Origin of the sequence: Bradyrhizobium sp. HKCCYLS3070, assembly GCF_051167575.1 — a bacterium.
Classification (GTDB): domain Bacteria; phylum Pseudomonadota; class Alphaproteobacteria; order Rhizobiales; family Xanthobacteraceae; genus Bradyrhizobium.
The window spans coordinates 1,581,634-1,806,405 of the sequence record NZ_JBNPTI010000001.1 but is presented as its reverse complement, the minus strand read 5'-3'; the positions used below and the strand labels follow the sequence as shown (position 1 = coordinate 1,806,405).

Here is a 224,772-nt window from a genome sequence, read left to right as displayed (position 1 = left end):
AGATCGACGGCGGCCTGATCCCGAAGGCGGCCAATCTGTGGATCCATTCGCCGTGGTGGATCAATCTGTTCGAGAACGACCTGACGGTGCAGTTCATGCATCGCATGACCGCCTACACGCTGCTGGCATTGGCAGCCTGGCACGCCTTCGACGTGATGCGTGCCGGCGTCGGCCGCGACGTGGTGCGCGGCGCGCACCGGCTGCTCGCCGCGATCTTGGTGCAGGCCGTGCTTGGGATCTTGACCCTGCTGGCGCTGGTTCCGATCTCGCTCGCGCTGCTGCATCAGGGCACGGCCATCATCGTGCTGACGTTCGCCGTGCTGCAAGCCGAGCGCCTGTCGCCGCGACGTACGGCTGTTGTCGCCGTGCCGCAGGCGGCGGTGGCTGCGGGGCAGGTGGGGTAGAGTTTCTCTTCCGTCATTGCGAGGAGCCGAAGGCGACGAAGCAATCCAGAGTCGCGCGCGGGACTCTGGATTGCTTCCGCCTTCGCTCTTCGAGCTTCGGCGGACAAGTCGCTTCGCTCGCAATGACGTGGAGACATCAGTTTTCATCCTCGCGCGCGATCACGCCGAGCTTTGCCGATCGTTTCACCCTCGAAAACACGCGAGGGCGCGGGGAAGGCCGGATGCCTGGCCGGCACCCATGGCCCGCGTGCAAAGAAAAAAGCACGCGGCGGTCACCACAGGTACGGCCGAAAACACCCGGCCTTCCCCGCGCGATGGTTTTAACGCTTATACGCGATCTCCCCGGGGACCGGGCTGTCTTGCCCCCGTCACCTCATGCGATGCGTGAGCACCGACACGAGACTTAGCGCCAGCGTCGGGGCGCCAGGACCACGCGATTTCGCCGTCCGTGACAAGCCGCTCGTCCGCGCGAACTTTCGTCCGCACACGGCCCGCCACGTCCACCGCATTCCCAATCCCACGCAACTGGACGATCCGGAAGCGCCCCTCGGCTGGACAGGAACAAAAAGAGAACATAAGCTGATTTGCGTCGTTTGGCAAGCGTGGCGTGTCGCGGACATCGCCGGGTGGGGCGGACCATGCAATTCGAGTTCGATTGGGATCCGGCCAAGGCAGAGAGCAATCTGCGCAAGCATGGCGTTGCGTTTGAGCGGGCGATGAGCATCTTCGGCGATCCGTTGGCGCTCTCGCGTCTCGATGACGGATCTGGCGCAGGCGAGGAACGATGGGTTACGATGGGACGCAATATTGCTCACGAGCTACTGCTGGTCGTGCATACGTACACGGAGCTATCGGCAGACCGCGCAGCGATCCGCATCATTTCTGTCCGTCGCCCGACCCGGCGCGAAATCCGCTCCTACGAGAATGGGTGATCCGATGAAGGATGAATACGATTTCTCGAACGCCGAACGCGGCAAGTTCTTTCGCAAGGGCGCGCGAATGCTGCCTCCGGTGCATCTCGAGCCTGATGTGCTCGATCACCTGACCGGGCTGGCCAGCGCGCGGGGCGTATCGTTGACCGAATTGGTCAACACGCTTCTCAAGGAGGATATTGAGCGGATCGAGGCTGCGAAATAGCTCTTTGGGAGTTTCTGCGAGCACCTCATGATGCCTTCGCGACCGCGACACGGTTCGGGCGCGCTCGGACCGCGATCCGGCGTTTCGCGAGGCGTTGTTCCAGGAAGCCGTGAGTGCGCTGCTGCGCGGAGAGGTCGATGACGGCCGCGCCGGCCTGCGTGCGTATATCAACGCAACGATCGGCTTCGAGGCGTTGAGCAACGCGCTCGGGCGGCCGTCGAAGAGCCTGATGCGCATGTTAGGGCCATCCGGCAATCCCACGGCCGAGAACCTGCTTGGCGTGATCGGCGTGTTGCAGGCAGAGACAGGCGTGCAGTTCGACGTGCGCGTCGTGGTCGCGGAGTGAGTTACTGGCGCGCGCGGATCAACAAGATCACAGCTGCTCTCAACCAATGAAGAACGAATACGACTTCTCGAACGCCGCCGCTGATCTCGGCAATATCCGATGGCCGTCCGTCGCAGGCGACCACGGCGGATGAGGCTAGTCTCCGCCGTTGCCGTTGGCACGGATATCGCGAGCTTCAATCGGGCGCATACGCGTCCGGGTCGGGACTGCTGCTGGGCGACTTGAACGCCGCGCGTAAAGCGGCGGGCATCTGGTAGTTGAAGTTGATCCCGGTCGGCGGCACGGGTGACTCGAACCATTTCTTGTAGAGCGCGTCGATGGCGGGGCTCTGATAGAGCTCGGCGGTGACGCGATCGGCGATGGCCTTGAACGGCGCATCGTCCTTGCGCAGCATGATACCGAAAGGTTCGGGCTTGGAGAATGCGTCGTTGCTGATCATGTACGCCGCCGGGTCCTTCGACCGCGCGATGGCGACCGCGAGCTGGACGTCATCGAGCACATAGGCCTGCGCCCGGTCGGTCTCCAGCATCAGGAACGCCTCGGCCTGGTCCTTGGCCGGAACGATGTTGATGCCGAGCTTGCGTTCGACATTGACCTTGTTCAGCTGGGCGATGTTGGTCGATCCGGCGATCGCGACGGCCGTCTTTCCCCTGAGGTCGTCGATCGTCTGGAGCGAGAGCGATTTCTTGGCCGCATAGCGTGTGGCGCTGAGAAAGTGCGTATTGGCAAAGGCCACGAGCTTCTGACGTTCGGCGTTGTTGGTGGTGGAGGCGCACAGGAGGTCGATCGTGCCGTTCGTCATCAGCGGGATGCGATTGGAGGACGTCACCGGAACGGTTTCGATCGTGAGGTCAGGAAGCCCCAGCTCCTTTTTGACCGCATCCGCGATCCGGCCGCAGATGTCGAGCGCGTAGCCCACCGGCTTCTGGTTGCCGTCGAGATAGCTGAACGGCACCGACGATTCCTGGAAGCCGATCGATATCCTGTTCGTCTCCTTGATCTTCTGGAGCGTGCCGGTCAGTTCCTCGGCGCCGGCGGCGTTTGCAGCGAGCGCTGCCGTCAGCAGAAGTCCCCAAATGCGCATCAAAGCCTCTCCTCGCAGCAATCCTCTTCGCGCGTGCAGCGTTGCACGCGCAGCGACGATGCAGCCTCGCTGCGTCCAGCCTGGATGAAAAGGGATAAAACCGCCTTCTTTCTCATTCCTGGAGGTGATGGATCACCGCGCCGGGCGTCGTCGCCGGGTTCACCTGCCCGGTCTAACCTTCGAGTTGACGGCCGAAATCGCAGGTCTGGCGCGCCAGCTCCGCTACGGCGGCCGCGAAGGCCGAGGGTCTGTCGTTGCGATACATGGCCGCATAGGGCACGGCCGGCAGCGTCGGCTTGACGGGCAGGATGACCAGCTTCTTCTGCTCGAAGAGAGGACGAAAACAGCGTTGCGGAAGATAGCTGATGCCGAGGCCGGCCACGGCGAGCCCGACCAGCGCGGTCAGATTGTCGACCGAGATGGCGCGCTTGAACGAGACGCCGTTGGCCGCGAGCCATTTGTTGACGAAGAGGCCGGAGCCCGAGCGACGGCCCTGCATCAGAATCGTATGATGACCAAGCTCGTCGAAATCGAGGCTCCGGCGCGCTCTGACCAGGCCGGGGCGCGCCGTCCACACGTTCTGCACTTCGGCAAGCCGCACCGACGTCACCTCCGGGTCGGAGAAGACGTCCGGGATGACGACGAGATCGAGGCTGCCCTCGATCAGCCGATCGTAGAGGCTTCGGGAGGTTTCGACTTCAGGCTCGATCATCACCGCCGGATGGGCTTCGCGAATCGCCGAAACCAGACGCGGCAGCCATGTCAGCGCTGACAGCTCCGTCGCCCCAAGCCGCAGGCGGCGGGCCGGTGACTGCCGGCCGTCCTTCAACTCCAGGATCTGGTCCTGCAACGCCAACATCTGTCGGCCAAGAGCAAGAATCTGCTCGCCACGTTCGGTCAGACGAGCCCCGCGCTGGCTGCGATCAAACAGCGGAACGCGCGCGGAGGCCTCCAGCTCCTGGATGCGCTTCGAGATCGCCGATTGCGTCGTGTTCAGCTTGGCCGCGGCGCGTTCGAACGTGCCAAGCTCCGCGATCCAGTTCAAAGCTTCCAGCTGCTTCAGGGTGACCATTTTTCGCATTCAAAAAAGAGATGGATTGATATCTCCATTTATCGGTTTTCTGAATTCAAGACGAGTCCTACACCGCCGAGGCGGGTCGCTATCGGGCGACGCTCTGGACTGTGCAAGACGGGGAGCGAGAATGGGTGAGGGACAAGCGCAGCCTGGTGCGCCGATCGATGCGGCGGTCGTCGCCGCGTTCAAGAGCGTTTCCACGGCCGTGATCAGTGACAACCTTCAGCGGTTGCCTGGTGCAGCCAGTCTACGGCCATTCTATACGGGCTCGCCGATGGCCGGGATCGCGCTGACCGTGAATACGGCGCCGGGGGATAATCTCTTCATTCATCGCGCGCTCGATCTCATCACGCCCGGCGACGTCCTCGTCGTCAATGGCGGCGGCGACGAGACGCGGGCATTGGTCGGCGAGATCATCGCCGCCATCGCGAGGGAACGCGGCGCGGCCGGGATCGTCGTCGACGGCGCGATCAGGGATTCCGGCGTGCTGATGAAGTCCGACTTCCCCGTGTTCGCGCGTGCGGTCAATCACCGTGGCCCCTACAAGAACGGTCCGGGTGCGATCAACGTGCCGGTGTCGATTGGCGGCATGATCGTCACGCCAGGCGATATCGTGGTTGCCGACGCCGACGGAGTGGTCGCTTTCGCGCCGGCGATCGCACCCGAACTGCTCGCCTCCGCCCGCGCGCAGGAGCAGCGTGAAGCCGAAATCCTGGCGAGCATCCGCGCGGGGCGCTATGGCGGTGCCTACGCAAAATAGGCGTCTATTGCGGTCATCCGTACGAGCCTTGGCGGTATGCGGGACCTCGTCCTCGTCGTCCCGGATGTCGCTTCGCTCATCCGGGCTACTTACATGCCAACGGCACCCCGCTCAGCAATACCCATACACGCCACACGCGTAGGGCAGGCGGAACATATAGTTGGTATAGCCTTCGCCGCCGTAATAGGGACCCTGGTAGTCGTAGGAGAAGGCGCGGCCGTAATAGCCGGGCAGCTCCTGGCGGCCGAACAGCAGCGGCGTCGAGGGCCACATCGGGGAGATCAGCGAGTCCTGGTCCCTGACGACGACGACCGTCGGCGGCGGCGCTCTCACGGCGCGGCGGGCCTTGGTGTGCACGATCTTGTCGTGGACGGCCGGCAGGTCGGCCGCGAGCACGACGCCGTTCGCCGCGATGGCCGCCAGCAGCATCATGATCACCAACGTTCGCATCCTGCTCTCCTCGACTTCTGCTCGGGTGGCGTCGGCGCTTCGCGATACATCCACCGCTGCTTTCACGCGGGTCCGGAAGGCGATTCCACGGGCGGCAGGATGAGCCGGGTATGGTTAACGAAATCCTTCCGGCATCCGACAGTTGGCTGCAATCATCCGTAGAAGGACGGGCATTTTCAGCTTTTGTTAAGTTCTGCGGGTGCAAGCTTACTGCTGCCGGCGATTTTGAAGGTCGGCCGAATGCAGCCCGGCCGCTGCGTCCGGGCGCGAAAATCTCTGCTGCATTTCATCAGAGTCTCAGACCAGAAGGTTTCGAGCATGTCGGTGATCATGTTTTCGGCGTCGGCGCGCCAAAATCTCAAATCACGGACCGGCTCAGTCAACGCTGAACTCGCTGCCATCGACGAGGGCGCCGCCGGCCTGCAGGCGCTGTCGGCGAGCCGGCTGATCGCGGCCTCCGCGCTGCCTCTGGCCGGCCAGATGCACGCGCGCCTGTTGCAGCTGATGGGATGATCACCTGGAGTTAACGAGGGCGCGGTCCGAGAAGCCGGCAACGGCCCGGCCGTGGGACGAAGGAGAGCGCGGAAGCCCAAGGGGGCCGCCCGCGCTCTCTTTGTTTTCGGGGCCGCTTGCTGCCTCAGCTGTCAGTTGTTCGTCATGCGCGGGCTTTTCCCGCCTGCGGGGCCGAAGCCCCTTCGGCGCGGCGACGGCCCGCGCATCCACGTCGTCATTGCCGAGGCAAAGACATGAATGGCCGGGACAAGCCCGGCCATGACGTGGTGAGAGATGCGCTCGTCATGCCGCATGTCGACGCGCGGCGCGATCCGTGGAGCGAAACGCGCCTTACGCGCTCAGCGCCTGCTCCAGGTCGGCGATCAGGTCTTCCTTGTCCTCGATGCCGACGGAGATGCGGACGATGTCGGGGCCGGCGCCGGCCTTGATCTTCGCCGCGTCGTCGAGCTGGCTGTGCGTGGTCGAGGCCGGGTGGATCACCAGCGAGCGGGTGTCGCCGACATTGGCGAGATGCGAGAACAGCTTCAGGTTCGACACCAGCTTGACGCCGGCGTCGTAGCCGCCCTTGAGCGAAAAGGTGAACACGGCACCAGCGCCCTTCGGGCAGTATTTGCGCGCCAACGTGTAATACTTGTCCTCGGGCAGGCCGGCGTAGTTCACCGAGGCCACGCCGGGATGCTTGCTGAGATATTCGGCGACCGCCTTGGCGTTGTCGCAGTGCTTCTGCATGCGCAGCGGCAGGGTCTCGATGCCGGTCAGGATCATGAAGGCGTTGAATGGCGACAACGCCGGTCCGAGATCACGCAAGCCCAGCACGCGGCAGGCGATGGCGAAGGCGAAATTGCCGAACGTCTCGTGGAGCCGGATGCCGTGATATTCCGGACGCGGCTGCGTCAGCATCGGGTATTTGTCGCCGCTGCCGGCCCAGTCGAAGGTGCCGGCGTCGACGATGACGCCGCCGATCGAGTTGCCGTGGCCGCCCAAGAACTTGGTCAGCGAGTGCAGGACGATGTCGGCGCCGTGATCGATCGGGCGGATCAGATAGGGCGAGGCCAAGGTGTTGTCGACGATCAGCGGCACGCCCGCCTTGCGCGCCACCTGCGCGACCGCCTCGATGTCGGTGATGGTGCCGCCGGGATTGGCGATCGACTCGATGAATACAGCCTTGGTGCGTGGGCTCACCGCCGCCTCGAAGCTCGCGACGTCATCGGTGTCGGCCCACACCACGTTCCAGCCAAAGCTCTTGAACGAATGCGTGAACTGGTTGATCGAGCCGCCATAGAGTTTTCGCGCGGCGATGAACTCGTCGCCGGGGGACAGCAACTGCTGCAGCGCCACGACCTGCGCGGCATGGCCCGAGGCAACGGCAAGCGCGGCGGTGCCGCCCTCGAGCGCGGCGACGCGCTCCTCCAGCACGGCGTTGGTCGGGTTGCCGATGCGGGTGTAGATGTTGCCGAATGCCTGCAGCCCGAACAGCGAGGCGGCGTGGTCGGCATCGTTGAACACGAACGACGTGGTCTGGTAGATCGGCGTCGCCCGCGCGCCGGTGGTCGGGTCGGGCTGGGCGCCGGCGTGAATGGCAAGGGTGGCAAATCCCGGGGGACGTTCGGTCATGGTGTTTCCTCTTGGCTTGATCCGTTGCGCGCCGGCGCCGGCTGGCGCAGGGATCGATGATGGGAGACGGTGTCGATAGCGCGCATCGTGCGCCTCCGCGTCATCCCGGCGGAGGACATTTGCCAGCGGCCAGGATGGCGTCAAGGCTGCCGGCGCCGATCGCTCCGATTTGAAATGCGCTGCTGTGTCGCGCCGTCGTCGCGACACGTTCCTTTCGCAGATGCGTCAGGCGGGATCGCTTCTGTTCTTCGCGGCGCGGTCGGCCGCGGCCGTCGTGCCGCCGCCGACGCTGGTGCGGTTCAGCGACAGCCGCATGCCTTGGGTCGGGATCGGCGCGCGCTTGGCGCTGATGGTGCGCGAGTTGACGCCCATCCAGGAGATCTCCGACGACAGCCGGCCATATTCGATCTTGGGGCAGCGGTTCATCACGACCTTCAGTCCAGCGGCCTCGGCCTTTTCGGCCGCCGCATCGTCACGCGCGCCGAGCTGCATCCAGATCACCTTCGGCAAAGGTGAGAGCTTCAGCGCCTCGTCGACGACGGGCATGATGTGCTGCGAGCTCCGGAAGATGTCGACCATGTCGAGCGGGCGGCCAATGTCGGCGAGCGAGGCGACGAAGGGGCGGCCCATCAGGCTCTTGCCGACATGGCCGGGGTTCACCGGGATCATGTCGTAGCCGCGCTGCACCAGATATTTGAAGGCGAAGAAGCTCGGCCGGATCTCCGACGGCGAGGCGCCGACCATCGCGATCACCTTCACGCCGTTGAGAATGCCGCGGATGTAGTCGTCGGGATAGGTGTCGTGATTCATGGCGGGACGCTTCTATTAGTTATTGTCATTCCGGGGCGTGCGCAGCACGAGCCCGGAATCCATACTCCCGATCGTGGTTATGGATTCCGGGCTCGCCCTCCGGGCGCCCCGGAATGACGAGCCAGTTTCAGTTTCTGTCATTGCGAGGAGCACTTGCGACGAAGCAATCCAGGGGCTCGAGCGGGACTCTGGATTGCTTCGCTGCGCTCGCAATGACGAAGGAGAGAGCAGGGCGAGCTTCACTCGTCCCGCCAATTCGGCGTCCGCTTCTCGATGAAGGCGCCGATGCCTTCCTCGGCGTCGCGGGCGAGCATGTTCTGCGTCATCACCTCTGCCGCATAGCGATAGGCGTCGGCAAGGCTCATCTCGGCCTGGCGGTAGAATGCCTCCTTGCCGAGCTTGATCGTATAGGCCGATTTGCGCGCCACTTGTTGTGCCAGCGCAATCGCGGTGTCGCGTTCCGTGCCGGCCGTGACCACGCGGTTGACGAGGCCCAATTCGCGGGCGCGGACAGCGGGAACCGGCTCGCCGGTCAGCAGCATCTCCATCGCCTGCTTGCGGGGTACGTTGCGCGACAGCGCCACCATCGGCGTCGAGCAGAACAGGCCGATGTCGACGCCGGGCGTGGCGAACGAGGCGCGCTCGGAGGCGACGGCGAGATCGCAGCTCGCGACCAGTTGACAGCCGGCGGCGGTGGCGATGCCCTGCACGGACGCGACAACCGGCTTGGGCAGATGCACGATCGCCTGCATCATCGCGCTGCAGGCGTTCATCAGCCGGGCGAAGAAGGCGCGGCCGCGGTCGGCCTCGCTGCGATGCGCGGTGAGTTCCTTGAGGTCATGGCCGGCGCAGAACGCAGGGCCATTCGCTGCGATCACCACGGCGCGCACGGCCTTGTCGGCGCCGATCTCGGCCAGGGCCCGATGCAGCTCTGCGATCAGCGGCTCCGACAGGCTGTTGCGCTGTGCCGGGCGGTTGAGCGTGAGCACGGCGACGGGGCCCGCCATCTCGCGCAACAGAATCGGCGTATCGGCGGCGTCGGCGAGGGCAGGGACGGACATTGCGATTTCCATATGGGCGCATCGATGCAGCTAATGTAACAGATGAGCAACGACGAGAGCAGGGGGAGAGATGACGGCGAAGATGACCATCGCGGAGCTGGAAGCGTTCCTGCACGCGGAATTTCCCCAGGCGTTCCGCACCGGCGGTGACATTTCGATCGAGAGCGCCGACGGCAAGAGCTGCCGGATGCGCCAGCGCTTCAATGAGCGCATGTTGCGCCCCGGCGGCACCGTCTCCGGGCCGACATTGATGGCGCTGGCCGATTTCGCGATGTACGTGGTGCTCTTGTCGGCGATCGGTCCGGTCGGTCTTGCGGTGACCACGAATCTCAACATCAACTTCCTGCGCAAGGGCGCGGCCGGCGCCGATGTGCTGGCGGAGGCGCGGCTGCTCAAGCTCGGCAAGCGGCTCGCGGTCGGCGAAGTCATGCTGCTGTCAGGGGAATCGCCCGATCCGATCGCCCATGTCACGGCGACCTATTCCATTCCGAATGCGTAGGGTTTTCGAGGGTATTATTGCACCATATTTGCAAGCTGCTGTTTTTGTTGCATTAATTTGACGCCGATGGCGTTGACGAATGCAGGCCGCTTCTCTAGAAGCTGCGACCAGTTCGGTGCGTCACCCGCGCCGCATTCTCCCTGTCACGGATATCTCTCATGAAAACCTTTTCGGCAAAGCCGGCCGAGGTCCAGAAGAAGTGGGTCGTGATCGACGCCAAGGGTCTGGTCGTCGGCCGTCTCGCCACGCTGGTCGCCATGCGGCTGCGCGGCAAGCACCTCCCGATCTACACGCCGCACGTCGACTGCGGCGACAACGTCATCATCGTCAATGCCGCGCACGCCGTGCTGACCGGCCGCAAGCGCGAGCAGAAGGTGTACTACAAGCACACCGGCTATGTCGGCCACGTCAAGGAGCGCACCGCGCGCCAGATCCTCGAGGGCCGCTTCCCCGAGCGCGTGATCGAGAAGGCCATCGAGCGCATGATCCCGCGCGGGCCGCTCGGCCGCGTGCAGATGGGCAATCTGCGTGTCTATGGCGGACCCGATCATCCGCACGAAGCGCAGAACCCCGAGAAGATCGACATCGCCAAGTTGAACCGCAAGAACACGAGGGCCGCATAAGATGGCCGAAAGCATCCAGTCTCTCGATCAGCTGTCGCAGCTCAAGGGGGCCGTCACGGCTCCCGACGCTCCGAAGTATGAGAAGAAGGTCGACAAGTTCGGCCGCGCCTATGCCACCGGCAAGCGCAAGGACGCGGTCGCCCGCGTCTGGATCAAGCCGGGCTCCGGCAAGGTCACCGTCAACACCCGCGACATCGAGGTCTACTTCGCCCGTCCGGTGCTTCGCATGATGATCGAGCAGCCGATGGTCGTCGCTGCCCGCAAGGGCCAGTACGACGTGATCTGCACGGTCGCCGGCGGCGGCCTGTCCGGCCAGGCCGGTGCGGTCCGTCACGGCCTGTCCAAGGCGCTGACGAATTTCGAGCCGGAGCTGCGCGGCGTCCTCAAGAAGGGCGGCTTCCTGACCCGCGACTCGCGCGTCGTCGAGCGTAAGAAGTACGGCAAGGCCAAGGCCCGCCGCTCCTTCCAGTTCTCGAAGCGCTGATCGCCTGGCTCCGGCTCCGTCCGGATCCATCAGCTTCAAATACGAACGGGCGCCCTCGCGGGCGCCCGTCTTGCTTTTGACGCAGGCTTGCGCGGGTCAGGCGCTGGCGCGGCGCGCGGTCAGCCATTGGCTCGGCGCCAGCGGTTTCGACACCACGCGGACCTCGCCGATGCTGCCGATGAAGCCGTCCGACGGCGCGCGGTCCCACCAGCCGCAGCCGAGTGCCCAGGGCTGCGACGCGGCCGTCGAGGCGATGCCGTTGCCGCCGATGACGCTGCGCACGACCGGCGCGCCCTCGATGTAGAGCACGGTCGAATTGTCGGCGGGATCGTTGACGATCGCGAGGTGATACCAGGTGTCGAGCATGATCTCGCCGGACCAGTCGGTCTGCGGCTGCCGGGTCGAACTCGACGGCACGATCTCCCACTGCACCTCGCGCAGGTTCGAGATCGCAAACAGGATCGGCGGCGATTCCGGATCGCCGCCGGCGTAGCCCGGCAGCCAGCCGCGGTTGCCGAAGCGGGTCAGGATGTTGCACCAGGCGTGGTCGGCGGCCTTCCAGTTCGGATCGATCTTGATGAAGGCTTCGACGGTGTAGCCGGATGCGAGCGTTGCCGCGTTGATCGGCGCGTTGGCCGCCGTCGTGAACCAGCTGAAGCGGCCGGCGCCCTGCTTGGTCGTGTTGAGGAACTGCACGCTGCCCGGCGCCGACGACAGGCGATGCTTGTCGGCTGTGAAGACGACGTCGGCGACCTGGGCGGCACCCGCCAGCGTGGCGCGCTGCATCGGGTTGGCGGCGGTGAGGTCCGACAGCGCGGTGCCGGCGGCCACGGCCTTGCCGATCGCCGACGACGTGATCCGCCAATGCGCAACGGTCTCGGCCACGAGCGGATAGTCCTGCTCGTTCGCGGGCGGCACCACCACCGGTTCGGGCGCCTCGGTGTAGTTGGCGTAGAGATCCTGCTTGAGGCGCGGCAGGATCGGCGTGCCGGCGAAGGCCGGCAGATGGCAGAAATTGGTGAAGCGTGAAAACCGCCGGCGGAAGTCGATGGGAATCGAGAACGCGTGATTGTCCTCGGACAGCCAGGCGCGGTCGAACTGCTTCAGGCTGTCCTTCGGCTTCTCGACCACCCAGGGCGAGAACGAGGCGACATCGATCTTGTTGGCCGTGAAGTCGAACTCGTACAGCCGCATCAGGCCGTTGCCGCCCTGATAGGCCATCTGATAGTCGACCACCATCTGGTGGACGGGGTTGTGGAAGTCGTTGATCTTCGTCAGCAGCGCGCCACCGTGATAGTGGCCGTTCAGGGTCATGAAGATCTGGTCGTTGCTGCGGATCAGCTTCTCCCACAGGTACTGGCCGTAGGCGACCTCGAGCGGGCTGACACCGTCATTGGCGATGTTCAGAAGCTGATGGTTGGCGAGAATCACCGGCAGCATCGGATGCCGCGCGATCATGCTGCGCGCCCAGGCGATGGCATCGTCCGAGGCGCGCCACGACAGCGACAGCACCATGAAGCTGACGCCGCAGGCGTGGAACACATGCGCCTCGTGCCAGCCGCTCGGATGGCGCTCCAGGAAGGTCCGCTGCTTCGCCGCGCGGCTGGTCGGAAACCATGAGAGATAGGGCTCGGATGAAGCGCGCTGCGCATCGGTGCCCGCGCTCTGGCTTGCCGCGCTCTCGAACTCCAGCGCCGACAGCACGTCGTGATTGCCGGCTAGCACCGAATAGGGCCGGCCGGCATTTTCCAGCAGCTTCATCGCGGCATCGGCGACCGCCCATTGCTGCGGATGCTTGGACTGGTCGACGACGTCGCCGAGGTGGATCGTGAACGGGATGTGGTACTTCGCGGCGTTGTCGACGATGAACTGCGTCTGCGCGGGGTAGGGCGTGCTGCCATATTGGCGCTGATAGGATTGGCCTTCTTCTGACGTCGCATAGCGCGAGTAGAACTGCGTATCGGGAAGGACGGCGAGCGCGAAGCTGGTCGTGACGTGACGATGGTGATGGTGCATGCGCCAATGCGCGTGTGCCGCCTGGCCGGGCAGCAGGCTGGCGCCGAGGCCGAGCGCCGAGACGCCCATGGCATTGCGCAGCAGGGTGCGGCGATCGACGCCCTGCGCCGGCTGCGGGTCGCGCGCCGGATGATCACCTGCGGCCGGCTTGTTGTTCGATGAATCGTCGTCGAAAGACATCCTTGTCCCCACCTCGAGCGGCGGTCGCGCCGCGGTCGGGACGTGTTAGGGAGAGATGATCTCAAATTTGAGAAGGTTTCTTATCGTTTCGATGAGTGTTCGCCGCAGGACGGGAAGCCATTGATTCCGCACGATGGGGCGCACAACTATCAATGAATGACGCTGTGCCGTGTACAATCAGGGCGGGCGGTCGCGCGGATTGCCCCGGCATTTTTGAATCCTGTTTGCAGATTTCTTGCGCAGCAATTTGCTGACGAGTTGTGCCGAGCTTTTCGAGAAAACTTGGTATCCCAGGCAAACCTCTTTCCAACAAACCGCCCGCTAGGTTGATCGCGATAAGGCCGCGCTAACCCTGAATTCCCGCGCCGCCGCAGCAAGCGAGGTGATCGATGGCGCTTGATAGCATGACGCTCGACATCGTAGCGACCATGGTCGCAGCGCTGCTTGGCGCTATGTTGCTCCACTTCGGCCGGCAGGAGAACACGCCGGCGCTGCGCTGGTGGGGCGCGGCCTACGTCCTCGGCGCGGTCGCGATCGCGCTGTGGACCTTGATCGGCGAGCTCTACGGCGAGGTGGTGTCGCTGTTCCTGAGCTCCATCGGCCTGATCGCCACCGCCATGGTGTGGAACGCCGCGCGCGTGTTCCACGGCAAGCCGGCGAGCGTGCCCGGGCTCGTACTAGGCGCGACGGTCTGGATCGCCAGCGGCATGCTGCTCGATGCGTCGGCGCAGGCGCTGCGGCTGACGATCGGCGCCGCGATCGTCGTGATCTACGCCATGCTGACCGCCGCCGAGCTGTGGCAGGAGCGGCGGCGGACCTTGCACAAGCGCTGGCCGGCGCTGATCGTGCCGGTGATGCATGGCTTCGTGCTGATGCTGCCGATCCTGCTCGGCAACATGCTGCGCGATTCCGACGGCGCCTTCGCCGCGGCCTGGGTCACGATCTTTTCGATCGAGCTCGTGCTCTATGCGGTCGGCACCGTGTTCGTGATCTTCATGCTGGTGTCCGAGCGCATCGTCAGCGCCCACAAGCGTGCGGCGACCACCGACCCGCTGACGGGCCTGCTCAACCGCCGCGGCTTTGCCGAGTCCTGCGCGCAGCTGATCGAGCGCGAGGCGCGCGAGCAGCGCCCGGTCAGCGTGCTGATCTTCGACATCGATCATTTCAAGTCGATCAACGACCGCTTCGGTCACGCCGAGGGCGACGAGGTCCTGAAGCTGTTCGCAAACGTCGTGGTCAACAATCTGCGCCTCACCGATCTCTCGGGCCGGATCGGCGGCGAGGAGTTCGCAGCACTTCTGCCCTGTTCCATCGAAGAGGCCATGGTCGCCGCCGAGCGTGTCCGCGAGGCGTTCGCAGCCTCCGGCGTGGTGTGCGAGGACAAGCCGGTCGATACCACCGTCAGCATCGGCGTTGCCGGCGGGCCGGGCGGGACCGATCTCGACGTGCTGCTCGCGGCCGCCGATACCGCGCTCTACAAGGCCAAGCGCTCCGGTCGCAACCGGGTCGAGGCCTCGGCGGAGCTGCCGCTGTCGCTCGACCGCTACCGCCGCCAGCGCGCTGCCGCGGCTGCCAGCCTGCCGCAGTCGGGAGAGGCGGTGTTGTCCAGCTGAGGTGCGGCTTTCGCTCTCCCGAGGTCTGGGCTAGACAAGCGGCCCACACCAGGGGAGGCCGACAGAACATGATCACGGAAATCGCCCAGATCGACGTCAAGCCGGGCACGGAGAAGGATTTCGAGGCCGCGGTCGCGAAAGCACGCGCCGCCTTCGGCCGCTCCAAGGGCTTTCACGGCTTCGAGCTGCACAAATCGATCGAGAAGCCGCAGCGCTACCGCCTGATGGTGAAGTGGGAAACGCTCGAGAACCACACGGTCGACTTCCGCGGCTCGGAGAACTTCACCGAATGGCGTGGCCTGGTCGGGCAGTATTTTGCCAATCCTCCGGATGTCGAGCACACCGAGACGGTGCTGACCTCGGCCGGCTGAGGCCGCGCGTCAGCGCTGCTCCGCCACGGAACACAACATGACGCATGACGATCTGGTCGAAGCCTACTCTGCCGGGGGACGGCACTACCACGATCTTCGCCACGTCCAGGATTGCCTGGACCAGCTCGATCGCGTCGCGGACCTCAGCGTCCGCGAGCGCGAGGTCCTGACGCTGGCGATCTGGTGGCACGACGCCGTGTATGATCCCACGCGGTCCGACAATGAGGAGCAGAGCGCCATCCTTGCCGAGCGTCACGTCGCGCCCGAGCTGCGCGACGAGGTCGGACGCCTGATCCGGCTGACCCGGACGCACGATGTCGCGCCCGACGATCGGCTTGGCGCGCTGCTCGTCTCGATCGATCTCGCCATTCTCGGCACCGACGAGGCCAGCTACGACGCCTATGCGGATGCGATCCGGCGCGAATATGCGCATGTGCCGGACGACGCCTACCGCGCCGGGCGCGCGGCGGTGCTGGAGCGGTTCGCGCGGCGCCCCGTCATCTATCCGGATGCGAGCTTTGCCGCTGCGCTCGACCAGAAGGCGCGGGCCAACCTCGCGCGCGAGCTGCGCGGCCTTCGATCATAAGCAGGATCAGCTCAGGCGTTTCGCGCGGCCGCGTCGCCGCGGCAATGCAGCCCGTGCAGCATTGCATGTGCTGATAGCGCTTGTCTTTTGCCGTGGCTCGACATGCAATGGGATGACATGCGCGTCGCCATGACGTGCTCCCCATTTTCTGGAACTCCGTCATGCCGATCATCAACCGCGCCGCCGAGCTGGCGGAAGACGCCAAGGTCTGGCGCCGCGATTTCCACCAGCATCCCGAGCTCCAATATGAGGTGCATCGGACGGCCGGGCGTGTCGCCGAGCTCTTGACCTCGTTCGGTGTCGACGAGGTCGTCACCGGCATCGGCCGGACCGGCGTCGTCGGCGTCATCCGCGGCCGCGAGTCGTCGCCGCGGGCGATCGGCCTGCGCGCCGACATGGACGCGCTGCCGCTGCAGGAGGTCAGCGACATCCCGCACAAATCCACCATTCCCGGCAAGATGCACGCCTGCGGCCATGACGGCCACACCGCCATGCTGCTGGGCGCGGCGCGCTATCTCGCCGAGACGCGCAACTTCGCCGGCACGGCCATCGTCATCTTCCAGCCGGCCGAGGAGGGTGGGGCCGGTGGCCGTGCGATGGTCGAGGATGGCCTGATGGAGCGCTTCGGCATCGAGGAGGTCTACGGCCTGCACAATGCGCCGGGCCTGCCGCTCGGAACGGTCGCGACGCGCACCGGCGCCGTGATGGCCGCGGCCGACACCTTCGAGGTGCGCCTGAAGGGCCTCGGCGGCCATGCCGCGCGGCCGAACAAATGCGTCGATCCGATCATCGCCGGCGCGCAGATCGTGACCGCGCTGCAGACGATCGTGGCGCGCAACGTCGATCCGGTCGAAAGCGCGGTGCTGTCGATCACGCGCTTTCACGCGGGGACGACCGCCGACAACATCATTCCGCAGACCGCTGTCATTGGCGGCACCGTGCGTACGCTCGATGAGGACATCCGCCGCTTGATGGACGAACGCTTCAAGGGCCTCGTAACGGCGCTCGCGAGCGGCATGGGCGTGGAGGCGGAGATCGACTACGAATGGGGCTATCCGGTCGTCATCAACCATGCAGAACAGACCGCGTTCGCGGCCGACGTGGCGCGCAGCGTCGTCGGGCCGGAACAGGTCATCACCGACATGCCGCCCCGGCTCGGCGGCGAGGACTTCGCCTACATGCTGCAGGCGCGGCCCGGCGCGTTCATCTTCATGGGCATCGGCGATGGGGCCGGCGTGCATCACCCGGAATATGATTTCAACGACGACGTGATTCCGCACGGCATCAGCTATTGGGCCAAGCTGGTCGAGACCGCGATGCCGGCCGGCTGAGCGGGCTCTGACCGGGCCTCAGATCGCGGCCGCGGCGTCCTCGGTGCGGCGGTCGCTCTTGAAATAGTCGATCATGACCTTGGCGATCGCCATCAGCGGCAGCGCCAGGGTCAGGCCCCAGACGCCGAACACGATGCCGAGCAGGATCTGGAACGCAAACAGCGTGGCCGGCGGGATGTCCAGCGCCTGGCGCTGGATCAGCGGCGTCAGCACGTAGCTCTCCATCGCGTGCACGCCGAGGAACAGCACGAAGGCGCTGACCGCTGCGACCCAGCCGGAGGCGAGGCTCGCCAGCACCACGATGACGCCGGCGATGATCGCGCCGACGGTCGGAATGAACGCCAGCAGGCCGGCCTGGATGCCCAGGATGAACGAGCTCTGCACGCCGATGATGGCGAGGCCGATCCAGGTGACGAGGAACACGGCGAACATCGTCGTGATCTGGGCGATCAGCCAGCGCTCCAGCGTGTAGCTGATGCGGTCCACGATCACGGTGGCCTGGTCTCGATACTTCGCCGGCGCCAGGAAAAGCAATCCGCTGCGGTAGACCGCCGGCTGGGCCGCGAAGGCCAATCCCAGGAACAACACGATGAAGAAGTTGCCGACGGCGCTGACGGTGCCGAGCAGCAGCTTGAAGGTCTGGCTGACGATGGCGCCGCCGGAGGAGGCCAGCGCGCTCGGCGAGGGCAGGCCGCCCGGCAGGCCATGGGACGGCGTCTGGGTCGGTGTGGTCGAGCCGCCATCAGGCGCGGCAGTGGCCGTGCTCGCGGCGTTGAAGTCGAAGAAGCTGGTGTCGATGCCGTTGCGGTCGAGGAAGCCCTTGATGTTGCCGAGCTGCGACTTGATCGTATCGCTCAGCACCTTGGCCTGGTCCGCGATGGTGGTGCCGCCGAGGAAGACGATGCCGACGAGCACGGCCGCGAGCGCCAGGCAGACGATGACGAGCCGCGCCGGATGCGGCCAGGGCAGGACGCGGCCGAGCAGGCTGGTCATCGCGTTGAGCGCGACGCCGAGCAGCATGCCCGCGAACAACAGGAAGATCGCAGCCGCGTAATACCAGGTGAAGGCCATGCCGGCCATGAACAGGGTTACCCCGATGCCGCCCACGGCAATGGCCCAGGCCAGGTCGCTGCGGGCCTGGAGGCGTGGGTCGGCGGGGGCGGTCATGAGGCATCCTCTGTGCTGATCGGCCCCCACACATTGGCGAAAACGGCTGGCGGATCAAGCGCAGGCTTGGGGAAGCGGGGCGCTGCAGGACGCTTGCGGGGGTGTCCGGAATTGGCATTGGGGACCCGCGTGGCCATATGTTGATCCTGCCGTGCGACGCGGGCATGATTTGTGCCTGCCACACTGGCGGACGCGGCCGCCAACGGCCACATAAGAGGGGAGAGAAACAAAAACAATGAAACGTCCGGTGGTCGGCGTGATCGGCAACAGCCATCGCGTCGAGAACAGGTTCACCGTGCAGATGGTGGGCGAGCGCAACCTGAGCGCCGTGGCCGAGGTCGCGGGCGCGCTGCCGCTGATGTTTGCCGGCGTTCCCGAGATCACCGACATCGCCGCGCTGCTCGATGTCGTTGATGGCGTGGTGCTGACCGGCGCCCGCGCCAATGTGCATCCGACCCGCTTCAATACCGAGCCGAGCCTCAAGCACGAGCCCTACGACGTCCACCGCGACGAGGTCGCGCTGCAGTTGTCGGAAGCCTGCGTCTCCAGAGGCATCCCGCTGTTTGGCATCTGCCGCGGCTTGCAGGAGATGAACGTCGCCTTCGGCGGCTCGCTGCATCCGGAGATTCGCGAAATTCCCGGCCGCATGAACCACCGCATGCCGAGGCTGGAGAACGGCGAGATCCATCCCGATCCCAACGTCGTGTTCGCCGATCGCCACGAGGTGCGGCTGACGCCGGGCGGTGCCTTCGCCAGCATCCTCGGCTGCGACAGCATCAAGGTCAATTCGCTGCATGGTCAGGGCATCCTGGAGCCGGGCGACCGCGTCGTGATCGAGGGCATCGCCGAGGACGGCACCATCGAGGCCATCCGCATCGCCGAGGCGCCATCCTTTGCGCTCGGCGTGCAATGGCATGCCGAATATGACCCGCAGAAGAACCCGATCAATCGCAAGCTGTTCGAGGCGTTCGGTGAGGCGGTGAGGAAGCGGCATCTGTCATCCTGACGTCGGGGCTGAACCGGGTTTCCAAAACGGCAGACGAAGCTGCAGAGACGGCTCATCGTGAGCTCGTCACAAGGAATCCGTGATGCGCCACGTCCTGACTGTCGCCATTGTGCTCCTCGCCGCTCCGGCCTTGGCCCAAGGCACGCCGCCGATGGAAGGCCCGATCACCTGCTCGTCGCCGGTCGCGGCCACCGATTCGGCAAACAGCCTCAAGCAGCGCTATGGCGACGAGGCCGTGGTTCAGGATCTGCCGGGCGCCGAGGGCGAGACCTACAAGGGCCTCGTGCTGTTTCCGCGGGCGATGGACCGGCGCATCGAGGTCGGCTTCATCGACGATAAGGTCGCGACGGTGTCCGGGCTCACCTTGCGCGATACGGCCAAGACGAGCCGCTGGAGCGTTGCAGGCATCACGATCGGTGCGAGCCTTGCCGCAGTCCAGAAGGCCAATGGCAAGCCGTTCGTCGTTTCAGGCTTCGGCTGGGACTATGGCGGCTTCGTCACCGACTTCAGGAACGGCACGCTGGGACGCATCTTGCCGGGCGGCTGCTCGGTCACCGTGCGCTTCGGCAGGGACAAGGACGCGCCGCGGGCGCTTTCGGGCGATGGTGTGAAGGTGTCGTCCGACAATCCGGCGCTGGTGAAATTCGCGCCCGTCGTCACCGAGATCGGCATCAATTTCGCCGCGAAGTGATGGCTTCATAGTCGCAGGACTGACCGGGATGAGCATGCGCCGAACGAGCTTGTTGTTGATGCTTCTGGCTGCGCCGGCATGGGCACAGACCGCGCCGCCTGCCGATGGGCCGATCACCTGCACCTCGCCGGTGTCGGTCACGGACTCCGCCAAGAGCCTGATGCAGCGCTACGGCCAGGAGGCGGTGACAGACGACCGGTTGTTCACCGGGGTGGAGGACATCACCTATCAAGGCGTCGTGCTGTCGCCAAAAGTGCCGGACTGGCGTATCGAGATCGGCTTTGCTGACGAGACGATGCGGCGGGTGTCACGTCTCACCTTGATCGACTCCAAGACGAGTCATTGGAACGTTGCCGGCGTGACGCTCGGCTCCACTTTGGCCGAGGTGCAGAAGATCAATGGCAGGCCGTTTCTGATCCGCGAGTTCTTCACCGATGGTGGCGGCTTCGTTGTCGACTGGAAAGGCGGCACGCTGAGCCGTCCTTTGCCGGGTGGATGCTCCGTCAGCGTTCGCTTCGGCAGTGACGACCACGAGGGAAATCCGATCGGTGATCGCATCGCATCCGACAAGGTGGAGTTGCGCAAATGGGGACCGGTGGTCGAGCAGATCGTGGTGGGCTTTCCCGAAAAATAGCGGCTGAGTTGCGCCGTCGGGCCTCATGGTTCGAGATAGCGCGCACTTCTGTCGGATGATCTCATTGACTCATGGGCGCGCGCCTCCTCACCATGAGGAGAAACCACGGCCTCGCGCGACCTCCATCTCCTCATCCTTAAGGAGCTTGGCGATAGCCGAGCGTCTCGAAGGACGAGTCCCGTTGGATCATCGCAGATGAGCAGCCACCAACAAAAGGCGCCCGGTGAAGGGCGCTGGGGGCAGGGGTGGTGCGGCAAGATCTCCATCAGGAAAGCTTGCCGCGTTTCTCGATAGCCACGACAACGCAGCGCTCGTCAATGGGCGCCGGTCGCAGGCGCGTCCGGCGGATTCTCCGAGAGCGGCCGTCTCCTACGGCCAAGCCCAATCCGTGCAGTTCGTCCCGCGCGTGGCGAGAGCGCGGCTGCGATCAGGGCTTTGCGAGATGCCAGGCGTTGTTCAGGAAGCCGTCGCCTGTGATGTCGCCGGGCTTCTGATCCTTGGCGAAGGTGTAGAGCGGCTTGCCCTTGTAAGCCCACTGCCTGGAGCCGTCGTCCCGGGTGATGATGGTGTAGTTGGCGTCGGCCTTGTCGCTGGCTTCGGCTTTCAGGACCGGCCAGTTGGTCGCGCAGGGACCGTTGCAGGCTGATTTGCCGTCGACGTCCTTGTCGAACGTGTAGAGCGTCATGCCCTTGTTGTCGGTGAGGATGTCACCCTTCGTGCTGCTGCCGCTCTTGGTTGGAGGCGCCGCGCTGGCGGACGAGATCGCCGCGAGTGAGATTGCGGCGGTCACGAAGAGGCGCGAGATCGAAAGCCTGGTCATTCGAAATCTCCCAATGCATGTGGATCACAGGGATAGAAACTCATTCCGGCCCGATCTATTCCTTGCGCCTGTCCCTATTCGTCATTGGGAGGAATGTCATACCGCCGTTCTGGCGCTCATGCCGGCCTTGGCCTTCGCAGCACGGCACTGCGACACCAATGAAAAGGGCGCCCCGTGAGGGGCGCCCTGGTGTCGTCATCCGCCGATCAATCGGGCTGTCAGCCCGAGTAGTACATGTCGAACTCGACCGGGTGCGGGGTCATTTCGAAGCGCTCGACCTCGGTCATCTTCAGCGCGATGTAGCTGTCGATGAAGTCGTCGTCGAACACGCCGCCGGCCTTCAGGAAGGCGCGGTCCTTGTCGAGGTTCTCGAGCGCCTCGCGCAAGCTGCCGCAGACGGTCGGGATCTGCTTCAGCTCTTCCTTCGGCAGGTCGTAGAGGTCCTTGTCCATCGCCGGGCCCGGATCGAGCTTGTTCTTCACGCCGTCGAGGCCGGCCATCAGCATCGCGGCAAAGCCGAGATAGGGATTGGCGAGCGGATCGGGGAAGCGGACCTCGACGCGCTTGGCCTTCGGCGACGAGGTGTAGGGGATGCGGCAGGACGCCGAGCGGTTGCGCGCGGAGTAGGCGAGCAGCACCGGCGCCTCATAGCCCGGGACCAGACGCTTGTAGGAGTTGGTCGACGGGTTGGTGAAGGCGTTGATGGCCTTGGCGTGCTTGATGATGCCGGCGATGTAGGACAGGCAGGTCTCCGACAGGTCGGAATACTTGTTGCCCGCGAACACCGGCTTGCCGTCCTTCCAGATCGACTGGTGGACGTGCATGCCCGAGCCGTTGTCGCCATAGACCGGCTTCGGCATGAAGGTGGCGGTCTTGCCGTAGATGTGGGCGACCTGATGGATGCAGTATTTGTAGATCTGCATCTGGTCGGCCATCAAGGTCAGCGTGTCGAACTTCATGCCGAGCTCGTGCTGGGCCGAGGCGACCTCGTGATGGTGCTTCTCGACCTTGACGCCCATGCGCGCCATGGCGCCGAGCATCTCCGAGCGCATGTCCTGCACCGAGTCCTGCGGCGGCACCGGGAAATAGCCCGCCTTGGTGCGGATGCGGTGGCCGAGATTGCCGCCCTCATATTCGGTGTCGGAGTTGGTCGGCAGCTCCGAGGAGTCCAGGCGGAAGCCGGTGTTGTACGGCGACGAGCTGTAGCGCACGTCGTCGAATACGAAGAACTCGGCTTCGGGGCCGACGAACACGGTGTCGCCCACGCCCATCGACTTCACCATCGCCTCGGCCTTCTTGGCGATGCCGCGGGGGTCGCGGTTGTACGGCTCGCCGGTGGTCGGCTCGAGCACGTCGCAGGTGATGATCATGGTGGTTTCGGCGAAGAACGGATCGATCGTCGCGGTCACCGGGTCGGGCATCAGGCACATGTCGGATTCATTGATCGCCTTCCAGCCGGCGATCGAGGAGCCGTCGAACATCGTGCCTTCGGCAAAAATGTCTTCGTCGATCATGCTGACGTCGAAGGTGACGTGCTGCCACTTGCCCCGCGGGTCGGTGAAGCGGAGGTCGACGTATTTGACGTCATTGTCCTTGATTGCTTTCAAGACGTCCTTGGCGGTCTTCATGAATACCCCTCTTGGCTTATAACGTCACGGCCCGGCGCGGGACGGCGTCCGCGGGTCATGCTCCATAGCCTCGTGCGGGAGCCAAGACAACATCGGAAACGGCAAAACGGCCGCGTGCAAGCGCCTCGCAGAGGACACTCGAGCTGCCGTGGGGGCTGCTGGCGCAGCAAACGTTCCGTGGGGGGCCCGGAGCGGACGGTCCGTTGAGGCCCCCCGGTCAGGCTAGATCGCGTCCAGCCCGGATTCTCCGGTTCGGATGCGGATGGCTTCCTCGATGTTGGACACGAAGATCTTGCCGTCGCCGATGCGGCCGGTCTGGGCGGCGCGGCGGATCGCCTCGATCGCGCGCTCGACCAGGTCGTCGCCGATCACGATCTCGATCTTCACCTTGGGCAGGAAATCAACGATGTATTCGGCGCCCCGGTAGAGCTCGGCATGGCCTTTTTGCCGGCCGAAACCCTTCGCTTCGGTAACGGTGATGCCCTGAAGTCCCACCTCCTGAAGCGCCTCCTTCACCTCGTCGAGCTTGAACGGCTTGATGATGGCTTCGATCTTCTTCACTGAGCGCCTCCCGGGCATTCCGCTATAAACAACATGTGGGTCATCGTCAGGCTGCGCCCACGCGCAAGTCGTTCGATCATTTCGTTACCGGGCCCAACACGCTCCGGCGGAGGCCCGGTGATTGATTGCCCGACTTGCCCCGTGCCGAAGTGGCTCCACAAAAGCAGGGTCTATGCCAAGTCGTTAACGGGCCCAAATGGAGCCGATATTCAGGCATTTCACCAGCACCCGACGATTCCCTCAAGGAACGTCTAGAATACCGGAGCCTTGAGATTAGGCAAACAGATCAAACATTGTGCAGGTCTTGACGGCGGAGCCGCGCGCTGTCCGAAATGCCCAGGGAAAAGGCGACGTGCCGGGTTTCGTCGCGTCTTGCCAGATGTGCAGCGCCCTTGGAAGTTGCGGGCTGGCGCGGCAATAGGGAGCGCGGGATTCGCCCGCACCGGCTCCGAGGGACGGGGCGCCGACGTCCGCTGCGAGGCGACGGGGACGACATCACGCAGCCGGCGCAAGACGGCGGCTGGGGACGAGAGCGGTAATGGACATCTTGACCACGAGCGAAATGGAGCGCGCCGACCGGCTGACCATCGCGGCCGGCACGCCGGGCTTTTCGCTGATGCTGAGCGCCGGACAGGCGGTGGCCGAGGCGGCCATGGACCTGGTCGAGACCGGGCCGATCGTGGTCGTGTGTGGGCCGGGCAACAATGGCGGCGACGGCTTCGTTGCCGCGGCCGAGCTCGCCGCGCAGGGCAGGGACGTGTCGGTCATCCTGATGTGCGAGCGCGACGCGCTGCACGGCGACGCGGCCTCCGCCGCCAAGGGCTGGAAGTTTCCGGTGCTGCCGTTCACGCCGCAGGCGATCGGCAAGCCGGCGCTGATCATCGACGCGCTGTTCGGCGCAGGTCTCAGCCGGCCCGTCACCGGCGAGCCCCATGACGTCATCGCAGCGATCAACGGCAATGGCGCGCCGGTGCTCGCCGTCGACCTGCCGAGCGGCATCAACGGCACCACGGCCGCGGTGATGGGCATCGCGGTCCGCGCCACCGAGACGGTGACGTTCTTCCGCAAGAAGCCGGCGCACCTGCTGCTGCCGGGCCGCCAGCATTGCGGGCGCGTCCGGCTCGCCGACATCGGCATCGATCCCCAGGTGCTCGCCGAGATCAGGCCGCAGGCCTTCGAGAACGATCCCGAGCTGTGGCAGGGCCATTTTCCGGTGCCACGCATCGACGGCCACAAATACGCCCGCGGGCACGTGCTGGCGATGTCTGGCGACGTCACCGCCACGGGCGCGGCGCGGATGGCCGCGCGGGCCGCATTGCGGGCGGGCGCCGGCCTGGTCACGCTGGCCTCGCCGCGCGATGCGCTGGCGGTCAATGCTGCGGCGCTGACGGCGGTGATGGTGCGTGCCGCCGACACCGCAATCGCGTTCGGCGAATTGCTCGGCGACAAGCGCTACAACACCTGCATCATCGGACCCGGCACCGGCGTCAGCGAGCGCACGCGCGACCTCGTCTACACCGCGCTGACGGCGCAGCGTCATCTCGTGCTCGATGCCGACGCATTGACGAGCTTCGCCGATGCGCCGGAGCGGTTGTTCGAGCAGATCAGGGCGATGACCGAGGCGCAGATCGTGCTGACGCCGCACGAGGGCGAATTCCCGCGGCTGTTCTCGGATCTCAGCAACAAGCATCCCGGCCGCTCCAAGCTGGAGCGCGTCCGCGCGGCGGCCGTGCGCTGCGGCGCCGTGGTGCTGTTGAAGGGCGCCGACACGACGGTGGCCGCGCCCGACGGCCGCGCCGCGATCGCCGCCAACGCGCCGCCCTGGCTCGCCACCGCCGGCGCCGGCGACGTGCTCGCCGGCATCATCGCCGGCTTGCTGGCGCAGGGTGTGCCGGCGTTCGAGGCCGCCTGCATCGGCGTCTGGATGCATGGCGAGGCGGGCAACGAGGCGGGACCGGGGCTGATCGCGGAGGATCTGACGGAGACCTTGCCTGCGGTGTTCCGGCGGCTCTATGACCGGTTCGGCGTCGAGTATTGATAGGGGCGAGTCGTCGCCTCAACCACGCTGTCATGCCCGCCTTCGCGGGTGATGACAGTTGGGGGTGAGGCGGCGACGGCGCGTCCTGCTCTTGGCTGAACCCGCTCACGTCACCTGATATTTCGCCACCGCGCTCTCGTTCCAGGCGAGCCCAAGGCCGGGACCTTTGGCTGTCACCTTGCCATCCACCACCCGCAGCGGCTCGGCGAGAATGGCGCCGGCGAAGTCCAGCACCTCGAGCCAGTGCGCCGTCGGCGTCACTGCCAGCACATGGGCGCTCGCCTCGGGCAGGATGTGGCTCGACATCGGGATCGAGGCGGCGTCGGCTTGCCCCGCGACGTTGAGCCAGCCGGTGATGCCGCCGACCTTCATCAGGTCGGGCATGATGAAGTCGGAGGCGCCGGCGGCGATCGCCTCGGCAAAGCCGCGCGGAAACCACCAGTTCTCGCCGGCCTGGATCGGGATCTCCGAGCGCTCGCGCACCCGGGCATGGCCGGAGAGGTTTTCCTGCGGCACCGGCTCCTCGATCCAGGTCAGGTCGTAGGCAGCAAGGTTGGTAATTCGACGTGTCGCCTCAGCGGGATCGAGCGACTGGTTGAAGTCGAGCATCAGCGCCATGTCCGGGCCGAGCAGGGCGCGCAGGCCCTTGATCATCGCTTCGTCGGTCGCGAGATCGCCATGACCGCCCTTGGTCTTGATGGCGCGGAAGCCGTGCTCGTCGCGCGCGGCGCGCAAGGTGCGCTCGTCGTCCTTGGCATCGAGCACGCCATAGCTGTCATAGGCCGGAATCGGCCGCGCCGTGCCGCCGAGCAGCTCGACGACGGGCTTGCCCGCGAGCTGACCGAGCGCATCCCAGAACGCCATGTCGAGGCCCGAGACGGCCATGCCGACGAGGCCCTGCCAGCCGAGCAGGCGGAATTTGGCGTCCATGAGTTTCATCAGGTCGAACGGGACCAGGGCTTGGCCCTTGAGCTCTCGGCCGATCTCCTCGACCAGATGCAGCAGCGGTTTCAAGGCGAGCCTGGTGTAAGCGAACAGGTAGGAATGGCCGGTAACCCCCTGATCGGTTGCGACGTCGATCAACACCAGCGGTCCGGAGTCGATGATCCCGAACGCGTTGCGCAGGGGGCGCTTCATGGGCGTGATCACGGCGCGCGCCGTGACCCCGGTGATGGCGGCAGTGGTCATGGGGACTGTTCCCTCAGGTTCGTTTCCTCACCTGATCTCATACCACCGCAGCAGCCGCGGCGCCGCCCAGTTGGTCGCCATGCTCTCGACCAGGAACCGGCCGGATTGCTCGGCAAGGAATGCAATGCGCTGGGTCTGGCCGGCCTCCAGCGCCAGCGTGTCGAGCCAATAGGGCTTCCAGCCGTCGTCGAGCCGGTCGAGCAGCCGAAACGGCTGGCCATGAAGGTGGACCACATGGGTGCCGGCGGTCTTGTTCGCCAATGCCAGCACGACCACTTGGCCGGCCTTGGCCTGGAAGGTGGGGGCGCCGGCGGCGTTGAACGCGGCGGGCGGTTGCCAGCCGGCGCCGTCGAGCGCGAGCTCGGCCCGAGCGGCGGTCCTCAGGTCCAGCTTGTCCGGCAACCCGTTCGACGGCAAAGGCGGCGCCGGCGGCGGTGGGGCAGCACGGAGCGGCGGCTCGCTCGACGCCACCAGCCGGGCGAGGGGACGCGGATTGCTGCCGTCGTGCAGCAGCACGGCCAGCACCGTCTTGGCGGCGGGCATGTCGATGAAGACGTCGGTACGGCCGCCGGGCGGCAGCACCACCGCGCCGTTTCGAGCCAGGAAAGGCTCGGTCGGCTGGCCGTCGATGGCCATCACGCGGACGGCGTCGAGGTCGGCGATTTTGATCGCGATCACAGCGCGTTGACAGCCATTGATGAACCGCAGCCTGACCCGTGCATGGGTCCGCAGCGCGATCTCCGGCTGGATGTGCCCGTTGACGGTGTAGATGAGCTCGGTGTCTTGCGCTTCGGTTCCTGGCGCAACCGCGGTGCCGTCCGCCTTGAGCCTGAAATCCTCGACCAGGAAAATTTCGTCGCGGTCGACAGTTACCGTCGCGGCCTCATCGACGATGACAGGCAGCGGGCGGATCGGCACGGCGTCGGCGAGCAGCCGCAGGTCGAGCAGGCCGGTCCCGGCGCGCGACGCCAGGGCTGGAATGGTGGCCCGGCCGCCGGGGCCGATCTCCGCCTGCGCCAGCAGCGGTGCGGGCAAAGTGAGGCCGCGGCTGGACAGCGCGGCCGGGATCGAAAGGCCATTCGAAAGGTCAAGGTCGAGCGCCGTGCCGCGGGCGAGCCGGACCACCGGGGCCGGTGCAGCCAGCCGCCAGAGCGGGCTGGCCGAGCGTCCCTGGGCCAGCACCAGAGATTCGCCGCGAGCGTTCAACGAAACCGAGATTCGGCCACCGGCCCGAGCCGAGCGGGTAAACGAGGCCGCGCCGGCTGCCGCAAGGCCGCCGAGCAGGGCGCGGCGGCTGAGCCCCTCCGACGGTTCCGTCATGCGACAAAACATCGTGCGATGAGGGGGATGCGGATCATGCTGTTTTCCCTTATCTGTGCGTGCGACACGGTCGATCGGCCTGCCGGTGGTGCTTTCAACAGCCCATTTTTTTGCTGCGGACGGTTTCGTGCGTGGTATAAGCCGCGCCGCCCGCGGCACCGCGGCCGGGCTATCGATGCAGTTCACGCGGGCGTGGCGGAACTGGTAGACGCGCTGGATTTAGGTTCCAGTGACGAAAGTTGTGGGGGTTCGAGTCCCTCCGCCCGCACCAAGCGCTTCTCCGGCGTTTGCCCCAAGTTTTACCGGCAGACCCGCTCTCTCGGACAGAGAAGCGGGGCCGCCGATCCCACCGGCGCAAAGCCTTTTGCTGCGCGTCGTCCACAATTGAGTCAGATGTGTCCGGATCGCAAGGGTTCGGACCGAAGCGGAAGAAGATTGACGCCATGCAGGTCACAGAAACCTTGTCGGAAGGCTTGAAGCACGAGTTCCAGATCAGCGTTCCGGCGGCGGATCTCGACGCCAAGGCGGACGCCAAGCTGGTCGATCTCAAGGACAAGGTCCGCATCAACGGCTTCCGCCCCGGCAAGGTGCCGGTCGCGCATCTGAAGAAGATCTATGGCAAGTCGGTCATGGCGGAGACCATCGACCAGACCATCCGCGACACCAACACGCAGATCTTCACCGAGCGCGGCTTCCGCCTCGCCACCGAGCCGAAGGTGACGATGCCGACGGAGGAGGCCGAGGTCGAGAAGATTCTCTCTGGCCAGTCGGACCTGACCTACACCGTGGCCGTCGAGGTCGTGCCGGCGATTGCGCTCGCCGACTTCAAGACCTTCTCGGTCGAGAAGCCGGTGGCCGACATCACCGATGCCGATGTCGACGAGGCGATCAAGCGCCTGGCCGATGCCAACCGCAGCTACGCGGCGAAGGCCGAGGGCGCGAAGGCCGCGAGCGGTGACCGCGTGAAGATCAACTTCAAGGGTACGATCGACGGCGTCGCCTTCGAAGGCGGCACGGGTGAGGGCATCGACGTCGTGATCGGCTCGAACACCTTCATTCCCGGCTTCGAGGACCAGCTGATCGGTATCGGCGTCGGCGAGACCCGCACGCTGAAGGTCACGTTCCCGACCAATTATCTCAACAACGAGCTGGCCGGGAAGGCGGCGGAGTTCGAAACCACCGCCACCGCCATCGAGGCGCCCGAAGACAAGGTGGTGGACGATGAGTTCGCCAAGACGCTCGGCCTCGAATCGCTCGACAAGCTGAAGCAGTTGATGCGCGATCGTCTCGCCGGCGAGTTCAGCCAGGCGACCCGCCAGCGCGTCAAGCGCGCGCTGCTCGACCGTCTCGACGAGACCCACAAGTTCGATGCGCCGCCGTCGCTGATCGACGAGGAGTTCAACCTGATGTGGAACTCGGTCAAGGCCGAGATGGATTCCAGCGGCAAGACCTTCGCCGACGAGAACACCACCGAGGACAAGGCGAAGGAGGAGTACCGCACCATCGCCGACCGCCGCGTGCGCCTCGGCCTCGTGCTGTCGGAGATCGGCGAGAAGAACAAGATCACCGTGACCGACGACGAGGTCAGCCGCGCCGTGATCGAGCGTGCGCGCTCGATGCCGGGCCGCGAGAAGGAGGTCTGGGACTTCTATCGCAGCAACCCGCAGGCGCTCGCGCAGCTGCGCGCGCCAATCTACGAGGACAAGGTCGTCGACTTCATCCTCGAACTCGCCAACGTGACCGAGAAGAAGGTCTCCAAGGACGAGCTGTTCAAGGACGACGACAGCGACAAGGCGGCCTGATCAGGCTGTCCATCGTAGGGTTCGCGACATAAGCGCGAGATTAAGGTTGACCGGCGAAAGCGCCGGTCGTCCAGGTTCCGGCGCTGGCCGCCGCCGCGGGAATCAGCTTGAACAGGGCAACGACCTCGCTTGCGGCGGCCCAGGGCACCCGGTCTTGTCACCGGCAAATTGGTCCATATCTGTGGGCTCGGTCTTGAAGTTCTGCATCACGGGACACCTGTCCGTCGCTGCTCGTTGAAATGAGCCTCACCTGCGGCGGCCGGTCGTCTCAACTGCTGGTCCAACCCTTGGGTGATTCATGCGCGATCCCGTCGAAACCTATATGAACCTTGTGCCTATGGTGGTCGAACAGACCAACCGCGGCGAGCGCGCCTACGACATCTTCTCGCGCCTCCTGAAGGAGCGCATCATCTTCGTGACCGGTCCGGTCGAGGACGGCATGGCGACCCTGATCGTCGCTCAGCTCCTGTTCCTCGAGGCCGAGAACCCGAAGAAGGAAATCGCGATGTACATCAACTCGCCCGGTGGCGTGGTGACGTCGGGCCTCGCGATCTACGACACGATGCAGTTCATCCGTCCGGCGGTGTCGACGCTGTGCACCGGCCAGGCGGCCTCGATGGGCTCGCTGCTGCTCTGTGCCGGCCACAAGGACATGCGCTTCTCGCTGCCGAACTCGCGCATCATGGTGCATCAGCCGTCCGGCGGGTTCCAGGGCCAGGCGACCGATATCATGCTGCACGCCCAGGAGATCCTGAACCTGAAGAAGCGGCTGAACGAGATCTACGTCAAGCACACCGGCCAGCCCTACAAGGCGATTGAGGACGCCCTGGAGCGCGACAAGTTCCTCACGGCGGAAGCCGCCCAGGAGTTCGGCCTGATCGACAAGGTCATCGACAAGCGGCCGGAAGATCCGGCGGCGATGGGCAAGTGAGCCAACAGTAAGCGACGCGGGGCCCGATGGACGGGCCTGGGGGATGTAACGGCGGCTCCTTTACCGGCTTCGGTCGGCAAAGGTGCTGAGGTAGGGTCCCAAAAGAGCCGCAACCTTGCCGTGCGGCCGGCAAATAGGCGTGGCAAACACGCAACGCTCCGCTGATTTCGCGTGTTATTGCCGTGTCAAGCCCCAAAATCACGGTAATGTCACGGTCTAGGGTCTGTGCTCCGATTAGCGAATTCTTGATAGTCGGATGACAGCATGATTGGCTAGAGTGTCGAGTTATGGATCGTGGGGGATTCGCGTAGGTCGTGGGTGCACGACAGGTGAAGAACAAGGTGTTAATTTTGGTACGAAATTTGCTCTTTCACCAGTCTGGTCCGGCCCGTGCCGGATCGGGACGAACGAGCGGACAAGAGCGAACCGCGGACGGAGACAGGAATGAGTAAGGTCGGCACGAGCGACTCGAAGAACACGCTATATTGCTCGTTCTGCGGCAAGAGCCAGCACGAAGTCCGCAAACTGATCGCAGGTCCAACCGTCTTTATCTGCGACGAGTGCGTCGAACTCTGCATGGACATCATCCGCGAGGAGAACAAGTCCTCGCTGGTCAAGTCGCGCGACGGGATTCCGACCCCGAAGGAGATCTGCAAGGTCCTGGACGATTACGTCATCGGCCAGAACCATGCGAAGAAGGTGCTCTCGGTCGCCGTCCACAACCACTACAAGCGGCTGAATCACCAGACCAAGCACTCGGACGTCGAACTCGCGAAGTCGAACATCCTGCTGATCGGTCCGACCGGCTCGGGCAAGACGCTGCTCGCCCAGACGCTCGCCCGCATCCTGGACGTGCCGTTCACGATGGCGGATGCGACGACCCTGACCGAGGCCGGCTATGTCGGTGAGGACGTCGAGAATATCATCCTGAAGCTGTTGCAGGCGGCCGACTACAATGTCGAGCGCGCGCAGCGTGGCATTGTCTACATCGACGAGATCGACAAGATCAGTCGCAAGTCGGACAATCCCTCGATCACCCGCGACGTGTCGGGCGAGGGCGTCCAGCAGGCGCTGCTCAAGATCATGGAGGGTACGGTTGCGTCGGTTCCGCCGCAGGGCGGCCGCAAGCATCCGCAGCAGGAGTTCCTGCAGGTCGACACCACCAACATCCTGTTCATCTGCGGTGGTGCGTTCTCCGGCCTCGAGAAGATCATCTCGGCGCGCGGCCGGTCGACCTCGATCGGCTTCGCCGCCCAGGTTCTGGCGCCGGAGGACCGCCGCACCGGCGAGATCTTCCGTCACGTCGAGCCTGAGGATCTCCTGAAGTACGGCCTGATCCCCGAGTTCGTCGGCCGTCTTCCGGTCGTTGCGACGCTCGAGGACCTCGACGAGAACTCGCTGAAGAAGATCCTGACCGAGCCCAAGAACGCGCTGGTGAAGCAGTATCAGCGGCTGTTCGAGATGGAGAACATCGAGCTCACCTTCGCCGACGAGGCGCTGGGCGCGGTGGCGCGCAAGGCCATCGAGCGCAAGACCGGCGCGCGCGGTCTGCGGTCGATCCTCGAGAGCATCCTGCTCGAGACGATGTTCGACCTGCCGGGTCTCGAGGGTGTCGAGGAAGTGGTCATCTCGCGTGAAGTGGTCGAGGGCACCGCCCGCCCGCTGTACATTTACGCCGATCGCTCCGATCGCGCGGTGGAAAGCAGCGCCAGCGCGTGAGGCGCGCTGGTACGAGAGACAGAAGACCTCGATTTATTAGATCGGCGATCGCCGCGGACGTCATGTCCGCGGCATCGCAGCGTTTCAGCGTCCCGCCGCGTAAAGCCATTTTTGGCGGGTGTTTACCGATACTTGACACCCCCCGGGTCGATAGCCACCTAATGTCGCGTGGCGATACAAATCTCAATCCCGGGATTCGCCTCAACAACGATCCGAAACAAGCGGGCGATATCGACGCGTCAGTGATGTCCGGATCAGATCGCACCTTGTGGCGGTTGCGCACGATGGCGGACTGCGTGCAAGGGGGCTAAACAAAAGGAACAGGCCATGACGACCCCCAAACCCCGGCCGACCATCGTTTATGGCGAGAGCCACGCCTATCCGGTTCTGCCGCTCCGCGACATCGTCGTCTTCCCGCACAACATCGTTCCGCTGTTCGTCGGCCGCGAGAAATCCATCCGCGCCCTCGAAGAGGTGATGAAGAACGACGCGCTGGTGATGCTCGCGACGCAGAAGAACGCGTCCGACGACGATCCAGCTCCGGATGCGATCTACGAGACCGGGACGCTCGCCAGCGTGCTGCAACTCCTGAAGCTGCCCGACGGCACCGTGAAGGTGCTGGTCGAGGGCCTGGAGCGCGCGCGCGTCGAGAAATACACCGATCGTGCCGACTACTACGAAGCCACTGCCGTTGCGCTCGAGGACACCGACGCCAAGTCGGTCGAAGCCGAGGCACTCGGGCGCTCCGTCGTGTCGGATTTCGAGAGCTATGTGAAGCTGAACAAGAAGATCTCTGCAGAGGTCGTCGGCGTCGTTCAGTCGATCACCGATTTCGGTAAGCTGGCCGACACCGTCGCCTCGCATCTCGCCGTCAAGATCGCCGATCGCCAGGGCATCCTGGAGACGCTGTCCGTCACCACGCGCCTGGAGAAGGTGCTGGGCCTGATGGAGAGCGAGATCTCGGTGCTGCAGGTCGAGAAGCGCATCCGCTCGCGTGTCAAGCGCCAGATGGAGAAGACCCAGCGCGAGTACTACCTGAATGAGCAGATGAAGGCCATTCAGAAGGAGTTGGGCGACGAGGACGGCCGCGACGAGCTCGCCGATCTGGAAGAGCGCATCAACAAGACCAAGCTCTCCAAGGAAGCGCGCGAGAAGGCCCAGCACGAGCTGAAGAAGCTGCGCCAGATGTCGCCGATGTCCGCGGAAGCGACCGTCGTGCGCAACTATCTGGATTGGCTGCTGTCGATCCCGTGGAACAAGAAGTCCAAGGTGAAGAAGGATCTGGAGGCCGCGCAGGCGGTTCTGGATGCGGATCACTATGGGCTGGAGAAGGTCAAGGACCGCATCGTCGAGTATCTGGCGGTGCAGTCGCGCGCCAACAAGCTGACCGGCCCGATCCTGTGCCTGGTCGGACCTCCCGGCGTCGGCAAGACCTCGCTCGGCAAGTCGATCGCGAAGGCCACCGGCCGCGAGTTCGTTCGCGTGTCGCTGGGCGGCGTGCGCGACGAGGCGGAGATCCGCGGTCATCGCCGGACCTATATCGGCTCGATGCCCGGCAAGATCATCCAGTCGATGCGCAAGGCCAAGACCTCGAACCCGCTGTTCCTCTTGGACGAGATCGACAAGATGGGCTCGGACTTCCGGGGTGACCCGTCGTCGGCGCTGCTGGAGGTCCTGGACCCCGAGCAGAACACGACCTTCAACGATCACTATCTGGAGGTCGACTACGACCTGTCGAACGTCATGTTCATCACGACCGCGAATACGCTGAATATTCCCGGGCCGCTGATGGACCGCATGGAGATCATCCGCATCGCAGGCTACACCGAGACCGAAAAGCTCGAGATCGCCCGCAAGCACCTGATCCCCAGCGCGATCTCCAAGCACGGACTGGACTCGAAGGAGTGGTCGATCGACGACGACGCATTGCTGCTCGTGATCCGGCGCTACACCCGCGAAGCGGGCGTACGTAATCTGGAGCGTGAGATTTCCACACTGGCCCGCAAGGCCGTGAAGGAGCTCATGATGTCCAAGAAGAAGTCGGTGAAGATCACCGAGAAGACCGTCGAGGAATTCTTGGGTGTTCCGAAGTTCCGCTTCGGTGAGATCGAGAGCGACGATCAGATCGGGATCGTCACGGGTCTGGCATGGACCGATGTCGGCGGTGAGCTGCTCACCATTGAAGGCGTCATGATGCCCGGCAAGGGCAAGATGACGGTGACGGGCAATCTGCGCGACGTCATGAAGGAGTCGATCTCGGCGGCGGCGTCCTACGTCCGCTCGCGGGCGATCGTCTACGGCATCGAGCCGCCGATGTTCGACCGCCGCGACATCCACGTCCACGTTCCGGAGGGGGCGACCCCGAAGGACGGTCCGTCGGCGGGCGTCGCGATGGCAACCGCAATCATCTCGGTCATGACGGGCATTCCGATCCGTCACGACGTCGCGATGACCGGTGAGATCACCTTGCGTGGTCGCGTGCTGCCGATCGGCGGTCTGAAGGAGAAGCTCCTGGCCGCGGCCCGCGGCGGCATCAAGACGGTGCTGATCCCCGAGGACAACGCCAAGGATCTCACGGAGATTTCCGATGCGATCAAGGGCGGCATGGAGATCATCCCGGTCTCCCGTCTCGACGACGTCGTCGCCCGGGCCTTGGTCCGCAAGCCGGTGCCGATCGTCTGGGAAGAGGATACCAAGGTCCCGGTGAAGGCCGATGGCGACGAAGCCGCCGGCGGCCTGACCGCCCACTGAGGTCCGAACTGATCCAAGGAAACGGCGCCCGTAAGGGCGCCGTTTTCGTTTGGGGGATCGAGCCACCGACCCTTCGAGCGTGCGTGGTCTGCCCCCACCGTTCCCGCTGCGGCGGTTTCTCGCTGCCGCCGCGTGGTTCCGGCGTTGATTGAGGATCGGGCAGGGGGTAAAGAAGCGCGACGTGAGGGCGGCTAGCTCAGCTGGTTAGAGCATCTCGTTTACACCGAGAGGGTCGGGAGTTCGAATCTCTCGCCGCCTACCATTAGCATCCGCTGGGACGCACCCTCGCAATGGTGACGCTGCTATTGTGGTGCGTCGATTTTCCAAGCTGATGGCGATACTCTCCAGAAGCGCGTTTGTGCGTCGGGTTTCATCGATCTGCTGCTCTCCAAGCTGAGCCACCTTGCCATCGAGCCTCGGCGGCTGAGCCAAACCCACGTCCCGATCACGATGATGGCGCCGCCGAGTGCTCAATTCGGACAAGGGTTCAAAATCCTTTGCGTCAGCTGGTGCGAAGCGCCCGGACGATTTCGCGTGGCGATGAACCGTTCTTCGGCTAGCCTAGCGCGCGGCGTGAACATCGCGGGCGAACCGATGACCGACTTCCTGCGCCACTGCACCGGCGGACATGAGCGCGCCATTCCAGCGGGCACCATGCTGCTCGAGGAGGGGCACAGCACTGGGCATCTCTACATCCTGCTCGACGGAGAGCTGGAGGTGATCAAGGCCGGCGCCACGGTGGCGGTCGTGTCGGAGCCGGGCGCGCTGTTCGGTGAAATGTCGCTGCTGCTTGAGCAGCCGCACACGGCGACCGTGCGGGCGCTCGTCGATTGCCGGATCTACGAGATCCCGGATGCGCCACGCTTCCTCAGTGGAAATCCCGAGGCGACGCTCGCGATTGCGCGCATGCTTGCGCAGCGCCTCAACGTCGCCAACAGCTATCTCGCCGACCTGAAGCGGCAATATGCCGGCCATGGCACCCATCTTTCGATGGTCGGCGAGGTGCTGCAGAGCATGATCAACCTGCCGCCGCAGCAGGTTTCGCCAGGAACGGATCTGGCATCCGATCCACGACTCTGAGCCAGTCCGGCGCCGCCGTCACGGGCTGCGCCGGGCGTTGCAGGGGGCCGGCGAGATCGATCCATTCGGCTTGCCCCGCCGCCAACCAGAAGGCGCGGCCTTCGTCGGTGTCGAGCACCATGTAGGTCGGCGGTCGCCCGGGTTGCCGCCCGGTGTTGAAGACCCAAGTCTCACCGACGCGATCGAACCAGGACCCATCCGTGATGAAGGGCGACTTGGTGGACGTGGCCGGAGATCACCATCGCCGGGCGGTGCCGCGCGATGAAGCCTTCGAGCTCGGTGTCGCCGAAGAAGCGCTTGCCGCCCCAGCTCACCGGCGAGTTGGCCGGCGGCGCATGATGCACCCAGATCCAGCGGGCTGTGTCGCGCCTCGCGGCGGCATCGAGCTGGCTTGCGACGGCGGCCTTGACGAGGGGACCGTCCCACCACGGGCAAACCGAGAACAGCGTGTCGCCGATCAGAAGGTCATCGCCGTCGGCTGCGATGCCGAGCTCGCGGACCGTCCTGATCCAGGCCGCGATCTTCTCGCCATCCGGGTTGCGCTCCTCCAGGTCATGATTGCCCGAGCAGATCATGACCCGCGTCTTGGCCGCCAGGAGCGCGAGATATGTCTTCACGACCACGATCTGGGCGCGAATGTCGACGATCGAGGCGAGATCGAGCGCATCGCCGGCGAACACCACCGCATCAAAATGATCGGCAGCCGCCACCAGCCAGTCGAACTGCGGCAGCGAGTAATGAAGATCGGCAACGATGAGAGTGCGCATGTGGCTCCTGACGCGCCTGATCGAAGCAAGAGCGAGACCAGAACCAGGGACACCGGAGGCTGTCCCGCTATTGCATTGCGCTGCTGCGCTCGCCAGCAGGTCCGCGCGCATCTATCGATCCCTCACTCGCGGCGGTATGATGGGGCCGTTGTTCAGCCGCAGCTGCCAATTGCGAGTGTCCATGTCTCGTCGTCCGCGACCGCCAATGACTGTTTCCTTCGTCCGCACCGGCGAACGCCGCTACGCGGTGCGCGCGACGCTCGGCGACGGACACACCCTCGAAATGAGCCCGGCGCCTGGCTTCGATCCCTGGATGCCGCATGATCTGCAACACTTCATCGTCGAAAAGCATCTCGGGATTGACGGCGCCGTATTCGGGCGGCTCGCGGCCGGCGGCACGGCCGGGACCTTTCATTTGGTCCCGCATGCGACCTCGTCCCGCGAGGCCGCGCGGCTGCGTCGCAGGCATGAGACCAGGGACCAGCGCCTGATGCCGGAGCGCAGCGAGGACTATGCCCGCTCCGAGCGCGCTACATATGTGTGCTGGCAGGACTGGCTGCAGCAGGCTGACGATCCGGCGCTGCGGGCGCGCGGGGCCGAGATGGCACCGTCGGCGCGCAGCCTGCTGGACGGGATGTCAGCGGAGGAGCGCGCGGCCTACACGCCGGCGCGGCGCGACGCCATCCGACAGGAGTTCGCGCGTCTGAGCCGACGTTGGAGCGCTCTCGCCATCGGCGAGAGTCTCTCCGAACCGTGGTGAGGACCGGCCCATTTTCTTCCTCAAGCGCATCGCGGCCTCGTGCCTTGACAGGACAGGCGGCTGCATGCGCCATGCCGGCTCTTGCGATGACCTCAATCAGACAGGGCACATCATGCAATTGCCGGCAGGGGACGACCGCAACGCCGACCAGATCGCCTATTGGAACGGGCCCGGCGGCCAGCGCTGGTCCGATCGCCAGGAGGCCCAGGACATCCTGCTCGCGCCGGTGTCGCAGATCCTGATCGAGCGTATCGCCGCGAAGCCGGGTGATCGTATTCTCGACATCGGCTGCGGCTGTGGTGGTTTGTCGATCGCGCTGGCCGGGCAGGTGGCGCCCGGCGGCTCCGTTCTCGGCGTCGACATCTCCGCACCGATGCTCGATCGGGCGCGCGTCGTGGCGCCGGCGGGACTTGCCACCGAGTTCGTGCTGGCCGACGCCACCGTGCATCCGTTCGCGCCGGCGAGCTTCGATCTGCTGGTGTCGCGGTTCGGGGTGATGTTCTTTGCCGATCCGGTGGCGTCGTTCGCCAACATCCGCCGTGCGCTGAAGCCGGGCGGCCGGGTCGTGTTCGCCTGCTGGCGCGAGCCGAAGGCCAATCCCTGGATGATCGCGCCGCTGCAGGCGGTCTATCGTCACGTCCCGAAGCTGCCGGAGATGGCGCCGGAGGATCCCGGCCCGTTCGCCTTCGCATCCGAAGCGAGAGTGGCGCGGATCCTGGGCGAGGCCGGCTTCAGCGACGTCGCGCTGGAGGCGCATGCGCTGTCACTCGACATCGCCCGCGGGCAGGGTCTCGAGGCGGCAGTGGAGTCGGCCTTCGAAATCGGCCCCGCCAGCCGCGCGCTGGAGGGGCATCCCCAGGAGACGCGCGAGGCGGCGCGGCAGTCGGTCCGCGAGCTGCTGACGCAGTATGTACGCGGCGACAGCGTGACGCTCGCCGGCTCGATCTGGCTGGTGACGGCGCGCGTCTGACGCGCGCCGGACGACGCTCAGGATCGCTCTTCCCAGATCATCGCCAGATGGACGATGGTCTGCGCCGCCTTCTCCATGTCCTGGACGCTGACCCATTCGAGACGCGAGTGGAAGGCATGCTCGCCGGCAAAGATGTTGGGGCAGGGCAGGCCCATGAACGACAGCCGTGAACCGTCGGTGCCGCCGCGGATCGATGTCCTGACTGGCGTCAGGCCGGCGCGGCGGATCGCCTCCTCGGCATAGGTCACGATCTCCGGATGCAGATCGATGACCTCCTTCATGTTGCGGTATTGCTGCCGAACCTCCATCCGATAGCTCGAGCGCGGATAGTCCTTCAGGACATCCCTGACGATGTCCTCGAGCAGCGCTTCCTTCTGCCGCAGGCCCTGCTCGCTGAAATCGCGCACGATGAAGTCGAGTCGCGCCTGTTCGAGCGCGCCGGAGATCCCGACCGGATGCAGGAAGCCTTCCTTGCCCTCCGTCGTCTCCGGCGAGCAGCCATCCTTCGGGAGCCGATCGACGATTGCGGACGCGATCTTGATCGCGTGCTCCATCTTGCCCTTGGCAAAGCCGGGATGGGCGCTGACGCCGTTGATGAGGATGGTGGCGCCGTCGGCGGCAAAGGTCTCGTCCTCGATGTTGCCGGCGGTTTCGCCATCCATCGTGTAGCCGAAGTCGGCGCCGAGCTTCTTCAGGTCGACCCGGTCGACGCCACGGCCGATCTCCTCGTCCGGCGTGAACAGGATCTTGATGGTGCCGTGCTTGATCTGCGGATTGCTGATCAGGAACTGCGCCGCGTCCATGATCTCGGCGATGCCGGCTTTGTTATCGGCCCCGAGCAGGGTGGTGCCGTCGGTGGTGACGATGTCGTTGCCGATCTGGTCCTTCAATGCAGGATGCTCAGCCGCACGGATGATCTGGCTCGGGTCCCCCGGCAGCACGATGTCGCCGCCCTGGTAGTTGCGCACGATCTGCGGCTTCACGTTGGCCCCGGAGCAATCGGGCGACGTGTCCATGTGCGAGCAGAAGCAGATCACCGGCACGGCCTTGTCGGTGGTGGCGGGGATGGTCGCATAGACGTAGCCATGGTCGTCCAGGTGGGCGTCCGAGAGGCCCATTGCCTGCAGCTCGGCTGCGAGCATCCGGCCGAGATTCTTCTGTTTGAGCGTCGAAGGACAGGTCGGCGACGTCGGGTCCGACTGGGTGTCAATCGCGGCGTAGCGGAGCAGGCGCTCGGTGACGGAGTGGGTGTAGCTGCGAAGCGGGTCGGCCATGGGCACCAAGAGAGAGAGAGGGAGACGTTACTGGAGGTATCAGTATACTAATATATCAGTTATTGCATGCCAGATACCAGGGGGTGGCAGGCTATCAAGGGTTTCCGCTCTGATCAAAGATCGTCCGCCAGCTCCCGTGCGGAATACGGCGGGTCGCGGGCCGGCGTTGATCAGCACCGCCTCGCCGACAGCAGGATTGCGCACTCCGGCGCGCGCCACCTGCAGGATACCGACTCCGGCGATTCGAAGCTCATCTTCCTCGCACCGGTGGCGGGCGATTCGTGGGCAGCGTCCGCGAGGAATCTCCTCTCACTCGCTTTCTGGTCAGCAAGTGCGCCTCGGTGGGTACGGCGGCCGGAAATTTCAATATGCCGGAAGTACGCGCGGTCGGACTTGGCGCCCATTTTGCCATATCCGGCCTGCGACGTCGTCGCGAAGCGACCGCCAGCGCCGCCGCCGCGGGGCGGGGTTGCTGCGGTCCGGAAGGAGAGACGCGGGACAGGTCGATTTGGCCCATCACCGTGCGGCGACTAACGTCGGCTGCCCGGGCCCAGCCAAGGAGATCGGGCGTCCTGCATTGCTCCCCCATCAAGGACTTCGCACAGCTGTCGGTTCATTGTCCTTGACTTCGAAACATCGCCCCTTTAAGTCGCACTCCTCCGCGGATTTCGCGATCACGCGGGAGTAGCTCAGTTGGTTAGAGCGCCGGCCTGTCACGCCGGAGGTCGCGGGTTCGAGCCCCGTCTCTCGCGCCATGTTTTCAATGGCTTAGCTTTTGATGTGATCTGTCCGCTGGCGCAATCAGCGCCGCCGCGCGATCCCTTCCCGTCTACGACCTGGCGCTCCGCCGGACTGCAAGTGCTCCGTCGCCGATTTTCCGATCGGGCATGAAAAAGGCCACCCGGCGGGTGGCCTGCGATTGCCGTCAGATGGCAGCGGAGCAGTGGACTCAGCGGACGACCATCGAGTCGCTGGAACTCGTCATGGTCACCGTCTTGCCTGCCTTCACGACGTGCGATGCCGTCTGGCTGTAGTCGACGTTGGCGCGGGTCGCGATGCCGAAAGCGGTCACCGCGATGCCGGCGACCAGGGCAACGACGACGATCTTCAGATGGGTCGATCGGTCTGCGGAATGCAGCGAGTGGTTCATGTCAGCCTCCCGGCGTCTCAGAGCGCCACTTTGTTGCCTGGACATGTACCCCCGCTTTGTTTCGATCCCGTTTCTTCGTTTCCTCAAAATGGTTTCATCGGTTGCAGCCGCCGCGGCGGCAATCGGGAGTATGCGGCCGGGGCTAACAGCGCGCGGCGGTGCCGGTATCGACGGCGGCCGTGGATGATCTTGATCCGGTGGCCCTTCGTGACCATCTCCCGCGGTAACGGAAGCCTATCGGGTGACGGTCCCGTCGCCTCGTTTGGATCTCCCGATCGAGCGCTGATCCGCATCCGTCTCCGACCAGCCAGCCTGCGCACACCGGCGTGCGTCCTCGCGATTGCTGATCGCCTCAGCGTCCTGCGTTGGACCGTGCGGCACCGTAATGCTGCGGGTCTGCAATGCGGCTCCTGCACGCGTCATCCGCGGCGCCGTTGCTCGGTGTGTCCGGGTTTCCGCAATGTGGGGAGGGATGACACCGGCGAGACGGCTTGTCTTGCGCGGCTTGGTGCGCTGCGCTAAGGCTTCGACCAATTCCAATGCAACGAGTCTGCGGTTTGCACCGAAACCGCAGAGGAAAGTGGCGCCGATGACCGGCATCCTTCAGAACTATCTCCCCCTCGTCGTTTTCATAGGTGTCGCAGCCATCATCGGGGTGGTGCTGCTGATCGCGCCGTTCCTGGTCGCCTACCAGCAGCCCGATCCCGAGAAGCTCTCCGCGTACGAGTGCGGCTTCAATGCGTTCGACGACGCCCGCATGAAGTTCGACGTCCGCTTCTATCTGGTTGCCATCCTTTTCATCATCTTCGACCTCGAAGTCGCCTTCCTGTTCCCCTGGGCAGTCGCATTCGGCAAGCTCGGCGCGGCCGGCTTCTGGTCGATGCTGGTGTTCCTGGCCGTGTTGACGGTCGGGTTTGCCTACGAATGGAAGAAAGGCGCGCTTGAATGGGATTGAGCCCGACCACGTCCTCGACCGGGCCGGCGATCGCTCCGGCCCCGAAGGGCATTCTCGATCCCGCGACCGGCAGGCCGATCGGTGCCAACGACCCGTATTTCCTCGAGGTCAGGCACGAACTGTCGGACAAGGGATTCTTCGTCGCCACCGCTGACGATCTCATCACCTGGGCCCGCACCGGCTCGCTGATGTGGATGACGTTCGGCCTAGCCTGCTGCGCCGTCGAGATGATGCAGGTCTCGATGCCGCGCTACGACGTCGAGCGGTTCGGCTTCGCGCCGCGCGCCTCGCCGCGCCAGTCCGACGTGATGATCGTCGCCGGCACGCTGACCAACAAGATGGCGCCGGCGCTGCGCAAGGTCTACGACCAGATGCCGGAGCCGCGCTACGTCATCTCGATGGGGTCGTGCGCCAATGGCGGCGGCTACTATCACTATTCCTATTCGGTGGTCCGCGGCTGCGACCGCATCGTTCCCATTGACATCTACGTGCCCGGCTGTCCGCCGACCGCCGAAGCGCTGCTGTACGGTGTGCTGCTGCTGCAGAAGAAGATCCGGCGCACCGGCACCATCGAACGCTGAAGGTTTTTCGTTATGGACGACGGCAGGCTCGACGCCCTTGGGCAGACGATCGTAAGCGCGCTCCCGGGCGCCGCGATCGGCCATACGGTCGCTTTCAATCAGCTCACGGTGAACGTGGAGTCCGCCCGGATCGTCGAGGTCGTGACACATCTGCGCGACGATCCGGCTCTCCGCTTCGTCAACATCACCGACATCACGGCGGTCGACTATCCTGAGCGCGCCAAACGTTTCGATGTTGTCTATCACTTCCTGTCACCGACGCTGAACGCGCGCATCCGGCTCAAGGCCGAGGCCGACGAGACGACGCAGGTGCCGTCGCTGATCGATGTCTTTCCGGGCGCCGATTGGTTCGAGCGCGAGGCCTACGACCTCTACGGCGTGATCTTCGTCGGCCACCCGGACATGCGCCGCCTGCTGACGGATTACGGCTTCGACGGCCATCCGCTGCGCAAGGACTTCCCGACGACGGGGTTCGTCGAGGTGCGCTACGACGATCAGGAGAAGCGGGTCATCTACGAGCCGGTGCGGCTCAACCAGGAGTTCCGCAAGTTCGATTTCCTGTCGCCCTGGGAAGGTGCGGACTATCCGCTGCCCGGCGACGAGAAGGCGACGAAGTGAGTGGGAGCGCGAGCATGAACGAGCAGAGCCCGGCCCTCCGCAACTTCACGATCAATTTCGGCCCGCAGCATCCGGCGGCCCATGGCGTTCTGCGCCTGGTGCTGGAGCTGGACGGCGAGGTGGTCGAGCGCGTCGATCCGCATATCGGCCTGCTGCATCGCGGCACCGAGAAGCTGATCGAGACCAAGACCTACATGCAGGCGATGCCCTATTTCGATCGGCTCGACTACGTCGCGCCGATGAATCAGGAGCATGCCTTCTGCCTCGCCGCCGAACGCCTGCTCGGCATCGAGGTTCCGCGCCGCGGCCAGCTGATCCGCGTGCTCTACTCCGAGATCGGACGGCTGCTGTCGCATCTGCTCAACGTCACCACCCAGGCGATGGACGTCGGCGCGCTGACCCCGCCGCTGTGGGGCTTCGAGGAGCGCGAGAAGCTGATGGTGTTCTATGAGCGCGCCTCCGGCTCGCGCATGCACGCCAACTACTTCCGCATCGGTGGCGTCCACCAGGACCTGCCGCCGAAGCTGATCGACGACATCGACGCATTCTGCGATCCGTTCCTGAAGGTGGTCGACGATCTCGACCGGCTTCTCACCGGCAACCGCATCTTCAAGCAGCGTAACGTCGACATCGGCGTCGTGACCCTGAAGCAGGCCTGGGAGTGGGGCTTCTCCGGCGTGATGGTGCGCGGCTCGGGCGCGGCCTGGGACCTGCGCAAGTCGCAGCCCTACGACGTCTATGCCGAGATGGAGTTCGACGTTCCGATCGGCAAGAACGGCGACTGCTACGACCGCTATCTGATCCGCATGGAAGAGATGCGCCAGTCGGTGCGTATCATGAAGCAGTGCATCCAGAAGCTGCGCGCACCGGACGGGCAGGGCCCGGTGATGATCACCGACAACAAGATCGCTCCGCCGCGCCGTGGCGAGATGAAGCGCTCGATGGAAGCGCTGATCCACCACTTCAAACTCTACACCGAAGGCGTGCACGTGCCGGCAGGCGAGATCTATGCGGCCGTCGAGGCGCCGAAGGGCGAGTTCGGCGTCTATCTCGTCGCCGACGGCACCAACAAGCCGTACAAGTGCAAGATCCGCGCTCCGGGCTTCGCGCATCTACAGGCGATGGATTTCATCTGCCGCGGCCATCTGCTCGCCGACGTCTCGGCCATTCTCGGCTCGCTCGACATCGTGTTCGGAGAGGTGGACCGCTGATGGGCCATGCGCCGATCCAGTTCGATCGTGCTTCCGGAGCGCTCGAAGGAGCGAACCTCTGGGAGCGCACGGCTGCATTGGCGCTGTCGACCGGCTCGAAGATTTCCTCGCATTTCTCGCATCGCGGCTACAACCGCTGTGCCAATCTGCTGCGGCTGGCGCTGCCCGAACGCGACATCGCGGTGAAGCTCAACCCGGACGCCGTGTTCGAGTTTCCCTATGGCGACGGCTATTGGAGCAAGCTGCTCAACCGCGACTATCACTATGAGGACGAACTCGAGTTCCTGTTTCTCGGCACTGTCGATGTCGACTACACCTTCATCGACGGCGGGGCCAATTACGGCTACTGGTCGGTGCTGGTGTCGAGCACGCCCTACGGCGCGCACAAGGCGATCGCGATCGAGCCGTCCTCGGCGAACTTCGCCAAGCTCGCGAACAATGCGCAGATCAACGGCGGCCGCTTCGAAGTGATGAAGTGCGCCATCGGCGAACGCCGCGGCGTCGCGCATCTCACCGGTACCAAGCACGAGGCCTTCAGTATCGCCGGCGACAGCGCCGGCGGCGAGCAGGTGCCGGTGATGGCGCTCGACGATCTGATCGACGACGGCAAGGTCGCCGCTTCCGGCAAGTACCTGATCAAGCTCGACGTCGAGGGCGTCGAGATCGAGGCGATCAAGGGCGGGGCGCGGCTGCTCGCGACCGACAGCATGATCCTGTGCGAGGAGCACGGCCAGGATCGCAACCATACGGTTTCGCGCTACATCCTCGATCAGACGCCGATGCAACTGATGGTCTACGACCCCGCAAGCGGCCGCCTCGAGACCGTGACAGAGCTGTCGATCCTCGACCGGATCAAGGCGTCCGCCCACGTCGGCTATAACGTGTTCGGAACTGCAAGTGCCTTCTGGCAGAATCGCGTCGCAGCGCTCAATGCAAGTGCCGCGCGCCGCATGCAATGAAAGATTGAAGAGCCATGTCCGTCCGCCGTCTTGCCCCGAAGGAAGTCCAGCCCGCGAGCTTTGCGTTCACGGACGAGAACCTTGCCTTCGCCAAAGCGCAGATCGCGAAATATCCGGAAGGCCGCCAGGCCTCGGCCGTGATCGCGATCCTGTGGCGCGCGCAGGAGCAGAACGAAGGCTGGGTGTCGGAGGCGGCCATCCGCGTCGTCGCCGACATGCTCGGCATGCCCTACATCCGCGTGCTCGAGGTGGCGACCTTCTACACGATGTTCCAGCTGCAGCCGGTCGGCAAGAAGGCGCATGTGCAGGTGTGCGGCACCACGCCGTGCCGTTTGCGCGGCGCCGAAGAACTGATCGAGGTCTGCAAGCATCGCATCCATCACGATCCCTTCCACCTATCGAAGGACGGCGACTTCAGCTGGGAAGAGGTCGAGTGCCTGGGCGCCTGCGTGAACGCGCCGATGGTGCAGGTCTGGAAGGACACCTATGAGGACCTGACGCCGGAGAGCTTCGGCAAGGTGCTCGACGGCTTCGCGACCGGCAACCTGCCGACGCAGGGTCCGCAGAATGGCCGCCAATTCTCGGCGCCGGCGGGCGGGCCGACCACGCTGAAGGAGAAGACATGAGCCGCAATCGCACCCGCGTTGCGGCCCTGACCGAAGAGGGCGCCGCAATGAAGAACTGGCGCTACGTGGCACTGCATACGCTCGCAGCCGCCGCTTTCATTTTCGTGCTGCAGCGGTTCGCGCTCAATGCGACGCTGGAGTCCAGTCTGCTGTGGGCCTTGGTGTTCGGCGGCTGCGCCGCCTTCATCGCCACCATGCAGTCGAACCGCTGACACCCGAGGAAGCCGTCTGATCATGCTCGACGACAAGGACCGCATCTTCACCAACCTCTATGGCCTGCATGATTGGGGCCTCGAAGGCGCACGCCGGCGCGGCAGCTGGGATGGCACCAAGGCGCTGATCGAAAAAGGTCGCGACTGGATCATCAACGAGATGAAGGCTTCCGGCCTGCGCGGCCGCGGCGGCGCCGGCTTCCCGACCGGCTTGAAATGGTCGTTCATGCCGAAGGAATCGACCGACGGTCGGCCGAGCTACCTCGTGGTCAACGCCGACGAGTCCGAGCCCGGCACCTGCAAGGATCGCGAGATCATGCGGCACGATCCGCATCATCTCGTCGAGGGCTGCCTGCTGGCCAGCTTCGCGATGAACGCGCATGCCTGCTACATCTATGTGCGCGGCGAGTTCATCCGCGAGCGCGAGCGGCTGCAGGCGGCGATCGATCAGGCCTATGAGGCCAACCTGATCGGCAAGAACAACATCCATGGCTGGCCGTTCGATCTCTATGTCGCGCATGGCGCCGGCGCCTATATCTGCGGCGAGGAGACCGCGCTGCTGGAGAGCCTCGAAGGCAAAAAGGGCCAGCCGCGGCTGAAGCCGCCTTTCCCAGCGAACGTCGGCCTCTATGGCTGCCCGACCACCGTCAACAACGTCGAGTCGATCGCGGTGGCGCCGACCATCCTGCGCCGCGGCGCCGCGTGGTTTGCCGGCATCGGCCGTCCGAACAATGTCGGCACAAAACTGTTCTGCATCTCCGGTCACGTCGAGCGGCCTTGCAACGTCGAAGAGGCGATGGGCATCCCGTTCCGCGAGCTGATCGAGAAGCATTGCGGCGGCATCCGTGGCGGCTGGGACAATCTGAAGGCGGTCATCCCCGGCGGCTCGTCCGTGCGCATGGTGCCGGCCGAGCAGATCATCGATACGCCGATGGATTTCGACAGCCTGTCGAAGCTGCGCTCCGGCCTCGGCACCGCGGCCGTGATCGTGATGGACAAGTCGACCGACCTGATCCGAGCGATCGCGCGCATTTCCTACTTCTACAAGCATGAGAGCTGCGGCCAGTGTACGCCGTGCCGCGAGGGCACCGGCTGGATGTGGCGCGTGCTGACGCGCATGGCCGAGGGCCGGGCGCACAAGCGCGAGATCGACATGCTGCTCGAAGTCACCAAGCAGATCGAGGGCCACACGATCTGCGCGCTGGGCGACGCGGCAGCTTGGCCGATCCAGGGGCTGATCACGCATTTCCGTCACGAGATCGAGGCGCGCATTGACCAGTATTCGCACAAGGCCGATGTCGACGACGTGGGCGTGCGCGATCCCGCGCGCATGGTAGCGGCGGAGTAGGTGATGGCGGCCCGGTTCGCCAGCAACGTTTTCCCCGCGCTCGCGCCCTCACGGTGCGCAGCGGCGCGGTGGTCCGTGGTTTGAGAGAGATGTGAGGCAATGACCAAGATCATCATCGATGGCAAAGAGATCGATGTGCCGCCGGAGTACACGCTGTTGCAGGCGTGCGAGGCGGCGGGCGCCGAGATCCCGCGCTTCTGCTATCATGAGCGGCTGTCGATCGCCGGCAACTGCCGGATGTGCCTCGTCGAGGTGAAGGGCGGACCGAAACCGGTCGCGAGCTGCGCCTGGGGCGTGCGCGACTGCCGGCCGGGCCCGAAGGGCGAGCCGCCGGAGATCTCGACGCGGTCGCCGATGGTCAAGAAGGCGCGCGAAGGCGTGATGGAATTCCTTCTGATCAACCATCCGCTGGACTGCCCGATCTGCGACCAGGGCGGCGAGTGTGACCTGCAGGACCAGGCGATGGGCTATGGTGTGGACACCAGCCGCTTCGCCGAGAACAAGCGCGCCGTCGAGGACAAGTATCTCGGCGCATTGGTCAAGACCTCGATGAACCGCTGCATCCAGTGCACGCGTTGCGTCCGCTTCTCGGCGGAAGTCTGCGGCGTGCCGGAAATGGGCGCGATCGGCCGTGGCGAGGACATGGAGATCACGACGTATCTCGAGCAGGCGCTGAGTTCGGAGCTGCAGGGCAATCTGGTCGACATCTGTCCGGTCGGTGCGCTGACCTCGAAGCCCTACGCTTTCGCCGCACGCCCCTGGGAGCTCGGCAAGACGCAGTCGATCGACGTCATGGATGGCGTGGGCTCGGCGATCCGTGTCGACACCCGCGGCCGCGAGGTGATGCGCATCCTGCCGCGCATCAACGATGCCGTGAACGAGGAGTGGATCTCCGACAAGACCCGCCATGTCGTCGACGGCCTGCGCACGCAGCGGCTCGATCGTCCCTACGTTCGCGAGGATGGCAAGCTGCGCGCCGCCTCCTGGCCGGAGGCGTTCAAGGCGATTGCCACCAAGCTGTCGCGCATCGACGGCAAGCGCATCGGCGCGATCGCCGGCGATCTCGCCGCGGTCGAAGAGATGTTCGCGCTCAAGGATCTGCTCGCCAAGCTCGGCTCGACCAACGTCGCGGTGCAAGGCGGTGACAGCTTCGATGCCAAGCTCGGCCGTGCGTCCTATCTGTTCAATCCGACCATCGCGGGTATCGAGCAGGCCGACGCGATCCTGATCATTGGCGCCAATCCGCGCAAGGAAGCGGCCGTGCTCAACGCCCGCATCCGCAAGCGCTGGCGCTCGGGCCAGCTCAAGGTCGGCGTGGTCGGTCCCAAGGCCGACCTGACCTATGCCTATGAGCACATCGGCGCGGGCACGGACTCGCTGAGCGACGTCGCCGCCGGCAAGCACTCGTTTGCGACCACCTTCCGCAACGCCAAGAACCCGATCGTGCTGGTCGGCGCCGGCGCCGCGGCGCGCCACGATGGCGGCGCGATCCTGTCGCTGGCCGCCAAGATCGCGATGGACGTCAACGCCGTGCGCGACGACTGGAACGGCTTTGCCGTGCTGCACGACACCGCCTCGCGGGTCGGCGCCCTCGACATCGGCTTCAACGGCACCGGCCTCACGGCTGCGCAGATGACGACGTTCGGCACCATGGACGTGATGTTCCTGCTCGGCGCCGACGAGGTCGATGTGCCCGAGGGCGTTTTCGTCGTCTACATCGGTACCCATGGCGACCGCGGTGCCCATCGTGCCGATGTCATCCTGCCGGGGGCTGCCTACACCGAGAAGTCCGGGCTCTACGTCAACACCGAGGGCCGGGTGCAGATGACGGGCCGGGCGTCATTCCCGCCAGGCGAGGCACGCGAGGACTGGGCGATCATCCGGGCGCTGTCCGACGTGCTCGGCAGGAAGCTCGGCTACGACTCGCTGGCCGCGCTGCGCGTTGCGATCATCAAGGCCGTGCCGCATCTTGGCCGCGTCGACCAGATCGAGGCGGGCAAGATCGCCGACATCAAGACCCTGGCTGGCAAGGGCGGCAACCTCGAGAAGGCACCGTTCAAGCCGCTGATCGACGACTTCTATCTCACCAATCCGATCGCGCGCGCATCGGCGGTCATGGCGGAATGTTCCCGTCTGGCTTCCGGGCAGATGCTGACGGCAGCGGAGTGAGCGTGACCTGATGGCTGATTTCTTCGCAAGCTCGTTCTGGACCGGCTTCCTCTGGCCGCTGATCATCATGGTCGCGCAGAGCGTCCTGCTGCTCGTCGTCCTGCTGGTCGCGATCGCCTACATCCTGCTGGCCGACCGGAAGATCTGGGCGGCGGTGCAGATCCGCCGGGGTCCCAACGTGGTCGGGCCCTGGGGCCTGTTCCAGTCGTTCGCAGACCTGCTGAAGTTCGTGCTCAAGGAGCCGATCATTCCGGCCGGCGCCAACAAGGGCGTGTTCCTGCTGGCACCGCTGGTCTCCTGCGTGCTGGCGCTGGCGGCCTGGGCGGTGATTCCGACCAATCTCGGCTGGGCGATCGCCGACATCAATGTCGGCATTCTCTTCATCTTCGCGATCTCGTCACTGTCGATCTACGGCATCATCATGGCCGGCTGGTCGTCGAACTCGAAGTATCCGTTCCTGGCGGCGCTGCGCTCGGCGGCGCAGATGGTGTCCTACGAGGTCTCGATCGGCTTCGTCATCATCACCGTGCTGCTCTGCGCCGGCACCTTGAACCTGTCGGCGGTGGTCGAGGCGCAGCATGCCCGCGGGCTTGCGAGCCTGATCGGCCTGCCGCAGCTGACGATCCTGAACTGGTACGTCTGGCCGCTGTTCCCGATGTTCGTGGTGTTCTACGTCTCGGCGCTGGCCGAGACCAACCGTCCGCCCTTCGATCTCGTCGAGGCGGAATCGGAGCTCGTTGCCGGCTTCATGGTGGAATACGGCTCGACGCCGTATCTGCTGTTCATGCTCGGCGAGTATGTCGCGATCACCACGATGTGCGCGCTGGCGACGATCCTGTTTCTGGGCGGCTGGCTGCCGCCGATCGATCTGCCGCCGTTCAACTGGGTGCCGGGCGTCATCTGGTTCTCGCTCAAGCTGTTCTTCATGTTCTTCCTGATCGCGATGGCGAAAGCGATCGTGCCGCGCTACCGCTACGACCAGTTGATGCGACTGGGCTGGAAAGTATTCCTGCCGCTGTCGCTGGCCATGGTGGTCATCGTCGCAGGCGTGCTGCACTTCGCCGGCATCGCGCCGAAATGAGGCTGTCATGAACATTTCCGCCACCGCACGGTCGCTGCTGCTGCAGGAGTTCGTCTCCGCATTCTTCCTCGCGATGCGCTACTTCTTCCAGCCGAAGCCGACCCTGAACTATCCGTTCGAGAAGGGCCCGATCTCGCCGCGCTTCCGCGGCGAGCACGCGTTGCGGCGCTATCCCAATGGCGAAGAGCGCTGCATCGCCTGCAAGCTGTGCGAGGCGGTCTGTCCCGCGCAGGCGATCACGATCGAGGCCGGTCCGCGCCGCAACGACGGCACCCGCCGCACGGTGCGCTACGACATCGACATGGTGAAGTGCATCTATTGCGGCCTGTGCCAGGAAGCTTGTCCGGTCGACGCCATCGTCGAAGGACCGAACTTCGAGTTCGCGACCGAGACCCGCGAGGAGCTGTATTATGACAAGGCCAAGCTGCTCGCGAATGGCGACCGCTGGGAGCGCGAGATCTCCAAAGCCATCGCGCTCGACGCGCCGTACCGCTGAGGCCGTCCGATGATCCTTCCTGCGCTCTTCTTCTATCTCTTCGCGGCGGTCTGCGTGGCCTCGGCCGTGATGGTGATCGTCTCGAAGAACCCCGTTCACTCGGTGCTCTATCTGATCCTCGCCTTCGTCAACGCCTCCGGCCTGTTCGTGCTGATGGGCGCCGAATTCCTGGCGATGATCCTCGTGGTCGTCTACGTCGGCGCGGTCGCGGTGCTGTTCCTGTTCGTGATCATGATGCTCGATGTCGACTTCACGGAGCTGCGCGAGGGCTTCCTGCAGTACATGCCGATCGGACTGGTCATCGGCGGCATCTTCCTGTTCGAGCTGCTGCTGACGGTGTCCTACTGGGTCATCAACCCGACGACGCCGAAGGCGATCACCGCGGCGATCCCGACCAACGTCACCAATACCGAGGCGCTCGGCCTCGTGCTCTATACGAAGTACATCCATTACTTCCAGCTCTCCGGCATGATCCTGCTGGTGGCGATGATCGGCGCGATCGTGCTGACGCTGCGCCACAAGGCGAGCGTCAAGCGCCAGGACATCAACGTCCAGAACGCGCGCACGCCGGAGATGGCGATGGCGGTCCGCAAGGTCGCGGTCGGGCAGGGGCTGCAGGACACGGACGCGGCGGAGTGGGTGAAATGACCATCGGATTGGGGCACTATCTCGCCGTCGCGGCCATGCTGTTCACGCTCGGCATCCTCGGCATCTTCCTGAACCGCAAGAACATCATCGTCATCTTGATGTCGGTCGAGCTGATCCTGCTTGCGGTGAACATCAATCTGGTGGCGTTCTCGACATTCCTGGGCGACATCGTCGGGCAGGTGTTCGCGCTGCTGGTTTTGACAGTTGCGGCGGCGGAAGCCGCGATCGGCCTTGCCGTGCTGGTGGTCTACTTCCGCAACCGCGGCTCGATTGCGGTCGAAGACGTCAATATGATGAAGGGCTAAGGGCGCATGATCCGCACAGATGGGGGCCGGCTCGCCGGCAAGGTCATGCGTAAGGGAACGGGCGAATGATCCAGGCCATTGTCTTTCTGCCGCTGCTGGGCGCGATCCTGGCCGGCCTGATCGCGCTGCTCGGCGCGCATGCGCGCCATCCGAGCGGTGATACGGTCGAGCATCATCACGACGACGGTCATCACCACGGCGCCGCCGACGCGCACGCGCACGCGCATGACGATCACGGCCACGGACACGACGACCATCATGTCGCCGAGCCGCCGGCCTCCGGCACCTGGGCGGCGCAGGTGATCACGACGGCGCTGCTGTTCGTGTCGGCCGGCCTGTCCTGGGCGATGCTGATCAGCGTCGGCTTCATGCACCACGAGGCGGGTGTGAAAGAGCTGTTGCCCTGGATCAATTCCGGCGAGCTGCAGGTGTCCTGGGCGCTGCGTGTCGACACGCTCACGGCGGTGATGCTGGTCGTTGTGACCAGCGTGTCCTCGCTCGTCCACCTCTATTCGATCGGCTATATGGACGAGGATCCGAACCGTCCGCGCTTCTTCGCTTATCTGTCGCTGTTCACCTTCGCGATGCTGATGCTGGTGACCGCGAACAACCTCGTGCAACTGTTCTTCGGCTGGGAGGGCGTCGGTCTGGCGAGCTACCTGCTGATCGGCTTCTGGTTCCAGAAGCCGTCGGCCAACGCTGCCGCCATCAAGGCCTTCGTCGTCAACCGCGTCGGCGATTTCGGCTTCGCGCTCGGCATCTTCGCCGTGTTCCTGCTGGCGAAGTCGACCGACTTCGAGACCATCTTCGCCGCCGCGCCGAGCTTTGCCGGCAAGACGATCAACTTCCTCGGCTGGCATGCCGACGCGCTGACCCTGACCTGCCTGCTGCTGTTCATGGGCGCCATGGGCAAGTCGGCACAGTTCCTGCTGCATACCTGGCTGCCGGACGCGATGGAAGGTCCGACCCCGGTCTCGGCGCTGATCCATGCCGCGACCATGGTCACCGCCGGCGTCTTCATGGTCGCGCGCCTGTCGCCGCTGTTCGAGCTCGCCCCGAACGCCCAGGCCGTCGTGATGTTCTTCGGCGCGACCACGGCGTTCTTCGCTGCGACCGTCGGCCTCGTGCAGAACGACATCAAGCGCATCGTCGCCTACTCGACCTGCTCGCAGCTCGGCTACATGTTCGTGGCGATGGGAGCAGGGGCCTATTCGGTCGGCATGTTCCATCTGTTCACGCATGCCTTCTTCAAGGCGCTGCTGTTCTTGGGCTCTGGCTCGGTGATCTACGCGATGCATCACGAGCAGGACATCCGCAACATGGGCGGCCTGTGGCGCAAGATCCCATACACCTTCGCGGTGATGACGGTCGGCACCCTGGCGCTCACCGGCTTCCCCGGCTTCGCAGGCTTCTTCTCCAAGGATGCGATCATCGAGGCCGCGTACGCCGCGCACAATCCGTTCGCGACCTACGCGTATTTCCTCACCATTGTCGCCGCCGGCCTGACCTCGTTCTATTCCTGGCGCCTGGTGTTCAAGACCTTCTTCGGCACGCCGCACGATCAGCATCATTATGATGCCGCACACGAGAGCCCGATCTGGATGCTCATCCCGATCGGCGTGCTCGCGGCAGGCTCGATTCTGGCCGGCCTCCCGTTCAAGGGCGTGTTCACCGATCCCCATGGCGTCGAGCACTTCTTCGGCGAGTCGATGAAGATGAACCCGCACATTCTCGAAGACATGGAGCACATGCCGGCCTGGCTCGCTCAGCTTCCCTTCGTCATGATGGTGCTGGGATTTGTGGTCTCCTACATCTTCTACGTCAGACGTCCGGACATCCCGGAGGAGCTCGCCGCGCAGCAGCCGCTGCTCTACAAGTTCCTGCTCAACAAGTGGTACTTCGACGAGCTGTATGACGTGATCTTCGTCCGTCCGGCGAAGTGGCTCGGCCGCTTCCTCTGGAAGAAGGGCGACGGCTTCGTCATCGACGGCTTCGGTCCGGACGGTGTCTCGGCGCGGGTGCTCGACATCACGCGCAACGTCGTCAAGATCCAGACCGGGTACCTCTATCATTACGCCTTTGCCATGCTGATCGGCGTCGCCGGCCTGATCACCTGGTTCATGTTCATGGGGGGCCAGCAATGACCACCTGGCCAATTCTCTCCGTCGTCACCTTCCTGCCGATCGTCGGTGCGCTGCTGATCTATCTGGTCCGCGGCGACGACGAGGCGGCTAGGCGCAATGCGCGCTGGATCGCGCTGTGGACCACGCTGATCACGTTCGGGGTGTCGGTGATCCTGGTGCTGCGCTTCGATCCCGCCCAGACCGACTTCCAATTCGTCGAGAAGTCGAACTGGCTGGCGGCCGGCATCAGCTACCACATGGGCGTCGACGGCATCTCGCTGCCGTTCGTGATCCTGACCACCGCCCTGATGCCGTTCTGCATCATCGCGAGCTGGAAGTCGGTGACCAACCGGCTGCGCGAATACATGATGGCGTTCCTGATCCTGGAAACGCTGATGGTCGGCACGTTCTCGGCGCTCGACCTCGTGCTGTTCTATCTGTTCTTCGAGGGCGGCTTGATCCCGATGTTCCTGATCATCGGCGTCTGGGGCGGTCCGCGCCGGGTCTACGCCTCGTTCAAGTTCTTCCTCTACACGCTGCTCGGCTCGGTGCTGATGCTGCTCGCCATCATGGCGCTGTACTGGAACGCCGGCACGACCGACATTCCGACCTTGATGCATACGGCGGTGCCGCGGTCCTTGCAGACCTGGGCGTGGCTGGCGTTCTTCGCCTCCTTTGCGGTGAAGATGCCGATGTGGCCGGTGCACACCTGGCTGCCGGACGCGCACGTCGAGGCGCCGACCGCGGGCTCGGTGATCCTGGCCGCGATCCTCTTGAAGATGGGTGGCTACGGCTTCCTGCGCTTCTCGCTGCCGATGTTCCCGCTGGCCTCGCACGACTTCGCGCCGCTGGTGTTCACGCTCTCGGCGATCGCGATCATCTACACCTCGCTGGTCGCGCTGATGCAGGAGGACATCAAGAAGCTGATCGCCTACTCATCGGTGGCGCATATGGGCTTCGTCACCATGGGCATCTTCGCGGGCACCATGCAGGGTGTCGCCGGAGGCGTGTTCCAGATGATTTCGCACGGTATCGTCTCGGGCGCGCTGTTCCTTTGCGTCGGCGTGGTCTATGACCGCATGCATACCCGCGAGATCGCGGCCTACGGCGGCCTCGTGAACCGGATGCCGGTCTACGCGCTGGTGTTCATGGTGTTCACGATGGCCAATGTCGGCCTGCCCGGCACGTCCGGCTTCGTCGGCGAGTTCATGACCCTGCTCGGCACTTTCAAGGTGTCGATCCCGACCGCGTTCTTCGCGACATCAGGCGTCATCCTCTCGGCGGCCTACGCGTTGTGGCTTTACCGCAAGGTGGTGTTCGGTGCGCTGACCAAGCCGTCGCTCGCCAGCATCAAAGATCTCACCCTGCGTGAGGGCGTGATCCTGTTTCCGCTGGTGGCGCTGACCATCCTGTTCGGCGTTTATCCGAAGCCGATCCTCGACATGTCGGCGGCGTCGGTGCAGCAGCTCGTCAACAACTACAATACCGCCGTGACGGCCGTGAAGGCCGCCGCGCTGCTCCAATGATGAGACCTTGAGGGGTCGGGACACAGACGATGATCGAGAATCTTGGGCCTCAGCTTTGGGTGGTGCTGCCGGAGCTGTTGTTGGCCGTGGGGGCCATGGCGCTGTTGATGCTGGGCGCGTTTCGCGGGCAGGAGACGACGGGGCTCGTCACGTGGTTGGCGGTCGCTCTGCTGATCGTGGTCGGCATCCTCGTGCTCAGGCAGCCGGGCGGCCAGGCCTTCGGCGGCAGCTTCATCGCTGACAGCTATGCGCGCTTCCTGAAGATCCTGGCGCTGATCGGTTCGATCGCGACCCTGATCATGTCGGCGGAGTTCCTGTCGAAGCCCGATCGTCGCATCTTCGAATATGCGATCCTCGTGCTGCTCTCGACCTTGGGCATGCTGGTGCTGATCTCGGCCGGCGACCTGATCACGCTCTACCTCGGTCTCGAGCTGATGTCGCTCGCGCTCTACGTCGTCGCGGCCAGCCATCGTGACAACGTCAAGTCGACCGAAGCCGGCCTGAAGTATTTCGTGCTCGGCGCGCTGTCCTCCGGCATGCTGCTCTACGGCGCCTCGCTGATCTATGGCTTCACCGGCACGGTGAGTTTTGCCGGAATCGCGGCGGTGACCAAGACCGGCAGCGTCGGCATCATCTTCGGCCTCGTCTTCCTGTTCGCCGGCATGTGCTTCAAGGTCTCGGCGGTGCCGTTCCACATGTGGACGCCGGACGTCTATGAAGGCGCGCCGACGCCGGTGACTGCGTTCTTCGCCTCCGCGCCCAAGGTCGCGGCGATGGCCGTGTTCGCGCGCGTCGCGCTGACGGCGTTTCCCGGCATCACCTTCCAGTGGCAGCAGATCATCGTGTTCGTCTCGATCGCCTCGATGGCGCTCGGCTCGTTCGCCGCGATCGGCCAGACCAACATCAAGCGCCTGATGGCCTATTCGTCGATCGGCCACATGGGCTTCGCGCTGGTCGGTCTCGCCGCCGGTACGGTCGAGGGCGCGCAGGGCGTGCTGACCTACATCGCGATCTATGTCGCGATGACGCTCGGCTCGTTCGCCGTGATCATGGCGATCAAGCGCAACGGCCAGTCGTTCGAGAAGGTCAGCGACTTCTCGGGGCTGTCGCGCACCAATCCGCTGCTTGCCTTCTTCTTCGCGATGCTGCTGTTCTCGCTGGCCGGCGTGCCGCCGCTCGCCGGCTTCTTCGCCAAATGGTACGTCTTCGTCGCCGCCATCAAGGCCGGACTGTTCACGCTGTCGGTGATCGGCGTGCTCACCAGCGTGGTCGGCGCCTACTATTATCTCCTGATCGTCAAGACGATGTATTTCGACGAGCCGCTGCCGACGCTCGATCCGGTCCGTATCGAGCTGCGCACGGTGCTCGCGATCTCCGGCGTCTTCAACATCCTGTTCTTCGCCTATCCCGGCCCGCTGGTCAGCGCGGCCGCGGCCGCGGCGAAGTCGCTGTTCTAGATGACGTTTGCGCTAGGGTCCCAGGCTGACAAGGCTGGCTACCGACTCGTCACGTTCGACCAGACCGGCTCAACCAATGTCGAGGCGCTGAAGTCGGCCCGAGAGGGCGGCAAGGCGCCGTGCTGGTTTGTCACGTCTGAGCAGACGGCCGGGCGCGGCCGGCGCCAGCGCCCGTGGATCGCCCCGCGCGGCAATCTGGCCTCGAGCGTGCTGGAAGTGCTGAACGTGGCTCCTGCGATCGCAGCCACACTCGGCTTCGCCGCCGGCCTCTCCATCGAGAGCGCGTTGCGCCAGGTGAGCATCGAGGCCGCGCTGCGGTCCGGAGCACGCGCGTCATTCGCGCTGAAATGGCCCAACGACGTGCTGGCTGACGGCCGCAAGATCGTCGGCATGCTGCTCGAGGCGGAGCAGGTGGCTCAAGGGCTTGCGGTGGTTGCCGGTATTGGAACCAACGTGGTCGCGGCGCCGCTGGATACCCCGACACCGGCGGTGTCGTTGGCGGACCTCGGCATCCAGGTGACCGCCGAGGACCTGTTCTCGGCGCTGTCGGATGCCTGGGTCGAGTATTTCGGCATCTGGAACGAGGGACGGGGCTTCGGTGACATCCGGAAACTCTGGCTCGAGCGCGCCGCAGGCCTCGGCCAGCCGGTCGCCATCAGGTCCGGACATGCTATCATCGAGGGGATTTTCGACACGATCGACGAACAGGGTTGTATGCTGGTGCGGACCGCGGAGGGACGATTGGAGCCGATCACGGCCGGTGATGTTCATTTCGGCTCGGTCGCATCCAAAGGAGCGGTCTAGATGGCACGTCCCGACGAACTGACATTTGCGCCGCTCGGAGGTGTCGGCGAGATCGGCATGAACCTGTCGATCTACGGGCTCGGCAATCGCCACCAGCGCTCGTGGCTCGCGATCGATCTTGGCGTCTCCTTCGGCGACGAGGAGCATCTGCCGGGCATCGACCTGATCATGCCCGACGTCGCTTTCCTGGAGAAGGAGCGCAACAATCTCGTCGGCCTCGTGCTGACCCACGCGCATGAGGATCATTTCGGCGCGATCATAGACCTGTGGCCGCGGCTGAAATGCCCGATCTACGCGACCAAGTTCAGCGCCGCACTGTTCGAGGCCAAGTGCGAGGCCGAGCGCCTCCCAGCCAAGATCCCGGTCAAGGTGATCCCCTCCGGCGGCCGCGTCGACATCGGTCCGTTCAACGTCGAGTTCATTCCGGTCGCGCATTCGATCCCTGAATCGCACGCGCTGGCGATCCACACCGAGGTCGGCACTGTCCTGCATACCGGCGACTGGAAGATCGATCCGACGCCGGTGCTGGGCGCGCCGACCGACGAGAAGCGGCTGCGCGAGCTCGGTGATGCCGGATTGCTCGCACTGATCGGCGATTCCACCAATGCCGTGCGCGAGGGACGCTCGCCGTCCGAGGCCGAGGTTGCCAAGACGATCGCGGCTTTGGTGAAGGAAGCAAAGGGCCGCGTGGCCGTGACCACCTTCGCCTCCAACGTCGCGCGTATCCGCGCCGTTGCCGAAGCGGCGCGCGAGGCCGAGCGCGAGGTCGTCATCGTCGGCCGTGCCATGGAACGCGTGGTCCAGGTCGCGCGTGAGACCGGTTATCTCGACGGCGTGCAGAACTTCCGTGGCATGGATCTCTACGGCCATTTCCCGGCCGACAAGGTGCTCGCGCTCTGCACCGGCAGCCAGGGCGAGCCGCGCGCGGCGCTCTCGCGCATCGCCAATGACGATCATCCGCTGGTCACCTTGAACAAGGGCGACACCGTCATCTTCTCGTCGCGCACCATCCCCGGCAACGAGAAGGCGGTCGGCGCCGTCATCAACGGGCTGGTGCAGCAGGGCATCGAGATCATCACCGACCGCAACCATCTCGTCCATGTCTCCGGCCACCCGCGCCGCGACGAGCTGCGCGACATGATCGCGTGGACGCGGCCGCAGCTCCTGATCCCCGTGCATGGCGAGGCGCTGCATCTGCACGAGCACGCGAGGCTGGCGCGCGCCTGCGGCGTGCCCAAGGTCATCACCTGCCGCAATGGCGACCTCGTCAAGCTCGGCCCCGGTGATCCCGGAATCATCGACCAACTGCCGGCGGGGCGGCTCTACAAGGACGGCAGCATCGTCGAGGATTCGAAGTCGCGCGCTGTGGTCGAGCGTCGCAAGATGGCCTTTGCCGGCTGCATCTTCGTGGCGCTTGCCATCACCGAGAAGGGCGAGCTGGCCGACGATCCCGAGGTCGACATGGTCGGCATCCCCGAGAAGAATGCGGCGGGCGAGGAGATGGACGACATCGTCTTCGATGCTGTCGTTTCCACCTTCGAAGGTCTTCCGCGGGCGCGTCGGCGCGATTCTGACGCAGCGGCAGAATCCGTCCGGCGGGCCGTGCGTTCGGCGGTCAATGAGCAGTGGGGCAAGAAGCCGATCTGTCTCGTCCATGTGTTGGAAGTCTGACGCGGGCCTGCTGAACGGCCGTTCAAAAAGAAGAAGTGGAGGATGTCATGCTGGGCCGGCTCAACCACGTCGCCATCGCGGTCAAGGACGCCGAAAAGGCCGCCAGGATTTATGGCGCGGCATTCGGTGCTGAGATTTCGGCGGCGGTACCGCTGCCGGAGCATGGCGTGATCACGGTGTTCGTCACTCTGCCCAACACCAAGATCGAGTTCATCCAGCCGCTGGGCGAGGCGTCACCGATCGCCAAATTCCTCGAGCGCAACGCGGACGGCGGCATCCATCACGTCTGCTACGAGGTGGCCGACATCATCGCCTCGCGCGACACCCTGATCAAGGAGGGTGCCCGCGTGCTCGGCGACGGCCAGCCGAAGATCGGCGCGCATGGCAAGCCGGTTCTGTTCCTGCATCCGAAGGATTTTTCCGGCGCGCTCGTCGAGATCGAGCAGGCCTGAGGCAGCGGGGCGACCATGGCCTATACGATCTCCACCTGGCTCGCGATCTACTTCGTGATGTGGTGGGTCACGCTGTTCGTGACCCTGCCGTTCGGCATCCGCAGCCAGCACGAGTCCGGCGGAGGCCCGCTAGGCACCGACCCCGGTGCGCCGACGATCAGCCGAATGGGGCGGCGCCTGATCTGGACGACGCTGCTGTCGGCCGCGATCTTCGCCCTGTCACTCGTGGCCTATCAGGCCGGCTATCTCAGCGTTGAGCGGCTTTCGCGGCTGATGGGGATTCCGTTCTAGCCCCGCTCGCATCGCACAACGTTCTCTCGAAGCCGATGCGCGGACGTGCGTCGGCTTTTTTGCTATAGGAGGTCAAAACAAGACCGACAGGGAGGTTGCGCGTGATGACATCGGCCGAGGCCCGGAACGGGACGCAATCGGGCTATCGCATTCTGAACGAGGTTGATCTTCGAAACTATCTCGCGGGGATCCCTTCAGTTGCAGGGCAACTCGGCGGACCGGCCGAGCGCTGGTCAATCACCGAGGTCGGCGATGGCAACCTCAATCTGGTCTTCATCGTCAAGGGATCGTCCGGCGGTCTCGCGGTGAAGCAGGCGCTGCCTTACGTGCGGCTGGTCGGCGAGAGCTGGCCGCTGCCGCTGTCACGCGCCCACTATGAGCATCTGGCGCTGACGCATCAGAACCGCCTTGCCCCCGGCCTCGTGCCGGCCATCGTTCATCATGATCCGGCGCTGGCGCTGACGGCGATGGAGTTGCTGGAGCCGCACATCATCATGCGCAAGGGGCTGGTCGCGGGCACAACCTATCCGGCCTTCGTCGATCACATCACGACCTTCATGGCGCGGACGCTGTTCTTCTCGTCCGACCTCGCACTGTCTGCCGCCGAGAAGAAGGAGGCGATCGCAAGCTTTGCCGGCAATCATGCGCTGTGCAAGATCACCGAGGATTTGATCTTCACCGATCCCTATCGCATCGCCGAACAGAATCGCTGGACGTCACCGTGGCTCGACGCGACCGCGGCCGACATTCGCGGCGATCTCGATCTGCACGTCGCGATCTCCAGGCTCAAGCTGAAATTCCTGTCGTGTGCCGAGGCGCTGATCCATGGCGACCTGCACACCGGGTCGATCATGGTGACGGACACCGAGACCAAGGTGATCGACCCCGAATTCGCCTTCTACGGTCCGATGGGATTCGACGTCGGTGCGGTCCTCGCCAATCTTCTGATGGCCTATTTTGCGTCCGAAGGACACGAGCAGCGGGCGGGCGAGCGGGAGCACTTCGAGGGATGGGTGCTGGCGGCAGTCGATGAGGTCTGGAACGGTTTCGCGGACAAGTTCCTGGCGCTGTGGCGCAGCGAGGCGACCGGCGATGCGTATCCGCGGTCACTGTTTCCGGGTGAAGCGGGCGCCGCACGCCTGGAGACCGAGCGTCAGGCCTACGTGGCGAGATTGTTCCAGGACGCCATCGGTTTCACCGCAGCCAAGATCATTCGTCGCATCCTCGGCCTCGCTCACAACATCGATTTCGAACTGATCGAGGACGCCAAGCGGCGCGCGACCTGCGAGGTGCGGGCACTGCGGTTGGCACGGTCGCTGATGGTGGAGACGACGACGTTCACGACGATCGGGGCGGTGACGCGGGCTGCCCGCGAGTTGCGCCACTGGCAGCCGGGGCTTTAATTTCGTCGCCTCGTTTTTTTGCGTCGTTATGAGGAGCGAGTCGCGCTCGCAACGTCGCGGAAGAGCTCGTAGCCCGGATGAGCGAAGCGACATCCGGGTTTTCCGATACGGCTCGTGTGATCGCGGATGTCGCTTCCGGGCTACGGCAGCGCGCGTCGCAGCCCGCTCAATCCGCCGCCTTCGCCCGCAGCCGTTGGGCATAGACGTTGATCACCAGGGCGGCGAGCAGGATCAGGCCGCGGATCAGGATCTTCAGGAAACTGTCGATGTTGACGTGGTCGAGGCCGTTGTTGAGCACGCCGAGCACGAACAGGCCGACGATGGTGTTGCCGATGCCCCCGCGGCCGCCGAACAGGCTGGTGCCGCCGACCACGACGGCGGCGATCGAATCCAGCAGGTAGGTGTCGAACTCGTTCTGCTGCGCGCTGCCGAAATGCGCTACGCCGAGCATGCCGCCGATCCCCGAGCAGACGGCTGAGATCACCATCACGCTGCCGAGGATCAGCTTGACGTTCAGCCCCGAATACTCCGCCGCCTCGCGGTTGCCACCGACCATGTAGACGTAGCGGCCGAACCGCGTGTAGGTCAGCACGAGGTGACCGAGCAACAGCATCAGGGCGGCCACGATCACGATCCAGGGCACTCCCGCCACGGAACTGGAGCCGAGCGTCGTGATGATGGGGGGAACCTTGTAGGCGATCTGGCCGCGCACCAGCATCGCCGAGATGCCGGCGGCGATCTGCATCATCGCGAGCGTCATGATGAAGGAGGGAATGCCGATCACGGTCAGGCCGAAGGCGTTGACCAGCCCGAGCAACGCGCACAGCGCCAGCGCGAGCAGGATGGCGACAAAACCGGGCATCGGCACGTTGGCGATGTTGACGTAGGACTCCTGCATCGTGAAGTAGGCAACGGCGATGCCGGTCACGTTGGCGATGGCGGCGATCGACAGGTCGATCTCGGCGCACAGGATCACGAAGGTGAGGCCGACCGCGATGATGCCGGTGACCGACACCTGGGTCAGGATGTTGCCGACGTTGTCGAGCGTGGCGAAGGACGGACTCGCGATCGCGAAGAACGCCGTGAGGAAGATCAAGGTCAGGAACGGCGCGATGTTGCGCATCTGCGAACGCAGCAGCGATGCGACCCCGCCTGCGCGCCGCGACGGCGCCTCCGGCATCGGAACGGTCTCGCCATGCGCCATGACAATCTCCCTACGCCGCCTCGAGCAGACGGTCTTTGCTGATGGTTTCGCCGGCAAATTCGCGCACGACCTCGCCGCGCTTGAGCACGATGACACGGTCGGCCATCGACAGCACGGTCTCCGGCTCGGTCGAGAGCACGATCACGGCGATGCCCTGGTCGCGCAGCTTCCGCACGATTCCGATGACGTCACTCTTGGCGCCGACATCCATGCCGCGGGTCGGCTCGCACAGCACGAGCAGCCGCGGCGGATGGCTCAGCCATTTGGCGAGCGCGACCTTCTGCTGGTTGCCGCCGGAGAGCAGGCCGAGGTCGATCTCGACATCCGCGGGCCTGATCTGCAACTGCTCGACCTGGCGCTTGGCGAGCGCGCGCTCGCGCGCCGGCTTCAACAGCACGGCGTTGATGCGGTCGAGGATGCTGATCGAGATGTTCTTGTAGACGGGCTCCTGCAGGAACAGCATGTCGCGCCGGCTCTCCGGCACGAAGGCGATGCCGGCGCGGCGCGCATCCGCCGTGCTCTTGAAGCGGTTGCGCTGGCCTGATACGCGCAGCTCGCCGGCGTCGGGCGCAAGCTTGCCGAACAGGATGCGCGCCAGCTCGAGCTGGCCGCAGCCCATGAAGCCGTAGATGCCGAGCACCTCGCCGGCGCGCACGGCGAACGAGACGCGCTTCAGATTGCGCGCCAGCGACAGGCCGTCGGCTTCGACGACCACGGGCTTGTCGGCCGTCGGCGCGGGCAGGGTGATGTCGTGGGTGTAGCTGTCCTCCAGCGCATCGCGGCCCTTGCCGATCATGGCCTCGATCAGCGCGGCCTTGCTGGTGTCGGCGGCACGCGTCTCCATGATCTTGCGGCCGTTGCGGAACACCGTGACCTCGTCGGAGATCAGCAGGATGTCCTCGATGAAGTGTGAGATGAAGACGATCCCGGTGCCCTGCTCGCGCAGCTTGCGCAACGCCGCAAACAGCCGCTCGACCTCGGGCGGCGACAGCGCCGAGGTCGGCTCGTCCAGGATGATGATGCGCGCGCCGGAGAACAGCACCCGCGCGATCTCGATCAGCTGCTGAACGCCGATCGGCAGATCTCCCAGCCGGCTCATCGGATCGGCGTCGATGCCGAGCCGCTTGAGCTGCTCGGTGGCCTCGCGTGCCATGCGACGCCACTGCACGATGCCGAGCGCATTTGTCGGCTGGTTGCCGAGAAACACGTTCTCGGCCACGGTGAGGTCCGGCGCGACGCTGAGTTCCTGGTGCACCATCGCGATGCCGGCCGCGCGAGCGTCCCGCACGGAGTTGAAATGAACCTCGCGGCCGTCGAGCAGGAAACGGCCGGAGAAACCGGTGTGCACGCCGGCGATGATCTTCATCAGCGTGCTCTTGCCGGCGCCGTTCTCCCCGACGAGACCATGGATCTCGCCGGGGCGAAGAGTAAAGTCGACGCCGCGCAACGCGGTGACGCCGCCGAACGACTTGGTGATGTCCTGCAATTCCAGAAGAGGCGGGCGGCTGTTCGACATGGGAGGGACTTCAGATCAGGAAGTGATCCTCCATCCATTGCATGCCGGCGGCATTGGCCTTGGTCACGACGGGCCCGTCGGTGATGACGTGCTTCGGAATGCCCTGGCCGCTCTTTTCGCCGGCGGTGACCGCGGCGACGCCTGCGACGATCGCGCCGCCATGGATGCGGCAGGACGGATTGCGCACGGTCGCGAACATGCGGCCCTCGCTGACCGCCTGGATCGCCGGCGGCATGGCGTCGACACCGCCGATCAGGATGTTGGTGCGGTTGCGCGCCTTCATGATGTTGTAGGCGGCGAGGGCCATGTCGTCATTGTGGAAGAACGCCGCGTCGATCTGCGGATATTTCGTGAGATAGGTCTCCCACAGCCGTGCCGCCTTCGACACGTCCCAGTCGGCCGGCTGCGTGTCCAGCACCTCGATGTTCGGGAACTGCTTGATCACCGAGTTGAAGCCCTTGGCGCGGCCCTGCGCGCCGGTGTGGCCGAGCGCGCCCTGCGTCATGATGATCTTGCCCTTGCCGCCCATCGCAGTCGCCAGAGCCTGCGTGACCGATGCGCCCATGAACTCGTTGTCGGGTGCGAGGAAGGAGTGGACGTTGATCTGATCGAGCGGCGCGATCAGCGTGTCCATGTCGATCACGGGAATGCCGGCATCGATCATCTTCTGCACCGGCTGAGTCAGGGTTCCGATGCCGAACGCCTGGATCGCGACGAAGTCCCACTTCTGCGACGCCATGTTGTCGATCGCGGCGCGCTGCTTCACCGCATCGAGTTGGCCGTCGAACCAGGTCACCTCGACATTGAGCAGCTTGCCCCACCATTCCGCGGCCTGCTTGCCCTGGGCGCACCAGGTCGCCTGCAAGCCGGCATTGGAGAAGGCTGCCTTGAGCGGCTTTTCGGAGCGGCCCATCTCGGCGGCCATCGCCGGAGTGATGCCAAAGCCGGCGAGAAGGGCCGCCGCAGAGCCCGCGGCCGTCGCCGCCTGGAGAAGATCGCGCCTCGTCGTGGACGTTTTTCTAGTGCCGGACATCCCGTGCTCCCTGTCCCATCGTTGTCCGGCGGCGTCATTGATCGCGCCGCCGAGAGCAGCAGTGTTTCACAACCCCATTGATCACGCCACAGCCGGATGTTGTGCGTCGCACCGAGCGACTTTCGCGCTGCACGCGCGATGTCAGAAAACCGTGATGCGCCCGTGGTACGCGGCAGCGCAGCTTTGGGAGAGAACCTTTGGCAACGACGCGCATCGCCGTGATCGCCGACATCCATCACGGCCGGGATACGCCCACGAAGCGGGGATCGGTGGCGCTGCAACTGCTCGAGCGCTTCGTCACGGAAGTGAACGCCGAAGACATCGATGCGGTCATCGATCTCGGCGACCGGATTTCTGACGAAGATCCCGAGCGCGATCGGCTGCTGCAAAGCGATGTCGCGATGTGCTTCGCGAAGCTCGCACCGACGCATCATCACGTCAGTGGCAATCATGATGTCGCATTGCTCAGCCTCGCCGACAATGAAGCGATCCTCGATCGTCCGAGCGGATCGCGCGCGGTGATCGTCGGTGATGTCAGATGTGTGTTCTGGCAGCCCGACGTGAGTCTGACGCCGACGCGCGGCTTTCGCCTGTCCGCGAGCGATCTCGACGCGCTGGTCCAGCTGCTCGCTCAGGATGACCGGCCGACCTTGCTCGTCAGCCACGTGCCGTTGTCAGGACATGCTCAGACCGGCAACTACTACTTCGAAGCCAATCCGGGACACGCGGCCTATGCCGAGACCGACGCGATCCGCGCGGCGATCGCGGATGCGCCGTGCCCGATCGTCGGACTCGCCGGCCACGTTCATTGGAATACGCTGACAACGGTCGATGGCACACCGCATCTGACCTTGCAGTCGCTGACGGAGACGTTCATCTCGGGCGATCCAGCCGAAGCGGCGGGCATCCTGACGATCGGCGATGGTTCGTTGCGCTGGACGGTGACTGGCCGCGAACCGCTGTCGGTGACACTGCCATGGCCGAGGGCCAAGGCGCGGTGGTGCGCTCCGTTGTCGTGCTTTGCGACTGCTGCGATGGCCTGAGGTGATTGCGTGTTCAGACAGCGTTCATGCGGCCCGCGATACCGTCAACGGAGAATATCGTGGCGCGCTGCGATGACTGCCAAAAAAATAGAGCAGGGCAGCGGGCCCTGCTCGGAAATTGTGTCGACCCTTTAGATATCCCGCAAGTTCAGATTTGATCTTGTTAAGCGGGGTGACGCTGCTTGTTGCGCGCCAGGGCTCCTCCCGAGACTTGGACCACCAGACTTCCGCAAGCGATAGCCTGAGGCCCGAATTCGTAGACGATCTTTTTGCGTTTGTCATCCTTTTCGGCAACGATTGTTCAAATTTCGCGCACTTCCTGAAATGATCGGTAAGTGCTTGCAATTGACGAGATTTGTTTTCGAGTCTTCTCGCGATAGGTGCCGAATTACCTTGGAGGCTGGCGTCCCGCGAGGGCCGATTCGGCCGTAGCGGATTGTTCTTAATCAACGACCGCTGGCGAAATGTGCTGACTGTGCTCTGCGCGACCTCGACTCCGGGCGTTCGCTCGGGCACAACAATTCAGTTCATTTGGCAGGCTTTTCATGCGGCAGCGGCTGCAGGCGTTTCTCCCGATCATGCTGATCGCACTGATGGTGCAGATCCTGGCGCCGATCGGCGTTGCCTGGGCGGCCGCGTCAGCCGCGGCGGATCCCCTGCACGGCCTCGAAATCTGCCACAGCCAGCCCGGTTCCCAGTCGGTGGACGATGAGTCGCCGGCCAAGCCCGCGCTCCGCGGCTGTTCGCTGTGCTGCCTGGCGCAGCCGGTCACCCTGGATGGGCCGGAGCTGTCCGTCATCGCCACGCCGCAACGGGATTCGGGCGAGGTCGTGTGGCGTGCCGGTGATCCGGCCGTCCGGATGACCAAGGCCTTCTCGAACGCGCAGGCAAGGGCTCCGCCCGCAGCGTGACGCGCTGGCCGCTGTGCGGCCCTCATCTCCCAAATCGCAAGATTACGACCCGCGTTGTCTGCTCGGCCCCGGCCGTGCGGATACGCGCCAATCGATCAAGCTGGCGCATCGCCGCCAAGAAAAGGATAACGACATGACCTTCCTCGGACGCTCTCTGTTCGCATTCGCTCTCCTGTTGGGAGGATCTTCTGCCGCCTTCGCCGCGGACGTGAAGGCCGGTGACCTCGTCATCACCCAGCCATGGAGCCGCGCCACGCCGGGTGGCGCCAAGACGGGCGCCGGCTATCTGACCATCGAGAACAAGGGCAGCGCGCCGGACCGCCTCGTCGCGGTGACCGGCGCTGTCGCCGGGCGAGTCGAGATTCACGAGATGGCCGTCACCAACGGTGTGATGACCATGCGTCCGCTCGACAAGGGAGTCACGATTGAGCCGGGCAAGACCGTCGCGCTGGCGCCGGGCGGCTATCACCTGATGCTGATGGATCTGAAGAGCCCGCTGAAGCAGGGCGACAAGCTGCCGGTCACGCTGGAGTTCGAGAAGGCCGGCAAGGTGTCCGTGACGCTCGAGGTGCAGGCGGTCGGCGCCAAGGGGCCGGGCGGCGAGGGCGGCAGCATGATGAAGCAGCACGATCATTCCGGCATGAAGATGTAGGCCGGGCGCCCCGCGACTCCGACGGAGGGCCGGTCTCGATGAAGCAACGGGTGTTGAACGCCGCCATGACAGCCGGTTCGCGCGCGAGCCGGCTGGTGGCGGCTGACCGCGCCCGACGTCCTGCCAATGTCCGTCAGAAGCTCGGCCGATATCTGCCGGTCGCGCTGCTAGCAATGCTGTTGCAGGTGCTGGCGCCAGTGGCGGCGTCCGCCCTGAGGGCCGCGACGATCGCGACGGCCGATCCGTTCGGCGGGATGGCGATCTGTCATGCCGAGACGGATGCGGCGCCCCTTGGTGGCGATACCGACCGCACCGCCTGCGGCCTTGACTGCGTCATGTGCTGCGTGCTGCACGCCGCCGCGGCGCTCGATGCGCCGCCGGCGCCGTTCGATGCGGCTCCGCTGCGTCTGACGGCGTCCATCGTCTGGACGGCGCGCGAGCTCCGCCTCGTTCATCTGCTCGCCCGGGCACAGGCGCAACCAAGAGGACCTCCCTTCCTCTCCTGAGGACAGAAATCGTCATCGGCCGCAGCCGCGCGCCGATCCGTTTTGAATCAGGAAGACCGGCCGTGCAGAGCCGGCATCGGGGAAGTCAAACATGTTCCGTCGTCATGCCCTGGGTGGTGTGAGCGTGCTCGCACTGCAGCTCTTGCTGCTGCAATCGGCCACGATCGCGCGCGCCGAGACCGAGAAGGAATTGCCGTCCGTCACCGTCGACGCGCCGCGTGCCGCACCACAACGGGCCGTGCGCAAGCCGGTCACGCAGGCAACGTTCGTCCGCACGCGCGCGCCAAAGCCGGCTGCCGCATCCGTGGCCAGCAACTCCGGACAGGGAGGAGCGGTGTCCGATCCAGCCTCGGGTGCCGGCGCCGCCCGCAGCCAGCTCAACCAGTCGCCGACCGGCCAGACCGCGACCACGATCGACCGCAGCCGCTACGATGACCGGCCTGCGTTTTCCGTCGGCGACATCCTGCGCGAGAGCCCCGGCGTCTCGCTCAAGCAGGGCAACGGACCGCGCGACCTTGGCATCTCGATCCGCGGCTCCAATGCCCGCAACGGCTTCGGCATCCGCAACATCGTGCTGTTCGAGGACGGATTTCCAGTCACCCAGCCGGACGGGCTGTCGCGCAGCGACCTGATCGATCCCCACGCCTATGGTGCGGTCGACGTGATCCGCGGGCCGTCCTCGGCGCTCTACGGCAACTATGCGACCGGAGGCGCGATCAATTTCCGCACCCGCCCGGGCAGCAGCATCGACGGTGCGGAGATAGGCAGCGAAGGCGGCAGCTTCGGCTATCTCAGCAACTACATGACGTTCGGCAAGAAGGTCGGCAATTTCGAGGGCTCGTTGTTCACCAGCGACGTCCGCGGCGATGGCTATCTCGGCAACAGCTGGTTCAACACCCAGACCGTCAACTTCCTCGGCACCTACAAGGCGACGCCCGACGACCGCTTCACCGTCAAGATCATCAACAACGACCTGTTCACGCGGCTGCCGATCCGGTCGTCGCTGAATCAGTACTATCAGAATCCCTATCAGCAGGGCTGCGCGACATGGACGGCAGCTGCCGCGGGCTGCGGCAGCGTCACGTTGTTCAACAACGGGTTCAACAACTCGGCTGGAACGGACAAAGAGACGGCGCTGCAGGCCGGGCTCGGCCGCAACGACCGCCGCACCATCGCCGGCGGGCGCTGGGAGCACGATTTCGACAACAACACGACCTGGCGCAATCAGTTCGTGTTCGATGACCGCAACATCAGCCAGCCGACCGGGTCGACCAGCGCGGTCGGCGACTATCCGTCCTACAACTACATGAGCGACATCACCCGGCGGGGCGAGATCTTCGGCCTGGAATCGACCAGCTTCTTCGGCGCCTTCTACAATACGCTCACCGCGTCCGGAGACACGTTCAACGTCATGCCGGGCGGCAACGGCACGCTCGGCCGCTTGTCGACCAACCTTCTGAGCGAGACGACGAATTTCGGCGTGCGGGCGCGCGAGGAGCTCAAGCTGACGTCGGCCTTGACCGCGGTGGCCGGTCTCGGCTGGGAGCGCACCCATCTGCGCGGCGTGAACACGGCAGGGGGGACAGGGACGACGCTCACGACCGCGGACCGGCAGTTCGACAATCTCGCGCCCGAGTTTGCGCTGCTCTACAAGGTGAACAGCGACTGGCTGGTGCGGGCGCGCGTCGCATCGGGATATGGCACGCCGCAGGTCTCGAACCTGTTTGTGCTCCCGAGCGGCACAGCCGGAAACAACACCAATCTCGCCTCGCAAAGCAATCTTGGCTACGATTTGGGCTTCGACTGGACTCCCAACAAGTCGGTCACCCTGAGCGCAACCGGCTTCTACGAATTCTTCCGCAACGAGATCGTCAACCAGGCAACGCCGGTTGCCGGCGTGACCTATGCGTTCAATGCCCCGCGCTCGGAGCATCGCGGGGTCGAGCTGGCAGCAGACTGGAGATTCCTGTCCGGCTGGCGCTTCACGGCCGCCTACACCTATCTCGACGAAATCTACACCGACTATACCGAGAACCTGACAAATGGCACGGTCTTCCGCTTCAACCGCGCCGGCAACAAGATCCCAGGGATCTCCCCGAACGAGCTGACGGCCCGGCTGGGGTATGATCACGCCAGCGGAAGGCTTGCAGGGCTGGGTGCCTTCGTCGAGGTCCAATGGAAGGATTCCTTTTATATGGACAATGCGAACCTGCTCAGGGCGCCCGGCTACGAGCTGGTCAATCTGAACGTCCATTACAGGACCGAGCTTGCGTCCGAAGCCTTCAAGTCGCTCAACGTCTTCTTCGAGGTCAGGAACGTGTTCGACCGCACCTATATTGCGTCGGCCAACAACATCGCGAACTCGGTCACGTCTGCAGGCGTTCAAAATCCCGCCAGCGTTCTGGCCAATACCACCGGCTCGATCTATGCCGGCTCACCGCGCGCCTTCGTCGCTGGCATGAAGGTGGCATTCCGATGAGGCACAACATGACAAGCACGTCATTGCTTCGAGGCTGCGTCGTCGGACTCGCCATGGCCCTGATGTGGCCGCTGTCCGTGCGGGCCCAGATGGCACATCAGCACGGATCGGACGCAGCATGCGAGGGCACCGAGCTCCGATGCGCCACCAAGGTGACGCCGTTCTTCGCTGAAGACGGCAAGCTCTGGCTCGTCTGGATGGCCGGAGGACGGGTGTCGGTGGCGGGCTCGACCGACGGCGGGAAAACGTATTCCGCCGCCGTACCGGTCACCGAGCAGCAGCTCAATCTCGACTGGGGGCCCGATGCCCGTCCGAAGCTGGTGGTCGACGGCAAAGGCGTCATAGCGGTGGCGTTCTCGATCTTCCGCGACCAGGCGTTCAACGGCCAGGTGCTGTACTCCCGGTCGGAGGATGGCGGCAAAAGCTTCGCGGCGCCTCGTCCCATCACGCCAAACAACGAAAGCCAGCGCTTCGAGGCGCTGGCGCTGGACCAGGACGGCACCGTCTTCGTGGCGTGGCTCGACAAGCGCAATCGGGTGCCGGCGAAGGCCGCCGGGCGCGCCTACGAGGGCGCGGGATTGTTCTTCTCATCATCGCGCGATGGCGGCGCCACCTATGCCGAAGCGACGCTGGCCCAGGACAACACCTGCGAATGTTGCCGGCTCGGCGTTGCCTTCGCGGGGCCGGGACGTCCGGTGGTGATGTTCCGCAACATCTTCGAAGGCAGCGTGCGCGACCATGCGGTGGTCACGTTCAGCGACCTCGGCACCCCCGGCGAGGTCCACCGGGTCAGCACCGATGATTGGCAGATCAAGGCCTGCCCGCATCAGGGGCCGAGCCTGACCGTGTCGCCGGCGGGCACCTATCATGTCGCCTGGTTCACAAGCGGCAAGGTTCGCAAGGGGCTGTTCTACGCGCATTCGCGCGACGGTGGCCGGACGTTCTCGGAACCCATGGCGATCGGCCAGGCCGACCGCAATCCGACGCGACCCTATGTGCTCGCGACCCAGGACAGCACGACGCTGGTGTGGAAGGAGTTCGACGGCGAGCGCACCACGGTGATGGGAATGCAATCGCGGGACGATGGCGAGACGTGGTCGAAGCCGCGCGCCCTTGCCAGCACGGACAATGCGTCGGATCACCCGCTGCTGGTCGCCCGTGGCAGGCAGATCTTCCTGTCCTGGATGACCAAGTCTGATGGCTATCGGTTGCAGCCGATCGGAGATGAGTCATGAAACGCGCATTCGCCGCCCTTGCGATCTTTGGCTTCGTCGCCTTGACGGCGTCGAGCACCGCAGCACCGCCATCGCTCAAGCCGTTCGAGCGCGGCACCTGGCGCGAGGTGCTGCGGACCCATGCGGGTCGTCCGACGCTGATCCATTTCTGGGGCGTCACCTGCGGCCCCTGCAAGCTCGAGCTGCCGCAGCTCGGCAAGTTCATGTCCGATCATCCCGAGATCGACGTGGTCACCGTCAGCGCCGATTTGGTGCCGAACCTGAACGCTGCGACCCAGGCCATGCTGGACAAGGCCGGACTCACCACGGCGGAGAACTTCATCTTCAACGACGGATATGTCGAGCGTCTCCGGTTCGAGATCGATCCGTCCTGGCAGGGTGATATCCCGCGCACGATACTCGTGACCCGCGAGGGCGCGGTCTCGACCATCGAAGGCAGCGCCGAGATCGGCGATCTCGACAAATGGTCCTCGGAGCAGGGGCGGGGGCACTAAGACGGCCGGGGCGCGGGGATCTTGCCCGGTCGCCCTGCGCGAGCCTCATCACGGCGACGTGCGCCGTTCATCCTCCACTTCAGCGGAACCGGTAAATTGATTGGGAATCCGGCGGCTTAGCCGCCTTTTTTCAAACCCAGCCTTGTGTTTTGCCGCCTGATCCGGTTTGACTGCGCCAGCCCGAACCGAATCTCGAAGGCCTCGCCCATGCGTCTGTCGCGGTTTTTCCTGCCCATTCTGAAAGAAAATCCGAAGGAAGCCGAGATCGTCTCGCACCGGTTGATGCTGCGCGCCGGCATGCTGCGGCAGGAGGCGGCCGGCATCTATGCCTGGCTGCCGCTGGGCTTCAAGGTGCTGAAGAAGATCGAGCAGATCGTGCGCGAGGAGCAGAACCGCGCCGGAGCGCTGGAACTGCTGATGCCGACATTGCAGCTCGCCGACCTCTGGCGCGAGAGCGGCCGCTACGATGCCTATGGCCCGGAGATGCTGCGTATCAGCGACCGCCACAAGCGTGAGTTGCTGTACGGGCCGACCAACGAGGAAATGATCACGGAGATCTTCCGTGCCTATGTGAAGTCCTACCGCAACCTGCCGCTCAATCTCTATCATATCCAATGGAAATTCCGCGACGAGCAGCGTCCCCGCTTCGGCGTGATGCGCGGCCGCGAATTCCTGATGAAGGACGCCTATTCGTTCGATCTCGACGAAGCTGGCGCGCGGCGTGCCTACAACAAGATGTTCGTCGCCTACTTGCGCACCTTCGCGCGCATGGGCCTGAAGGGCATCCCGATGCGCGCCGAGACCGGTCCGATCGGCGGCGATCTCAGCCACGAATTCATCGTGCTCGCGGAGACCGGTGAATCCGGCGTCTACTGCGACCGCGACGTGCTCGATCTGCCGATCCCGCCGGCGTCCGTCGACTATGACGGCGACCTGACCCCGATCATCAAGCAATGGACGTCGCTCTACGCGGCGACCGAGGACGTCCATGACGCGGCCCGGTTCGAGGCCGAGGTGCCGGCCGAGCGGCGGGTCCATACCCGCGGCATCGAGGTCGGCCAGATCTTCTATTTCGGCACCAAATATTCCGAGCCGATGAAGGCGCTGGTCGCCGGCCCCGATGGGGCGGAGGTCACCATCCATGGCGGCTCCTATGGCGTCGGCGTGTCGCGGCTGGCTGGTGCGATCATCGAGGCCTGTCACGACGAGGCCGGCATCAAATGGCCGGAGGAGGTCGCCCCGTTCCGTGCCGTCATCCTCAACCTGAAGCAGGGCGGCTCCGACACCGATGTCGCCTGCGAGCAGCTTTATCGCGATCTCCTCGCCAAGGGGGTCGACGTGCTTTACGACGACACCGAGCAGCGCGCCGGCGGCAAGTTCGCCACGGCGGACCTCATCGGCATCCCCTGGCAGATCATGGTCGGACCCAAGAGCCTCGCCGAAGGCAAGGTCGAGGTGAAGACCCGCAGCGACGGCGCCCGCCAGATGATGTCCCCCGCGGACGTCGTGGCACGGCTCGGCGGCGGGACATTGGCTGGCTGAGACGCGCGTTCGATCATCGGATTATCCACCGGGGCTGCCCGTCCCTTCAGGCCAATCCGGCCACATTCGGCCCGAATCATGGGATGATCGCACAATGGATGACGCCATGACCGAACCGGTGCAGACCACCACCCCCTTCGCTCCCTTCGAGTGGATGCTGTCGGGGCGCTATTTGCGTGCGCGCCGCCGGGAGGGGTTCATCTCCGTCATCGCGGGGTTCTCCTTCCTCGGCATCATGCTCGGCGTTGCCACCCTGATCATCGTGATGGCGGTGATGAATGGCTTCCGCAAGGAGCTGCTCGACAAGATCCTCGGTCTGAACGGGCATCTGCTGGTGCAGCCGCTGGAGTCGCCGCTCACCGACTGGAAGGACGTCTCCGAGCGGATCGCGCAGGTGCAGGGCATCCGACTTGCCGCGCCGGTGGTTGACGGACAGGGTCTGGGCTCGTCGCCATTCAATGCGTCAGGCGTGTTCATCCGCGGCATTCGCGCGCAGGACCTCACGAACCTGACGTCGATCGCCAAGAACATCAAGCAGGGTTCGCTGGAAGGTTTCGACGAAGGCCAGGGCGTCGCGATCGGCCGCCGGCTCGCGGACCAATTGTCGCTGCATGCCGGTGACAGCATCACCCTGGTCGCCCCGAAGGGCGCCGTGACGCCGATGGGCACCACGCCGCGCATCAAGCCCTACAAGATCGCGGCGGTGTTCGAGATCGGCATGTCGGAATACGACGCCAGCTTCGTCTTCATGCCGCTGGCCGAGGCGCAGGCCTATTTCAACCGCAACAACGACGTCACCGCGATCGAGATCTTCACCAGCAATCCCGACAAGGTGGAGGAGTTTCGCAAGACGGTCACCGAGGCGGCCGGCCGCCCGATCTTTCTCGTCGACTGGCGCCAGCGTAACTCGACCTTCTTCAATGCGCTGCAGGTCGAGCGTAACGTGATGTTCCTGATCCTGACCTTGATCGTGCTGGTCGCCGCGCTCAACATCGTTTCGGGACTGATCATGCTGGTCAAGGACAAGGGCCAGGACATCGCCGTGCTGCGGACCATGGGGGCTTCGCAGGGGGCGATCATGCGGATATTCCTGATCACCGGCGCCTCGATCGGGGTGGTCGGCACGCTCACCGGATTCGTCGTCGGCCTCCTGATCTCGATGAACATCGATTCGATCAGGAAGTTTTTGTCCTGGCTGACGAGCACCGATCTGTTTCCCAATGAACTCTATTTCCTGTCGAAGCTGCCGGCTGAGATCGATGCCGGCGAGACTGCGGCCGTTCTGATCATGGCCTTGACCCTGTCTTTCCTGGCTACGCTGTATCCATCCTGGCGCGCGGCCCGATTAGACCCGGTCGAAGCGCTTCGCTACGAGTGAGGCGCTGATGGACGAGCAGGGGGCCGAGGATGTGCCGGTCGTTTATCTCCACGAGATCAAGCGGCGGTACATGCAGGGTGAGCAGCAGCTGACCATTCTGGACGGCGCCAAGCTGGCGCTGTGGGCCGGTCAGTCGGTGGCGCTGGTGGCGCCGTCGGGCTCGGGCAAGTCGACATTGCTGCACATCGCGGGTCTCCTGGAGAGTCCCGACGAGGGCGAGGTCTATGTCGGGGGCGTGCCGACGTCGCAATTGACCGACATCGAGCGCACCCAGATGCGCAGGACCGACATCGGTTTCGTCTACCAGTCGCACCGGCTGCTGCCGGAGTTCACGGCGCTGGAGAACGTGATGCTGCCGCAAATGATCCGCGGCTTGAAACGGTCCGAGACGGTGAAGCGGGCGACCGAGATCCTGGCTTATCTCGGGCTCGGCGAGCGCATCAAGCACCGCCCGGCCGAGCTCTCCGGCGGCGAGCAGCAACGCGTCGCGATCGCGCGTGCGGTCGCCAATGCGCCGCGTGCGCTGCTGGCGGACGAGCCGACCGGCAATCTCGATCCTGGCACCGCCGATCACGTCTTTCACGCGCTGATGCAGCTCGTGAAGGCCACGCGGGTCGCGATGCTGATCGCGACCCACAACATGGAGCTGGCCGGCCGCATGGACCGGCGCGTCTCCATCGTCGGCGGCAAGGTCGTCGAGCTCGACTGAGTCCGGCCGCAGTCAGGGCCTGATCACCGTCATCTTGAACGGCTCGCGATGGGCGGCGGCATGGGCGACCGCGTCGTTGGCATGGTCGAGGTCGAAACAGGTCGGCTCGAACTGCGCGAGGTCGAGCAGTCCGGCCCTGATCAGTCCCACCATCTTCACTGTCGCTGTCGGCGGGCACATCCAAACGCCGCGGATGGTGATGCAGTCGCGCATGATCCAGGGATAGGGCAGCTCGAGCCCGGGGCCGCCGAGCATGCCGACTCCGCCCATCAACACCACGCGCCCATAGGGACGTACGGTCATCACGGCGGTCCGCACGACATTGGTCGTGACGGAGGGCGGCATGATGTCGAGCACGCAGTCGATCGGGCCGGGCGCGGCGCGCTTCATGCGCTCGGTGTCCTCGCTTTCATGGCCCGACAGCCTGACTGGATGGATGCGTGCGCCGAACCGGCGCTTGAGCTCGGCCAGCATGGCCTCGTTGCGACCGGGCGCCACGACCGCAGCGGCGCCCATGGCGAGCGCCACCGCGACTGCGGCGCTGCCGAACCTGCCGGTGGCGCCGCTGACCAGCACGGTCTCGCCCGCCTGCAGATTGGCGGCAAGAAAGCCGCCATAGGGCACGAGCAGGGTGCCGAGCGCGCACCACCGCGCCGCGTCGCGGGCATCGATGACACCGATCGGCTTGGCGTTCTCCGTTGGCAGCCGCATGCGCTCGGCGAACGAGCCGTGCCGGAAATGCCGTTGTAGCTTGAGCCCGCCCGGTCCGCGCGCGCTCAGGCCTTGCAGGGTTATGTCGGGGGCGAGCGCATTGTCACGTGAGCGCACCGTCGGATCGCAGAACACCCAGTCGCCAATCGCAAGATGCGTGGCATCGGGACCGAGCGCGCTGACCCTGCCGATGCCGCTCGTTCCCGGGATGACCGGCAGTTCCAGCAGATATTTGCGTTCTCCGCTGAACACTTCATTCGCATAGGACAGCACGCCGGCTGCGGCGATGTCGACGATCACCTCGCCGGTGCCGAGCACGGGGTCTTCGACATGCTCGATCTCGAGCGGCGATCCAAATCGTTTGAGCACTGCAGCCTTCATGATCTTCTCCATTTTCGCGATGGCGAGGCACCAGTCTGCCGGTCTATCCTACGCGCAAGAAGGCCTGGTATTATCCTAGGATTGAAGAAGCCCAGGCTGGGCGCACCGCCATCGGGGGCGAACCATGAGTGATCTCGGAGATGAGTGATCCAAGACATGCCGAACTCGGAAACTTCCTGCGCTCGCGGCGCGAGAAGCTGACGCCGCAGGCGGTCGGGCTCGCAGCCGGGCGGCGGCGACGCACCGCAGGGCTGCGGCGGGAGGAAGTAGCCGAGCTCGCTGGCATCGGCGTCGACTGGTACATCCGAATCGAGCAGGGCCGTGCGGTGAAGCCGTCCTCATCCACCATCGATGCGCTGGCGCGCGCCCTGCGCCTGAGCCGAACCGAGCATGCTCATCTCAAGGCGCTGGTGCGCGATCCTGCGCGCAAGCCGTTCGTGCGCGAGCAGGTGCCGCCCCGACTGCGCGAACTCGTGCAGAGTCTGAACCAGCCGGCCTACATCTCCGGACGGCGATGGGATGTGCTCGCCTGGAATGCGGCGGCGGACGAGATCTTCGGCTTCTCGCAACTCGCCGACGATGAGCGCAACACGTTGGTGCTGATGCTGTGCAAGCCCGGCGTGCGCCGGCTGTTCGGCGCGCAATGGAAGGAGCTGGCGCAACGCATGGTCGCGCAGTTTCGCGCGACCTATGATCTGTGGGCGGGCGATCCCGCCTTCGTCGATCTGATCGCGCGGCTGCGGCGTGGCAGCCGCGAGTTCGATGGCTTGTGGGCGGCGCACGACGTCAATGCGCTTGCTGCGGGCGAAAAGCTGCTCGAGCATCCGAAGAAGGGCCGCGTGAGGCTGCGATACGCGACCTTCCAGTCCAACGACGATCCCGCGCTGAAGTTGGCGATCTACTACACGTGATGACGATGCCGCTCCGGACGAGCGTGCATTCCGCGTCGGCCGGGAAGCACCACACATTCGTCCGCTTTGCGCATGATGATGCTACGCATTCGCAAGACTCGTCGTGCTGCCCTGAAGAATTCACGACTGAGACGTGACAGGGGTCGTTCCGTGACCGGGAGTTTCCCGATCACGATTTTGCCGTCGCTCGCATTGTGGCCATGGATGGACGCCGGCCACGACTCCTCCTTACATCTTATTAGTTGTTTGTTCATGTTGCCGGCAAAGCCTTGAAAAACAGGCATTTGCGTCCAATCCCATAAAAGCCGGAAAGAATGGTTCTGATCTGCACATCGGTTGATGTCGGCGGAGCGAATGCGGGTGGCATAGTCGCTTCGTCGCGCTGCATGTTTTTCGCACGGAACCAGGGGGCCTGGGGACTTTGGGACAGAAGCTACGGAGTTCGATGATGAAGACGCTTTTCGGCGCAACGGTGGGGCTCGGCGCAATCGCCGCGGCGACGTCTGCATTCGCAGCTGATCTTCCAATGAAGAAGGGGCCGTACACCAAGGCGCCGCCCGCCGTCGTGGCGACGGTGTATGACTGGAGCGGCTTCTATGTCGGCTTCAACGCCGGCGGAGGTTCCAGCCGGGATTGCTGGAATCTGGTTTCGAACGCCGGTGTGGCGGTGAACCCGGCAGCCAACCGCGAAGGCTGCTCCGGGGGCGGCGGCGCGGCCGTCGGCGGCCAGGTCGGCTACCGCTATCAGATGGCCAACTGGGTGTTCGGCGTCGAGGCGCAGGGCGACTGGGCGAATTTCAAGGGCACGAATCGCAACCTGATTCTTCCCAATGTCAGCGACCGTTCACGCACCAACGGCTTCGGCCTGTTCACCGGCCAGGTCGGCTATGCCTTCGACAACATTCTCGGCTATATCAAGGGCGGTGCCGCGGTCGTCGGCGATCGCTACGACACCTTCACCACGGGCACCAACGTGATGCTCGATCGCGCCAACACGACGCGTTGGGGCGGTACGATCGGTGCCGGCCTCGAATATGGCTTTGCGCCGAACTGGTCGGTCGGCGTCGAGTACGACCACATCTTCCTGGGCAACAAGAACCTGAACTTCGTCGCCGCGGCCGGCGCGCCCGCGATGACTCATCGCATCAAGCAGGATGTCGACATCGGGCTCGTGAAGCTGAACTACAAGTTCGGTCCGGGTTTCGGGATGATGCGCTGACGCAACGTCACCCTCGATTGCTCCGGTTCGTCGAAGCCGCGGCTTCGACGAACCTTCGATGGTGTGGCCTGAGACGGCGGCTCGCTGCGTCGAAGGCGGGGACGGGTCAGTCCTCTTCGAACACGAACGGGTTGGGGAACGGCGCGTAGGGATTCGGCGCCGGCGGACGCGGCCTGATCCGCTGCCTGTGCGGATACGGATAGGGCGTCGCGCGCGGGTCATTGCTGACACCGGCGAAATAGGGGTTCGCGATGCAGTTCAGCAGGCGTCCCGACGCCGTCGCCTGGCATTGCGCGTAAGTGTCGAAGGTGCAGTGGCTCAAGCCCGGAAACTCATCACCCTGCAGACAGAACGCATGCCTGACACCGACGGCGTGAGCCGGCGCATGGGTTGCGACCACGAGGCCGGCTGCAGCCAGGGCCGCAAATAAAACCTCACGCATCAACGATCTCCCTTCATCCCTTGATGACCAGAACGCGCGCGCTTCATGGCGAAGCGCCGGCGCGACGGCCCTCACGCGTGTGTAGTCGGTCGGCCCTCGATTGCAAGCTGGAAAGTTCCATCAACACACTGTGATTAAAGATTAATTTCCTAACATGTCTCGTGGCCTTTCAGCAGCGAGCTGTGACCGAGCGGCTACAGCAATTGTGGCGCAGATCGGTAAGAGGTGCGGCTGGCCTGGGGGCCAAATGAGACGAGACTGGACCTGTGATGAAGAAACTTCTGTTGACGACGACGGCGCTCGTGGTGCTGGCCTCGCCGGCGCTTGCCGCGGATCTCGCTGCGCGTCCCTACACGAAGGCACCGCCGCCGGTGATGGCTGCGATCTATGACTGGAGCGGCTTCTACATCGGCGCGAACGGTGGCGGCGGCTGGAGCGAGAACACCTGGGATCTGGTCGGCGGCGGCCGCGAGGGTTCGCATGATGCATCCGGCGGCACCGTCGGTGGCCAGGTCGGCTATCGCTGGCAGATGGGCCAGATCGTGTTCGGCGTCGAGGCGCAGGGCAACTGGGCCGACCTCACCGGCGACAATCAGAGCGCGCTGTTCGGAACGCGTAACCGCACCAAGACCGATGCGTTCGGCCTGTTCACCGGCCAGGTCGGCTACGCCATCAACAACGTGCTGCTCTACGCCAAGGGCGGCGCGGCCGTGACCAGCAACAAGTACACGATCACCAATGCGGCGACCGGCGCGTTCCTCGCCTCCAACGACGACACGCGCTGGGGCGGCGTGGTCGGTGCCGGCGTCGAATACGGCTTTGCGCCGAACTGGTCGCTGGGCGTCGAGTACGACCATCTGTTCATGGACCGCCAGACCGTCAGCTTCGGCGCGCTCGGCTCCGACAGCATCAAGCAGGACGTCGATCTGTTCACCGCCCGCCTGAACTACCGCTTCGGCGGCCCGGTCGCGACGCGGTACTGAGTCGATCCTCGCTCGATCGGCGGATTGGAAAGCCCCGGCGTTCGCGCCGGGGCTTTTTGTTTGCGGAGGCGGGTTAACCATTTGCTGTGCCGGCGCGGCGATGAGCCGATCAGCGCGCTTGACCTGAGAACAGAAAAGGAACATTGTTCTTCATATGTTCTGACTCAGGGAGGTCCCGATGCTGAAGGTTTTCGTTCAAGAAGCCGCCGCGCTGGCGTCGATCACGCTGTTCGTCGGCATGATCGCGCTCTGGGCGCAAATCATTCCACAGCTTTAGTTTTCCGAGCGCAGCGGCTGGGGACAAGGCAGGCGAGGGCGCCGGACTCGCCGGAGGTCGTCCGATATGATGCGGAGCGAGTCGGTCGGGGTCGGGGGCATGGCGGTTCATGACTTCGAGCCAAGCCCAAGGCTTGGCCCCGCACCGTGATCTCGGAACAAGCCCCAGGGAAGCTGCAAGGCGAGCATGTCCAGCGCCGGATTCGTCCATCTCCACGTCCATTCCGCCTATTCGCTGCTGAAGGGCTCGATCAAGATCGGCAAGCTCGGCGAACTCGCCAAGGCCGACCGCCAGCCGGCGCTGGCGCTGACCGACACCGACAACATGTTCGGTGCGCTCGAATTCTCCGACAAGATGGCGAGCTATGGCATCCAGCCGATTGCCGGCTGCGAGCTCGCCATCGATTTCGGCGACATGGACCCGAATGCCCGCAATGCCGGCGCGGTCGCGCAGCCCTCGCGAATCGTCCTGCTCGCCGCACGCGAGGAGGGCTACCGCCACCTGATGCGGCTGAACTCGCGCGCCTTCCTGGAGACGCCGACGCACCAGGCGCCGCACATCAAGTTCGAGTGGCTGAACGAGGGTGTCGATGGTCTGATCGCGCTCACGGGCGGGCCCGATGGGCCGATCTCGCTCGCGATCCAGCACGACATGGCGGCACTTGCGACGCAGCGCTGCGAGCGGCTGGCAAGCCTGTTCGGCGACCGCCTCTACATCGAGCTGCAGCGCCACGGCGTCGACCGCGAGCGCCGCGTCGAAGGCGGCCTGATCGATATCGCCTATGGCAAGGGCCTGCCGCTGGTCGCGACCAACGAGCCGTATTTCGCGACCGCCGACGACTACGAGGCGCATGATGCGCTGCTGTGCATCGCCGGCGGCCATCTGATCGCCGACACCGAGCGCGTGCAGCTGACGCCGGATCACCGCTTCAAGACCCGTGCCGAGATGGCGGTGCTGTTCGCCGACCTTCCGGAGGCCTTGGCCTCGACGGTCGAGATCGCCGAGCGCTGTTCGTACCGGCCGCGGACGCGCAAGCCGATCCTGCCGTTCTTCACGGTCGGCGCCGGCACCGGCAGCGATGCCGTGGACGCCGCCAGCGCCGAGGCCGCCGAGCTGAAGCGACAGGCGGAGGAGGGTCTGGAGCGGCGCCTCAAGGTGCACGGCATGGCGCCGGGCATGACCGAGGAGGACTATCAGAAGCGGCTCGCCTTTGAGCTCGACGTCATCATGCGCATGAAGTACGCGGGCTACTTCCTGATCGTGTCGGACTTCATCAAATGGGCCAAGGCGCACGGCATCCCGGTGGGACCGGGGCGCGGCTCCGGTGCAGGCTCGCTGGTCGCCTGGGTCTTGACCATCACCGACCTCGACCCGATGCGGTTCGCGCTGCTGTTCGAGCGCTTCCTCAATCCCGAGCGCGTCTCGATGCCGGACTTCGACATCGACTTCTGCCAGGACCGCCGCGGCGAGGTGATCTCCTACGTGCAGCAGCGCTACGGCCGCGACCAGGTGGCGCAGATCATCACCTTCGGCACGCTGCAGGCGCGCGGCGTGCTGCGCGACGTCGGCCGCGTGCTGCAGATGCCCTACGGGCAGGTCGACAAGCTCACCAAGCTGGTGCCGCAGAATCCGGCCGCGCCGGTGACGCTCGCCGCCGCGATCGAGGGCGAGCCGAAGCTGCAGGCCTTCCGCGACGAGGACCCGGTGGTGGCGCGCGCCTTCGACATCGCGATGCGCCTCGAAGGCCTGACGCGGCATGCCTCGACCCACGCCGCCGGCATCGTCATCGGCGACCGGCCGCTGAGCGAGCTGGTGCCGATGTATCGCGATCCAAAATCGGACATGCCGGTCACCCAGTTCAACATGAAGTGGGTCGAGCCCGCCGGCCTCGTCAAGTTCGACTTCCTCGGCCTGAAGACGCTGACCGTGCTCGACGTCGCCGTGAAGCTTCTGAAGCAGCGCGACGTCCACGTCGATCTCGCGACCCTGCCGATCGACGACGCGCCGAGCTATCAGATGCTGGCGCGGGGCGACGTGGTCGGCGTGTTCCAGGTTGAAAGCCAGGGCATGCGGCGGGCGCTGATCGACATGCGCCCGGACCGCTTCGAGGACATCATCGCGCTGGTGGCGCTGTATCGTCCCGGTCCGATGGCCAACATTCCGACCTACTGCGCCCGCAAGCACGGCGAGGAGGAGCCGGAATATCTGCACCCGATCCTGGAGCCGATCCTGAAGGAGACCTTCGGCGTCATCATCTACCAGGAGCAGGTGATGCAGGTCGCGCAGCAGATGTCCGGCTATTCGCTCGGCGAAGCCGATCTCCTGCGGCGCGCCATGGGCAAGAAGATCCGCGCCGAGATGGACAAGCAGCGCGTCCGCTTCGTCGAAGGCGCCGTCAAGAACGGCGTGCCGAAGGACCAGGCCGACACGATCTTCGACCTGCTCGCCAAATTCGCCGACTACGGCTTCAACAAGTCGCACGCGGCCGCCTATGCGCTGGTGTCCTACCACACCGCCTACATGAAGGCGCATTATCCGGTGGAGTTCATCGCGGCGTCGATGACGCTCGATCTCAACAACACCGACAAGCTCTCGGAATTTCGTGCCGAGGCGCAGCGCCTCGGCATCAAGGTCGAGCCGCCGTCGATCAACCGCTCGGGGCCGACCTTCGAGGTCAGCGGCAACACCATCTTCTACGCGCTCGCGGCGTTGAAGGGCGTCGGCCCGCAGGCGATCGAGATGATCGTCGAGGCCCGCAACAAGGGCGGCCCGTTCACCTCGCTCGCCGACTTCGCCTCTCGCGTCAATCCGCGCGCGATCAACAAGCGCATCATCGAGACGTTGGCGGCGGCCGGTGCGTTCGACGTGCTCGACAAGAACCGCGCGCGGGTGTTCGCCGGCGCGGACGCGATCGTCGCCGCCTGCCAGCGCGCGCACGAGGCCGCCACCTCCGGCCAGAACGACATGTTCGGCAACGCCGCCGATGCGCCCGCGATCATCCTGCCGAACATCGAGAACTGGCTGCCGGCCGAGCGTCTGCGGCGCGAATATGATGCGATCGGCTTCTTCCTGTCGGGCCATCCGCTCGACGACTACGCGGCGGCGCTGAAGCGCCTGCGCGTGCAGAGCTGGGCCGAGTTTTCGCGTGCGGTGAAGACCGGCGCGACCGCGGGCAAGGTTGCCGCCACCGTGGTGTCGCGCATGGAGCGGCGCACCAAGACCGGCAACAAGATGGGCATCATGGGTCTGTCGGATCCGACCGGCCATTTCGAGGCCGTGCTGTTCTCTGAGGGCCTCGCACAATATCGCGACGTGCTCGAGCCGGGCGCGGCGGTGCTGCTGCAGCTCGGCGCCGAGCTGCAGGGCGAGGATGTCCGCGCGCGGGTGCTGCATGCCGAGCCGCTCGATGATGCCGCCGCCAAGACGCAGCGCGGATTGCGCATCTTCCTGCGCGACACCAAGCCGCTCGATTCCATCGTCAAGCGCCTGCAGGGGCCGGAAGGTGCCGCGGTCAATGGCAACGGGGCGATCGCCAAGAGCGCCGCGCCGCCGTTGGCGCCCCGCACCGCAGCAGGCGAAGGCGAGGTGTCGCTGGTCATGATGCTGGACCTCGAAACCGAGGTCGAGATGAAACTGCCGGGGCGCTTCAAGGTTTCGCCACAAATCGCAGGTGCCATCAAGGCGGTGACCGGCGTGGTCGACGTGCAGCAGCTGTAATCGAGGCGATCGTTCCGCTGGAGCGGCTGCGTTCGGCGATCTTGCTGGTCGAACGGGGGGACGAGGAACAAAAAAGCTGCGCGTGGGCTGTACGGACATGCCTCCGTTCAACCGCGGTTCAGCCATTCTCCCGCTGAATCCGCGGCGGGTGCCTCGAAGGGGCTTGAACCATGCGCTTGACCAAGATCACCGCGAAGATCGTCCTGAGTGTCTCGCTCTGCCTGCTCGCCTTGGCGGCCTTGCCGCGGCTTGCCGCAGCGCAGCAGCCCGGCGCCGAAAAGCGTATCGCTCTGGTGATCGGCAACGGGGCCTATGCCAAGGGCCCGCTGGCGACGGCGGCCAACGACGCCGGCCTGATCGCGCAGACGCTGCAGGCCGCGGGCTTCGATGTGGTCGGCGCGCGCGATCTCGATGCCGACACGCTGCGCAAGAGCTTTCGCGATTTCATTCACAAGGCCCAGTCAGCCGACACCAACACCGTCGCGATGGTCTATCTGGCCGGCTACGGCATGCAGCTCGCCGGCGAGAACTATTTTCTTCCCGTCGACGCCAACATCGGCAGCGACGTCGACATTCCGACCGAAGGCCTGCGCCTCAGCGACTACATCCGCCAGCTTGCGGCGACGCCGGTGAAGGCCAGCGTCGTGGTGCTCGATGCCGCCCGCCAGCAGCCCTTCATCGCCAGCGGTCCGGCGATCGCCGGCGGCCTGGCGCTGGTTGAGCCCGATGCCAACATGCTGATCGCCTTCAATGCGGCGCCGGGCACGATCGCGCCGAACGAGACCGGCGCCTACGGCGTCTACGCGCGCTCGCTCGCGGAGATGATCCGCACCGGCGGCCTGTCGCTGCCGGAGGTGTTCGACCGGCTGCGGCTGCGCGTCAACGAGGAGACCAAGGGCGCGCAGGTGCCGTGGGATGCGCAGAAGATCCAGGCCGCCTTCACCTTCTTCGAGCGGGCGCCGGACGCGCCCGCCACGCCGGATTCGCCGGAGCAGACCGCGGCGCTGCGCTCGCGCCCGATCCGCGAGCTGCCGGTGCAGGAGGCCTATGCCGCGGCGCTGGAGCGCGACACGCTGCAGGGCTATGAGGATTTCATCGCCGCCTATCCGAGCGACCCGCTGGCGCGGCGCGTGCGCGCCCTCGTCGCCGCTCGCCGCGAGGCGCTGACCTGGCGACGGACGTTTCGCACCGACAGCCCGGAGGCCTATTGGTCCTACCTGAAGCGCTATCCCTATGGCGCGCATGCCGAGGACGCCCGGCGGCGGCTGGCGATGTTGTCGGCACAGCCGGCGCCGCCGCCGACCTTCGCGATGATCGAATATGACGTGCCGCCGCCGCCGCTCGACGAGGTGATCTATGTCGAACGTCCAGTGCTGCTGTTCTCGGATCCCGAATTCGATTTCGTGCCGCCGCCCCCGCCGCCGGTCTACATCCTGCCGCCGCCTCTGCCGGAGTTCGTGGAGCTGCCGCCGCCGTTCGCTCCGGTCGGCCTGTTCATCCTGCCGCGGCCGGTGTTCGTGCCGATCCCGGTCTATGTCCGGCCGCCGGCTTTCGTTGCCCCGCCGCCGAACAACATCATCTACCAGAACATCCACAACCCGACCGTCATCAACACCGTGATCAATCGTCCGGCGCCGCCGGCCGCGCCGATCACTGCCGGCCCCGCGGCCGTGACGACGCCGGCCGTGGCGGTGGCACCGGCCTTGCCGCCGGCCGTCGCGCAGCGCGCCACGCTGATCCAGCAGGGCAAGGTCCCGCCGCCGGGAGGACCGCTCACCAATCCCACGGTCCGGCCCGGTGCAGCACCGGCCATTCAGGCCAACGCTCCGCCGGGCGGACCCTCGCCGGCCATGACGGGACCCGGGCAGGGGCATGCCAATGTCAATCCGCTGCCGGTGCCCGGTCGCGGTGGTCCGCCGGTGCCACCATCGGTTCAGGCTCCTAGTCTGCGCCAGCCGGCACCGGCATCGCCCTCTGCCGCGCTGCCACCGCCCGCGCGCCAGGATCTGCGCGCGAACCGCACGCCGCCGGGCGCAGTCGTGCCGCAGCCCGCAAGGCCATCGGTGACGCCGTCCCGTCCGGTCATGCCGTCAGCCGTTCCGCGCGGGCCTGAGGTGAGCCCGCGCATTCAGCAGGCGACGCCACCGCAGATCCAGCGCCGCCCGCCGCCACCACCGGCGACGGCGCGTCTGAGCCCGCCACCGGCGCCGCCACGACCGCCGGTTGCACCGATGGTTCGGGCGGCTCCGCCACCTCGGCCGGCGCCACCGCCGCCGCAAGTCATGCGTCCGTCCGCTCCGCCACCGATGGCGCGTCCTGCGCCTCCACCGCAGATGGCGCGTCCCAGTCCGCCGCCGATGGCCGCCGTGGCCCGGCCGGCGCCGCCGCCGATGGCGCGGCCCGCGCCGCCGCCGCCACGTCCGGCGGCCCCGCCGCCGGGCAAGAGATGTCCGCCGAACGTCCCGCATTGCTGAGCCGCGGCGCGTTGGCCTGAGGTCGGCGCGGTTGCAACATCGGCCTGTTTTCGATATGGCCGGACCGCCGGACTGATCGATCGTGGGCGCAGGACGTCGACGGCCGACGACGTGTTGCGGGGGCATCAGTGATATCAGCGTTTGTCGGGACCTTGCGCACGCTGTCTTTGCGAAGCTCAATCATGGCCGCGCTTTGCGGCGTCGGTATCGCCGGCCTGCCATCGCCAAGCGATGCGCAAGCGCTGCCGGGCGCCGAAGCCGTCTATGCCTCGGCGCCGCCGCGCCTGCTCCAGATCCGCACGCTCGTGGCCGATGCCGGCCGCCAGACCTCGACCGGATCCGGCTTTCTGGTCTCCGCCGACGGGCTCGCGGTCACGAACTATCACGTTGTGTCGGATGCAGCACTCGAGCCGAAGACGTACCGGCTCGAATATACGGGAGCCGATGGCACGCAGGGCGGCGTCACGTTGCTCGCTGTCGACCTGCCCAACGATCTCGCGCTCGTTCGCGTCGACAAGCAGAACGCGCCGTTCTTTTCGTTCGACAAGGCCGCGCTCGACGGCAGCCTGCCGAAAGGCGAGCGGCTCTATTCGCTCGGCAACCCGCTCGACCTCGGCTTCACCATCATCGAGGGAACGTATAACGGTCTCGTCGAGCACAGCTACAACGATCACATCCATTTCACCGGCGCGCTCAATCCCGGCATGAGCGGCGGGCCCGCGGTCAATGCGCAAGGCCAGGTGGTCGGCATCAACGTCGCCACGCGCCGCGGCGGCCAGCTCATCAGCTTCCTGGTGCCCGCCCGCTTCGCGGCCGCGCTCCTGGCGCGCGGCCAGGACGCCAGGCCGGCCGCGGCCGATCTGCGCAAGGACGTGATCGCGCAGCTTACGAGCTGGCGTGGAGCGCTCTACAAGTCGCTGGGCGAGGAGGGCTTCCGCGATCGGGTGTTCGGGTCCTATCAGGCGCCGGAGACGCGCGCGGGCTGGTTCGAATGCTGGGCGAGCACCAATGTCAGCGCATCGCCGAAGCCGCGCGCCAGCATCAATTCGACCAGTTGCAAGGCCGAGGCCAGCGTCTATGTCGCCTCCGACCTCAACACCGGCGTGGTGGAGGTCAGCCACTCCTACGCGAAATCGATCGACCTCAATCAATTCCAGTTCGCGACCGTGCTGACGCAGCTGGCGCAGCCGCGACTCACCCAGGGCGGTTCTTTTCGCAAATGGTACACGCCGCAGCATTGCCATGCCGATTTCGTCGGCGTGACGCCGGCGGCCGCTCATCCGTCGCTACGCGTGCTGTGGTGTGCGCAGGGCTATCGCGAGTTCGACGGCCTCTATGACGTCGTGCTGGTCGCGGTGACGCAGGACCATGCCGACGAGGCGCTGGTGTCGCGGCTGAACCTGCAGGCGATCGCCTATGACGACGCCTTGCGCCTCGGCAAGAGCTTCCTCGAACGCCTGCAGGTCGCACGATGATCTGGATCGAGATCCTCTCCAAGCATCGCGACGTCGCCGGCCGCTTCCGCGTCGATGCCGCCGAGATCAGCATCGGCCGCGGCTACGACAATCACGTCATCCTCGACGATCCCTATGTCGCCGCGCGCCATGTGCGAATTTTCCGCGACGGCGAGGGGCGCCTGGTCGCCGAGGATCTCGGCAGCGCCAATGGCCTCTTTCTCGATCGCGGCAAGAGCCGGAAGCCGCAGCTCGTCCTCGACGGCGCCAAGCCGATCCGGATCGGCCAGACGCTGCTTCGGATCCGCGACGCCGGCCATGCCGTCGAGCCGGAGCGGCTCGCGGGCTCCGAACGCGGGGCGCTGCCGATCATCGCCGCGATCGCCCTCGGTGTCGTCCTGCTCGCGATCAACGCGGTGATGACCTGGTTTGCGCAGACCTCCGAGGCGCATCTGTCCGATTATCTTGTGCCGACCGTCACGATGATCGGGGTGGTCGTCGCATGGGTTGGCGTCTGGGCGCTGCTGGCGCGGCTGTTTTCCGGCCGCTCGCATTTTCTGCGCCACCTCCTGATCGCGCAGGCGGGTCTGATTGCGTTCTGGGTCTACAGCGAGTTCGCCCAGATTGCCTCGTTCGCCCTGACCTGGAGCGCTGTCTTCACCTACGGCTACGTCGTTTCGTGGATCGTTCTCGCCGCGACCTGCTTGCTGCATCTGCGTGAGGTCGGACGCACCCATATGCTCGCCAAGGGCCTGGTGGTCGGCCTTTTGCTGGTGGTCGCGATCGCGATCCAGACCGTGCAGCGGTCGGAGGCGTTGGCGAATTCCGGCCGTCCCAATGTCAGCCACGTGCTGATGCCGCCGTCCCTGCGCCTGGTCCCGGTGCAGGACGAGCAGACCTTCTTCGAAGACGCCGCGCGGCTGAGGGCGAAGCTCGATGCCGACCGCGCCGCGCTGGCCCCGGCCGGTGTGGAGCGCTGATCACAGTTCCACTGTCTTTGCTCCCGGAGGTTGAAAGTTCCCTGGTTCCCGTCATAGCCTCGAACCCCGGGTTTCTACGGGGAGGGGGCAATGAACAGGCGAGCGCTGCTGGGATTGGGAGCGGCATTTCTGGTATCAGGATGCCTGACAGGCAAGGAAGGCACCGAATACGCTGTGGTGTCACAGAAGATCGGGGCACCGCGTGCCGGGCAGTCCCGCATCATCATCATGAGCTTGAAGGATGCCTGGCTGGACCGGACCACGTGCGACGCCAAGGTCGACGGCGTCGCGCTGAGTCGCCTGATCCCCGGAACCTATGTCTACGTCGACCGTCCGGCCGGTCCGCACCACCTCGTCGCCACCCAGACCCTGTTCCCAGGCGACTCGGTGCTCGATTTCAACACCGAGCCGGGGCGGACCTATTTCTTCTCGATCAGGCCCAGTGATCGGTCCAGGGCCATGCAGGGCGGCGGCATGGCGTTCGGCCTGCTCGGCATGGGCGTCATGGCCGCGGCCTCGTCGGGCGCTGACAACAAGGGCCCGGTCGACTTCGTTCCGCTGCAGGAGGGGCAGGCCCGGACGGCGATGGTCGAGCTTCTGCAGGCCGAATGAGCCCATTTTCCTTGCGTTGCGCCAAAATCCGGCTATATAGCGCGCCATCTCACACGGAAACTTGGCTCTCCTAGAGGGCGTCCGGTGGCAAGCCGGGCCTTGACGGCCCGTTTTTGCTCACGCGTTTCCGGAGGAATCAACCGGAGAATATCCAATGGCGCTGCCTGAATTCACGATGCGTCAGCTGCTCGAAGCTGGCGTGCACTTTGGTCACCAGTCTCACCGCTGGAATCCGAAAATGGCCGATTTCATTTTCGGAGCCCGCAACAACATCCACATCATCGATCTCGCCCAGACCGTGCCGCTGCTGCACACGGCGCTGCAGGCCGTCAGCGACACCGTCGCCAAGGGCGGCCGCATCCTGTTCGTCGGCACCAAGCGCCAGGCGCAGGACAACGTGGCCGATGCAGCCAAGCGCTGCGCGCAGTATTTCGTCAATTCGCGCTGGCTCGGCGGCACGCTGACCAACTGGAAGACGATCTCGGCCTCGATCAAGCGCCTGCGTCATCTCGACGAGGTGCTGTCCTCGGGCGAAGCCAACTCCTACACCAAGAAGGAGCGGCTGACCCTGCAGCGCGAGCGCGACAAGCTCGACCGCTCGCTCGGCGGCATCAAGGACATGGGCGGTCTGCCCGACATGATCTTCGTGATCGACACCAACAAGGAAGACATCGCGATCCAGGAGGCCCAGCGCCTCAAGATCCCGGTGGCCGCGATTGTCGACACCAATTGCGATCCGAAGGGCATCACCTATGTCGTGCCCGGCAATGACGACGCCGGCCGCGCCATTTCGCTGTACTGCGACCTGATCGCGCGGGCCGCCATCGACGGCATCTCGCGCGCGCAGGGCGAGCTCGGGATCGACGTCGGCGCCTCGGCGGCTCCGCTCGAGGAAGATCTTCCGGCTGCGTCCACTTCGACGTTCCAGGGTCTGCCTGGTCCGCGCGGCACCGCCGATGATCTCAAGAAGCTCACCGGCGTGTCCGGTGCGATCGAGAAGAAGCTCAACGACCTCGGCATCTTCCACTACTGGCAGCTCGCCGAGCTCAACCACGACACCGCGCACCAGATCGGCGAAGAAGTCGGTCTCCCGAGCCGGGCCGATGCCTGGGTCGCGCAGGCCAAGTCGCTCGCCGACGCGTAAGACGACACAACACCATTCTGGCCGGCGTCTCACGCCGGCCATCGCGACTGAGATAGGTTTTTCCTGGCAGCGGGCGGCGACGAGCCATCCGCTGCGTCGCGCTTTGGACAGGCAAAAGGACGTTCAACGATGGCTAATATCACCGCAGCGATGGTGAAGGACCTGCGCGAGTCGACCGGCGCGGGCATGATGGACTGCAAGGCCGCGCTCACCGAGAACGGCGGCGACATGCAGGCCGCGCAGGATTGGCTGCGCAAGAAGGGCCTGTCGAAGGCCGCCAAGAAGGCCGGTCGCGTTGCGGCCGAGGGCCTGATCGGCGCGCTGACCTCCGGTAAGAAGGGCGTGGTCGTCGAGGTCAATTCCGAGACCGACTTCGTCGCCCGCAACGAGCACTTCCAGGGTTTGGTCAAGATGATTGCCCAGGTCGCGCTCGACGTCGGGGCCGACGTGGAGAAGATCAAGGCCGCCAAGGTGGGCAGCATCACGGTCGAGGCCGCGATTGCCGATTCGATCGCCACCATCGGTGAGAACCAGACGCTGCGGCGTGCGGCTTCGCTCGAAGTGAGCCAAGGCGTCGTGTCGAGCTACGTCCATGGCGCCGTCATCGAGGGTGCCGGCAAGCTCGGCGTGATCGTGGCGCTGGAGTCGCCCGGTAAGACCGACGAGCTCGCCGTGCTCGGCCGTCAGCTCGCGATGCACGTCGCCGCGGCCAATCCGCAGGCGATCGATGCGGCGGGTCTCGATCCGGAGCTCGTCAAGCGCGAGAAGGACGTGCTCGCCGACAAGTATCGTCAGCAGGGCAAGCCGGAAAACGTGATCGAGAAGATCGTCGAGTCCGGTCTGAAGACCTACTACAAGGAAGTCACCCTGCTCGAGCAGGCCTTCATCCACGACAGCGGCAAGTCGGTCGCGCAGGCGCTGAAGGAAGCCGAAGGCAAGGTCGGCGGTCCGATCAAGGTTGCCGGTTTCGTCCGCTATGCCCTCGGTGAGGGTATCGAGAAGGAAGAGACCGACTTCGCTGCCGAAGTCGCCGCCGCCAGCGGCAAGAAGTAACGACTGAGCACAGTCACGATCCGGCGCGGCGTTCGCGCCGGATCTCAACGCGCGGGATAGGAGAGCATTGGCACATGGCTGAGCCGGTCTATCGTCGCGTCGTGGTCAAGCTGTCCGGCGAATATCTCGCGGGCCCTCATTCCTTCGGCATCGACCAGCCGACCGTCGATCGCATCGCCGATGACCTCATCGCGGCCCAGAAGCTCGGCGTCGAGATCGCAGTCGTGGTCGGCGGCGGCAACATGGTGCGCGGCGTCGAGGTTTCGTCGCAGGGCGTGTCGCGTCCGACCGGCGACACCATGGGCATGCTCGCCACCGTCATGAACTGCCTGGCGCTGGAAGCCGCCATCCAGCGCAAGGGCACCCCGGCGCAGGCGCTCTCGGCTTTCGTCATGCCGGAGGTGTGCGAGCTGTTCACGCGCGCTGCGGCGCACAAGTCGCTGGCCGAAGGACGCATCGTCGTGCTCGGGGGCGGCACCGGCAATCCCTATTTCACGACCGATACCACAGCGGTCTTGCGGGCGGCCGAGATCGGTGCCCAGGCCGTGCTCAAGGCCACCAATGTCGACGGGGTCTATAGCGCCGATCCCAAGAAGGATCCGGCCGCCAAGCGCTTCGACCGGCTGACCCATTCGCAGGCCATCGAGGGCGGCTACAAGGTCATGGACGCGACCGCATTCGCCCTTGCCCGGGAAACGTTGCTGCCTATCATTGTGTTCTCCATTGCCGAACCGGGCTCGATCGGCGCGATGCTGCAGGGCGAAGGGCGCGGCACCATCGTCGCGGGGTGAGCCGCGGCACCGTCGGCCGCCGGTGTTGGACCGATCCCGAGCCTGCGGTAGAAGCGTAAGCGAGACAGGAATTCATCCGGGAGTCGCCCGAGTCCGGCCGCAGGCATTTCAAGGCCTGGCAGAGCCGGCCGCAACGCTCCGGATTGCAGAAAGGAAAGCGTGATGAGCACGGGCAATTTCGACCTCAACGAACTGAAGCGCCGCATGCAGGGCGCGACCCAGGCGCTGAAGCACGAGCTCGGCGGCCTGCGCACCGGCCGCGCCTCGGCATCGATGGTGGAGCCGGTCCAGGTCGAGGCCTATGGCTCGCACATGCCGCTCAACCAGCTCGCGACCGTCTCCGTGCCCGAGCCGCGCCTGCTCTCGGTGCAGGTCTGGGACCGCTCCATGGTCAAGGCCGTCGAGAAGGCGATCGTCGATTCCAACCTCGGCCTGTCGCCGGCGACCGAAGGCCAGGTGATCCGGCTGCGCATTCCCGAGCTCAACCAGGAGCGGCGCAAGGAGCTGGTCAAGGTCGCGCATAAATATGCGGAAGCTGCCCGTGTCGCCGTCCGCCATGTCCGCCGCGACGGTCTCGATACCCTCAAGAAGCTCGAGAAGAATCACGAGATGTCCGAGGACGATCAGGAGCGCCTCGCTGCCGATGTGCAGAAGGCGACCGACAGCGTGATCTCGGAGATCGACCAGCTGCTGGCGGCGAAGGAAAAGGAAATCCTCACCGTCTGAAGGATGCGCTTGATGTCCAATGCCGCGGCCCCGATGACGGAGGCGCCGGACCGGTCCGACGGACCGGCCCATGTTGCCATCATCATGGATGGCAACGGCCGCTGGGCTGCGGCCCGCGGGCTGCCGCGCGCGGAAGGGCATCGCCGTGGCGTCGAGGCGTTGCGCCGCGTGGTGCGCGCCTCGCATGAGCTCGGCATTCGCTATCTCACCATCTTCTCGTTCTCGTCCGAGAACTGGTCGCGTCCGGCCAGCGAGATCGGCGACCTGTTTGGGCTGCTCCGCCGCTTCATCCGCAACGATCTCGCGACCCTGCATCGCGACGGCGTGCGTGTCAGGGTGATCGGCGAGCGCGACGGGCTCGAGCCCGACATCTGCGCGCTCCTCAGCGAGGCCGAGGAACTGACCCGGGGCAACACGAAGCTGACGCTCGTGGTCGCCTTCAACTACGGCTCGCGCCAGGAGATCGCGCGCGCGGCGCAGCGTCTGGCCAGCGAGGTCGCCGAGGGCCGGCGCGATCCGGCTTCGATCGATGCCGATGCGATCGGCGCTCATCTCGATGCGCCCGATATTCCAGATCCCGATCTCATCATCCGCACCAGCGGCGAGCAGCGGCTGTCCAACTTCCTGATGTGGCAGGCGGCCTATAGCGAGCTGGTGTTCGTGCCGATCCATTGGCCCGACTTCGACAAGGCCGCGCTGGAGGGCGCGATCGCCGAGTTCGGCCGGCGTGAACGCCGCTTCGGCGGTCTCGTGGCGAAAACCGCCTCGTGACCAAACGGGATACCGCTGCCGTGAGAGACGCCGCCAACGCCGCGCAGCGCAATGATCCCGCGCCGCCGAAAAAGGCTGCAACCAGCAATCTGGTGATGCGGGTTGCCGCGGCGCTGGTGCTGGTGCCGCTGGCGCTCGGCGCCGCCTATGCCGGCGGCGTATTCTGGACCGCACTGGTCACGGTGGTCGCGGTCGGCCTGTATCTCGAATGGCTGATGGTGGTGGGCGAGGTTCGCACGGCCAGCGTCGGCACGGCCGGCGCACTGGCCATCGGCGTTGCCGGCCTTTGCTGCGCCTATGGCCTGATCGACTTCGCCGTCGTCGTGCTTGGGCTCGGCCTGGTCGCCGTCACTGCGCTCGCTGCGGGACGTCGCGCCTGGGTGGCCGCCGGCTTCGCCTACGCGTCGGCCGCCGAGCTCGGCTCGGTGCTGGTGCGCTTCGATGCCGCCGAGGGATGGCATGCGCTGGTGCTGGTGTTTCTGGTCGTATGGGCCAGCGACATCGGCGGCTACGTGGCGGGCCGCAGCATCGGCGGGCCGAAGCTCGCGCCGCGGATCAGCCCGAACAAGACCTGGGCCGGCGCCGTCGGCGGCTTCGCCGCCAGCCTCGTCGCCGCGGCCGCCTGGTCGATGGCCGGCGCCGGCGGCCTGATGGCGATGCTTATGCTCGCCGCGGCGCTGTCGGTGGTCTCGCAGCTCGGCGACCTGCTCGAATCTGCGGTGAAGCGGCAGTTCGGGGTCAAGGACTCCAGTCACATCATTCCCGGCCATGGCGGTCTGTTGGATCGCCTGGACGGCTATGTCGCGGCGATCGTCGTCGCCGCGTTGCTCGGTTTGCTGCGCGGCGGCCTCGATGGCGTCGGCCGCGGTCTTCTGGTTTGGTGACCGGCAGCGCGGCTGGCCGGTCGAGATTGTTTGGTGAGAACATGAGCGCAGTGCCATTGCGGAACAACAAGGCCGGTCTCGCGGAGGTGCGCAGCGTCACCGTGCTCGGCGCCACCGGCTCGATCGGCGATTCGACCATGGACCTCGTGCGCGGCGCGCCGGAGCGCTACCGCGTCGAGGCGCTGACCGGCAACAGCAACGTCCAGGGCCTGGTGAAGCTGGCCCGGGAGTTCAACCCGCGCTTCGTGGCGGTGGCCGATCCGGCCGGCCTCGACGAGCTGCGCGACGCGCTGGCGGGCACCGGGATCGAATGCGGGGCAGGGGAGAGCGCCATCATCGAGGCGGCAGCCCGTCCCGCCGACTGGGTCATGGCCGCCGTCTCCGGCGCCGCCGGCCTCAAGCCGGCGCTCGCCGCGGTGGACCGCGGCGCGACCGTGGCGCTCGCCAACAAGGAATGCCTGGTCTGTGCCGGCGATTTCTTCATGGAGCGGGCCGCGCGGGCTGGCGCCTGCATCCTGCCGGCCGATTCGGAGCACAACGCGCTGTTCCAGGCGCTGTCCTCGGGCAATCGCGAGGAACTGGTGCGGGTGATCATCACCGCCTCGGGCGGCCCGTTCCGCACCTGGGCGCCGGCCGATATCGAGCAGGCGACCTTGGCCCAGGCGCTGAAACATCCGAACTGGAGCATGGGCCAGAAGATCACGATCGATTCGGCCTCGATGATGAACAAGGGCCTCGAGGTGATCGAGGCGTCCTACCTGTTCGCGCTGTCGCCCGACGAGATCGACGTCCTGGTGCATCCGCAGTCGATCGTCCACGGCATGGTCGAGTTCTCCGACCGTTCGGTGGTGGCGCAGCTCGGCGCGCCGGACATGAGGATTCCGATCGCCCATTGCCTGGGCTGGCCGGAGCGCATCAAGGGGCCGTCGGCCCGGCTCGATCTCGCCAAGATCGGCACGCTGACCTTCGAGGCCCCGGACTTCGAGCGGTTCCCCGGTCTGCGGCTGGCGTACGATTCGCTGCGCACCGGGCGCGGCGCGACGACGGTGTTCAACGCGGCCAACGAGGTCGCCGTCGCGGCCTTCATCGCTGGTCACATCCGGTTCGGTGCGATCGCCCGGCTGGTCGAGGCGACCCTCGAGGACTGGACGCGTTCGGGTAATCTGGCACCGTTGACCTCGGCGGACGACGCCATCGCCATTGACCATGACGCGCGAAAAAGGGCCTCCGGCCTCTTGCCTCAAATCGCCGCAAAAGCATCTTAAAGGGTTGGACGGGCCACCGGCCCATCGGGAAGGTCATCGATGTCGGAATTTTTCCACCATATCTTCAATACGTTGAGCCACGGCCTTCTCGGCTACATCGTCCCGTTCCTGTTCGTGCTGACGATCGTGGTGTTTTTCCACGAACTCGGCCATTTCCTGATCGCACGCTGGGCCGGCGTGAAGGTGTTGACGTTTTCGCTCGGATTTGGCCCAGAACTGATCGGTTTCAACGACCGCCACAACACCCGCTGGAAGATCTCGGCGATCCCGCTCGGCGGCTACGTGAAGTTCTTCGGCGACGAATCCGAGGCCTCGACGCCTTCGGCCGAGGCGCTCGCCAAGATGACGGCCGAGGAGCGGGCCGACAGCTTCCACCACAAGACCGTCGGTCAGCGCGCTGCGATCGTCGCGGCCGGCCCGATCGCCAATTTCATCCTCGCGGTCATCATCTTCGCCGGCATGGCGCTGTATTTCGGCAAGCCGAACACGACCCCGCGGGTCGATGCCGTCCAGCCGGACAGCGTCGCGGCCCAGGCCGGCTTCAAGGACGGTGACGTCGTCGCCGCCATCGACGGCCGGGCGATCGAGACCTTCGCCGACATGCAGCGCGTCGTCTCGGTCAGCGCCGGCACCGAATTGTCCTTCCTGATCAAGCGGGACGGCACGGAACTCACCCTGAAGGCGACGCCGGCGCTCAAGGAGGTCAAGGACCTGTTCGGCAACAGCCACCGGATCGGCGTGCTCGGCATCCAGTACAACGCCAAGCCGGACGAATCGCGGTCGATCCCCGTTGGGTTCCTCGAGTCGATCAAGATCGGTTTCGAGCAGGTCTGGTTCATCATCTCCACGACCTTCAAGTTCATCGCCTCGCTGTTCGCGGGCGCCGGAAGCGCTGGCGACGTCGGCGGTCCGATCCGAATCGCACAACTCTCGGGACAGGCAGCCAGCCTCGGCTTCCAGTTCGTTGTGCAACTGTGCGCGACGCTGTCGGTCTCGATCGGGCTCCTGAACCTGTTCCCGGTTCCGCTGCTCGATGGCGGACACCTGTTGTTCTATGGGGTCGAGGCCGTCCGCGGCCGGCCGCTGTCGGAGCGGGCGCAGGAGATGGGGTTCCGAATCGGCCTCGGGCTGGTCCTCATGCTGATGGTCTTTGCAACCTATAACGATATCCTTCACCTCGCCGGGTCCTGAGCGCGGCTTTTTTACGACGTGGCCGTTGGGCAACGTTTTGAAACGAATTTGAAAATTCAGAGAGATCCGGCGTTTGCCGCCGGGTCCAAATTGGCTACAAGCGAACGACAAATGGGAATCTGTCGGGTTCGTAGGGGTACGGAACCGGCAACGGAATATAAGGGCGCGTAGCGCATGAAGTTCGGATTGCGGGTGCGGGGGGGCTTGGCGGCCGCCTTTATCATGTTCGCCGGCCCGGTGGCTTTGCCGCTGGCGAGCGTGGTTCTTTCGTCGCCAGCTGCGGCTCAGACGGTCAACTCGATCGAAGTGGTCGGTAACCGCCGCGTCGAGCTGGAGACCATCCGCTCGTACTTCAAGCCGGGCCCCGGCGGGACGCTCGACGCCGGCCGGGTCGATGACGGCCTCAAGGCGCTGATCGAGACCGGCCTGTTCTCCGACGTGAAGATCAACCGCCAGGGCGGGCGCCTGATCGTCACGGTCGTCGAGAACCCGGTGATCGGCCGCGTCGCGTTCGAGGGCAACAAGAAGGTCAAGGACGAGCAGCTCCAGGCGGAAGTGCAGTCGAAGCCGCGCGGCACGCTGTCGCGCCCGATGGTGCAGTCCGACGCCCAGCGCATCGCGGAGATCTATCGCCGCTCGGGCCGTTACGACGTGCGCGTCACGCCGGAAATGATCGAGCAGCCGAACAACCGCGTCGACCTGATCTTCACGATCGAGGAAGGCGCGAAGACCGGCGTGAAGTCGATCGAGTTCGTCGGCAACAACGCCTTCTCGTCCTATCGCCTCAAGGACGTCATCAAGACCCGCGAGACCAACCTCCTGAGCTTCCTCGGCTCGGGCGACGTCTACGATCCGGACCGTGTCGAGGCCGACCGCGACCTGATTCGCCGCTTCTACCTGAAGAACGGCTATGCCGACGTGCAGGTCGTGGCTGCGCTCAGCGAGTACGATCCGGAGCGCAAGGGCTTCCTCGTGACCTTCAAGATCGAGGAAGGCCAGCAGTACCGGGTCGGTTCGGTCGACTTCCAGTCGTCGATCGCGACGCTCGACGCCACCACGCTGCGCGGATATTCGCGCGTCAGCGTCGGCTCGCTCTACAACGTCGAGAACATCGAGAAGTCGGTCGAGGAGATGCAGATCGAGGCCTCGCGGCGCGGCTACGCGTTCGCGGTGGTCCGTCCGCGCGGCGATCGCAACTTCGAGGCTCATACGGTGTCGGTCGTGTTCGCCATCGACGAGGGCCCGCGCACCTATATCGAGCGCATCAACATCCGCGGCAACACCCGCACCCGTGACTACGTCATTCGCCGCGAGTTCGACATCTCCGAGGGCGACGCCTACAACCGCGCCCTGGTGGACCGTGCCGAGCGCCGCCTGAAGAACCTCGACTTCTTCAAGGACGTGAAGATCGTCACCGAGCCGGGCTCTTCGAGCGACCGCGTGGTCCTGAACGTCAACCTGGAAGAGAAGTCGACCGGTGACTTCTCGATCTCCGGCGGTTATTCGACCACGGACGGTGCGCTCGCCGAGGTCTCGATCTCCGAGCGCAACTTCCTCGGCCGCGGCCTGTTCGCCAAGGCGTCGGTGACCTACGGCCAGTTCGCCCGCGGCTACTCGCTGTCGTTCGTCGAGCCCTATCTGCTCGACTACCGGGTCGCGCTGGGCCTCGACCTGTACCAGCGCCAGCAGCTCGCCAACAACTTCATCTCCTACGGCACCAAGACGCTCGGCTTCAGCCCGCGCCTCGGCTTCCAGTTGCGTGAAGACCTGTCGCTGCAACTGCGCTACTCGATCTACCGCCAGGAGATCTCGCTGCCGGCGACGCTGTCGGACTGTAACAACGTCGCGGCCGGCACCCTGATCGGCAACCGCTTCGTGCCGTTCAATCCGACGCCGGCGTTCATCAATGCCAATGGTCTCGCCGATCCGAACGGCGGTCTCGGCTGCTTTGCCAATGGCGAGGCCTCGCTGCCGGTCCGCCAGGAGCTGGCGAACGGCGCGACGCTGACCTCGGCGCTCGGTTACACGCTGAACTACAACACGCTCGACAACAACAAGAACCCGACCGACGGCCTGCTGGTCGACTTCAAGCAGGACTTCGCGGGTGTCGGCGGCGACGTGTCGTACCTGAAGACCGCGTTCGATGCGAAGTACTTCACCCCGCTGGTGTCGGACATCGTCAGCATCGTCCACCTCCAGGGCGGCATCCTGAACAAGATCGGCAATACGCAGCTGCGCATGCTCGATCACTTCCAGATGGGTCCAAACCTGGTTCGCGGCTTCGCTCCGAACGGCATTGGTCCGCGCGATATCAATCCGTTCGGCACGCAGGACGCGCTGGGCGGCACCAAGTACTGGGGCGCTTCGCTCGAACTGCAGATGCCGTTCTGGTTCCTGCCCAAGGAGACGGGCCTGAAGGGGGCCGTCTACGCCGACGCTGGCGGCCTGTGGGGCTATCAGGGTCCGACGTCCTGGGCTGCGACGGGCGAGGTTAATACCCCCGGCTGCATCAAGCCGACGCGCAACCCGAACAACGCCGGCACCTGCCTTGGTCTGCAGTTCGATGACCAGAACAAGGTCCGGACCTCGGTCGGCGTGGGTCTGGTGTGGGCGTCGCCGTTCGGTCCGCTGCGCTTCGACTACGCGATCCCGCTCACCAAGGGTCAGTTCGACCGGACGCAGGAATTCCGGTTCGGCGGCGGTACCTCGTTCTGAGCCTGGGCCGATCGAATCCGGGTTGGCATCGACCAACCTCGCCGGTGTAAGAAATGGGAGCTCGGTTCCGGGACACCGGAGCCGGGCTCTGACTTTTTGTCTTGAGAGTACGACGGAATGGCCCAGCCGACCTTCTTCCAATCGCCGCCGCCCACGACCCTGGCGGCGATCGCCGCCGCCGCCAAGGCCACCCTGGTCGACCCATCCCGCGGCGAGCAGGTCGTCAAGGGACTGGCGTCGCTCGACGAGGCCGGCCCGATGCATCTGGCGTTCTTCGACAACCTCAGATACGCAGGCCAGCTCGCCGGGACCAAAGCGGGCGCCTGCCTGGTCAGTCCGCGATTCGAGGCGCGCGTGCCGTCCCACGTCGCAGTGCTTCGCGCCAATCAGCCGTTCCGCGCCTTCGTGCAGCTCGCGCGCGAGTTCCATGCCGACGCACTGCGGCCGCAGCCCTGGTTCGGCGACGATGGAATCTCGCCTCAAGCCATCATCGATCCCACCGCGCGGCTGGAGGACGGCGTCATCGTCGAGCCGCTGGCGGTGATCGGCGCCCATGTCGAGATCGGCTCGGGGACGATCGTTGGTGCGGGTGCCGTGATCGGTCCCCACGTCAAGATCGGTCGCGACTGCAATGTCGGCGCCCGCACCGTCATCCAGTGCGCGCTGATCGGCAACGACGTCCTGATCCATCCTGGCTGCAGCATCGGCCAGGATGGCTACGGCTTCATCTTCTTCGGCGCGGATGGGCACACCAAGGTGCCGCAGACCGGGCGGGTGCTGATCCAGAACCATGTCGAGGTCGGCGCCGGCACGACGATCGACCGTGGCAGCCTGCGCGACACGGTGATCGGCGAGGGCACCAAGATCGACAACCAGGTGCAGATTGGCCACAATGTCACAATCGGACGGCATTGCCTGCTGGCGGCCCAGATCGGGCTGGCAGGAAGTCTCACGATCGGCGACAACGTCGCGCTCGGGGCGAAGGTTGGTATCAACAATCACCTGACGATCGGCGATGGTGCGCAGGTGACGGCGATGAGCGGCGTCAAGGACGACATTCCGCCGAACGGCCGGTGGGGCGGTTTCTTCGCCAAGCCGACCAAGCAGTGGTTCCGCGAGATCGTTGCGGTGGAACGGCTGGTGCGAGATTCGACCGCGACGAACAGGGACGAGGGACGGGAGTGATGGAGGAGTCACCCATCAGGTTTGCGGACGTCGACATCAACGAGATTCTCAAGACGCTGCCGCACCGTTATCCATTTCTCCTGATCGACCGCGTGAAGAACATCCGGGCCGACTACAGCGGCATCGGCGTCAAGAACGTCTCGATCGGCGAGCCCTGCTTCCAGGGGCACTTTCCGGAGCGGCCGGTCTATCCGGGCGTGCTGATGATCGAGGGCATGGCCCAGACCGCCGGCGTGATCGGCATCAAGTCGGTCGAGGGCACGGAAAAGCCGCGCGCGGTGTATTTCCTCACCATCGACAAGTGCAAGTTCCGCAAGCCGGTGCTGCCCGGCCAGACCATCGAGTATCACATGCGCTCGATCGGCCGGCGCAAGACGATGTGGTGGTTCCACGGCGATGCCAAGGTCGACGGCGTCGTCGTCGCCGAGGCCGATGTCGGCGCGATGCTGACCGACTGACGGGCTGGTAGAAAGTTGATTGCGTCGAAATGAGCAAGATTGATCCCACCGCACGCGTCGAGGATGGCGCCGTCATCGGTGAGGGGACCGTGATCGGTCCTTACTGCATCGTCGGCCCCAACGTCGTGATCGGGGCCAACTGCAAGCTGATCAGCCACGTCCAGATCATGGGCCACACCACGCTCGGCGATGACAACGTGATCTCGCCCTTCGTCGTGCTCGGCGGCGCGCCGCAGGATCTCAGCTATCGCGGCGAGCCGCATCGGCTCGAGATCGGCTCCGGCTGCACCTTCCGTGAAGGCGTGACGATGAACATCGGCACCACGAAAGGCGGCGGCCTGACCAAGGTCGGCAATGCCGGGTTCTTCATGAACAATGCCCATGTCGCCCACGATTGCGTTGTCGGCGACAACGTGATCTTCGCGACCTCGGCGACACTTGGCGGCCATGTCGAGGTCGGTGATTCCGTCTACATCGGCGGTCTGTCCGCGGTGCATCAGTTCACCCGCATCGGCCATGGCGTGATGGTCGGCGGCGTCTGCGGCGTACGCGGCGATATCATTCCGTATGGCCTCGCCAACGGCCAGTATGCCGCGCTCGAAGGTCTCAACGTCATTGGCATGAAGCGCCGCAAGTTCACACGCGAGCGCCTCGCCACGGTGCGTGCCTTCTATCAAAAGCTTTTCCATGGCCCCGGCGTGTTCGCCGATCGCCTCGCGGCGGTGCGGCCGCTGGCCGGCGAGGATCCCGCCATTGCCGAGATCCTCGCCTTCATCGATGGCGGCCGACATCGCGCCTTGTGCCTGCCCGAGATCGGCAGGCCGGCCATCGAGCCGTAGCGCCATGGCGACGCCGGCCGCCGTGACCTCTCCGCCGATCGGCATGATCGCCGCGGGCGGGGTGCTGCCTTTCGCGGTCGCCGATGCCATCGTCGCGCGCGGCCAGACGCCGGTGCTGTTCGCCTTGAAGGGCATCTGCGATCCAAAGCCGCTGGCGCGCTTCCGTCATCACTGGATCGGCCTCGGCCAACTCGGCAATGCCCTGAAGCTCCTGAAGGCCGAGGGCGTTCGCGATCTCATGTTCATCGGCAATCTCGTTCGTCCGGCCGTGTCGGAGATCCGCTTCGACTGGGGCACGCTGCGCGAGCTGCCCTACATCTGGTCGGCCTTTCGCGGCGGTGACGATCATCTGCTGTCCGGCGTCGGCCGCATCTTCGAGCGTCACGGCTTTCACATGATCGGCGTCAAGGACGTCGCCCCCAATCTGCTCGTGCCCGAAGGGCGGCTGACGCGGAGCGGGCCCAACGATCTGGTGACTGGCGACATCGCCAAAGGAATGTCCGTGCTCCGCGCCATGGCGCCGTTCGATGTCGGGCAGGCCGTGGTCGTGATCGACGGCCACGTCGTTGCGCTCGAGGACATCGAGGGCACCGACGGGCTGCTGGCCCGCGTGGCGCGGCTGCGCGCCGATCGCCGCATTCGTGCTGCTGCCGGGCGCGGCGTGCTGGTGAAGGCGCCCAAGGCTGGCCAGGACCTGCGTTACGACCTGCCGACCATCGGTCCGCGAACCATCGAGGGACTTTCGGCCGCGGGTCTCGCCGGAGTCGCCGTCGCTGCCGCCTATACTCTGCTCGCCGATCCCCAGGAGACAGTGGCTGCCGCCGATCGGGCAGGCGTGTTCATCACGGGTGTCACGGCGTGACGCCCCGGCCTCCGGCAGGCCCGGCCATGCGCAGGATCTGCTTGGTCGCGACCGAAGAGTCCGGTGATCGCCTCGGCGCCAGCCTGATGAAGGTGCTGCGCCAGCGGCTCGGTGACGGCGTCGAATTCTCCGGCGTCGGCGGCCGCGGCATGACACGCGAGGGGCTCGCCTCGCTGTTTCCGATCGAGGAGCTCTCGATCGTCGGCTTCGCGGCGGTGCTGAAGCAGCTGCCCAAGATCCTCCGCCTGATCCGCGGCACCGTCGATGCGATCGTTGCGGACCAGCCCGACGTGCTCGTCATCATCGACAGTCCCGATTTCACCCAGCGCGTGGCGAAGCGGGTTCACGCGCGCGATCCCGAGATTCCGATCGTGAACTACGTGGCACCGACCGTATGGGCGTGGCGCCCGGGCCGGGCACGCGCGATGCGCGGCTACGTCGATCACGTGCTGGGCTTGCTGCCGTTCGAGCCGGAGGCGTTCCGAAGGCTCAATGGTCCGCCCTGTACCTATGTCGGCCATCCCCTGATCGAGCAGCTCGCCAACCTGCGGCCCAATGCGGCAGAGCAGGCGCGCCGAGATGCCGCCCCTCCCGTTCTGCTGGTGCTTCCTGGCAGCCGGCGCAGCGAGGTCGCTCGCCACATCGCCGTGTTCGGCGAGACATTGGCGCGGCTGCGCGCCCAAAACCTGGCCTTCGAAGCCGTGCTGCCCACCACGCCGCATCTCGAAGCCGCGGTGCGGGCTGGAGTCGCAAACTGGCCGCTCGTTCCGGAGATCATCACGGGCGAGGCCGAGAAGCGGGCAGCCTTCAGGCGCGCGCGCGCCGCGCTCGCCAAGTCCGGCACGGTGACCCTGGAGCTCGCGCTGTCCGGCGTGCCGATGGTGACGGCGTATCGCGTCGGCGAGATCGAGGCGTTCATTCTCCGGCGAGTCGTCAACGTGCAATCGGTCATTCTCGCCAATCTCGTGATCGGCGAGAACGTCATTCCGGAATTCCTTCAGGAAGCCTGCACGGCCGACAATCTCGCGCCCGTTCTCGCCGATCTCCTGGGCGACGGTCCGATACGTTCGCGCCAGGTCGAAGCGTTCGATCGCCTCGACGCGATCATGTCCACGGGCGCGGCCTCGCCAAGCGTGCGCGCGGCCGACATCGTGCTGGCAACGATGCGCAACGGACGGCGCTGATCAGGCCTGAAGCGGCATCTTGAATTCGAAGGTCGCTCTGTCGCCGGTCGACGTGGCCTGGAGCGTGCCGCCATGCGCTCGCGCAATCTCAGAGGCGATGTAGAGTCCGAGCCCGAGACCATGCTGGCTCGGACGCTCGCCACGCATGTAGGGCTTGAACAGATTCTGCATCGCCTTGTCCGAGATCGGCGGTCCGTGATTGGTGACGGCGAGCACGAAAGAGCCTTCGCTCGTTGTTGCGGAGACCTGGATCGGCTTGTCCTTGTCGCCGTAGGAGATGGCGTTGCCGAGCAGGTTCGAGAACAATTGCCCGATCTTGCTGCGGTCGCATTTGACCGGCTCCGCGATGTTGATCCGGGTCTCGATCTCGTGATCGGGCCAGGTCAGCCGGATCTCGGAGATGACCTGCTCGATCACCGGCGCCAGCGGTTGCCGCGCGTCGGGCTTGATCGTCAGGCCGCCGCCGAGGCGCCCCCGGGCGAAATCCATGATGTTGTCGACCAGTCCGGCCATGCGCATGACTGATTTCTGAATCATGGAAATGATCTCAGGCGCTCTGGCGCTGTCCTGACTGCGGAGCAGCACGCGCATTCCGGCGTCGATCGAAGCCAGTGGATTGCGGAGGTCATGGCCGAGAACGCCGATGAATTGCTCTCTCAGCTCGGCGGTCCGGCGCTCGTCGAGCAGGTCAGCCTGGGTGATCTTCAGCCGTTCCTCGGTCGAAAACCTGCGCTTCTCGCTGAGGCCGAGGCTGGCCTGACTGAGCGCGAAGCGCTGATGAAGCTCCAGCTGGGCCGCGATCAACTCCCCGAACAGCTGAAAGGTGCTGACGATCTCGGGCCGGTCCAGCTCGCGCGGCGCTGGATCGATCGCACACAGGGTGCCCCAGATGGTCCCGTCGGACAGGGTGATCGGAGCGGAGATATAGCTGCGAAAGCCGTAGAGCTTTGGCGTCGGGTGATCGCGAAACATGCGATCCGTCTCGACGTCACAGATGACGACAGCTTTGCCTCGCTCCCGGACCTCGCTGCAGATCGTCGTCTTGACGCGCAGCTCGCCGCCCTCTTTCAGGCCGAAATTGATGTCGTCGCGAACCGCACAACAGACCCATCGATCCGAGGTCACGCGCGCGACCGCAACGAATCCCATCCCGGTGATCCTGCTCACCGAGTCCAGAATTTTGGGAACGGCGTCGAGCTGCTGGACAGCGTCGACGTCCGGGTTGGGATTGGTCGTCATCGTATGCTCGAGCTGGTCCCCGATCCAGGATGCAAGTCGTGTCTTCGATTTGCACCGTTCAACGCATTCAGCCCCGGAACGTTCGCCGGAACAAAATGATCGTCGTGCGATTGAATGAGATTGGACAGGAGACAGAGTGTCCCGCGTTCGGCTCACAAGAAAAACAGTTCTGGTCGTTGAGGACGAGGGGCTGATCCGCGCCAACGCTGTCGACATGATCAGAGACCTCGGTTTCGAAGTCATCGAGGCAGCTGACGCCGATCAGGCCATTTCGCTTCTCGAACGATGTGACCGCATATCGGTGGTCTTCACGGACGTCCAAATGCCGGGGTCGATGGATGGCCTGCGGCTGGTCGCCGTCATCAGGGACCGCTGGCCTCCGGTCGCGCTCCTGGTGACGTCAGGTCAGGTGACCCCTTCGGAACTGCCGTCCGGCGCGCGCTTCCTTGCCAAGCCATACGGGGCCGAGCAGCTCAGGTCTCATCTCGAGGCGCTGGCCTGATGCACTCCCGGCAGATGCCGCGAGTCAGAAAGCTGCGACCTCACAAACGAAACGGCGCCGTCGGGATCGACGGCGCCGTTCGAAAGCGGAGTTGCGCTGCGCTCAGCCGCGCTTGTCCATTTCGACATAGTCGCGCGTCGCGACGCCGGTGTAGAGCTGGCGCGGACGGCCGATCTTCTGTTGCGGATCCTCGATCATCTCGCTCCACTGGCTGATCCAGCCGACGGTGCGGGCGACGGCGAACAGCACGGTGAACATCGACACCGGGAAGCCCATCGCCTTCAGGGTGATGCCCGAGTAGAAGTCGACGTTCGGATAGAGCTTGCGCTCGATGAAGTACTGATCGCTGAGCGCGATCTTCTCGAGCTCCATCGCGACCTTGAGCATCTGATCGTCGGCGTGGCCCGTCTCCTTGAGCACCGCGTGACACATCTTCTGCATGATCTTGGCGCGCGGGTCGTAGTTCTTGTAGACGCGATGGCCGAAGCCCATCAGGCGCACGTCGCTGTTCTTGTCCTTCACCTTGGCGATGAAGTCCGGAATCTTGTCGACGGTGCCGATCTCGGCCAGCATGTTCAGTGCCGCCTCGTTGGCGCCGCCATGCGCCGGACCCCACAGGCAGGCGATGCCGGCGGCGATGCACGCGAACGGGTTGGCTCCCGAGGAGCCGGCGATGCGCACCGTCGAGGTCGAGGCGTTCTGCTCGTGATCGGCGTGCAGGATGAAGATCTTGTCGAGCGCGTCGGCGAGAACCGGGTTCGGCTTGTACTCCTCGCACGGCACCGCGAAGCACATGTGCAGGAAGTTCTCGGCGAACGAGAGCGAGTTCTTCGGATAAACGAAAGGCTGGCCGATGGTGTATTTGTAGGCCATCGCCGCCAGGGTCGGGATCTTCGCGATCATCCGCATCGACGCGATCATGCGCTGCTTCGGATCGTTGATGTCGGTGGAGTCGTGGTAGAATGCGGCGAGCGCGCCGACCGAAGCCACCATGACCGCCATCGGATGCGCGTCGCGGCGGAAGCCGTGGAAGAAGCGCGACATCTGCTCGTGCACCATCGTGTGGTGGGTCACGCGATAGTCGAAATCCTGCTTCTGGGCCTTGGTGGGAAGCTCCCCGTACAGCAGCAGATAGCAGGTCTCCAGGAAGTCGCCCTTCTCGGCGAGCTGCTCGATCGGATATCCGCGGTATTCCAGGACGCCGGCGTCGCCGTCGATATAGGTGATCTTGGACTGGCAGCTGCCGGTCGAGGTGAAGCCGGGATCATAGGTGAACATCCCGGTCTGGGCGTAGAGCTTGCCGATGTCGATGACGTCGGGACCCACGGTGCCGCTCAGGATCGGAAGATCGAAATTCTTGTTGCCGACGGTGAGGGTCGCGGTCTTGCTTGCGGATTTTGCGTCCATCGTTTGTCCCCGATGAGATCGTTAGGCTTGGCCCTTGTTCTTTTTGAGAGATGGCAGGGCAGGTGGACTTTATCCAGTGCGGTGGCTTTGACATTCGCGTCACTGTCGCTGCCAACAGCTTAAGCGAAGGTCAAATCCGAAACCGTACTGGAATCTTATACTTACTAGTGTCCTTCGGCCCTAACATCCGTCAACGAGCCCGCCGCAACGTGTGAAGGATGTTCGAGCCGGGAAAACCAGTGGGTGCCGCGCAAATGCGTATCGTATTGCCCTGTGCGCTGCAAGATGGGGGGCCATGAGACCTTATGAGGTGGTCTGGTCCTCCAGACGGCCCAAGGATTCATCACGCCCCAGGATCGCCAGAACGTCGAAAATACCGGGTGAGGTGGTTCGGCCGGTGAGCGCCGCGCGCAGCGGCTGCGCCACCGCGCCCAGCTTGAGATTGTTGGCTTCAGCAAACGCACGCAGCGCGGCTTCCGTGGCCGGTCCGCTCCAGGACTCGACAGCGGCCAGCGCGTCACGCAGCCGGCCGATCAAGGCGCGGCTGTCCGGCGTCAGCAGGGCGGCGGCCTTGGCGTCGACCGGAAGCGGCCGGTCGGCAAAGATGAAGGCGGCGCCGTCGATCAGCTCCAAGAGCGTCTTGGCGCGCTCCTTCAGGCTCGGCATCGCCAAAGTGAGCTGCGCGCGCGTGGCGTCGTTGAGCTTGGCCTTGAGAGCCGCGCCGTTCGGCACGTAATTCAGCACGTCCTCGAACTGGCGCACCAGCGCCGCATCGTCGCTGTGGCGGATGTAGTGGCCGTTGAGATTTTCCAGCTTGGCAAAGTCGAACCGCGCCGCCGAGCGGCCGATCGCCGGCAGGTCGAACGCCTTGATCATCTCCTCGGTGGAGAAGATCTCCTGGTCGCCATGGCTCCAGCCGAGCCGCACTAGGTAATTGCGCAGTGCCGACGGCAGATATCCCATCGCACGGTAGGCGTCGACGCCGAGCGCGCCGTGGCGCTTCGACAGCTTCGAGCCGTCGGGCCCGTGAATCAGCGGGATGTGCGACATCGACGGCACCATCCAGCCGAGCGCATCGTAGATCTGCTTCTGGCGCGCGGCGTTGATCAGATGGTCGTCGCCGCGGATGACGTGGGTGACGCCCATGTCGTGGTCGTCGACGACGACCGCCAGCATGTACGTCGGATTGCCATCGCCTCGCAGCAGCACGAGGTCGTCGAGGTTCTCGTTCTGCCAGACCACGCGGCCCTGCACCTGATCCTCGATCACGGTCTCGCCGGTCAGCGGCGCGCGCAGCCGGATCGTCGGCTTGACGCCTTCGGGCGCCTCCTTGGGATCGCGGTCGCGCCACATGCCGTCGTAGAGCCGGGTGCGGCCTTCCGCGCGTGCCTTCTCGCGCATCGCGGCCAGCTCCTCGGCGGTGGCATAGCAGCGATACGCCATGCCGCTGGCGAGCAGTTGCTCGGCGACCTCGCGATGGCGCGCAGCGCGGCTATATTGGTAGATGACCTCGCCGTCCCAATCGAGCTCGAGCCATTTCAGGCCGTCGAGGATGGCGTCGATCGCCGCGCTGGTCGAGCGCTCGCGGTCGGTGTCCTCGATCCTGAGCAGCATCTTGCCGCCGCGGCCGCGCGCATACAGCCAGTTGAACAGGGCCGTCCGGGCGCCTCCGATGTGGAGAAAGCCGGTCGGGGAGGGGGCAAAGCGCGTGACGATCGGGGTGGTCATGGGCGGCAGCACGAAATCCAGGCAGGGGCTCAAGAGGGCGGGGGGTGTATAGCAGGCCTATCGCATAACTAAAGCCTTCCTTGGGGGAAGCGGATTTGGCAGATAGGCTGCCAAATTCCGGAGCAGGATATTCTTGATGACCACGACGACAGACACGGCGGCGACGGCAGAGGCAGGGCGCGACTTCATCCGCGACATCGTCCAGGCCGATCTCGACAGCGGCAGGCACAAGACGGTCGTCACCCGGTTCCCGCCGGAGCCGAACGGCTACCTGCATATCGGCCATGCCAAGTCGATCGGCCTCAACTTCGGCATTGCCCAGGAATTCGGCGGTCGCTGCAATCTGCGCTTCGACGACACCAATCCGACCAAGGAAGAGCAGGAATATATCGATTCCATCCAGGCCGACGTGCGCTGGCTCGGCTATGACTGGGGCGACAACCTGTTCTTCGCTTCGGATTATTTCGAGCGGCTCTACGATTGGGCGGAAGGGCTGATCAAGGCCGGGCTCGCCTATGTCGACGACCAGTCGCAGGAGGAAATCCGCCTGTCGCGCGGCACGCTCACCGAGCCCGGCAGGAACAGCCCGTTCCGCGACCGTTCGGTCGAGGAGAATCTCGACCTGTTCCGGCGCATGAAGGCCGGCGAATTCCCGAACGGCGCGCGCGTGCTGCGCGCCAAGATCGACATGGCCGCCGGCAACATCAACCTGCGCGACCCCGTGCTGTACCGGATCCTGCACGCCCACCACCCGCGCACCGGCGACGCCTGGAAGATCTATCCGAGCTATGACTACGCGCACGGGCAGTCCGACGCGATCGAGGGCGTGACGCACTCGATCTGCACGCTCGAGTTCGAGGATCACCGTCCCCTCTACGACTGGTTCCTGGACAAGCTGCCGGTGCCGTCGCATCCGCACCAGTACGAGTTCGCGCGCCTCAATCTCACGTATACTCTGCTATCCAAGCGCGTGCTGACGCGGCTGGTGCAGGACGGCCATGTCTCCGGCTGGAACGATCCCCGCATGCCGACCATCGCCGGCCTGAAGCGGCGCGGCGTGCCGCCGGCGGCGGTGCGCGAGTTCATCAAGCGCATCGGCATCGCCAAGGCGAACAGCATCGTCGACGTCGGCATGCTCGAATTCTGCATCCGCGAGGAGCTGAATCGCACGGCGCTGCGTCGGATGGCGGTGCTGCGGCCGCTGAAGGTGGTGATCGAGAACTATCCGGAAGGCCAGGTCGAGGAGCTCGAGGCGATCAACCATCCCGACGATCCCGCCGCCGGCACGCGCAGGATCGCGTTCGGCCGCGAGCTCTATATCGAGCAGGACGACTTCATGGAGAACCCGCCGAAGAAGTTCTTCCGCCTGTCGCCCGGCAACGAGGTGCGGCTGCGCTACGCCTATTTCATCAAGTGCCGCGAGGTCATCAAGAACGATGCCGGCGAGATCGTCGAGCTGCGCTGCACCTACGATCCCGCGACCAAGGGCGGCAATGCGCCGGACGGACGCAAGGTCAAGGCGACGATGCACTGGCTCTCCGCGGCGGAGTCGTTGCCTGCCGAGATCCGCCTCTACAACCAGCTGTTCGCCAATCCGAGCCCCAATGCGGCCGACTTCACCGCCGATCTCAATCCCAACTCGCTCGAGGTCCTGACCGACGCGCGCATCGAGCCGGCGATCGCCGAGAGCAATTCCGACGCGCCGATGCAGTTCGAGCGCCAGGGCTACTTCGTGCGCGATCCGGATTCGACACCCGACAAGCTCGTGTTCAACCGCACCATCGGCCTGCGCGACACCTTCGCCAAGGAAGTCGCGAAGGGGTGAGGCAAGCGGAGACCGCGGGACGCGTGTGGCTCAGCTGATCGCGTCCTGCCCGGCCTCGGTCAGCGTCGGCACGCCGTCGGTGAGTTCGACGAGGCCGCGCTCGGTGAGCAGCGAAAGATCTTCGTCGGCGACAGGGGACAGCGTCAGCCGGTGGGCCTTGATGTCCCGGAGAGTCCAGCGCAGGTGGATCGCCTTCTCGAGCGCGAGGTCGGCGAAGGGGTCTTCAGGGTCGTGGGCGTCCATCCCCTGAAAAGCACGTGCGGCGCAAAAAGTTCCCCCGCAGCGGCCGTGCAGATCTCCAGGATTCCCGTTCCGTTCTGCTAGGCGCGCTCGCGCAGCTTCCGGTAGCCTTTCCGCCCGTCGGGTAACGGGTGGTGTGGGGGCAATGGCGGAGCCGGTCAGGCCGCCGGGAGGGCGTCGCGGGATCGCGGGCGTGATGGCCGATGTCTGGCCGCCGCGCGGCGCGCTGGCCGGCGGCTGGCCCGCGATCGGGGCCGGTGCGTCGTCGGTGTTCGCCGCCCGCCTGAAGAGCTGGGCGGCCGAGGAGGCCGGGGCGGGCCGGCTGCTGCCCTGGGTGCCGGTGGCGTTCGGGGCCGGCATCGCGCTGTACTTCGCCGCCGATCACGAGCCCGTGCTCTGGATTGCCGCCACCACCGCGGCGCTGCTCGGCATCGTCGCCATCATGATGCGGCGGCATCGGCTGTTTCCGGTTGCCGTGATGATCGCGGCGGCGGCGTGCGGCTTCGCCGCGGCGACCGTCAAGACCGCGCGCGTCGCGCATCCGGTGCTGGCGCGGCCGTTGTATTCGGTGGCGCTGTCCGGCTTCGTCGAGGCGCGCGACATCCGCGAGCGCAGCGACCGCATCGTGCTGCGGGTGACGTCGATGGAGAGCCCGCGCAACGCCGTCACCATCGCGCGTGTCAGGCTCGCGGTGCGCAAGGGCGCGGCGCCCGAGGTCGGCAGCTTCGTGCAGCTCAAGGCGCGGCTGCTGCCGCCGATGGCCCCGGTGCGGCCGGGATCCTACGACTTCGCGCGCGACATGTTCTTCCAGGGCATCGGCGCCTCCGGCTTCGTGATGGGCGCGATCACGACGGCGACGCCGCCGCAGGCCGCCGGCTTCGGCCTGGGCTATGCGGCGGCCATGCAGGGTCTGCGCGATGCGATCGACGCACGCATCCGCGGCCGCCTGTCGGGCGACGAGCGCGCCATCGCCACCGCGCTGCTGACCGGCCGGCGCGACGCCATCACGCCCGATGTCAACGACGCGATGTTCGTCTCCGGTCTCGGCCATGTGCTGTCGATCTCCGGCTATCACATGGCGGTCGTCGCCGGCGTCGTATTCTTCGCCGTGCGCGCGCTGCTGGCGCTGATCCCCGGCCTCACCATCAGCCATCCGATCAAGAAATGGGCGGCGGCCGCGGCGCTGGTCGCGGCGGCGTTCTATCTGTTGCTCTCAGGCGCGGAGGTCGCGACCCAAAGGTCGTTCTTCATGACGGCGGTCGTGCTGATCGCGGTCATGGTCGACCGCCGCGCCGTCACCTTCCGCACGCTCGCGGTCGCAGCGATGATCGTACTGGTGGCGGCCCCGGAAGCGCTCGTGCATCCGAGCTTCCAGATGTCGTTCGCGGCAACGCTCGGCCTGGTCGCGCTGGTGCAGTTCGGCCTGCCCAGACTGTTCGCGACGCCGGACAGCTCGACCACCCAGCGCATCGCGCTGTGGGGCGGCCGGGAGCTTGCGATGCTGTTGCTGGCCTCGCTGATCGCGGGGCTCGCGACCACGCCCTATGCCGCCTTCCATTTCCATCGCGTCACGCCGTATGGCGTGCTCGCCAATCTCGCAGCGATGCCGGTCGTCTCGGCGCTGGTGATGCCGGCCGGCCTGATGGGCCTCGTGGCGGCGCCGTTCGGGCTCGACGGTCCCTGGTGGACGCTGATGGGCCTCGGCATCGACTGGATGATCGCGGTGACGCGCTGGGTGGCGGCGCTGCCCGGCGCGGTCGGGCGCATCCCGGCCTTCGGCATCGGTCCACTGATCCTGGCCAGCCTCGGGGTCATCCTGATCGGCCTGCTGCGCACACCGTTGCGCTGGTCGGGCGTCGTGGGGCTCGTGGTGGCCACCGCGTGGGCCGCCGCGACGCCGCTGCCCGACGTGCTGATCGCCGGCGATGGGCGCGCGGTGGCGGTGCGCGGCCGTGACGGGCGTCTGCATGCGATGCGCATCGGCAAGGATGTGTTCGCCACCAAGGAGTGGCTCGCGGCCGACGCCGATGCCCGGCTGCCGGCGGATTCATCGCTCACCGATGGCGTCTCCTGCGACGAGGCGGGCTGCGTGGTCGCAATGGCCGACGGCCGATTCGCCGCCCTGACCCTGCGCGCCGAGGCGCTCGCCGATGATTGCGCCCGTGCCGCGCTCATCGTCACCGCGCGCGCCGCGCCGTCATCCTGCGCGGCGGCCGTCATCGATCGCGAGCGGTTGCGGCAGCAGGGCGCCTTGATGCTGGTGCAGCGGGGCAGGAGCTTCGCCGTCACGCCGGCGCGCGCCGGCGGCACTGACCGCCCATGGTGGCCGGCGCCCGCCGAGGCCGGCGAGTTCGACACGACGCTGACGCCGCGCGCGCCGGCCGTGCGGCCTCAGGACGCGACGCCGCCGGAGACGGAGCAGGGCGAAGAAGACTGAGTGCCGGGCAGCTCGAACGTGCCGAGATGATACTCGGTGTCGCCAGGTCCATGTTGCCAAGTCCATCGAACAGCGAGGGGCTTTCGGCCAGCGTGAACGCAGCGCGCGGATAGCGTTGCCAGATGGCGATGTCGTCAGCCGTGGCTGTCAGCCATCCGAACACAAGCATATTGCAGCCGGGCTCGGTGATCCCGGCGGCCTTGTTCCAATCGATCTTGTTGACCACGGCGGCAGGCTCCCCCGGCACATCATGCCGGCCGAGGGATGTCGTTCCTATCCGATGCGATGCCGGGGCGTGAGGTTCGCCCGAGAGGACTTTGCGCTTGCAGAACCCAAATCTCCCACGGTCGAAAGCTCGCTCACGACCGAGAGAAATGCCGATGCGGAGACCCCTCAGGTGATGCTGATGCGGCGAATCGGTGTGGCCTGCGAAGGCGGCACGTCCTCGGCGATGTCCGGGCGTCGCTCCGCCGGCTGCTTGCTGACCGGCAATTGCAGCACGGTGACGCGCTGGCCCTCGCAGAGCTGGGTCACCAGCACGTGGCGGCCATCGGCGAATTCGATCGCGTCGTGATGGCGATCGGGAATGTGAGTCTCGATGCTGTTGAACTTTGCGACGCGCTCGCGGATCGTCCGGGTCCAGAGCCAGCGGCTGTCGTAGCGGACGTCCTCGGCGAAGGCCAACTCGGTGCCGGGCAGCATGCAGACTGCGACGGTCGGCTCGCTCTCCAGCGCGAAGCCGCGGGTGGCGGTGCCACGGAAGGTCATCGAGATCAACGTCTCGCCGACCTTGGCGGGACGGGACGCAACCGCATGGAGGCTGTAGTCACACATCGGATCGCTCCTCGTTGAGAGATAGCCGACCCACGCTCCCCCCGGACAGGCGCAGGCCTCTATCAGAGTGGACATCGATGGTGATGTTAGCGCGCGCTTCGCGGCAATTCTGCGCTGATCTGCATCGCGTGTGCCCGCGGCCGATCACAAGCGTTTGAGCATGCCGCGCTGCACATCATGAGGTGCATTCGCGCGTGACGTATTTTGCTGGGCAGCCTCCAGCTCGGCGGCGAAAGCGCGTGCGCCCGCCGCCGATCGACCGATCCCATTCGCGATCAGTACTTGCGGTACAGCCCGACCAGCTTGCCTTGGATCTTCACCCGGTTCGGCGGCAGGATGCGTACCTCGTAGGCGGTGTTGGCTGGCTCCAGCGCGATCGATGCGCCGCGGCGGCGGAAGCGCTTCAACGTCGCTTCCTCATCGTCGATCAGCGCCACCACGATGTCGCCGGTGTCGGCGGTCTCGTTGCGCTGGATCAGCGCCATGTCGCCGTCGAGGATGCCGGCATCGACCATGGAGTCGCCGCGTACCTCGAGCGCGTAGTGATCGCCGTTACCGAGCATGTCGGCAGGCACGCTGATGGTGTGGCTGCGGGTCTGCAGCGCCTCGATCGGGGTACCGGCGGCGATGCGGCCCATCACCGGCACTGCGACGGGGCGCTCGCCATCGTCCAGCGCGGGAGTGCTGGTGCGCACCTTGCCGAGATTGCCCTCGATCACCGATGGGGTGAAGCCGCGGCGGTTGTTGGCGGCCTGTGACAGCTCGGGCAGCTTGATCACCTCGATCGCGCGGGCGCGGTTGGGCAGCCGGCGGATGAAGCCGCGCTCCTCGAGCGCCGTGATCAGGCGATGAATGCCGGACTTCGAGCGCAGATCGAGCGCATCCTTCATCTCGTCGAAGGACGGCGGCACGCCGGCTTCCTTGAGCCGCTCGTTGATGAACCGCAGAAGTTCGTACTGTTTGCGCGTCAGCATCTCGACCTGGTCCCCGGTTTGTTGTCGTCCGAGTCCAGGAGCTGCGCCTCGCGCACAAACCGGCTGAGAGCGCCCTGGAGTCGGACCGTCATCGCGTCGCCCGCAACATACTAAAAACAAATCATGAACGGACACTATATGTTCGATGTGTGTTCCGCAATCCTAAAAATATGATGAACAGACCGGGCTTTACCGGGGAAGCGGCTCAGTTCGGCAGGCGCAGGATCTCGCACGGGCTGCCCGCAGGCGCCTTCGGCGCAAACGCCGGCCGGATCACCACCGCCTGCGAGAGCGCGAGATTGCCGAGCAGCGACGAATCCTGCTGGCTCACCGGGGTGGCGACCAGCGTGCCGTCGGCGCGCTCTTCGAGCCGCGCCCGCAGATAGTCCTCGCGCGAATCGTTCGGCCCGAGCTCGCGGCCGAGCAGGGCGGTCTCGCGCGGCATCACGGCCTCGTCGCGGCCGAGCAGCCGCCGAATCAGCGGCACCAGGAACAGGATGGCGCAGACATAGGACGACACCGGATTGCCGGGCAGTCCGATCACCCTGATGTCGCCGAGCCGTCCGTGCATCATCGGCTTGCCCGGCCGCATCGCGATCTTCCAGAACGCCATCTCGACGCCCTCGGCTTCGAGCGCCTGCTTGACCAGGTCGTGATCGCCGACCGAGGCGCCGCCGGTCGTGATCAAGATGTCGGCCTTGGCCTCGCGGGCCCGGCGGATGCCGGCGATCGTCGCCTCCATCGTATCCGCGGCGATGCCGAGATCGATCGGGGTCCCGCCCTCGTTGCGCACCAGCGCCCGCAAGGCGTAGCCGTTGGAATAGACGATCTGGCCCGGGCCGGGCGTCGAGCCCGGCATCACCAGCTCGTCGCCGGTGGCGAGCAGCGCCACCTTCGGCCGGCGCCGCACCGGCAGCGCCGGATGATTCATGCTGGCCGCCAGCGACAGGTCGCGGTCGCTGAGCCGGCGCCCGGACTTCAGCAGCACCATGCCCTGGTGAAAGTCGACGCCCGCCGGCCGGATATGCCGGCCCTTGATCGCGGCCTCGGTGATCACGACGTGGCCATCTTCGGCGATCGTGTCCTCCTGGATCACCACCGCGTCCGCGCCCTCCGGGACAACGCCACCGGTGAAGATCCGCGCCGCCTCGCCGGGTCCAACCACGCGATCGAACGGCCGCCCCGCCGCGACCTCGCCGATGACCTTCAGCCGCGCCTTGGCCTGGGCGGCGTCCACGGCGCGCACGGCATAGCCGTCCATCGCCGACATTGCCTCGGGCGGCTGCGTCCGCAGCGCCGCGAGGTCCCGCGCCAGGATGCGGTGAAACGCTTCGTCCAGCCCGACCTGCTCCTCGGCCAGCGGTTCGGCGCCGGCGAGCACGGCGGACAACGCATCAGACACCGGCATCAGGGCCATGAGAGTTCCTTCGGACGGAGACGGCAGATCGAATGAATCGCCTTCTAACCGAACGCGCACGGCGCGGCCAAGGGCCTAGGCCGCTCCCTGCGTTCTGACCGTCTGCTGTGGGCCGTTTCCGGGCCGCTGCCTCACGATCGCGCGAGAAAGTCCGCAATCAACCGCATGACCTCCTGCGGACGTTCCAGGCTCGGCAGGTGCGCCGTTCCGGCCAGCTCATGTCCTGACCCGTTCGGCATTGTTGCGGCGAGCAGCCTGCTTCGCTGCTGGATGTGAGGAAAGTCCAAGTCCCCCCGGATGACGAGCGATGGCGCGACGATCTCCGCGAGGCGTGGGAAGGCTGGTGCCACATCGAGAGTCGCGCCGGTTGGCGGCGCGCGGAGTGCGGCGGCGTTCTTCTTCAGGAACGTCTCGCGCGGCTCGCCGGAGATGCGTCCCTCGCGCTGCAAGGGACCGTCGACCCACAGATGCGCCTTGATAGCGCTGACCCGATCCCAATCCTGTGCGGCCTCGGCAGCGGCCAACGACGCCGTTAGCGCCTTGATCTCCGGTGGATAGATCGGCTCCGGCGCGCCGCTGATCGAAGGTGCGATCAGCACCAGCGATGCCATACGTGACGGATGGCGAAGCGCGAAGTCGAGCGCGATGCGGCCTCCTTGCGAGCAGGCAATCAGCGTCGCCGGCCGCGCCGGCGCGAGCGCGTCGACGACGGCGAGCAGGTCCTCGACCGGAGAATGAGCTTCCTCATAGGCGACCGTCTCACCAAATCCGCGCCGGTCATAGGCGATCGTCATATGCGTTGCCGCGACGCCCTCGATCTGCACGCGCCACATGGACGAGCATTGGACCGTGGACCAGCCGATCTACGATCCCAGCACGATCGACTGCCCGGTTCTCGTGCTCGCGACGGAATGGGATGTGGATGTCCGCTTCGGGATGGCGCACGACCTGTTCGTTCGCCTCGTGAGCGCGCCATACAAGCGCCTGGTCGAGATCGGGCAGGGCACGCACATGATCCTGATGGAGCGGAATCGACGGCAGGCGTTCGACGTGGTGATCGGATTTCTCAACGAGCGCGTCGTGCCGGCGCGTTGATCGTCGCGCGGACGACCTGCACCGCGTCAGAGCGGATGCCGAATCCAGACATTCGGCTCGACATAGGCGGCACGGTCGTGCTCGACCGACGCGAGCACGGGCACGAGAGCACCGGGGACCTCGATCTCGCCCGAGCTGTCGAAGGTCACGCCGGTCCATTGCGACCAATCGGCGAGCGTGCCGACGATGGTCATCGAGCACGGCGCGATCTTGACGATCTCGCCGCCGATGCCGATGCGCTTAGGCGCCGGCTCGTCTGCGGCCAGCGGATGTGGCGGGAGACGGGCCGGATGGCGCCGTTGCCGGCGGTCGCATTTAGGATTCGCTTTTTCGGAAAAAGCTGCTATGCTGATTTGGTCCCGTGCTCGACAGGAGGGGCGCTTCGCGATCGTCACGGACGTGGAGCGCGGGATGCGGTGGCCGCGACGTGTCGCAGCGTGCCCTGATGGCGCGCGGACGAACGGCATGGCGCGGACGTGAAGTCGCGTGGTCCTGGCATCCCGAAGCTGATGCCAAGCCGAAGGGTGCTGATGATCCCGTCGGCGACGGTGGCCAACAAGCCGGGCACCGGGGAGATCGCGTATAAGCGTGAAGACCATCGCGCAGGGAATGCCGGATGTCGGCTGGACCTGTGGTGACTGCCGCCTGCTTTTTTTCTGCAGGCGGGCCATGGGTTGCGGCCTGCAGCCCGGCATTCCCTGCGCCCTCCGATTGGAGGAGGGTGAAATGAGAGCAGCAAAGCTCGGGCACATCGTGTCGCGAGAACAATTTTGCACGAGTGGGCACCGTCATTGCGAGCGCAGCCTTTCAGAACGTCACGCCGCTGGCCATGACGCACCCTTGCGCGACGCGATCAGATCCCGAGCGCCTCCAGCGCCGCGGCGATGTCGGCCGTCGAGCGCACCAGCACCGCCTGCAGCCCGCTCGTTCGCGCGCCGTCGATGTTTTCAGCGAGATCGTCGAAGAAAACGATCCGCTCGGCCGGCGCGCCGATCGCCCGCACCACGTGATCATACGCCTCGGCATCCGGCTTTCGCAGGCCGATCGACGACGACAGGAAGATCTCGCGAAAGTGACCAAGCAGGTCGGCATAGCGCGGCGAGAAGTGATCGATGTGCGGCTGGTTGGTGTTGGAGAAGGCATAGAGCGGCAGTCTCGAAGTCGCGCGTGCGAGCAGCGGGGCGATGCCCGGCATCGGGCCGACGAAGATCGCGTTCCAGCCCTCGAGAAACTGCGCGTCGGTGATGTCGATGCCGAGCTGCCGGCGCAGGTTGGCGAAGAACGCGGCATCGGAGACGGTGCCGCGCTCGTGCCCGTGATAGATCTCGTCGCGCACGAAGCGCGCGGCGATGCGCTCCGGCGGACAGCCGGCATGCGCTGCCCAGCGCGAGACCACCTGGACGAAATCGATGTCGATGACGACGCGGCCGAGGTCGAACAGCAGCGCGTCGGCGACGCCGGGGCGGAGAGCGGAGGCGGGCATGGGGCGGGTCGACGATGCCTTGCGTGGGACGGAAGCGGCGCCTCCTCAATACCGGTAGGGCTCGATGTCGACCAGCGGAAACGCGCTGACCACGCTCGGCAGGTTGGTGGCGGCCGCCGGATGCAGATAGGACGCGTTCAGCTCCGCGAACGAGGTGACGCCGAGCAGGCCGAGCGCGCGGATGACCTCGTCCTCCAGCAGCTCGAGCATGCGCAGGATGCCGTCCTCGCCGGCCGCGGCGAGCGCCCAGCATTGCAGCCGGCCGATGCCGACGAGGTCGGCGCCGGAGGCGATCGCCTTGACGATGTCGGTGCCGCGGCAGAAGCCGCCGTCGACCATGATCTTTGCCCGGCTCTTCACGGCGGCGACGATCTCCGGCAGCACATGCATGGCTCCGCGGCCATGGTCGAGCTGGCGGCCGCCATGGTTGGAGACGTAGATCCAGTCGACGCCGTGATCGACCGCAATCTGCGCGTCCTCGGCGGTCGCGATGCCCTTGATGATCAGCGGCAGCTTGAACTTGTCCTTGATCAGCTTGACGGTGTGCCAGCTCAGCGCCTTCTGGTGGTCGCCGCCGGTCGCGCGCAGCCGGCTTTCGCGGACGTAGCGCTTGGCGATGTCGCGCTCACGCCGGCTGTAATGGGCGGTGTCGACGGTCAGGCAGAACGCGGTGTAGCTGTTGGCGACCGCCCGGCTCACATAGTCCTCGACGAAGGCGTCGTCGCCGCGGACATAGAGCTGGAAGATTCGCAGCGCGTCGGGCGCGGCCTCGGCGGTCTTCTCCAGCCCGGGTTCCGACACCGAGCTCAGCATGTGCGCGGCTCCGAATCGGCCCGCCCCACGGGCCACGCTGGCCGCCCCTGCCGGATCGAAGATTTCGAGCGCACCGACCGGGGCCATGACCACCGGCAGGCGCAGCTTGCGTCCGAAAGTTTCGACCGAGGCATCGACCCTGGACACGTCGCGCAGCACGCGCGGACGGAACGCGATCTCGTCGAGCGCCATCCGGTTCCGGCGCAGCGTGGTCTCGGTTTCGGCCCCGCCGATGATGTAGTCCCAGGCGTTCTGGTTGAGCTGGGCGCGCGCCTTGCGGATGAGCTCGTGCAGGTTCTGGAACTTCTCGTCGCTCGAGCCGAGTTCGACGTTCCGCCACCCGGCCTCGATCGGGGTCCGTTGGTTCATGTTTGCCTCCCAGCGACTGTCATGCTTGCGGTTTTGCTGCGGAGCATTGCCCATCGAGCGGGCCGGGAGCAAGCCATTCCGAACTCGAGCTTCCCGGGCGCGCGCGGGGAGCGGCGCCCCGCAGGCCCAGGCCATCAAATCGCGGCGTGGTACACGGCTCGTCGAATTGTGATCATGGGTGTCCGTGAAAGCCGGGGTATGTTCAGCCGGGCCCGGCGCCGGCGCAGCCTTGAGCTTGATTTCAGCCTGTGAACGTCCATTTCGGATGCGAGCGCCGGCGGTCGGGCCCCGGTACGGCGGCGCAATATCGGCCTTGAAGAAACCGGAAATGTGGTGTGTGTTCGCAACACAAATCGCGCCGGCGATGCGTGCGGACCATTTGATCGGCCGGCCATCCAACAAACGCTCGGGAAGCAAACAATGCGAAAAAACTGGCTGTTCTTGGCGGGCACGATGACCGGCGTCGGTCTGACCCTGATGGTCACGGGTCCCGACGGCGCGCAACTCGTTGCGAAGGCCAAGGCCGCGGCCGGCATGGCCGACACCTATTCGCAGCTCAATCTGTTCGGCGCGGTGTTCGAGCGTGTTCGCGCCGACTATGTCGAGAAGCCGAGCGATCCCGCGCTGATCGAAGGCGCCATCAACGGCATGGTGTCGTCGCTCGATCCGCATTCGCGCTACATGAACGACAAGTCCTGGCGCGACATGCAGGAGACCACGTCCGGCGAGTTCGGCGGACTCGGTCTCGAGGTCACCATGGAGGAGGGCTTGGTCAAGGTCGTCGCGCCGATCGATGACACGCCCGCGTCCAAGGCCGGCGTTCTCTCGGGCGATCTCATTGCCAAGATCGACGGCGAGGCGGTGCAGGGACTGACGCTCGAGCAGGCCGTCGCCAAGATGAAGGGCGGCGTCAACACCAAGACCAAGCTCACCATCATGCGCAAGGGCAAGGACGCACCGCTCGACGTTACGCTGACGCGCGAGATCATCAAGGTGCGCCCGGTGCGCTATCACACCGAAGGCGGCGACATCGGTTATATCCGCATCACATCCTTCAACGAGCAGACCACCGAGAGTCTGCGCAAGGCGGTCGCCAGCATCTCCAAGGAGATCCCGCAGGAGAAGCTCGCCGGCTACGTGGTCGACCTGCGCAACAATCCGGGCGGGCTGCTCGATCAGGCCGTGTCGGTCTCCAGCACATTCCTGCCGCGGGGCGAGGTGGTCTCCACCCGCGGCCGCAATCCGGAGGAGACGCAGCGCTTCACCGCGCGCGGCGGCGACCTCACCAAGGGCAAGCCGCTGGTGGTGCTGATCAATGGCGGCTCGGCCTCGGCGTCGGAGATCGTGGCCGGCGCGCTGCACGATCACAAGCGTGCGACCCTGGTCGGCACGCGCTCGTTCGGCAAGGGCTCGGTGCAGACCATCATTCCGCTCGGCGCCGGCAACGGCGCGCTGGCGCTGACCACGGCGCGCTACTACACGCCGTCGGGACGCTCGATCCAGGCGCAGGGCATCGCGCCGGACATCGAGGTCAAGCAGGACGTGCCGGACGAGCTGAAGGATCGCGGCGATCTCAAGGGTGAGGCCGGCATGCGCGGCCATCTCTCGGCGCCCGACGGCACCGAGCAGACCGGCTCGCAGTCCTACGTTCCGCCGGACGAGAAGGACGACAAGGCGCTGCACGCCGCATTCAACGTGCTGCGGGGCGTCACGGTGAACGCTGACGTCCGCGCCAAGGCGGCGGTGCCGAACTGATCTGCGAAGCGGGCGGGTGCGCGGCTTGCGATGCTCACACCCGACGGGGCGGCCCTGAGGCCGTCCCGCCGTGGTTTTCGACCAGTGTGTACAGGCGAACACGGAGTATGTCCGTCTGTGTCCCGTAGATCATGGCGGAGCCGTGGACTTCAAGGCACGACCGGTCGGCAGGGTTTGAATCTGGCTTGCGGAAAAGCCTCAAATTGCAACGGTATTTATCGGTTCGGAACCGGCTCAGGCGGCGTCCGAGCGCGAACGGCGGCCGGATGAGGGATTGGCGCGCTGCGCAGCGAACAATTGCCGCACGTCGGCTGCGGGCTTCGGAGGGCTGAACAGATAGCCCTGCATCTCCGAGCAGCCGAGCCGCTTCAGCACCTGCCGCTGCGCCTCGGTCTCGACGCCCTCGGCGGTCGTCGACATCTTGCGGATGGCGGCGATGTTGACCACGGCCTGGACGATCGCCGCGGAACCCTCGCTATCGGTGATGTCCTTGACGAAACAGCGGTCGATCTTGATCTTGTCGAACGGAATGCGCTGGAGATAGCTGAGGCTCGAATAGCCGGTGCCGAAATCGTCGAGCGCGATGCGGACGCCGAGCGCGCGCAACTGGTGCAGGGTGTCGAGCGCGTCGTCGTCGCGGATCAGCACCGCTTCGGTGATCTCGAGTTCCAGCCGATGCGGCGGCAGGCCGGAGGTCGCAAGTGCATTGGCGACCTTGAGCGCCAGGGTGCCGCTCTTGAACTGCACCGGCGAGACGTTGACGGCGAGCCGGATGTCGTCCGGCCAGCTCACCGCCTCGGTGCAGGCGACCTGGAGGACGCGTTCGCCGAGCAGGTTGATGAGGCCGGTGTCCTCGGCGATCGGAATGAACTCGGCCGGCGAGACGGCGCCGCGGGTCGGATGCCTCCAGCGCACCAGCGCCTCGCAACCGACGATGCGGTCGTCCTGCAGGCTCAGACAAGGCTGGTAGTAGACCTCGAGTCGATCGTCGGCCATGGCCTGGCGCAGGTCGACCTCGAGCTGGTGGCGCGCCTTGATCTGGGCGTCCATCTCGGGCTCGAAGAAGCGCCAGGTGCGGCGTCCCGCGGCCTTGGCGGCGTACATCGCCAGATCGGCGTTCTTCATGATCTGGTCGAGATCGGTGCCGTGCTCGGGGATCAACGCCACGCCGATCGAGGCGTCGGCGGTGAGCTGATGGCCGAGGCAGTCACGCGGAGCGCGGATCGCGCCGAGAATATCCTCGATCAGCTGTTCGACATCCTCCCGGTTGCGGATCGCCGTCTGAACCACGGCGAACTCGTCGCCACCAAGGCGGGCGACGAACCCCGCGGTGCCGACACAGGCGCTCAGGCTCGCCGCGACGGATTTCAACAGCTCGTCGCCGATGAGGTGGCCGAGCGAATCGTTGACGCCCTTGAACTCGTCGATGTCGATGTAGTGCAGCGCGAGGCGCCGGCCGTGGGGGACGCCGGTCAGCTCCTCCTTGAGGCGCTCGTGAAACAGGGTGCGGTTCGGCAGATCCGTCAGGGCGTCGTAGTGCGCCAGATGCGTGATCTGCTCCTCGGACCGTTTGCGCTCGGTAATGTCCTCGTGGGTGGCGAGCCAGCCGCCGCCCGCGATCGGCTCGTTGACGATCTGGATCCAGCGACCGTCCGTGGTCTCGATGATCTGCGAGGTCTTGCGGCCGATGTCGCGCAGCACCGCATCGGCATATTCGACGTCGTCGCCCGCCAGCGAGCCGGTGGCCTTGCGGTGCGCGATCAGCGCGCGAAACGTGCAGCCTGGTTTCACGACGTCAGCAGACAGGCCGTACATGTCGACGTAGCGCTGGTTGCTGATGACCAGGCGCTCCGATGCATCGAACAGCAAGAGGCCCTGGGTCATGTTGTTGACGGCCTTGTCGAGCCGTTCCTTCTCCAGCGTCAAGCGGCGGCTGGAGGCGTCGTGGTCGCTGATCAGCCGGCGCACCACGACGTAAAGCATGCCGGCGATCAGCAGCACCGACGTCACGCCGACGGCGATCAGGAAGCGCATCTGCTCGCGCCAGTCGGCGAGCGCCGCCGAGACCGTCGTCGTCGCAGTCACGATCAAGGGATAGCTCGTCAGCCGGTGCGATGCGCCGATGCGGTGCTCGCCGTCGACGGGGCTGCTGAAAATGCCCGTGGTGTTGCCATCGCCGGCCAGGATCTGGCGGAAGATCGGCGCGTTCTTGTAGTTCTGGTTCTGCATGCCCTCATGGCGTGGATGGCGGGCCAGAAGGGTTCCGTCGCGATGCATCATCGAGATCGCCGCGTCGGGACCGAGCGCGACCGAGGCGAAGAACCGCTCGACATTGATGGGTTCGAGACTGCGGCTGATGATGCCCAGGAACTCGCCGTTGGGACTGGTCAGTTTCAGGGCAATGACTGCGACATATGTGCCGGTGATCCGGCCCACCACCGGTTCGATCAGCAGTTGCGGCGCGGTCGGATCGGATTTCAGCCGCTTGAAGAAGGTGCGATCGGCAATGTTGACGGGCGGCACCGGCCAGGCCGCTCCGGAGTTGATCAGGTTGCCGTCGGAGTCGAAGATGTTCAAACCGCCGACATAGGTCACCGCGCTCAGCTTGTCCTTCAGCATGGCATTGACGGCGGCGCTTCCCATCTGCTCCTTGAAGCGGGCGCCGCTGTCGATGTGGTTCTGTCGGACGTAGTTGGCGAGATCGCGCTGGATCGCGCCGAGATCCTCCATCTGCTGATCGAAATGGCGCGCCAGCAGGAGGACGGTGTTCTCCAGCTCGCGCGTCGCGCTGTTCAGCGCGCGTTCCCGGAAACTGTCGGCCATGATGGTCGTACCGATCGCGATGGCTGCAATCAGCACGAGGCCTCCGCCGACCAGCCAGCGGATCGGTCCACCGCGGTCGGTCGAAGCTCTGAGGGCATTCCCTGGACTGGTGGTATCGGTCGTCATCGGTCCTGAATACGCTTGCGATCGGCGCTTCGGGATGGACCGCTACGATGTCCCTCCCACAACCATTGCTATCGGTCCGCGATGGAAGTGAGGTTAGGAAGTTGAGTTAGCGAACAATTAATTCGAAGTTGTATTTGGCTTGGTAATCTCTTCAGGCGCGATAGTGCCCGGACTTGCCGCCGATCTTTTCGGTCAAGCGGATACCTTCGATGCGTACGCCGCGCTCGGCCGCCTTGATCATGTCGTAAATGGTCAGGCAGGCGACGGACACGGCCGTCAGGGCTTCCATCTCCACGCCGGTCGGCCCGGTCACCTTGACGGTGGCGCTGACGAGGCAGCCGGGTAGCGCGGCATCGGGCGTGATGTCGACGGAGACCTTGGACAGCGCCAGCGGGTGGCACAGAGGAATCAGCTCGGAGGTCCGCTTGGCGGCCATGATGCCTGCGATGCGGGCAGTTCCGAGCACGTCACCTTTTTTGGCGTTGCCGGACAGGATGAGCTCGAGCGTCGCCGGGCTCATGACGACGCGGCCCTCGGCGGTCGCGGTTCGCTCGGTCGCGGCCTTGTCCGACACGTCGACCATGCGGGCTTCGCCGCGGGCGTCGATGTGGGTGAGGGCGGGAGCGTCGGGCGACTTGTCGGACATGGTCACTCAGCCGCGCTGGCGGAGGCGGCATTGCGCGCAAGCAGCGCGCGCGTCGCCGCCGTGACGTCCGCCTGCCGCATCAGGCTCTCGCCGACCAGGAAGGTCTGGATGCCGACGCGCGCCAGGCGCGCGAGATCGGCCGACGTGAAGATGCCGCTCTCGCCGACCAGAAGACGCTCGACCGGGACCAGCGGCGCCAGCGCTTCGGAGGTCGCCAGCGTGGTCTCGAAGGTTCGCAGGTTGCGGTTGTTGATGCCGATCATCGGCGAGCGCAGCTTCAGCGCGCGATCGAGCTCGGCGCGATCATGGATTTCGATCAGGACATCCATGCCGTGGGCGAGCGCGGCAGCCTCGATGTCCGCAGCGGCGGCATCGTCCAGCGCGGCCATGATGATGAGGATGCAGTCGGCGCCGTGAGCACGCGCCTCGATCACTTGGTAGGTGTCGAACATGAAGTCCTTGCGCAGCACGGGCAGGGCGGTCGCGGCCCGCGCGGCGACCATGAAGTCGAGATGGCCCTGGAACGACGGCGTGTCTGTCAGCACCGACAGGCAGGCCGCGCCGCCGGCCTCGTAGGCCTTGGCAAGCACCGGCGGATCGAAATCGGCGCGGATCAGTCCCTTGGACGGCGAGGCCTTCTTCACCTCGGCGATCAGCGCGTAGTCACCGTTCGCATGCTTGGCTCGGATCGAGGCAACGAAGCCGCGCGGCGGCGAAGCGTCACGCGCGCGGGCCTCGAGCTCCGGCAACGGGCATGCCCGCTTGGCTGCCGCGATCTCCCCGCGCTTATACGCTTCGATCTTGGTCAGGATGTCCGACATGGCACGCTCCGGTGGATCAGCTGTTGGAGACCTCGATCAGCTGCTTCAGCCGCGCCGCCGCAGCGCCGCTGTCGAGCGAATCCCGGCCGATTGCGACGCCTTCCTTCAGCGTCTTGGCGCGGCCGGAAACGACCAGCGCCGCCGCGGCGTTCAGCAGCGCCACGTCGCGATAGGGGCTCGGCAGGCCGTCCAGCACGCTCTGCAGGGCCACCGCGTTGGCTTCGGCGTCGCCGCCCTTCAGACCGTCGCTGCCGCACAGGCCAAGCCCGGCCTCTTCGGGCGTGACCTCGAAGGTGCGGATATGACCGTTCTCCAGCGCGGCGACAAAGGTCGGGCCGGTCAAGGTGATCTCGTCGAGCCCGTCGGAGCCGTGCACGACCCAGGCGGCCTCCGAGCCGAGATTCTTCAGCACGTGGGCCAACGGCTCGACCCATTGCCGCGAGAACACGCCGACCATCTGGCGCCTGACGCCGGCCGGATTGGACAGGGGACCGAGCAGATTGAAGATCGTGCGGGTGGCGAGCTCGACCCGGGTCGGCCCGACGTTCTTCATCGCCGGATGATGCGCGGGTGCGAACATGAAGCCGATGCCGGCCTCGCGCACGCAGCGCCCGACCTGGTCAGGCTTCAGGTCGATCTTGACGCCGAGCGCGGCGAGCACGTCGGCGGCGCCGGAGCGGGACGACAGTGCGCGGTTGCCGTGTTTGGCGACCGGCACGCCGGCGCCGGCCACGATGAAGGAGGCGCAGGTCGAGACGTTGACCGAGCCGGAGCCGTCACCGCCGGTGCCGACGATGTCGACCGCGCTCGCCGGCGCATCGACGCGCAGCATCTTCGCCCGCATCACGCTGACGGCGCCGGTGATCTCCTCGACCGTCTCGCCGCGCACGCGCAGCGCCATCAGCAGCGCGCCCATCTGCGACGGCGTCGCCTCGCCCGACATCATGCTGTCGAAGGCGGACGCCGCCTCCTCGCGGGACAGCGGCGCGCCGGTCGCCACCTTGCCAATGATCGACTTGAGATCGTCCATCACGCGTGCCCCTAGCAAACCCGTCACTGATTGTTGCCGCCGACCACCTGGGCCACCGCAGCCTCGTTGATCGTCGTCCCGATGTCCTTCTCGAGCTTCATGACATAGGCCGTGCCTTGCTCGTCGGCGAGCGCGCGCTGCAACTGGTCCTTCAGCTTCTTGGTGTCTTCGGACGCGAGGTCGACCTTCGGCTCGATGATGTCGGTGACACGGAACACAATCCACCGCCGGCCGCCATCAGCCTCGGTCTGGCCGACGCCGTCCTTCGCCGTGCGGAATGCGGCGGTGATCGCGCCGGTGGGGACGCCGGGCACCGAGGCGTCGCGCTTGAACGCGCTGGCCGTCTCGACCTTCACGCCGAGCGATGCCGCCTCGTCGGCGAGCTTGCCGCCCTCGCTGAGCTTCTTGACCAGCTCGGTGGCCTTCGCGCGCAGCTTGGTGGCGACTTCGTCGTCGCGCCAGCGCGCGGCGACCTGATCCTTGACCTCGTCGAGGGGGCGATCGCGCGGCGGGGTGATGCCGAGAACCTCGAACCAGACATAGCCGCCGCGGAACGAGATCGGCTCGTTGTCGACACCGACGTCGCTGGTGAAGGCCTGCGCAACGACATCCAGGCCAAGCGGGATGTTCGAAACGGGCTGGCCGTTGGGTTGCTTGCCGGACCTGTCGACGGCTTCGAGTGTGATGGCATTGAGACCGAGCTTCTTGGCGGCCTCGGCGACGCTGGCGCCACCGCCGCGCTCGTCTTCCATCTTGTCGCGAAGATTGGCGACTTGCGACTTGGCGCGGTCGGCTGCGATCTCCTTCTTGATGTCGGCAGCGACGCTCTCATATTCGGGCTGCTGGCCCGGCTGAATCGCGCTGACCTTGACCAGCGCCACGTTGAATGCGCCCTTGACGGGCTGGCTGACCTCGCCGGTCGGCAGCGAGAAGGCGGTATCGGCAACGACAGGGTCGAGAATCGCCGATTTCGTCACCAGACCGAGATCGAGATCGGCTGGGTTGAGGTTGCGCTCCTTGGCGAGTTCGTCGAACGTGACTTCACCCGCGGCGATCCGGGCGCGCGCCGCTTGCGCCTCCTCCATGGTGGGGAAGGTCATCTGCTGGACCTGGCGCTTCTCCGGCGTGCCCATCAGCGCCTTGCGCTGGTCGAACAGCTTCCTGGCGTCCTCGTCAGATACGTCGGTCCACTTGCCGATCTCTTCGGGCGTCACCACGACGAAGGAGATCTTGCGATATTCCGGCGCCTTGAACTGGGCTTTGTGCTCTTCGAAATAGGACGCGAGAACCTCGGGCGAGGGCGCATCGATGGTGCCGGCCTGCGCCGCGTCGAGCTTGATGTAATCGATCGAGCGCTGCTCGTTCTGGAAGCGGCCGAGCGCCTCGAGCATCGTGTTGGATGGCTCCAGCCCGGCCGCGATCGTGCCGGTGATCTGCCGCCGCAGCGACTGTCGGCGCTGGTCAGCCAGGTAGCGCTGCTCGGTGAAGCCGAAATTGCGGATGATGGCCTGGAAGCGCTGCGGGTCGAACGCCCCGTTCGGGCCCTTGAAGTTGGGATCGCTGAGGATCACCCGCATGGTCTCCGCATCGGACTGGGCGAGACCGAGACGGCGAGCCTGCTCATCGAGGGCGGCTTCCGCAATCGTCTGCTGCAGCACGGAGCGGTCGAGCCCGAACATGCGGGCCTGCTCGGTGGTCAGCGGACGACCGAGCTGGCGGCCGATCTGCTGCAGCCGGTCGGTATAGATCTGCCGGAACTCGTTGACCGAGATCTCCGTGCGTCCCACGGTTGCAGCCGTCGACTGCCCGAAGCCGCGGAAGATGTCGGCGATGCCCCAGATGCCGAAACTGACGATCAAAACGCCCATGACCACCGCCATGATGGTCTTGCCGAGCCAGTTTGATGAGGCCTTGCGTAATCCTCGAAGCATGGGTCCAGTCTGTCTGCAGGAAAAAGGATGAAGAGGCCGCGCCTTAAAGCAGATTCCGCAAAAGGCCGTCACCGAGTTGAAACGGCTTATAAAGAGGCGGCCGCCCGGTCGCAACCTCGGCCCTGAGGCCGATTGAAGCGGTGGGAAGACGGCTCCCGCTCTGGTGCTCGTCGAAGGGCTCTGCTAGCCGATGTCTGTCACAACATTTGCTGGAATCCCGCCATGACCGACCGCATCCGGCCGCTGATCGCCGGCAATTGGAAAATGAACGGCCTGAAGGCCTCGACCGCCGAGTTCGACGCCATGCTGGCCGGAGCCGCCGAGGTCACCGGAAAGGCCGACCTGCTGGTCTGTCCTCCCGCCACCCTGGTGGCAGGCTTCGCCGAGAGGGCGCGCGGCTCCCGCGCGATCGCGGTCGGCGCTCAGGATTGCCACCCCAAGGCGTCGGGAGCCCATACCGGGGACGTTTCGGCGGAGATGCTGGCCGATGCTGGCGCCACCGCCATCATCGTCGGCCATTCCGAGCGGCGCGCCGATCATGGCGAAAGCGATGTTGTGGTGCACCAGAAGACCGAGGCGGTGTGGCGCGCCGGGCTGGTCGCGATCGTTTGCGTCGGCGAAACCCAGCAGCAGCGCGATGCAGGGCAGACGCTCGACATCCTGCGCGGCCAGCTCAACCTCAGCCTGCCGCAGGAATCACGGGCCGGCAACCTGGTCGTGGCCTATGAGCCGGTTTGGGCGATCGGCACCGGCCTGACCCCGACTGCCAAGGATGTCGAGCAGATTCATGCCTTTATCAGAGAGCTGCTGATCGATCGCTTCAAGCAGGAGGGAGCGCGGACGCGCATCCTCTATGGCGGCTCGGTGAAGCCCTCCAATGCGGCCGAGCTGATGGCGGTCGCGAATGTCAACGGCGCGTTGGTCGGCGGCGCCAGCCTGAAAGCCTCAGACTTTCTCGCCATTGCGAAGGGCTGTTGAGAAGCAACGTGAGCGAAAGCGCACGCCTCAGTCCGCCTGTTCGATTCGCTTCCAATAGATCTTCGTGCCGGTAAGGCCGCCATGCGGCTTCAAGGCATAGTCCGGAATGGTTCCGCTCAGCTGGAAGCCGACGCTTTCATAAAGCCGTGAGGCGCCCCCATCCTCGGCGGTATCGAGGACCAGCATCGTCCGACCGTGCGCGCGGGCGAGGTTTTCGGCCGCGCGCAGCAGCGCGGTCGCGATTCCGCGTTTGCGGTGGCTGATGCGCGTCATCATCTTTGCGATCTCGGCGCGGTGCGGCTGGTTCGGCGGCAGCTTCAGCTGCAACGTGACGGTCGCAATCACATCCTCGCCGTCGAAGGCGCCAAGAACGGCTCGTTCGCCGCGCGCCGCGGCCGAAAGCGATTCCCGCCAGAAGGCGTCGGCATCCTCCTCGCGAAGCGGGTGCATGAAACTGACCGAACCACCATCGGCGACCGTTTCGATCAGCATGGCGCGAAGCGCGCTTCGCACGACCGGTGTGTCCGATAGGGATGCAATTCGAATCGCGGACATTCTCAACTCCGGGCAAGCGCCACGACATAGACGCAGGGTGCGTCCGACTCGTTGGCAAAGGTGGTGTCGATCGGTGGGCCGAAGCCGAGGCAGTCGCCGGGGCCGAGGACGTGGCGTTCCGCGCCTTCCGTGATGGTCAATTGCCCGCTCTGCACCCAGAGAAGCTGGCGGATGTGGATGTAGGAGGAGGCCGGCAAGGTCACGCTGCGGTGCGCCGGCATCTCGACGGTCACCAACTCGATCGGATGATCCGGCCTGAGAAAGACCTGGCGCCGGACATAGCCCGTGTCCGGATCGCGCCAGACCGGCTGCTCGGCCGCCTTGGACAGGCGCTCCGACTGGGCCTCGGCTCGGAGCATCAAGCCGGCCAGCGTGAGATCGAACGCGCTTGCCAGCTTGACCAGGATGACCGCCGTCGGGCTGACCTCGGCGCGCTCGATCTTACTGATGGTGGCCTTTGACACTCCCGAGCGCTCGGCAAGGTCGGCCAGCGACCAGCCGCGGCTGTCCCGTTCCAGCAGCAGGCGGCGCGCCAGCCGCTGGCTGAAGTCGTCTATTATTTGATCCATATGTCTCTAATAGTAGAAAATGGATGGTCGGGCAAGCCTCGACGACGGGCGGCGCGGCAGCGCTTGTGAGAAGCGCGGCTGCGATTATCTGCGGGGTGGCGTTGCCCGACATGATCGTGTAACACCGCGCAAATTTCCGAATAGCCCGCGAAGCTCTCGCGATCCCGGCCTCCGGCCGGGGCCTGCGAGGGCTTGTGACGGAAGGTCACCATGCAGACTGTCTTGATCGTCATTCACCTCATGATCGTCGCCGTCCTGATCGGCGCCGTGCTGTTGCAGAAGTCCGAAGGCGGCGGCCTCGGCATGGGCGGCGGCGCCGGCTTCATGTCGAGCCGCGGTACCGCAAACCTGCTGACGCGGACCACGGCGATTTTGGCGGTCGGCTTCTTCCTGACGAGCCTGCTGTTGACCTGGCTGGCTGGCTACGATCGCAAACCGACCTCGATTCTCGGCACCTTGCCTGGGCAGACCCAGTCAGGCGGCGCGAGCCCGGTGGCGCCGACCGGGGGCGGCGTGCTCGACCAGCTCAAGAAGGCCGACGAGCAGCAGGCTCCCGCGGCTCCGGCTGCGCCGCAGGCACCGCAATCGCAATAACGCGGATAAGCCATGCAGGAACGCAATTGGCGTCCTGCGTCATGAGGCGGTCTCAAGTACCTGAGACCATTCAGATTTTGAAGTAACCCACAGGCCCGCGACAGCGTTGCGGGCTGCAAGCGATTCGTTTTGGCGAATCGAGCGCGCGGCATTAAAGGTAGGGTCCCATGGCGCGGTACATCTTCATCACCGGCGGCGTGGTTTCCTCGCTCGGAAAGGGTCTGGCTTCAGCCGCGTTAGGCGCGCTGCTGCAGGCCCGCGGCTACAAGGTCCGGCTTCGCAAGCTCGACCCCTATCTCAACCTCGATCCCGGCACGATGTCGCCGTATCAGCACGGCGAAGTGTTCGTGACCGATGATGGCGCCGAGACCGATCTCGATCTCGGACATTACGAACGCTTCACCGGCCGACCGGCGACCAAGGCCGACAACATCACCACGGGCCGGATCTACCAGGACATCCTGACCAAGGAGCGGCGCGGCGACTATCTCGGTGCGACCATCCAGGTCGTCCCGCACGTGACGAACGCGATCAAGGATTTCGTCCTGTCCGGGAATGACGAGTACGATTTCGTGCTGGTCGAGATCGGCGGCACCGTCGGCGACATCGAGGGCCTGCCGTTCTTCGAGGCGATCCGGCAGCTCGGCAATGAGCTGCCGCGCCATCACGCGATCTACATCCACCTCACGCTGCTGCCCTACATCCCGAGCGCCGGCGAGTTGAAGACCAAGCCGACGCAGCATTCGGTCAAGGAGCTGCGCTCGATCGGCATCCAGCCTGACATCCTGCTGTGCCGCACCGACCGCCCGATCCCGAAGGAGGAGCGGCGCAAGCTCGGCCTGTTCTGCAACGTGCGCGAAAGCGCCGTCATCGAGGCGCGTGACGTCGACAACATCTATGCCGTGCCGGAGGCCTATCATGCCGCCGGCCTCGACGACGAGGTGCTGGCCGCGTTCGGCATCGAGCCGCGGGTGCCGCCGGCGCTGTCGAGCTGGCACACGATCAACGAGCGCGTTCGCAATCCGGAAGGCGACGTCACGATCGCGATCGTCGGCAAGTACACCGGCATGAAGGACGCCTACAAGTCGCTGATCGAGGCGCTGTCGCATGGCGGCATCGCCAACAAGGTCCGCGTCAAGCTCGACTGGATCGAGAGCGAGGTGTTTGAGAACGAGGACCCCGCGCCGTTCCTCGAGCACGTCAACGGCATCCTGGTGCCCGGCGGCTTCGGCCAGCGCGGCGCCGAGGGCAAGATCCGTGCGGCGCAATTCGCGCGGGAGCGCGACGTGCCGTATTTCGGCATCTGCTTCGGCATGCAGATGGCGGTCATCGAGGCGGCGCGCAATCTCGTCGGGATCGCCGAGGCCAATTCGACCGAGTTCGGTCCGACGCCGGAGCCGCTGGTCGGCCTGATGACGGAATGGCTGCGCGGCAACGAGCTGGAGAAGCGCTCCAAGAGCGGCGATCTCGGCGGCACGATGCGGCTCGGCGCCTATCCTGCGGCGCTCAAGCGCGGCAGCCGCGTCTCCGAGGTGTATGGCGGCGCCACCGAGATCTCCGAGCGGCATCGCCACCGCTACGAGGTCAACACCGCCTACAAGGACCGGCTCGAGCAGCACGGGTTGAAGTTCTCCGGCCTGTCGCCCGACGGCGTGCTGCCGGAGATCGTGGAGTACGAGGACCACCCGTGGTTCATCGGCGTGCAATTCCATCCCGAGCTGAAGTCGCGCCCGTTCGAGCCGCATCCCTTGTTCGCGTCGTTCATTCAGGCCGCGGTGGTGCAGAGCCGGCTTGTGTAGCAGGCCTTTGTCGCCAAGTGCCGTCATTGCGAGCGGAGCGAAGCAATCCAGAGTCGCGGGCGGGACTCTGGATTGCTTCGTCGCTGACGCTCCTCGCAATGACGGCCGAGGCGCGCAACGCGACCTTTGACGGCCGCGACGATTGTTGCGACAACGCTCCCCGATCGCGCGAAGCCAGAAAAGATCAGGGAGGATCAGATGATCTACGAGAGCCGCATCTATCGCTGCATTCCGGGCCGGCTGCCGGCGCTGCTGAAGCGTTTCGAAAACACGACGCTGAAGCTGTGGGAGAAGCACGGCATCCGCCCCGTGGGCTTCTTCACGACCCTGATCGGCGAATCCAACCAGGACCTGACCTATTTCCTGGCCTGGGAATCGCTCGCCGAGCGCGAGACCAAGTGGACCAAGTTCATGTCCGATCCCGACTGGATCTCGGCGCGTGCCAAGAGCGAGGAGGACGGCCAGATCGTTGCCAACATCACCAGCCAGTTCCTGGTGCCGACGGCGTTTTCGGCGCTGAAATAGAGGCCGGGGAGGGGCTGGGATGACCGATCCCCGCAACCCTGCTATTCGCAGGCAAACGCCGGTTGATCCGGCAGCCGGCGCTGGGCCATGGTCGCGCGCTCTCATGAGGATGATGTCGTGAACGCTTCGATCTCTGCCGCGCCGGTCGTCAGCCTCGGCTCCGTCAAGTTTGGCAACCACCTGCCGTTCGCCGTGATCGCCGGCCCATGCCAGCTCGAGAGCCGCGCGCATGCGCTCGAGGTCGCCTCGGCGCTGAAGGCGATCGCGACGCGGCTCGGCATCGGGCTCGTCTACAAGACCTCGTTCGACAAGGCCAACCGCACCTCGGCCTCCGCCGCACGCGGCCTCGGCCTGGCGCAGTCGCTGCCGATCTTCGCCGAGATCCGGTCTTCGCTCGGCCTGCCGGTGCTGACCGACGTGCATGACGCCAGCCAGTGCGCCGAGGTGGCGCAGGCCGTCGACGTGCTGCAGATCCCCGCGTTCCTGTGCCGGCAGACCGACCTGCTGCTCGCGGCCGCGGCGACGGGCCGGGTCGTCAACGTCAAGAAGGGCCAGTTCCTGGCGCCCTGGGACATGGCCAACGTGGTCGCCAAGATCACGAGCTCCGGCAATCGCAACGTGCTGGTCACCGAGCGCGGCGTCTCGTTCGGCTACAACACGCTGGTCTCCGACATGCGGTCGCTGCCGATCATGGCGCGCACGACCGGCGCACCGGTCATCTTCGATGCGACCCACTCCGTGCAGCAGCCGGGCGGCAAGGGCACGTCCTCGGGCGGCGAGCGCGAATTCGTGCCGGTGCTGGCGCGGGCGGCGGTGGCCGTGGGCGTCGCCGGCGTCTTCATCGAGACCCATCCCGATCCCGATCATGCGCCCTCCGACGGGCCGAACATGGTCCCGCTCGCGCAGTTCGAGGGGCTGCTGCGAACGCTGATGGCGTTCGACGCACTCGCCAAGGCGCCGGCGGCGGACGCCGGGCGCTGATGCACCAGACCGCCGCCAAGCCCGCGGGGCAGAAGTTTCCGCCGGCGGTGAACATCATCGCCCTCGCAGGCTTCTCGGCGGCGCTGTCGACGCGGGCGCTCGATCCGGTGCTGCCGCATGTCGCCGAGGATTTCGCGATCAGCATCACCACGGCGGCGAGCATCGCCGCGGGCTATGCGCTGATCTACGCGCTGATCCAGCCGGCGATCGGCGCCGCCGCCGATCTGTTCGGCAAGGCGCGGCTGATGACGCTGTGCCTGGCGCTGCTCGGTGTCGCCAGCATCCTCGGCGCGCTCGCCACCTCGTTTCCGCTGTTGTTCGCGACGCGCATCCTCGCCGGCATCGCCTCGGGCGGCGTGTTTCCGGTGGCGCTCGGGCTGACCAGCGATCTCGTCGCGCCCGACAAGCGGCAGGTCGCGATCGGCCGCACGCTCGCGGGCTCGATGGCGGGCAACCTGCTCGGCGCGACGGCATCCGGCATCATCGGCGATCTCATCGGCTGGCGTGGCGTGCTTGCGATCCTCGGCGCGCTCGGGCTGATCGCCTCCTTCGCGGTGGCGGCAGGCTTTCGCGGCGCCAAGGTCACGCATGCGCCGACCACCGATCTCGCCGCGCTGAGGAAGGGCTACCGCACCATCTTCACCAACCCCAATTCGCGCTTCTGCTTCTCGGCCGTGTTCGTCGAAGGCTGCTGCGTGTTCGGGCTGTTTCCGTTCATCGCCTCGTTCCTGTTCGATCTCGGCGAGACCTCGCTGTCGATCGCGGGCATCGTCATCGCGGGCTTCGCGGTCGGCGGCCTGTTCTACACGTTCACGGTCTCGAACTTCCTGCCGCGGCTCGGCGTCAAGGGCATGATGATCACGGGCGCTGCCCTGGTCGGGCTGCAGCTTGCCGCGCTCGCCTTCGGTCCGGGCTGGAAGCTGCAGTTCGGCTGCATGCTGCTGATGGGCTGGGGCTTCTACATGATCCATGGCTGCCTGCAGGTGTTCGCCAGCGAGCTGTCGATCGGGGCGCGCGCGACCGCGATGTCGCTGCACTCGTTCTTCTTCTTCATGGGCCAGACGGTCGGCCCGATCGCCTATGGCTTCGGCCTGGTCCATGGCGGCAAGCAGCCGACGTTGCTGATCGCCGCCATCATGATGGTCGCGCTCGGCTTCGCCTGCGCCGCGCTGCTGCGGCAGCGGCCGCCGGCAGATGCGGCGGTCAGCTGACGGCCATGTCGGACACGGGCGCGGGCCCATTGCATCTGAAGACATGGTCCCGTCGCGGCAGCAACGCCTGCTAATTTGTTGCTCCGTCATGGCCGGGCTTGTCCCGGCCATCCACGTCGTTCGGCGCGCTGAGAAGGACGTGGATGCGCGGGACAAGCCCGGCCATGACGACGTGGAGACGGGCGAGGGCAAAATGCCCATCGTTAGCTGCGATGGTCCTGGGAAAGTGCGGCGAGGGCGTTTCTCGCTCTCGATGCTGAAGATGCGCGGCTGAGACATATCGGCGCTTTCGTTGGCCGCGGGACGCACCGCCGCCATCTCGCGGCGCGTCTGCGTCCGAGCTTTGCCTTGGGACATGCCCTCTTTCTGAGAAGAGGGCACGGGGAATGCCGGGAGCTGGCCGCCCCCATGGCCCGCCTGCAGAAAAAAATGCAGGCGGCAGGAACCACAGGTTCAGCCGAGACATCCCGGCATTCCCCGCGCGATGGTTGGGCGGCTTATACGTACTCTCCCCGGGGACCGGGCTGTCTTGCCCCCGTGACCGGCGGATCATCACCACCAGCGTAGCCTCAGCGTCGGGAGGCCAGGACCATACGACTTCGCCGGCGCATCAGGCCCGTTCGTCCGCATGAATGATCACGCTGCGCCCCCGACACGCCCACCGCATCCCGCCTCAACGTCCGTGACGACCGCGAAGCGCCCCTCTGATCGAGACGGGACGACGATAGTCAATCACGAATTCTGATAAAACGAAAGTAGAATATTTTTCGCGGAAGGTCTGGACAGGGGTGATCGGTTTGAAGGCGCAGGAAAAATCGGCTTTCAGGAGCAGCGGTTTGGTGGTTGCAGAGAACGGGAAAGTCAAACGGGAACGCACCCGTCGGGCGACTCAGAACCATGGATCGACGCTGGGCTGCGGCTGCTGTACCCGCATTTACGGTCCGCCACCGCTGGTCGTCCCACGACGCTGCAACGCCATCGCGAGGACCCAAGCAAAGAAGCGTTTGGAGTTCACTGGGTTCGTTCCGGCGGTCATTGAAAGCCTTTGTGGCGCAACCTTTGGCGTTGCCGAAGCACCTCGGTTGAGCTTGAGTGGTATTAGGCTAAGCACCGGCGAAACGGGCAAGCAGAAGCCGCTCTTGTATTTCGACGAAAATATTCCAGCGTAGATCATTGATAATTTTAGGAAGCGATCTTGGTGGAAAAAGAAGGTGAAGGTGCTTAGTGCGGTAGAGCTAGGCAATCAGGGTCGGTCTGACGACTTTCATTCCAGTACTGCTCGCGGCTCGGATACACGCTCGTCTCTTTTGATACCGACTTCAATGATGATGCAGCCTACCCGTTTTCAAACGGAAGAATGTACGGGGTAATCATGTTGAAGGGGTCGAAGAAGAACTCGAATCGATCGAAAAGCGATCTTGCCTCCCTCCTGGATTTCGTTTTGGCGACTCCTTTCCCGAAGTCGTTTTTGCAGGAAAGCAAGTTTGTCATAAGCGGAGAAGGATGTGTGATGCGGGGGAGAGATGTAAAAACGAAAGAGATCAAATCCATGCAAATTGAATCTCGTAAGACCCGCCTGGGAGAGGTTTGGAAGCACTTCTCAATAATGTAGTTTAGCGGTAGTGCGAAAGTGCGTACGAGGCGCCGGGGACCGGCGGCCTTCAGGCCCGCGCGCGATCGGCGACTACCAGTCGAGATTTGCCGACCGGCACATCTCGCAGACGATCACATCGTCCTTCCGGGAAAGGGGACGGCGGCAGCGGTGACACGTGCCCGCGGTCTGTGTGACGTGTAGCGTCAGGGCCTTTGCTTCCGCCATGGAGAAGCCGAACTCGGCGGCGAGCAATTTGTGGCCCGCAATCTGACTGCGGCGGATTTCCCTTGCGATCCTCGCCTTGTGTTCTGCTGACAGCGAGGGCGGCCACGTGACGGTTATGGTGCACTTGGGACAGTGCACCGACAGGCGGGCATGCTTTACTGCGCCGTTCACGGCGTACCTCCTTCCTCGATCAGCTTCACCCCCGCCCACGATACGGCGCCACGCCCTGGTCTGGCACCCACAGGCCCTTCGGCAGCTTGCCGGTCTGCCAGAACACGTCGATCGGGATGCCGCCGCGGGGGTACCAGTAGCCGCCGATGCGCAGCCATTTCGGCTTGATCTCGGCGGCGAGGCGCTTGCCGATGGCGACGGTGCAGTCCTCGTGGAACGCGCCATGGTTGCGGAAGCTGGCCAGATAGAGCTTCAGCGACTTGGATTCCACCAGCCAGGGGCCGGGGGCATAGTCGATGACCAGATGGGCGAAATCCGGTTGTCCCGTCACCGGGCACAGCGAGGTGAACTCGGGCACCGTGAAGCGGGCCAGGTAATCCGTGTCCTTCTGCGGATTGGGAACGCGGTCGAGCGTTGCCGTTTCCGGACTGTCGGGGGCGGCCACATGGCGGCCCAGCTGAAGGCCGGCCGATGTCATGGTGGTGTTGGATCTTTTCGCCATATGTCGTGTCACCTGTCGCGATTGGCGCCCGTTTAGCCAATCGCCGGGCGTGCGTCATCCGGTTCGTGATTTCGACGCGAGTTCTGCTCCACTTGGCCTTTTCGCCCCCGTGACCTTGCGGTAGAAGCGGCGCAGCAATGCCCACCCGGAAACGCCGTAAGAGGACCCCATGACCGCCATCGTCGACATCATCGGCCGCGAAATCCTGGACAGCCGCGGCAATCCCACGGTCGAGGTCGACGTCGTGCTGGAGGACGGCTCGGTCGGCCGCGCCGCGGTGCCGTCCGGCGCCTCCACCGGCGCCCACGAGGCGGTCGAGCTGCGCGACGGCGACAAGCACCGCTATCTCGGCAAGGGCGTGCTGAAGGCCGTCGAAGCCATCAACGACGAGGTCTATGAGGCGCTCAGCGACATGTCGGTGCAGGACCAGGTCCAGATCGACCAGATCCTGATCGAGCTCGACGGCACCGAGAACAAGAGCCGGATCGGCGCCAACGCGATTCTCGGCGTCTCGCTCGCCTGCGCCAAGGCCGCGGCGATCTCCTACGACATGCCGCTGTATCGCTATGTCGGCGGCACCTCGGCCCGCACCCTGCCGGTGCCGATGATGAACATCGTCAATGGCGGCGTCCACGCCGACAATCCGATCGATTTCCAGGAGTTCATGATCATGCCGGTGGGCGCGCCGAGCTTCGCGGAGGCGCTGCGCTGCGGCTCGGAGATCTTCCACACGCTCAAGGCCGAGCTGAAGAAGGCGGGCCACAACACCAATGTCGGCGATGAGGGCGGCTTCGCGCCGAACCTGCCGTCGGCGGACGCAGCCCTCGACTTCGTCATGAGCGCGATCGGCAAGGCCGGCTACACCGCCGGCGAGGACGTCATGCTGGCGCTCGACTGCGCCGCGACCGAATTCTTCAAGGACGGCAAGTACGTCTACGAGGGCGAGAACAAGTCGCGCTCGCGCTCCGAGCAGGCCAAGTATCTTGCGGATCTGGTCGCCCGCTACCCGATCGCCTCGATCGAGGACGGCATGTCGGAGGACGACATGGACGGCTGGAAGGAGCTGACCGACCTGATCGGCCACAAGTGCCAGCTCGTCGGCGACGACCTGTTCGTCACCAACGTCAACCGTCTCGCCGACGGCATCCGCAACGGCCGCGCCAACTCGATCCTGATCAAGGTCAACCAGATCGGCACGCTCACCGAGACGCTGGCCGCGGTCGAGATGGCCTACAAGGCCGGCTACACCGCCGTGATGTCGCATCGCTCCGGCGAGACCGAGGATTCCACGATCGCCGATCTCGCGGTCGCCACCAATTGCGGGCAGATCAAGACCGGCTCGCTGGCGCGCGCCGACCGCACCGCCAAGTACAACCAGTTGCTGCGCATCGAGCAGGAGCTGGACGCGCAGGCCAAGTATGCGGGCAGGGCGGCGCTGAAGGCGCTGGCCTGAGTCTGGACCAAGCTAAAGCAAAGAAAAAGGGAGGCACGCATGGGTGTCGAGACACAGGGCCTGCAACTGCGGACGTTGATCAGGCGCAGCGGCGAGCTCGAGCTCTCGCTGGTCGACGTGCCGACCCCCGAGCCGGGACCAGACGAGGTCGTGGTGCGGATCGAGGCGGCGCCGATCAACCCGTCCGATCTCGGCCTCCTCGTCGGCGCGGCGGACCTCGCGACCATGCAGGCGTCCGGCACCAAGGAGCGGCCCGTGATCACCGCCAAGGTGTCGGAGGCGGGGATGCGGGCGATGGCCGGCCGGCTCGACGAGTCCCTGGCCGTAGGCAACGAGGGCGCGGGCGTGGTGGTCAAGACCGGCTCCTCGGATGCCGCCAAGGCGCTGATGGGCCGCACGGTCGCGGCCATCGGCGGCGCGATGTACAGCCAGTATCGCTGCCTGAAGCTCTCCGAATGCCTGCCGCTGCCGGCCGGCACCACGCCGGCCGAGGGCGCCTCCTGCTTCGTCAATCCGCTGACCTCGCTCGGCATGACCGAGACGATGCGGCGCGAGGGCCATACTGCGCTGGTGCACACGGCCGCCGCGTCCAATCTCGGGCAGATGCTCAACAAGATCTGCCTCAAGGACGGCATCCCGCTCGTCAACATCGTGCGCAGCGCTGATCAGGCCGAGCTGTTGCGCGGCATCGGCGCGAAATACATCGTGGATTCGACGGCGCCGACTTTCATGGACGACCTGATCGCGGCGCTGGTCGAGACCGGCGCGACCATCGCCTTCGATGCGATCGGCGGCGGCAAGCTCGCCGGCCAGATCCTCAACGCGATGGAAGCTGCGATCAACAAGTCCGGCAAGCATCCCTACAGCCGCTACGGCTCGAACGTGCACAAGCAGGTCTACATCTACGGTAGCCTCGACACGCGCCCGACCGAGATCACGCGCGGCTTCGGCATGACCTGGAGCGTCGGCGGCTGGCTGCTGTTTCCGTTCCTGATGAAGATCGGCAAGGCGGATACCGAGCGGCTGCGCCAGCGCGTCGTCGACGAGCTGAAGACGACCTTTGCGAGCCACTACACCAAGGTGGTTTCCTTGTCCGAGGCGCTCGATCCGGCCAACCTTGCCGTGTACGCCAAACGGGCCACCGGCGAAAAATTCCTCATCGACCCCAACAAAGAGAAGTGACCTAACGTCGCTCCTCGGACGTTGCTGACGGGCTTGCGTTTGGCCCGCATGCGGAGACAATCCGCCCCGTTTGTCTGGGGGCGGTGTCAGCCGCATGGAGCACTGAGGAGAGATTTGTCATGACCCGATTGGATCGCCGTCGATTTCTGGCCGGTGCGGCCCTCGCCGGGGCTGCAACCGCTTTGCCGCCGCTGGCCGGACGGGCACGCGCAGCGGTTGCACCCGCCGGCGCGCAGGCGCCCGGCTTCTATCGCTACAAGGTCGGCGACTATGAATGCACCTCCGTCAATGACGGCGCGCGCACCTTCCCGATGCCCGACACGTTCGTCGTCAACACGGCGAAGGACGACGCGCTCGCGGCTGCCGAAAGCGCCTACATGCCGAAGGGCATGATCACGATCCCCTTCAATCCGCAGCTGATCAACACCGGCTCCAAGCTGGTCCTGATCGACACCGGCAACGGCGCTGGCGCCTTCGAGGCCAGCAAGGGCGCGGTTGGCCGCACGCTGCAGAACCTCGCTGCCGCCGGCGTCGATCCGAAGAGCATCGACGTCGTCGTGCTCTCCCACATGCATGGGGACCACATCAACGGCCTCAAGCTCGCGGACGGCTCGCTGGCGTTCCCGAACGCCGAGCTGAAGGTGCCGGCTAAGGAGTGGGCGTTCTGGAATAGCGACGAGAACGCCGCCAAGGCGCAGACCGACTTGATGAAGGGCAACTTCGCCAACTTCAAGAAGGTGTTCGGCGGGCTCGAGAGCAATATCACTCAGTACGAGTGGGACAAGGAGGTCGCGCCCGGCATCACCGCGCTCGGCACGCCCGGTCACACGCCGGGACACACCTCGTTCGCGGTCGCGTCCGGCAACGCCAGGGTCCTGATCCAGGCCGACGTCACCAACGTTCCCGAGCTGTTCCTGCGCAACCCCGACTGGCACGTGATGTTCGACACCGATGCCGAGATGGCGCAGGCCACGCGGCACAGGTTCTACGACATGGCCGCCGCCGAGAAGGCCAAGGTGATCGGCTTCCACTTCTCGTTCCCTTCAGTGGGCTATGTCGAGAAGGACGGCGCCAAGTACCGGCTGATTCCGGCGCCGTGGAATCCGGTGATCTGAATATCGGTTAGCGTCATTGCGAGGAGCCCCCGGGTCTCGCCTCCGGCGAGCCCGAGGACAGGCTCCGCGACGAAGCAATCCAGAGTCCCAACCGAGCCCTGGATTGCTTCGCTTCGCTCGCAATGACGGAGGAGAGAGGGGGCCGCCTTCGGGCGGCCTGAGCGTTTTTGCATATGCGAAATGCCGGGCTTTCCGGGCCTGTTGCGAACCCCTATGTCGAGCACCTCGGAAATCCCGCAGGATTCGTATGTCGACCGATCCCTCTCCCTCCAACGCCGATCTCTCCAACTGGCGCACTGCGCCGTTCAGCCGCTGGGCCTTTCACAACATCCGCGCGATCCTGCCGGTCGCCGACATCGAGAGCGCGCCGGGCAGCGCCTGGACGCTGCCGTCGAGCCTCGTGTCGTTCGACGATTTCAGCGTGCGGCTGCCCAAGGGCGGCACGCTCGATCTCGACGGTTTCCTGAAGGCGACGGCGACCGACGGGCTCCTGATTCTGCAGGACGGCCGCATCGTCTTCGAAATGTATGACGGCGGCACCGACCGCGACACGCCGCACATCCTGATGTCGGCGACCAAGTCGATCACCGGCCTCATGGCCGGCATCCTGACCGGCCGCGGCGAGCTCGATGTCGACGCCGAGGTCACGCGCTATGTGCCGGAAGTGGCCGCCACGGCCTATCGCGGCGCTACGATCCGGCAGCTGCTCGACATGCGTGCGGGCGTCGTGTTCGATGGTGCCGGCCTGCAGGCCTATGCCGACGCCGCGGGCTGGGAGCCGGTCGCGCCGGGCACGACGCCGAACCTGCACGATTTCTTTGCGACGATGCGCGCTCAGGCGGCGCCGCATGGCGGCGCCTTCAGCTACGTCTCGTCCAACACCGATCTGCTGGGATGGGCGATCGAGCGCGCCACCGGCCGCAGCTTCGCGAGCCTCGCCGGCAGCCTGCTGTGGAAGCCGATGGGGGCGAGCGGCGAGGCCTTCATCACCCTCGACCGCAACGGCGCGCCGCGCTGCACCGGCGGCTTCTGCGCCACCTTGCGCGACGTCGCCCGGCTCGGCCAGCTCGTGCTGTCAGGCGGGCGGCGGGGCTCTCACACGATCATTCCCGAAGGTTGGATCGACGACATCAGGCACAATGGCGATGTGCAGGCCTGGCGCGACGGCCAATGGCGCGACAGTTTTGCCGCGATCAGCCGCAACATGCACTATCGCAGCGGCTGGTACGTCACAAACGACGCGCCGCAGCTGATGTTCGCGATGGGCATTCACGGCCAGAACCTGTTCGTCGATGCCGCCAACGGCATCGTGATCGCCAAGGTCTCGTCATGGGCGCAGCCGGTCGACGGGCAGGCGATCTGGCTCACACATCAGGCGGTGGCGGAATTCACGCGCTGTCTCAAGGGGACCGGCTGAGCTCCACGACGCGGGCAAGGGTCGGGAACACTCGGGCGTTGCTTGCGATGAAACGCAGTGTTTCGCGTGAGGATGGTCCATGCACTTGCATGTTCCTGCTCGCGCGCCTTAAGTGCGCTCCACACCCCGCTCCTCAAAGGATTCCCCATGCCCGCACCTTATTCGATCGTCGCCCTCGTCGGCAGTCTCCGCAAGGAGAGCTTCACCCTGAAGATCGCCAATGCGCTCGCCAAGCTGGCGCCGGCCAGCCTGAAGATCGACGTGACCACGCTCAACGGCCTGTCGTTCTTCAACCAGGATCTCGAAGCCAATCCGCCGGCCGACTGGCTCGCCCTGCGGGAGAAGCTGAAGGCCTCGAACGGCGTGCTGATCCTGACGCCGGAATACAACCGCTCGATTCCCGGCGTGCTCAAGAATGCGATCGACGTCGCCTCGCGTCCCTATGGGCAGAGTTCGTTCCTGGGCAAGCCGGTCGGCCTCATCTCCAATTCGCCGGGCCCGCTCGGTGGCGTGGCGGCGGCCAAGCATCTGCAGAACATCATGCCTGGCATCTCTGGCCCGGTCATGGGGCAGCCGGAAATCTACCTGAATGGCGTCGGCGACGCCTTCGACGCCCAGGGCGAGCTGGTCAAGGATTCGCTCAAGACGGTGTTGCAGCAATATCTGGATGCATTCGCCACCTTCGTGGCCAAGCAGAACGGCTGATCGCGTTCGCCGCCGCCGCGTCCACCTGCGGCGGTCGGCAACTGCATGACGGGTATGATGCGGGCAGGGCGTTGACGCGCCTTGCCCGATCCGTTTCAAGGCGATGCCGGACCTGCGCAAGGATGCGCATTGCCAAGGAAGCACGATGGCCCATTCGTTCACACCCGCGTCGTCGTCGAGGCCCGGCCCGAACCAGCCGGATCTCGACTCGGAGGCCGTCTGGCAGACGCGGATCGACCTCGCGGCCTGTTTCCGGATGGCGGCGCGGCACGGGTTCGAAGAGGGCATCTGCAACCACTTCTCGGCGCTGGTCCCCGGCTATGACGACCTCTTCATCGTCAATCCCTACGGCTATGCGTTCCGCGAACTGACGGCCTCGAAGCTCCTGGTGTGCGACTTCGACGGCAACGTCGTTGCCGGCGACGGCCGCCCGGAGGCGACCGCCTTCTACATCCACGCCCGCATCCACAAGGCGCTGCCGCGCGCCAAGGTGGCGTTCCACACCCACATGCCCTACGCCACCGCGCTATCGATGACCGAAGGCGACCCGCTGATCTTCGCCGGGCAGACGGCGCTGAAATTCTATGGGCGAACCGCGGTCGACGAGAATTACAACGGGCTGGCGCTCGACGCGCGGGAGGGGGATCGCATCGCCGGGGCTGTCGGTGATGCCGACATCGTCTTCATGAAGCATCATGGCGTCATGGTTCTGGCGCCGACCATCGCCGAAGCCTGGGACGATCTCTACTACCTCGAGCGTGCCTGCCAGGTGCAGTGCCTGGCGCTGTCGACCGGCCGCAAGGTGGTGCCGGTCGCGCCCGAGATCGCCGAGGCCGCCTATCGCCAGATGCGCGAAGGAGATGCGGAATCGGCTCGGTTGCACCTCGATGCCGTCAAGCGCATGCTCGACCTCGAAGAGCCGGTCTACCGGAGCTGAGGACGGATCGTCTGGAGGCTGGTTCGATGTCCAAATTGGAGCTTTCTGCCGAGCAGCACGCAGCGCTGGATCGCCCCGTCTGGTCAGCCCTGACCACCGGGCACCGAGCGCTTGCGGAGGGCGCCGCGCATGCTCGTCGCTATCCGGCGGCGATTGCGCCATTTGCCGCCATGTCGGACGACAGCGATGCTGCGTGGTCTGAACTCGCCGACCTTGCCAACGAGGATGTCGTTGCGATCGTGACCCCTGCACCCCCGGGCGAGGTGCGTGGCCTTGACGCCCGGCTCAGAGCCAGCGTCCGCCAGATGGTTGCCGTCGGGGCGGTCGATCCCGTGGGGGATGCCGCGGTCGAGGTGCTGGACGAGCGCGACATCCCTGCGATGCTGGAGCTGACTGCACGGACCAAACCCGGTCCGTTCCTGGCCAGGACCCGCGAGCTGGGCCGCTACATCGGCATTCGTGACGGGGAGCGACTGGCCGCCATGGCCGGGGAGCGCATGCGCCTCGACGGGTTCACGGAAATCAGCGCGGTCTGTGTCCATCCGGACTATCGCGGCCTTGGCTATGCCCAGAGGCTCGTCACGGTCCTGATGACGGCCATCAGGGGCAGGGGCGAGACGCCGTTTCTCCACGTCATAGACGACAATCATGCCGCGATCGCGCTGTATGAGCGTCTCGGCTTCGTGTCGCGAGCCACCTTGTGTTTCACGGTGCTTCGGCAATCCGTCAGCCAGTGACGCGTGATGGGACCTTCGGAACGAAGCCGCGCGGCGTAGATTAGCAGATCCTTAACCAAGGCGCCCCATCTTCCGGCCCATGGTCTCCCGCGCGCGGCTCAAATCGTTCCTGACCGGGCTCGCCCTCTACACGATGGCGGCCGCCATCATCGGCTATTTCGGCATCAACGCCTATACCGGCCGCTACGGCCTGACCGCGCGTCAGGAGCTCGACCAGGAGATCATTGCGCTCACCTCCGAGCTCGCCCGGCTGAAGCAGGAGCGGGCGGAGGGTGAGAAGCGCGTGTCGCTGCTGCGCTCCGACCGGGTCGATCCCGACATGCTCGATGAGCGCGCCCGCTTCCAGCTCGGCTACGCTAACCCGCGTGATCTGATCCGGATCAATCGGCCGAACTGAGCGAGCCGGTCTCCGCGATGCATCCGTTGTGAGACTCGCCTCGCGTCTGCGTAACGAACGCAGGCACGACAAGCCCATGACGAGGAAGACCCGCGCTGCGCGCGGGCCTTCGACGATCGCTGATGGGCTGCCCCTTATGCGGCCCGCACGGTGGCGAGGAACTTGTGGACCTCGGCCTTCAGGCGGTTGCTGTCCTGGGACAGTGACTGCACAGCGTTGAGCACCTGGGACGAAGCCGTCCCCGTCTCGGTTGCTTCGCGCTGGACGTCGGCAACATTCGCGGAGACCTCTTTCGTACCGCTGGCGGCTTGCTGGATGTTGCGCGAGATTTCCTGGGTTGCGGCGCCCTGTTCTTCGACAGCGGCTGCGATGGTGGCGGCGATTTCCGACATCCGGCCGATCGTGTCGCCGATTTCCTTGATGGCGGTCACCGAATGCTGAGTGGCGGTCTGGATGGCGCCAATCTGCTGGCTGATCTCTCCCGTCGCCTTGGCAGTCTGCTCGGCGAGCGCCTTGACCTCCGAGGCGACAACGGCGAAGCCGCGACCGGCTTCACCCGCCCGCGCCGCCTCGATGGTGGCGTTCAAGGCCAGCAGGTTGGTCTGGCCGGCGATGGTGTTGATGAGCTCCACCACGTCGCCGATGCGAGCCGCCGCTTGCGACAATTCGCCCACGCGTTCATTGGTCTTGCGGGCCTGCTCAACGGCTTCACTGGCGATCGCCGAAGACTGCTGCACCTGTCGGCTGATCTCGTTCACGGAGGAGGACATTTCCTCGGTGGCGGCGGCGACCGACTGGACGTTGTTGGAGGCGGCGCCTGAGGCGCCGGCTACGACGGTGGCAAGACCCTTCGAGCGCTCGGCCGTTGCGCTGAGCGACTGGGCCGATGACTCCAGATCGGTCGCTGCCGACGACACCGTCTCGATGATCTGGCCGACCGCTGTCTCGAAATCGTTCGCAAGGCGCATCGTATCGATCTTGCGCTGCTCGGCCTGGCGTGCCTCCAGCTCGTTCTGCTCGGCCTCGAGCCGCTGGCGGGCGACGGCATTGACCTTGAACACCTCGACGGCACGGGCCATCTCGCCGACCTCGTCGCGCCGTTCCGAGTTCGGGATCTGCACAGCGAGATTCCCGTTCGCAAGCTCGGTCATCGTCCGGGTGATCGCTTGCAGCGGCCGGACCAGGCCGCGCGCGATCATCAGGGTCGCAACGCACAGCAGGGCGATCAGTCCGACGGCCCAGATCAGCGTCACCTTGACGGAGGCGTAGAACGCCTCGTCGAGATCGTCGACATACACGCCTGTGCCCACAACCCAGTTCCACGGATCGGCCTTCATGGTGTAGCCGAGCTTCGCCACCGGGACGCTGCTGCCGGCGCGCGCGAACATATAGCTGACGAAGCCGCCACCAGGCTGGGTCGAAGCCGCGATCAACTCGCGTACGAAGGGCAGACCATTGGCGTCCTTTTCGTTGAGCAGACCCTTGCCCTCCCAATCCGGCTTCGGGCCAAGCACGAGGTTCACGCCGTCCGGCTGGTAGACGAAGATGTAGTCGTTCTTGCCGAACCGAATGCCGCGGAGCACGGCCTTGGCGCGGTTCTGCGCCTCGTCCGCGGTCAGGGCCCCCTTCGCCGCCGCATCGGCAAAGCCCTTCACGATCGACACGGCAGATTGCACCTGTCCGACGACTGCGGCCTTACGCTCTTCGACCAGGGCTGTTCGGGTGGCCAGCAGCTGGCTGACCACGGCGACGATACAGACGCCGATGGATAACGCGACCAGAACCGCAAAGCGGCGAGGGATGGTGAGAACCATGTTCGTTCCTGTCAGAGGGCCCAGGCAGCCGGACAGTCCAGGCAGCCAGGGATTTTCGTTGAGTTGTTTGATTTCGTTGATGAATTCGGAAAAATTGTGCGCTGCGGAGGGTTTAGAATTGATTGATTCGAAGGCCCGTAGGAACACGGAGACCCCCTGCCGCTGCTCGGTCGGAATATCCGTTATGCCGATGTTCGATATGTCGGGTTTTTTGGTCGCTGTCGGCGTCGTCGAGATCCCAACGATGAGGGTGTCGTCGAGGGCGTCGCCGGCTTGGCCTCACGCGTCCCATCCGCTGAGATGGCTGCTCTTTTTTGTAGCGGCCTGCGGTCGGATTCCAAAAATGGTGGAATTGTATTTGCAATATTTCGTGTGCATTGCAGCGCGGCACGCCAAAGCCTTCGGACGCGCCACGCGGTCCTTTTACGTCTCCTGGAGTTGAGCTAGAGAGAGCTACTTTTTCTCTCATCCGGAATTGCCATGGCCGCACCGAAGAAGACCGCCGCAAAGGAACAAGGGCAGGACAGAGACAACGGCCCGCCGCCGGAATTCACCAGAGAACAGGAATTGGCTGCGCTTCGCGACATGCTGCTGATCCGCCGCTTTGAGGAAAAGGCCGGTCAGCTTTATGGCATGGGTGCGATCGGCGGCTTCTGCCATCTTTACATCGGCCAGGAAGCCGTCGTGGTCGGCATGCAGATGGCGCTGAAGCCGGGCGATCAGGTCATCACCGGCTATCGTGATCATGGCCACATGCTGGCCACCGGCATGGACGCCAAGGGCGTGATGGCCGAGCTCACCGGGCGCCGCGGTGGATACTCCAAGGGCAAGGGCGGCTCCATGCACATGTTCAGCATGGAGAAGAACTTCTTCGGCGGCCACGGCATCGTCGGCGCCCAGGTCTCGCTCGGCACCGGCCTTGCGCTCGCCAACCGCTACCGCGGCAACGACTCGGTCAGCGTCGCCTATTTCGGCGATGGCGCGGCCAACCAGGGGCAGGTCTATGAGAGCTTCAACATGGCGGAGCTCTGGAAGCTGCCGGTGATCTACGTCATCGAGAACAACCGCTATGCGATGGGCACGGCGGTGTCGCGCGCCTCGGCGCAGACCGACTTCTCCAAGCGCGGCATCTCCTTCAACATCCCGGGCGAGCAGGTCGACGGCATGGACGTCCGCGCCGTGAAGGCTGCGGGCGAGAAGGCCGTTGCCTGGTGCCGCGAGGGCAAGGGCCCGTACATTCTGGAAATGCAGACCTACCGCTATCGCGGCCACTCGATGTCGGACCCGGCGAAGTATCGCACCCGCGAGGAGGTGGAGAAGGTCCGTCACGACCAGGATCCGATCGAGCAGGTGCGCAACCGCCTGCTGGCGGCCAAGGTCAGCGAGCAGGATCTCAAGACGATCGATGCCGACGTGCGCAAGATCGTCAACGAGGCCGCCGATTTCGCGCAGGCCGATCCCGAGCCCGATGTCGCCGAGCTCTACACCGACGTTTACCGCTGAGCGCGCGCAAGCTGTTTCTCTGGAGCTGATATGCCTATTCAAGTTTTGATGCCTGCGCTGTCGCCCACGATGGAAAAGGGCAATCTCGCCAAATGGCTGAAGAAGGAAGGTGAGGCGATCAAGTCGGGTGACGTGATCGCCGAGATCGAGACCGACAAGGCCACGATGGAGGTCGAGGCGACCGACGAGGGCACGCTCGGCAAGATCCTGATCCCCGAAGGCACCGCCGACGTCGCGGTCAATACGCCGATTGCGACCATCCTCGCGGATGGCGAGAGCGTGGCCGATCTCGGCAAGGCGGCACCCGCTGCCGAGATGAAAGCCGCGCAGTCGGCGCCGCCGGCCGAGCCGGCTGCTTCGGTGTCGGCATCGCCTGCGCCGACCGGCGTGGCTGCGCCGCAGAGCGTGGCCGAGCCCGATCCCGAGGTGCCAGCGGGCACCGAGATGGTGACGCAAACCATCCGCGAGGCGCTGCGCGACGCCATGGCCGAGGAGATGCGCCGAGACGGCGACGTCTTCATCATGGGCGAGGAGGTCGCCGAATATCAGGGCGCCTACAAGGTCACCCAGGGCCTGCTGCAGGAGTTCGGCGCCCGCCGCGTGATGGACACGCCGATCACCGAGCACGGCTTCGCCGGCATCGGCGTCGGTGCGGCGATGGCCGGCCTGAAGCCGATCGTCGAGTTCATGACCTTCAACTTCGCCATGCAGGCGATGGACCAGATCATCAACTCCGCAGCCAAGACCTTGTACATGTCGGGTGGCCAGATGGGCTGCTCGATCGTGTTCCGTGGTCCGAACGGCGCCGCCGCCCGCGTTGCCGCGCAGCACAGCCAGGACTACGCGTCTTGGTACTCTCACGTTCCCGGCCTCAAGGTGATCGCGCCGTACTCCGCGGCGGACGCCAAGGGCCTGCTGAAGGCCGCGATCCGCGATCCGAACCCGGTGATCTTTCTCGAGAACGAGGTGCTCTACGGCCACTCCGGTGAAGTGCCGAAGCTCGACGACTATGTGATCCCGATCGGCAAGGCGCGCATCGCCCGCAGCGGCAAGGACGTCACCATCATCTCGTGGTCGAACGGCATGACCTACGCGCTCAAGGCCGCCGATGAGCTTGCCAAGGAGGGCATCGAGGCCGAGGTGATCGACCTGCGCACGCTGCGTCCGATGGACACCGAGACCATCGTCGCCTCGGTCAAGAAGACCGGCCGCGCGGTGACGGTGGAGGAGGGCTGGCAGCAGAGCGGCGTCGGCGCCGAGATCGCCGCGCGCATCATGGAGCACGCCTTCGACTATCTCGATGCCCCAGTCGCGCGCGTGTCCGGCAAGGACGTGCCGATGCCGTATGCGGCGAATCTCGAGAAGCTCGCGCTGCCCTCGGCCGCGGAGGTCGTTCAGGCCGCCAAATCCGTCTGCTACCGGTAAGCCGTCGAGGACGCCCAGATGGCCGGACCCAAGGAGCAGCCGCTGCCGCCCGATGTAATCGGCCGCGAGGACGCCACCGAAGTGTTGCGCGCCTTCGTGCTCGATGGCGGGCTCTCGATCGCCTTCCAGCGCGCGTTCGAGGAGCCCGACGTGTGGGGGCTGCTCCTGGTCGACGTCGCCCGTCATGCTGCGCGCGCCTATGCGCGCGAGAGCGATTATTCCGAAGACGAGGCGCTGCAGCGCATCGTCGAGATGTTCGAAGCCGAGCTGGCTCGGCCGACCGATACAGGCACCACCAGCCCCAGGTCGAAACAAGGTCACTGATCATGCCGATCAACATTCTCATGCCCGCGCTGTCGCCGACGATGGAGAAGGGCAACCTCGCCCGTTGGCTCAAGAAGGAAGGCGACCAGGTCAAGTCAGGCGAGGTCATCGCCGAGATCGAGACCGACAAGGCCACGATGGAAGTCGAGGCGGTCGACGAAGGCACCCTCGCCAAGATCCTGGTGCCGGAAGGCACGCAGGACGTGCCCGTGAACGACGTGATCGCGGTGCTCGCCGGCGAGGGCGAGGACGTCAAGGCCGCCGGCAGCGCACCGGCTGCGGCAGCTCCCAAGCCCGAGGCCAAGCCCATCGCATCGGCGGCTCCCGCTGCGACGGCTGCACCGGCCGCGGCGCCCGCGCCGAAGTCGGCTACGGCTCCTGCGCCAGCCGCGCCTGCGGCGGCCCCTCAGGTCAACGGTCATGCGCGCATCTTCTCGTCGCCATTGGCGCGACGTCTCGCCAAGGATGCCGGCATCGATCTCGGCCGCATCACCGGCACCGGCCCGCACGGCCGCGTCGTTGCGCGCGACGTCGAGGACGCCAAGTCCGGCAAGGGCCTGAAGGCCGCGCCGTCGGCGGCACCTGCCGCGACAGGCGCGCCCGCGCTGGCGCCGTCGATGTCGGACAAGCAGATCCTGGCGCTGTTCGAGCCCGGCTCCTACGAGGTCATCCCGCACGACGGCATGCGCCGCACCATCGCGCAGCGCCTCACGGCGTCGGTGCAGAACGTCCCGCACTTCTACCTGACGATCGACTGCGACATCGGCAAGCTGCTCGCCGCGCGCGAGGAGATCAATGCGGCAGCTCCAAAGGACAAGGAGAAGAAGCCGCTCTACAAGCTCTCGGTGAACGATTTCGTCATCAAGGCGATGGCGGTGGCGCTGCAGAAGATCCCGAACTGCAACGTGAGCTGGACCGAAGGCGGCATGGTCAAGCACAAGCATTCCGATGTCGGTGTCGCCGTCGCAATGCCCGGAGGACTGATCACGCCGATCATCCGCAAGGCCGAGACCAAGACGCTGTCGGCGATCTCCAGCGAGATGAAGGACTTTGCCGCGCGCGCCCGCTCGCGCAAGCTGAAGCCGGAGGAATATCAGGGCGGCACCACGGCCGTCTCCAACCTCGGCATGTACGGCATCAACCACTTCACCGCCGTGATCAATCCACCGCATGCCACGATCCTCGCGGTTGGCACCTCGGAAGAACGCCCCGTCGTGCGCAACGGCAAGATCGAGATCGCGAGCATGATGAGCGTGACGCTGTCGTGCGATCACCGCGCGATCGACGGCGCGCTCGGCGCCGAGCTGATCGGCGCCTTCAAGCAGCTGATCGAGAATCCCGTGATGATGATGGTGTGATCTTGCTTTCCGGAGCGGGATGGCAAACGGGGCCGACGCATGCGCATCAGAACGCGGTGGCCCTGGATCACGGCGCTGGTGAGCGCCGCGCTGTTTGCCAATCCGCTCGGGATCGACGTCATCTATTCTGCCTTCTTCTCCGGCGAGGCGCTGTCGCGCGGCATCTGGGCGCCGATCGCGCTCGCCGGATTCGCTATCTGCACCCTGCTGATGCTCCTGGAAGCCGTCATGCGAGCCATGATCTGGCGACGCTCCGTCCGCAGCCCCACCGTCTGATTTCCGACTGCTTAAGTTGAATGGGAGCCGTCATGGCCGACACATCCTTCGACATCATCATCATCGGGTCCGGCCCGGGCGGCTACGTCGCCGCGATCCGCGCCGCCCAGCTCGGCTTCAAGACCGCGATCATCGAGAAGTCCTATCTCGGCGGCATCTGCCTGAACTGGGGCTGCATCCCGACCAAGGCGCTCCTGCGCTCGGCCGAGATCTATCACTACATGCAGCATGCTAAGGACTATGGCCTGTCGGCGGAGAAGATCTCCTACGATCCGAAGGCGGTTGTGCAGCGCTCGCGCGGCGTCTCGAAGCGCCTCAATGACGGCGTCGGCTTCCTGATGAAGAAGAACAAGGTCCAGGTGATCTGGGGCAAGGCTGCGATCGACGCGCCCGGCAAGATCACGGTGACCAAATCCGACGTCGAGGCGCCCAAGGGCGCGCTGGGCGAGGGGACCTATCAGGCGAAGCACATCATCGTTGCCACCGGCGCGCGGCCGCGCGTGCTGCCGGGGCTCGAGCCGGACAAGAAGCTGGTCTGGACCTATTTCGAGGCGATGGTTCCTGACAAGATGCCGAAGTCGCTGTTGGTGGTCGGCTCTGGCGCGATCGGCATCGAATTCGCCTCGTTCTTCCGCACCATGGGCTCTGACGTCACCGTGGTCGAGGTGCTGCCGCAGATCCTGCCCGTCGAGGACGCCGAGATCGCCGGCCTCGCGCGCAAGCAGCTGGAGAAGCAGGGCCTCAAGATCATGACCGGCGCCAAGGTCACCAAGCTCGACAAGAAGAGCGACAGCGTGGTGGCGACGATCGACGACGGCAAGGGCAAGACCGAGTCGGTCGAGTTCGATCGCGTGATCTCGGCGGTCGGCGTTGTCGGCAACATCGAGAATCTTGGCCTCGAGAAGCTCGGGGTGAAGACCGATCGCGGCTGCATCGTCATCGACGGCTACGGCAAGACCAACGTCCCCGGCGTCTACGCGATCGGCGACGTCGCCGGTCCCCCGATGCTCGCGCACAAGGCCGAGCATGAGGGCGTGGTCTGCGTCGAGGCCATCAAGGGCCTGCATCCGCACCCGATGGACAAGAACCTCATTCCGGGCTGCACCTATTGCCATCCGCAGGTCGCCTCCGTCGGCCTCACCGAGGCCAAGGCCAAGGAGCAGGGCCGCGACGTCAGAGTCGGCCGCTTCCCCTTCGTCGGCAACGGCAAGGCAATTGCGCTCGGCGAGGACCAGGGCCTGGTCAAGGTGATCTTCGACAAGAAGACCGGACAACTGATCGGCGCCCACATGGTCGGCGCCGAGGTCACCGAGCTGATCCAGGGCTATGTCGTGGCGATGAACCTCGAGACGACAGAGGAAGAGCTGATGCACACGGTCTTCCCGCATCCGACCCTGTCGGAGATGATGAAGGAAGCCGTGCTCGACGCCTACGGCCGCGTGCTGAACATGTAGCTCCGTCCCCGCTCGTCATGCGCGGGCTTGACCCGCGCATCCATCGCGCTTCGGGAAACTCTGCGAAGCGGATGGATTGCCGGGTCAAGCCCGGCAATGACGACAGCAGCCAGAAAGTCACTGCCGTGAAATCCAGCGACAATCTCACCATCGAACGTCCGACCTTCGTCACCCATCTCGAATGCGCGATGGAAGGCGATCACTATCCGGCGGATCAGGTCCACAACCTCTCCAAGGCCGGCAAGCCGCTCTTGGTGCGCTACGATCTCGCGGGCGTGAAGCGGGCGCTCACGAAGGACGCGCTGGCGCAGCGTCCGGCCGACATGTGGCGCTATCGCGAGCTGCTGCCGGTGCGCAAATGCCGGGACATCGTCAGCCTCGGCGAGGTCATGACACCGCTGATCAGCCTGCCCAAGCTGTCGAAGAAGCTCGGCGGCGGCGAGATCATCGTCAAGGATGAGGGCCGGCTGCCGACCGGCTCGTTCAAGGCGCGCGGCCTCGTGATGGCAGTGTCGATGGGCAAGGCGCTCGGCATCAAGCACATGGCGATGCCGACCAACGGCAATGCCGGTGCTGCGCTCGCGGCCTATGCGACCTCCTGCGGCATCAAGACCACGATCTTCTGTCCGGCCGATACGCCGGAGGTGAACGTCAGCGAGATCGAGCTGCAGGGCGCGACCGTCTACCGCGTCAACGGACTGATCGACGATTGCGGCAAGATCGTCGGCGAGGGCAAGGCCAAGGTCGGCTGGTTCGATACCTCGACGCTGAAGGAGCCGTATCGCATCGAGGGCAAGAAGACGATGGGCCTGGAGCTTGCCGAGCAGCTCGGCTGGGACGTGCCCGACGTGATCTTCTATCCGACCGGCGGCGGCACCGGCCTGATCGGCATGTGGAAGGCGTTCGACGAACTGGAGAAGATCGGCTTCATCGGTTCCAAGCGTCCGCGCATGGTCGCGGTGCAGGCGTCGGGCTGCGCGCCGATGGTGCGGGCCTTCGAGCAGGGCGTCGAGCATGCGACCCGGTGGGAAGACGCCCACACCATCGCGTCCGGCATCCGCGTGCCTCAAGCGGTGGGTGATTTTCTCATCCTGCGCGCGGTGCGCGAGAGCAAAGGTTTCGCCATCGCGGTCGATGATGAGAAGATTTCATCTGCGCTCAGCGAGGTCGCGCGCGAGGAGGGGCTGCTGTTGTGCCCGGAAGGCGCGGCGACCTATGCCGCCTACAAGCAGAGCCTGGCCGACGGGCGCGTAACGAAAAACGATCGCGTCATGCTGTTCAATTGCGCGACAGGACTTAAATATCCGCTGCCGCCGGTCACCCGCACGCTCGATCGTCACCAGCCGATCGACTTCGGGCAGTTCTAACTAACAACCAGCACCGCGGCCTCGGGCACATGCTCCGGCGCAGACGCATTCGCGTCTGCCGCCGGTGCGTGCGACACAAGGGAGGACGTGATGCGACGAGCTCTTTGCGCCGTGCTGTTGGTGTGTCTTGCGCTGATGCAGCCGGCGCGCGCCGACAATTATCCCTCGCGCGCGATCACCGTGATCGTGCCATTCGCTGCCGGCGGCCCATCGGATGCGATGATGCGCATCCTCGCCGAGCACATGAGACAGACGCTCGGCCAGCCCGTTCTGATCGAGAACGTGACAGGGGCGGGCGGTTCGATCGGCGTGGGCCGTGCCGTCCGCTCGAAGCCCGACGGCTACACCGTGAGCTTCGGCCATCTCGGCACCCATGTCGCCAACGGCGCCGTCTACCGGCTCGGCTATGACCTCGAAGCCGATCTCGAGCCGGTGGTGCTGCTGCCGAGCAATCCGATGATCATCGTCAGCAGGAACAACATCCCGGCGAAGTCGCTGCCGGAGTTTCTCGCCTGGGTGAAGTCGCAGCCGAATCCCGTGTCGGCCGGCACCGCGGGCAATGGCTCCGGCAGCCACATCGCGGGGCTCTATTTCGAGCAGATCACCGGCCTCAGGCTGCAATATGTGCCGTATCGCGGCACGGGACCGGCGATGAACGATCTGGTCGCCGGCCAGATCGATCTGATCGTCGACCAGACCTCCAACGCCATCAACCAGGTTCGTGCCGGGACGATCCGCGCCTACGCCGTCACCGACGCCAAGCGGCTCGAGTCCGCGCCGGAGATTCCGACCACCGACGAGGCCGGCCTGCCGGGCTTCCACATGACCCTGTGGTCGGGCCTCTGGCTGCCGAAGGGCGCCAGCAAGGAGATCGTCGACACCCTCAATGCGGCGGCGGTGGCCGCGCTGGACGAGCCGGATGTGAAAAATCAATTGAAAAACCTGGGGTTGCAGATGCCGACGGCCGACCAGCGCAGCCCCGCCGCGCTTGGAACCTTGCAGCGCGCCGAGATCCGCAAATGGTGGCCGATGATCCGCGCCGCTGGGGTGGTGCCGGAGTAGGCTCACCCTGCCACGCCCAATCGCACATGGTTGCGCATCGGCCACGAATGTTGCGACGTCGCCACAGTTTACGAAGTTTTGGTAACAATCTCCGGCGCTCCGCAAACGCGCCGCTTTTTAGCCACACCTGGTCGTGAAATACTTTGATCAGAACATAACCAGTGCGTGTGAGGCTGCCGAAAATCCACTTGCCGGATTTTGAGCGTTCTCCGCAGCACCGGGAGGCCAAAACAGCGATGGACGCGAAGACCGACATCAAGCGCAGGCTGCCCAGCCGTCATGTGACGGAAGGGCCCGAGCGTGCGCCGCATCGGTCCTACCTCTACGCCATGGGCCTCACCACGGCGCAGATCCATCAGCCCTTCGTCGGCGTCGCCTCGTGCTGGAACGAGGCTGCGCCCTGCAACATCGCGCTGATGCGGCAGGCCCAGGCGGTGAAGAAGGGCGTCGCCCACGCCGGCGGCACGCCGCGCGAATTCTGCACCATCACCGTGACCGACGGCATCGCGATGGGCCATGACGGCATGCGCTCGTCGCTGCCGTCGCGCGAGGCGATCGCCGATTCGGTGGAGCTGACGATTCGCGGCCATTCCTACGATGCGCTCGTCGGCCTCGCCGGCTGCGACAAGTCGCTGCCGGGCATGATGATGGCGATGGTCCGGCTCAACGTGCCCTCGATCTTCATCTATGGCGGCTCGATCCTGCCCGGCAATTTCCGCGGCCAGCAGGTCACCGTGCAGGACATGTTCGAGGCTGTCGGCAAGCATTCGGTGGGTGCGATGTCGGACGACGACCTCGACGAGCTCGAGCGCGTCGCCTGCCCATCGGCTGGCGCCTGCGGCGCCCAATTCACGGCCAACACGATGGCGACGGTGTCCGAAGCGATCGGGCTGGCGCTGCCTTATTCGGCCGGGGCCCCGGCGCCTTACGAAATCCGCGATGCCTTCTGCATGACCGCCGGCGAACAGGTCATGGAGCTGATTGCCGCCAATATCCGCCCGCGCGACATCGTCACGCGAAAATCCCTGGAGAATGCCGCTGCGGTTGTGGCGGCGTCCGGCGGGTCGACCAATGCTGCGCTGCATCTACCTGCGATTGCGCACGAGGCCGGCATCAAGTTCGACTTATTCGACGTCGCCGAAATCTTCAAAAAGACACCTTATATCGCGGATTTGAAGCCGGGTGGCCGCTATGTCGCCAAAGACATGTTCGAGGCTGGTGGCATTCCGCTCTTGATGAAGACGTTGCTCGACCATGGCTATTTGAACGGCGACTGCCTCACAGTCACCGGCCGGACGATCGCCGAAAACCTCAAAGGCGTGAAGTGGAATCCGCACCAGGACGTGGTGATGCCGGCTGACAAGCCGATCACTGCAACCGGGGGTGTCGTCGGTCTGAAAGGCAATCTCGCGCCAGAGGGCGCGATCGTGAAAGTCGCGGGCATGTCGAACTTGAAATTCTCTGGGCCGGCCCGCTGCTTCGATCGGGAAGAGGACGCCTTTGACGCCGTCCAGAAGCGCACCTATCGCGAAGGCGACGTGATCGTCATTCGCTACGAGGGGCCGCGCGGCGGTCCGGGCATGCGGGAAATGCTGCAGACCACGGCGGCGCTGACCGGGCAGGGCATGGGCGGCAAGATCGCGCTGATCACCGACGGCCGGTTCTCGGGCGCGACCCGGGGCTTCTGCATCGGCCATATCGGACCGGAGGCGGCGGTCGGCGGACCGATCGCGCTGGTCGAGGATGGCGACATCATCGAGATCGACGCCGAGGCGGGCATCCTTAACGTGAAGTTGAGCGATGCCGAGCTGGCGACACGCAAGACCAAGTGGACGCCGCGTGAGACGCATCACACGTCAGGTGCACTTTGGAAATATGCCCAGCAGGTGGGGCCGGCCGTGGCGGGCGCCGTGACCCATCCAGGTGGTGCGCAAGAGAAGTATTGCTATGCGGACATCTGATCGGATCCTTTTCGCATTGATGCTGGGGGTTGCCCCGCTCGCGTTGCCGACGCCATCGTTCGCGTTCGATGGCGCTCCGGTCAACCAGGAGCCGGCGATCCCCGTGGCTGGACAGCAGGCTGGCGCCGGCGCGCTGCGCAAGGCGCTGCCCGCGACGACGTCCTCGACCTCACCCACGCAGTCCCTGACGGCGCTGCAATACGCGGCGGAGGAAGGCCACCCGATTGCGCAGTTCAAGCTCGGCCGCATGTATGCGGCGGGCGATGGCGTTGCGCGCGACGACATGCGCGCCTTCGACTATTTCAGCCGCATCGCCAATGCGCATGCGGAGGACAGCCCGTCGGCGCCGCAGGCGCAGATCGTCGCCAATGCCTTCGTCGCGCTCGGCCGCTATTACCTGAGCGGCATCCCCAACACGAAGGTCAAGGCCGATCCGGATCGCGCGCGGGAGATGTTCTCCTATGCGGCGTCCTACTTCGGCAATGCGGACGCCCAGTACGACCTGGCGCGGATGTACCTGAAGACCGCGGATGCCTCGCGCGACGACTTCCGTTATGGTGCGCGCTGGCTCGGCCTCGCCGCGCAGAAGGGCCAGCACCAGGCCCAGGCGCTGCTTGGTCAGATGCTGTTCAACGGCGACCGGCTGCCGCGCCAGCCGGCGCGCGGACTGATGTGGCTCACGCTGGCGCGCGACAGCGCCGGTCCGGACGAAGCCTGGATCAAGGAGAGCTACAACCGCGCCTTCGCCAAGGCCTCGGACGATGACCGCGCCTCGGCGCTGCAGATGCTCGAGAGCTGGGTGCAGGGCAAGCGCGAGTAGCAGGAGCGGAATGCATCGCGTTCCCTCCGTTCGAGCGAGGGGCTGCGATGATCATCCGCGATGCGACGGCTGACGATGCCGAGGCGGCCTGCGCCGTGTTGCGGGCCTCGATTTCCGAATTGTGCAGGGACGACCACCGCGGCGACCCGCAGATCCTGGCGCGCTGGCTGGCCAACAAGACACCCCAGAACGTGGCGCAGTGGGCGGACGGGCAGGGGCGCTCACTGCTGGTCGCGGTCGAGGATGGTGCGATTCTCGCGGTCGGCGGGCTCGCCCATCCCGGCGAGATCACGGTCAACTACGTGTCGCCGCGAGCCCGGTTTCGCGGCATCAGCTCGGCGCTTGTGGCCGAGCTGGAGCGGCGGGCGCTCGCGCTTGGTGCAAGGGAGATCGCCTTGTTGAGCACCGAGACCGCGCATCGATTCTATCTCGCCCGCGGCTACGCCGATGTCGGCGTGCCCGCCGGCAAGTTCGGCACCGCGGTCTCCTATCCGATGCGCAAAACCCTCGGTCCCGCGCGGTGAGTCGCGGGTCGCGACGACACATCGAGGCCATGGCAGCGGATGCCTAACGAATAGGCGTCGGCGCGCCGATGTTCTGACCAGCGTCAGGTTCCAGAACCAAAATCGGCGAACTTTGGTACACGAACGACCGCGATGACGCCAAAACGCGCTTGGCACGATTCGTGAGTGCAAATCCTCGGCAACAGCAGAGGCGGCACGTTTGCACAGCGTTCGGATCGGCCTGATCATTCCTCAGCGCGGCTCGGCGGGGTTGTGGGCACCCTCCGCGGAAGCCTGTGGGCGGCTGGCCGTGACCGAGCTGAACCAGGCCGCCGGCATCCGCCGCCGACAGGTCGAGCTGATCGTCATCGACGCCGGCGCAACCGCCGCCAGCGCGGGTCGGGCCGCGGTCGAAGCGGTCGACGAGTTCGCCGTCGACGGCCTCGTCGGCATGCTGCCGAGCTACGCGCGCGATCCTGTCGCGCAAGCCGCGCGCGGCCGCGTGCCGTTCGTCTACACGCCCCAGTTCGAGGGCCTGCCGGCGAACAGCGATGTGATGACCACGGGCGAGACCGCCGGCGAATTGCTGGCACCCGCGATCCAATGGCTCTCGGAGTGCAAGCGCGCCCGGCGCTTCTTCCTGTGCGGCAACGACTACATCTGGCCGCGTTCCTCGCTCGACATCGCCAAGCGCCTGATCGCGCGATACGGCGGCGTCGTCACCGGAGAGCACTACGTGCCGGTCGGCGTGCATGATTTCGACGAGATGCTCGATCGTATCAAGACCACGCGCAGCGACGTCGTTCTCCCGGTCTTTCTCGGCTTCGACTGCATCGTGTTCAGCCGCGCCTTCTGCGCCGCCGGGCTCAGCCGCCACGTTCTGCGCTTCTCCTCGGCCTTCGACGAGACCATCGTCTATGGACTCGACAGCAGCGAGACCGAGAACGTGTTCGTCGCCTCCAGCTACTTTGCATCGCTGCGCTCGCGCAACAACGGCGCCTTCCTGGAGCGTTACTACACGGCGTTCGGCGACAACCCGCCGCCCGCGAACGGCTATGGCGAGTCCTGCTACGAGGGCATTCACGCGCTCGCCGCGCTGATCGAGCGCGCCGAGAGCTTCGATGCGCGCGTTCTCAGGCGCTTCTTCGGGCGCACGCTGCAGCGGCGCACCGCGCGCGGCACGGAGGCACAGCCGGTGGTTGGCGGCCGGCACCCGATCCACCTCGCCGAGCTGGACGGCTACGACTTCGCGGTCGTCGCCTCGCGCTGACGCGCAAGGTGCGCCCCAAAAAACACTTGCCTTTTCAAATATTGTAATTTTAAACTTTGCGCGACTTGTGCAACAGCATCACCAACCGATGGGGACCCCTGATGATTTTTTCCCGCCGTCGTTTTCTGCAACGCTCGGCCATCGCGACGTCGACCTTGATCGCGGCACCTGCGGTGTTCCGCTCAGGCGCGCTCGCGGCCGAGAACCCGATCACGGTCGGCAGCCTGCACGACCAGTCGGGCCCGATCGGCACCTCCGGCACGCCGATGGTCTACGCGCTGCAGCTTGCCGTCGATGAGATCAATGCCGCCGGCGGCCTGCTCGGCCGTCCCTTGAAGGTGATCCACTACGACACCCAGTCCAACATCCAGCTGTACTCGCAATATGCCCAGCAGCTGGCGGTGAAGGACAAGGTCGACGTCGTCCATGGCGGCATCACCTCGGCCTCGCGCGAGGCGATCCGGCCGACCTTCGACCGCTTCAAGGTGCTGTACTTCTACAACACGCTGTACGAAGGCGGCGTCTGCGACCGCAACACCTTCTGCACCGGCACCACGCCGGCGCAGACGGTCGAGAAGCTTGTGCCGAGCGCGATGAAGAAGTCGGGCAAGAAGGCCTACATCATCGCGGCCGACTACAATTACGGTCAGATCACCGCGAAGTGGATGACCAAGTACTGCAAGGACAATGGCGGCGAGATTCTCTCGACCGACTTCTTCCCGCTCGACGTCACCAATTTCGGCTCGACCATCTCGAAGATCCAGGCGGCCAAGCCCGACCTCATCCTGTCGGCGCTGGTCGGCGGCAACCACACCGCGTTCTACCGGCAGTGGACTGCCGCCGGCATGAAATCGAAGATCCCGATCGCCTCGACCACCTTTGGGCTCGTCAACGAGCCCTCGACGCTGGACGCGGCGGAAAGCGATGGGGTCATTGGCGCCTACGGCTATTTCGAGGAGCTGACCACGCCGGCCTCCAAGAGCTTCGTCGAGAAGATCAAGAAGGCGCATCCGGATTCGCCTTACATCAGCGAGCTCGCCTCGTGCACCTATGAAGGCGTGATGCTGTGGGCCGAGGGCGTCAAGAAGGCCGGCAGCATCGACCGCATGAAGGTGATCGAGGCGCTCGAAAGCGGCCTCGTCTTCGACGGCCCCAGCGGCAAGGTCTCGCTGGACAAGCCGACCCATCACACGGTTCGCAACGCGTTCCTTGCCGAGGTGAAGGACCGCAAATGGTCGGTGCTGGAGACCTACACCGACGCCAAGCCGGCGGACACCGCGAGTGTCTGCGACCTCGTCAAGAACCCCACCGACACCAAGCAGTACATCATCAATCTCTGACGCCTGCCGGGTCCCGCCATCCGGCGGGGCCCGGTGTCCCTGGACTGCCCTGAAAGACCTGACGCATGGCGATCTACGTCATCCTCGCGCTCGACGTCCTCAATGGAATCTCGTCGCTGTTCCTGCTCTGCCTGGGACTGGCGATCATCTTCGGCATGATGAAGATCATCAATCTCGCCCATGGCGAATTCATCATGCTCGGCGCCTATGCGACCGTCATTTCCGCCAATGCCGGTGTGAACATCTGGATCGCGATGCTGATCATCGCGCCGCTGTTCGTCGGCATCGTGGGCCTTGTCATCGAGCGCTGCCTGATCCGCTTCCTCTATGGCCGTCTCGTCGATTCGATGCTCGCGACCTGGGGCCTCAGCCTCCTGATCATCGGGATCATCACGACGATCTATGGCAACACCCAGCAGGGCGTGCCGACGCCGCTCGGCGGCTTTTCGATTGGCTCGTATCAGTCGAGCTACTACACGCTGTTCCTTGCCTTGATGGCGGCCGTCATGATGGCGATCATCTACGGCGTGATGCGCTACACCCGTTTCGGCCTGGTCGCCCGCGCCACGATGCAGAATCCGGCGATGGCGGCGACGCTCGGCGTCAACCCGGCCCGGGTCTACATGAGCACCTTCGCGCTCGGTGCGGCCGTGACCGGCCTCGCCGGCGGCCTGCTGGCGCCGGTGTCCGGCATCACCCCCGTGATGGGCGGCGCCTATGTCGCCAAGGCGTTCATGACCGTGGTCGGCGGCGGCGCCGCGATCCTCTCCGGCACGCTCTCGGCCGCGAGCCTGTTCGGCTCGGTCAACCAGATCGGCGCCTATTTCACCACGCCGGTCTATGGCGAGGTGATCGTCTTCACCACCGCGATCGTGCTGATCCGCTTGCTGCCGCAGGGCATCTCCGGGCGCTTCTTCAAGGGGAACCTGTGATGGACAAGCACCTCCGTCTTTCCGGCCAGGTGGGCGCGATCGTCCTTGCCATCGCAGCGATTGCGATCGTGCCGAGCGTGATCGAGCTGTTCGCGCTGATGCAGCTGACGCTGTTCGCTGCAATGGCGGTGCTGGCGCTCAGCCTCGCCTTCATCTGGGGCTTCGGCGGCATCCTGTCGTTCGGACAGACCGCGTTCTTCGGGCTCGGCGGCTATGCCTATGCGATCGCGGCCATCAATTTCCAGGACTCGACGCCTGCGATCCTGGTGGCCATCGCGGTCCCGGCGACGTTCGCGGCGATCCTCGGCTATTTCATCTTCTTCGGCCGCATCTCCGACGTCTATCTCGGCGTCATCACGCTCACGGTGACCCTGATCCTGTTCAACTCGGTCAACTCGACCTCGGGCGATGCGTACAAGATCGGCAAGGCGCTGCTCGGCGGCTTCAACGGCATGCCGGCGGTGCCGACCTTCAACATGCCGTTCGATCCCTCGACCGTGCTGTCGCCCGAGCAGTCGTGGTGGACCACGGCCTATGTGCTGCTCGGCGTGTTCCTGCTGCTGCGTCTGCTGCTGGCGTTGCCGGCCGGGCGCATCATCGTCGCGGTGCGCGAGAACGAGGTGCGGGCCTCGCTGCTCGGCTACGACCCGCGGCTGGTGAAGTGCCTGACCTTTATTCTCGGCGGTGCGATCGCCGGGCTTGCCGGCGCGCTCTACGTCAACTGGGGCGCCTTCGTCAGCCCGACCATCTTCAGCCTTTCGCTGTCGGCGGAGATCATCATCTGGATCACGGTCGGCGGGCTCGGCACCTTGTTGGGGCCGATCATCGGCTGCGTCGTCATCGAATACATCGTCGCCTATATCGGCTCGCAGCAGCTGTTGAACTCCAACCTCGTGCTCGGCGGCGTGCTGGTGATCTTCGTGCTGCTGCTGCCGAAGGGCATGGTGCCGACCGCCCGCGATCTCGTGATGCGGCTGATGCCGGCCTCCAAGCCGAAAGCCAATGGTCCACCGGTGCAATCCGCTGCGGCGCCGCATCCTGCAGGAGCCGAATGACATGGCAGACCTCGTTCCTCTGCTCAAGGCCGAGCACCTGACGATGCGCTTCGGCGGCGTCGTCGCCAATGACGACATCACCTTCACCCTGCAGGAGATGGAGTTGCGCTGCCTGATCGGCCCGAACGGCGCCGGCAAGAGCACGTTCTTCAAGACGCTGACGGGACAACTGGTGCCAACGTCGGGCAGCATCGCGTTCCGCGGCATGCCGATCGCGGGCAAGCTGTCGCACGAGATCGCGCGCATGGGCATCGGCATCAAGACCCAGGTCCCGAACGTATTCAACGGCCTCTCGGTGCGCGAGAACATCTGGATGGCGGTGCGCCGCAAGGCGACCCCGCGCCAGCAGGGCCCGGCGGTCAATGCCGTGCTCGAGATGATCCGGCTGACCGACTACGCCGACAGCATCGTCGCGACGCTGTCGCACGGCCAGCGCCAATGGGTCGAGATCGGCATGGTGCTGGCCGCCGAGCCCGAGCTGATCCTGCTCGACGAGCCCGCCGCGGGGATGACCGACGAGGAGACCTTCCACACCGCTGCGATCATCCGCGAGATCAACCAGACCCGTGCGATCGTGGTCATCGAGCACGACATGGAGTTCATCAAGCAGATCGCCAAGCGCGTGACCGTGTTCCACCAGGGCCGCGTGCTGGTCGAGGACACCGTGGACAAGGTGCTCGCCGACCAGCGCGTCCGCGACGTCTATCTCGGCAAGAAGGTGGCGGCATGAGTGCGCTTCTCGAAGTCAACGGGCTCAAGTCCGGCTATGGCCGGATCCCGATCCTGTTCGGCGTGGACCTGACGGTCGCCGACGGCGAATATCTCGGCATCCTCGGCCATAACGGCATGGGCAAGACCACGGCGTTGCGCACGCTGATGGGGCATCTGCCAACCACCGACGGCTCGGTGGTGTTCGCAGGCCGAGCCATCACGCATCTCAAGCCGCACGAGCGCTCGCGGCTCGGCATCGGTCTGGTGCCGCAGGGCCGGGAGATCTTTCCGGACCTTTCGGTCATGGAAAATCTGCGCATGGGGCTCGCCGCGGCTCCCAAGGAGGACCGTAGCGTCATCGATGCCGTGCTGCAGGATTTTCCGCGGCTGGTCCGCCTGCTCGACCGCCGCGGCGGCGCGCTGTCCGGCGGCGAGCAGCAATTGCTGGCGCTGGCACGCTGCCTGTGCACCAAGCCGAAGCTGATCCTGTTGGACGAACCGACCGAAGGCATCCAGCCGTCGATCATCGAGGAGATCATCGAGACGCTGCTGGCGTTGAAGTCGCGCTGGAAGATGTCTTTGATCGTGGTCGAGCAGAACCTCGAATTCATCACGTCGTTATCGGACCGCATCCTGCACATCCAGAAGGGGCGTATCACCGAGGAACTCGACCGTGAGACTCTCCTGGCCCGGGAAGGTCAGATGGTCCCGAGCTAGAGCCCGTACCGGCGCAGCTGCGCCGGCCCATTGAACTGACAATCTGCTGTCTCTGCCCAGCTTGTCCTCACAAGAAAGGATGACTCATGTCCATCAAACGCCCGAATGCCGAGGAAGTCGCCGATCTCGCCGCCAGCCTGCACATGAACATGACGGTCGAGGAGGCCGCCGAATATTTGTCGCTGATGGGCGGCATGTTCGACCAGTACGATATCATTGACGAGCTGCCGAACCCGCTGCCGCCGGTCAAATATCCGCGCACGCCGGGCGCCAAGCCGATGCCGAAGGAGAACAAGTACAACGCCTGGGCGATCAAGACCGAGGTCAAGGGCGCAGCGGGCGGCAAGCTCGCCGGCCGTAGCGTCGTGCTGAAGGACAACGTCGCGCTCGCCGGCGTTCCCATGATGAACGGCTCGACCACGCTCGAAGGTTTCATTCCCGCCGCCGACGCCACCATCGTCTCGCGCATCCTCGATGCCGGCGGCACCATCGTCGGCAAGGCGGTGTGCGAGCACTTCTGCCTGTCCGGCGGCAGCCACACCTCCGATCCCGCGCCGGTGCACAATCCCTGGAAGATGGGCTATTCGGCCGGCGGCTCGTCGTCGGGCAGCGCCGCGCTGGTGGCGGCCGGCGAGGTCGACATGGCGATCGGCGGCGACCAGGGCGGCTCGATCCGCATCCCTGCGTCCTATTGCGGCATCTACGGCATGAAGGCGACCCACGGCCTCGTGCCCTACACCGGCGTGATGCCGATCGAATCGACGATCGACCACACCGGGCCGATGACCAAGTCGGTCGCCGACAATGCGCTGCTGCTCGAAGTGCTGGCCGGCGCCGACGGTCTCGATCCCCGGCAATATGCGCCGAAGGTCTCGGCCTACACCGAGGCGCTCGGCAAGGGCGTCAAGGGTCTCAAGATCGGCGTGCTCAAGGAAGGCTTCAGCGCGCCCAACATGGAAGAGGGCGTGGTCGCCAAGGTCAAGGCTGGCGCGGAGCGCTTCGCCAAGATGGGCGCGAGCATGTCGGAAGTCTCGATCCCCGAGCACATGCATGCGCTGGCGGCGTGGAATCCGATCACGCTCGAAGGCTTCCTCGTGCAGATGATGCTCGGCAACGGCATGGGGTTCAACTGGAAGGGCCTTTACGATGTCGGTCTGCTCGATGCGCATTCCGGCTGGCGCACGCGCGCCGACGATCTGTCGGTGACGTTGAAGCTGACGATGCTGGTCGGCCAGTGGGGCCTCGAGCACTATCGCGGCCGCTACTACGCCAAGTCGCGCAACATCGCGCTCCAGGCCAAGGCGGCCTATGACGCCATGTTCGGCTCCTACGACCTGCTGCTGATGCCGACCCTGCCGTGCGTCGCCACGCCGATCCCGGCCAAGGATGCGCCGCTCGCCGAGGTGGTGCAGCGCGCCTTCGAGATGACCGCGACGACCAGCCCGTTCGACGTGACAGGTCATCCGGCGATGACCCTGCCGTGCGGCCTCTCGGACGGCCTGCCGGTCGGCCTGATGCTGATCGGCAAGGACTACGCCGAATCCACCATCTACCAGGCGGCGGCGGCGTTCGAGGCCGACGGCGACTGGAAGACCTTCTGATGATCACCATCACCGCGGTCATCAGGGCCAAGGCGGGACACGAGGCCACGATGCGCGACGCTCTCGTCGCCGTCGCGGCCCATGTCGCGGCCAACGAGCCGGAGACGATCGGGTTCTTCATCTCGCAGAGTGAGACCGAGCCCGGTCTGTTCACGACCTACGAGCGCTTCGCCGACAAGGCCGCGATGGACCGCCACAACGGCTCCGCCGCGGTGGCGACATTCTTCGGCGTCGCCAAGCCGATCCTCGACGGCGAGGTCATTCTCGTGACGTCGCAGGAGGTGTCGGCGACGCTGCGGTAGTGCGCTGGGAGGTACCAACCGTCTCCACAGTCATTCCGGGGCGATGCGACAGCATCGAACTATGGTGCGCAATTGCGCACCTGAGGATCTCGAGATTCCGGGTTCAGCCCTGGCGGGCTGCCCCGGAATGACAGTGATGACGTCAACGAGAGGAAATCACGCCGATGCTCCGTTTGCACGGCATCATAGGACGCGCCGACGACAGGGCTTATGCCGGAAAACTCCACGCGCTGGAGCATCGCGGCGGCATCGAGCTGTTGTTCGTGCCGCCGGAGGACGCCGGCCGCAGGCGCTTCCGGCTGACCACCGATCGCGGCACCGACTGCGCCGTCAGCCTCGATCGCGACGAACAGCTCGTCGATGGCGCGCTGCTGCATCTCGATTCCGATCGCGCGATCATCGCCCGCTTCGGGGAGGAGCAGGTCTGGCGCCTGCGCGCGCGAGATCCGGCCTGTGCGCTGAAGCTCGGCTGGCACGCCGGCAACCTGCACTGGCGCGTCCGCTTCGAAGACGATCATCTGATCGTGCTGCTCGATGCCCCGCTCGACACCTATCGCGCCCGCATCCAGCCGCTGCTCGATGCCGGCGAGGTCGTGGAGCGCGATCATGTTTGACCGCGGCGAGGCGCTCGCGCTGCTGCAGCTCGGCGACAGTGCCTTTCCCGCCGGCGGCTTTGCGTTCTCCTGGGGCATCGAAGGCCTCGCGGCCGACGGCCTGCTGTCCGGTCGCGCCGACCTCGACGGCGTTATTGCCGATCACCTCGCGCAGCGCTGGGCCAGCATGGATCGCATCCTGCTCCGCCGCGCCTGGCACGCCGACGACATTGCCGCGATCGCCGCCGTGGATCGCCTCGCCGAGGCAACCACACCGTCGGCCGAGATGCGCGAGGGATCGCGGCGCGCGGGCAGGGCGCTGCTCGGCGTCTGGGTCAAGCTCGCCGGTCCGTTGTCTCAGGCGTACCGTGCCCGCGTTTCAACCGATGCGCGGCTCGGACATCTGCCGGTGGTACAAGCCATCACCGGCCGCGATGCCGGCCTTGGCCTCGACGCGGCCGAACTGGTCTCCGGTTGGACCCTCGTCACCGGCCTCGTCAGCGCTGCCGTGCGGCTCGGCCTGATCGGCCACATCGAGTCGCAGCGCAGCCTCGTGCTTGCCCGCGCACGGCTCGGCGATCTGCTCAACGACACACCCGACGACGACGCCATGCCGTCGAGCTTCACGCCCTTCATCGACATCGCCGTGTCGCGCGGTCCGCTGCGGCACGTGCGCATGTTCACGACCTGACCAGAGGTGCCGCGCCATGATGAACCTGTCGCCGACCGAGATGGATCGTCTCGTGATCTTCAACGCCGCGCAGATGGCGCGGCGCAACCGCTTGCTCGGCATCAGGCTCAGCCATCCGGAGGCGGTGGCCTACATCACCGACGAAGTGATGACCGCGGCACGCCGCAATCTGCCCTATGCCGAGATCCGCGACATGGCGGGACGGCTGCTCACCACCGACGACGTCGAGCCCGGCGTCGCCCAGATGATCCCGATGCTCTATGTCGAGCTGATGTTTGCCGAGGGCACCAAGGTAATGGCGCTGTTCGAGCCGATCCAGCCGGCCGACGGCACTGCGGGTGACGAGTTCGTGCCCGGCGAAATCATTGCGGGCGGCGACGACATCGCGATGTTCACTGAGCTGCCGGCGGTCACGCTCGACGTCGTCAACACCGGCGACCGGGACATCCAGGTGCGCAGCCACACCCATTTCTTCGAGGTCAACCGCGCACTGTTGTTCGATCGTGCCGCCGCCTGGGGCATGAAGATTGATCGTCCGGCGGGACTCGGCGTCCGCTTCGAGCCGGGCGTCACCAAATCGGTACGCCTCGTGCCGATCACCGGCGACCGCATCGTGCGCGGCCAGGCCGGACTCGTCAACGGCCCGCTCGACGCGGCCGGCGCGCGCGAGACCGGGCTGAAACTCGCGCAGTCGCGCGGCTATCTGGGAGCTTGAACTCATGGCCACGCTGACCCGCCGCGCCTATGCCGAGCTGTATGGCCCCACCAAGGGCGATCTCATCCGGCTCGCCGACACCAGCCTGCTCGCCGAGATCGAGCACGACTACACGACCTACGGCCATGAGCTCCTGGTCGGCGCCGGCAAGAACCTGCGCGACGGCGAGGCCATCGCCGGCCACCGCACGTCGTCCCACAAGATCCTCGACGTCGTCGTCAAGAACGCGACCATCGTCGACGCCGTCGCCGGCATCGTGAAGGCCGACATCGGCATCCGCGACGGGCGTATCGTCGGCATCGGCAAGGCCGGCAATCCCGACGTGATGCCGGACGTGCATCCGGATATGGTGGTCGGCCACACCACCGCGCCGATCGCCGGCGGCCCGTTCATCGTCACCGCCGGCGCGATCGAAAGCCACGCGCATCTGATCTCGCCGGAACAGTCGGACCATGCGCTGGCCGGCGGCACCACGACGATGATCGGCAACGGCTCCGGGCCGGTGTTCGATGTCGGCTCCGGCTCGGGGCCGAATTTCGGGCACTTCCTGAAATCGATCGAGTTCTCGCCGCTGAACTACGCGCTGTTCGGCCGCGGCGGCTCCGATCCCGAAGCTGTCGAGGAGGCGGTTGCGGCCGGCGGCATGTCGGTCAAGATCCACGAGGACTTTGGCGCCGCGCCCGACGTCATCGACAAGAGCCTGATCGCCGCCGACCGCAACGACTTCGCCGTGCATCTGCACACCGACTCGATCAACGAATACGGCTTCTGCGAGGACACGATGGCGGCGGTCGACGGCCGCACCATCCACATGTATCACGTCGAGGGCGCCGGAGGCGGCCATGCACCCGACCTGCTCAAAGTAGTGTCCTGGCCGAACGTGATCCCGTCCTCCACCAATCCGACCAATCCCTACACCTCCTACGGCATGGAGGAGGGCGTGCCGATGACGATGATCTGTCATCAGCTCAACTACAACGCGCCCGAAGACGTCATGTTCGGCGAGGCGCGGGTGCGGGCGCAGTCGATGGCGGCCGAGGATTTCCTGCACGACATGGGCGCGATCTCGATCTTCGGCACGGACACGCAAGGCATGGGACGTCTCGCCGAGAACGTCGCCAAATGCTGGCAGCTCGCCAGCGTGATGAAGGACCGCATCGGTCGGCTGCCCGAGGAGACCACCGCGCGCGCCGACAATGAGCGCATCAAGCGCTACGTCGCCAAGCTCACGATCAATCCCGCCATCGCCGTCGGCATCGATCATGTCGTCGGTTCCATCGAGGTCGGTAAGATGGCCGATCTCGTGCTGTGGCCGCGCGCCTCGTTCGGCCTCAAGCCCTACATGGTGATCAAGAACGGCTTCCCGGTGTGGGCCGCGATGGGCGACGGCAATGGCAGTCTGGGTCTCTCCGAGCCGATGATCCAGAAGCGGATGTGGGGTGCGCTCGGCGCAGCGCCACAGCGGCTCGGCGTCAACTTCATGTCGAAGCTCGCGGTCGACGTCGGCATCCGCGCCAAGCTTGGGCTCGGCCGTGAGACCGTGCAGATCAAGAACGTGCGCCGGCTGCGCAAGACCGACATGGTCCGCAACGCGGCGATGCCGCATGTCGAGGTCGATCCGCAGACCTTCGAGGTCCGTGCCGACGGCAAGCTGCTGATGTGCCCGCCTGCGACGACCGTGCCGCTCGCGAGGAGGTTCATGCTGCGATGAGCCGTCTCGCTCTCACCCGCACCGATGCGCCGATGACCGCCGCGCGCGTCGGCATCGGCGGTCCGGTCGGCTCCGGCAAGACCGCTCTGGTCGAGCGCCTGATCCCGGCGCTGCAGGCGCGCGGCATCGACATCGCGGTCATCACCAACGATCTCGTCACCGCCGAGGATGCCGAGCGCGTCCGCCGCTCGGGATTGATCGACCCGGCGCGCGTGTCGGCGGTCGAAGCCGGCGCCTGTCCGCACACCGTGATCCGCGAGGACCCGACGCTCAACATCGAGGCCGCCGACGAATTGGAGCGGCGCTTTCCCGGCGTTGAGCTGATCCTGCTGGAGAGCGGCGGCGACAATCTCGCCTCGACCTTCTCGCGCGACCTCACCGATTTCTGGATGTTCGTGATCGACGTCGCCGGCGGCGACGACATCCCGCGCAAGCGCGGCCCCGGCGTGATCCGCGCCGATCTGCTCGTCATCAACAAGGTCGATCTCGCCCCGCATGTCGGCGTCGATCTCGATCGCATGCAGCGCGAAGCGGCCGAGGTGCGCGGCGGCCGTCCGGTGCTCTTGACCAACTGCCGACGCGGCGAGGGTATTGATGCGATCGTCGATCTGCTCGAGCGCGAGGTGTTGTTCCGCACGTGAGCGATCTCGCGCCAGAGCCGAGGCTCGATCTTTCCTTCGTCCGGCGCGGCGGCCGCACCGTGATCGACCGCCGGCTGTTCGCGTGGCCGTTCGTGCTGACACGCAGCTTCCACACCGATGCTGCGCGGCCGGACCTGCTCGGCGTGATCCTGCAGACCGGCAGTGGCGCGGTGCATGGCGAGGACCGGTTGATGCAGCGCTTCACGCTCCATGCGGGTGCAGCCGTTTGCGTGACCACGCAGGGGGCCACCTCAGTCCATCGCGCCGAGCCGGGCGCACGTGCCATGGAGCAGGTGCTGCTCCGGGTCGAGACCGGCGCCAGGCTCGATTATCGGCCGGAGCCGCGTATTCTGTTTCCCGGGGCTGCCTTATGCCAGGTGCTCGAACTGCACTGCGCCGCCGATGCTTTGGCCCTCATGACCGACGCCTTCACGATGCATGATCCGGACGGGCAGGGGCGCTTGTTCCGCGAGCTCGACTCCGCGCTCGTCGTGCGCCGGACGGGCGAGGCGCCGCTCCTCATCGACCGCATGCAGCTGCGCGATCCTGATGTCGCCGTCTTCAACGGTCATCGCGCATTCGGCTCGGCCGTGCTGATGCTGCCGCTGACGAACGATCTCACCGCGCTCCGCCAGCGTCTCGCCGATGCGCTGTCCCGCATCGACGGCCTCTACGCCGCGGCAAGCCTGCTGCCGGAGAGCGCCGGTCTCGGCGTGCGCCTCGCGGGCCGCCAGATGCGCCAGCTGCGCACCGGATTCGACGCGATCGCCGCGATCTATCGCGAGGCTCAGGCCCCGAGCGCGCCGGCGACGGCTCGGCCGACCGCTGCGTGAACTGCGTTGCGCTTGTCGTCGCTGGCCTTGGTCTCGGTGAGATAGCTGCTCACGACGACCGGCACGCGCCCTGTCGGCCAGATCACGGCGACATCGTTGCTGCTGCCGCGCTCGCCCGCGCCGGTCTTGTCGCCGATGCGCCATTCGCCGGGCAGGCCGGCGCGCAGCTTGGCGCCACCGGTCTTGCAGGCGATCAGCCAGCCATTCAGGATGTCGCGCGATGCCGCCGACAGCACCGTGCCGGTCGTCAGCTTCGCCAAGGTCTGCGCCATCGCCGCGGGCGTCGTGGTGTCCCTGGGATCGCCGGGCACGCTTTCATTGAGCGCAGGCTCGATGCGGTCGAGCCGGGTGATGGCGTCGCCGAAGCCGCGGATGGCGCGGGTCAGGCCGGCGGGGCCGCCGAGGCTCGCCAGCAGCAGATTCGCCGCCGTGTTGTCGCTGAGCGTCACGGTCGCCTCGCACAATTCGCCGACCGACAGGCCCGACGTCCCCACATAGGCCTTGGTGACCGGCGCGTAGGACAGGATGTCTCCTTGCGCGATGGGAATGCGGCGCGAGAGCTGCTCGGTGCCGGCATCGACCTTGGTGAGGATCGCGCCCGCCAGCAGCGCCTTGAAGGTGCTGCACATCGGGAAACGCTCGTCGAGCCGATGGCCGCTGAGCGCCCCGCTCGCGGTGTTCAGCAGCGCCACGCCGAGTCGCCCGCCGCTGTCGACTTCGATGCCGGCGATGGTGGCCTGCAGGTCGGCGGCAAGCACCGGCTTCGCCGCCAGCAGCGGCACGATTGCGAGCGGAAACAATTGCCGCCGTGTGTAGATCGTCATGGACCGTTCTCGAGTTACGCCGTCTCGAGATCGAAATCGGCCCACACCGGCACGTGATCCGACGGCTTCTCCCAGGCCCTGACATAGCTGTCGATGCCGACCTCGACCAGCCGGTCGCTGGCCTGCGGCGACAACAGCAGGTGATCGATCCGGATCCCCATGTTTTTCTGCCAGGCGCCGGCCTGATAGTCCCAGAACGTGTACTGCCCCGGCGCATCGGTGACGGCGCGCAGCGCGTCGGTGAGCCCGAGGCCGAGCAGCGACTGGAAGCTCTCGCGCGTCTCCGGGCGGAACAGCGCGTCGTCGACCCAGGCCTCGGGGTTGGAGACGTCGGTGGCGGCGGGGATCACGTTGAAGTCACCTGCGAGGATCAGCGGCTCCTCGGTCTTCAGCCGCTCACGCGCGTAGTCACGAAGCCGCGACATCCATTTGAGCTTGTAGGGATATTTTTCCGTGTTCGGCGGGTTGCCGTTGGGCAGGTAGAGGCAGGCGATGCGCACCACCCCGCTCTTGAGGCTGACCACGCCCTCGAGGAACCGCGCATGCACGTCCTCGGCATCGCCGTCGAGCCCGGACTTGGTTTCGTCGAACGGCAGCTTCGACAACAGCGCGACGCCGTTGAAGGTCTTCTGGCCGTGCGTCACCACGTTGTAGCCGAGCGCCTCGATCTCCAGCCTTGGGAATGCGTCGTCCGTGCATTTGATCTCCTGCAGGCAGACGATGTCCGGGGAGCATTCCTTGAGCCAGGTCAGGAGGTGATCGATCCGCTGCCGGACCGAATTGACGTTCCAAGTTGCGATACGCATTGGCTTGAGGTTCCCGGGGGGAAGGAGAAACGGCCCCGGTTAGATCAAGCCGCGACCACTCCGGTCAAGGCGGATGGCGTGGGAATCACAGGCGGGCGCAACATTCCACGGGTGGCGCTGAACTGGCTGCTGCAGCGCCCGACGGTCGCGACCATCATCGTCGGCGCCCGCGACGAGAGCCAGCTGATCGAGAATATCGGCGCGGTCGGCTGGAGCCTGACGGCGGAGCAGGTGGCCACGCTCGACGCCGCGAGCGACACGCCGGCGGCCTATCCGGTCCGGCATCAGCGCGGCTTCCCGATGCTGAACGAGCGTCGCTAGTCCAGCACGAGCGGAACTGCTGTGGATCATCAGCCTCAGGCCTCGTACCTGCAGTGCCGATCCATTTGACGACGACGCCGGACGGGACGTAAAATTAGGTTCGATCGTCACGTGGCCGCGCTTCGGTCATTCTGGAGCCGCCACAACGGGGGGCATCGACCCCGGACTGATCGGCGGTTGAGCCTCACGACTGTGCCGGACCCGCAGTCTTCAATGTGACGATGTTTGGCTCACTAAGTCGTCCCGGCGGACCGCATCAGATTTTCGTTGAAGAGAGAACCTCTCGCTCCTCACCCTGAGGAGCCCGCCGCGGGCGGGCGTCTCGAAGGGCGAGGCCAACGCTGCGGCCTCATGGTTCGAGACGGCGCTGCGCGCCTCCTCACCATGAGGGTAAGCAGCGGCGGCTTGAAGGACACTGGCCGCCCGCGCGATCAGATCGTCCACCCCTCCGCCGGATACGCCAGCCCATCGCTTGGCAATATCTCCGCGCCCAGCCCATTGCGAAACCGGCTGGCGTAGAATGCCAGCGGCAGGCCGTCCTGGTGGCGGCACCAGCGGACCTCGCCGATGAACAGCGTGTGGTCGGCGATTTCGACCGTGCTCACGACCTCGCAGCCGAATTGCGCGATGGCCGCCGGCAGCAGGAAGAAGCCGTCACGCGCCTCCAAGGCAGGCGCGCCCTGTGCGAGGGTCGCGCCGGCGAAATGCCGGCCGATCGCGACATCATCGGCCGCGAGCACATTCACCGCATAGCGGCCGGACGCGCTCACCGCCTGCCAGGTGCGGCCGCGCTTGAGCGAGACCAGCACCGTCGGCGGCTGCGTCGAGACCGTGGTGAAACTGTTGGCGGTCATGCCGACCGGCGCGCCGTCGCCATCGTTGCTGGTGACGACGGTCACGCCGGTGGAGAACCGCGACGCGGCTGCGCGAAAACCCGCGGCATCGGGATGATGGCTCATCGGCCGCTCTCCGTCATCACGCGTCACGCCGCGAGCCGCGTCCGCTCGTCGATCCAGGCATGAATGCGCCGCTCGCTCGCCAGCCGGTCCCACTGCCGCTCCGGATAGTTGAAATTGTCGGTGAACTCGTCGCAGAGCCCGCGATCCTGCGCCATGGTGAAGATCAGCCGGCCCATCGCCTCCGACGGCGGCTGCAGCATCAGGTTGGTCCAGCGCGCTGCGGCGAGCACGCGGTTCTCGCGCGCGCGATCGACCGTCTCGACGAAGCGGTCGTCGAACGCCACCGCCTCGGTGATCGCCTTGCCGAGTTCGAACGCGGCATAGGAGGCCATGTTGGCACCCTGGCCCATCATCGGATCGACCACGGAGTGCACGTCGCCGAGCGCAATCGCGATCTTGCCGTCGTCGAAGCTGACCGAGGAGCGCCGCACGGTCGGCACCACGGCGCCCTGCAAGAGGTCCAGCGGCTGCAGATCGAAGCGGTGCGTGTCGATCCGGTTGTAGGTGTGCGGATGGTGCTTCTCCAGCTTGTCGAGCAGCGTCTGCCGAAAGGCCGAGGGATCGGCGTCGTAGTTGAGCGATACCAGCTCGGCCATGTCACCGCCGGGAATGTTCTCCATCAGCAGCGCCGTCTTCATGCCGCCGAAGGTGAGCGTCGGAATCACGATCATCTCGCCATGGCCCGGAGAGACCGACAGCGTCACGCCGCGCGGATCGTCGCCCTCGGGGCTGCCGTGGTCGACGCCGTCATAGAGGCCGACGCAGAGCAGGCGCTGCGGCTGGTTGTAGGGCGACAGCTCCGGCCGGTGGCTGAACATCCGCCCCAGCGCGCCCTTGCCGGTCGATACCACCAGCAGGTCGAAGCGCGCCACCAGCGCCGGAATGTCGTCGTCCTGGATGCTGGCATATTCGATCGCGCCGCCGCGGTCCTCGAAATCCTTCATCAGCGCCGGCAGGTAGATCCGGTAGTCGACCGCGCGGCTCGGCTGCTTGAAGGCCCCGCGAAAGAGCAGGGGACTGCCGGGGAAATTGAAGAAGTGATCGTGGTGGTGATAGACGAATTCGGGGCTGTCCCAGTGGTTCACGCCGAGCTCGTTCTCGCGCGCCACGGTGATGCCGTGATGGGCCACCGTGTTCATCAACCGCGTTGCAGCATACTGTTCCGGCTCGCGGTCGGTCAGAACCGTGGCCTGGATGCCTTGCTTCTGCAGATACAGCGCCAGGTGCAGCCCGCCGATGCCGGCCCCGACGATGCCAATCGACTTCTCCATGGTCTCCCTCCGTTTGATTTTTTGAGAGGCTAGACCGGCCTGCCTCCTGACGTATACGGAATGACGAGAATAAAACTCATTCCGGGGAGGAATGGATGGACCGGATCGACGCGCTGCAGACCTTCATCCGCGTCATGGAGGCCGGCAGCTTCACCCAGGCCGCGGCCGATCTGGGCCTGGGACAGCCGGCGATCACCAAGCGCATCGCGCTCTTGGAGGAGCAGTTCGGCTGTCGCCTGTTCGTCCGCACCACGCGCAAGCTGCGGCCGACCGCCGAGGCCGATCGCGTCCTCAAGCTCGCCAAGGACATCGTCACCTTGTTCGAGAGCGCGGGCATGCCGTCGCCGAAGCGCGTCGGCGCGCCGTCGGGCACCTTGCGGATGACGGTGCCGACCTCGTTCGGCCGCCATTTCTTCAGCGACGTCTTCGCCGAATATGGCCGCCGTTATCCCGAGGTGCGGCTCGACATCCGCTTCACCGAGCAGTTCGTCGACCTCGTGGAGACCGGGACGGAGCTCGCCATCCGCATCGGCGTGCTCAGCTCCAGCTCGCTGGTCGCGCGCCGCGTCGGCACGGTCAAGCGGCTGCTGGTTGCGGCGCCATCGCTGCTCGCAAGACACCGCCCGCCGCGGTTGCCCAATGATCTGCGCCAGCTCCCCTGCGTGACCTATTCGCGGCTGTCGCCGAAGAACGAATGGAGCCTCGAATCCGAAACCGGCCGCCACGTCGTCGGCATCACACCCTCGCTCACTTGCGACGACGCCGACATCATGACCCTGGCGGCGCTGGAAGGCCTCGGCGCCGCCGTGCTGCCGGACTGGTGCGCGGTTCAACACATTGCGTCAGGCAGGCTCATCCATTTGCTCCCCGACTACGACGTTCCGTCGCTGCCGCTTCACGTCGTCTATCCCGACCCGCAATGGATGTCGCACCGCGCCCGCCTGTTCCGCGACCTGATCATCGAGCGCGCGGATGTGTTCGCGATCGGGGCGCTGCAGTGAGAGAATCGTAGGGTGGGCAAAGGCGCGCAGCGACGCGCCAGCGTCGCGAGCACCGTGCCCACCGGCGTTCTTGCGCGGTCACCGATGGTGGGCACGCGATCGCCTGCGGCGCTCGCTTCGCCCACCGTACGGACTGCAATGTGACCTGGGGCATGCTATACTTGTTGATAGTCCTGAGGAAAGACATGACAGAAAACGAAAAGAAGATCCTGTCCGCACTGGCGTCGATGGTCATCCAATATCTGGAAGGTCGCGAGGTGGTGGACAGCCATTCGATGTCGGCTGGCGAAGAGGCGATCGAGGTCCTCGCGGCCTTTGGTCTGATGGAGGTCGTCGGCACCCGGTTTGGACGATGGACAGAGGAGGGGAAGACGTTTCTCAGGGAGATGGGATATACAAGGCTCGATCGGCTGGAGCAGGTCGATCATCTCGGCGCGATACGATTGGTCGTCATGCCCAAGCCCGACAAATAGCCTGGGATCGACAGCAACTCGTCACTCCGGGCAAACTTTCATTAACGTTGCCACGAACATCGTCTGCCGTCTCGTTGACGGGCTGGCTCATCTCCCCACAATCTCCGCGCGATTGCGAAGACAGCCATATTGCAGGGGCAGGGGATCGATGGAGACGGTTGCGAAGGTGGGCATTCCGCTGTGGTTCAAGCTCACCTACAGCGCGTTCTGCGCGGTGCTGGTGCCGACCTATCTCATGGCCTACGGCCCGACCAACTTCCTCTATTTCTGCGACGTCGCGCTGCTAACGACGCTGGCCGCCGTCTGGCTGGAAAGCCCGCTGCTCGCGTCGGCGCCGGCCGTGGGCATTCTGCTGCCGCAGGCGCTGTGGGTGGTCGACTTTCTCGGCACCGCCGCCGGCGTGCCGCTGACCGGCATGACCGCCTACATGTTCGACGCCAAGCTGCCGCTGTTCACGCGCAGCCTGTCGTTCTTCCATTTCTGGCTGCCGTTCGTGCTGGCCTGGCTGGTGTGGCGGCTCGGCTATGACCGCCGCGCCTTCGCAGTCTGGACCGTTGGCGCCTGGGCGCTGCTGTCGGTGTGCTACTTCCTGATGCCGCCGCCGCCTGCCGCGGGCAATCTTCCCGTCAACATCAACTACGTCTACGGGCTGAGCGATGCGTCGGCGCAGAGCTACATGCCGGGCGCGGCGTGGTTTGTGCTGCTGTTGATCGGCTTGCCGCTCGTGATCTTCTATCCGACGCACCGGCTGCTGCTGCGCTATACTCCGGCGACCATTGTGTGACGCCGCCCTTGCGGGCGAGGGGCAATACGTAGGGTGGGCAAAGCCGCGCAAGCGGCGTGCCCACCGTTCAAGGCGTTGCCGGGCGAAAGACGGTGGGCACGCGCCGCCTTAGGCGACGCTTTGCACCCTACGTTTGCGCCGTCATTGCGAGCGAGCGAAGCCGTCGAGAATCCTCGCGTCGCCCTGGATTGCTTCGCTTCGCTCGCAATGACGATCATGCTATCGCTCTGTCTCAAGTGATCACTACGAATTGCGACGCGAGGAAACGACAATGCGACTGGCCGTGATTTCCGATGTGCATGGCAATCTTCCGGCACTGGAGGCCGTGCTCGCCGACATCGCGACCCGCAGCGTCGATGCCACCGTCAATCTCGGCGACTGCGTCACGAGCCCGCTATGGCCGCAGGAAACCTTCGAGCTGCTGCAGTCGCTGGCGCTGCCGACGGTGCGCGGCAATCATGACCGCTGGATCGAGGAATGGCCGGAGGAGAAGTTGTCGCCGGCCGGCCGCTTCGCGCGTGCGGCGGTCACGCCTGAGCAGCGACGCCAGTTGCATGCCTTGCCGGCGCGGATCGCGTTGGAGCAGGGCATTCTTGCCGTGCACGGCACGCCGGACGACGACAGCACCTGCCTCCTCGAAGAGATGCTCGACGACGGCCGTTACGTGCCAGCGCGTCGCGACGTGCTGGCCGCGCGTCTCGTCAATCTCGGCGGCGCCACGCTGGTGCTGTGCGGCCACAGTCATCGGCAGGCGGTGGTGCAGGTGCCCCGTGGGCCGCTGGTGATCAACCCCGGCAGCGTCGGCTGCCCGGTGTTCGGCGACATCCCGATCGCAGCCCAGCTCGAACATCGCTCGCCGCACGCGCGCTACGCGGTTCTGACCGAGCGACGCGGACATTGGCAGGCCGAGCTGCTGGCGCTGACCTATGACTGGGATCACGCGGCGGCGCGTGCCGCCGAAAACGGTTTTCCGCATTGGGCCAGTGCCTACGCCTCCGGCGCGGTGCTGTGAGGGATCAGCGAACAACGACGTGGTGATTGTGATCCGGCGTGCACGTCGGGCAAATCGATCCACCGCATGACCCATGTTGGCGATGCCAATGGGCGCAGCCGGCGTCGAATAGGCGTGCGCCGAGAGATTAATTTCATGAGCGCCTTCAAGCTGATTTGCCCTGTCCAGTCCCGGTGCGAAAAATATCGTTGTTTCGCTTTTACAGAATTCATGCTCCTATGTCGCCGTCCCACCCCGGCACGAGGGGCGTATCGCGATCGTCACGACACGCGGGGTGGGATGCGATGGGCGTCGTGGGCCGCAGCATGGCGTGATGCCGTGCGGACGAACGGCACATGGCGCACGCCGAAATCGCATGGTCCTGGTCTCCCGACGCTGAGGCCACGCCGGTGGTGACGATGATCCGCCGGTCACGGGGGCAAGACAGCCCGGTCCCCGGGGAGAATGCGTATAAGGCGTAGAGCCGTCGTGCAGGGAATGCCGGTTGACCGGCTGGACCTGTGGTGACTGCCGCCTGCTTTCTTTCTGCAGGCGGGCCATGGGTTGCGGCCAGCACCCGGCATTCCCTGCGCCCTCGACCTGAACGAGGGGAAAACGGACGATCATGACTCGGGCACATCGTGCCGCGGGAACGATGAGTTGCATCCGGCGCTGCCAGCGCGCGCATTCGGAGGTTCCGTAATTCTACGGGCGGAACAATTAACGCGGCTGAAGCAGCCGATCAGGCATGGCAAGGGATCACAACGAAGGTTCTGCGCGCTCATGAATTGGCCTGGGGATCCCACGCGCTCGAAGCGAACGGCCGGCGGCAGCCCGCTGGGGGCCTTCTTCCTTTGGATCGGCGGCTTCGGCGCCATCGAGGGTCTCGACGACGAAGCGCTGACCGAGCGCGATCGCCGGCGCATCCGGGCGCGGCAGGTCGATGCCGTCGCGCGCCTCGTCCCCGTGACAATCGGCATCAATTTCGCGAACGCGGCCATCATTCTCGGCGTGTTCTGGAACACCGTCTCCAATCTCTTCCTCATCGCGTGGGGCACTGCGATCGGCGTGGCCGGCGGCATGGCGCTGCGCGGCTGGTGGCGCGCGCGCAAGTCGCGGCCGCAGGAGGCGTCCGAGCGCGCCATCTCCCGGATGACGCTGCAGGCGTTCTTCTTGGCGACGATCTGGGGATCGCTGCCGCTGATCGTGATGCCGCAGGTCGATCCGCATCTGCAGATCATCGTGGGTTCACTGATGACCGGGATGATCTCCGGTGGCGCGTTCGCGATGTCGAGCGTGCCGCGGGCTGGTCTCGCCTACACCTGGACCCTGATGCTCGCCTCGGTGGGCTCGCTGTTTCTGTGCGGCGGCGCGACCTATCTCGTGCTCGTCGTGTTCCTGCTGCTCTACACCTCGTTCATGGTGCGGCACCTGGTGTCGCACGGCAACGTGTTCCTGGAGAACCTGAAGGCGCAGATCCGGCACGAGCGCCAGAACGAGACGATCTCGCTGCTCCTGAAGGAATTCCAGGAAAACGCCGCGAGCTGGCTGTGGCAGACCGATGCCGAGGGCCGGCTGATCGACGCGCCGCAGCGTTTCGCCGACGTGGCCCAGCTTCCGCTCGATCAGCTCAAGGGCGAGCGGCTGATCGATACGCTGAAATATCTCTGCCCGACCGATACGGCGACGCTCAAGACGTTGGCCGATCGCATGGCGCAGCGGCTGTCGATCCCGGAAATTCTGATCCATGTCGTGGTGGCTGGCGGCGAGCGCCGCCGTTGGGCGCTGACGGCGCGGCCGGCGCGGGATCACGAGGGCAAGTTCGCAGGCTATCGCGGCTTCGGCCGCGACGTCACCGAGCGCTGGCGGGCCGAGCAGGCGGAAGCCGAAAGCCGTGCCAAATCCGACTTCCTGGCAATGATGAGCCACGAGATCCGCACGCCGATGAACGGCGTGCTCGGGCTCGCCTCGACCTTGCTGGAGACGAAGCTCGACGACGAGCAGCGTCACGCGGTCATGACGATCCGCGAGTCCGGCGACAACCTGCAGCGCATCCTCAACGACATCCTCGATCTGTCCAAGCTCAACGCCGGCAAGCTCGAATTCGAGACGGTGGATTTCTCGCCGGCGGCGCTGGTCGAGGCGGTCACCGCCATCATGGGCGTCAACGCGAAATCGAAGAGCCTGCTGGTCAATGCGGACATCGATCCGAAGCTGCCGCCGGCGCTCAAGGGCGACGTGGCGCGCATTCGTCAGGTGCTGATCAATCTCGCCTCCAACGCGGTGAAGTTCACCGAGCAGGGGGGCATCACCATCGCCGTGGCCTGCCGCACGCGCGACGACCACAGGGCGACGATCGAGTGGCGCGTCTCCGACACCGGCATCGGCATTCCCGCCGATCGGGTCGGCAAGCTGTTCACGGATTTCGCCCAGGCCGATGCCTCGATCAACCGCCGCTTCGGCGGCACCGGGCTCGGGCTGGCGATCTCCCGGCGGATCATCGAGCAGATGGGCGGGGTCATCGCGGTGTCGTCGGTGCAGGGCGAAGGCTCGACCTTCCGCTTCAGCCTGACCTTGCCGTGGAGCGACAAGCAGGTGTCCGATCAGCGCGGCGACCGGGTCGGCGCGGGCGACCTCAAGGCACGGATCGAGGCACTCGGCCGTCCCTTGCGCGTGCTGATCGCCGAGGACGACGCCACCAACCGCATGGTTGTGTCGAAGATGCTGCAGGAGTTCCCGGTCGATAAATGCATCGTTCCGGATGGCGTGCAGGCGGTGAAGGCGGCCGACGAACAGGAGTTCGACCTCGTGCTGATGGACGTTCGCATGCCGGAAATGGACGGCATCGCCGCGACCCGGGCCATCCGGGCCAAGGGTGGACGGCTCGCCGAGCTGCCGATCATCGCGCTGACCGCGAACGCCTTCCCGGACGACATCAAGCAATGCCGCGAGGCCGGCATGACCGACTTTCTGGCCAAGCCGTTGCGCAAGCCGGCCATGGTGGCGGCAATGCTGAAGGCGATCGGAACGCCCGCGCCAAACGTCGAGGCGCCGGCGCTTGCGCCGTCAGATGTCCCGGCTGCGACGGCGGAGGCCTGAGCCGACAACGAGGGGACGCTAGACCGAGAAGCTGGTGCCGCAGCCGCAGGAGGCGGTGGCGTTGGGATTATTGACCCGGAACGAGGCGCCCATCAGGTCGTCGACGAAATCCACCTCCGAGCCGGCGAGGAACGGCACCGAGGCCGGATCGACCAGCACGACCGCACGATCGCGCTCGATGACGAGATCGTCGTCGGCCTTGGCACGGTCGATGTCGAACTTGTACTGGAAGCCGGAGCAGCCGCCGCCTTCGACCGAGATGCGCAGCATCGCGCCGGCGCTCTCCTTGCCGAGGATCTCTCCGATGCGGCGGGCGGCGCGTTCGCTGATGGTGACGGGGCCGGTCGAGGCATCAGTCATGGCAGGAGGTCTCCGAGGTAGCACGTCATGCCCTATTCATTTGGTGCCGGGCGCTCCCCATAGTTAAGTGGGCTCCGCCGAGGAATCAAACCGCAAAAGGAACAATCGCCCGTGTCGGTCGGAATGGCTGCCCCCCGCGCTCCCTATTCCTGCGATCCCGATCGCAGCCGGGGCCGCCTGTTCGCCGAGCCGCCGTCCCGGACCCGCAGCGCGTTCCGCAGGGATTGCGACCGCGTCATCCATTCGACCGCCTTCCGCCGGCTGAAGCACAAGACCCAGGTGTTCGTCTTCCACGAAGGCGACCACTACCGCACGCGCCTGACCCATTCTTTGGAAGTGGCCCAGATCGCCCGCGCGCTGGCCCGGCAGTTCGGCCTCGACGAGGACCTGACGGAGACGCTGGCCTTGGCGCATGATCTCGGCCATCCGCCGTTCGGCCATGCCGGCGAGCGCGCGCTGAACCGCTGCATGGCGGACCATGGCGGCTTCGACCACAATGCCCAGACATTGCGCATCGTCACGTCGTTCGAGCAGCGCTACCCGGATTTCGACGGACTCAACCTGACCTGGGAATCGCTCGAGGGCATCGTCAAGCACAACGGGCCGTTGCAGGAGCCGATCCCGCCGGGAATCGCCGAGTTCAATACCCGGTTCGACCTGGAGCTGTGGAGCTACGCCTCGCTCGAGGCCCAGGTCGCGGCGCTCGCGGACGACATCGCCTATGACGCCCACGACATCGACGACGGGCTGCGGGCCGGCCTGTTCACGGTCGACGACCTCAAGGAAATTCCCCTGCTGGCCGCGATGATCGCCGAGATCGATCGCCAATATCCGGCGCTCGATCCGATCCGGCGCGGCGCCGAGCTGGTGCGCGAGCTGATCTCCTACCTGATCGCCGCCGTGGCGGCCGAGGCCGAGCGCCGGATCGCGCGGGCGCAGCCGATGTCGCCTCACGACATCAGGCGGCACAGCGGGCCGCTGGTGGCATTTCCGGCCGATGTGGCCGAGCATGAGGCGACCATCAAGGGGTTTCTCTGGCAGCGGATGTACCGCCATGAGCGGGTGATGCGGGTGATGCGCGACGCCGAGCGCATCGTCGCCGACCTGTACGGCCGCTACCATGAGGACGGTTCGACGCTGCCCGCGGGCTGGCTGGACGGTTGCGACGGCGAGGGCGATCGGGCTCGCCGCATCGGCCATTTTATCGCCGGAATGACGGACCGTTTCGCCTTAACGGAGCACCACCGGCTTTTTGACTCGACTCCGGATTTGCGTTAGGCGGCGGCATGGTTGAACAAGCGTCCACCCCCTATCTTTTCGCCGACATGCTGGCCCGCGTGCACGCGATCTGCGCCGCGCTCGCCAAGGATGGCGGCTGGCCCGAGGGCATCGATTTTTCGCGCGTGGTCGTCGAGCCGCCGCGCGACCCGAGCCATGGCGACATGGCCACCAACGCGGCGATGGTGCTCGCCAAGGAGGCGAAGGCTAAGCCGCGTGATCTCGCCGAGCAGATCGCCCAGCGCCTGCGCGAAGATGCGCTGGTGGCGAAGGTCGACGTCGCCGGTCCGGGTTTCATCAATCTCACTTTGCAGCCGACGGTTTGGGCGAAGGCGCTGGCGACGATCCTGCGCGAAGGCGCCGAATACGGCCGCGTTGCGCCGGTGCCGGGCGCGCCGAAGGTCAACGTCGAATACGTCTCGGCCAATCCGACCGGGCCGATGCATGTCGGCCATTGCCGTGGCGCCGTGTTCGGCGACGCGCTATGCAGCCTGTTGCAGTTCGCCGGCCGCGACGTCACCCGCGAGTACTACATCAACGATGCCGGCGCTCAGGTCGACGTACTCGCGCGCTCCGCCTTCCTCAGATATCGCGAGGCGCTGGGCGAGGACATCGGCGCCATTCCGGAAGGGCTCTATCCCGGCGACTATCTCAAGCCGGTCGGGCAGGCGCTCGCGGCCGAGCACGGCGACAAGCTCAAGGCGCTCGCTGAGACCGAGTGGCTGCCGATCGTGCGCGACAAGGCGATCGCGATGATGATGGCCGAGATCAAGGATGATCTCGCCGCGCTCAACATCCGTCATGACGTGTTCTTTTCGGAACGCTCGCTGATTGCAGGCAGCACCAACAAGGTTGCCGACACGATCGAGTTCCTGCGCGAGCGGGGCGACGTGTATGAAGGCCGTCTGCCGCCGCCCAAGGGCGCGCCGGTGGAGGATTGGGAGGATCGCGAGCAGCTTCTGTTCCGCGCCACGGCCTATGGCGACGACGTCGATCGTCCGCTGATCAAGTCGGACGGCAGCTACACCTACTTCGCCTCCGACATTGCCAACCACCGGCACAAGTTCGAGCGCGGCTTCGCCGACCTGATCGACGTATTCGGCGCCGATCACGGCGGCTACATCAAGCGCATGCAGGCGGCGGTGAAAGCGGTGACGGCCGGACAGGCCGTGCTCGACGTCAAGGTCGTGCAGCTCGTCAAGCTGTTGCGCAATGGCGAGCCGGTGAAGATGTCGAAGCGCTCCGGCGACTTCGTCACCTTGCGGGAAGTTGTTGATGAAGTGGGGCGCGATGCGGTCCGTTTCATGATGCTCTACCGCAAGAACGACGCCGTGCTCGATTTCGACCTCGCCAAGGTCATCGAGCAGTCGCGCGACAATCCCGTATTCTATGTCCAGTATGGCCACGCGCGGGGGCATTCGATCTTTCGCAATGCGCGGGAGAGCTTCCGGGACCTGCCGGAGGACGAGGGGGCGCGGTTAGCGTTCCTCCGCGAGGCCAACCTCGAAAAACTCTCCGACTCGGCCGAACACGACCTCTTGAAACGCCTGGCACTGTACCCACGTACGGTGGAGAGCGCAGCGCTGGCGCATGAGCCGCACCGGATCGCCTTCTACCTGTATGAACTTGCAAGCGAATTTCACGCCCTCTGGACGCGGGGGCGGGATTTGCCCTATTTACGCTTCATTATCGATGATGATGCAGAATTGACCAAGGCACGTTTGGCCATGGTTCAGGGCGTCGTCTCGGTTCTGGCGTCGGGACTTGCGATCTTGGGCGTTAATGCTCCTGATGCAATGCGCTGATTGGGGGAAACACACGACTTCAGTTGGGGGCCTCAATCTGGCAGGGTCCGCCTTAGGACGCATATGCGGCTCACCCGCAGGGACGCTTCATCACGATGGCTGATCGTTACCAGGACAGACCCTTTCCCGCTGATGGTTTTGGCCGTGGTGGAAACCAACAGGCCGATGCCGATCCGCTCGCCGAACTCGCTCGCCTGATCGGGCAGAACGATCCTTTTGCCGCCTCGGGCCGGGCAACTCCGCAATCTCAACCGCGTCCGATGGCGCGCCCCGCGGCGCCCGCGCCGGAACAGCCGGTTCCCGGCATGCCTCCGGCCGGCGCTCCGGCCTGGATGCAACGTGCCCAGCCTGCCGCCGCCAACCCCTTCGCCGACATCGGCCGCGAGCCGCCGCAGCCGGCGCCTGCACCGCCGGCCTTTCCGGCGGGCTATCAGGATCCGCGCGGCCAGCCGGGTTTCCCGGACCAGGATTTCGCGCCCGCGCCCACTCCCCGGCAGCAGCAGGGTTATCCGAACGCGGAGTTCGCCGATCAGTTGTCCAAGCTCGACTACAGCGTCGGGGAATCGCGCCACGGGTTCGCCGAGAATGACCGCGACTACAACCGCGACAACGGCTTCGACGACAACGAGCCGGACTCCTCGCGCTATGACGATGCGCTGTTCGGGCAGATGGGCTCGGGACAGCAGGGGTTTCAGGGCGACAACGATTTCCAGGACGGCCAATACGGCTATCAGGACGGTTACGACGAGGGCGAGGAAGAGGAGCGGCCGCGGCGGCGCAGCGGAATGAGCACCGTGCTCGCCGTGCTGACCCTTGCGGTGGTCGGCACCGGCGGCGCCTACGGCTACAAGACCTACATCTCGTCCGGCCGTACCGGCGAGCCGCCGATCATTCGCGCCGACAACAGTCCGACCAAGATCATGGCCCAGCAGGATCCGACGCCGAAGGTGCCGGATCGTCTGCTCGGCAATGACGGCGGCGAGAAGCTGGTGTCCCGCGAGGAGACGCCGATGGATCTGAACGCCCGCGGCGGCAATCCGCGCGTGGTGTTCCCGCAGATGAACCAGAATGCGGCTCCGCCACCGGTCAGCGCCGGGGCGGCCCCGATGTCGCAGATGGCCAACGCCAACGGCATTTTGCCCAACAGTGATCCGCGTCCGATCAAGACGCTGTCCGTGACGGGGGGCAATCAGGCCGCTGCGGCCGATCCGCCGATGCCGGCGACGCCTGCAACCAAGCCGGCGGCGACGCCGAAGGGCCGCAAATCGCCGGCCAACGCCAATGCGTCGGCCGCCAACGACAGCCCGATGCCGCTGACACCGCAGCCGGCCGCACCGGCGCGCATCGCCGCGGCCGTGCCGGTCACCGAGCAGACCCAGACCGATCGTACCGGCGGCTACCTGGTCTCGATCTCGTCGCAGGCCAGCGAGGCGGAGGCGATGTCGTCCTACAAGGCGGTGCAGGACAAGTACGGCGCCGTGCTGGGCAAATATGAGCCGATCATCAAGCGGATGGATCTGGGTGAGAAGGGCGGCGTCAGGTACCGCGCAGCCGTCGGACCCTTCGCGACGAAGGAAGAGGCCAACAAGATGTGCGGATCGTTGAAAACTGCCGGCGGACAGTGTTTCCCGTTTAGCAACAATTAAGGCCTGCTTGACCGCCCCCGAGGCGGGGTTTATGCGGCCCGCATGACCATGCGGGCTTTCATTACCGGCATCTCCGGGCCTGATCTCACCGACGCCGAGCGCGCGTTCATCGGCGAGTCCAGGCCCTGGGGCTTCATCCTGTTCAAACGCAACGTCCAGTCGCCCGCCCAAGTGACTGCGCTGGTTGAGGAATTAAGAGCCTGCGTCGGCCGCGCCGACGCTCCGGTCCTGATCGACCAAGAGGGGGGCCGGGTGCAGCGGCTGGGGCCGCCGCATTGGCCGGCCTATCCCGCCGGCGTGGTGTTCGACCGTCTCTACGACCTTGATTCGGCCGCAGGCCTCCGTGCCGCCTGGCTCAGCGCTCGCCTGATCGCCGACGACCTGCTCGCGCTCGGCATCACTGTGGATTGCCTGCCGCTCGCCGACGTCCCTGTCGCCGGCGCCGATGCCGTGATCGGGGATCGAGCCTATGGCACGACGCCAGAAAAGGTGGCGGCGATCGCCCGGGCGGTGACGGAGGGGCTGGAGCAGGGCGGCGTGCTGCCGGTGCTGAAGCACATTCCGGGGCATGGCCGGGCCACCGCCGACACCCATTTCCGGTTGCCGACCGTGGACGCGCCAGAAGCGGAACTCGACGCAACCGATTTCGCCGCGTTCAGGCCGCTGGCCGACCTCCCGATGGCGATGACTGCACATGTTGTGTTTAGCGCGATCGACGCCGCCCATCCGGCCACGACTTCTGCGACAATGATCGAACGGGTGATTCGCAAACGGATCGGGTTCCAGGGTTTGTTGATGAGTGATGACGTTTCCATGAACGCGTTGGCCGGATCGATCGCCGAGCGCACGCGTGCGATCGTGGCGGCTGGCTGCGACATGGTTCTGCATTGCAACGGCAAGCTCGACGAGATGCAGGCCGTGGCCGCCGAGACGCCTGAGCTTGAAGGGCAGGCTCTGATCCGCGCCGATCGCGCGCTTGCGGCGCGCAAGGCACCTACAGGCTTCGATCGTGACGCCGCGCGCGGCGAGCTCGACGCCTTGATCAACCGGCTGGGATCCGCTAGCGCATGACCGCTGAAATTCTGTCGTTTGAAACCGGCCGTCCCACGACGGAGCTGGCCGAGGCCGAACCGGCGTTGGTCGTCGACGTCGAGGGCTACGAGGGCCCGCTCGACCTGCTGCTCGCGCTGGCGCGGCAGCAGAAGGTCGACCTTGCCAAGATCTCCATCCTGGCGCTCGCCGACCAATATCTCCAGTTCATCGAGGCTGCCCGCAAGATCCGGCTGGAGCTCGCCGCCGACTATCTCGTGATGGCGGCCTGGCTCGCTTTTCTGAAGTCGCGTCTCCTGTTGCCCGAGCCGCCAGCGCAGGAAGGTCCGAGCGCCGAGGAGATGGCGACGGCACTTGCCAACCGGCTGCGCCGGCTGGAGGCGATCCGCGAAGCCGCCAATCGCCTGATGAACCGGCCCCAGTTCCAGCGTGACGTGTTCCCGCGCGGCAACCCGGAGGCCATAGCGGAGGTCCGTCGTCCCAAGTTCACCGCGACCCTGTTCGACCTGCTGTCGGCCTATGCCATCCAGCGGCAGTCGCGCGTCGTCACGTCCGTTCATATGGCCAAGCGCACGGTCTGGTCGCTTGCCGAGGCCCGCGCCTCGCTCGAGCGTCTGGTCGGCATGACCGAGGTCTCGGACGATTGGGGATGTCTCGACGACTACCTGCTGGACTACGTCGTCGAGCCTGCACAGAAGGCCACCGTCTTCGCATCGAGCTTTGCGGCCGTCCTCGAGCTGGTTCGCGAAGGCAAGCTCGAGCTGAACCAGAAGCAGGCGTTCGCGCCGCTGTACTTTCGTAAGCGTCCACCGATCCAGCCCGGCGCCATGGCTGCGCCGGACTTGACGGTTGAGTAACGAACAAGGAGACCCTGCCATGGCAAGCTTGGCGGAACTGCGCATGGAAGAGCCCGACGAGATCGCGATCGAGCCTGTAGCGCGCCCCGAAGAGTTGCGCATCCTCGAGGCTCTCCTGTTTGCCTCGGCAGAGCCGCTCGAGCAGGCTGCGCTCGCCAAGCGTATGCCTGAAGGTGTCGACATCAAGGCCGCACTGGCGCAGCTGCAGGCGGAGTACGCCAATCGCGGCGTCAATCTCGTGCGCGTCGCCAACAAGTGGACCTTCCGTACCGCCGGCGACCTCGCCTGGCTGATGACGCGCGAGAGCACCGAGACGCGCAAGCTGTCGCGCGCGGCGATCGAAGTTCTGGCCATCGTTGCCTATCACCAGCCGGTGACGCGTGCCGAGATCGAAGAGATCCGCGGCGTCGTCACCTCCAAGGGAACGCTGGACGTTCTGCTGGAGACCGGCTGGATCAAGCCGCGGGGGCGCCGCAAGACGCCGGGCCGTCCGTTGACCTTCGGAACCACCGATGCGTTCCTGGCTCAGTTCAGCCTGGAGACCCTGGGCGATCTGCCTGGCCTGGAAGAGCTGAAGGGAACCGGCCTGCTGGATTCCCGGCTGCCGACCGGCTTCACCGTCCCGACGCCATCGGACGATCCGACGCTGCGGGAGGACGAGGAGCCGCTGGATCCGGGCGATCTCGACCTGGCGCTTGCGCCGGCGGTGGAGGCCGAGCCTGGCGAGGCCGAAGCCGCGGAAGACGAAACGGCCGAGATGGAAACGGTCGCAGCCGACACGGCTGCGGCCGAGGTCGCCGAAGGCCAGATGGCGACCACTGAGGCCGCCGTTCGGGACGACACCTCGTCGCAGGTTGCCGTTGGCGATCTGGAACTGCCGGGCGCCGATGCGGAAACCGAGATCACCGAGGTGGACTTGGCCGTCGAGCAGATCGAGGTCGAGCCGGACGACGAGGCCGTTATCGAGGTCGTCGAGCTGTCTGCCGACGCTGACGCTCAGGCAGACGATGAGGCAGAGGCCGAGGCCGAGGTCGACACGGCGGATGAGGAGATCGACGCGGCCGATGACGCGCACGACCGCGATACCGACGACGATGGCTCGCCGCGCCAAAGCTAGCGGCCGGGGCTGTTAACACTCGCGTTATTACGTAGGTCCGGCCGCGAATTGTCGGACCTTAAGTGCTTGTTTTTGGGGGCGTTGGCGCCTACCTTCCGGCCAGATTGGGCTGTCCGCGGGCCGTTTTCGGCTGATGCGCCGCGTTCGTGTTGATGTTTCGCAATCGAATGCTAGAAGCGAAGTGTCGCGGTCAAGTCCATGGATATGACGCGGTTTCGGCGGTAGCGTCGACGGGCAGTCGGGTGAAGGCTGCGCCGGTGTTTGGAGGGTTGCAGGATGGGTTCGCTTAGCATTTGGCACTGGATCGTCGTGATCGCGGTCGTCCTGCTGTTGTTCGGGCGCGGCAAGATTTCCGATCTGATGGGCGACGTCGCGCAGGGCATCAAGGCGTTCAAGAAGGGCATGCAGGACGACGACAAGGCGCCGGAGAAGACCGAGCCCGTCAAGTCGATCGATCACGGCGCCACGCCTTCGGCCACCCGCACGGATGTCGGCAGCAAAGCCGTTTGATCTGCGCGTGAAAGGCGCCGGCGGCGCGCTCCCGCAGGGACGGCACCGGGACCTGTTCAGACAGGCCCGGATAGGCGGGATCAGAGGCGTCGTCGCGTAGGCGGATTGTTTCATGTTCGATATCGGCTGGAGTGAGCTGCTCGTCATTGGGGTCGTCGCGTTGATCGCGATCGGTCCCAAGGAGCTTCCGGGCGTCCTGCGTATGGTCGGGCAATGGATCGGCAAGGCGCGCCGGATGGCCTCGGAGTTCCAGGGCCAGTTCCAGGAGGCGATGCGCGAAGCGGAGATGGCCGACCTCAAGAAGAGTTTCGATGAGGTCCGCGAGGCGGCCAGCGGTTTCACTCCGACCGGCGTGATCTCCTCGTTGCAGCGCGACGTCGACAAGGCTCTCGATATCGAGGGGATCGACAAGCCCGCCGAGCCGGCGCCCGCATCGGATGTGGCTGCTGCTTCGCCCGAGCCTCCTGTGATGACCCCGACCACCCCCGAACCTCCAGTGGCCGAGACCTTCGCAGAGGCTGAAGTCCATCAATCCGTGGGCGAGCCGCTGGCGATCGTCCGTGAAATCAAACCCGAGCCACAGCCTGAAATGTCTGCGTCAGCAGAAGCTGACCGCCCGAAGGACGCCAAAGCGTCATGACCGTCGAAGATATCGAGGCCAGCAAGGCCCCGTTGATGGACCACTTGATCGAGCTGCGGTCGCGGCTGATCAAGGCGCTGATCGGCTTCGGCGTGGCCTTCATCTTCTGCTTCTTTTTCGCCAAGCAGATCTACAACATCCTGGTGCTGCCGTTCGTCTGGGTCGCAGGTGCCGAGAACAGCAAGTTCATCTACACCCAGCTGCTCGAATATTTCATCACGCAGTTGAAGCTCGCGATGTTCGGCGCTGGTTTCATCTCGTTCCCGATCATCGCGACGCAGATCTACAAGTTCGTGGCGCCGGGGCTGTATCGCCACGAACGCAATGCTTTCCTACCCTACTTGATAGCGACCCCCGTCTTCTTCGTGCTTGGCGCCATGCTGGTCTATTTTGCGGTGTGGCCGATGATCGTGCGCTTCTCACTGGGCATGCAGCAGCTCGGCGGCCCCGAGACGGCGCAAATCGCGCTGATGCCCAAGGTCGGTGAATATCTGTCGCTGATGATGTCGCTGATCTTCGCCTTCGGCATCGCGTTCCAGCTCCCGGTCATCCTGACCCTGCTCGGCCGCATCGGCATCGTCACCTCGCAGATGCTGAAGGAGAAGCGGCGCTATTTCATCGTGATCGCCTTCATCATCGCGGCCGTGCTTACGCCGCCGGACGTGCTCAGCCAGGCCTCGCTGGCGCTGCCGCTGCTGGCGCTCTACGAGGGCGCGATCATCGCGGTCGGCATCGTCGAGAAGCAGGCGGCTGCGGCCAAGTCCGGCTCGTCGTCCGGCTCGGGGAATCTCCCGGCCGACCCTTCCGAATAGAACGGTTGCGCTCGGGGACATCCCAGGGCGTTGCCTGTTCCCATCCGGCGCCATTCGCGGTAGTGCAGGCCGGCCCGCGAGCCCAGGCGACTCGCCGATACTCTTCGTTCCCAGGACCGAACGACCATGCACGACATCAGATCGATCCGTGACAATCCGCAAGGTTTCGATGTGGCGCTGACGCGCCGGGGTCTGGCACCGCTGTCGTCGCATCTGCTCGCCATCGACGAGCGGCGGCGCGCGGCGATCCTGGCCTCCGAGCAGGCCCAGGCCCGGCGCAACGCCGCCTCCAAGGAAATCGGCGAGGCCAAGAAGGCCAAGGATGACGCGCGCGCATCGGCGCTGATGGAGGAGGTCGCCAAGCTCAAGACCACCATGCCGGAGCTGGAGGCAGCCGCGAAGCAGGCGGATGAGGAGCTGGCGCGCGAGCTCTCGGCGATTCCCAATTTGCCGCTCGACGAGGTGCCGGACGGCAAGGACGAGCACGACAATGTCGAGCGCCACATGTTCGGCGCCCGGCGCAACTACGCCTTCGCGCCGAAGCCGCATGATGATCTCGGTGCGGCTCTTGGCACCATGGACTTCGAATCGGCTGCGAAGCTGTCGGGCGCGCGCTTCGTCGTGCTGAAGAGTGGCCTGGCGCGGCTCGAGCGCGCGCTCGGGCAGTTCATGCTCGATCTTCATACCAATGAGCACGGCTACACCGAGATCAATCCGCCGCTGCTGGTACGCAACGACGTCATGTTCGGTACCGGCCAATTGCCGAAATTCGAGGACGACCAGTTCTGGGCCGTGAAGGGCGAGCTGATTGCAGAGCCGGATGATCGCCTCAAGACCGAGCGGCTGGGTCTCATCCCAACTGCCGAGGTGGCCCTGACCAACCTGGTGCGCGAGTCCATCGTCGATGAGAAGGAGTTGCCGATGCGGCTCACGGCGCTGACGCCGTGCTTTCGCGCCGAGGCGGGCGCCGCCGGCCGCGACACCCGCGGCATGATCCGTCAGCATCAGTTCACCAAGGTCGAGCTGGTCTCGATCACGACGCCGGAGACCAGCAAGGACGAGCATGAGCGCATGCTGGCCTGCGCCGAGGAAGTGCTGCGCCGGCTCGATCTGCACTATCGAGTCATCACGCTGTGCACCGGCGACATGGGCTTCTCCTCGCAGAAGACCTACGACATCGAGGTCTGGATGCCCGGGCAGGGCGATGGCGGCGCCTTCCGCGAGATCTCCAGCTGTTCGGTGTGCGGCGACTTCCAGGCGCGCCGCATGGATGCACGCTATCGCGGAAGCGATGGCAAGCCGCGCTTCGTGCACACATTGAACGGTTCGGGCACGGCTGTCGGCCGTGCGCTGATAGCGGTCATGGAGACCTATCAGCAGGCCGACGGCTCGATCGCGATTCCCGACGTGCTGCAGCCTTATATGGGCGGCCTCAAGGTGGTGGCCGCGGAGCCATAGCGTCGCGGCAAATTGCATCCGCTCAGGTCGCCGCCATTGCGTACGCGCCGGCGGGTCGTATCCTCGGTTCTGTTCAGCAATTGCTTTTCAGATACCGGCATCATGGCTCTGCATCGGGATATTTTCTGGATCGGGCGGCAATGGGCCGTCACCGGCTCCGGCATCCAGGCGGTCGATCAGCGCCTGAAGGGAGCATTCGATATCGAATCCTCAAGGGTCTGGGACGAGGGCCTGCACGACTCGCTGCGCGATCAGGCTTGGTTCAACCCCGTCGACTTCGAGAAGGCGTTGAGTGTCGCGCGGGTCCGGTTTGCGGCAGTGCCGCGGACGGAGCCTTCAGCGGTGCCGGCGCCTCCTGTCCAGCAGGCACCCGGCGGATCCGGCACATCCAGCCTACCGTTGAGGCTGGGCACGCGAGGGCAGTTCGCCAGGTTCCTGCCGCAGTGGCGGATCCGGCATTGACCGGGTGGTGCCGCAGCGCGCTCAGGTTTGCCTCGATGCTGCACAGCAGATAAGACACCCCCGAACGATGCTTTCGGAGGGACGGAAGGTTGGCCATGCGGATTCTCTGCACCAATGACGACGGAATCCATGCGCCGGGTCTCAAGGTGATCGAGGAGATCGGACGCGCCCTGTCCGACGACGTCTGGATCGTGGCTCCCGAACTGGACCAGAGCGGCGTGTCCCATTCACTCTCGCTCAATGACCCCCTGCGGCTGCGTGAGGTCGGCCCGCGGCATTTCGCGGTGCGCGGCACGCCGACCGACTGCGTCATCATGGGATCCCGTCATATCCTGGGGGCGAAGCTGCCCGACGTGGTGCTGTCCGGCGTCAACAAGGGCCGCAACGTTGCCGAGGACGTGGTCTATTCGGGCACCATCGCCGGCGCGCTCGAAGGCACCATTCTCGGTCTGCCGTCGTTTGCCCTGTCGCAGGAATTCAGCGTCGCAACGCGTGACAAGCCGTCTTGGGACACCGCGCTCAAATTCGGCCCGCAGATCGTGCGCAAGGTGCTCGAAGCCGGCGTGCCGAGGAATACAGTGATCAACGTCAACTTCCCCGCCTGTGCACCGGAAGAGGTCAGGGGCGTCGTGGTCACCCGCCAGGGCAAGCGCAATCTGGGCTTCTTGAAAGTCGATGAGCGGCGCGACGGCCGCGGCAACCCCTATTTCTGGATCGGCTTCGACCGGGCTGCCGCGCTCGATGTGCCCGACGAGGGGACGGACCTCGCAGCTCTCGCGGCGCGCTACGTATCAGTGACCCCGCTTCGCCTGGATCGCACGGACGAGGCGTTCTCCGGCAAGCTCAGCGACATTCTCGGCTGAAGCGCCTTCTACCCCTGTGGCCCAGCGCCACGCAGGGCATGGTCGATCGCCTTTCCGAGCGTCTCGAGCTGGAATGGCTTCTGCAGGGCCGGCCGGTCGCGATATTCTTCCGGCAACCCCGACGAGCCGTAGCCGGTTGCGAAGATGAAGGGACGGTTGCGCGCCTTGATGAGATCGGCCACCGGCGAGATGACCTTGCCGTTGACGTTGACGTCGAGAATGGCGACGTCGAAATAGGTGCTCTCGGCCAGCCGCATCGCTTCGCCGATTTCGCCGGCTTCGGCCGCGACGGTGTAGCCGAGCTCTTCCAGCATGTCGGCGACCATCATTCGGATCATGACTTCGTCTTCAACCAAAAACACAGAGCCGCGCGGCGGCCGCGGTGCAGTCATGATGTCAGTCCTTGCCCATACCCGATTTGACGCTCGCAAATAACGGCTTATGGCGCAACGTCAACAATGTCGTCTTTCACGGTCGTGCGGCGTGGGCACGATCGCCCATAAAGTGAACGAACCGGACCCGACTTGGTTCCTTGTGCGGAACGCGGTCCGTCGTCGGGACCATGACGGTGCATCCGGTTGCGACGGGTGTGCGGAAAATCGGTGCGCAACCCTCGCCCGGCAGGTAAATTGCGCACGAGCCCACCAACCGACATCCCGATGCCCCCAGCTGCTCCTCCCGAGAAAATGATGTTTCAGCTGACCCTGCGTCGGCGGGGGATCAGCGATCAGGCGGTGTTGCGCGCGATGGAAGAGGTGCCGCGGGAGGAGTTCGTTCTGCCGGCCGACCGCCCGGAGGCCTATCGCGACAGCGCGATGGCGATCGCCTGTGGGCAGACCATCAGCCAGCCCTTCGTCGTCGCCTACATGACCGAGCAGCTCAAGCTGCAGAAGTCCCATCGTGTACTCGAAATCGGGACGGGGTCAGGATACCAGGCCGCGATTCTGTCCAGGCTGGCCACCAACGTCCTGACGGTGGAGCGCTTCCGGACATTGGCCGACAAGGCCAGGGAACGGTTGGAGAAGCTCGGCTGCTTCAATGTCGAGGTCATGCTCGGCGATGGCTACGCGCTGCCGCCGGGGGGCGGCCAATTCGACCGCATCATCGTAACGGCGGCGATGGACGAGATTCCCCAGAGCCTGCTCGACCGGCTGGAGCCGGACGGTATCCTGATCGCGCCGGTCGGGCCGCAACACGGGGTGCAGACGCTCGTCAGGAGCACGCGGACGGGTGATCGTTTCGACCGAAAGGAGCTCGTCGACGTGCGATTTGTGCCGGCAATTCCGGGGATTGCGCGCGAACTTTAAACGTGCGGATCAGCAGGCCGCACATCGCTTTATTCGCGGCTTAAGCGCTTATTTACCGCGGCTGTGTTTACTCGAATTCGTTGTTTGTTGCGTACGAGTGAGTAACCATGCCCGCCACTGTCGAGTTGCTTCGCTCGCGCCGCCTGCCGCAAGTTGCGGCGTTGGCGCTGATGTCGTTCGGCGTCGCCGGCTGCAGCGCCGACATGTCGACGCGGCTGTCGCAGACGCAAAATCCGTTTTCAAACCCCTTTGCATCCGATTCCACCGGGTCGGTGCAGGCGCAGCCGCCCCGGCAGCACCAGCAATACAGCCAGTCCTACACGCCGGCTCCCGCGCCGGCGCCTGCCTATTCGTCCTCGGCGCTGCCGCCCCCGGCGGTCGGGGCTCCGCAATCCTATCCGACCGGTGGCGGCGCCGGAGGCATGTCGTCGGGCGGGCGCGGCGTCGCGTCCTATGCGCCACCCGCTGCGGTCCCGGTCGCGGCGCCCGCCGTCGCCGCACCCCCGGCCTATGCACAGCCCGCGCATTCCTATGCTCCGCCGGCCCAGCCGCGCCTCGAGACCACCGGCACCGTGCCGCCGCGTTCGGTCGCGGCCGCGCGTCCTGCCAGTGGCACCAAGATCATCGTCGGCACCAGCGATACGCTCGACATCCTTGCCAAGCGCTACCGCGTGACGCCGGCTGAGATCCTGGCTGCCAACGGCTACAAGGGCCCGCGCGCGTTGTCGCCAGGCCAGCAGCTGATCATTCCGCATCCTGGCGCGGTGGCGGCTGCGCCCGCGGCCCAGCCCGTTGCCGCCGCGCCAATGGTCGCGCCGAAGCCGGTGGCGGCCGTCGCACCGTCCACCGTCCATTTCGTCAACCGCGGCGAGACACTCGCCAGCATCGCCCGCCAGAATCATCTGACGGCGGCTGAGCTCGCCCGCGCCAACAATCTCGATCAGGCTTCGCCGCTCAAGCTCGGGACCAGGCTGACCGTCCCTGGCAGGGCCGTGGCGGCAGCTGCGCCGGTGGCTCCGGTCGCAACCGTTCCCCAGGCGGTTGCGACCGTGCCGGCGCCAGCGCCGACAACGCGGGTCGCGACGGCCGCCGGTCCGGTCCAGACCGCCCGCCTGGCCCAGGCCAATCCGGCGCCCGAGAAGGAGGAGGAGCCCGCGCGGCCCGCCGAGACCACCAGCTCGCTGCCGACCTTCCGCTGGCCGGCGCGCGGCAAGGTGATCACCAGCTACGGCGCCAAGACCAACGGCAAGTCCAACGATGGTATCAACATCGCCGTGCCCGAGGGCACCCCGGTGAAGGCGGCCGAAGATGGCGTCGTCGCTTACGCCGGCAATGAATTGAAGGGTTATGGCAATCTGGTCCTGGTGCGGCATTCCAACGGCTATGTCACCGCATATGCCCATGCGAGTGAGCTGATGGTGAAGCGCGGTGATCCGATCAAGCGCGGCCAGGTCATTGCCAAGTCGGGTCAATCGGGAGAAGTCGGATCGCCGCAGCTCCACTTCGAGATCCGCAAGGGATCGTCTCCGGTTGACCCGCTGCAATTCCTCAACGGGGCGTGAGGTCCGGTCGTTTGACCCCACGCAACCGTGGACGACACAGGGCCGCGCAGATTACTGCGCGGCTTTTTGCGTTGTCAGCCGCACGCCGAGGCGGCCCGCCAGATCTTGCGTGAACTGCCACGCGACGCGGCCCGAGCGCGAGCCGCGCGTCGTGGCCCATTCCAGCGCCTCGCGCTCCAACTGATCCTCGGCGACTGCAATGTCGAAATGGCTGCAATAGCCTTTGACCATCGCGAGGTATTCGTCCTGGCTGCAGCGGTGGAAGCCGAGCCATAGGCCGAAACGGTCGGACAGCGAGACCTTTTCCTCGACCGCTTCGCCCGGATTGATCGCGGTGGAGCGCTCGTTCTCGATCATGTCGCGAGCCAACAGATGGCGCCGGTTCGAGGTGGCGTAGAGAATGACGTTCTCCGGGCGTCCCTCGATGCCGCCTTCGAGCACGGCTTTCAGCGATTTGTAGGACGCATCATTGCCGTCGAACGACAGGTCGTCGCAGAACACGATGAAATGGAACGGCGCGGCACGCAGGATGTCCATCAGCGCCGGCAGGCTCTCGATGTCCTCGCGGTGGATCTCGATCAGTTTCAGCCGGTCGGCCGGCTTGCGCGTGACGTTGATGCTGGCATGGGCGGCCTTCACCAGCGATGATTTGCCCATGCCGCGCGCGCCCCACAACAAGGCATTGTTGGCCGGCAGGCCGTTGGCGAAGCGCTCGGTGTTCTCGATCAGGATGTCGCGCATCCGGTCGATGCCCTTGAGCAGGTCGATCTCGACACGGCTGACGCGCGGCACCGTCGAGAGCCGGCCGTTCGGATGCCAGACGAAGGCGTCGGCCGCGGTCAGGTCCAGCGCGGGCGTGGCACCCGCATGGGTTGTCGCCAGATGCGCGGCAATTGCTTCCAGCGCACGGGCAATCCGGTCAGCCGTATCATCGGAGGCGGGGCCGGCGGGACGTTTTGCCGCGATCTTTGGTGGCTTTTGCGCTGCAGGCCGGAGGCCTTTGGCGAGCGGTCTGAGGGCGTTTTTGGCGGGGGCGCGGGACGAGGCTCTGGCTGGTTTTTTCGACATGCTGCAAGTTCCTGATGGGGCAGCCATATCGGGCCTCGCCGGCTGCCGCAAGCGGGGCGAAATGAAGGGGCGGGGCGCCTTGCTATTGGGACTGCTGCCGCTATATTCCGCGCGAAATTCGCAAGAGGCCGGCCCGCGCCGAGACAAGCGTGGTTCGCCGGCTATTCCCGTCTCACCGGGCGCTGCCCACGAGGATCGACCACATGCTGATCACCCCTGCCTATGCCCAGGCCGCCGGCGCTGGCGACACCAACAGCATGCTGATGTCGCTGCTGCCGTTCGCGCTGATCTTCGTGATCATGTATTTCCTGATCCTGCGGCCGCAGCAGAAGAAGGTCAAAGAGCACGCCGATCTCGTCAAGAACGTCCGCCGCGGCGACACCATCGTGACCCAGGGCGGCCTGGTCGGCAAGGTGACCAAGGTCGTCGACGACGACCAGGTCGAGTTCGAGATCGCCGACGGCGTGCGCGTGCGCCAGATGCGCCAGATGATCACGGGCGTCCGCACCAAGGGCGAGCCCGCGAAGGCAGACGCAAAGGACGACAAGAAGGACGAGAAGGCAGCGAGCTGATCGCCGGCCTGGCCGGTTGAACGCCGGCCTTCGCTCTTTGTGATGTTCTGATTTTCCGGGCCGGCTGCGGCCCTTACGGACAACCTCCATGTTGTATTTCACGCGGTGGAAGGCGCTGGGCATCATTCTCACGGCGCTCGTCGTGTGCCTGTGCGCGGTGCCCAACTTCTTCTCCGAAGCGACGGTCAAGACCTGGCCGGCCTGGGCGCAGCGCCGGCTGGTGCTCGGCCTCGACCTGCAGGGCGGCTCCTATCTGCTGCTCGAGGTCGACTCCAACTACATCAAGAAGGAGCGGCTCGATGCCGTGCGCGACGACGTTCGCCGCACGCTGCGCGATGCCAAGATCGGCTACACCGGATTGGTGAGCCGGGGTGATGGGGTCGAGGTCCGGATCACCAAGGAAAGCGACACGGGAACCGCGATCTCCAAGCTGCGCGATCTCTCGCAGCCGCTCGGCGGGCTGCTCGGCTCCAGCGGCCAGCGCAGCCTCGAAGTCAGCGATGCCGGCGGCGGACTGGTCCGGCTGACGATCCCGCCGGCGGCCATCACCGAACGCATCCGCCAGACCATCGAGCAGTCGATGCAGATCGTCGAGCGCCGCGTCAACGAGCTCGGCACCGTCGAGCCCGTGATCCAGCGCCAGGGCAACGATCGCATTCTGGTGCAGGTGCCGGGCTTGCAGGATCCGACGCAGCTCAAGAACCTGCTCGGGCGCACGGCCAAGATGGAATTCCGGATGGTCGATACCTCGGTGCCGGCGGATCAGGCGGTGCAGGGGCGGGTGCCGCCGGATTCCGAGGTGCTCCAGAGCGCATCGCCACCCAACCAGCCCTATGTCGTGAAGAAGCAGGTGCTTGTCTCCGGAGGTGATCTCTCCGATGCGCAGACCGGCTTCGACCAGCGCACCAACGAGCCGATCGTCACCTTCCGCTTCAACTCGGCCGGCTCGCGCAAGTTTGCGCAAGCCACCACCGAGAATGTCGGGCAGCCGTTCGCCATCGTCCTCGACAACAAGGTGATCTCGGCGCCGGTCATCCGCGAGCCGATCACTGGCGGCTCGGGCCAGATCTCCGGCAATTTCACCGTGCAGTCCGCCAACGAGCTCGCGATCCTGCTGCGCGCCGGCGCGCTGCCCGCGCCGCTGACGGTCATCGAGGAGCGCACCGTCGGTCCGGGCCTCGGCGCGGACTCGATCGCCAAGGGCGAGCTCGCCTCCTATGTCGGCTCGATCCTCGTCATCGTGTTCATGCTGCTGACCTACCGGCTGTTCGGCGTGTTCGCCAACATCGCCGTGGTGGTGAACGTCGCGATGATCTTCGGCGTGCTGTCGCTGCTCAATGCCACGCTGACCTTGCCGGGCATCGCCGGCATCGTGCTGACGGTCGGCATCGCCGTGGACTCCAACGTGCTGATCTATGAGCGCATCCGCGAGGAGCTGCGCGGCGGTCGCAATGCGATCTCGGCGATCGACGCCGGCTTCAAGCGCGCATTGGCGACCATTCTCGACTCCAACATCACCACCTTCATCGCCGCCGCCGTGCTGTTCTATATCGGCACCGGCCCCGTGCGCGGCTTCGCCGTGACCTTGGGCATCGGCATCCTCACCACGGTCTTCACCGCCTTCACGCTCACCCGTCTGATCGTCGCGGGGTGGGTGCGGTGGAAGCGGCCGCAAAGCGTGCCAATCTAGGAGCTACTGTGACACACTGGGTTCTCATCGGGCTTGGCATCCTGATCGCGGTGCTGACGGTGGTCAGCGCGCTCGGCCTGCTGCCGTCGCTGCGCATCGTTCCCGACGACACGCATTTCGATTTCACGCAGTTCCGCCGCATCAGCTTTCCGATTTCTGCGGCGCTGTCGATCCTCGCCATCGTGCTGTTCTTCACCCATGGCTTGAACCTCGGCATCGATTTCCGCGGCGGCACCTTGCTCGAGGTGCGGGCCAAGTCCGGCACCGCCGACATTGCGGGGATGCGCGCGACGCTGGCGACCCTCGGTCTGGGCGAGGTGCAGCTGCAGCAGTTCGGCACTGCGGCCGATGCATCGGTTCTGATCCGAATTGCCGAACAGCCGGGCGGCGACGCCGCGCAGCAGGAGGCCGCGAACAAGGTGAAGGCGGCGATCGGCGATTCCGTAGAGTATCGCCGGGTCGAGGTGGTGGGGCCGCGCGTTTCCGGCGAGTTCCTGGCCGTCGGCATGCTCGGCCTGATGCTCGCGATCATCTCGATCCTGATCTATCTCTGGTTCCGGTTCGAATGGCAGTTTGCGCTCGGTGCCATGATCGCCAACGTCCACGACATCGTGCTGACGATCGGCTTCATGTCGATCAGCCAGGTCGATTTCGACCTCACCAGCATCGCGGCGCTGCTGACCATTCTCGGCTATTCGCTCAACGACACCGTCGTCATCTACGACCGTATCCGCGAGATGCTGCGGCGCTACAAGAAGATGCCGATGCCGCAGCTGCTCAACGAATCGATCAACTCGACCTTGTCGCGCTCGATCATCACGCACGTCACGGTGACCCTGGCGCTGCTGGCATTGCTCTTGTTCGGCGGCCCGGCGATCCACAGCTTCACCGCGGTGATGATGTTCGGCGTGGTGCTGGTCGGCACCTACACCTCGATCTTCATCGCCGCGCCGATCCTGATCTATCTCGGCGTCGGAACCGTTCGGGGTGATCAGATCGACGAGCCGAAAAAGAAGCCCTGATCAGCCGTTGGACCCGGATCGGGGTTGAGATGTTGGTCTCGCATGGCAACTGACGCCCCGCATTTCCCGCGGTCCGCGCCGATCGACGGTTATGGCAAAGGCGGCTTCGCCTTTGCCGGCATGTCGCATCGCGGCTCGCTGCTGTGCCTGCCCGACTCGATCTGGGCCTGGGACGTCATCCAGCCCGATCAGATCGACCGCTATTCGTTGCAGCGCGTTTTTGATGCGGCGAACAGGATCGACACGCTCATCATCGGCACCGGAAACGAAGTCTGGATCGCGCCGGCACCGCTGCGCGCGGCCCTGCGTGGCGTGAACGTCGTGCTCGATGCGATGCAGACCGGCCCCGCGATTCGCACCTACAACGTCATGATCGGCGAGCGGCGCCGGGTTGCGGCAGCGCTCATCGCCGTCCCATGAGCGAGACGAACGCCAACAGCGACGCCGCGTTCTGTGCAGGCCTTGTCCGCGAGCACGATTTCGACCGTTACGCCTCGACGCTGTTCATGTCGCCCGAGCCCCGGCGTGCGCTGTTGTCGCTGTACGCATTCAACGTCGAAGTCAGCCGCATTCGAGATCTCGTGTCGCAGCCGCTGCCGGGCGAAGTCCGCCTGCAGTGGTGGCACGACACGCTGACGGGTCACGAACATGGCGGCGCGGAGGGAAATCCCGTTGCGGCCGAATTGCTGCTCACCGTGCAGCGCTTCGCGCTTCCGGTCGAGCGGCTGACGCGCCTGGTCGATGAGCATCAATTCGATCTCTACAACGATCCGATGCCGACGATGGCGGCGCTGGACGGCTATCTCGGCGACACGCGTGGCGCGCTGTTCGCGCTGGCCGCGCAGATCATTGCGCCGCCGTTTGCGGACGCCGATCATCTCGCGCACCATGCCGGCATCGCGCAAGGGTTGCTCCAGGTGATCGCGGCGCTGCCGCGCGATGCGGCCCACCGGCAGCTCTATGTCCCGCTCGATCTTCTCGCGCGGCATGGCGTCGGCCAGGAGGAGATGTTCTCCGGCAAGGCGTCGCCGGCGATCCAGGAGGTGATCATGGACCTGCGCGGGCAGGCCCGGCAGCATCTCGATCACACCCTCGAGCTGGCGCGTCAGGCGCCACCGGCCGTGCGGCCGGTTCTGCTGCCGCTCGCGCTGGTCCGGCGCGACCTTGCGCGGGCCGGACCCCGCGACGATCCGTTTCAGCCGCGCTCCCGCTCGCGCCTCGCGACGCTGTGGACGCTGTGGCGGGCCGCGGGGACGACGAGTTTTCGCGCGCGCTGACCCCGTCGCGGGCTCAGGCCGAGGGCATCGTGCTCCAGAGCGGCGGGCTGTGCAGGAGTCTCGGCATGTCCGGCGGCTCGTGCCGGTGGATCGTGCAGCGGGTGTCCCAGACGACGAGATCACCCGGTCGGCAGGTGTGGGTCCAACTGAACTCGGGCCGTTCGGCAAGCTGCCAGAGATCGTCGAGCAGCGCGTCGGATTCGTCCTGCTCGAGGCCGACGACATAGGAATGGCGACGCTGCCCCAGCGCGAGCATCGAGCGGCCGGTATCGATATGATTGCCGACCAGCGGATGCACCGGGCCTGCGATGACGGTGCGACGGCCATCATCGGCGGTGTCGGTCGCGAGATGACGAACCTTCAGATGAGCGACGCGGCTGCGCAGCGCCGGTGAGAGCGCGTCATAAGCGGCGTAGAGGCTGCAGAATGACAGTCTGTCGCCCAGCAAGCCCCCGGGGGAGGTGTAAAATAGATCCGCGTGACCGAAGCGACGACTGAAGGCCGCGATGTCACGTTCACCAAGCCGCTGGCCGCGCACCAGCAGGACCTGATGCTTGAGCAGCGCGCGCATGAACGAGGCGAACGCCCAATCGTCGAAGGATCCGAGATCGACATTGCAGACCTCGGCACCGAGCGTCTTTCCCGTCGGGATGACCTGGATGAGGCTGCTTTCGGCGCTTCGAGCAACGTTGCTTCTGAGACTCACTTGCGTCATCTCCCAAGTTTCACCAGTGCCTGCAAATCAACCATCGTAATTTGTCGGGGGTGTTTCGGCTCGGAGGCAATTCGCGGAAGGATCGCGGCACGATCTGCCGATTGTCGGCACACTCTGCCGCTCTGAGTCGGAAGTTGGACGCTTCAAGGCGATGCGCGAGGAAATATCCAGCAACCTGCAACTCATTCGCAGGCAATCTGGCGCTTGATCGTGCTGATCCCGCGCGCAAGCGAATCAGTGTGGACGATCTGTTCCCTTGATCTGGGTCCGATGCATGATTCGCCGCGCATGATCATCGAACGGATCGCGCCGATGCATGGTGCAGCGATTGTCCCAGATGACGAGATCTCCGACCTTCCAGACATGCTCCCAGGAGAATTCCGGACGGGCAACATAGGCCCACAACGCGTCGAGCAATGCTTCCGACTCGGCGAGCTCGAGGCCGACCAGATAGGCATTGCGCCGGCGGCCGAGATAAAGCATCCGCAGGCCGGAATCGGGATGCGTGCAGACCAGCGGATGGATCGCGCCCGGCGATGTGCGCGGATCATCGGTCGGCGTTACGCCCTGTCGGACGAAGCCGCCGCTGTTGTAGGTGCCGTCGTGCTTGATCTTCAGATCTGCGACGCGGCGCTTCAGTTCAGGAGGAAGCGCGTCGTACACGGCGTACATGCTGCAGAACGACGTGTTGCCGCCGACGGGGGGAATTTCCAGCGCGTAGAGCGCGCTCGCGATCGGCGGCGTGTCGAGATACGACATGTCCGTATGCCACACCGCTTCGCCCGCGCCGAGGCTGCCGATCGCCTCGCCATTCACCTTCACGTTCGAGACGATATAGATTTCGGGTAGACCGTCGACGAAGCGGCGCCCGTTCTCCTGCACCGGCGCCCAGTCGAGATCGCCGAAGCGGCGGCTGAAGGCGATCAAGTCCTGGTCCGTCAGACCCTGGCCGCGCACCAGCAAAACGGAGTGCGTGTGAAAGGCACGGAGCAGGGAGCCGAAGCCCGCATCGTCCAGATGCTTGAGATCGACATGTCGAATCTCGGCACCGAGTTGCCGGCCGGTCGGGATGATCTCGATGTTCGACGACCGAGACGTTGTGGCCGCGCGGGTTTCGACGTTCATTGCCAATCCTCCCAAACGACATTGCAACCAAAGGATACAATGGTCGGTCCGCGAAGTCTCGTCCGCTCAGGCCGAAGGCAGGTTCAGGTCCGCCTCGAAATTGAACCGGTCGCGCAGGTTTTTGCGCGAGTCCAGGATGTCCTTGAGGAAAGCGCGATCGCTGTCGCTCGTGAGCATCGGTTCGATCAGGTCGATCTGGTTCATCGCGACCAGCTGCAACAGTTCAGTGCGTGGCCTGCCGCTGGCGTCGCGCGGCAGGGCATGCACGACCTGGATATGCTCCGGCGGCTTCGGGCCCTTGGCTGAAGCAAGCTCGTTTTGCAGCTGAGTTTCAAGCGTCGGTTGCTCTCCCTCGACGAACGCATAGAGCCCGACGCCGGTCCGGCGGTCTGCGAAGGCAACGATCGCCGCGTCGCGCACGGCCGGATTCTTCCGGATCATGTCCATCAGCACCGGCGCATCGTTGACCAGGCGTCGTCCGCCACCCTCGCGGTCGGTGAAATTGAAGATGCCGCGCGTGATGGCGCGATACACCTTCTTGCCGGTCATCAGCCAGACGCGCGCGAACAGCGATTTGCGTGCCAGGATCTTGCGCTCCTTCGGCGTCAGCGCCTCGGGCGCGTAACTCCGCTTATGCTTGAGCAGATGACGCAGGTCCTCATAGGCCGCGATCCGGAACAGCCGGCTGCGGCTCTCGAAGCAGGCGGCCAACTGGAAATCGGTCACGTAGCAATGGCCGTCGTGACCGACGAGCCAATTCTGCTCCTTGGCGAGATCGTTGTGCGTGATCCCGGCGCGATGCAGCCGGCGCATCATCTGTTTGGCCGAGCGGAAATAGGCGACGTTGCCGTGCGGCTTGGCCAGGTGCAGCGCCACGCCATTGATGAAGCCGCGGACCAGCGCGCGATCCCCAGCCCATAGCAGATCAGGGCCGGCGTTGAGCCCCTTGGCGCGCATCAGCGCCTTGCGCTCGCGTGCGAACAAATGCCGCGCCAGCACGAACGACCACCACGGCACCTCATCGAGCCGGCGCAGCACGGCGTCGACGTCACCGGCCTCGCTCTTGAAGCGGCCGCGCTCGACGGTCGAGAACACGTCGCGCTTGAGCAGAACGCCTTCGCTCCAGCGCGCCGCCAGCACGGCGAAATCAGTCTTCGGCAAACTCATGGGGCTCTCACGCAGCGGCCGCGACGGGCAGGTGCTCGGCGATCCAGCGGTCGAGATCGGCCAGCGCGCGGGCGCTCATCGCCTGCTTCTTCGCCACCGTCTTCTCGTTGCCCTTCAGCCGCGTGCCGTCCGGCTTGCGGGTCGGGGTCGTCGCCAGCGGCGGGAACAGGCCGAAATTGATGTTCATGGGCTGGAACGAGCGCGTCGCACCGTCGATCGTCTCGATGTGGCCGCCGGTGATATGGCCGAGCAGGGCGCCGAGCGCCGTGGTTGGTGGTGGCGGCAGCAGATTGGCGCCGCGCACCTCGGCGGCGGCGTAGAGGCCGGCGATCAGGCCGATGCTCGCCGACTCCACATACCCCTCGCATCCCGTCATCTGGCCGGCAAAACGCAGCCGTGGCTGGACGCGCAGGCGGAGCTGCGCATCGAGCAGCTTCGGCGAGTTGAGGAAGGTGTTGCGATGCAGACCGCCGAGCCGCGCGAACTCCGCGTTCTCCAGCCCGGGAATGGTGCGGAAGATCTGCTGCTGCGGGCCATATTTCAGCTTCGTCTGGAAGCCGACCATGTTGTAGAGCGTGCCGAGCTTGTTGTCCTGGCGCAGCTGCACGATCGCGTAGGGCTTGACCGTCGGATTGTGCGGATTGGTCAGGCCGACCGGCTTCATCGGGCCGTGACGGAGCGTCTCGTGGCCGCGTTCGGCCATCACTTCGACCGGCAGGCAGCCGTCGAAATAGGGCGTGTTGGTCTCCCACTCCTTGAAGTCGGTCTTCTCGCCGGCGAGCAGCGCCGCGACGAAGGCGTCGTACTGCTCCTTCGTCATCGGACAGTTGATGTAGTCAGCCCCCGTGCCGCCCGGACCGACCTTGTCGTAACGCGACTGGAACCACGCCTTGGTCATGTCGATCGTGTCCTTGTGCACGATCGGCGCAATGGCGTCGAAGAAAGCAAGTGCCGTCTCGTCGGTCAGGTCCCGGATGGCCTCGGCGAGCGGCTGCGAGGTGAGGGGACCGGTGGCGACAATGACGCGATCCCACTCCGCCGGCGGCAAGCCGGTAACTTCGCCGCGGCGCAGCGCGATGCGTGGATGCCCTTCGAGAGCCGCTGCGACGGCCGCCGAGAAGCCGTCGCGGTCGACGGCCAATGCGCCACCGGCCGGAACCTGATTGGCGTCGGCAGCGCGCATGATCAGCGAGCCCAGCCGGCGCATCTCGGCATGCAGCAGGCCGACGGCGTTGTTGGCCGCATCGTCGGAGCGGAAAGAGTTCGAGCACACCAGTTCGGCCGGGGTGGCGGTTCGGTGCGCCTCGGTCATGCGGTCCGGCCGCATCTCGTGCAGCACCACATCGACTCCAGCCTCGGCGAGCTGCCAAGCGGCTTCAGAGCCGGCGAGGCCGGCACCGACAACGTGGACGGTATTCGAAGGTGATTTGGAGCCTGTCATGCGCGGGACAGGTAGCGCTTTTCCCGAGCGCTGCAAATGCGCCAATGAGGCTCGGCGCGAGAAAGCGGGCGCATGTGTTTCGCTGCGCCAGGCCTAGATGCGGCAACGCCCGCAGCGAGGCGGGCGATGTCCGGTAGATATCGGAAGAAGGCCGATCAGCCGTTGTAGTGACCGGCGGCAACGCGCGGGATGTCCGAGCGATCGAGACCGATGTCGGCGAGTTCGCGATCGCTGAGCTGCGACAGCTCGGCAACGTTGCGCTGATACTCACGGAACGCCTGAACCATGCGGATGAGCGAGAGCAACATGAGAAATCTCCTTTAGTTCACGATTCAGTTCTTCATTGGAACCTCATCGTTGAAATGAACATAGAAGAGATTGTTGCGATGCGGAAGTGCCGATGTTGCGATGCAGCTAAACCTCCGGCGCATAGCTTGGGTAACGCTTGAGTAAGAATCGGGCAGCGGATCAGAGGGTGCGGATCTGTTGGAAACCTCCGTAATCATGCTGTTTTTCAATCGTTCGTTTGAAAAGCCCGATCGATTGGCTGTCACTGCGGCTATGAAGCCGTTAGGCGTTGAGCATCTCGCGAGCCCCGACGAAGTGCATGGGTCGATCGGCGTGAATCTTTATTCACTCTTTGATGTCGCGACGGTGACCCGATGTCCACGATCACGCGCGGCTCGCAGTGATTTCATTTCGCGAGAATATCCAGGTGGTGCGACAAAATGTCGCGGCGTCCGGCAATGATGCCTGCGCCGTCGCACCAGCGAGGAAAAACAATGAACAGCAAACTGTTGGGGGCCGCGCTCGTCATCGCGGCGATGACCGCGTTCGGTCCGGCTCAGGCGGCGCGGATGCACGGCGCCGGCTGCAGCGGGGCCAACCTGGAGAAGACTGAGACGGCGATCGAGGCTATGGCTGATGGCGATGCCAGATACACGGCGCAGCGAGAGATCGCGGCGGCCCAGGATGCGCTGCTGAGCGGCAAGATGGGCGCCTGCAGCGTTCATCTGACGAAGGCGATGCAGGCCGGGATGATCAAGTAGCGCGTCAGTCGTTCGCATCGTTGAACCAAGGGCCGATCGCGTCACCGCGATCGGCCTTTTTCCGGGCAGGCTATGGCGCCCGCGCCAGCTGCGTCGCGAAGGTCGCGATCGTCCGCGCATAGACCTCGCTCTTGTTCCACTGCTGGATGACCGCAAAATTCGGGCCGCCGGGCTCCCAGTCCTTGCCCTTCTGCCAGCCATAGCCCTTCAAATAGTTCGCAGTGGAGGCGAGAACGTCGGGCGCGCTGCGGATCAGGTCGCGCCGGCCATTGCCGTCGAAATCGACGGCATATTTGATCCAGGACGACGGCATGAACTGGGTCTGTCCGATCTCGCCGGCCCAGGCGCCGCGCATCTCGGCCGGCTGGAGATCGCCGCGGTCGACGATCCGCAGCGCATCCAGCAACTCGCCGCGAAACTGCTCGGCGCGGCGGCAGTCATAGGCCAAGGTCGCGAGCGCACGGATGGTCGGGAACTTGCCGACATTGACGCCGAAATCGGTCTCAAGGCCCCAGATCGCGACCAGCACCTCGCCGGGCACGCCGTAGCTCTGCTCGATCCGCGACAGCACCGAGCCGTATTGCTTCAGCATGTTGGAGCCGCGGGTCAGGCGCGGCGGCACCATGCGCCCGGAGAACTCCTCGAAGGTCTGGCTGAACACCTTCTGACCGCGGTCGCGGTTCAGCACGCTTTGGTCCGGCGTCACGCCCGTCAGCGCCGCATTGATCGTGTTTTGCGAGATGCCCTTGGCTGCAGCCTCGGTCTTGAACTCGGCGAGCCAGCCGTCGAAATTGCCGTTGCCGCAAGGTACCGCGGCGTGCGCTGGCGCTGACAGGGGGGTAAGGGCAGCGAGACAGGCAAGAGCGGACACGGCGAGAACGCGAGCAATCATCGAAACACCTGGACGGCAATGGATTCAAAAAGCGTTGCTGGGCGTGCTCCATGTCGGGCGTAACCGCGGCAGCAGCAAGGCCTTTCGATCACATTGGCGTCGGATTTCGTGAGCGCCGCCACACTCTGCGGCCCCTCGACGCGACCGCCGGCCCGGAGGCCGGCGGCAGTGAAAACTCATCGCTGCGTCCTCACATCTGGTCACGCGAGCGCCATGGGAACAGGTTCGCCGGGAAATCGGCCGCGGGCTTGGAGCTGCGGGGGACCGGCGGCACGATCCGGGCGGCGTCGGGGTGGATCGCGATGGCCTCACGGTAGAGATGCCAGGTGGCGTGGCCGAGCACCGGGATCACGACGGCGAGACCGAGGAAGAACGGGATCGTGCCGGCCACCAGAAGCACTGCGACGATGAGGCCCCAGGCCGCAACCGGAACTGGGTTCTTGGCCGCCACGCGCAGCGAGGTGACGACCGCTTCGAGCGCGCCGGCGTGACGGTCGAGCATCAAGGGGAAGGACACGATGCTGAGGCACAGCGCCAGCAACGCGAACAGGAAGCCTGCGCCACAGCCGACCGCGATCAGCCACCAGCCTTGCGGCGTAGTGAAGACCCGCTGCAGGAAATCGCTCACACCGGTCGCGCCGCCATAGCCGAACACTGCGACGTAGATCGCCTGCGCGGTCGCGACCCAGGTGACGAACAGCGCGAACAGCAGCGTGCCCAGTCCGAGCATCGAGCCGAACGACGGCGACCGCAGCACCTCCAGGGCATCCCAGGCACTGGTGTCCTCGCCGCGGTCTCGGCGGCTGCTGAGCTCATAGAGACCGAGCGCGGCGAACGGGCCGAGCAGGGCGAAGCCGGCCGCCAGCGGAAACAACAGCGGCACCACCGCATAGCCGAACACTGCACGCGCCAGCACCAGGCCGAGAACGGGATAGATCGCACATAGCATCACGGCGTGACTCGGCACCGCCTTGAAGTCATCCCAGCCGAGCCGCAGCGCACGCATCAGGCTCGACATGTCGATCGTACGAATCGTCAGCTCAGCCGCGACCTCGTCTGCCGCCCGAACGTGGGAGGCAGCATTGCTGTGGTAGGTAGCCATCGTCGTGTGCTCCCTCAACTTGCGCGGGGCGCTTCCCAACCACGCAGGCGGGCTGCGCTTCTCGTTGGAACAAATTCGCGGATGGCCAGACGCGACGAACCTCGGGGCGGCCATTCGCGAACGGAAGTCATCAGGATAGTAGCAAAACAGGCTGCGCCTACTCACGCCTCGGTGAGGGCTGTGAATGTCGCAGTGCATTAGCTTGGCACGCCCATGCAGAAGCCTGAGCATGGTCCAATAAAGTCGTTCCGCCGTCATTCCGCCTTGGGTAAGCTTCACATTCGTCGCCGTGTTCGCGTTTGGCAGGCCACGGCGGTGGCGGAGCGGCTCCGACGGGCGTCTCTGCAACGGAACATCGCCGGCCGAGTTCTTCTTACGATCACCATCCATTGGGAGCCATTGATGAGCGTTTTCGGAAAGATCATGGGCGCGATTTTCGGCCATCATGCCGAGGCGGCACCGGCCGGCGGCAGCACGCCCGCCGCGGGCGCCGCCGCGCCGGCCGGCGGCGCGGCTGCGTCCCCGACGGCGGCCCCGGCTGCTGCGCCGCAAAATGTCGATGTGGCTGCGATCGTCGACAAGGCGGCGGCTGCCAAGCACGAGAAGCTGGAGTGGCGAACCTCGATCGTCGACCTGATGAAGGCGCTCGATATCGATTCGAGCCTCGCTGCGCGCAAGGAGCTCGCCAAGGAGCTCGGCTATAGCGGCGACACCAACGACTCCGCCAGCATGAACGTGTGGCTGCACAAGCAGGTGATGAGCAAGCTCGCCGCCAATGGCGGCAAACTGCCGCCGGAGATCAAGCACTGAGCTTGCGCCGCTCACGGCAAGAACAAGAAGCGAAAGGCCCGCCATCGTGCGGGCCTTTGTCGTCTTGGATCGCGTCTGGCGTGAGGCTGTGCCAGCGCCTCAGACGTGCACGAAGCCGGCGCGTTCCCAGGCCTCCGCATGCAGCTGGTCGCGGTCGAAGCCGATGTCGCGCAGCGTGCGCTCGTCGAGCTGGTCGAGATAGGCGAGCTGCGTGCGGTAGTGAACGTAACGCTTGAGAACGTCGAAAATGGCTGTGATGAACATGTGCCTCTCCCCATGGGTCTGGTTGCTTGCTCGGCGGGGGATTGCTGATCCATCCAGGTAGCCATTGCGTTAAGGCGCTCCGTCCAATCGTCTCGCCCGGTAATTCCACGGCCCATCAGGCCATGATGTCCCGGTTCTCCGGATGGTCTCGGAGGTAGTCGGCGACGAAGCTGCAGCCCGCGATGACCTTGCGGCCGTCGGCGCGGATCAGCGCGAGGGCACCTTCCACGAGCTGCGAACCGATGCCGCGGCCTCGCAGCGGTAGCGGGGTCTCGGTATGGGTGATGATCACCCCCTGCGGCGTGGCCCGGTAATTGGCAAACGCGACGTGGCCGTTGATGTCGAGCTCGAAGCGGCTCCCGGCCTTGTTGTCACGGACATCAGTCATGCGCCTCTACTTTCGTTTAGGTTTCTCGGTGATCTTGAGGAACTCCGCCAGCAGTGCACGGATCGACCATGGCTTGCCATCGACCGCACCCCGGATGTCGTCGATCTTCCATTGGCCCGCTTCGCGCACGAGGTCGTAACGGATGATGTCGTCGGCCTGTTCCTTGCGCTCGGTCCGGTGGCCGCGAATACTGACCGCGACGGTTGCCTTGTCGCCGTCCTGCATTTCCGACGTCACCTTGAACGAGGCGACATCGGGATCCTGCGAATTCGTGACGGGATCGAAATCGATCGCCCCGACCTCGCCCTTGGGCGTGCGGGCGTCCATCTTCGCCCATTGGGCGGCCAGCGACTTCGACAGATATTTCGCGCGCGCCGCCTTGTCCTCGATGACGAAGGTGCCGCCATCCTCCCCCTTGCCCTTGGCGACGCGGGTGTAGATCGCAGTCATGATGCCGACAGGCTCGCTGGAAGCAGGCGCCTGCGCGTGCAGCGGAGAAGCGGCGAGCACGCCAGCGAGGCCGAGAAGCAGGAAGCGACGATCGATCATGGTTGTCCTCAAATCAGATTCGGCGCGCGGTGATATGAAGAAATGCGCGGCCGGCCACGGTTTGTCGCGCGGCATCCGCATCCGTTCGAAACACGCCACCGCATGGGTGGGATGGGGAGGCCGGCCTTGCGAGGGCGAGCAGGACCGGGATAAACAGGCCCAAAGGTATCGGGCGGCTGAGATCGCCTGAAGGATCGATCGAGGGGACGCTTCCATGGGTCTGTTCGTCAGCAGCAGCGGCGCGAGAGATTGTCGATGACACCGGCACCCCTGCGCATGTCCCGCCGGGTGATGAACCTCGCGCATATCGTCACGCAAAATGGCCGCCGGCTCGGCGACCGCGTCGGCTTCGTCTGGGGCGAGAGGTCGTGGACCTGGCGCGAAATCGACGCGATGGTCTCGGCGCTCGCGGCGGCGCTGGCCGAGCAGGGGATCGCCAAGGGCGATCGCATTCTGGTGCACTCCAAGAACTGCGAGGAGATGTTCGTCTCGATGTTCGCCGCGTTCCGGCTCGGCGCGGTCTGGGTGCCCACCAATTTCCGACTGATGCCGGACGAGGTCGCCTATCTCGCGACCGCCTCGGGTGCGAAGGCGTTTCTCTGCCACGGCGACTTTCCGGATCATGCTGCCGCAGTGACGACTGCTGACTTTACCTGGCGCATCGGTGAAGGCGGCAGCTTCGGCACGGGGGCCGTGGCCGACGCAATGAAGGCGCATGTCGGCGCACACGTCGCGAACGCGGCCGTCGAGCATGACGATCCCTGCTGGTTCTTCTTCACCTCCGGCACGACCGGTCGCTCCAAGGCGGCGGTGCTGACGCATGGCCAGATGGCGTTCGTCATCACCAATCATCTCGCGGATCTGACGCCGGGCACGACCGAGTACGACGCGTCTCTCGTCGTGGCGCCGCTGTCGCACGGCGCCGGCGTGCACCAGCTGATGCAGAGCGCGCGCGGCGCCAAGACCGTGCTGCTGCCGAGCGAGAAGTTCGACATCACCGAAGCCTTCCGCCTGATCGAGATGCATCGCGTCAGCAACCTGTTCACGGTCCCGACCATCCTGAAGATGATGGTCGAGCATCCCGCGGTCGACCAGTTCGATCACTCCTCGCTGCGCCACGTGATCTATGCCGGCGCGCCGATGTATCGCGAGGACCAGAAGCGCGCGCTGACGCGGCTCGGCAAGGTGATCGTGCAGTATTTCGGCCTCGGCGAGGTCACCGGCAACATCACTGTGTTCCCGGCCGCGGCGCACGAGGAAGAGGATGGACCGGAGGCGCGGATCGGCACCTGCGGCTATGAGCGCACGGGCATGCAGGTCTCGATCCAGGACGATCAGGGACGCGAGCTGAAGCCGGGCGAGACCGGCGAGATCTGCGTCATCGGTCCGGCCGTGTTCGCGGGCTACTACGACAATCCCGACGCCAATGCGAAGGCGTTTCGCGACGGCTGGTTTCGCACCGGCGATCTCGGCCACATGGATGCGCAGGGCTTCGTCTACATCACCGGCCGCGCCTCGGACATGTACATCTCCGGTGGCTCCAACATCTATCCGCGCGAGGTCGAGGAAAAGATCCTGACGCATCCCGACATCGGCGAGGTCGCGGTGCTCGGCGTGCCCGATCCGGTGTGGGGCGAGGTCGGTGTTGCCGTCTGCGTGGCGCGCGAAGGTGCGGCCGCGCCGAGCGAGAGCGCGATCGCCGGCTATCTCGCCACCAAGCTGCCGCGCTACAAGATGCCGAAGCGCTTCTTCTTCTGGGACGCGTTGCCCAAATCGGGCTATGGCAAGATTCCGAAGCGTCTGGTGCGCGACGAGCTCGTGGCGCGCGGCCTGCTCGATCTCACCAGGCAGGGCTGACGCGTGGTGCGATCCATCACCCAGCCCGGTGCGCCCGTCGCGGATCGCATCCAGTGGGTCGAGGCCCGCGGCCGTGTGTTCACCTTCACCATGGAGCAGGGGTTGCCGCTCTTGGACGCCGCGCGCCGCGGCTTTGCGGCCAATGGCTTTGCCGGCGGTGTGATCGATATCAAAGGCGGTGCGCTCGGACCGTTCGCCTATGTGATGCCGGCGCTGTCGAAGACGGCGGATCATGCCGCGTTCTACAGCGACACCTATCGTCCCGCCGGTGTGACGCGCCTGTCGACGGGGACGATGACGCTCGGCTTGCGCGACGGCGCGCCATTCTTCCATTGCCACGCGCTGTGGACGGAGGAGGGGAGCCGCAACGGCGGCGGGCACATCCTGCCGGAGGAGACCATCGTCGCCGAGCCGTTCGAGGTCGGCGCCTTCGGGCTCGACGGCGCGATCTTCACGGCAGAGCCGGACGTCGAGACCGGCTTCAAGCTGTTCGGGCCGGTAGCGGCTGCACCAAGCGGCGCCACGACGGATTGCCGCGCCTTCGCGCTCCGGCTGCGGCCGAACCAGGATTTCACCGGTTGCCTCGAAGCGTTCTGCCGGGCGCAGGGGATCAGCAAAGCGCGCATTCGCGGCGGCGTCGGCTCGACCATCGGGGCGCGCTTCGAGGACGGCGTCGTCGTCGAGCCGTTCGCGACGGAGCTGACCATCACCGCCGGCGCGATCGCGCCGGGCGACGACGGCCTTGAAGCCACTGTTGACGTCGCGCTGGTCGACTACACCGGCGCGCTCGCGCGGGGGCGCCTCGTCCGCGGCGACAATCCGGTGCTGATGACGATGGAGCTGGTGCTGGAAGTCGTGGCGTAGCCCGGTGGCCGATGCGGGCGCGATGTGCGAGATTGCCGGTGATGTCACCGAGGTTGTGAAGGCGTCATGGCGAGGAAGCAACGCGAGATCCGGCTGCCGGCCCCTTATCTGAAGCGGCTGTGGCTCGATCCGGCGAAGATCTCCGATCGCGCGGCCTATCCGTTTTGCCTGCCGTTCCTGCAGGACGCGTTCGAGCTCAGCTTCACCAACGCCATCACCATCATTGTCGGCGAGAACGGCACCGGCAAATCGACCCTGCTCGAAGGCATTGCCGCGCTCGCGGGCTACGACGAAGCTGGCGGCGGCAAGGGTTACATGCCGGTCGACCATGGGCGTGCGATCGAGCGTATGGGCGGCGCACTTGCCGCCGCGCTGCGCGCGAGTTGGTTGCCGAAGATCACGCAAGGCTGGTTCTTCCGCGCCGAGAGCTTCTTTTCGGTGGCGCGCTATCTCGATCAGGCCGCACTGGACGATCCGTTCGGCGGGCCGCCGCCCGACTTCCTGTCCCATTCGCATGGCGAGGGGTTCCTGCGCTTCTTCGAGGAACGCTGCCAGCGCCAGGGCATCTACATTTTCGACGAGCCGGAATCGGCACTGTCGCCGGCGCGCCAGATCGAGTTCCTGAAGCTGATGCGGCGCATGGATGACTCCAGCCATTGCCAGGTGCTGATGGCGACGCATTCGCCGGTCCTGATGGCCTATCCCGGCGCGACCCTGTTGCGGCTGACCAAATACGGCCTGGAGAAGGTCGCGGTGCAGGATACGGATCATTTCAAGGCGATGCGTGAGTTCTGCGCCGACCCCGACGGCTTCGTGCAGGCGGTGCTGGCGGAGTGAGGCCGGGATGATGGGCGAGCAGAGCGAAGCCTGCTCGGCCGTCATTGCGAGCGAAGCGAAGCAATCCAGGATCCCACGAGGACTCTGGATCGCTTCGTCGCTTTGCTCCTCGCGATGACGGAGAGACATGACTGCACGTTCTCGCCGTGCCAAGTGCACCCGAGCTTTGACGTTCATTCCGCCCTCCTCAGTGAGAGGGCGCAGGGAAGGCCGGGTGCAGGCCGCACCCATGGCCCGCCTGCGAAAAAAATGCAGGCGGCAGGAACCACAGGATTGGCCGAACAACCGGCCTTCCCTGCGCGACGGTTTCTACCGGCTTATACGCGCTCTCCTCGGTGCGCCGGGCCTTCTGGCCACCGTCATCGGCGCGACGCCTTGAAGGCATCGACACCCACTTGACCTCAGCGTCGGGAGGTCAGGACCACACGATTTCGCCGTCCGCCACAAAACCCGTCGTCTGCGCAAAAGCGCCGGGCCCGTGACGTCCATCGCATCCCGCCCTCCACGCCCGTGACGACCGCGAAGCGCCCCTCTCGTGAGGACAGGACGCATGCAGGAAAACAGAAATTCCGAAATGGCGAAACAGGAATATTTTTCACGGCAGGACTGGACAAGGGTGATGCCGCTGATCCCGTGCGCAAATTTAGGTTTTGCGCGCATGGCCGTTTTGGTGTCAAAACGGCCGCGTCGTGGCTCGGCCATGTGCGCGCCGTGCCCGTCGGGCGACTCGGAACGTGACAGGAGCGAAGGAAGAGGGGCTGCATGCCGGAGCAGATCGGTCGCCACGACAAGCTCGAACAGGCGCTCCTGGCCCTGGATGATCGCGCCATGGTGCTGGAGGAGCTCGACGGCTTCATCGCCGGCCTGCTCGTGCTCCCTGAGCCGATTCCGCCGGGCGAATGGTTCGCGGCGGCCTTCGGGCTCGGCAAGGGCCGTCGCTCCGTGTTCACCAGCATCGACCATGCCAACGAGGTGCTCGGGCTGGTCATGGACTATCACCGGGAGATCGCGCTGACGCTCGCGCATCATCCGGAGCAGTACCAGCCGCGCTTTCCGATCGACGGCTTCAACGGCGAGGTCGTCTGGGAGCTGTGGATCGACGGCTTCGCGGCGGCCACGAACCTGCGTCGTGACAGGTTCGATGCGTATGAGCGGGTGGGCGGCGAAGTCGCCATGGCTGCGGTCGGTCTGATGATGATGATCGGTGCAACTCTCGACGAGAACCCGGATCCCGTCGAATATCGAAATCTCAGTCGCAACGCGCCCCAGAATATCCGCGAGGCGGTGCTGACGCTGCATCAATACCGGCAGAGCGGGGCTCCGCTGCCCGCGTCCACCAGCTTCGCCCGGCAGCCCAATCCCTTCGCGTCGTTCGGCAGGGTCGGCCGCAACGACCCCTGTCCCTGCGGTTCCGACCAGAAATACAAGCGCTGCTGCGGCGCGAATTGATCGGCCACGACACGGTCTTTTTTGTTGCAACAATCGGGAGCGGTGCAAAGATGCGCCGCCGCGCGCCGGATGCGCCGGCCAATGAGAGTGACTGAGGAAACGACATGAGGATGGTGTTCGGCAAGGCGCTGGCCGTGACGGCGGCGCTCGCGATCGCAACGACGGCCCTGACCACAGCGGATGCGCATGGTCCGACCCGGCGCAAGGTGCAGGAGCACGTCGAGATCAACGCCGCGCCCGCCAAGGTGTGGGCCGTGATCGGCAACTTCCAGGACATGAGCTGGCTCGGCGTCGTCGACAAGACCGCGGGCGACAAGGGCAACGAGATTGGCGCCACGCGCAAGCTGACCCTGAAGGGCGGCGCTACCGTCGACGAGGAGCTCTACAAATACGACGCCGAGAAGATGAGCTATTCGTACCGTATCACCGCCGTCGACGTGAAGGTGCTGCCGGTGACGAACTACTCGTCGACCATCGCGGTGACGCCGAGCGCGGACGGCAAGGGCAGCGTGGTCGAATGGACCGGCGCGTTCTACCGCGGCTTCCCCAACAACGATCCGCCGCCGGAACTGAACGACGAGGCTGCGGTCAATGCGGTGACCGGCCTGTACAAGGCTGGACTCGAAGGGTTGAAGAAGAAGGTGGAAAGCGGGAGCTAGCGTGGATTGACGATGTTGCTTGGTCGGCGCTCTCCATCTCACCGGACTGCTGCGAGCAACCCGGCCATGGCGGTCTTGGCGCAGACGAGCGCCAAACTCCGATTGCCATATGCGATCGCATTTCCGTCCATGGGCAGATGCCAAGCCAGCGCGCATCGTCTCCCGCATCATCTCCGTGCGCTTTTGTCCGGTATCTTGCTCGCGTCCGCCACAATCATCGCCCATGCTGAGGAGGCCTTCGTCACCAACCAGCTCAGCGACGATCTGACGATCGTCGACCTCGCGACCTCGAAGCCGGTGGCGACGATCCCGATCGGCGGCAAGCCGGCCGGCGTCGCGGTGGCTGCCGACGGACGCTTCGCCTATGTGGCGAGCCCGGACGACAAGAGCGTGAGCGTCGTCGACGCTGTCGCGCGAAAGGTGGTTGGACGGGTCGAGGTCGGTGGCGGGCCGCTCGGCATTGCCGTGACGCCGGACGGTTCGACGGTCTACGTCGCAGACTGGTACAACGCCGCAATCCGCGTGATCGATGCGAAGACCCGGACCGTGACCGGCAGCATCGCGGTCGGCGCCTCGCCGTCGGGGCTTGCGGTGACACAAGACGGCAAGCTGCTGCTCTCCGCCGACCGCGATGACGACATGGTCTCGGTGATCGACACGGCGACGCGCCAGCGCCTTGCGACCATCAAGGTCGGCACGCGGCCGTTCGGTGTCACCATCGACGCCGAGGGCAAGCGCGCCTACACGGCAAATGTCGCCTCCAACGACGTCTCGGTGATCGACCTCGCCGAGCGCCGCGAGATCGGCCGGGTCAAGACCGGTTTGCGGCCCTATGCGGTGGCGCTGGCGCAGGGCAGGGGCTTCGCCACCGACCAGTATGACGGCACGGTCAGCGTGTTCGACCTGGCGAGCCTGCAGCCGCTCAAGCGCATTAGCGTCGGCGACTATCCGGAGGGCATCGAGGCGACCGCCGACGGCCAGCGCGTCATCGTCGCCAATTGGGAGAGCAACATTCTGAGCGTCATCGACGTGGCCGCGCTGAAGGTCACCGGAGAGATCAAGGTCGGCGACGGTCCGCGCGCATTCGGCGCGTTCCTGCGGCGGTGAGCAGGTCCGCCGGTGGCGGAAATGGAGTTGCATCTGCAGCCTCCGTCACTGCGAGCGCAGCGGCGCAGCGAAGCAATCGAGGCCGCGCGAAGACTCTGGACTGCTTCGCTGCTGTTCAGCCCGGGGACATAGCTGACGGGTGTTCGGGGAGATGGTTGACACTTCAAAATCGGCTCGATTCGTCAAGCAGAGGGGCGAGCGATGCCGTGGCGAGAGGTGTCTGTCATGGACCAGCGACGAGAGTTTGTGATGCTTGCCAAGCAGGAAGGGGCGAACCGGCGGGAGCTGTGTCGGCGGTTCGGCATCAGCCCTCAGACGGGCTACAAATGGATCCAGCGGCATGACGCTGGGGACACGGCGCTGGCGGATCGGTCGCGGCGGCCTCATCGAAGTCCGGAGCGCACCGCGGC

At 65.5% G+C, this 224,772-nt stretch carries 213 protein-coding genes, 3 tRNA genes and 2 pseudogenes (2 of these 218 cut by a window edge); 159 read left to right on the top strand and 59 right to left on the bottom strand.

Translation table 11 applies throughout. The features are described from left to right. The 4 genes from ACQR03_RS08395 to ACQR03_RS08380 form a co-directional block, all read left to right on the top strand. On the top strand, nt 1-404 hold the final stretch of the coding sequence (locus ACQR03_RS08395) for a COX15/CtaA family protein (protein ID WP_315755012.1). It extends 685 nt beyond the left edge of the window; 404 of the gene's 1,089 nt are visible here — the last part of the coding sequence; its start codon lies off the left edge, out of view; the stop codon is at nt 402-404. Between the two features lie 638 nt (nt 405-1,042). Next, complete coding sequence (locus tag ACQR03_RS08390) at nt 1,043-1,336, top strand: BrnT family toxin (protein ID WP_315750855.1); 294 nt, start codon at nt 1,043-1,045, stop codon at nt 1,334-1,336. Nucleotides 1,337-1,340: 4 nt separating this feature from the next. After that, the gene (locus tag ACQR03_RS08385) at nt 1,341-1,541 is read left to right on the top strand and encodes a hypothetical protein (RefSeq protein WP_315738305.1); all 201 of its coding nucleotides are present in this window, start codon (nt 1,341-1,343) and stop codon (nt 1,539-1,541) included. Nucleotides 1,542-1,650: 109 nt separating this feature from the next. Next, the gene (locus ACQR03_RS08380) at nt 1,651-1,887 is read left to right on the top strand and encodes a transcriptional regulator (protein WP_315750857.1); all 237 of its coding nucleotides are present in this window, start codon (nt 1,651-1,653) and stop codon (nt 1,885-1,887) included. Between the two features lie 175 nt (nt 1,888-2,062). Here the strand turns inward: ACQR03_RS08380 and ACQR03_RS08375 are convergent, their stop codons facing one another. Then, entirely contained in the window at nt 2,063-2,971 is a 909-nt protein-coding gene (locus tag ACQR03_RS08375) for an amino acid ABC transporter substrate-binding protein (protein ID WP_315750858.1), read from the bottom strand. A gap of 172 nt (nt 2,972-3,143) precedes the next feature. Continuing rightward, nucleotides 3,144-4,043: a LysR family transcriptional regulator gene (locus ACQR03_RS08370; RefSeq protein WP_315711504.1), complete on the bottom strand. Its 900-nt coding sequence runs from the start codon at nt 4,041-4,043 to the stop codon at nt 3,144-3,146. Nucleotides 4,044-4,173: 130 nt separating this feature from the next. Here ACQR03_RS08370 and ACQR03_RS08365 point away from each other — a divergent pair, with 130 nt between their 5' ends. Then, nucleotides 4,174-4,806: an RraA family protein gene (locus ACQR03_RS08365; protein WP_315750859.1), complete on the top strand. Its 633-nt coding sequence runs from the start codon at nt 4,174-4,176 to the stop codon at nt 4,804-4,806. Between the two features lie 111 nt (nt 4,807-4,917). Here the strand turns inward: ACQR03_RS08365 and ACQR03_RS08360 are convergent, their stop codons facing one another. Then, nucleotides 4,918-5,256 (bottom strand): hypothetical protein, encoded by a 339-nt coding sequence (locus ACQR03_RS08360; RefSeq protein WP_315750861.1) that lies wholly within the window; start codon nt 5,254-5,256, stop codon nt 4,918-4,920. A 240-nt stretch (nt 5,257-5,496) separates the two neighbouring features. Between ACQR03_RS08360 and ACQR03_RS08355 the strand changes: the two genes are divergently transcribed. Continuing rightward, a complete protein-coding gene (locus ACQR03_RS08355) occupies nt 5,497-5,769 on the top strand; it encodes a hypothetical protein (protein ID WP_315750862.1) in 273 nt (90 codons plus the stop codon). A gap of 330 nt (nt 5,770-6,099) precedes the next feature. Here ACQR03_RS08355 and ACQR03_RS08350 read toward each other — a convergent pair whose 3' ends face one another. The 3 genes from ACQR03_RS08350 to ACQR03_RS08340 all read right to left on the bottom strand — a co-directional run bounded on the left by ACQR03_RS08350 (nt 6,100) and on the right by ACQR03_RS08340 (nt 9,254). Next, the gene (locus ACQR03_RS08350; RefSeq protein ID WP_315750864.1) at nt 6,100-7,383 is read right to left on the bottom strand and encodes an O-acetylhomoserine aminocarboxypropyltransferase; all 1,284 of its coding nucleotides are present in this window, start codon (nt 7,381-7,383) and stop codon (nt 6,100-6,102) included. A 225-nt stretch (nt 7,384-7,608) separates the two neighbouring features. Beyond that, nucleotides 7,609-8,193, bottom strand: a complete 585-nt coding sequence (locus ACQR03_RS08345; protein ID WP_315750866.1) for a CoA-binding protein — start codon at nt 8,191-8,193, stop codon at nt 7,609-7,611. A 239-nt stretch (nt 8,194-8,432) separates the two neighbouring features. Beyond that, a complete protein-coding gene (locus tag ACQR03_RS08340; RefSeq protein WP_315750868.1) occupies nt 8,433-9,254 on the bottom strand; it encodes an enoyl-CoA hydratase in 822 nt (273 codons plus the stop codon). Between the two features lie 70 nt (nt 9,255-9,324). Here ACQR03_RS08340 and ACQR03_RS08335 point away from each other — a divergent pair, with 70 nt between their 5' ends. From ACQR03_RS08335 to rpsI, 3 genes are all read left to right on the top strand, one after another. After that, nucleotides 9,325-9,753 carry a PaaI family thioesterase gene (locus tag ACQR03_RS08335; protein WP_315750870.1) on the top strand — a complete coding sequence of 143 codons (429 nt, stop codon included), beginning with the start codon at nt 9,325-9,327 and terminating at the stop codon, nt 9,751-9,753. Between the two features lie 158 nt (nt 9,754-9,911). Continuing rightward, nucleotides 9,912-10,376, top strand: a complete 465-nt coding sequence (rplM, locus tag ACQR03_RS08330; RefSeq protein ID WP_315711511.1) for a 50S ribosomal protein L13 — start codon at nt 9,912-9,914, stop codon at nt 10,374-10,376. A 1-nt stretch (nt 10,377) separates the two neighbouring features. Then, a complete protein-coding gene (gene rpsI, locus ACQR03_RS08325; RefSeq protein WP_172109671.1) occupies nt 10,378-10,860 on the top strand; it encodes a 30S ribosomal protein S9 in 483 nt (160 codons plus the stop codon). Between the two features lie 96 nt (nt 10,861-10,956). Here the strand turns inward: rpsI and ACQR03_RS08320 are convergent, their stop codons facing one another. Next, entirely contained in the window at nt 10,957-13,056 is a 2,100-nt protein-coding gene (locus ACQR03_RS08320; RefSeq protein ID WP_434841185.1) for a LamG-like jellyroll fold domain-containing protein, read from the bottom strand. A gap of 389 nt (nt 13,057-13,445) precedes the next feature. Between ACQR03_RS08320 and ACQR03_RS08315 the strand changes: the two genes are divergently transcribed. The 4 genes from ACQR03_RS08315 (at nt 13,446) to ACQR03_RS08300 (ending at nt 16,957) form a co-directional block, all read left to right on the top strand. Continuing rightward, on the top strand, nt 13,446-14,669 hold the full coding sequence (locus ACQR03_RS08315) for a GGDEF domain-containing protein (RefSeq protein WP_315711515.1): 1,224 nt from the start codon (nt 13,446-13,448) through the stop codon (nt 14,667-14,669). Nucleotides 14,670-14,737: 68 nt separating this feature from the next. Beyond that, nucleotides 14,738-15,040 carry an antibiotic biosynthesis monooxygenase family protein gene (locus ACQR03_RS08310; protein ID WP_315711517.1) on the top strand — a complete coding sequence of 101 codons (303 nt, stop codon included), beginning with the start codon at nt 14,738-14,740 and terminating at the stop codon, nt 15,038-15,040. A 37-nt stretch (nt 15,041-15,077) separates the two neighbouring features. Beyond that, complete coding sequence (locus tag ACQR03_RS08305) at nt 15,078-15,626, top strand: HD domain-containing protein (protein WP_434841184.1); 549 nt, start codon at nt 15,078-15,080, stop codon at nt 15,624-15,626. 161 nt (nt 15,627-15,787) lie between these two features. Further along, the gene (locus ACQR03_RS08300; RefSeq protein WP_434841183.1) at nt 15,788-16,957 is read left to right on the top strand and encodes a M20 aminoacylase family protein; all 1,170 of its coding nucleotides are present in this window, start codon (nt 15,788-15,790) and stop codon (nt 16,955-16,957) included. Between the two features lie 18 nt (nt 16,958-16,975). Here the strand turns inward: ACQR03_RS08300 and ACQR03_RS08295 are convergent, their stop codons facing one another. Next, nucleotides 16,976-18,124, bottom strand: a complete 1,149-nt coding sequence (locus tag ACQR03_RS08295) for an AI-2E family transporter (protein WP_315711522.1) — start codon at nt 18,122-18,124, stop codon at nt 16,976-16,978. 235 nt (nt 18,125-18,359) lie between these two features. On the opposite strand from ACQR03_RS08295, the gene ACQR03_RS08290 reads away from it, so the two are divergent. The 3 genes from ACQR03_RS08290 to ACQR03_RS08280 all read left to right on the top strand — a co-directional run bounded on the left by ACQR03_RS08290 (nt 18,360) and on the right by ACQR03_RS08280 (nt 20,455). Beyond that, nucleotides 18,360-19,130, top strand: a complete 771-nt coding sequence (locus ACQR03_RS08290; RefSeq protein ID WP_434841182.1) for a gamma-glutamyl-gamma-aminobutyrate hydrolase family protein — start codon at nt 18,360-18,362, stop codon at nt 19,128-19,130. Between the two features lie 82 nt (nt 19,131-19,212). Next, nucleotides 19,213-19,821: a hypothetical protein gene (locus ACQR03_RS08285; protein WP_434841181.1), complete on the top strand. Its 609-nt coding sequence runs from the start codon at nt 19,213-19,215 to the stop codon at nt 19,819-19,821. Between the two features lie 58 nt (nt 19,822-19,879). Beyond that, on the top strand, nt 19,880-20,455 hold the full coding sequence (locus ACQR03_RS08280) for a hypothetical protein (RefSeq protein ID WP_434841214.1): 576 nt from the start codon (nt 19,880-19,882) through the stop codon (nt 20,453-20,455). Between the two features lie 427 nt (nt 20,456-20,882). On the opposite strand, the gene ACQR03_RS08275 is transcribed toward ACQR03_RS08280, so the two are convergent. The 3 genes from ACQR03_RS08275 to ACQR03_RS08265 all read right to left on the bottom strand — a co-directional run bounded on the left by ACQR03_RS08275 (nt 20,883) and on the right by ACQR03_RS08265 (nt 23,464). After that, nucleotides 20,883-21,275: a COG4315 family predicted lipoprotein gene (locus ACQR03_RS08275; RefSeq protein ID WP_316194896.1), complete on the bottom strand. Its 393-nt coding sequence runs from the start codon at nt 21,273-21,275 to the stop codon at nt 20,883-20,885. 218 nt (nt 21,276-21,493) lie between these two features. Further along, on the bottom strand, nt 21,494-22,903 hold the full coding sequence (glnA, locus tag ACQR03_RS08270; protein ID WP_006611030.1) for a type I glutamate--ammonia ligase: 1,410 nt from the start codon (nt 22,901-22,903) through the stop codon (nt 21,494-21,496). 222 nt (nt 22,904-23,125) lie between these two features. After that, on the bottom strand, nt 23,126-23,464 hold the full coding sequence (locus ACQR03_RS08265) for a P-II family nitrogen regulator (RefSeq protein ID WP_009027873.1): 339 nt from the start codon (nt 23,462-23,464) through the stop codon (nt 23,126-23,128). 538 nt (nt 23,465-24,002) lie between these two features. On the opposite strand from ACQR03_RS08265, the gene ACQR03_RS08260 reads away from it, so the two are divergent. Then, entirely contained in the window at nt 24,003-25,502 is a 1,500-nt protein-coding gene (locus ACQR03_RS08260; RefSeq protein ID WP_316194897.1) for an NAD(P)H-hydrate dehydratase, read from the top strand. Between the two features lie 105 nt (nt 25,503-25,607). On the opposite strand, the gene ACQR03_RS08255 is transcribed toward ACQR03_RS08260, so the two are convergent. Next, nucleotides 25,608-26,690 carry an enolase C-terminal domain-like protein gene (locus tag ACQR03_RS08255; RefSeq protein ID WP_316165218.1) on the bottom strand — a complete coding sequence of 361 codons (1,083 nt, stop codon included), beginning with the start codon at nt 26,688-26,690 and terminating at the stop codon, nt 25,608-25,610. Between the two features lie 27 nt (nt 26,691-26,717). Then, entirely contained in the window at nt 26,718-28,022 is a 1,305-nt protein-coding gene (locus ACQR03_RS08250; protein WP_434841213.1) for a multicopper oxidase family protein, read from the bottom strand. A gap of 174 nt (nt 28,023-28,196) precedes the next feature. Here ACQR03_RS08250 and ACQR03_RS08245 point away from each other — a divergent pair. The 7 genes from ACQR03_RS08245 to ACQR03_RS08215 all read left to right on the top strand — a co-directional run bounded on the left by ACQR03_RS08245 (nt 28,197) and on the right by ACQR03_RS08215 (nt 36,293). After that, nucleotides 28,197-28,281, top strand: a tRNA-Leu gene (locus ACQR03_RS08245). A 172-nt stretch (nt 28,282-28,453) separates the two neighbouring features. Beyond that, nucleotides 28,454-29,812 carry a trigger factor gene (gene tig / locus ACQR03_RS08240; RefSeq protein ID WP_315711530.1) on the top strand — a complete coding sequence of 453 codons (1,359 nt, stop codon included), beginning with the start codon at nt 28,454-28,456 and terminating at the stop codon, nt 29,810-29,812. A 298-nt stretch (nt 29,813-30,110) separates the two neighbouring features. Next, entirely contained in the window at nt 30,111-30,743 is a 633-nt protein-coding gene (locus ACQR03_RS08235; RefSeq protein WP_315711531.1) for an ATP-dependent Clp protease proteolytic subunit, read from the top strand. A gap of 444 nt (nt 30,744-31,187) precedes the next feature. Further along, on the top strand, nt 31,188-32,462 hold the full coding sequence (gene clpX / locus ACQR03_RS08230) for an ATP-dependent Clp protease ATP-binding subunit ClpX (protein ID WP_012044595.1): 1,275 nt from the start codon (nt 31,188-31,190) through the stop codon (nt 32,460-32,462). Between the two features lie 327 nt (nt 32,463-32,789). After that, nucleotides 32,790-35,213 (top strand): endopeptidase La, encoded by a 2,424-nt coding sequence (gene lon / locus ACQR03_RS08225; protein WP_315711533.1) that lies wholly within the window; start codon nt 32,790-32,792, stop codon nt 35,211-35,213. Nucleotides 35,214-35,398: 185 nt separating this feature from the next. Next, nucleotides 35,399-35,475: transfer RNA gene (locus ACQR03_RS08220), tRNA-Val, on the top strand. A gap of 332 nt (nt 35,476-35,807) precedes the next feature. Next, nucleotides 35,808-36,293, top strand: coding sequence for a Crp/Fnr family transcriptional regulator (locus ACQR03_RS08215; protein WP_315827293.1), 486 nt, complete (start codon nt 35,808-35,810; stop codon nt 36,291-36,293). On the opposite strand, the pseudogene ACQR03_RS08210 reads toward ACQR03_RS08215, so the two are convergent. Continuing rightward, a pseudogene (locus tag ACQR03_RS08210) lies at nt 36,232-37,060 on the bottom strand (metallophosphoesterase family protein). The gene ACQR03_RS08215 and the pseudogene ACQR03_RS08210 overlap by 62 nt on opposite strands. Before the next feature lie 205 nt (nt 37,061-37,265). Between ACQR03_RS08210 and ACQR03_RS08205 the strand changes: the two are divergent. Together ACQR03_RS08205 and ACQR03_RS08200 are read left to right on the top strand one after the other, a co-directional pair. Continuing rightward, nucleotides 37,266-37,820, top strand: a complete 555-nt coding sequence (locus ACQR03_RS08205; RefSeq protein ID WP_434848903.1) for a hypothetical protein — start codon at nt 37,266-37,268, stop codon at nt 37,818-37,820. Nucleotides 37,821-37,932: 112 nt separating this feature from the next. Beyond that, nucleotides 37,933-38,790 carry a class I SAM-dependent methyltransferase gene (locus ACQR03_RS08200; RefSeq protein WP_316235165.1) on the top strand — a complete coding sequence of 286 codons (858 nt, stop codon included), beginning with the start codon at nt 37,933-37,935 and terminating at the stop codon, nt 38,788-38,790. A gap of 17 nt (nt 38,791-38,807) precedes the next feature. Here the strand turns inward: ACQR03_RS08200 and pepT are convergent, their stop codons facing one another. Then, nucleotides 38,808-40,064, bottom strand: coding sequence for a peptidase T (pepT, locus tag ACQR03_RS08195; protein ID WP_434841180.1), 1,257 nt, complete (start codon nt 40,062-40,064; stop codon nt 38,808-38,810). Nucleotides 40,065-40,742: 678 nt separating this feature from the next. Here pepT and ACQR03_RS08190 point away from each other — a divergent pair. Then, nucleotides 40,743-40,819, top strand: a tRNA-Asp gene (locus ACQR03_RS08190). Between the two features lie 194 nt (nt 40,820-41,013). Here the strand turns inward: ACQR03_RS08190 and ACQR03_RS08185 are convergent. Then, nucleotides 41,014-41,214 (bottom strand): hypothetical protein, encoded by a 201-nt coding sequence (locus ACQR03_RS08185; protein ID WP_434841179.1) that lies wholly within the window; start codon nt 41,212-41,214, stop codon nt 41,014-41,016. Nucleotides 41,215-41,803: 589 nt separating this feature from the next. Between ACQR03_RS08185 and ACQR03_RS08180 the strand changes: the two genes are divergently transcribed. From ACQR03_RS08180 to mtnK, 21 genes are all read left to right on the top strand, one after another. After that, nucleotides 41,804-42,169 carry an NADH-quinone oxidoreductase subunit A gene (locus tag ACQR03_RS08180; protein WP_008964559.1) on the top strand — a complete coding sequence of 122 codons (366 nt, stop codon included), beginning with the start codon at nt 41,804-41,806 and terminating at the stop codon, nt 42,167-42,169. Then, entirely contained in the window at nt 42,166-42,750 is a 585-nt protein-coding gene (locus tag ACQR03_RS08175) for a NuoB/complex I 20 kDa subunit family protein (protein WP_173424458.1), read from the top strand. The genes ACQR03_RS08180 and ACQR03_RS08175 overlap by 4 nt, the downstream gene beginning before the upstream one ends. 12 nt (nt 42,751-42,762) lie before the next feature. Beyond that, a complete protein-coding gene (locus ACQR03_RS08170) occupies nt 42,763-43,368 on the top strand; it encodes an NADH-quinone oxidoreductase subunit C (protein ID WP_315750887.1) in 606 nt (201 codons plus the stop codon). 14 nt (nt 43,369-43,382) lie between these two features. Then, entirely contained in the window at nt 43,383-44,579 is a 1,197-nt protein-coding gene (locus ACQR03_RS08165) for an NADH-quinone oxidoreductase subunit D (RefSeq protein ID WP_315711546.1), read from the top strand. Further along, entirely contained in the window at nt 44,579-45,538 is a 960-nt protein-coding gene (locus ACQR03_RS08160) for an FkbM family methyltransferase (protein WP_315750889.1), read from the top strand. Before ACQR03_RS08165 ends, ACQR03_RS08160 begins: the two co-directional genes overlap by 1 nt. A gap of 14 nt (nt 45,539-45,552) precedes the next feature. Beyond that, nucleotides 45,553-46,164: an NADH-quinone oxidoreductase subunit NuoE gene (gene nuoE, locus ACQR03_RS08155; RefSeq protein WP_434841178.1), complete on the top strand. Its 612-nt coding sequence runs from the start codon at nt 45,553-45,555 to the stop codon at nt 46,162-46,164. After that, complete coding sequence (locus ACQR03_RS08150) at nt 46,161-46,376, top strand: hypothetical protein (RefSeq protein WP_315711550.1); 216 nt, start codon at nt 46,161-46,163, stop codon at nt 46,374-46,376. The genes nuoE and ACQR03_RS08150 overlap by 4 nt, the downstream gene beginning before the upstream one ends. A 22-nt stretch (nt 46,377-46,398) precedes the next feature. After that, the gene (gene nuoF, locus ACQR03_RS08145) at nt 46,399-47,724 is read left to right on the top strand and encodes an NADH-quinone oxidoreductase subunit NuoF (protein WP_315750890.1); all 1,326 of its coding nucleotides are present in this window, start codon (nt 46,399-46,401) and stop codon (nt 47,722-47,724) included. A 99-nt stretch (nt 47,725-47,823) separates the two neighbouring features. Continuing rightward, complete coding sequence (nuoG, locus tag ACQR03_RS08140; protein WP_315711555.1) at nt 47,824-49,893, top strand: NADH-quinone oxidoreductase subunit NuoG; 2,070 nt, start codon at nt 47,824-47,826, stop codon at nt 49,891-49,893. A 10-nt stretch (nt 49,894-49,903) separates the two neighbouring features. Continuing rightward, entirely contained in the window at nt 49,904-50,974 is a 1,071-nt protein-coding gene (nuoH, locus tag ACQR03_RS08135) for an NADH-quinone oxidoreductase subunit NuoH (RefSeq protein ID WP_315711556.1), read from the top strand. Between the two features lie 7 nt (nt 50,975-50,981). After that, nucleotides 50,982-51,470: an NADH-quinone oxidoreductase subunit NuoI gene (nuoI, locus tag ACQR03_RS08130; protein WP_006611003.1), complete on the top strand. Its 489-nt coding sequence runs from the start codon at nt 50,982-50,984 to the stop codon at nt 51,468-51,470. 9 nt (nt 51,471-51,479) lie between these two features. Beyond that, a complete protein-coding gene (locus ACQR03_RS08125) occupies nt 51,480-52,118 on the top strand; it encodes an NADH-quinone oxidoreductase subunit J (protein ID WP_015666525.1) in 639 nt (212 codons plus the stop codon). Further along, nucleotides 52,115-52,423, top strand: coding sequence for an NADH-quinone oxidoreductase subunit NuoK (gene nuoK, locus ACQR03_RS08120; protein WP_315711558.1), 309 nt, complete (start codon nt 52,115-52,117; stop codon nt 52,421-52,423). Before ACQR03_RS08125 ends, nuoK begins: the two co-directional genes overlap by 4 nt. A gap of 65 nt (nt 52,424-52,488) precedes the next feature. Then, nucleotides 52,489-54,567, top strand: coding sequence for an NADH-quinone oxidoreductase subunit L (gene nuoL / locus ACQR03_RS08115; RefSeq protein WP_316202910.1), 2,079 nt, complete (start codon nt 52,489-52,491; stop codon nt 54,565-54,567). Beyond that, nucleotides 54,564-56,072: an NADH-quinone oxidoreductase subunit M gene (locus ACQR03_RS08110; protein ID WP_315711560.1), complete on the top strand. Its 1,509-nt coding sequence runs from the start codon at nt 54,564-54,566 to the stop codon at nt 56,070-56,072. Before nuoL ends, ACQR03_RS08110 begins: the two co-directional genes overlap by 4 nt. A 29-nt stretch (nt 56,073-56,101) precedes the next feature. Continuing rightward, entirely contained in the window at nt 56,102-57,529 is a 1,428-nt protein-coding gene (gene nuoN, locus ACQR03_RS08105) for an NADH-quinone oxidoreductase subunit NuoN (protein WP_316202909.1), read from the top strand. Beyond that, nucleotides 57,530-58,333 (top strand): biotin--[acetyl-CoA-carboxylase] ligase, encoded by an 804-nt coding sequence (locus ACQR03_RS08100; protein ID WP_315711562.1) that lies wholly within the window; start codon nt 57,530-57,532, stop codon nt 58,331-58,333. It begins immediately after the preceding gene. After that, nucleotides 58,334-60,004, top strand: a complete 1,671-nt coding sequence (locus ACQR03_RS08095; protein ID WP_315711563.1) for a ribonuclease J — start codon at nt 58,334-58,336, stop codon at nt 60,002-60,004. Nucleotides 60,005-60,051: 47 nt separating this feature from the next. Beyond that, nucleotides 60,052-60,456: a methylmalonyl-CoA epimerase gene (gene mce / locus ACQR03_RS08090; protein ID WP_315711564.1), complete on the top strand. Its 405-nt coding sequence runs from the start codon at nt 60,052-60,054 to the stop codon at nt 60,454-60,456. A gap of 15 nt (nt 60,457-60,471) precedes the next feature. Next, a complete protein-coding gene (locus ACQR03_RS08085; RefSeq protein ID WP_315711565.1) occupies nt 60,472-60,747 on the top strand; it encodes a DUF1467 family protein in 276 nt (91 codons plus the stop codon). Nucleotides 60,748-60,848: 101 nt separating this feature from the next. Beyond that, entirely contained in the window at nt 60,849-62,150 is a 1,302-nt protein-coding gene (gene mtnK, locus ACQR03_RS08080) for an S-methyl-5-thioribose kinase (RefSeq protein WP_410052224.1), read from the top strand. Between the two features lie 166 nt (nt 62,151-62,316). On the opposite strand, the gene ACQR03_RS08075 is transcribed toward mtnK, so the two are convergent. The 3 genes from ACQR03_RS08075 to ACQR03_RS08065 are packed head-to-tail and all read right to left on the bottom strand — an operon-like array spanning nt 62,317 to nt 65,903. Then, nucleotides 62,317-63,354, bottom strand: a complete 1,038-nt coding sequence (locus ACQR03_RS08075) for an ABC transporter permease (RefSeq protein ID WP_315711566.1) — start codon at nt 63,352-63,354, stop codon at nt 62,317-62,319. A gap of 10 nt (nt 63,355-63,364) precedes the next feature. Continuing rightward, a complete protein-coding gene (locus tag ACQR03_RS08070) occupies nt 63,365-64,870 on the bottom strand; it encodes a sugar ABC transporter ATP-binding protein (RefSeq protein WP_316185778.1) in 1,506 nt (501 codons plus the stop codon). Nucleotides 64,871-64,880: 10 nt separating this feature from the next. Beyond that, nucleotides 64,881-65,903: a sugar ABC transporter substrate-binding protein gene (locus ACQR03_RS08065; protein WP_315750896.1), complete on the bottom strand. Its 1,023-nt coding sequence runs from the start codon at nt 65,901-65,903 to the stop codon at nt 64,881-64,883. Between the two features lie 197 nt (nt 65,904-66,100). Here ACQR03_RS08065 and ACQR03_RS08060 point away from each other — a divergent pair, with 197 nt between their 5' ends. The 10 genes from ACQR03_RS08060 (at nt 66,101) to ACQR03_RS08015 (ending at nt 76,852) form a co-directional block, all read left to right on the top strand. Further along, the gene (locus ACQR03_RS08060) at nt 66,101-66,946 is read left to right on the top strand and encodes a metallophosphoesterase family protein (RefSeq protein WP_315750897.1); all 846 of its coding nucleotides are present in this window, start codon (nt 66,101-66,103) and stop codon (nt 66,944-66,946) included. Nucleotides 66,947-67,491: 545 nt separating this feature from the next. Beyond that, a complete protein-coding gene (locus ACQR03_RS08055) occupies nt 67,492-67,857 on the top strand; it encodes a DUF2946 family protein (RefSeq protein WP_316185779.1) in 366 nt (121 codons plus the stop codon). A 133-nt stretch (nt 67,858-67,990) separates the two neighbouring features. Continuing rightward, complete coding sequence (locus tag ACQR03_RS08050; protein ID WP_316185780.1) at nt 67,991-68,509, top strand: copper chaperone PCu(A)C; 519 nt, start codon at nt 67,991-67,993, stop codon at nt 68,507-68,509. A 65-nt stretch (nt 68,510-68,574) separates the two neighbouring features. Next, nucleotides 68,575-69,015, top strand: coding sequence for a DUF2946 family protein (locus ACQR03_RS08045; RefSeq protein ID WP_316185781.1), 441 nt, complete (start codon nt 68,575-68,577; stop codon nt 69,013-69,015). 91 nt (nt 69,016-69,106) lie between these two features. Beyond that, entirely contained in the window at nt 69,107-71,494 is a 2,388-nt protein-coding gene (locus ACQR03_RS08040; RefSeq protein ID WP_434841177.1) for a TonB-dependent receptor family protein, read from the top strand. A gap of 53 nt (nt 71,495-71,547) precedes the next feature. Further along, nucleotides 71,548-72,729: a sialidase family protein gene (locus ACQR03_RS08035; RefSeq protein ID WP_316185831.1), complete on the top strand. Its 1,182-nt coding sequence runs from the start codon at nt 71,548-71,550 to the stop codon at nt 72,727-72,729. Next, entirely contained in the window at nt 72,726-73,223 is a 498-nt protein-coding gene (locus ACQR03_RS08030; protein ID WP_316185783.1) for a TlpA family protein disulfide reductase, read from the top strand. The genes ACQR03_RS08035 and ACQR03_RS08030 overlap by 4 nt, the downstream gene beginning before the upstream one ends. Nucleotides 73,224-73,430: 207 nt before the next feature. Next, complete coding sequence (proS, locus tag ACQR03_RS08025) at nt 73,431-74,765, top strand: proline--tRNA ligase (RefSeq protein ID WP_434841176.1); 1,335 nt, start codon at nt 73,431-73,433, stop codon at nt 74,763-74,765. A gap of 94 nt (nt 74,766-74,859) precedes the next feature. Next, entirely contained in the window at nt 74,860-76,143 is a 1,284-nt protein-coding gene (locus tag ACQR03_RS08020; RefSeq protein WP_315711581.1) for a lipoprotein-releasing ABC transporter permease subunit, read from the top strand. A gap of 7 nt (nt 76,144-76,150) precedes the next feature. Next, complete coding sequence (locus ACQR03_RS08015; protein ID WP_231324716.1) at nt 76,151-76,852, top strand: ABC transporter ATP-binding protein; 702 nt, start codon at nt 76,151-76,153, stop codon at nt 76,850-76,852. A gap of 12 nt (nt 76,853-76,864) precedes the next feature. Here the strand turns inward: ACQR03_RS08015 and ACQR03_RS08010 are convergent, their stop codons facing one another. Then, a complete protein-coding gene (locus ACQR03_RS08010; protein WP_315827156.1) occupies nt 76,865-77,944 on the bottom strand; it encodes an alcohol dehydrogenase catalytic domain-containing protein in 1,080 nt (359 codons plus the stop codon). Nucleotides 77,945-78,084: 140 nt separating this feature from the next. On the opposite strand from ACQR03_RS08010, the gene ACQR03_RS08005 reads away from it, so the two are divergent. Both ACQR03_RS08005 and ACQR03_RS08000 read left to right on the top strand, forming a co-directional pair. Beyond that, on the top strand, nt 78,085-78,855 hold the full coding sequence (locus ACQR03_RS08005) for a helix-turn-helix transcriptional regulator (protein ID WP_315827155.1): 771 nt from the start codon (nt 78,085-78,087) through the stop codon (nt 78,853-78,855). 445 nt (nt 78,856-79,300) lie between these two features. After that, nucleotides 79,301-80,074: an outer membrane protein gene (locus ACQR03_RS08000; RefSeq protein ID WP_315711586.1), complete on the top strand. Its 774-nt coding sequence runs from the start codon at nt 79,301-79,303 to the stop codon at nt 80,072-80,074. A 106-nt stretch (nt 80,075-80,180) separates the two neighbouring features. On the opposite strand, the gene ACQR03_RS07995 is transcribed toward ACQR03_RS08000, so the two are convergent. Beyond that, nucleotides 80,181-80,516 (bottom strand): DUF3551 domain-containing protein, encoded by a 336-nt coding sequence (locus ACQR03_RS07995; RefSeq protein WP_315711587.1) that lies wholly within the window; start codon nt 80,514-80,516, stop codon nt 80,181-80,183. Between the two features lie 269 nt (nt 80,517-80,785). On the opposite strand from ACQR03_RS07995, the gene ACQR03_RS07990 reads away from it, so the two are divergent. The 20 genes from ACQR03_RS07990 to lpxB all read left to right on the top strand — a co-directional run bounded on the left by ACQR03_RS07990 (nt 80,786) and on the right by lpxB (nt 106,081). Beyond that, the gene (locus ACQR03_RS07990) at nt 80,786-81,499 is read left to right on the top strand and encodes an outer membrane protein (protein WP_315750905.1); all 714 of its coding nucleotides are present in this window, start codon (nt 80,786-80,788) and stop codon (nt 81,497-81,499) included. Nucleotides 81,500-81,962: 463 nt separating this feature from the next. Then, nucleotides 81,963-85,493: a DNA polymerase III subunit alpha gene (dnaE, locus tag ACQR03_RS07985; protein WP_315711589.1), complete on the top strand. Its 3,531-nt coding sequence runs from the start codon at nt 81,963-81,965 to the stop codon at nt 85,491-85,493. A 170-nt stretch (nt 85,494-85,663) separates the two neighbouring features. Then, complete coding sequence (locus ACQR03_RS07980; RefSeq protein WP_315711590.1) at nt 85,664-87,967, top strand: caspase family protein; 2,304 nt, start codon at nt 85,664-85,666, stop codon at nt 87,965-87,967. 182 nt (nt 87,968-88,149) lie between these two features. Continuing rightward, nucleotides 88,150-89,442 carry a S1C family serine protease gene (locus ACQR03_RS07975; RefSeq protein WP_315711592.1) on the top strand — a complete coding sequence of 431 codons (1,293 nt, stop codon included), beginning with the start codon at nt 88,150-88,152 and terminating at the stop codon, nt 89,440-89,442. Continuing rightward, entirely contained in the window at nt 89,439-90,401 is a 963-nt protein-coding gene (locus tag ACQR03_RS07970; RefSeq protein WP_315711593.1) for an FHA domain-containing protein, read from the top strand. The genes ACQR03_RS07975 and ACQR03_RS07970 overlap by 4 nt, the downstream gene beginning before the upstream one ends. Before the next feature lie 90 nt (nt 90,402-90,491). Further along, nucleotides 90,492-91,013, top strand: a complete 522-nt coding sequence (locus ACQR03_RS07965; RefSeq protein ID WP_315711595.1) for a hypothetical protein — start codon at nt 90,492-90,494, stop codon at nt 91,011-91,013. Nucleotides 91,014-91,167: 154 nt separating this feature from the next. After that, nucleotides 91,168-92,157: a 30S ribosomal protein S2 gene (locus ACQR03_RS07960; RefSeq protein WP_315711596.1), complete on the top strand. Its 990-nt coding sequence runs from the start codon at nt 91,168-91,170 to the stop codon at nt 92,155-92,157. A gap of 129 nt (nt 92,158-92,286) precedes the next feature. After that, on the top strand, nt 92,287-93,210 hold the full coding sequence (gene tsf, locus ACQR03_RS07955; RefSeq protein WP_315711597.1) for a translation elongation factor Ts: 924 nt from the start codon (nt 92,287-92,289) through the stop codon (nt 93,208-93,210). Between the two features lie 74 nt (nt 93,211-93,284). Next, nucleotides 93,285-94,001, top strand: a complete 717-nt coding sequence (gene pyrH, locus ACQR03_RS07950; RefSeq protein WP_315750906.1) for a UMP kinase — start codon at nt 93,285-93,287, stop codon at nt 93,999-94,001. Between the two features lie 162 nt (nt 94,002-94,163). Then, entirely contained in the window at nt 94,164-94,727 is a 564-nt protein-coding gene (frr, locus tag ACQR03_RS07945; RefSeq protein WP_315711599.1) for a ribosome recycling factor, read from the top strand. A gap of 12 nt (nt 94,728-94,739) precedes the next feature. Beyond that, complete coding sequence (locus ACQR03_RS07940; RefSeq protein ID WP_315750907.1) at nt 94,740-95,498, top strand: isoprenyl transferase; 759 nt, start codon at nt 94,740-94,742, stop codon at nt 95,496-95,498. Then, nucleotides 95,495-96,382: a phosphatidate cytidylyltransferase gene (locus tag ACQR03_RS07935; protein ID WP_315750908.1), complete on the top strand. Its 888-nt coding sequence runs from the start codon at nt 95,495-95,497 to the stop codon at nt 96,380-96,382. The genes ACQR03_RS07940 and ACQR03_RS07935 overlap by 4 nt, the downstream gene beginning before the upstream one ends. Nucleotides 96,383-96,423: 41 nt before the next feature. Beyond that, complete coding sequence (gene dxr / locus ACQR03_RS07930; RefSeq protein WP_315711602.1) at nt 96,424-97,647, top strand: 1-deoxy-D-xylulose-5-phosphate reductoisomerase; 1,224 nt, start codon at nt 96,424-96,426, stop codon at nt 97,645-97,647. Nucleotides 97,648-97,686: 39 nt separating this feature from the next. Then, nucleotides 97,687-98,838 (top strand): RIP metalloprotease RseP, encoded by a 1,152-nt coding sequence (rseP, locus tag ACQR03_RS07925; protein ID WP_315750909.1) that lies wholly within the window; start codon nt 97,687-97,689, stop codon nt 98,836-98,838. A 174-nt stretch (nt 98,839-99,012) separates the two neighbouring features. Next, a complete protein-coding gene (gene bamA, locus ACQR03_RS07920) occupies nt 99,013-101,553 on the top strand; it encodes an outer membrane protein assembly factor BamA (protein ID WP_315711604.1) in 2,541 nt (846 codons plus the stop codon). A gap of 117 nt (nt 101,554-101,670) precedes the next feature. Then, on the top strand, nt 101,671-102,738 hold the full coding sequence (gene lpxD / locus ACQR03_RS07915) for a UDP-3-O-(3-hydroxymyristoyl)glucosamine N-acyltransferase (protein ID WP_315711605.1): 1,068 nt from the start codon (nt 101,671-101,673) through the stop codon (nt 102,736-102,738). Next, complete coding sequence (fabZ, locus tag ACQR03_RS07910) at nt 102,738-103,196, top strand: 3-hydroxyacyl-ACP dehydratase FabZ (RefSeq protein ID WP_284418776.1); 459 nt, start codon at nt 102,738-102,740, stop codon at nt 103,194-103,196. Before lpxD ends, fabZ begins: the two co-directional genes overlap by 1 nt. Nucleotides 103,197-103,225: 29 nt before the next feature. Next, complete coding sequence (gene lpxA / locus ACQR03_RS07905) at nt 103,226-104,035, top strand: acyl-ACP--UDP-N-acetylglucosamine O-acyltransferase (protein ID WP_315711606.1); 810 nt, start codon at nt 103,226-103,228, stop codon at nt 104,033-104,035. Between the two features lie 4 nt (nt 104,036-104,039). Further along, nucleotides 104,040-104,897, top strand: a complete 858-nt coding sequence (locus ACQR03_RS07900; protein ID WP_315750910.1) for an LpxI family protein — start codon at nt 104,040-104,042, stop codon at nt 104,895-104,897. A 26-nt stretch (nt 104,898-104,923) separates the two neighbouring features. Then, nucleotides 104,924-106,081 (top strand): lipid-A-disaccharide synthase, encoded by a 1,158-nt coding sequence (lpxB, locus tag ACQR03_RS07895; RefSeq protein ID WP_315750911.1) that lies wholly within the window; start codon nt 104,924-104,926, stop codon nt 106,079-106,081. Here the strand turns inward: lpxB and ACQR03_RS07890 are convergent, their stop codons facing one another. Further along, on the bottom strand, nt 106,082-107,320 hold the full coding sequence (locus ACQR03_RS07890) for a GAF domain-containing sensor histidine kinase (protein WP_315750912.1): 1,239 nt from the start codon (nt 107,318-107,320) through the stop codon (nt 106,082-106,084). It lies immediately after the preceding gene. Nucleotides 107,321-107,456: 136 nt separating this feature from the next. Between ACQR03_RS07890 and ACQR03_RS07885 the strand changes: the two genes are divergently transcribed. Then, nucleotides 107,457-107,822 carry a response regulator gene (locus tag ACQR03_RS07885; RefSeq protein ID WP_315711610.1) on the top strand — a complete coding sequence of 122 codons (366 nt, stop codon included), beginning with the start codon at nt 107,457-107,459 and terminating at the stop codon, nt 107,820-107,822. Between the two features lie 102 nt (nt 107,823-107,924). Here ACQR03_RS07885 and gltA read toward each other — a convergent pair whose 3' ends face one another. Further along, nucleotides 107,925-109,229 (bottom strand): citrate synthase, encoded by a 1,305-nt coding sequence (gene gltA / locus ACQR03_RS07880; RefSeq protein WP_315711611.1) that lies wholly within the window; start codon nt 109,227-109,229, stop codon nt 107,925-107,927. Nucleotides 109,230-109,532: 303 nt separating this feature from the next. Further along, the gene (gene gltX / locus ACQR03_RS07875) at nt 109,533-110,957 is read right to left on the bottom strand and encodes a glutamate--tRNA ligase (protein ID WP_434841175.1); all 1,425 of its coding nucleotides are present in this window, start codon (nt 110,955-110,957) and stop codon (nt 109,533-109,535) included. Nucleotides 110,958-111,093: 136 nt separating this feature from the next. Between gltX and ACQR03_RS07870 the strand changes: the two genes are divergently transcribed. Further along, on the top strand, nt 111,094-112,782 hold the full coding sequence (locus ACQR03_RS07870; RefSeq protein ID WP_434841174.1) for a glutamine--tRNA ligase/YqeY domain fusion protein: 1,689 nt from the start codon (nt 111,094-111,096) through the stop codon (nt 112,780-112,782). Nucleotides 112,783-112,812: 30 nt separating this feature from the next. Here ACQR03_RS07870 and ACQR03_RS07865 read toward each other — a convergent pair whose 3' ends face one another. Continuing rightward, nucleotides 112,813-113,025, bottom strand: coding sequence for a hypothetical protein (locus ACQR03_RS07865; RefSeq protein WP_315711615.1), 213 nt, complete (start codon nt 113,023-113,025; stop codon nt 112,813-112,815). A gap of 142 nt (nt 113,026-113,167) precedes the next feature. Between ACQR03_RS07865 and ACQR03_RS07860 the strand changes: the two genes are divergently transcribed. Beyond that, complete coding sequence (locus ACQR03_RS07860) at nt 113,168-115,459, top strand: ComEC/Rec2 family competence protein (protein WP_434841173.1); 2,292 nt, start codon at nt 113,168-113,170, stop codon at nt 115,457-115,459. Between the two features lie 393 nt (nt 115,460-115,852). On the opposite strand, the gene ACQR03_RS07855 is transcribed toward ACQR03_RS07860, so the two are convergent. The 4 genes from ACQR03_RS07855 to ACQR03_RS07840 all read right to left on the bottom strand — a co-directional run bounded on the left by ACQR03_RS07855 (nt 115,853) and on the right by ACQR03_RS07840 (nt 119,517). Further along, nucleotides 115,853-116,293, bottom strand: a complete 441-nt coding sequence (locus tag ACQR03_RS07855) for a hypothetical protein (RefSeq protein WP_315711618.1) — start codon at nt 116,291-116,293, stop codon at nt 115,853-115,855. A gap of 275 nt (nt 116,294-116,568) precedes the next feature. Next, entirely contained in the window at nt 116,569-117,267 is a 699-nt protein-coding gene (gene lexA / locus ACQR03_RS07850; RefSeq protein WP_172109545.1) for a transcriptional repressor LexA, read from the bottom strand. Between the two features lie 205 nt (nt 117,268-117,472). Continuing rightward, the gene (locus tag ACQR03_RS07845) at nt 117,473-118,684 is read right to left on the bottom strand and encodes a molybdopterin molybdotransferase MoeA (RefSeq protein WP_434841172.1); all 1,212 of its coding nucleotides are present in this window, start codon (nt 118,682-118,684) and stop codon (nt 117,473-117,475) included. A gap of 131 nt (nt 118,685-118,815) precedes the next feature. Further along, entirely contained in the window at nt 118,816-119,517 is a 702-nt protein-coding gene (locus tag ACQR03_RS07840) for an alpha/beta fold hydrolase (protein WP_434841171.1), read from the bottom strand. Between ACQR03_RS07840 and ACQR03_RS07835 the strand changes: the two genes are divergently transcribed. After that, nucleotides 119,516-119,779 carry a hypothetical protein gene (locus ACQR03_RS07835; RefSeq protein ID WP_315750918.1) on the top strand — a complete coding sequence of 88 codons (264 nt, stop codon included), beginning with the start codon at nt 119,516-119,518 and terminating at the stop codon, nt 119,777-119,779. The genes ACQR03_RS07840 and ACQR03_RS07835 overlap by 2 nt on opposite strands. Nucleotides 119,780-119,805: 26 nt before the next feature. Here ACQR03_RS07835 and ACQR03_RS07830 read toward each other — a convergent pair whose 3' ends face one another. The 3 genes from ACQR03_RS07830 to ACQR03_RS07820 all read right to left on the bottom strand — a co-directional run bounded on the left by ACQR03_RS07830 (nt 119,806) and on the right by ACQR03_RS07820 (nt 122,444). Next, on the bottom strand, nt 119,806-120,450 hold the full coding sequence (locus ACQR03_RS07830; protein WP_316175268.1) for a hypothetical protein: 645 nt from the start codon (nt 120,448-120,450) through the stop codon (nt 119,806-119,808). A gap of 182 nt (nt 120,451-120,632) precedes the next feature. After that, nucleotides 120,633-121,262 (bottom strand): HAD family hydrolase, encoded by a 630-nt coding sequence (locus ACQR03_RS07825; protein WP_434841170.1) that lies wholly within the window; start codon nt 121,260-121,262, stop codon nt 120,633-120,635. A gap of 45 nt (nt 121,263-121,307) precedes the next feature. Then, a complete protein-coding gene (locus ACQR03_RS07820) occupies nt 121,308-122,444 on the bottom strand; it encodes an alpha-hydroxy acid oxidase (RefSeq protein WP_315750921.1) in 1,137 nt (378 codons plus the stop codon). A gap of 420 nt (nt 122,445-122,864) precedes the next feature. Between ACQR03_RS07820 and ACQR03_RS07815 the strand changes: the two genes are divergently transcribed. Next, nucleotides 122,865-124,199 (top strand): S41 family peptidase, encoded by a 1,335-nt coding sequence (locus ACQR03_RS07815; RefSeq protein ID WP_315750922.1) that lies wholly within the window; start codon nt 122,865-122,867, stop codon nt 124,197-124,199. A gap of 234 nt (nt 124,200-124,433) precedes the next feature. Here the strand turns inward: ACQR03_RS07815 and ACQR03_RS07810 are convergent, their stop codons facing one another. The 5 genes from ACQR03_RS07810 to ACQR03_RS07790 form a co-directional block, all read right to left on the bottom strand. Then, nucleotides 124,434-127,148 carry a bifunctional diguanylate cyclase/phosphodiesterase gene (locus ACQR03_RS07810; RefSeq protein WP_315750924.1) on the bottom strand — a complete coding sequence of 905 codons (2,715 nt, stop codon included), beginning with the start codon at nt 127,146-127,148 and terminating at the stop codon, nt 124,434-124,436. Nucleotides 127,149-127,299: 151 nt separating this feature from the next. Beyond that, nucleotides 127,300-127,794 carry a cyclic pyranopterin monophosphate synthase MoaC gene (moaC, locus tag ACQR03_RS07805; RefSeq protein ID WP_315750926.1) on the bottom strand — a complete coding sequence of 165 codons (495 nt, stop codon included), beginning with the start codon at nt 127,792-127,794 and terminating at the stop codon, nt 127,300-127,302. A 2-nt stretch (nt 127,795-127,796) separates the two neighbouring features. Next, a complete protein-coding gene (gene trpC / locus ACQR03_RS07800; RefSeq protein WP_315711631.1) occupies nt 127,797-128,615 on the bottom strand; it encodes an indole-3-glycerol phosphate synthase TrpC in 819 nt (272 codons plus the stop codon). 16 nt (nt 128,616-128,631) lie between these two features. Continuing rightward, complete coding sequence (trpD, locus tag ACQR03_RS07795; protein ID WP_315711632.1) at nt 128,632-129,645, bottom strand: anthranilate phosphoribosyltransferase; 1,014 nt, start codon at nt 129,643-129,645, stop codon at nt 128,632-128,634. Nucleotides 129,646-129,668: 23 nt separating this feature from the next. Beyond that, nucleotides 129,669-131,576: a peptidylprolyl isomerase gene (locus ACQR03_RS07790; protein WP_315750928.1), complete on the bottom strand. Its 1,908-nt coding sequence runs from the start codon at nt 131,574-131,576 to the stop codon at nt 129,669-129,671. A 222-nt stretch (nt 131,577-131,798) separates the two neighbouring features. Here ACQR03_RS07790 and tpiA point away from each other — a divergent pair, with 222 nt between their 5' ends. Beyond that, nucleotides 131,799-132,554 (top strand): triose-phosphate isomerase, encoded by a 756-nt coding sequence (gene tpiA / locus ACQR03_RS07785; protein WP_315711634.1) that lies wholly within the window; start codon nt 131,799-131,801, stop codon nt 132,552-132,554. Between the two features lie 27 nt (nt 132,555-132,581). On the opposite strand, the gene ACQR03_RS07780 is transcribed toward tpiA, so the two are convergent. Both ACQR03_RS07780 and ACQR03_RS07775 read right to left on the bottom strand, forming a co-directional pair. Continuing rightward, nucleotides 132,582-133,109 (bottom strand): GNAT family N-acetyltransferase, encoded by a 528-nt coding sequence (locus ACQR03_RS07780; RefSeq protein WP_315711635.1) that lies wholly within the window; start codon nt 133,107-133,109, stop codon nt 132,582-132,584. 2 nt (nt 133,110-133,111) lie between these two features. Further along, complete coding sequence (locus ACQR03_RS07775; RefSeq protein ID WP_315711636.1) at nt 133,112-133,678, bottom strand: helix-turn-helix domain-containing protein; 567 nt, start codon at nt 133,676-133,678, stop codon at nt 133,112-133,114. Between the two features lie 210 nt (nt 133,679-133,888). On the opposite strand from ACQR03_RS07775, the gene secG reads away from it, so the two are divergent. From secG to ACQR03_RS07745, 6 genes are all read left to right on the top strand, one after another. Then, entirely contained in the window at nt 133,889-134,272 is a 384-nt protein-coding gene (gene secG / locus ACQR03_RS07770; protein WP_316185825.1) for a preprotein translocase subunit SecG, read from the top strand. 167 nt (nt 134,273-134,439) lie between these two features. Continuing rightward, a complete protein-coding gene (locus ACQR03_RS07765; RefSeq protein ID WP_315711639.1) occupies nt 134,440-136,071 on the top strand; it encodes a CTP synthase in 1,632 nt (543 codons plus the stop codon). Nucleotides 136,072-136,269: 198 nt separating this feature from the next. Continuing rightward, on the top strand, nt 136,270-136,596 hold the full coding sequence (locus tag ACQR03_RS07760; RefSeq protein WP_315827488.1) for an NIPSNAP family protein: 327 nt from the start codon (nt 136,270-136,272) through the stop codon (nt 136,594-136,596). 117 nt (nt 136,597-136,713) lie between these two features. Then, complete coding sequence (gene kdsA, locus ACQR03_RS07755) at nt 136,714-137,577, top strand: 3-deoxy-8-phosphooctulonate synthase (protein ID WP_316185826.1); 864 nt, start codon at nt 136,714-136,716, stop codon at nt 137,575-137,577. Then, nucleotides 137,577-138,788 carry an MFS transporter gene (locus ACQR03_RS07750; protein ID WP_315750937.1) on the top strand — a complete coding sequence of 404 codons (1,212 nt, stop codon included), beginning with the start codon at nt 137,577-137,579 and terminating at the stop codon, nt 138,786-138,788. Before kdsA ends, ACQR03_RS07750 begins: the two co-directional genes overlap by 1 nt. A gap of 788 nt (nt 138,789-139,576) precedes the next feature. Beyond that, on the top strand, nt 139,577-139,957 hold the full coding sequence (locus ACQR03_RS07745; RefSeq protein WP_434841169.1) for a hypothetical protein: 381 nt from the start codon (nt 139,577-139,579) through the stop codon (nt 139,955-139,957). 515 nt (nt 139,958-140,472) lie between these two features. Here the strand turns inward: ACQR03_RS07745 and ACQR03_RS07740 are convergent. Both ACQR03_RS07740 and queF read right to left on the bottom strand, forming a co-directional pair. Continuing rightward, nucleotides 140,473-140,778 (bottom strand): hypothetical protein, encoded by a 306-nt coding sequence (locus tag ACQR03_RS07740; RefSeq protein ID WP_316165280.1) that lies wholly within the window; start codon nt 140,776-140,778, stop codon nt 140,473-140,475. A 25-nt stretch (nt 140,779-140,803) separates the two neighbouring features. Continuing rightward, complete coding sequence (queF, locus tag ACQR03_RS07735) at nt 140,804-141,280, bottom strand: preQ(1) synthase (RefSeq protein ID WP_316165282.1); 477 nt, start codon at nt 141,278-141,280, stop codon at nt 140,804-140,806. A gap of 169 nt (nt 141,281-141,449) precedes the next feature. On the opposite strand from queF, the gene eno reads away from it, so the two are divergent. The 8 genes from eno to ACQR03_RS07695 all read left to right on the top strand — a co-directional run bounded on the left by eno (nt 141,450) and on the right by ACQR03_RS07695 (nt 149,223). Then, a complete protein-coding gene (gene eno, locus ACQR03_RS07730; RefSeq protein WP_315738192.1) occupies nt 141,450-142,733 on the top strand; it encodes a phosphopyruvate hydratase in 1,284 nt (427 codons plus the stop codon). 39 nt (nt 142,734-142,772) lie between these two features. Then, nucleotides 142,773-143,915, top strand: coding sequence for a zinc-binding dehydrogenase (locus ACQR03_RS07725; RefSeq protein ID WP_315750942.1), 1,143 nt, complete (start codon nt 142,773-142,775; stop codon nt 143,913-143,915). A 119-nt stretch (nt 143,916-144,034) separates the two neighbouring features. After that, nucleotides 144,035-145,030, top strand: a complete 996-nt coding sequence (locus ACQR03_RS07720) for an MBL fold metallo-hydrolase (protein ID WP_315750944.1) — start codon at nt 144,035-144,037, stop codon at nt 145,028-145,030. Nucleotides 145,031-145,277: 247 nt separating this feature from the next. Next, a complete protein-coding gene (locus ACQR03_RS07715) occupies nt 145,278-146,447 on the top strand; it encodes a serine hydrolase domain-containing protein (protein WP_315750946.1) in 1,170 nt (389 codons plus the stop codon). A gap of 147 nt (nt 146,448-146,594) precedes the next feature. Continuing rightward, nucleotides 146,595-147,152 (top strand): NADPH-dependent FMN reductase, encoded by a 558-nt coding sequence (locus ACQR03_RS07710; protein ID WP_315750948.1) that lies wholly within the window; start codon nt 146,595-146,597, stop codon nt 147,150-147,152. A gap of 145 nt (nt 147,153-147,297) precedes the next feature. Beyond that, on the top strand, nt 147,298-148,089 hold the full coding sequence (locus ACQR03_RS07705; RefSeq protein WP_315750950.1) for an aldolase: 792 nt from the start codon (nt 147,298-147,300) through the stop codon (nt 148,087-148,089). Between the two features lie 26 nt (nt 148,090-148,115). Further along, a complete protein-coding gene (locus ACQR03_RS07700) occupies nt 148,116-148,826 on the top strand; it encodes a GNAT family N-acetyltransferase (protein ID WP_315711656.1) in 711 nt (236 codons plus the stop codon). Nucleotides 148,827-148,905: 79 nt separating this feature from the next. Next, entirely contained in the window at nt 148,906-149,223 is a 318-nt protein-coding gene (locus tag ACQR03_RS07695; RefSeq protein WP_315711657.1) for an FtsB family cell division protein, read from the top strand. Between the two features lie 134 nt (nt 149,224-149,357). Here the strand turns inward: ACQR03_RS07695 and ACQR03_RS07690 are convergent, their stop codons facing one another. Further along, entirely contained in the window at nt 149,358-151,037 is a 1,680-nt protein-coding gene (locus ACQR03_RS07690; protein ID WP_315711658.1) for a methyl-accepting chemotaxis protein, read from the bottom strand. Between the two features lie 480 nt (nt 151,038-151,517). Between ACQR03_RS07690 and pdhA the strand changes: the two genes are divergently transcribed. From pdhA to ACQR03_RS07565, 25 genes are all read left to right on the top strand, one after another. Further along, nucleotides 151,518-152,540, top strand: a complete 1,023-nt coding sequence (gene pdhA, locus ACQR03_RS07685; RefSeq protein ID WP_315711659.1) for a pyruvate dehydrogenase (acetyl-transferring) E1 component subunit alpha — start codon at nt 151,518-151,520, stop codon at nt 152,538-152,540. Nucleotides 152,541-152,570: 30 nt separating this feature from the next. After that, nucleotides 152,571-153,965 carry a pyruvate dehydrogenase complex E1 component subunit beta gene (locus ACQR03_RS07680; RefSeq protein WP_315827496.1) on the top strand — a complete coding sequence of 465 codons (1,395 nt, stop codon included), beginning with the start codon at nt 152,571-152,573 and terminating at the stop codon, nt 153,963-153,965. A gap of 18 nt (nt 153,966-153,983) precedes the next feature. After that, a complete protein-coding gene (locus ACQR03_RS07675) occupies nt 153,984-154,289 on the top strand; it encodes a DUF5076 domain-containing protein (protein ID WP_015666657.1) in 306 nt (101 codons plus the stop codon). Nucleotides 154,290-154,291: 2 nt separating this feature from the next. After that, nucleotides 154,292-155,647, top strand: coding sequence for a pyruvate dehydrogenase complex dihydrolipoamide acetyltransferase (locus ACQR03_RS07670; protein WP_315711661.1), 1,356 nt, complete (start codon nt 154,292-154,294; stop codon nt 155,645-155,647). Nucleotides 155,648-155,686: 39 nt separating this feature from the next. After that, nucleotides 155,687-155,923 (top strand): hypothetical protein, encoded by a 237-nt coding sequence (locus ACQR03_RS07665; RefSeq protein ID WP_315827498.1) that lies wholly within the window; start codon nt 155,687-155,689, stop codon nt 155,921-155,923. A 32-nt stretch (nt 155,924-155,955) separates the two neighbouring features. Next, the gene (gene lpdA / locus ACQR03_RS07660; protein ID WP_315827499.1) at nt 155,956-157,377 is read left to right on the top strand and encodes a dihydrolipoyl dehydrogenase; all 1,422 of its coding nucleotides are present in this window, start codon (nt 155,956-155,958) and stop codon (nt 157,375-157,377) included. Nucleotides 157,378-157,502: 125 nt separating this feature from the next. Next, nucleotides 157,503-158,744, top strand: coding sequence for a threonine synthase (locus ACQR03_RS07655; RefSeq protein WP_316170326.1), 1,242 nt, complete (start codon nt 157,503-157,505; stop codon nt 158,742-158,744). Between the two features lie 90 nt (nt 158,745-158,834). Beyond that, complete coding sequence (locus ACQR03_RS07650) at nt 158,835-159,806, top strand: tripartite tricarboxylate transporter substrate binding protein BugD (protein ID WP_315827501.1); 972 nt, start codon at nt 158,835-158,837, stop codon at nt 159,804-159,806. A 236-nt stretch (nt 159,807-160,042) separates the two neighbouring features. Then, nucleotides 160,043-161,767: a dihydroxy-acid dehydratase gene (gene ilvD / locus ACQR03_RS07645; protein WP_315827502.1), complete on the top strand. Its 1,725-nt coding sequence runs from the start codon at nt 160,043-160,045 to the stop codon at nt 161,765-161,767. Between the two features lie 103 nt (nt 161,768-161,870). Next, nucleotides 161,871-162,587 (top strand): tetratricopeptide repeat protein, encoded by a 717-nt coding sequence (locus ACQR03_RS07640; protein WP_409977886.1) that lies wholly within the window; start codon nt 161,871-161,873, stop codon nt 162,585-162,587. A 47-nt stretch (nt 162,588-162,634) separates the two neighbouring features. Next, nucleotides 162,635-163,111, top strand: coding sequence for a GNAT family N-acetyltransferase (locus ACQR03_RS07635; RefSeq protein ID WP_316202400.1), 477 nt, complete (start codon nt 162,635-162,637; stop codon nt 163,109-163,111). 199 nt (nt 163,112-163,310) lie between these two features. Continuing rightward, nucleotides 163,311-164,360 carry a substrate-binding domain-containing protein gene (locus tag ACQR03_RS07630; protein ID WP_316194220.1) on the top strand — a complete coding sequence of 350 codons (1,050 nt, stop codon included), beginning with the start codon at nt 163,311-163,313 and terminating at the stop codon, nt 164,358-164,360. 101 nt (nt 164,361-164,461) lie between these two features. Then, nucleotides 164,462-165,700 (top strand): urea ABC transporter substrate-binding protein, encoded by a 1,239-nt coding sequence (locus ACQR03_RS07625; protein WP_316170155.1) that lies wholly within the window; start codon nt 164,462-164,464, stop codon nt 165,698-165,700. 65 nt (nt 165,701-165,765) lie between these two features. After that, entirely contained in the window at nt 165,766-166,632 is an 867-nt protein-coding gene (locus tag ACQR03_RS07620) for a branched-chain amino acid ABC transporter permease (RefSeq protein ID WP_315711674.1), read from the top strand. Next, nucleotides 166,632-167,687: a branched-chain amino acid ABC transporter permease gene (locus ACQR03_RS07615; RefSeq protein WP_316192986.1), complete on the top strand. Its 1,056-nt coding sequence runs from the start codon at nt 166,632-166,634 to the stop codon at nt 167,685-167,687. The genes ACQR03_RS07620 and ACQR03_RS07615 overlap by 1 nt, the downstream gene beginning before the upstream one ends. A 1-nt stretch (nt 167,688) precedes the next feature. Continuing rightward, nucleotides 167,689-168,417, top strand: a complete 729-nt coding sequence (locus ACQR03_RS07610) for an ATP-binding cassette domain-containing protein (protein WP_434841168.1) — start codon at nt 167,689-167,691, stop codon at nt 168,415-168,417. Then, the gene (locus ACQR03_RS07605; RefSeq protein WP_315827507.1) at nt 168,414-169,115 is read left to right on the top strand and encodes an ABC transporter ATP-binding protein; all 702 of its coding nucleotides are present in this window, start codon (nt 168,414-168,416) and stop codon (nt 169,113-169,115) included. The genes ACQR03_RS07610 and ACQR03_RS07605 overlap by 4 nt, the downstream gene beginning before the upstream one ends. An 86-nt stretch (nt 169,116-169,201) precedes the next feature. After that, entirely contained in the window at nt 169,202-170,716 is a 1,515-nt protein-coding gene (locus ACQR03_RS07600; RefSeq protein ID WP_434841167.1) for an amidase, read from the top strand. Beyond that, nucleotides 170,716-171,018, top strand: coding sequence for a putative quinol monooxygenase (locus ACQR03_RS07595; RefSeq protein ID WP_316170158.1), 303 nt, complete (start codon nt 170,716-170,718; stop codon nt 171,016-171,018). Before ACQR03_RS07600 ends, ACQR03_RS07595 begins: the two co-directional genes overlap by 1 nt. A gap of 164 nt (nt 171,019-171,182) precedes the next feature. Further along, nucleotides 171,183-171,632 carry an urease accessory protein UreE gene (ureE, locus tag ACQR03_RS07590; protein WP_316172806.1) on the top strand — a complete coding sequence of 150 codons (450 nt, stop codon included), beginning with the start codon at nt 171,183-171,185 and terminating at the stop codon, nt 171,630-171,632. Next, the gene (locus tag ACQR03_RS07585) at nt 171,625-172,302 is read left to right on the top strand and encodes an urease accessory protein UreF (RefSeq protein WP_316158526.1); all 678 of its coding nucleotides are present in this window, start codon (nt 171,625-171,627) and stop codon (nt 172,300-172,302) included. The genes ureE and ACQR03_RS07585 overlap by 8 nt, the downstream gene beginning before the upstream one ends. A gap of 16 nt (nt 172,303-172,318) precedes the next feature. Continuing rightward, nucleotides 172,319-173,017, top strand: a complete 699-nt coding sequence (ureB, locus tag ACQR03_RS07580; RefSeq protein WP_315711684.1) for an urease subunit beta — start codon at nt 172,319-172,321, stop codon at nt 173,015-173,017. 4 nt (nt 173,018-173,021) lie between these two features. After that, on the top strand, nt 173,022-174,728 hold the full coding sequence (gene ureC, locus ACQR03_RS07575; protein ID WP_316172803.1) for an urease subunit alpha: 1,707 nt from the start codon (nt 173,022-173,024) through the stop codon (nt 174,726-174,728). Further along, the gene (ureG, locus tag ACQR03_RS07570; RefSeq protein ID WP_316194217.1) at nt 174,725-175,369 is read left to right on the top strand and encodes an urease accessory protein UreG; all 645 of its coding nucleotides are present in this window, start codon (nt 174,725-174,727) and stop codon (nt 175,367-175,369) included. Before ureC ends, ureG begins: the two co-directional genes overlap by 4 nt. Beyond that, entirely contained in the window at nt 175,366-176,202 is an 837-nt protein-coding gene (locus ACQR03_RS07565) for an urease accessory protein UreD (RefSeq protein WP_434841166.1), read from the top strand. Before ureG ends, ACQR03_RS07565 begins: the two co-directional genes overlap by 4 nt. Here the strand turns inward: ACQR03_RS07565 and bla are convergent. Together bla and xth are read right to left on the bottom strand one after the other, a co-directional pair. Next, a complete protein-coding gene (bla, locus tag ACQR03_RS07560; protein ID WP_434841165.1) occupies nt 176,157-177,026 on the bottom strand; it encodes a class A beta-lactamase in 870 nt (289 codons plus the stop codon). The genes ACQR03_RS07565 and bla overlap by 46 nt on opposite strands. Nucleotides 177,027-177,040: 14 nt before the next feature. Beyond that, entirely contained in the window at nt 177,041-177,832 is a 792-nt protein-coding gene (xth, locus tag ACQR03_RS07555; RefSeq protein WP_434841164.1) for an exodeoxyribonuclease III, read from the bottom strand. Nucleotides 177,833-177,904: 72 nt separating this feature from the next. Between xth and ACQR03_RS07550 the strand changes: the two are divergent. Next, nucleotides 177,905-178,153 (top strand): annotated as a pseudogene (locus tag ACQR03_RS07550) (aldo/keto reductase); the annotation flags it as partial. 431 nt (nt 178,154-178,584) lie between these two features. Here the strand turns inward: ACQR03_RS07550 and ACQR03_RS07545 are convergent. Then, nucleotides 178,585-179,112 (bottom strand): flavin reductase family protein, encoded by a 528-nt coding sequence (locus ACQR03_RS07545; RefSeq protein ID WP_316188272.1) that lies wholly within the window; start codon nt 179,110-179,112, stop codon nt 178,585-178,587. Nucleotides 179,113-179,135: 23 nt separating this feature from the next. Further along, nucleotides 179,136-180,383 (bottom strand): styrene monooxygenase subunit StyA, encoded by a 1,248-nt coding sequence (gene styA, locus ACQR03_RS07540; RefSeq protein WP_316188273.1) that lies wholly within the window; start codon nt 180,381-180,383, stop codon nt 179,136-179,138. A gap of 95 nt (nt 180,384-180,478) precedes the next feature. On the opposite strand from styA, the gene ACQR03_RS07535 reads away from it, so the two are divergent. The 5 genes from ACQR03_RS07535 to ACQR03_RS07515 all read left to right on the top strand — a co-directional run bounded on the left by ACQR03_RS07535 (nt 180,479) and on the right by ACQR03_RS07515 (nt 186,731). Then, a complete protein-coding gene (locus ACQR03_RS07535; protein WP_315711695.1) occupies nt 180,479-181,384 on the top strand; it encodes a LysR family transcriptional regulator in 906 nt (301 codons plus the stop codon). A 185-nt stretch (nt 181,385-181,569) separates the two neighbouring features. After that, the gene (locus ACQR03_RS07530) at nt 181,570-181,857 is read left to right on the top strand and encodes a hypothetical protein (RefSeq protein ID WP_316188274.1); all 288 of its coding nucleotides are present in this window, start codon (nt 181,570-181,572) and stop codon (nt 181,855-181,857) included. Between the two features lie 148 nt (nt 181,858-182,005). After that, the gene (locus ACQR03_RS07525) at nt 182,006-182,641 is read left to right on the top strand and encodes a hypothetical protein (RefSeq protein ID WP_316188275.1); all 636 of its coding nucleotides are present in this window, start codon (nt 182,006-182,008) and stop codon (nt 182,639-182,641) included. A gap of 271 nt (nt 182,642-182,912) precedes the next feature. Further along, nucleotides 182,913-183,653, top strand: coding sequence for a metallophosphoesterase family protein (locus ACQR03_RS07520; protein WP_316188276.1), 741 nt, complete (start codon nt 182,913-182,915; stop codon nt 183,651-183,653). Between the two features lie 762 nt (nt 183,654-184,415). Continuing rightward, on the top strand, nt 184,416-186,731 hold the full coding sequence (locus tag ACQR03_RS07515; protein WP_434841163.1) for an ATP-binding protein: 2,316 nt from the start codon (nt 184,416-184,418) through the stop codon (nt 186,729-186,731). Nucleotides 186,732-186,749: 18 nt separating this feature from the next. Here the strand turns inward: ACQR03_RS07515 and erpA are convergent, their stop codons facing one another. After that, nucleotides 186,750-187,091: an iron-sulfur cluster insertion protein ErpA gene (gene erpA, locus ACQR03_RS07510; protein ID WP_315711699.1), complete on the bottom strand. Its 342-nt coding sequence runs from the start codon at nt 187,089-187,091 to the stop codon at nt 186,750-186,752. Nucleotides 187,092-187,202: 111 nt separating this feature from the next. On the opposite strand from erpA, the gene ACQR03_RS07505 reads away from it, so the two are divergent. The 12 genes from ACQR03_RS07505 to surE all read left to right on the top strand — a co-directional run bounded on the left by ACQR03_RS07505 (nt 187,203) and on the right by surE (nt 199,589). Then, nucleotides 187,203-188,369 carry a deoxyguanosinetriphosphate triphosphohydrolase gene (locus ACQR03_RS07505; protein WP_315711700.1) on the top strand — a complete coding sequence of 389 codons (1,167 nt, stop codon included), beginning with the start codon at nt 187,203-187,205 and terminating at the stop codon, nt 188,367-188,369. Between the two features lie 8 nt (nt 188,370-188,377). Next, on the top strand, nt 188,378-190,174 hold the full coding sequence (gene argS, locus ACQR03_RS07500; protein WP_316170167.1) for an arginine--tRNA ligase: 1,797 nt from the start codon (nt 188,378-188,380) through the stop codon (nt 190,172-190,174). A gap of 95 nt (nt 190,175-190,269) precedes the next feature. Next, entirely contained in the window at nt 190,270-191,820 is a 1,551-nt protein-coding gene (locus ACQR03_RS07495; RefSeq protein ID WP_434841162.1) for an SPOR domain-containing protein, read from the top strand. A 42-nt stretch (nt 191,821-191,862) separates the two neighbouring features. Then, nucleotides 191,863-192,891 (top strand): beta-N-acetylhexosaminidase, encoded by a 1,029-nt coding sequence (gene nagZ, locus ACQR03_RS07490; protein WP_434841161.1) that lies wholly within the window; start codon nt 191,863-191,865, stop codon nt 192,889-192,891. Then, complete coding sequence (locus tag ACQR03_RS07485; protein ID WP_315751001.1) at nt 192,888-193,727, top strand: segregation and condensation protein A; 840 nt, start codon at nt 192,888-192,890, stop codon at nt 193,725-193,727. Before nagZ ends, ACQR03_RS07485 begins: the two co-directional genes overlap by 4 nt. Nucleotides 193,728-193,746: 19 nt before the next feature. Next, nucleotides 193,747-194,844 carry an SMC-Scp complex subunit ScpB gene (gene scpB / locus ACQR03_RS07480; protein WP_315827524.1) on the top strand — a complete coding sequence of 366 codons (1,098 nt, stop codon included), beginning with the start codon at nt 193,747-193,749 and terminating at the stop codon, nt 194,842-194,844. A 276-nt stretch (nt 194,845-195,120) separates the two neighbouring features. Further along, nucleotides 195,121-195,354 (top strand): twin-arginine translocase TatA/TatE family subunit, encoded by a 234-nt coding sequence (locus tag ACQR03_RS07475; protein ID WP_006614346.1) that lies wholly within the window; start codon nt 195,121-195,123, stop codon nt 195,352-195,354. Nucleotides 195,355-195,466: 112 nt separating this feature from the next. Then, entirely contained in the window at nt 195,467-195,994 is a 528-nt protein-coding gene (gene tatB, locus ACQR03_RS07470; RefSeq protein ID WP_315711712.1) for a Sec-independent protein translocase protein TatB, read from the top strand. Beyond that, nucleotides 195,991-196,806, top strand: coding sequence for a twin-arginine translocase subunit TatC (tatC, locus tag ACQR03_RS07465; RefSeq protein ID WP_315827526.1), 816 nt, complete (start codon nt 195,991-195,993; stop codon nt 196,804-196,806). The genes tatB and tatC overlap by 4 nt, the downstream gene beginning before the upstream one ends. A gap of 126 nt (nt 196,807-196,932) precedes the next feature. Continuing rightward, nucleotides 196,933-198,264, top strand: a complete 1,332-nt coding sequence (gene serS / locus ACQR03_RS07460) for a serine--tRNA ligase (RefSeq protein ID WP_434841160.1) — start codon at nt 196,933-196,935, stop codon at nt 198,262-198,264. 102 nt (nt 198,265-198,366) lie between these two features. Beyond that, entirely contained in the window at nt 198,367-198,726 is a 360-nt protein-coding gene (locus tag ACQR03_RS07455; protein WP_315751010.1) for a hypothetical protein, read from the top strand. A gap of 95 nt (nt 198,727-198,821) precedes the next feature. Further along, nucleotides 198,822-199,589 (top strand): 5'/3'-nucleotidase SurE, encoded by a 768-nt coding sequence (gene surE, locus ACQR03_RS07450; RefSeq protein WP_315751011.1) that lies wholly within the window; start codon nt 198,822-198,824, stop codon nt 199,587-199,589. Nucleotides 199,590-199,597: 8 nt separating this feature from the next. Here surE and ACQR03_RS07445 read toward each other — a convergent pair whose 3' ends face one another. Beyond that, the gene (locus tag ACQR03_RS07445; RefSeq protein ID WP_315711720.1) at nt 199,598-199,981 is read right to left on the bottom strand and encodes a response regulator; all 384 of its coding nucleotides are present in this window, start codon (nt 199,979-199,981) and stop codon (nt 199,598-199,600) included. Nucleotides 199,982-200,248: 267 nt separating this feature from the next. Between ACQR03_RS07445 and ACQR03_RS07440 the strand changes: the two genes are divergently transcribed. Together ACQR03_RS07440 and ACQR03_RS07435 are read left to right on the top strand one after the other, a co-directional pair. Then, complete coding sequence (locus ACQR03_RS07440) at nt 200,249-200,896, top strand: protein-L-isoaspartate(D-aspartate) O-methyltransferase (protein WP_315712607.1); 648 nt, start codon at nt 200,249-200,251, stop codon at nt 200,894-200,896. A 107-nt stretch (nt 200,897-201,003) separates the two neighbouring features. After that, nucleotides 201,004-202,458, top strand: coding sequence for a LysM peptidoglycan-binding domain-containing M23 family metallopeptidase (locus ACQR03_RS07435; protein ID WP_315711721.1), 1,455 nt, complete (start codon nt 201,004-201,006; stop codon nt 202,456-202,458). Nucleotides 202,459-202,509: 51 nt separating this feature from the next. Here the strand turns inward: ACQR03_RS07435 and ACQR03_RS07430 are convergent, their stop codons facing one another. Then, nucleotides 202,510-203,526, bottom strand: a complete 1,017-nt coding sequence (locus ACQR03_RS07430) for an ATP-binding protein (RefSeq protein WP_434841159.1) — start codon at nt 203,524-203,526, stop codon at nt 202,510-202,512. 203 nt (nt 203,527-203,729) lie between these two features. Here ACQR03_RS07430 and yajC point away from each other — a divergent pair, with 203 nt between their 5' ends. The 5 genes from yajC (at nt 203,730) to ACQR03_RS07405 (ending at nt 208,087) form a co-directional block, all read left to right on the top strand. Beyond that, the gene (gene yajC / locus ACQR03_RS07425) at nt 203,730-204,098 is read left to right on the top strand and encodes a preprotein translocase subunit YajC (protein ID WP_006614336.1); all 369 of its coding nucleotides are present in this window, start codon (nt 203,730-203,732) and stop codon (nt 204,096-204,098) included. Between the two features lie 88 nt (nt 204,099-204,186). Beyond that, a complete protein-coding gene (gene secD / locus ACQR03_RS07420; protein ID WP_315711724.1) occupies nt 204,187-205,788 on the top strand; it encodes a protein translocase subunit SecD in 1,602 nt (533 codons plus the stop codon). Nucleotides 205,789-205,796: 8 nt separating this feature from the next. Beyond that, nucleotides 205,797-206,810 carry a protein translocase subunit SecF gene (gene secF, locus ACQR03_RS07415; RefSeq protein WP_316170173.1) on the top strand — a complete coding sequence of 338 codons (1,014 nt, stop codon included), beginning with the start codon at nt 205,797-205,799 and terminating at the stop codon, nt 206,808-206,810. A gap of 42 nt (nt 206,811-206,852) precedes the next feature. After that, nucleotides 206,853-207,230: an Mth938-like domain-containing protein gene (locus ACQR03_RS07410; protein WP_315711727.1), complete on the top strand. Its 378-nt coding sequence runs from the start codon at nt 206,853-206,855 to the stop codon at nt 207,228-207,230. Continuing rightward, a complete protein-coding gene (locus ACQR03_RS07405; RefSeq protein ID WP_434841158.1) occupies nt 207,227-208,087 on the top strand; it encodes a phytoene/squalene synthase family protein in 861 nt (286 codons plus the stop codon). Before ACQR03_RS07410 ends, ACQR03_RS07405 begins: the two co-directional genes overlap by 4 nt. Nucleotides 208,088-208,100: 13 nt before the next feature. On the opposite strand, the gene ACQR03_RS07400 is transcribed toward ACQR03_RS07405, so the two are convergent. The 5 genes from ACQR03_RS07400 to ACQR03_RS07380 form a co-directional block, all read right to left on the bottom strand. Further along, complete coding sequence (locus tag ACQR03_RS07400) at nt 208,101-208,793, bottom strand: TauD/TfdA dioxygenase family protein (RefSeq protein WP_315711730.1); 693 nt, start codon at nt 208,791-208,793, stop codon at nt 208,101-208,103. A 243-nt stretch (nt 208,794-209,036) separates the two neighbouring features. Further along, entirely contained in the window at nt 209,037-209,927 is an 891-nt protein-coding gene (locus ACQR03_RS07395; RefSeq protein ID WP_316186127.1) for a TauD/TfdA dioxygenase family protein, read from the bottom strand. Nucleotides 209,928-209,993: 66 nt separating this feature from the next. Then, complete coding sequence (locus tag ACQR03_RS07390) at nt 209,994-211,094, bottom strand: serine/threonine protein kinase (RefSeq protein ID WP_316186128.1); 1,101 nt, start codon at nt 211,092-211,094, stop codon at nt 209,994-209,996. Between the two features lie 7 nt (nt 211,095-211,101). Continuing rightward, complete coding sequence (gene trmFO, locus ACQR03_RS07385) at nt 211,102-212,535, bottom strand: methylenetetrahydrofolate--tRNA-(uracil(54)-C(5))-methyltransferase (FADH(2)-oxidizing) TrmFO (protein ID WP_316165331.1); 1,434 nt, start codon at nt 212,533-212,535, stop codon at nt 211,102-211,104. Between the two features lie 155 nt (nt 212,536-212,690). Beyond that, entirely contained in the window at nt 212,691-212,843 is a 153-nt protein-coding gene (locus ACQR03_RS07380) for a DUF1127 domain-containing protein (protein ID WP_006614327.1), read from the bottom strand. Between the two features lie 474 nt (nt 212,844-213,317). On the opposite strand from ACQR03_RS07380, the gene ACQR03_RS07375 reads away from it, so the two are divergent. After that, nucleotides 213,318-213,584, top strand: coding sequence for a hypothetical protein (locus tag ACQR03_RS07375; RefSeq protein ID WP_315712608.1), 267 nt, complete (start codon nt 213,318-213,320; stop codon nt 213,582-213,584). Nucleotides 213,585-213,654: 70 nt separating this feature from the next. Here ACQR03_RS07375 and ACQR03_RS07370 read toward each other — a convergent pair whose 3' ends face one another. After that, nucleotides 213,655-214,476, bottom strand: coding sequence for a lytic murein transglycosylase (locus tag ACQR03_RS07370; RefSeq protein ID WP_315711736.1), 822 nt, complete (start codon nt 214,474-214,476; stop codon nt 213,655-213,657). A 190-nt stretch (nt 214,477-214,666) separates the two neighbouring features. Next, the gene (locus tag ACQR03_RS07365) at nt 214,667-215,578 is read right to left on the bottom strand and encodes a DUF2189 domain-containing protein (RefSeq protein WP_315711738.1); all 912 of its coding nucleotides are present in this window, start codon (nt 215,576-215,578) and stop codon (nt 214,667-214,669) included. 402 nt (nt 215,579-215,980) lie between these two features. Here ACQR03_RS07365 and ACQR03_RS07360 point away from each other — a divergent pair, with 402 nt between their 5' ends. Beyond that, nucleotides 215,981-216,388: a DUF3597 domain-containing protein gene (locus tag ACQR03_RS07360; RefSeq protein ID WP_316170178.1), complete on the top strand. Its 408-nt coding sequence runs from the start codon at nt 215,981-215,983 to the stop codon at nt 216,386-216,388. A 99-nt stretch (nt 216,389-216,487) separates the two neighbouring features. Here ACQR03_RS07360 and ACQR03_RS07355 read toward each other — a convergent pair whose 3' ends face one another. From ACQR03_RS07355 to ACQR03_RS07345, 3 genes are all read right to left on the bottom strand, one after another. Continuing rightward, nucleotides 216,488-216,652 carry a DUF1127 domain-containing protein gene (locus ACQR03_RS07355; protein ID WP_315751025.1) on the bottom strand — a complete coding sequence of 55 codons (165 nt, stop codon included), beginning with the start codon at nt 216,650-216,652 and terminating at the stop codon, nt 216,488-216,490. Between the two features lie 115 nt (nt 216,653-216,767). Continuing rightward, a complete protein-coding gene (locus tag ACQR03_RS07350) occupies nt 216,768-217,040 on the bottom strand; it encodes a GNAT family N-acetyltransferase (RefSeq protein WP_315711742.1) in 273 nt (90 codons plus the stop codon). 6 nt (nt 217,041-217,046) lie between these two features. Further along, entirely contained in the window at nt 217,047-217,589 is a 543-nt protein-coding gene (locus tag ACQR03_RS07345; protein WP_315827630.1) for a DUF3828 domain-containing protein, read from the bottom strand. Nucleotides 217,590-217,844: 255 nt separating this feature from the next. Here ACQR03_RS07345 and ACQR03_RS07340 point away from each other — a divergent pair, with 255 nt between their 5' ends. The 7 genes from ACQR03_RS07340 to ACQR03_RS07310 form a co-directional block, all read left to right on the top strand. After that, nucleotides 217,845-219,446, top strand: coding sequence for an acyl-CoA synthetase (locus ACQR03_RS07340; RefSeq protein WP_434841157.1), 1,602 nt, complete (start codon nt 217,845-217,847; stop codon nt 219,444-219,446). Between the two features lie 6 nt (nt 219,447-219,452). Beyond that, on the top strand, nt 219,453-220,310 hold the full coding sequence (locus tag ACQR03_RS07335) for a PCC domain-containing protein (protein WP_434841212.1): 858 nt from the start codon (nt 219,453-219,455) through the stop codon (nt 220,308-220,310). 66 nt (nt 220,311-220,376) lie between these two features. Continuing rightward, nucleotides 220,377-221,147 carry an AAA family ATPase gene (locus ACQR03_RS07330; RefSeq protein ID WP_315827535.1) on the top strand — a complete coding sequence of 257 codons (771 nt, stop codon included), beginning with the start codon at nt 220,377-220,379 and terminating at the stop codon, nt 221,145-221,147. A 762-nt stretch (nt 221,148-221,909) separates the two neighbouring features. Next, nucleotides 221,910-222,596: a UPF0149 family protein gene (locus ACQR03_RS07325; RefSeq protein WP_434841156.1), complete on the top strand. Its 687-nt coding sequence runs from the start codon at nt 221,910-221,912 to the stop codon at nt 222,594-222,596. Between the two features lie 104 nt (nt 222,597-222,700). Further along, nucleotides 222,701-223,255 carry an SRPBCC family protein gene (locus tag ACQR03_RS07320; RefSeq protein ID WP_316165339.1) on the top strand — a complete coding sequence of 185 codons (555 nt, stop codon included), beginning with the start codon at nt 222,701-222,703 and terminating at the stop codon, nt 223,253-223,255. Nucleotides 223,256-223,384: 129 nt separating this feature from the next. Continuing rightward, the gene (locus tag ACQR03_RS07315) at nt 223,385-224,362 is read left to right on the top strand and encodes a cytochrome D1 domain-containing protein (protein ID WP_316165340.1); all 978 of its coding nucleotides are present in this window, start codon (nt 223,385-223,387) and stop codon (nt 224,360-224,362) included. A gap of 201 nt (nt 224,363-224,563) precedes the next feature. Continuing rightward, nucleotides 224,564-224,772: the start of an IS481 family transposase gene (locus ACQR03_RS07310; protein WP_315759740.1), read on the top strand. The gene runs 949 nt beyond the window's last position; 209 of the gene's 1,158 nt are visible here — the first part of the coding sequence; its start codon is at nt 224,564-224,566; the stop codon falls past the right edge of the window.

What these genes read in the sequence shown, in the direction of transcription:
- ACQR03_RS08390 (WP_315750855.1), top strand. Translation starts at nt 1,043, where the DNA reads ATGCAATTCGAGTTCGATTGGGATCCGGCCAAGGCAGAGAGCAATCTG.
- ACQR03_RS08385 (WP_315738305.1), top strand. Translation starts at nt 1,341, where the DNA reads ATGAAGGATGAATACGATTTCTCGAACGCCGAACGCGGCAAGTTCTTT.
- ACQR03_RS08375 (WP_315750858.1), bottom strand. Translation starts at nt 2,971, where the DNA reads ATGCGCATTTGGGGACTTCTGCTGACGGCAGCGCTCGCTGCAAACGCC.
- ACQR03_RS08370 (WP_315711504.1), bottom strand. Translation starts at nt 4,043, where the DNA reads ATGGTCACCCTGAAGCAGCTGGAAGCTTTGAACTGGATCGCGGAGCTT.
- ACQR03_RS08365 (WP_315750859.1), top strand. Translation starts at nt 4,174, where the DNA reads ATGGGTGAGGGACAAGCGCAGCCTGGTGCGCCGATCGATGCGGCGGTC.
- ACQR03_RS08360 (WP_315750861.1), bottom strand. Translation starts at nt 5,256, where the DNA reads ATGCGAACGTTGGTGATCATGATGCTGCTGGCGGCCATCGCGGCGAAC.
- ACQR03_RS08355 (WP_315750862.1), top strand. Translation starts at nt 5,497, where the DNA reads ATGCAGCCCGGCCGCTGCGTCCGGGCGCGAAAATCTCTGCTGCATTTC.
- ACQR03_RS08350 (WP_315750864.1), bottom strand. Translation starts at nt 7,383, where the DNA reads ATGACCGAACGTCCCCCGGGATTTGCCACCCTTGCCATTCACGCCGGC.
- ACQR03_RS08345 (WP_315750866.1), bottom strand. Translation starts at nt 8,193, where the DNA reads ATGAATCACGACACCTATCCCGACGACTACATCCGCGGCATTCTCAAC.
- ACQR03_RS08340 (WP_315750868.1), bottom strand. Translation starts at nt 9,254, where the DNA reads ATGTCCGTCCCTGCCCTCGCCGACGCCGCCGATACGCCGATTCTGTTG.
- ACQR03_RS08335 (WP_315750870.1), top strand. Translation starts at nt 9,325, where the DNA reads ATGACGGCGAAGATGACCATCGCGGAGCTGGAAGCGTTCCTGCACGCG.
- rplM (WP_315711511.1), top strand. Translation starts at nt 9,912, where the DNA reads ATGAAAACCTTTTCGGCAAAGCCGGCCGAGGTCCAGAAGAAGTGGGTC.
- rpsI (WP_172109671.1), top strand. Translation starts at nt 10,378, where the DNA reads ATGGCCGAAAGCATCCAGTCTCTCGATCAGCTGTCGCAGCTCAAGGGG.
- ACQR03_RS08320 (WP_434841185.1), bottom strand. Translation starts at nt 13,056, where the DNA reads ATGTCTTTCGACGACGATTCATCGAACAACAAGCCGGCCGCAGGTGAT.
- ACQR03_RS08315 (WP_315711515.1), top strand. Translation starts at nt 13,446, where the DNA reads ATGGCGCTTGATAGCATGACGCTCGACATCGTAGCGACCATGGTCGCA.
- ACQR03_RS08310 (WP_315711517.1), top strand. Translation starts at nt 14,738, where the DNA reads ATGATCACGGAAATCGCCCAGATCGACGTCAAGCCGGGCACGGAGAAG.
- ACQR03_RS08305 (WP_434841184.1), top strand. Translation starts at nt 15,078, where the DNA reads ATGACGCATGACGATCTGGTCGAAGCCTACTCTGCCGGGGGACGGCAC.
- ACQR03_RS08300 (WP_434841183.1), top strand. Translation starts at nt 15,788, where the DNA reads ATGCCGATCATCAACCGCGCCGCCGAGCTGGCGGAAGACGCCAAGGTC.
- ACQR03_RS08295 (WP_315711522.1), bottom strand. Translation starts at nt 18,124, where the DNA reads ATGACCGCCCCCGCCGACCCACGCCTCCAGGCCCGCAGCGACCTGGCC.
- ACQR03_RS08290 (WP_434841182.1), top strand. Translation starts at nt 18,360, where the DNA reads ATGAAACGTCCGGTGGTCGGCGTGATCGGCAACAGCCATCGCGTCGAG.
- ACQR03_RS08285 (WP_434841181.1), top strand. Translation starts at nt 19,213, where the DNA reads ATGCGCCACGTCCTGACTGTCGCCATTGTGCTCCTCGCCGCTCCGGCC.
- ACQR03_RS08280 (WP_434841214.1), top strand. Translation starts at nt 19,880, where the DNA reads ATGCTTCTGGCTGCGCCGGCATGGGCACAGACCGCGCCGCCTGCCGAT.
- ACQR03_RS08275 (WP_316194896.1), bottom strand. Translation starts at nt 21,275, where the DNA reads ATGACCAGGCTTTCGATCTCGCGCCTCTTCGTGACCGCCGCAATCTCA.
- glnA (WP_006611030.1), bottom strand. Translation starts at nt 22,903, where the DNA reads ATGAAGACCGCCAAGGACGTCTTGAAAGCAATCAAGGACAATGACGTC.
- ACQR03_RS08260 (WP_316194897.1), top strand. Translation starts at nt 24,003, where the DNA reads ATGGACATCTTGACCACGAGCGAAATGGAGCGCGCCGACCGGCTGACC.
- ACQR03_RS08255 (WP_316165218.1), bottom strand. Translation starts at nt 26,690, where the DNA reads ATGACCACTGCCGCCATCACCGGGGTCACGGCGCGCGCCGTGATCACG.
- ACQR03_RS08250 (WP_434841213.1), bottom strand. Translation starts at nt 28,022, where the DNA reads ATGTTTTGTCGCATGACGGAACCGTCGGAGGGGCTCAGCCGCCGCGCC.
- tig (WP_315711530.1), top strand. Translation starts at nt 28,454, where the DNA reads ATGCAGGTCACAGAAACCTTGTCGGAAGGCTTGAAGCACGAGTTCCAG.
- ACQR03_RS08235 (WP_315711531.1), top strand. Translation starts at nt 30,111, where the DNA reads ATGCGCGATCCCGTCGAAACCTATATGAACCTTGTGCCTATGGTGGTC.
- clpX (WP_012044595.1), top strand. Translation starts at nt 31,188, where the DNA reads ATGAGTAAGGTCGGCACGAGCGACTCGAAGAACACGCTATATTGCTCG.
- lon (WP_315711533.1), top strand. Translation starts at nt 32,790, where the DNA reads ATGACGACCCCCAAACCCCGGCCGACCATCGTTTATGGCGAGAGCCAC.
- ACQR03_RS08215 (WP_315827293.1), top strand. Translation starts at nt 35,808, where the DNA reads ATGACCGACTTCCTGCGCCACTGCACCGGCGGACATGAGCGCGCCATT.
- ACQR03_RS08205 (WP_434848903.1), top strand. Translation starts at nt 37,266, where the DNA reads ATGACTGTTTCCTTCGTCCGCACCGGCGAACGCCGCTACGCGGTGCGC.
- ACQR03_RS08200 (WP_316235165.1), top strand. Translation starts at nt 37,933, where the DNA reads ATGCAATTGCCGGCAGGGGACGACCGCAACGCCGACCAGATCGCCTAT.
- pepT (WP_434841180.1), bottom strand. Translation starts at nt 40,064, where the DNA reads ATGGCCGACCCGCTTCGCAGCTACACCCACTCCGTCACCGAGCGCCTG.
- ACQR03_RS08185 (WP_434841179.1), bottom strand. Translation starts at nt 41,214, where the DNA reads ATGAACCACTCGCTGCATTCCGCAGACCGATCGACCCATCTGAAGATC.
- ACQR03_RS08180 (WP_008964559.1), top strand. Translation starts at nt 41,804, where the DNA reads ATGACCGGCATCCTTCAGAACTATCTCCCCCTCGTCGTTTTCATAGGT.
- ACQR03_RS08170 (WP_315750887.1), top strand. Translation starts at nt 42,763, where the DNA reads ATGGACGACGGCAGGCTCGACGCCCTTGGGCAGACGATCGTAAGCGCG.
- ACQR03_RS08165 (WP_315711546.1), top strand. Translation starts at nt 43,383, where the DNA reads ATGAACGAGCAGAGCCCGGCCCTCCGCAACTTCACGATCAATTTCGGC.
- ACQR03_RS08160 (WP_315750889.1), top strand. Translation starts at nt 44,579, where the DNA reads ATGGGCCATGCGCCGATCCAGTTCGATCGTGCTTCCGGAGCGCTCGAA.
- nuoE (WP_434841178.1), top strand. Translation starts at nt 45,553, where the DNA reads ATGTCCGTCCGCCGTCTTGCCCCGAAGGAAGTCCAGCCCGCGAGCTTT.
- ACQR03_RS08150 (WP_315711550.1), top strand. Translation starts at nt 46,161, where the DNA reads ATGAGCCGCAATCGCACCCGCGTTGCGGCCCTGACCGAAGAGGGCGCC.
- nuoF (WP_315750890.1), top strand. Translation starts at nt 46,399, where the DNA reads ATGCTCGACGACAAGGACCGCATCTTCACCAACCTCTATGGCCTGCAT.
- nuoG (WP_315711555.1), top strand. Translation starts at nt 47,824, where the DNA reads ATGACCAAGATCATCATCGATGGCAAAGAGATCGATGTGCCGCCGGAG.
- nuoH (WP_315711556.1), top strand. Translation starts at nt 49,904, where the DNA reads ATGGCTGATTTCTTCGCAAGCTCGTTCTGGACCGGCTTCCTCTGGCCG.
- nuoI (WP_006611003.1), top strand. Translation starts at nt 50,982, where the DNA reads ATGAACATTTCCGCCACCGCACGGTCGCTGCTGCTGCAGGAGTTCGTC.
- ACQR03_RS08125 (WP_015666525.1), top strand. Translation starts at nt 51,480, where the DNA reads ATGATCCTTCCTGCGCTCTTCTTCTATCTCTTCGCGGCGGTCTGCGTG.
- nuoK (WP_315711558.1), top strand. Translation starts at nt 52,115, where the DNA reads ATGACCATCGGATTGGGGCACTATCTCGCCGTCGCGGCCATGCTGTTC.
- nuoL (WP_316202910.1), top strand. Translation starts at nt 52,489, where the DNA reads ATGATCCAGGCCATTGTCTTTCTGCCGCTGCTGGGCGCGATCCTGGCC.
- ACQR03_RS08110 (WP_315711560.1), top strand. Translation starts at nt 54,564, where the DNA reads ATGACCACCTGGCCAATTCTCTCCGTCGTCACCTTCCTGCCGATCGTC.
- nuoN (WP_316202909.1), top strand. Translation starts at nt 56,102, where the DNA reads ATGATCGAGAATCTTGGGCCTCAGCTTTGGGTGGTGCTGCCGGAGCTG.
- ACQR03_RS08100 (WP_315711562.1), top strand. Translation starts at nt 57,530, where the DNA reads ATGACGTTTGCGCTAGGGTCCCAGGCTGACAAGGCTGGCTACCGACTC.
- ACQR03_RS08095 (WP_315711563.1), top strand. Translation starts at nt 58,334, where the DNA reads ATGGCACGTCCCGACGAACTGACATTTGCGCCGCTCGGAGGTGTCGGC.
- mce (WP_315711564.1), top strand. Translation starts at nt 60,052, where the DNA reads ATGCTGGGCCGGCTCAACCACGTCGCCATCGCGGTCAAGGACGCCGAA.
- ACQR03_RS08085 (WP_315711565.1), top strand. Translation starts at nt 60,472, where the DNA reads ATGGCCTATACGATCTCCACCTGGCTCGCGATCTACTTCGTGATGTGG.
- ACQR03_RS08075 (WP_315711566.1), bottom strand. Translation starts at nt 63,354, where the DNA reads ATGGCGCATGGCGAGACCGTTCCGATGCCGGAGGCGCCGTCGCGGCGC.
- ACQR03_RS08070 (WP_316185778.1), bottom strand. Translation starts at nt 64,870, where the DNA reads ATGTCGAACAGCCGCCCGCCTCTTCTGGAATTGCAGGACATCACCAAG.
- ACQR03_RS08065 (WP_315750896.1), bottom strand. Translation starts at nt 65,903, where the DNA reads ATGTCCGGCACTAGAAAAACGTCCACGACGAGGCGCGATCTTCTCCAG.
- ACQR03_RS08055 (WP_316185779.1), top strand. Translation starts at nt 67,492, where the DNA reads ATGCGGCAGCGGCTGCAGGCGTTTCTCCCGATCATGCTGATCGCACTG.
- ACQR03_RS08050 (WP_316185780.1), top strand. Translation starts at nt 67,991, where the DNA reads ATGACCTTCCTCGGACGCTCTCTGTTCGCATTCGCTCTCCTGTTGGGA.
- ACQR03_RS08045 (WP_316185781.1), top strand. Translation starts at nt 68,575, where the DNA reads ATGACAGCCGGTTCGCGCGCGAGCCGGCTGGTGGCGGCTGACCGCGCC.
- ACQR03_RS08040 (WP_434841177.1), top strand. Translation starts at nt 69,107, where the DNA reads ATGTTCCGTCGTCATGCCCTGGGTGGTGTGAGCGTGCTCGCACTGCAG.
- ACQR03_RS08035 (WP_316185831.1), top strand. Translation starts at nt 71,548, where the DNA reads ATGGCCCTGATGTGGCCGCTGTCCGTGCGGGCCCAGATGGCACATCAG.
- ACQR03_RS08030 (WP_316185783.1), top strand. Translation starts at nt 72,726, where the DNA reads ATGAAACGCGCATTCGCCGCCCTTGCGATCTTTGGCTTCGTCGCCTTG.
- proS (WP_434841176.1), top strand. Translation starts at nt 73,431, where the DNA reads ATGCGTCTGTCGCGGTTTTTCCTGCCCATTCTGAAAGAAAATCCGAAG.
- ACQR03_RS08020 (WP_315711581.1), top strand. Translation starts at nt 74,860, where the DNA reads ATGGATGACGCCATGACCGAACCGGTGCAGACCACCACCCCCTTCGCT.
- ACQR03_RS08015 (WP_231324716.1), top strand. Translation starts at nt 76,151, where the DNA reads ATGGACGAGCAGGGGGCCGAGGATGTGCCGGTCGTTTATCTCCACGAG.
- ACQR03_RS08010 (WP_315827156.1), bottom strand. Translation starts at nt 77,944, where the DNA reads ATGAAGGCTGCAGTGCTCAAACGATTTGGATCGCCGCTCGAGATCGAG.
- ACQR03_RS08005 (WP_315827155.1), top strand. Translation starts at nt 78,085, where the DNA reads ATGAGTGATCCAAGACATGCCGAACTCGGAAACTTCCTGCGCTCGCGG.
- ACQR03_RS08000 (WP_315711586.1), top strand. Translation starts at nt 79,301, where the DNA reads ATGATGAAGACGCTTTTCGGCGCAACGGTGGGGCTCGGCGCAATCGCC.
- ACQR03_RS07995 (WP_315711587.1), bottom strand. Translation starts at nt 80,516, where the DNA reads ATGCGTGAGGTTTTATTTGCGGCCCTGGCTGCAGCCGGCCTCGTGGTC.
- ACQR03_RS07990 (WP_315750905.1), top strand. Translation starts at nt 80,786, where the DNA reads ATGAAGAAACTTCTGTTGACGACGACGGCGCTCGTGGTGCTGGCCTCG.
- dnaE (WP_315711589.1), top strand. Translation starts at nt 81,963, where the DNA reads ATGTCCAGCGCCGGATTCGTCCATCTCCACGTCCATTCCGCCTATTCG.
- ACQR03_RS07980 (WP_315711590.1), top strand. Translation starts at nt 85,664, where the DNA reads ATGCGCTTGACCAAGATCACCGCGAAGATCGTCCTGAGTGTCTCGCTC.
- ACQR03_RS07975 (WP_315711592.1), top strand. Translation starts at nt 88,150, where the DNA reads ATGGCCGCGCTTTGCGGCGTCGGTATCGCCGGCCTGCCATCGCCAAGC.
- ACQR03_RS07970 (WP_315711593.1), top strand. Translation starts at nt 89,439, where the DNA reads ATGATCTGGATCGAGATCCTCTCCAAGCATCGCGACGTCGCCGGCCGC.
- ACQR03_RS07965 (WP_315711595.1), top strand. Translation starts at nt 90,492, where the DNA reads ATGAACAGGCGAGCGCTGCTGGGATTGGGAGCGGCATTTCTGGTATCA.
- ACQR03_RS07960 (WP_315711596.1), top strand. Translation starts at nt 91,168, where the DNA reads ATGGCGCTGCCTGAATTCACGATGCGTCAGCTGCTCGAAGCTGGCGTG.
- tsf (WP_315711597.1), top strand. Translation starts at nt 92,287, where the DNA reads ATGGCTAATATCACCGCAGCGATGGTGAAGGACCTGCGCGAGTCGACC.
- pyrH (WP_315750906.1), top strand. Translation starts at nt 93,285, where the DNA reads ATGGCTGAGCCGGTCTATCGTCGCGTCGTGGTCAAGCTGTCCGGCGAA.
- frr (WP_315711599.1), top strand. Translation starts at nt 94,164, where the DNA reads ATGAGCACGGGCAATTTCGACCTCAACGAACTGAAGCGCCGCATGCAG.
- ACQR03_RS07940 (WP_315750907.1), top strand. Translation starts at nt 94,740, where the DNA reads ATGTCCAATGCCGCGGCCCCGATGACGGAGGCGCCGGACCGGTCCGAC.
- dxr (WP_315711602.1), top strand. Translation starts at nt 96,424, where the DNA reads ATGAGCGCAGTGCCATTGCGGAACAACAAGGCCGGTCTCGCGGAGGTG.
- rseP (WP_315750909.1), top strand. Translation starts at nt 97,687, where the DNA reads ATGTCGGAATTTTTCCACCATATCTTCAATACGTTGAGCCACGGCCTT.
- bamA (WP_315711604.1), top strand. Translation starts at nt 99,013, where the DNA reads ATGAAGTTCGGATTGCGGGTGCGGGGGGGCTTGGCGGCCGCCTTTATC.
- lpxD (WP_315711605.1), top strand. Translation starts at nt 101,671, where the DNA reads ATGGCCCAGCCGACCTTCTTCCAATCGCCGCCGCCCACGACCCTGGCG.
- fabZ (WP_284418776.1), top strand. Translation starts at nt 102,738, where the DNA reads ATGGAGGAGTCACCCATCAGGTTTGCGGACGTCGACATCAACGAGATT.
- lpxA (WP_315711606.1), top strand. Translation starts at nt 103,226, where the DNA reads ATGAGCAAGATTGATCCCACCGCACGCGTCGAGGATGGCGCCGTCATC.
- ACQR03_RS07900 (WP_315750910.1), top strand. Translation starts at nt 104,040, where the DNA reads ATGGCGACGCCGGCCGCCGTGACCTCTCCGCCGATCGGCATGATCGCC.
- lpxB (WP_315750911.1), top strand. Translation starts at nt 104,924, where the DNA reads ATGCGCAGGATCTGCTTGGTCGCGACCGAAGAGTCCGGTGATCGCCTC.
- ACQR03_RS07890 (WP_315750912.1), bottom strand. Translation starts at nt 107,320, where the DNA reads ATGACGACCAATCCCAACCCGGACGTCGACGCTGTCCAGCAGCTCGAC.
- gltA (WP_315711611.1), bottom strand. Translation starts at nt 109,229, where the DNA reads ATGGACGCAAAATCCGCAAGCAAGACCGCGACCCTCACCGTCGGCAAC.
- gltX (WP_434841175.1), bottom strand. Translation starts at nt 110,957, where the DNA reads ATGACCACCCCGATCGTCACGCGCTTTGCCCCCTCCCCGACCGGCTTT.
- ACQR03_RS07870 (WP_434841174.1), top strand. Translation starts at nt 111,094, where the DNA reads ATGACCACGACGACAGACACGGCGGCGACGGCAGAGGCAGGGCGCGAC.
- ACQR03_RS07865 (WP_315711615.1), bottom strand. Translation starts at nt 113,025, where the DNA reads ATGGACGCCCACGACCCTGAAGACCCCTTCGCCGACCTCGCGCTCGAG.
- ACQR03_RS07860 (WP_434841173.1), top strand. Translation starts at nt 113,168, where the DNA reads ATGGCGGAGCCGGTCAGGCCGCCGGGAGGGCGTCGCGGGATCGCGGGC.
- ACQR03_RS07855 (WP_315711618.1), bottom strand. Translation starts at nt 116,293, where the DNA reads ATGTGTGACTACAGCCTCCATGCGGTTGCGTCCCGTCCCGCCAAGGTC.
- lexA (WP_172109545.1), bottom strand. Translation starts at nt 117,267, where the DNA reads ATGCTGACGCGCAAACAGTACGAACTTCTGCGGTTCATCAACGAGCGG.
- ACQR03_RS07845 (WP_434841172.1), bottom strand. Translation starts at nt 118,684, where the DNA reads ATGGCCCTGATGCCGGTGTCTGATGCGTTGTCCGCCGTGCTCGCCGGC.
- ACQR03_RS07835 (WP_315750918.1), top strand. Translation starts at nt 119,516, where the DNA reads ATGGACGAGCATTGGACCGTGGACCAGCCGATCTACGATCCCAGCACG.
- ACQR03_RS07840 (WP_434841171.1), bottom strand. Translation starts at nt 119,517, where the DNA reads ATGTGGCGCGTGCAGATCGAGGGCGTCGCGGCAACGCATATGACGATC.
- ACQR03_RS07830 (WP_316175268.1), bottom strand. Translation starts at nt 120,450, where the DNA reads ATGGCCCGCCTGCAGAAAAAAAGCAGGCGGCAGTCACCACAGGTCCAG.
- ACQR03_RS07825 (WP_434841170.1), bottom strand. Translation starts at nt 121,262, where the DNA reads ATGCCCGCCTCCGCTCTCCGCCCCGGCGTCGCCGACGCGCTGCTGTTC.
- ACQR03_RS07820 (WP_315750921.1), bottom strand. Translation starts at nt 122,444, where the DNA reads ATGAACCAACGGACCCCGATCGAGGCCGGGTGGCGGAACGTCGAACTC.
- ACQR03_RS07815 (WP_315750922.1), top strand. Translation starts at nt 122,865, where the DNA reads ATGCGAAAAAACTGGCTGTTCTTGGCGGGCACGATGACCGGCGTCGGT.
- ACQR03_RS07810 (WP_315750924.1), bottom strand. Translation starts at nt 127,148, where the DNA reads ATGACGACCGATACCACCAGTCCAGGGAATGCCCTCAGAGCTTCGACC.
- moaC (WP_315750926.1), bottom strand. Translation starts at nt 127,794, where the DNA reads ATGTCCGACAAGTCGCCCGACGCTCCCGCCCTCACCCACATCGACGCC.
- trpC (WP_315711631.1), bottom strand. Translation starts at nt 128,615, where the DNA reads ATGTCGGACATCCTGACCAAGATCGAAGCGTATAAGCGCGGGGAGATC.
- trpD (WP_315711632.1), bottom strand. Translation starts at nt 129,645, where the DNA reads ATGGACGATCTCAAGTCGATCATTGGCAAGGTGGCGACCGGCGCGCCG.
- ACQR03_RS07790 (WP_315750928.1), bottom strand. Translation starts at nt 131,576, where the DNA reads ATGCTTCGAGGATTACGCAAGGCCTCATCAAACTGGCTCGGCAAGACC.
- tpiA (WP_315711634.1), top strand. Translation starts at nt 131,799, where the DNA reads ATGACCGACCGCATCCGGCCGCTGATCGCCGGCAATTGGAAAATGAAC.
- ACQR03_RS07780 (WP_315711635.1), bottom strand. Translation starts at nt 133,109, where the DNA reads ATGTCCGCGATTCGAATTGCATCCCTATCGGACACACCGGTCGTGCGA.
- ACQR03_RS07775 (WP_315711636.1), bottom strand. Translation starts at nt 133,678, where the DNA reads ATGGATCAAATAATAGACGACTTCAGCCAGCGGCTGGCGCGCCGCCTG.
- secG (WP_316185825.1), top strand. Translation starts at nt 133,889, where the DNA reads ATGCAGACTGTCTTGATCGTCATTCACCTCATGATCGTCGCCGTCCTG.
- ACQR03_RS07765 (WP_315711639.1), top strand. Translation starts at nt 134,440, where the DNA reads ATGGCGCGGTACATCTTCATCACCGGCGGCGTGGTTTCCTCGCTCGGA.
- ACQR03_RS07760 (WP_315827488.1), top strand. Translation starts at nt 136,270, where the DNA reads ATGATCTACGAGAGCCGCATCTATCGCTGCATTCCGGGCCGGCTGCCG.
- ACQR03_RS07750 (WP_315750937.1), top strand. Translation starts at nt 137,577, where the DNA reads ATGCACCAGACCGCCGCCAAGCCCGCGGGGCAGAAGTTTCCGCCGGCG.
- queF (WP_316165282.1), bottom strand. Translation starts at nt 141,280, where the DNA reads ATGGCGAAAAGATCCAACACCACCATGACATCGGCCGGCCTTCAGCTG.
- eno (WP_315738192.1), top strand. Translation starts at nt 141,450, where the DNA reads ATGACCGCCATCGTCGACATCATCGGCCGCGAAATCCTGGACAGCCGC.
- ACQR03_RS07725 (WP_315750942.1), top strand. Translation starts at nt 142,773, where the DNA reads ATGGGTGTCGAGACACAGGGCCTGCAACTGCGGACGTTGATCAGGCGC.
- ACQR03_RS07720 (WP_315750944.1), top strand. Translation starts at nt 144,035, where the DNA reads ATGACCCGATTGGATCGCCGTCGATTTCTGGCCGGTGCGGCCCTCGCC.
- ACQR03_RS07715 (WP_315750946.1), top strand. Translation starts at nt 145,278, where the DNA reads ATGTCGACCGATCCCTCTCCCTCCAACGCCGATCTCTCCAACTGGCGC.
- ACQR03_RS07710 (WP_315750948.1), top strand. Translation starts at nt 146,595, where the DNA reads ATGCCCGCACCTTATTCGATCGTCGCCCTCGTCGGCAGTCTCCGCAAG.
- ACQR03_RS07705 (WP_315750950.1), top strand. Translation starts at nt 147,298, where the DNA reads ATGGCCCATTCGTTCACACCCGCGTCGTCGTCGAGGCCCGGCCCGAAC.
- ACQR03_RS07700 (WP_315711656.1), top strand. Translation starts at nt 148,116, where the DNA reads ATGTCCAAATTGGAGCTTTCTGCCGAGCAGCACGCAGCGCTGGATCGC.
- ACQR03_RS07695 (WP_315711657.1), top strand. Translation starts at nt 148,906, where the DNA reads ATGGTCTCCCGCGCGCGGCTCAAATCGTTCCTGACCGGGCTCGCCCTC.
- ACQR03_RS07690 (WP_315711658.1), bottom strand. Translation starts at nt 151,037, where the DNA reads ATGGTTCTCACCATCCCTCGCCGCTTTGCGGTTCTGGTCGCGTTATCC.
- pdhA (WP_315711659.1), top strand. Translation starts at nt 151,518, where the DNA reads ATGGCCGCACCGAAGAAGACCGCCGCAAAGGAACAAGGGCAGGACAGA.
- ACQR03_RS07680 (WP_315827496.1), top strand. Translation starts at nt 152,571, where the DNA reads ATGCCTATTCAAGTTTTGATGCCTGCGCTGTCGCCCACGATGGAAAAG.
- ACQR03_RS07675 (WP_015666657.1), top strand. Translation starts at nt 153,984, where the DNA reads ATGGCCGGACCCAAGGAGCAGCCGCTGCCGCCCGATGTAATCGGCCGC.
- ACQR03_RS07670 (WP_315711661.1), top strand. Translation starts at nt 154,292, where the DNA reads ATGCCGATCAACATTCTCATGCCCGCGCTGTCGCCGACGATGGAGAAG.
- ACQR03_RS07665 (WP_315827498.1), top strand. Translation starts at nt 155,687, where the DNA reads ATGCGCATCAGAACGCGGTGGCCCTGGATCACGGCGCTGGTGAGCGCC.
- lpdA (WP_315827499.1), top strand. Translation starts at nt 155,956, where the DNA reads ATGGCCGACACATCCTTCGACATCATCATCATCGGGTCCGGCCCGGGC.
- ACQR03_RS07650 (WP_315827501.1), top strand. Translation starts at nt 158,835, where the DNA reads ATGCGACGAGCTCTTTGCGCCGTGCTGTTGGTGTGTCTTGCGCTGATG.
- ilvD (WP_315827502.1), top strand. Translation starts at nt 160,043, where the DNA reads ATGGACGCGAAGACCGACATCAAGCGCAGGCTGCCCAGCCGTCATGTG.
- ACQR03_RS07635 (WP_316202400.1), top strand. Translation starts at nt 162,635, where the DNA reads ATGATCATCCGCGATGCGACGGCTGACGATGCCGAGGCGGCCTGCGCC.
- ACQR03_RS07625 (WP_316170155.1), top strand. Translation starts at nt 164,462, where the DNA reads ATGATTTTTTCCCGCCGTCGTTTTCTGCAACGCTCGGCCATCGCGACG.
- ACQR03_RS07620 (WP_315711674.1), top strand. Translation starts at nt 165,766, where the DNA reads ATGGCGATCTACGTCATCCTCGCGCTCGACGTCCTCAATGGAATCTCG.
- ACQR03_RS07615 (WP_316192986.1), top strand. Translation starts at nt 166,632, where the DNA reads ATGGACAAGCACCTCCGTCTTTCCGGCCAGGTGGGCGCGATCGTCCTT.
- ACQR03_RS07610 (WP_434841168.1), top strand. Translation starts at nt 167,689, where the DNA reads ATGGCAGACCTCGTTCCTCTGCTCAAGGCCGAGCACCTGACGATGCGC.
- ACQR03_RS07605 (WP_315827507.1), top strand. Translation starts at nt 168,414, where the DNA reads ATGAGTGCGCTTCTCGAAGTCAACGGGCTCAAGTCCGGCTATGGCCGG.
- ACQR03_RS07600 (WP_434841167.1), top strand. Translation starts at nt 169,202, where the DNA reads ATGTCCATCAAACGCCCGAATGCCGAGGAAGTCGCCGATCTCGCCGCC.
- ACQR03_RS07595 (WP_316170158.1), top strand. Translation starts at nt 170,716, where the DNA reads ATGATCACCATCACCGCGGTCATCAGGGCCAAGGCGGGACACGAGGCC.
- ureE (WP_316172806.1), top strand. Translation starts at nt 171,183, where the DNA reads ATGCTCCGTTTGCACGGCATCATAGGACGCGCCGACGACAGGGCTTAT.
- ACQR03_RS07585 (WP_316158526.1), top strand. Translation starts at nt 171,625, where the DNA reads ATGTTTGACCGCGGCGAGGCGCTCGCGCTGCTGCAGCTCGGCGACAGT.
- ureB (WP_315711684.1), top strand. Translation starts at nt 172,319, where the DNA reads ATGATGAACCTGTCGCCGACCGAGATGGATCGTCTCGTGATCTTCAAC.
- ureC (WP_316172803.1), top strand. Translation starts at nt 173,022, where the DNA reads ATGGCCACGCTGACCCGCCGCGCCTATGCCGAGCTGTATGGCCCCACC.
- ureG (WP_316194217.1), top strand. Translation starts at nt 174,725, where the DNA reads ATGAGCCGTCTCGCTCTCACCCGCACCGATGCGCCGATGACCGCCGCG.
- bla (WP_434841165.1), bottom strand. Translation starts at nt 177,026, where the DNA reads ATGACGATCTACACACGGCGGCAATTGTTTCCGCTCGCAATCGTGCCG.
- xth (WP_434841164.1), bottom strand. Translation starts at nt 177,832, where the DNA reads ATGCGTATCGCAACTTGGAACGTCAATTCGGTCCGGCAGCGGATCGAT.
- ACQR03_RS07545 (WP_316188272.1), bottom strand. Translation starts at nt 179,112, where the DNA reads ATGAGCCATCATCCCGATGCCGCGGGTTTTCGCGCAGCCGCGTCGCGG.
- styA (WP_316188273.1), bottom strand. Translation starts at nt 180,383, where the DNA reads ATGGAGAAGTCGATTGGCATCGTCGGGGCCGGCATCGGCGGGCTGCAC.
- ACQR03_RS07535 (WP_315711695.1), top strand. Translation starts at nt 180,479, where the DNA reads ATGGACCGGATCGACGCGCTGCAGACCTTCATCCGCGTCATGGAGGCC.
- ACQR03_RS07530 (WP_316188274.1), top strand. Translation starts at nt 181,570, where the DNA reads ATGACAGAAAACGAAAAGAAGATCCTGTCCGCACTGGCGTCGATGGTC.
- ACQR03_RS07525 (WP_316188275.1), top strand. Translation starts at nt 182,006, where the DNA reads ATGGAGACGGTTGCGAAGGTGGGCATTCCGCTGTGGTTCAAGCTCACC.
- ACQR03_RS07520 (WP_316188276.1), top strand. Translation starts at nt 182,913, where the DNA reads ATGCGACTGGCCGTGATTTCCGATGTGCATGGCAATCTTCCGGCACTG.
- ACQR03_RS07515 (WP_434841163.1), top strand. Translation starts at nt 184,416, where the DNA reads ATGAATTGGCCTGGGGATCCCACGCGCTCGAAGCGAACGGCCGGCGGC.
- erpA (WP_315711699.1), bottom strand. Translation starts at nt 187,091, where the DNA reads ATGACTGATGCCTCGACCGGCCCCGTCACCATCAGCGAACGCGCCGCC.
- argS (WP_316170167.1), top strand. Translation starts at nt 188,378, where the DNA reads ATGGTTGAACAAGCGTCCACCCCCTATCTTTTCGCCGACATGCTGGCC.
- ACQR03_RS07495 (WP_434841162.1), top strand. Translation starts at nt 190,270, where the DNA reads ATGGCTGATCGTTACCAGGACAGACCCTTTCCCGCTGATGGTTTTGGC.
- nagZ (WP_434841161.1), top strand. Translation starts at nt 191,863, where the DNA reads ATGACCATGCGGGCTTTCATTACCGGCATCTCCGGGCCTGATCTCACC.
- ACQR03_RS07485 (WP_315751001.1), top strand. Translation starts at nt 192,888, where the DNA reads ATGACCGCTGAAATTCTGTCGTTTGAAACCGGCCGTCCCACGACGGAG.
- scpB (WP_315827524.1), top strand. Translation starts at nt 193,747, where the DNA reads ATGGCAAGCTTGGCGGAACTGCGCATGGAAGAGCCCGACGAGATCGCG.
- ACQR03_RS07475 (WP_006614346.1), top strand. Translation starts at nt 195,121, where the DNA reads ATGGGTTCGCTTAGCATTTGGCACTGGATCGTCGTGATCGCGGTCGTC.
- tatB (WP_315711712.1), top strand. Translation starts at nt 195,467, where the DNA reads ATGTTCGATATCGGCTGGAGTGAGCTGCTCGTCATTGGGGTCGTCGCG.
- tatC (WP_315827526.1), top strand. Translation starts at nt 195,991, where the DNA reads ATGACCGTCGAAGATATCGAGGCCAGCAAGGCCCCGTTGATGGACCAC.
- serS (WP_434841160.1), top strand. Translation starts at nt 196,933, where the DNA reads ATGCACGACATCAGATCGATCCGTGACAATCCGCAAGGTTTCGATGTG.
- ACQR03_RS07455 (WP_315751010.1), top strand. Translation starts at nt 198,367, where the DNA reads ATGGCTCTGCATCGGGATATTTTCTGGATCGGGCGGCAATGGGCCGTC.
- surE (WP_315751011.1), top strand. Translation starts at nt 198,822, where the DNA reads ATGCGGATTCTCTGCACCAATGACGACGGAATCCATGCGCCGGGTCTC.
- ACQR03_RS07445 (WP_315711720.1), bottom strand. Translation starts at nt 199,981, where the DNA reads ATGACTGCACCGCGGCCGCCGCGCGGCTCTGTGTTTTTGGTTGAAGAC.
- ACQR03_RS07440 (WP_315712607.1), top strand. Translation starts at nt 200,249, where the DNA reads ATGCCCCCAGCTGCTCCTCCCGAGAAAATGATGTTTCAGCTGACCCTG.
- ACQR03_RS07435 (WP_315711721.1), top strand. Translation starts at nt 201,004, where the DNA reads ATGCCCGCCACTGTCGAGTTGCTTCGCTCGCGCCGCCTGCCGCAAGTT.
- ACQR03_RS07430 (WP_434841159.1), bottom strand. Translation starts at nt 203,526, where the DNA reads ATGTCGAAAAAACCAGCCAGAGCCTCGTCCCGCGCCCCCGCCAAAAAC.
- yajC (WP_006614336.1), top strand. Translation starts at nt 203,730, where the DNA reads ATGCTGATCACCCCTGCCTATGCCCAGGCCGCCGGCGCTGGCGACACC.
- secD (WP_315711724.1), top strand. Translation starts at nt 204,187, where the DNA reads ATGTTGTATTTCACGCGGTGGAAGGCGCTGGGCATCATTCTCACGGCG.
- ACQR03_RS07410 (WP_315711727.1), top strand. Translation starts at nt 206,853, where the DNA reads ATGGCAACTGACGCCCCGCATTTCCCGCGGTCCGCGCCGATCGACGGT.
- ACQR03_RS07405 (WP_434841158.1), top strand. Translation starts at nt 207,227, where the DNA reads ATGAGCGAGACGAACGCCAACAGCGACGCCGCGTTCTGTGCAGGCCTT.
- ACQR03_RS07395 (WP_316186127.1), bottom strand. Translation starts at nt 209,927, where the DNA reads ATGAACGTCGAAACCCGCGCGGCCACAACGTCTCGGTCGTCGAACATC.
- ACQR03_RS07390 (WP_316186128.1), bottom strand. Translation starts at nt 211,094, where the DNA reads ATGAGTTTGCCGAAGACTGATTTCGCCGTGCTGGCGGCGCGCTGGAGC.
- trmFO (WP_316165331.1), bottom strand. Translation starts at nt 212,535, where the DNA reads ATGACAGGCTCCAAATCACCTTCGAATACCGTCCACGTTGTCGGTGCC.
- ACQR03_RS07380 (WP_006614327.1), bottom strand. Translation starts at nt 212,843, where the DNA reads ATGTTGCTCTCGCTCATCCGCATGGTTCAGGCGTTCCGTGAGTATCAG.
- ACQR03_RS07375 (WP_315712608.1), top strand. Translation starts at nt 213,318, where the DNA reads ATGAACAGCAAACTGTTGGGGGCCGCGCTCGTCATCGCGGCGATGACC.
- ACQR03_RS07370 (WP_315711736.1), bottom strand. Translation starts at nt 214,476, where the DNA reads ATGATTGCTCGCGTTCTCGCCGTGTCCGCTCTTGCCTGTCTCGCTGCC.
- ACQR03_RS07365 (WP_315711738.1), bottom strand. Translation starts at nt 215,578, where the DNA reads ATGGCTACCTACCACAGCAATGCTGCCTCCCACGTTCGGGCGGCAGAC.
- ACQR03_RS07360 (WP_316170178.1), top strand. Translation starts at nt 215,981, where the DNA reads ATGAGCGTTTTCGGAAAGATCATGGGCGCGATTTTCGGCCATCATGCC.
- ACQR03_RS07355 (WP_315751025.1), bottom strand. Translation starts at nt 216,652, where the DNA reads ATGTTCATCACAGCCATTTTCGACGTTCTCAAGCGTTACGTTCACTAC.
- ACQR03_RS07350 (WP_315711742.1), bottom strand. Translation starts at nt 217,040, where the DNA reads ATGACTGATGTCCGTGACAACAAGGCCGGGAGCCGCTTCGAGCTCGAC.
- ACQR03_RS07345 (WP_315827630.1), bottom strand. Translation starts at nt 217,589, where the DNA reads ATGATCGATCGTCGCTTCCTGCTTCTCGGCCTCGCTGGCGTGCTCGCC.
- ACQR03_RS07340 (WP_434841157.1), top strand. Translation starts at nt 217,845, where the DNA reads ATGACACCGGCACCCCTGCGCATGTCCCGCCGGGTGATGAACCTCGCG.
- ACQR03_RS07330 (WP_315827535.1), top strand. Translation starts at nt 220,377, where the DNA reads ATGGCGAGGAAGCAACGCGAGATCCGGCTGCCGGCCCCTTATCTGAAG.
- ACQR03_RS07325 (WP_434841156.1), top strand. Translation starts at nt 221,910, where the DNA reads ATGCCGGAGCAGATCGGTCGCCACGACAAGCTCGAACAGGCGCTCCTG.
- ACQR03_RS07320 (WP_316165339.1), top strand. Translation starts at nt 222,701, where the DNA reads ATGAGGATGGTGTTCGGCAAGGCGCTGGCCGTGACGGCGGCGCTCGCG.
- ACQR03_RS07315 (WP_316165340.1), top strand. Translation starts at nt 223,385, where the DNA reads ATGGGCAGATGCCAAGCCAGCGCGCATCGTCTCCCGCATCATCTCCGT.